The sequence below is a fragment of the Streptomyces armeniacus genome (genome assembly GCF_003355155.1).
Taxonomy (GTDB): Bacteria; Actinomycetota; Actinomycetes; order Streptomycetales; family Streptomycetaceae; genus Streptomyces; species Streptomyces armeniacus.
In genome coordinates this window covers 4,458,062-4,686,896 of the sequence record NZ_CP031320.1, presented here as the reverse complement: position 1 = coordinate 4,686,896, position 228,835 = coordinate 4,458,062, and the positions used below count along the sequence as shown (strand labels likewise).

Here is a 228,835-nt window from a genome sequence, read left to right as displayed (position 1 = left end):
CGCGCGTGGGAACCCCCTGAATGTGACTCTGAGTGACTATTGAAGGAGACGGCCGATGGCCGACGACAGCGCCGGGGGGACAGTCCTCGGCTTCCCCGGGCTGAGCATCCCGGGACCGGTGGGGGGCGGGTCCCCGCCGCCTCCCGAAGGCGCCGCCCCCGCCCTGGCGCCTCTGCCCGCCCTGGCGCCGCCGCCTTCGCTCCTGGCCGCGGACAATCCCCAGCTCGGCGCCGGGAACCTGACCCCCGTAGCCCCGACCCCTGGAATTCCGGACAGTCGGCAAAGGGCCAGTATTTCCCCCATGGCCACGGTCGTGATGGCCGGAATCACTGTGGCGGCCTTGCGCGGCTCCTGGAGTGCCGCCAAATATCTGAAATCCAAAGCGGCTGCGGGGGTGCAGTCCACCCACGGCGCGAGAACGGTTACCCGGAAAGGCCGCATACAGACCAGCCCGGAATTCGGGCGCAGTACCCGCACCGCAGGAAGTGGCGGAGGCAGGTCGAATTCCGGCAGCAAATCGACCCCGGCGACTTTCCGTTCCTCCGGTCGTTCCTCTGGTAGTTCGTCCGGCCGTTCACCCAGCGGCCCGAAGCCGCCCGGCGCGTCCGGGGCCAAAGCGTCCGGAAAGACGCCTGGCGCCGCCTCTCGCGGCCGTACGGGCACGTTGGGCACCAGCGGGCGCCACGGAGGCCCAGGCGGCCGCAGCGGCCCTCTGGGGTCTTCCGGGCGAGCGGGTGGTGGAAGGACCGGAACCAGGAGCGGCTCGTCGGGCGGCATTACGGCTGCGGCCCGGACCCGCAACGGACCCCAGGGCGGCGGCAAACGCGGTGTCGGCACTCTCGGCGCCTTCGGCAAGTCCGGTTCGGGCGGCCGCTCCACACCGTCCTCCAGCGCGAAATCGGGCCGCGGCGCCGGTAGGAAGACGGGCACGTCGGGAGCGGGTGTGGGCGGCAAGGGCCGGGGCACGCTGCCGGAAGCCGTGTCGAAGGCCTCGGCGCGGCGGCTGAAGAAGCGCCGCAAGCGGCTGGACCCGCCCGTCCTGGCCACAGCCCGCAAGGGCAAGACGGCCGGGCGGAAACCGGGCAGCGGCGGCCCCGGCCCGAAGGGCAAGGGCCGGGAAACACTGACGGCCGCCATCGCGACGGAATCGGCGCGGCGGCTGAAGAAGCGCCGCAAGCGGCTGGACCCGCCCGTGCTGACCACAGCACGCAAGGCCAAGAAGAGCAAGAAGCCCACCTCTGCCGGGACGACGCCGACGAAGGTCAACCTGACCAAGAAGCCCAAACCCACCGGAGCGGGCGGCACGGCGGCGACCCCGAAGGTCAACCTCACGAAGAAGCCCAAGCCCGCCACCCCCGGCGCCGGCAGCACGGCTCCGAAGGTGAACCTCCGCAAGAAGGTCAAGCTCACCAAGAAGCCGCGCAAGACCGACCCGGGCAAGTCCGCTGGTTCCGCCGGCGGCACAGGAACGGCTGGAGCGAAGTGGAAGGCCCGCAAACGCCGTTCCCGCCGCGGCTGGTGGGACCGGGCGAGTTCCCGGCGCTCAGGGCGCGCCGCCCACGGCCCGGCCGGATCCGCCGATCCCGGCACCGGACAGAACCCGCGGCCGGAAGGCGGGTTCGGCCCTCCCCCGGGCTGGGGCCACGCCGCCGGAACGACGATCACCGTCGAGCAGGTCGGCGGCGAGGGCTGGGCGGAGCGCCAGCGGGACTACCGCCGGCGTGCCGGCGTCGCCGCCGGGGCCATCTCCGCAGGACCTAGAACAGGAGGAACACCCGTGAGCGTGCCCGTCCCGAGCAGGCCACCGAACACCCAGTACGCCGACAGCGACTTGACGATCTACGACGTCATCGATGCCGACAGCGACATGGCGGAGGAGATCACCCGGGGCGTCGACGAGGCGAGGGCCGCTGCCGATGGCAGCGAGCAGATGATGACGCGGCTGGAAGCCCTTCACGCGAAGATCGTCGAACTCAAGGTGCCCGGAGTCCTGGAGGGCTGGTGCCTCCTCTTGGCGGAGAAGGCGCTCAGCGTCAAGGCGAAGGCCGAAGGGCTCGCGGAGACGCTGCCCGCCGCGGCCGAGGCCATCAGTACCGCCGGTGAGGAAGCCGAACGCCGGCACAAGCCGCTCGCTGACGCGACCCGCGACGCTGGGCACGCCGCCCCTGCCGAGCGCGACTACCACCTCGAATAGGAGACCCCGTGTCCGACATTGCTCCCCGTATCGGCGGCGCCCTCGAAACGACCGGCTCCGTGATCGTCGGCGCTGTCCGCTTCACCATCGTCGTCATGCAGCTGACCGCGGCCAGCGTCACCATGCGCGGCCTGTCCGAGCAGGTCCGCTCCACTTTCAACTACGTGGAGGACTGCGCTCAGTCGGTCGACAAGCTCGCCGACCAGGCCGCCGCTCTCAACGTCGACCAGTCCACCGTCAACGAGCACCGCGAGGCGGCCACGGTCATGCGCACCTGCCTCGAGGAAGCGGAGGGGATGGCGACCGAGTGCGAGGAGATGGCCACCCTCTTCCACGAGACCGCCGACGCCCACATCGCCGACTACGGCTCGGTCGCGGAGGCCGCGAACAACATGCCGGACGGCATCGACATGGCCGACCGGGAGTTCTACTCCAACCGCTGACCCCACGCCCACCGCACCACACGAAGGGCGGCGACCCCCGGCCGGGGGCCGCCGCCCTTCCTCATCCCCTCGAAGGAGAGCAGCACCGATGACTCGACTCGGTCCCCTGCGCGGCCCCATCGCTCTGGCCCGCAACGCGGTCGGCCGCGCCGCCACCGTTGCCGGCACCGGCGCGCTCGCCGCCGGTACCTTCGCCCCCGACGCCTACGCCACCTCGATAACCGGCACGATCGTGTGCGCCGGGTGGGCCACCCTGTGGTCGGCCACCCTGCCGCGCACCCCGGTCGGCAATACGGCGACGGCTCTCTACCTCGCCCCGTCGTGGTCGCTGGCCGGGCTGCTCACCGCACAGCACTTCGTCCCCGGCGTCGACTGGTGGTGGCAGCTGCTCGCCGACGCCGCGTGGACCGTCGGCGTCTGGAAGGCCCGCCCCGCCCGGAGCGCCCGGGTACTCGTCGGCCGTGAGAAGTCGCTGACCCCAACCGCGATCGAGGAGAGCAAGGAGATCCTCGCCCAGGACACAGTCCAGGGCGGACCACAGCACCCGATGGCGGCGTACTGGGCGCAGCGCGTCGCCATCGAGGACGGCGCCGCTCCGCACACCGTGCTGGAACAGATCGTCCGCACGGGCCCGGAGTCGATGACCGCCGTCATCCGCTCCACCCTCCCCGGCAAGCCGGTCCCGAAGATCGACCTGCTGGAGCTGTCCGCGGCCATCAACTGGCCCGAGGACGACATCGCCATCACGCCCGTACCGCGGCAGGGCGCCGGGGTACGCCGACTGGTCATCGGCCAGGCCCCCGAGCAGGCCATGGACCTGAACACCGCTTGGGAGAAGCACATCGCGCCCAAGGGCATGCCCGGCACCGTCATCACCCAGATCCGCACCGTCGACATCCCCGACCCCGAAGAGGAAGGGGCCAAGGAGCTTCGCGCATGAGCAAGATCTACGAGCTGACCGTGGAGGCAGCCGAGCCCGGCGACATCATCACCCACCACCCGATGCGGCTCGCCGCCGCGCTGCGCATCAAGGACGTCAACCGGCTCGCGATCGAGACGAACGTCATGGGAGACAAGGCGCTGGTCACCATCTACCCGCACGACCCCCTCGCCCGGGTCATCCTCTCCGACCCGCACATGCTGGTCATGGACGACCGCGGGCGGATCTGGATCGGCCGCCACCACAACGGCCGGCCCGCGCTGCTGCGTCTGTACGACCCGCAGACCGGCTCCGCACAGCGGCTGCTGCTGTTCGGTACCACCGGTGCCGGCAAATCAACCGCCGGGCAGAGCATCCTCGCGTCGATGAAGCGCTCCGGCATTGCCGTCCTGTACGCCGACCTCAAGGCCGGCCAGTCCGCTCCCGAGGCGTACGGGCAGACCGGGCACGGCTCCGACGGCAACGTCGCCTGGCGGGTCACCACGCAGGAAGGCACCATGGCGCAGCTGCGCACCACGTGGCTGACGATGATGGACCGCCAGGAGCGCTACTCCCGGATGGGACGCTCGAAGTTCCTCAAGGACCGGCCCGACCCGCTGATCTACCAGATCGTGGACGAGGCCAACCGCCTGCTGGAGAAGGGCGCCCCGTACCGGGCCGAAGCGACCTTCTACATCAAGGACATCGGCCGCACCGGCCGGTCCCTCGGCGTCGGCATCGGCCTGTTCGCGCAGGCCGGCCACCTGGAGGAGATGGGCGGCAGCGACACCCTGCGCGCGATGCTCAAGGAAGGCGAAGTCGTCCTGCTGCGCTGGACCAGCTCGATGATGAAGCAGCTGGTGACCGATGGTCTGCTGCCCGCCGGGATGGTCCTCGCCCCGATCCCGAAGTACGCAGGCGAAGTCGACCTCATCTCCCAGTTCGACGAGGCGTACGAGGACGACGACCTGCCCGGCACCCAAGGCACCGCCTACAACGTCAACGGCCGCTACCCCTCCAGCAAGATGCGGTTCTGGAACATCGGCTCGGAGATGCCCACCGACGGCCTCGATCCGATGATCCTGGACCTGTACGGGCCCGGCGCCCCGCCCGAGATCGAAGAGGCCGCCTGGGACCTCATCGGCGACGCCTACTGCCAGCGCCTGGACGGGCCCGAGGCGTACCGCGCGGTCTTCCCCGAAGAGGACGAGGAGGAAGAGGCAAGCGGCGGAGGCCGGAGCGGCGCTCGCTCCGGCGGAACGAAGCCCGCCTCCCCCGTCCCGGCGCAACCCCAGCCCCGCTCGCGCACGCTGCGCGACCGCGTCCAAGCCGTCCTCGACGCACACGACGACCCGCTCGACGCCCGCGAGGTTCTGGATCTCGTCAACGCCGACGGCGGCCGCGAAGTCAAGCTCGGCAGCGTCCGCAACACCCTGACCACGCTCAAGCAGTAACCCGACCCACTCCCCCGCCCCCGCCACGCCCTGCGGGGGTGGCGCCCTTCGCGACCGGAGAATCGCCATGGATCCCCAGCACACCCACCGCGGCATGCCCGAATCCGAGGCCGCCACCGAAGCCCGCCGCCTGATCGACGAATGGGCCAAGCAGCCCGTACGCCACCACCCCACCGCCATCCGCGACGACTCCCCACTGCCCGCGTACGGCACCGCACCGCCTGCGCCCCAGCCTGACCACCGGATCGTGCCCGCCTGGGCGGCCGGGATCGCGGTCGCCTCCATCGGAGTCGGCGCCGGAGTCACCGGCATCGGCTGCGGGGCCTGGCTCGTTCTTCAGGGCCTCGCCTCCGTCACGCTGACCGGCGTGCTGATGGTGACCCTGCCGTTCGCGGGCGTCGCCATGGCGGCCACCGCCATCGGCGGCGCGCTCAGCCGCGCCCGCTCCGCCGTCACGAAGAACGTGTACGAGGGATCCGTCGCTCACCACGTGGAGATCCACAACACCAGCACCACGCGGGGCATGCTCTTCGCCCGCACCCGCAACGACCTTCGCTGACACCGGACGCTCTGCGTCGTACTCGAACTCCGCCCATCTGCCCGGGAGTCGAGTACGGCGCAGGCCGCCCGCAGCAAACGCGTCAGTCGTCGTCCAGGTAGATCAGCAGGCGGCCGTCCCCGTCGACCCTCGCCTCATAGATCACCCCGTCGACGACCGCGTGGTCGACGACCACCTCGTAGTCGTCTTCGTCATCGATCCACAGCACGCCGTCGTCGTCCGTGAACGCCGGATAGACCACGCCGTCGGCGATCACCGAATCGAACTCGACTGCCATCACGCCCCCTGCCGCTTCCCGGCCCCGCCAACCAAGCGTGCCGCACCACTGCGCCCCGGCAACAGAGCCATTCCCATCCCGTACGCAGCATCACCACCCTTCTGAAGGGAAGCCGACCGTGTCAGAGCACACCGACCAGCCCCCGCACATCCCCTCCCAGCGACAGCAACCCCCGGCGGCCGACCACGACCAGGCCCTCAACGCCCTGCCGCCCCCGCCAGCCGAGCCGACCGACACCGAACAACCGCAGCTGACCCCGCGGGCGTGGTGGAACGAAGCCTGGAGCGACGGCGGCTACCTGTACGACCGCTGGGAAGACCTCCGCCAGGCCCCCGAACTCGGCTGGCACCACATGGCGCACTGGGTGAAGACGGTCCTTGCACTCTCCGGAGCCTCCGTCTTGATCCTTCTGCTGTACGGCGCGAGCGACGTCGCCGCCGAAGCCGGCCACCAGCTGATCACCGCCGCGCCGCACGTGCAGATCGGCACCGACACCTCCCTCAGGGTGTGGGCCGTGATCGACCAGCCGATCCGCTCGTACACCGCCCAGCACTCCGCCGACCTCGCCATCAGCGGCTCCACCGTCTACACCCTCTGGCAGATCACGGGCCTGCTCGGTCTGATCGGTGGCTTCGTCCGCAGCACCGCCGCCCGCCTCACCTGGACGTGCTGGGGAACCGGAAGCGTCGCCATGGTCTGGTCCGCTACGCCAGCCGACAGCCGAGCCATCGCCGCCGGGATCGCGGTCCTCGCCTGGACCCTCGCCTCCGCGGCCGCGCTGCGCGGCCTGAGCTTGCGCCCGGTCCTCTACATCCGGGTCCCGCGCACCGAGATCCACCAGGACATCCACCTCCCAGCCGTCTCCCCGGCTGTCGCCGACGACAACGCCCCCAAGGCCGAGGTCCGCAGCCAGTAACCCTGCCCGCCCCCGACGGGGAGGGCGCTGCCATCCCCCGGTGCCCGCGCACTGCACCGCCTCACTCACCGTCCACGAGGCACGACGCTTCGGCGCGCCGGACACCACGGCAACCCGCTGGCACTCGAAGACGCGCTCATCGGCGCCGCCCGCCCCCTCGGCGGGGAGGCCAGGGGGGCGGGCGGCGCCACCGCATCGCACGCACACCCACACCCACTGACTGAGACTCAGGAGGTCTCCAACATGACTACCGACCACACGCCTGCAGAGATCATCCGTTACACCGCCGATGTCGTCGCCCTCACGCCCGAGGGCAACGTGCTGCTGATCGAACGCGACTGGGACCCGTACGAGGGCCAGCACGCACTCCCCGGCGGGCACGTGGACCCCGGGGAGACCGGCCGCGCTGCTGCCGCCCGCGAACTGGCGGAAGAGACCGGCGTACACGTCGACCCCGCCCGCCTGATCGAGCTGGGCACGTTCGACCGGCCCGACCGTGACCCGCGCGGCCGGTACGTCAGCGTCGCCTGGCTGGCCCACCTCCCGGCGGGCACCACCGCCACGGCCGGGGATGACGCCCGGAGCGCCGGTTGGTGGCCGCTGTCCGACCCTCCGCCGCTGCTGGCGTTCGACCACAAGGACATCCTCGAAGCCGCCCGCGAGCGGCAGTACGAGACGGCCGGGTGGGCGGCGTACCTGCGTGAGCGCGTCGGCCGGTGCCCGGCCGCGCACCCCAGCGACCCCAGCGCCTGCCGGGGACCGGTGGCCGTGACCGTCATCGACGCCAACGGCACGGGCTGCGACGGCTGCGAGCACCACGCCGCCCGCATGCTCGCCTCCCTGCACGGCGCCCGCGTCGCCCCGCTCCCCGACGCCCCAGAAGGCGCCGCCATCCGCACCTTCCGCACCGCCGGGGAACTCCCGCCCTACGCCTGGCGACAGCCCCTCAACCGCTGACGGCCGCCTCGCCAGGCAGCCGTACCGCGTCCGGACTCCGTTCGGCACCCGCGTGCCGCGCGCCCGGACGAACAGCGCAACCCGACTCACCCAAAGGAGACACACCAGTGACCAGCCCGACCGAACAGACCTGTCAGACCGGCGTGTTGAGCGCGCTGCGTCCGCTCGCGGGCCAGCACCTGGCCCAGCTGGAAACCGAGCGGGAAGAGAGGCAGCGCGAAGCCGACCGGGCACAGCGTGAGCTGGACGCGACGCAGCGACTCGCGGCGGAGCGGAAGGCGGCCCAGTTCATCGCCTGGGCCTTCCCCAACACCCTCGCCCGCGCCCTGGACGCGCAGGCGTGGCAGGGATACCCGCCCAACTCCACCCGCCCTGGTCCCGCCCGCTGGGCGTGCGCGGTGGCGTACCTGGGCGAGGGACTGTTCCTGCACCACACCCAGCGGCAGCACGACAACGACAGCGAAGAGGACGTGCTGACGCTGATCGAGCCCTGCGCGGGCCCTGGCTGCGGTGCGTACGTGACCACCCGGATGTTCAGCGAAGAGGCCCTGTGCAACCGGCTGACCGAGAGCGCCGCGCGGCTGTGCCCCGCCTGCACCCCGTTCTGAACCGACGCGCCGCTTGGTCGGCCGACCCGGGTCGAGTACGGAGTCGGCGCCGGCGCGGGTGGACCGGTCGGGTGGGCCGTCGGGCCCGCAGCGCCCGCTGGTGGCCGCTCGGAGACCTCCCCCCGCCGTTCGACCACGCCGACATCGTGCAGCTGATCACGATCAACTAGCGACGGCCGGACCGGCCGTGACCGGCCGCCCCGCAACCCACCCCAGGTAGACGCGCCGAGCTGCGCCCCGCCGACGAACACCGGCGGGGCGCAGCGCTGTTCCGACACCACGGAGGACGCTCGTGTTCAAACTCCACCGCCGCCGAGCTGGCCGGCCCCGACCCCGCCCCGGCGCCCACCACCGGCAACTCCCCCGCCCGCACAACGTCTGGAGCAGCTGGCGGCCGCCGCTGGCCGCTCCACACCGCCGGGACCCCCGTACGGGAAGCAAGGAAGGCGCCCGGTGAACCACACGCCCCATGCGCGGCACCCCGGCTCCTGGAGCTGGTGATGCCCCGTCAGCCTCGCCGCAAGAGCCGCACAGAAACACGGATACCGCGCGAGGCCAGCGGGATCCCGGAGTACGACCGCGACTCCTGCCCGGCCCACCTTGTCACCCGTCGCCAGATGCGAGACCGGAACCTCAGCCCCGGCGGGCACGAACCCGTGGCGGTCCTCCGCTGCAAACACTGCAGCTACCGGCCCCAATGGTCCTGCAACCACCCCGTCCGCGCCTGGCTCTACGACCTCGCCCTCGCGCGCCCCAAGCGGGTCCCGACCCTCGCGCAGGAACGGGCGCTGGACCAGGCCATGGCAGCCCGCCAGACCTGCCCCAACTGCTCCCGGCGGTACGTGTTCTGCCTGCCCCTCAAGAGCCTCGGGAGCTGCCTGGAGTGCCACGACGGCACCCCCGCCGACCCGAGCACCTACACCACTCCCCCACCCACACACCGCCTGGCTGCCTGAACCAGGCCCAACCCGATTGAGAGCACACCCGATGAAACTCCCATGGATGAGCCGCGCCGACCGCAAGAGGTGGAGGGCCGCCCACACCCTGAGCGACCTCGGCGACCTGATGGCGCGGTGGCTGGAGCGCGACATCAAGTCCTGGCCCGGCTACCAGCCGGGCTACGGGCCGGAAGAAGAAACCAACCCTGCCATGATCCGCGTCCTCGCCCAGCTCAACCGGGCTGGCTACCTGACCGTCGACAGCCAGCCCGGTATCACCGAGCCCGACGACGGCGTCATGTGGTCGCAGCGTGCATCGGTGACTGGCTTCGTCGACGAGGACGAACTCGTCGCACGGCTCGAGGACATGGCCGCTGAGCACGACCTGAGGATCGTCCTGGGCGGTCGTGCGGCGGGACGCGTAGATGAGGACGTCGTCCTGACCACCCGGGACGGGCAGCCGCACTCCGTGTTTCCCGGATACCTCGGACACGGCGAACTGCGCTGCATGTGGCCCGGTGTCAGCTTCGATGCCTTCGGGGCGCTCATGTACGCGTGGCAGGTCACCATCTACGCCCCCGAATGGGGCGCCAGCGGGCAGCGCCTGTGGGACGCACTCGAAGGCGTAGTCGGCGCCGCGAACCCGCGCGTCGTGGAGACCGAGAAGAACGTGCCCCAGCTCCGCCGCTGACGGTTGCCCGATCCGCCGGTCTCGAACCGGCGGTGAGGGGAGACGGGACAGCGCCGGACCAGCCGAGCCGCCCCGCGACCCGATCGCCTCCACACCCAGCACCGACGAAGGAGAACACCGTGACCATCCTCGACCGCCTCGCCGAGATCGAAGCCCGAGTACGGGCGCTGCCCGAATGCGACTGGCGACAACGCGAAGATGACACCGGCGTCATCGAGGACACCGACGGCCAGCCGGTCCTGGTCCTGGGCACCAGCGGCGATACCCGCCTGCCCGCAGGGGAATTCCTCGCCCACGCCCCAGACGACGTGCGGTGGCTGATCCAGGAGCTCACACAAGCTCGCGCGCAGCTCGCCGAGCTGGACGCGACGCGGGACCGCATCAGGACCTGGATGGCCGCCCGTGACACCGAGGAAGCCGCCAGCGACACCGCCCACCGCCGCCCCTGATCCGGGCCCGCCGTGCCCGCCAGCCCTGCGTCGAGGCTGGCGGGCGCGGCGGGCCCGGATAGGCCGGTGCCCCGGTACACGAAGGAGAGTGACCCGTGTTCGGACGGCGGAAGCCCAGTGAGGGTGGCAGCAGCAACGAGATCACCAGGAGTGAGGCGAAGACCGTCGCGCAGGCCGGAACGGTCCGCGGTGACGTCCGCACCACACACATCGAAGGGGACGGCACGGTCATCGTCCAGGGCGACAACCACGGCGGGATCGGCAACCGCTTCAACAGCAACTGACCGACGTACGGCCGCCTGCCCTCACCCCGTCCCACACGGCTCCGGCTGAGGGCACGGGCCGCCGCGCACCACATCGGTGAAAGGCGAGTTGGCCAACACCCCTGCCCGTCCACGCCGCTCATCCCGGCCGGACGAACCTCCTTTGCACAACCCTGCCCCCAGCCGCACCCGGCCGGGGGCAGGGTCTCCGAGCGGCCGAGCACCAGCGAACGCCTCGCCGCTCCTCCCTCACCCCTTTCAAGATCAGGAGACACAGCAATGCACCGTCCTGCCGCCTTCGCGGCCCTGCTCGGACTGACCCGCGCTGCCAGCGCGATCGGCGACTTCTGGGTCCAAAACGACTTCTGCGCCCGCGTGAAGGGGGCCTCCGACGACGCCCCGGTCACATACGAGGACCCGCAGACCAAACAGAAGACCGCTCACGGCACCGCCGACGGCCGCAAGGCGTGCCTGCACCACTGCCTCACCTACACCGCCACGCAGGCGCTCGTCGTCGGCCTCGGAGCCCGCGCACTGGGCATCCGGGTTCACCCCGGCGCGGCCGCGGCGGCGCTCGCCCTATCACTCGGCACGCACTACATCGCGGACCGCAGGGTGCCGGGCCACGGCATCCTGGAGAAGCTCGCCGACAAGACCGGAAAGACCAACTTCTACAAGCTGGCCGACTTCGGCATGAACGGCGCCTTCCACCTCGACAGCGCGTGGCACCACGGCTGGGAGACCGCGGCCGCCCTCATCGCCACCACGAAGGCGACCAGCCGGTGACAGCCCGCTCCCGACCCCTGGAACGCGTCCGCGCCGCAGCCGCGATCGCCCGACTCGCCCTCCAGCAGATCGAGGACGAACTCGACGGTGAAACCGACGCTCACGTGCTCGCCCAGATCGTGCACGAACTCCACCACGAGGCGCACCCGCAGGACGGCGCCCTCGGCGCCCTGGCGCAACTGCTCACCAAGGCCGGCCAGGCCGCTGCGGTCAGCACAGTCGACCCCGACGATGCCGAGTCCGCCGCCTGCGCGATCGAAGAAGCCGCGGCCTTCGTCAGCGACTCCGCCGGCATGCGCCTCCACCTGGCCACGCGCACCCTCGACCCGCAAGGAGAACGCCCCGCTGGCGCCGGCTAGCCGTACGTCGGCCCGGCCGGGCCGCGAGCGTCCTCTCGACAGGCGCGGCGGAATCCGCGCACGGCGACGCCGTGTAGCGAACTCAACCGGCCAACAACGGTCGATGGAACCACTCATACAGCGAGGCTCCGCGCCAGGGCGCGGAGCCTCGAACTGCAATAACCCGGGACAGCCGCTCTTCTGCTTGCCGGCTTCGACGGCTGCTCCCGGGCCCACCCATCCCGTACGAGACGAGACGGAGAACCAGTATGGCCTCCAACTCCCGCGTTCAGGCCCGGATCGGGCAGCGCGCCCTCTTACTCACCACCGCCGTCCTGCCGTTGACCGGCTGGGCCGCACACGCCGCGGTGCTGCACCGGCGTCTGGCCGCCGCCAGGACGGACCCGCTCACCGGACTCCTGCGGCGCGACGCCTACACCGCCCGAGCCCGGCGCATCCTCGCCCGCCACGGCAACGACGCCCTCGTGGTCATGGTCGACCAAGACCACCTCAAGGAGATCAACGACCTGTACGGGCACGCCGCAGGCGACGCCGTACTGGCCGCGACCGCCTCCCGGCTCACCGCCTGGGCCGGTCCGCGAGCCGCCGTCGGCCGACTCGGCGGAGACGAGTTCGCCGCGGTGCTGACCCTGCCGTACGACGACCGCGAGCTCCATCTCGAGCAGCTGGTGCGGACGCTGCACACGCCGGTCCTCCTCGAGGACGACCAGGCCGTCGACGTCGCCGCCTCGATCGGCGCCGCCGCCCAGGACATCCTCGGCCTCCGCGACCTGTCCACGCTCCAGCGCGCCGCCGACGCCGCCCTCTACGACGGCAAGCACACCGGCCGCGCGGTCCTGGCAGCCAAGCCGCACACCACGGTGCCGTCCATCAACGGCCGCCGAGCCGGCCGACCCGGCACCAGCTCGTGGGGACGAGCGGCATAAGAGCAGACGCGGTCAACGGTAGCCCGCGGCTCGCCGACTGCCACCAGGGCGCGGAAAGCGCCGCCCGTACCTCTACCGGGCAGCGCCCGGCGCCCACCTCTCCCCAACGGGGCCGCCCCGGCCGGGAACAGCGGAGGGCCCGGACCGTGGCGGCCGCAGCCCCGCCTCGTGGACCAGGCCCTCCTCCAACTCCCCCACATTCACCAGAGGTCACCTCATGAACCACACCCGCACCACCCATCCGGCCATGGCTGAGGCCGACAACCGGATCCCCTTCCCCCGCACCGATGCGCCGACTCGCTGCCAGGACGACCCGGAGCTGTTCGCCATCGAGGACATCACAGGCCAGAGGGCGAAGGACAAGGCACTCGCCAGGGCGCGCCGGGCCTGCTCCGGCTGCCCGATCGTCAAGAACTGCCTCAAGTGGGCGCTGGCAAACCCCGACCGGACACCGACCGGCGTGTGGGCCGCGACCACCGCCCGCCAGCGCACCGGACTGCGCAAGCGCCTCGTCCAGCGTCTCGGCGCGGACTGGGTCGCCGTCGTCGCCGAACAGGACCGCCGCGAGCGCCGGTGGAAGCCCACCGGCCGCGAGCGGGCCCTCGACCCCCTCGAGATGGAACTCATCCCCCGCCGACCCGCCCCGTACGAGCCGTGGCGCGAGCCCCTCACCCCGGCCCGCCGAGCCCACAACCAGCGCCTGCTCCTGGCCGGCCTCAACACCGAGGCGGTGGCGTAGCCGATGTTCGCCGACTGGCAGCAGGCCCTCGAAGCCGAATCACTCCCCCTCGACCCCAGCCCGGACCAGCAACTCGCCGCCGCGGCCCGAGTCACAGCACGCCACGCCCACGGCAAAGCCGACCTCACGCTGCTCCTGGACAACCTCGGGCTGCCCACCGACGACGACACACTCACCACCTTGTTCCCCCTCCTCAACCAGACAGGAGAACCCCGCATGACCACCCCGAACGCGATCGAAGCGGTGGCGCTGTCCATGTACAACGACGACACCCCCGCAGCACAGATCACCGAGGCCACCGGCCTGACCGAGGACCAGATCACCGCACTGGCCGACGCCCAGGACCACCAGACCGCGGCCGACGCCGTGCCGGCGGCCTCCGACGTCGAGCAGCTGCTCGCCTGGGCCGAAGACCACACCACCGCCGTCATCCGCAACAAGGCCGCCCGGATCCGCAGGGAACTCGCCGGACTCGCCGAGCGCCGCGACACCGAGAACGCACAGCGCAAGGCCGAAGAACGCGTCGCCAAACTCCAAGCCGAACTGGAGAAGGCCCAGCAGAAATTGCGCGCCGTGAAGACCGGTGGCCGCCCGGCCACCACGGCCGCCGCCCCGGTGGCTGCCGCCAAGCGCAGCAAGGAGCAGCAGGACGAGATCCGCGCCTGGGGCCGCGCCAACGGATACCAGGTCGCCGCTCACGGGAAGATCCCGAAGAACGTCGTCGAAGCGTACGAGGCCGCCCAGCAGCCGCCGACCGCGGCGGCCAGCTGATGGACGCCATACCCCTCGCTCTCGACGGCTACCTCGACGCCATCCCCTCCCCCGGCGCCACCCACGGCACCGCCAGGTTCCGCCTGATCGCCTCGCCCACCGACGACGTCGCGGACGAGTCGATCTGGGTCTGCGCCACCCGGGACCCTCGCATCGCGCACGCACTGCTCACCGAAATCCATCCCGGCGACCTGCTGCGCGTCACCGGCTACCTCCTCCTGCCCGACGGCACAGCCAGCACCGCCCGGCTCTCCGTCGACACCCTGGAAGTGCTGGCCACCGCCCCGCTCCAGGAACTGCACGACATGGTCCTCGACCGGTACGGCCCGTACGCCGTCGTATACGACGCCGACCGCGACCACGTCCCGGTATTCACCACAGCCGGGACGTGGGTCGGCGAAGCCGCCAATCCCGACGCGATCGGCGACCTCATCGCCGCCTTCGAGAGCGACGGCCCGCCACCCAGCGCCCCCTGAGGACGGCATCCGCCCCGCGCCGAAGGACCCCTGCGGCCCCGAACCACCTACTACAGCGCGCTCCACCCGGAGCCGCGCCCGCACGAAGCGAGCCAGCACCACCCCCACCCAATCTCCAACTCGGAACAGGAGACCCCGCCCATGGCCCGTATCAGCATCGCGATCGAACCACTGCACTCCGACGGCACCGTGTGCGAACACCCGACCGACCCCTCCGGAAGGCCGCGCAACCCCCAGTCCAGCTGCACCGGCCACCGTTCGTACCGCGTCCAATGCAGCGCCTGCGGCCCGGTCGGCACCCCCCACGGACTGCGCACCCTGGCCCAGCCCGAGCAGACCCGGCACCGCGACAGCCACAAGACCGCGTCGACCGGCCGCCGACCGGCACCGTCCACACGCCCCGCTCGGCGCGAGCAACGCCGACGCACCGGGCTCGCACCCTCACCCGCTCCTGAGAGCTGAAGCAGGAACCCACAGTGCGTGCGCTCGCCGACCCGGCACGCTGGGTCGGCGAGCGCGCACCCTCCCACCGCGAACATCGCGCTCCCGAGCCCGTGCCGCGAAGCCGCCGCCGTACGGCCGACGAGACGGTCACCGCGATCGCTGTCGAGCTCGGCTTCTCCGACACCTACCTCTACCGGCTTCACGTCGTACCCGACGACCCGCCCCGGGACCCCACATGAGCCTCTCTACCGCCCTTGAGGCGATCGTCGCCGAAGCCCCCGGCGCCGACGGCCACCGACACATCATGCGGCTGGCCGTCAACGCGGCCGCCGCCGCCCGCAACTACCCGCAGCCCTGGCACGTAGAGCTACCCGTCGACACCGCGGAGCGCGTAACGAAGCTCCTCACCGACCTCGGAGACCTCGCCACCTGGGGCGCCCCGGAACTCGGCAGCCTCCACGAACAGCTCCTCGCCGCCGAGGACCGCAGCGCCTCCGGCAGCTGGTACACGCCTCCCGAGCTCGCGCAGCCGCTGACCCGTGCCGCACTGAGCGAGGTCACCGACCTGTACCTGGAGGACAACCCCGGCGACGTCCTGGCGGTGACGGTCCTCGACCCGGCCGTCGGCGGCGGGGTGTTCCTGGTGGCGGCCGCACGTCTGCTGGCCGCCGCGTACACCGCGCTGCTGTACGGCACAAACCGTCCGGCGCCGCTGACCGTCCAGGCCGTCATGCCGGACGTCCTGAAGTCCTGCGTGTACGGCATCGACACCGACCCCGTCGCTGTCGACCTCGCCAAGTCCGCCTGCTGGCTGGAGACCAGCGGCCTCACGCCGATCGGCTGGCTCGACGACAACATCATCGTTGGCAACGCGCTCGCCGGCGACCTGCCCCCCGCCCTGACCGCCCGGCTCAACTCCACCGGCCCGCTGGCGATCGTGGGCAACCCGCCCTACAAGGACAAGGCGAAAGGTGCCGCCCCCTGGATCGAAGCCCGCCGCCCGAAGCCGGGACACCGGCGCACCGCCGACGAGCTGCACCGGCCCAGCCTGGACGAGTTCCGCATCCCCGGCCACGGCCGCACCGACGGCCTCATGTCCAACCTGTACATCTACTTCTGGCGCTGGGCGCTGTGGCGGGCATTCGAGACCCGCCTGGCCACCGCGTCCGTCGCGTTCATCACCCCGAGCCCTTGGCTGACCAGCCCCACCTTCGACGGGATGCGCGCCTTCATACGCCAATCCGCCGACCGCGGGGCCATCATCAACCTGACGCCCGAGGGCAAAGCACCGCCCGGCCCCACCCGCCTCTTCCCCGGCGTCACGCTGCCCCTGTGCGCCGCGGTGTTCACCCGCTGCCGCGGGCCGCAGCGCCAGATCACCGCCGAGGTAAAGCATGCGACCGTCACCGGCACCCGCGACGAGAAATTCCGGCAGATCGAGCAACTCCTGAGCCCAGCCGGCCAGTGAGCATGCGGCGGGCCCACACCCAACCTCCATGAAGGGCACACCCGTGAACCAGCAACTCCTCGCCGCGCTCGGTCTGCCGGAACCCGGCCTCTACGTGCTGATCGGACCGGCCGGAAGCGGCAAGACCAACATCGCGGCCGCCTTCCCCCGCACCTGGCGCCTGTCCCTGGACGACTTCCGCGAGCAAGTAGCCGACGACGCCGGCGCCCAGGCCAGTACCCGCGACGCGGTCGCCGTCTTCGACGCGGCGCTCTCCGGCCGCTTGGCCCGCCGGCTGCCGACGCTGGTGGACAGCACGAACACCGAACTGGCCGTACGGGCCCGGCTGCTGGAGCGTGCCCACCGGCACGGCATGCTGGCTGTGGCGATCGCCGTGCGCACGCCGCTGGAGACGTGCCAGGAGCGGCAGAACGCGCGGCCCGCCAACCGGCAGGTACCGACGGAGACGATCGCCTGGCAGCGAGCCGGTGTCCCTTTCGCCGAGCAGCTGCTCAGCGAAGGCTTCGACGAGGTCCGCGACGCCGCCGACCTCGACCTACTCCACCTGCTGCTGGCCCGTTCCGTGGCCGCTGGCTTCGACCCGCTCGCAGAGGTCCGCGCCGCCTTCGGCCCAGACCTCGCCCGGGCCTTCGCCTTCGACTCCGACAGTTCGGGCTCCACCGGCGCGTTCACCGTCGCCGGACGGCAACTGGCCGTGCGCTGGTCAGAAGACGGAGACGTCTTCGACCACCACTGGCAGGCCCGCCTCGACAGCGAACCCTGCGAGGACTGCGGCAGTCCGGTGTGGGTGAAGGTCAACGGCGCCCGCGACCTGCTGGACGTCTACCGCGGACAGGCACCCGACGAGCCGTTTTGCCAAAGCTGCGACACCCCCGACTGGCAATCCGCCTGACTCCCTCGCCGAGCGCCAGCGGGCTACCCGGGCCCGGTAGGACCGATCCGAAACCAGACGCCGCGAGCGGCCCGCCACAAGGGCGGGCCGCTCCTCTCTCACTCCTGGAGGTTCTCGTGTACGACGTGTTCATCGACAGCTTCGGCGCCCGCTGGCAGGACCCGCCACAACCGCGCTACCGCGCCGCCGTCCTCGCCATCAACCTCACCAACCAGCTCCTCAACCCACCCGACGACCCTGCTATGGCCGACGTCGTCGCCCGCCAGACCGGGCAGGATGCAGGGGTACGCGATTACGTCCTGACGACGCCGGGCGCGGCCCGCATCGTCGACGACGCCGTCCACGCACTCACCGCCCTCCGCGCCGCCGCCAACCGCCGCCCGGTCCAGCTGCTGGTGAACTGCTGGTACGGCCGCCACCGGGCACCGGCCGTTGCCGACGCGATCGGGCGGCGCATGCAAGAGGCCGGCGCCACCGTCACGGTCACCCACCACCACATCAACCGGCCGCCGGTCCCCCGCAAACATCCCCGGCCCGACTGCCCGTTCTGCGCCATCGTCCACGACGGCGCCCCGGCGACCATCGTCCACGAGTGGGGCGACGCCCTCGCGATCGTTCCCCGCAGCGGCGGCTGCACCGATGGCCACCTCCTGGTCCTGCCCAAGGCCCACGTCACGGACTTCACCATCGACCCGGTCGTCTCGGCCACCGTGCAACTACGTGCCGCCGAACTCGCGCAGCAGCTGGGCGGTCAGTGGAACTACCTCACTTCCTGCGGTGAGGCAGCCACACAGACGGTGTGGCACCTCCACGGACATCTGGTCCCCCGCACCGCTGGCGATGGCCTCGCCCTCCCCTGGACCCACCCCGCCCGCGAAAAGAGGACCGTGACACCGTGCCGGTGTTCACCGTCTCCGGGCCGTGGGTCGGCGAGGCAACCCCGACGCGATCAGCGACTTGAGGGAGGTCTGGGAGAACGACGACCCGCGTGACGACCACCATGCCCTCGCAGCACTCCGCCCTGGGCCCCGCGAGTTGGGCGCCCTGCCCCGCATGCAAGCCGCCAGATGACGGTCGCCGAAGCGAAAGGCCCTGCCCCCCGGTCTCCACCGGGGGGCAGGGCCTTTTTGCGTTCTGACGGCATGGTGGAGGGGGTATTAACGGCGTTAACGCCCCCTCGCGCTCACAGCCACGACCGGAGCTGCTCCACCAGGCGCTCCAGCTTGTCTCGCTGGAGGTTCTGACCCAGTGCATCCGCGAGCACGTCGATGTCTCCGCGGCCAGCACGCACCAGCTGCTGCTGGACGTCGTCGGAAATGCCTTCCGCGCCGTCGCCAGGGTTCTGAGCAGGAACTTTGGGTACAGACTTGGCCGTGTCGTTGTCCGCGGACAACGCGGATGCCGGGTCCGAGGCTTCGGACGGCTTCGTGGCATTGCTCTGCTGCTGGCCAGCCGCGGCGGGTGCTGGAATCGGCCCGCTGTCCGCCGCGGCGGCCGGGTCGGTGTTGTCCACGGACAACACCGACCCGGCCACGTCTCCCCCACTCGCCTCCGTACTCGGGGCCATCGCTGGAGGCGCGCTCGTGTTGTCCGCGGACAACACCCCCTGCTGCTTCGCCGCCTGCAGCAGGGCGCGCTCACGGGCCTTCTCCTCGGCGCTCTGCGCCTTGACGGCCTCGTGATGGGCCAGCAGCGCGGCCGCGTCTAGATCCGGTTGGTCCTTCGCGTACCGGGCGAGTAGCCGCCCGTCCCGCTCGGGTAGCTCGCCTTTGCTGAGCATCACCTGGATCTCGAGTGGCAGACGGAGAAGCGCCAACTGGTTGGTGACCCAGGACCTGTCGCGCTGGAGCCGCCGGGCCGCGCGTGCCCGGGCCCCGGACGGATCGTCCTGCTCGCAGACCTCGACCATTTGCTGCACGCCGCGGGCCCGCTCGATCACATCGAAGTCCTCCCTCTCAAGGTTCTCCTTGAGCAGGTGGTCGATGAAATCCTCCCTCGTGGCCGCCAGATCATCCCGGACGACGAAGTCCAGCCCGTCCAGGCCGACGTGGAGGGCGCTGCGGAAGCGGCGCTCGCCGTTGACGAGTACGTGCGCGACGTCACCGATCTTCTCGCGGTGCTCTGGCCACAGGGTCAGGTACGCGTCGGCGGTGACCGCGACGCAAGCGGCGAGCTGCGCGTGGCGGAGCTCCTCCCCGAAGCGCGTCATGTCCTCGGCCGTGCCGAAGTTCCGGCGCGGGTTCAACGGGGTGGGGGATACCTCGTGCAGGGGGAGGCGAACCAGCTCGTAGGTGGGGATGTCGCCCTGTGCGACGGCTTTGGCGCGGCCGCGCGCGCTGCGCCCGTTGCGGGCCCGACCGAAGGACGCCCCCGTGCCCAGCTGATCGGCGACAGTCATGACACCACCTTCAACGCGATCTTCCTCATGGCATCAGCCTGCTCGCTGTCCGGAGCGTAGGAGAGAAGCGGCTGCTTCAGCCGTACGGCCTTGCGCTGCTCACTCTGGTCCGGGATGACGGCCACGACATCGCCGAGCTCCTTCCACCCGTCCAAGGAGGAAGTGGCGACCCAGCCACGCCGGCTGTCGTACATGTTGACCACGAACCCGAGCTCGCCGATCAGGACGTCCATGTCGTTGGACAGCTCCTGGATCTGCTCGTCCAGCATGTCGTAGGCGTCGGCGGAGGAGTCCTCGGCGAGGACCGGGATGAAGATGCCGGAGGTGCCTTCTTCTTCCTCGTCCCGTGTCCGGGCGTAGTAGAGGGCGGTGTCCATCGTGTAGCCGAGGCTGGGCGGGCAGTCCACGACGATGAAGTCGAACTGCTTCTCCAGCGGTTCCATGGCCTTCTCCAGCGCGGTCTCCTTGACCCGGACCTGGCGGGTGGTGGCCAGCTTGGCGTCCAGGAGGAAGGCGTCCTTGCACGCTGGCAGCAGGAACAGCCGTCCGGCGAAGGCTTTTTCCTCGATCGGGACCAGGAGGTCCCGCACCTCGCCCTTGGCCTCACCCAGCATGTGCTTGGCCAGGCTGGGGTCGTCGATACCGAGCATGTCGAACCCGAACTGTTTGGTCAGGTGCCCCTGCGGGTCGAAGTCGATTAGGCAAACCTTGTTGCCCATCTCCGCCAAGGCCTCGGCAACGCCGGCCGACGCGGAGGTCTTGCCCACGCCGCCCTTCTGGTTCCCGAAGATGATCCTGCGAGCCCCGGTGGGGCGCGGAGTCCGACGAGCCGTCGGGTGGCTGTCCAGCCACAGCCGTACGGCCTGAGCCAGCCCTTGGGCGAAGGACACCCCCTTGGCCTTGCAGTCCGCCTTGAACTCGCCGTACAGGCCTGCGGGCAGGTAGGTCGAGAATGGGCCGCCTCCCGAGGTGTCAACGGGAGGCAACGGGTCGCAGGAGCGCCAGGCCACTATGCCCTCGGTCACGGCGTCCTTGATGTCGATGCCCAACTGGGCTGCTCGTACCTTCAGTTCACGGCGCAGAGCAGAAGGTAGCTTCGACACTACCTTTTCCCGCTCCTCCGGATCATATGGCGCGGTCATGGCGGTACTTTACTAACCATCTCGCGTGGGGTGAACTCTTCGCCGTCTCCCCCACGCCGAAGGGGCGTTGTTCCGGCTGGCGACGTACGGGCGAGGCGACGTACGGGCAGACTGGTGGTAAGGACGCGATGAGGGAGGGCGCCGGCATGTGGGATCCCGGTAGGCGGCTGGAGGAGCACGCCGCCGTGTACGAGACCGCTCACGGGCGGCATCCGTACACGGACGCGTGGCCGTGGGCGGAGGCGATCGTCTCCTGGCGCGCTAGGCACGCCGGCCGGACGTGGCGGCCGGTACCGGAGGCGGGGGAGGGCGATCGCGAGCTGGTGGTCGCCGGCGTCGCGGAGTGCATCCGGCTGGAGATGGCGCCCGCGCACGCGATGGGCCGCCGTCTGGGAGACCTGGGGCTGGACCACCTGCAGCACAACGCCGTGCTCTGGGTGGCGGGCCTGCGCGGCCCCGCGGACCCGGAGTTCCCCGACCCGGAGCCCGGCGATCCGCAGTGGCCGGCGCCGACCGGCCCGTACGCACAGCAATGGCACGCGCTGATGGCCACCGTGCCCGGCTACACCCCGGTCGCGAAAAGCGTGATCGAGATCCTCGCGGCGTTGGCGCAGTACGGCTGCGAGCGGCCGCACGTGCCGGCCGGGGTGGGGGCGCGCCGGCTGCGCGAGCACGGGGTCGACAGCGTGTCCCTGGCGGAAGTGGCGCCGTCGTTGGGCATGTCGCCCGCACCGGTCGCGGTGGGGAGCTCGCGCTGGTACGAGGGCGTCACAGGGCTGCGGGTCCTCGAAACGGCCGTCTGAGACACGGCGTTGAGCTGCCGTACGAAGCACACGCGGGAGGGGAGCGGGACGATGACGGACACGGACGCCGTGGTGGGGGAGTACCTGTACCGGGAGGCGCCGCCGGAGTGGGAGGACGCGGTCCGGCACGCCGCCGCGCTGCTGTCCTCGCACTGGCCCAAGACCCCCTCGCGCGGGGTAGCGGACGCGGTGGGGACGGTCGCCCTGCTCCTCTACGTCCTGGCCCGCTCGGCGGGCACCACACCGGCCGAGGTGCCCGCCGAGCGCCTGGTGGATGAGCTCGATGGCCCGGCGGACATAGAAGGCGAGCCGTACGCGCTCCGGGAAGCCCTCCACCAGGGGCTGGTGGAGCAGGGGCACACCGAGCGCACGCACCCGCTGCGGCAGCTGCTCGCGCGGCTCTCGCAGCGGGAACCGCTGCCGCAGCCGGACATCCCGCTCGACCTGACCGGAGGGCTGACCCGCTGGCCCAGCACGCTGAGCGACACCGCCCGCTGGACGCACGCCGTACTCGACGGCGCCCGACAGCCCGGTACGGTCTGACGCCTGCCCACGCTGGCAGGGCGGATACGGTGCCGGGATGAGCGAATCCGCCGGCGAGCAGCCGCGTACGGTCTGGGAGCACTGCCTGGTATGGGCGTCGCTCCTCATCAGCGTCCGAGCCCGGCACGGCGGTACCGGGCGGTCCCTCAGCCCGGAGGAGCAGGCGACCTGGGAGGGCGAGGACCAGCCGCTGACGGCGGTGCTGCTGGCCGCCGCGCTGCACCACCAGGCCGCCGAGCAAGACCTGTTGGACGGCGCCCCTGAGGCGGCGGCCGCACTCTGGCTGCACACCCCCGGCCCGCCGCCCGCCGGGGTGGAGACCGTGCTGCGCTACCGCCCGTACGAGACACTGCTGGCCGCACCGGAAGTCCCCGGACGCGGCGACGGGGAGCGAGCGCGGCTGCTGGGAGCCGCGTACGATCCCGGCACCAGACGGGCACATCCCGACGGGCTGCTGCTGTGGCAGCGCATCCGGGCCGCAGCCCTGACCGTCGTGGAAGGCGTCGTCGGTGTAGGCCGGGGAAGCAGCATCACGCTCCACGACGTAGCCGCCGGCGAAGCAGACCGCGCCGCCCAAGGACGCCTCGCGGAGCTCTGGGGGCCGGAGGACTGACCCGGCGGTTCCGGGAGGCCGAACCCGTTCGTACGGTGGAGAGCATGGAAGCCGTACGGAACGCGCTCGAGGCTCGGCCATGGCGGCCGGAGGACGGCCCGGCCCCGCGGGTGTGGCTGTATCCGTACGGGCGTCGGCCCGCGCTGCGGATACGTGTGGCGGGGCGGTGGCGGCACTGCCTGGTGCACGCCCGCCAGGACTATCCGGACGGCCGTACCGCGTACCAGGTTGAGATCGCACTCTCCGCGTCATCCGACGGCATCGTCGGCACCTACATCCGCACCTACTGGTGGCCGGCCGCGATGCGGCCGACCGCAGACTCCCGGCCAGATACCGGACAGGCCGCTCGGGGACGCTAGACAGGCAGCCGGGCCACCGGCTGCCTGCGGATGGCGGTGTCGGTGTTGTAGAGGTCGATTTCGCCGGGGGTGAGGTGCATCTCGACGGGGATGCCGAGGCGGCCGGCGTTCTTGATGAGGTACTTGCCGCGGCCAGGGTGGGGCCGGTCGGTCTCCCAGGATTCCGGCGCGGACCAGGAGGCGACCATCTCCCGCTCTCGGGTGGTGAGGGAGCGGACCTGGTGGACCCGCCCGAGTTCCAGGTCCGGCAGGGCGCCCATCACGGTGATCGCGGACCGCTCGACCAGGCCCCGGGCCTTGGCCTGATCCTCCGCGGTCGGAAGTGCCTCCAGATCCGACAGCGAGTGCGTGGTGATGATGCTCCCGATCCCCTTCTGCCGGTTGAGACGGGTGAGCCGGTCGGTGCGTTCGACGAGGCCGGGCGCGGCCCGCAAGGACCGCCACATCTCGTCCTGGACGGTGAGGTAGTGACGGGTGTCGCCGACGGCTCGCGCTGCGTCGATCGCACCGAACCCGTACGCCCAGGTGCACAGCAAGGCGGCGGCGACGATGTCGTCGGCGGCGTTGTCCAGGGCGTGGATGTCGAGCGAGACGGCCGGCGCGCTGAGGTCGGCCGGGGTGGTCGTCGGGCCGTCGAACAGGCCCTGGAGCAGGCCCTGGCAGATCCGGGCGAGGGTGCGCAGGATGCCGTCGGTCAGCTCGCGGTACTCCTGCGGGCTTCGGGCCAGGACGGCGCGGCACATCTCGGGGTCGCCGGTCTCGATGACGTGCATGACCTGCGGAATGACCGGCTCTTGGGCCGCGTCCCGGGCCAGGAGGTCCAACGCGCCGCCGAGGGCGAGTTCTTCGGCGTCGGTGACGGCCGCGCCGCGGGAGCCGCGGGCGATGAGGCACAGCGCCAGCAGCAGGTCCAGGCGACGGGACCGGATCTCCGCGCGCAGCGCGCGTGCTCTTTCAGGGCTGGTGCCGTCCAGGGCGGTCACGGCCTGGCCCAGGGCGCCGGAGTCGAGGGGGTTGAGGCGGTCCAGACCCCAGCCGATCCGTACGACTTGGCCACCCAGCCGGGTGACGAGCCCGCCGTACTCGCCCTTGAGGTCGCCCAGGACGACCACGCCGGTGCCGAATGCGGCCAGCCCGACGGCCATGCGCTTGCTGAACGCGGACTTGCCGACGCCGGGCTCGCCGAGTACGAACACCCCGGGGTTGGTGGCCAGGTTCGCCCGGACCCAGTCCACCGGGTCAAGGGCGACGACCTCGCCCCAGATCATGTGCCGGCCGATGGGCACGCCGACAGCGGGGGCACCGGACCCGGCAGTGAACGGGTAGAGGCCGCAGCCCTGAACGGTCGTTGCCTGATAGAGCGGCGGGCAGGCCGCGTGCGCGGCCCGCCCGAGTCCCTGCCCGGGCCAGCCCCAGGACGGCGGGGTGGGCCCCAGACGCGGCATGGTCGGATCCGGCATGGTGCTCCTGGCGCGGAAGGAGGACGGGTCAGCGGGTGCGGCGCCGGACGGCGTCCGGCAGGTAGATGCCAAGCGGGAGCGTGGCAGCGAACGCGGCGGCCTGGGACCAGCGCGCCCGGCGGAGCTTGATCTTGGAGGTTCCGGCGCGCTGCTCGACGTCGGCCACGGCTCGGGGCAGCGCCTCCGGGTCGGTGACGGTCGTGGTGATCACCATCGAGTACAGGCCCAGCCCGGCACCCTGCGCCTCCTCCTGCGCGGCCTGCTCGGCGCGAGCGCGGTCGGCGAGGTCGGTGGCGGTCTCGGCGCGCTGCTGCCGCTGCCGCAGCGCGGCTCGGAAAGCAGCGGCGTTGACCTCCCCCTGCAAGTGGTCGGCGGCGGCTTCGGCGGCATGGGGTTCGTAGGCCAGGGTGACCCGCTTGGGATGCCGGGCGGGGGCGAGCAGCGGCACCAGGACCTCCGAAGTGACGTGCTGCCGGGGCGCGCTCGCCCAGACCCAGGACACCGATGTGCCGGAGTCGTGCTCGTAGTGGCTGCGGTGCTCGCGGGCAGCCACAGGGCCGGCGACGCCGTGGCCGAGCAGGGCGTCGGGGTCGGCCTCGGCACCGGTGCGAGGGTCGTGGGCCAGCGCGCGGGCCACCTCCGGCCGGGAGACGGGGTCGAACGCCGCCCGCGTGATCCCGGCCAGCCTCGCGGCGCTGGCGCGGCCCAGAACCGTTACACCGCACGCGCCCAGAGCATGCTGGAGACCAGCCAGGTTCCGGCCGGCCTCCGCGACGGCCTCCGCGAAGGTGGCACACGGCTCGGGACTGCGCGCCGGGTCGAAGGTGATGCTGACCCGGGTCTCGACCGCCGCGCTCGCGGCAGGGGAGAGCGCAACCAACTCGTGCATGAGTGCGGTGGCGTTCGCCGGCGCGGCCGGGTCGAGGCGGGCGGCCACGTAGTCCTCGAGGGAACTGCCGGGATCCGGCGCGGTGTCCACGGTGACGGCCACCCACCGCACCATGGGGGAGTGCCCTAGGCGCGCCAGCCAGGCACCCCACTGACTGACCCAGGTGTCCACGGAGTCCTGATCGGCCAGGGCGGTGGAGACCGCGGCGACCCGCAAGGTGGCGGTCAGGTGGCCGCTTCGGCGGTGCCAGGCCATGCCGTAGTGCCCGCCGTCGCCGTCCTCGCAGGAGAGGATCGCCACCGGAGCGAGCAGCCCGGGCAAGTCGAGGCCCCGCTTGTGCAGCGTCACCACGCCGGAGGTGAAGACGTCCTGCTCCGCACGTACGCCGTGACGCCAGCGGGCGATGGTCAGCAGCGTCTCCAGCAGCGGCTCTCCCCGCCACCGCAGCGCGGTCAGCGCCGCCGCCACCGCGGCTGCGGGGCCGACGTACAGCAGCAGCCGGATGTCCACCGCGGCGGTCAGCATCACGGTGATCAACAGGCCCAGCAGGATCAGGGACTGGCCCAGCGTCAGGTTGCCCAGCCCGATTCCCCGAGTGAGGCGCCAGCCTCCGTACAGACGCACTGAGGTCACTTGCTGCCTTCCTTTCCGGGCTCGCGGGGCGAGGCGGGCTGGGCGTCAGCGCCCTCGGTCATGGCACGCCCGACGGCCTTCGCGCCTGCGGCGCCCACGACGGCGGCAGCGGCGGCGGCGCCGATGGGGCCAGCGGCGGCTGTGGCCTTCGCGCCGACCGCTCCGGCGGCGCCTGCTGACGCCTCGCCCGCTGCGGGCGCAGCCGCTCCGGCCCCTGAGGCAGCCGCGCCGCCGGCACCCGTCGCCCCGCTGCCGCCGGCCGCACCACCACCGGATGTTCCGGGGGCGCCTGGAGTCCCGGAGATGGTGCCGGGCGTCCAGGCCGGACCGCCGGGGCCCGCGGGGTCCGCTGCGGGGGTACGGGACCCGGGCACGGCACCGGAAGCGACCGAGCCGGGCCCGGTCTGGCCGCCGCCCGGAGTGCCTTGATGGGGGAGGGCGGAGCCGATCAGCCGGGCGTGCTGATCAGGGCTCATCCGGCCGCTCCCGCGGACGGCGGCGGCGCCCCGGATCTGATAGGCCATCGCGACTCCTGCGGCCTTCGAGGACCCGCTGCCGCCCCCGCCACTGCTCGTGCTGACCACCCAGGAGAACAGCTTCATCAACGTCGGCAGGGCGAAGTTGGCGATGACGAGCATGGTGATGCCAACCAGCGTCTCCTGGCCGCCGCGTGCGTGCTCAAGCATGCTGAAGGCGGCGAAGTAGACGAGAGAGGCCGCCGGTTGCCAGAAGATCAGCGCCAGGCACCATCCCGTGATCTTGCTGAGCCAGGGGCGGCCCAGCCCCAGTGAGCCGGACGCCGCCAGCGGCAGGCACCCGGCGAGGATCACCACCGCGCCTTCCCGGAAGAGGGAGATCAGCCACTGCACCACGCCCGCCAGGAAGCCGATCAGGGACAGCAGCAGGATCACGCCGATGTTGTCCTCCACGGGGAGGTCGAACGCCTCGACGAGCTGCTCGCCGAGTTTGCGGGTTCTGGCGGAGTCCAGGACCCATCCGGAGAAGGCGGCCGCGGCTTTCATCGCCGAGTTGAGGACCAGGGTGCCCGCGACGGTCCAGAACGTCAGCTTGGCGACGCCTTCGCCCATGCTCAGCAGCGGGTCGGGCGAGCCGGAGAGCACCATCCGGATTCCGAAAACGATCATCCCGGCGGCGGCCACGCTCACTGTGAGCGGCATCGTGACCTCGCGGACGGCGTTCACAACGCCGGTGTTCAGCTGGTCGGCGCTGGTATCCACCCACCAGGTGAAGCTCTCGGTGATGATCCACGCGGCGGCGTCGGCGATCGCCTCAGCCATGGCCTCCAGGCCGGAGCGGGCCGCGTCCGCGACGCACCCGCCAGGGTCGGTGATGCCGCACATCAGTCCTCACCGGGGAAGAGGGTGTAGCCGGCGGTTCCCGTGACGGACTGCCCTGGCCACTTGCCGCCGGGAGGCGTGCGGAGCGCCCAGTCGCCGTCGGACCAGGTGAGCGTGACGGGGACGGACACCAGGACTTCACCGCCGTCCGGTCCGGCGCCGCGCGAGAGGAGATGCACGGTCACCTGTTCGGCGGAGGAAGCGGCAGCGGGGGCGGCGTAGCCGATGACCTGGGCGTGGATCCGCAGTGGCTCACCTTCGGGCAGGCCGGACGCGTCACGTGCCTTCGCGTAGTCGGCATCCACTTGTGCCAGGAAGGCGGTCCGGTCACCCTTCATGCGTTCGGCGTTCGGTACGTACACCTTCGGGCCCACCTGCGGTGAGACGCGGGTGGCGAGGTGTACGGCGGCCAGCGCCGCGCCGCCGATGTCGCGGGTGAACCCCGAAGCGGCCTGCTCTGTCGCGTTCTTGGGGCCGTGGACGGGGCTGACGGGCAGCTGCGCGCCGTGGACGTCCATGCGGGTCAGGCCGTTCCAGTCCGGTTCCCCCTGTTCCCGGGGCGCCGCCGGGGCTGGCTTGCCGTTGCCGGCACCGTCCGGCCCGTGCTCCGGCTCCGAGGAGGGTGCGGCGGCAGGCGGCGGCGCGGTGTCCTCGCCCCATCCCTGGCTGTGGCCGATCATCGCCGCACCCAGAGCGGCCAGCACCAGACCCCCGCCGACCATGATGGCCACAGGCCGCCGGCGCTTCCCCGGTTCGGGCGCGGCTGTCGGGCCCGGGGTCACAGGAACATCCCGAGGATCCCCGCTCCCACCCCGCCGATGAACAAGGTGCCCAAGACCTTCATCGGCAGTTCGGCGACCGCGTCCGCGGCCGTCGTGGCCCCGCGCCCGCCTTGCGAACCCAGCTGCATACGGATGCCGGTGTAGATGAAGGAGCCCGCGGCGATGGCGAATCCGCCCCACTTCAGGATGCCAAGGAGGGTGTCGCGCGGCCCGGTGAGCCCTTTCGGCGTCTTGGCGCCGGGGTTGGGAACACCATCCGCCAGAAGCGCCAGCACGTCCTGCATCACGCGGTCCTCACCGCCACGGCGGACCGCAGCGCGGCCAGGGCTTCGGTCAGCGGCCGGGTCGGCGGTACCGACAGCGGGTCGTCGGTGTCTCGCCAGGCCGGAACGTACGGGACGCGCACAACCGCCCGGACACGGTCCTGCACGAGCCGCAGCCTGGCCCGTACCGTCTGCGGCTCCCGCAACGTGCTGTCGGCTACCAGCACGAGCAGCGGCGGCGCGGCCAACCAGCCGCTCGCGATGTTCTGGTGGGCGCAGGCCACACCCCGCGTTGCCCAGTGCATGCCGTACGCAGTGCCCCGCGCGACCAGCAGCAGCGGATCGTCGCCGGTGTGCAGTTGATCGCGCTGGACCTCGCGCGCGGCCGGGGCCAGCAGCCGCGCGAGGGTGGTCGACCCGCATCCGCCGTGGCAGCCGACCACGGCGACCGGCGGCAGCACGTCGGCCGGCGGGCCACTTGCCGCACGCTGTGCACGGGTTACAGCCATCGCCTCTCCCTCCGTCCTGGGGCTCCGGCCTGGCTCAACGACCACCCTGCACGGTTAGTTATCGTCTGTATGCGAAACGTAGTTGGTGGGGGGTGGCCTGCGAGGGAGCGGTATGCGTTCGGGCACATCAGCGGCGTGGGCGGGTGGCAGTGGCGCGCTGGCTCTCGTCGCCCTCCCGCTGTTCCTTTTCGCAGGAATCGGGGGCGACGCGGCGACCGCAGGGGCGGGATGCGCGCCGGCCGCCGCGGCCGGGCCTGCCCAGCCTGCTGGACCGGACAGCGCCTCCTCCGGCCCGCACATCGACCTGCCCCTCGCGCAGGCCGACGCCCGGCCGCCCGTACCGCCCCAGACGCTCCACTCCGCGTCCTGGACGTACCCGGTTCCCGCACCGGCCACAGTCACCGCACGCTTCGGGCAGGACGGGCCGAACTGGTCGAAGCGGCACACCGGAACCGACTTCGCCCCGCCCGCGGGCACGCCAGTCTTCGCGGCCACCGACGGCGTCGTCCTGGCGGTCGTCCCGGAGAGCGCCGGCCACGCCTTCGGCAGGTACGTCACCGTGCTGCACGCCGACAACGTCGTGACCGTGTACGCGCACCTCTCGAAGGCCCTGCCCGCGCGTGGACAGCACCTGAATGCAGGCGACCGGATCGGCGCCGTCGGCGCCACCGGCAACACCACCGGCCCGCACCTTCACTTCGAAGTCCGGCCCCAGATCGGCGGCCGCCATCTCCCCGTCGACCCCGAGCCGTATCTCACCGCCGCCGCGCTCCCGGCCGCCGGGCCGGCCGTCGCCGCGGCATCGGCCGCCGACTGCCTCCCGCTCGCGGGGCGGGCCGGCACCTCCTCCTCCCTGCCCGACCTCGCGCGGAAGATGACCCCCACGATCCAGCGGCAACTCACCGGTTGTCCGGAACTGCCGCTGGAGTGGGTCTACGCCCAGGTGATGGCGGAGAGCCGGTGGAAACCCGGCGCCTGGTCGGCTGACAGCAACGGGGGAGCGGGCGGCCTCTACCAGCTCAGCCGCCCCGTGTGGAAAGCCGTCGAGGGAACGGCCGGGACCTGGAGCCAGGGCAGCAAACCCCCGAGCGGCCACGCGGTGTGGGAGCCCGCAGTCCACCTCCGGGTCGGCATCACCTACACCTGCGGCAACCTCCGGAAGATGACGGCCTATCTCACCCGGCACCCGGGCAAACGGATCAGCGCCCTCGACGCGATGGCCGTCTGCCACGTTGCCGGATGCGGACGCGTCACCTGGTCCGCGACCGGTATGCCAACCCCCGGCGAGGCCGGCTGCGGCCAGCAGTGCGTGACCACCATCCGCACCTACCTCACCAACATCCACCGCTACCTGCGCGCCTACACCGGCGTATCCGGCCAGAAGTCGTGAATGCTCCCTGCCGTACGGACGACCGCTGCCAACTGCTGGCGCTCGATCCTCGGCAACTCGATCAGTCAGGCATACAACCGGGAGCCCTAACGGTGCCTGGGCCGTCTGCCGCTGCCGTGCCAGACATCGAAACAGCGACGATGACCGCTATCGGCACGCAGCGCACCACCCTGCGCAGGTCCTTGGCGGCTTCGCGCCACCGGCCTCGGCGGACCGCACGCCTTCGGCCTTGGCAGGCCGCACGCCGGATGGGCAGGGCACGAATGAGGACGCGGAGAGCGTAGACGGTCTGCTGGCGCCCGGGCCCGTCGCTGAGCTCCCACAGATCTGCCTGCCACTCTTCCAGGTAGCGGGAGCGATCCGCCCGCGGGAGCAGGAGTGAGGCTGCTGTCGTCAGCCGATGAGCCAGCGGTCCGATCCGGTTGTGGTCACACCCCGGCGAATCGGGGAGTTCTCGGATCAGGGCAGTGTCTCCGTCTGGAACGTTTGCCCGATCACGGATGGCTCTGATCACGCGTGGGCCTCTCCGGGAAGATTCAGAGACATCCCTCGCAGCGCGTTTCGGCGAGCCTTAGCGCGGGCCAGCGCGACGGGGGCCTGTGAGCAGCCTTCCTGGCTGAGCTGGTAGTACCGTCTGCGCGGGCGGCCCTGCTGATGAGCTCGGTCTGAGTCCTCCCATCGGGAGGTCAACCAGCCCACTGCTTCCAGTCGAGCCAGGATCGGGTGGATCGTGCCACTGGCCAGCCCGGCCTGGGAGCCGATCTGAAGTCCGTAGAGCTCTTGGGACGGCTGCTCCAGCAGAACCTGCAGGACGAGTTGCGTGGGAAGCGTCATCCGCGGCTGCGGAGCGGCAGGTCTCTTCGGCATGTTTTATCTCTACCATGGGCTAGGTAGAGATAAACCAACAGGGAGTGTGGAAGGCTCCAAGTCCGCGTCCGTCCCGCCTACTTCGTGAACCGCAGGGCGATCAAGTTCGACAGAAGGGCACCCCCGGCAAAATCACAAGTGCACAACCTCGTAGGCTTCTTCCAAGCGCAAGGGAGCCCGTGTCCAGCCGTCCGGCATCCAACCTCGGGCTGACAAGGACTCCCTGCGCGGAACCACCACTGTCTTGAGCGTTGACGAGAGGGGCACCACATGCAGTCTACGGAGAGACGTCTGCCGAGGCCCGACCGCTTCAGGAAACGATGGCGGCGCTACGGCCGGCTCGTGGCGACGAACTTCCTGCGCGGCGCGGCGTACGCGTCCGGCACCGCGACCATCGGCCTCTTAGCGTGGTGGGTGCAGGCGCGCTAGACCGCAACGAGCACAGCCCAGGGGCCCCTTCGGAACCGGAACATCCGAAGGGGCCGCGTGCGTCGGGACGTTCGTTGTCGGCGGACCCATTCCGGCGCGCCGCCGTACGGCAGGCGGCCCCACACCGACACGCGATGCTGTAGCGTTTTTGGTGACGGCGAGAAGGGCCGGCGGGACACCACCCTCGGGTGGTGACGGCATCCGCCGGCCCCGAACCCCATCACACGCCAGACAGGCGTGACGATGCATCACCAGCATATCGGCCGGAGGCACCCACACGATGAACCCGAACTCCGGACAGGACGGTGAGCACGGCGAGGACGTGCTGCTGACTGCCGAGCAGGCCGCCGACATCCTCGGTATCGGCGCATCGACGCTCCGGGCGTACGCGGCCCGTGGCGAGGCGCCGTCTGGTCGGAAGATCGGCCGCAAGCGACGGTGGACGCTTCGGGAGATCGAGCACCACCGTGATCACCCGCCGAGCGCGAACCCCGCCCGCACCGGCCGCCCGCCCGGCGCCCGTGACACCCGCCGTCGGCGTCCGACGGCCCGCGGCTCACTCGCCGCCCGCCGGGCCGCAGAGCTCGCTGGCCGTCTCGCTGACGGTGACACGGTCACCACCGAGCAGATCATGAGCACGTACGGCGTCACCGAACGCACGGCGCAGCGCCTCCTGAAGCGCGCCCGCAGCAGCGGGTGAGTCAGCCCCGCGGGTGCAGCGGATACTCCAGGGCCGCTCCCAGGCCGGGGGTTCAGTCCTTCGCGTACGCTGCGGGCATGCCTCCTGCTGCCCGGTCGTCAGAGCCGGGGCTGCCACGGCCGGACGACGACGCAGGGTCGCAATCCTGCCGCCGCCGCGGTCCGGTTTGCTTCCTCCGCCACCGCGGCCAGAGGATCGGCCAGGCCGGGCCAGGCCCAGTACACGACACCGTGCACGTGCTCGGCGTACACGTACGACAGCATGATCGACAGCAGCCGTGCTCGACCCTTCCGGGCGCGCTCCAGCTCGTGCACCCACACCTGCTCGGCGCCGTCCTCACTCGTGACGACCGACGCCAGATCCGGAAAAGAGCGCCCGCCGGTCCCTCGCCCGGCACCGATCTCGATGTCGGACCGCAGCCGGGCACCAGGCCCGGAGGATGGATTCGGCTCGGATCGCCGGATCTCCTGCTCCGTGACGAGCTGGTGGTCCGGCTGGGTCACCGCCAGATGATGCGCGAGCTCGACCACCTCCAGGTCGTGCACGAGCTCGCCGACGCTCGGGGACCCCGGGGTGCCCTCGACGCCGGCGGCCGCCATCCCGGCCCGGGTCAGCCAGTGGATCCGAGGCTGGTCTCCCAGGGGCCGCGCTTGCTGGAGCAGCTCCAGCTGGTGCAGGGCGCGGAGCCTGCGCTCGTAGACTTCCCGCCGCCGCGTCCGCTCCGTTCGCCGGTCGAACTCCCTAGCCACCTGAGGGCAGGTGACGGCCCGCCAGCGCGCCGCCCACTGCAGGATCTCCAGGTCCCGGCTGGTCATCACATGATTCCGCCGGGCCGTGGTCGTCGGCATTCGTCCGCCTCTCTCCCGCCACCGGGTGTCGGCCGGATGTGCTCGGGGTGTGCTCTCGGGGGTGCGTGGGGTCTGCGCGCCGGAGGATAGCCGGACAGTTCGTGACCTGCAGAAACGCTTGCCCCAATCGTGTGACCTTTGCTGTTCTCGGCTTGGAGGCGTGACGGCCGCAAGGTCAGGGCGCGCGTCCTGCGGCGGTGTCCTGCCGGTCGCTGTGACGCTTCCCGTACGGGCCCGGGTCGTACGGGGAAGCGGAGTGGGAGAGGGGGCGCTCCGCGCCCCGTGCTCCGCAGCTCCGCTGCGGGCCCCAGCTCCGCAGGGGAGTTCGCCGCTTCGCGGCTCACGGCCGCGCTGCCGCTCCGCGGCATCCGCGCGCCCGGCGGGTGAAGCCGCTCCGCGGCTCACGAGAGGCGGGCGCTGCGCGCCCGTTGGGGGTCCGCGCCCTGGCGGTGGGAGGGGCGCGGTACGGTACGGAGTCGTGTTCTCTCCGTGCACGGGTGGGTGCAGTGAGTGATAGAGGGGTGGTTCGGCCGACTGCGCGTTGGGGTGGGCAGGAGCGGCGGACGGTCTCGGCGTGGGAATCGCTGGCTCGGATGCTCGCGGTCCCGGCAGTGGTCCTGGCGCCGATCTCCCTGGGGGTCGCGGTGCTCGTGGTCGCGGGCGGGCGCCGCCTGCGGCTGCGGGGCCGGTGGTGGATGGCCGGAGGCGGGGCGGTCGGCGCCGCTCTGGTGGCCGCGTGCGGTGGCTGGGGGGCGTACCTCGCCCCATACCGGGAGATCGCACGCAAGGTACCTGCGATGGACCGGGAGAGCTTGCTGAGAGAAGGGCCGGAGGGCCTGGCGCAGGATGCTGCCGGGCGGTGCCCGGACTGGCTGGCGAGCCAGGCTCCGCTCGCGGTCGCAACCGGTGTCCTGATCGGCGGGGCGTGGCTGATGTGGCGGTGGCGGCACCGTGCCCGGTGGCGGGAAGAGCCGGAGCAGCTACCCGAGGACCAGCTCGACGCCGCGGTCGCGGCCGTAGGGGAGCAGGACGACCGGGAGCCCGCACGCGGTCTGCCGGAGCTCCGAGTGCGGCTCGGCGTCGATACCGAAACCGGCGCCGTGTACGACATCCCCGGCTCGGCGCTGAGGCAGCACGTGTTCGTCGCGGGAGCTACCGGCTACGGCAAGAGCAGCACGATCGAGCGTCTGCTGCACCAGCTGGTCGCCACCCCGCACGCGAGGCCGCTCACCATCCCGATCGTGTTCATCGATATGAAGGCCGACCCGGACTTCGCCGCCGCGCTCGAGACGATGGCCCGTACGGCCGGGCGCCGGTTCCGGATGGTGACAGTCACCGGCCGCGGCTGCGCCTACAACCCGATCCGGTTTGGGACGGTCGAGCAGGTGTGTTCCCGGATCGTCGAAACCCTCGACCAGGTCGCCGGCGGAGGGTTCAGCGAACCCCATCACCGGGAAGCCGCCGAGGTCTTCCTCCGGCACGCCATGCGCGCCCTGGACGACCTGGTTGACCAGGGGGTGACCGAGTCCTTCCCGGACGGCACACGTTCCTGGCGGCGGGACCTGCCCGATCTGTCCCGGCTGATGAGTGTGAAGGCCCTCGCGGACCGTACCCGGATGCTGAAGAGCACGACCGGCCGGGTCGTGCACCAGTACCTGGACTATCTGCAGCGCGACGGGCGCGAACTCCAGCGCTCCGTGCCCGGCCTGGCCGCACGCATCGTCAACATGTCAGCGGGTGACGCCGGCCGCGTGCTCGCCGACCGGCCCGACGGCATCGCCCTGTACGAGTCCATCAAGTCCGGGGACATCGTACTGTTCAGCCTCTCCGCCGCCCGCGATGCGCGGGCCGCCCGCCAGATCGGCAGCCTGGCGCTGACGGACCTGGGCGCGGTCGGCGACCGCCTGCTGGAGGAAGGCTGGGGTGTCCACGGCTTCTTCTTCGCCGGGGTCGACGAATTCTCCGCACTCGGAGGGTCGACCATGACCAGCCTGTTCCTGCGCATCCGGGGAGCGGGAGGCGGACTCCTGCTGGCCACCCAGGACCTCGCGGACCTGGACGCCGTAAGCCGGGAGTTCGCGGCCGCGGTGATGACCAACAGCAACATCATGATCTTGCATCGGCAGCGGTCCGCAGCCGAGCCCATCGCGGCGCTGCTGGGCACCCGACCCGGATGGGAAGAGGTGCTGCAGGTCCAGGACGACGCCGGACCGCTCGGCACCACCACCGGTACCACCGGCTCGTCGTCGCTGCGGCCCGTACGCGAACGGATCGTGGAACCGGAGAAGCTGCGCAGACTCGCCCCCGGGCGCGCGGTGGTCGCCGTCGGGCATCCGCTGGACACCACACAGACAGTGCGCGTCGCCCTGGCACCCCGGCGGCACGCGCCGGGGTGCCCGCACACCACGACCGTGCCCGCCGCCGCGGCGGCACCGCCCCCGCCGCCGCCGCACACCATCCCTCCCCGGCCGCCCGCTCCACCCGCAGCGCCGGACCCCGCCGCACCGCCGGCCGTCGACGGCGCCGACATGTGGCACTGACGCCCGGAACAGCCCGCGGCGGCGCCTGCCCGATCCTCGAGATGCCTCCGGCGGCCCTCCGGGGGGCACGACGCGAGCCAGAGGGGGAGAGGGCGCCGCTGCGCGGTGCGGCCCGGCGGGTGGTTGCGGTGAAGGCGCCGGGGACGGGTGGTCCCTCCGCCCGGCCGACACTCCGCACCCTGCCACCCCCGGACGGAGGTGCCGGGCAGGCCGCTACGCGGTCGCCCTCCGGGCGAGCCCGGCACCCCCACCCGGGCGCGGCCCACCGTGAGCGCCGACCGACCGGAGGGACCACCCGTCCCCGGCGCCCCGGTGTGCCGAGGGCTCGGCACCGCGATAAGGCGCGCCCAACTGACCACAAACACGCTCTGACCTGCGTGTCTTACGCGTCGCACCACCATGATTGCTGTAGAGTTTTCTGTGTCGGGAAGGGAACGGCACCCGAACCGACGCCCCATCACCACACACCAGACAGGAGCACAGGACGTGACCGCACCAGCCCAGATCACACCCACCCAGGCGGAGCTGTTCGCCAGCCGCGCCACCACCGACACCACGGACGCGATGAGCGCCCGCAACGCGGAGCTCGGCGACCTCGCGCGGATCCTCCAGCGCCAGCACGATTCCAAGATCGACATGGTTGCCCCCGCCTCCGTGCTCAGCGCCCATGGCGGCACCCTCACTGTGCGGGGACTTCCGCCGGTCATCACCCCCAGCGGCGTGATGACGGCCGACGGCACCTATCGGCCTACCGCCGTCGCGGACGAGGGGATCGCCGCCAAGCTCGGCATCCCGCTGAACTACCTCCGCCGGATGCGCACCGAGCGACCCGACCTCTACGACACCAACATCAACGGGTGGCTTTCCAAGGACGACCGCAGGTTCCTGCTTCGCGGATTCAACGACGGCCGGGGCAATGAGGGCGTGCTCCGCGCGTTCCTCTCCGACAGCTACAAGGTGATCGACAACTTCGACGTACTCACGGCCGCGCTGGCCGGAGTGAAGGAATCCGGCCACGACGTGAAGATCACCGGATGTGACCTCACCGACCGCCGAATGATCGTCCGCGTGCAGTCAGAGCACGTCAAGGCACTCGCCCCCGCACTGCTGAAGAACTACCGCTCCCCATTCACCGGGGAGAGCGGCAGCGAGCTGCCGATCGTGTCCGCCGGGTTCGTGCTCGCCAACAGCGAAGTCGGCGCCGGGGCGTTCAGCATCGTCCCCCGCATCGTGGTCCAAGTCTGCGACAACGGGATGACCATCGGTAAGGACGCGCTCCGCGCCGTCCACCTCGGCGCGAAGCTGGACGCGGGGATCATCCGGTGGTCCGGTGACACCGAGACGAAGAACCTTCAACTCATCACCGCGCAGGCCCGCGACGCCGTCGCAACGTTCCTTGACCGGTCGTACGTCGAAACCAAGATCGCGGAGATTGAGCGGGAGGCGGCCCGCCCTGTCACCGACGCCGTGAAGACGGTCGAAGTCGTCTCCAAGAAGCTCCGCTTCTCCGAGGAACTGCGGGATTCGATCCTTCAGCAGTACATCCGAGGCGGCCAGACCACGGCTGGCGGCGTCATGCAGGCCATCACCGCCACCGCCCAGACCCTCACGGACGCGGACGCCGCGTACGACCTCGAGGCGCAGGCCCTTACCGCAATGAGCCTCGCGGCCGCATAGCCGCCGTACGGGCCGGGGGCACCCCGCCCCCGGCCCTCTGTCCGCCGGTCCGCGGGAACGGCACCCGAACCGGCGCCCCCCATCACCCACCCCACACCAGACAAGGAGCCGCCATGCCCAAAACCGCTCAACGGCGCCGCAACGGCCGCCGCTTCGTGAACGAACTCGCAGATGTAACCGTGCTCAGCCTCGACTACCCCGAGGTCTGGAAAGACGTCCTCTGGACCGCCGCCATGCACCCCGAGCGCGCCACCGTCACCAACATCGCACTGATCGCCGCGCAGGCACCACGCGAGATCGTTGACAGCGCACAGGGCTGGCAGTGCCGAGGCCGCCGGGTCCGTACCGACGAGACCGGCCACCGCATCTACACCGCCGTGCGCAGTCCACGCGGCCGGCGCCTGGACGCCGCCCACGGGATTGTACGGAGCTTCGCCACCGGCGAGGTATACGCGTACTCGCAAACCGAACCCAGCCCGCACCAGCAGACAGCCAAGCCCGGCGCGCCCCTGCCCCGCGACCCCGACGCAGCGGACGCCGCCGTCTGCAAGGCACTCGGAGCGCGGCGCCTCGCCTACCACCCGGACCAGGACCACAGCTCACACCTGCTGGCCCTGACCGCCTGCGACCACCCCAACTTCAGCCCGCCCGAGTTCACCTCAGCCGCCCACGTCATCTCCGCTGGCCGAGCCCTTGCGTTCGAACTGGCCGACTGACCACCGACTCAGCACAGCGGCGACCGACCCGCCGCCCTCACCCCGTCACCAACAGCCGGACCCGGGAACGGCACCCGGACCCGCCCACCACGAGAGGACACGATGACCCCCACCCCCCGTGTACGCGCGAGGCAAACCGTCGCGCACATCACCGACGACGCACTGGCCGACCTCCCGCCCGGCCTCGTCATCCGTACCTTCACCGGCCGTCACGGCGCTCCCGCAGCCGTGGTCCGCTGGGGACCCCGCGTCAGCACGCACCCCACAACCGAACTCAAGCCGAACGCCGAGGAGGCCAGCGCCGCCGACCTCAGCAACCGAGCCGCCGAACTCCTCACCCACCGCGCCCGAGCCAGGACAGAACTGGTCGCCGCACGCTACAGCGCGTCCAGCCCGGCAGCCATCGAGACGGCTTGCGAGGCCCTGACCCGCCAGGTATGGGACCTGATCAACCGCGTCGCCGCACCGGCCCTGGCCGACGACCCCGCCACCAGAAGCACATGGGCCACATACACCGCCGCCCGCGCAATGGCCGCGTACGGCCACCACGCCACCGCCGACGGCCGCGCCCCAAGCCTCGCCGAGCGCTTCACGTGCGGCAACGCCGCCACCAGCGCAGTCGCCCGCCTCCTCCGCATCCCCGGCGTGTGGCAGAGCAAGCCCGACCCCGAGCAAGTACAGGAAGCAGCACGCGAAGTCGTCCGGTGCCTCTGCCACCACTTCCACGGCACCGCAACCCCCGCTCAACTCGCCGACTCCGCCCACACCCTCAGCATGGGCGGCACCCTCAACGGCAGTCCGAGGTACGAGCGGGCCGCATGGACCCTCGCCGCCGTACTGGATCACGCCACCGTCAACGGGGCACGCCGCCACGAGATTCTCCGCAACGGCTGCACCTGGTTCCTCGACGACCTCAGCGAAACCGCGCCAGACCACGCGGAAGCACTCGCCGACGACATCGCGGTGTTCCTCAACCGCCCCTTCTGACCCGCTCGTTCACCGTTGCCCGGGGGCCCCGGAACAGCACCCGGGCCCCCGGCCCCCCACCGCCCGGCTGCCCGCCCCCCGCGCCGGCGCCGGGGGTCTGGCCGGTGGTCGCCAGCGGGTACCCGGCCGAGGGCGGCGTGCCGCCCCGCACCGACGGGCCGAAGGGGAGCTACGACATCGCGGCCCGGCTCCAGCAGGCCGGCAACGGCAGCATGGCGATCATGGCGGGCGTGCGCCGCGCCTGCGAGGTGTGGGACCGCATCGGGCGCGAGCGCATCGAGAAGCGCGTCGTCGGGCTGTCCGACCACCTGAAGGAGCTCGTCGCCACGGCGCACCGCGTCGGCGGACGGCGCCTCGGAGAGGCAGTAGACGGTGCCGGACTCCGGGTCGGCCCACGCCTTCTCGAAGTGCACGTTCTCGTCCTTCTCGATGGCCTGGTCGGCGGCGTGCGCCTCCCTGAGCTGATCTGCGGTGATGCCCTTCATGCCGTGGTGGACGTCCATGAATGTGGCCATTGCTCCCACACCTCCGGCGGCTGCGGTGATCGGAGGGCACGGCCGCCGCCCTGGCGAGGCCCCGCGGGTCCGTACGGGGGCTTGGTGCCGTGCGGTGTCCGCGTCCTCCCGCACTGTCTGTGCACTTCCATCGTGCGCTCGTCGTACGACGCCCGCCAATGCGGGTCGGCCACCGCCCGCGGCGAGCCCCGGCACCCAGCCAGGCACGACCACGCAACCGGCCACACAACGGTCGATGGACCGACAGCGATCCGGCACACCTCACGCACACCGTGGCCGAGGGCCGTCCTCAAACGCCGGACGGGCTGGAAGGTGGGACTGACCGCCATCGTCAAGCGGCGGGCCGCGGGGTGGGCCTGCAGTACACGGCCACCGCCCCGCTCTCGAACGACGTCGAGCTGATCAGCTCCATCCCCTGCTGCCCCTCCAGCCGGTCGAACCAGCTCGCCCCCGGCGAGTAGACCGGGAAGACGAAGAAGCGGAACTCGTCGACCAGGCCCAGCCGTACGAGGGTCTGGGCGAGCCGCGCGCCGCCGGACAGGTGGATGTCCCGGCCCGGCCGGGCCTTGAGGTCCTCGACGAAGGCCCGGATCTCGTCGTCGCCCGACACGGCCACCGGTTCGGCGTTGTGCCACTCCAGCGTCAGGTCCGGGTCGGTGGTGAACACGTACTTCTTGTACGAGTGCATCTTCTCGGCCATCGCCTTCTGCGGCTCACCGGCGCCCTCCTCGTCGCCGGCGGTGGGCCAGTACGCGTACATCTCCTCCGCGGTCACCCGGCCCACCAGGATGGTGTCGAACGTGGCGTAGCCGCGGTCGATCTCCTGGTAGTGGTCGTCGCTCACTCCGGTCACCCATGCGTCCGGGTCGTCGAGCCGCCCGTTGAGCGTGGTCATCATCGCCAGCACGACTCTGCGCACGTGTCCTCCTGTGTCCGATTTCGGTACGCCGACCCCGGCTCCGGTTCCGATTCGGCTCCGGCTCCGGCTCCGGTGCCGATTCCGTCAGCTGTCCCGACGCTAGACCGCGGAGCGAGGTCAGGTCTTGTACAGAAGGGACAGCTGGCCGGACTCCCCCGTCCGCAGGTCCGTCGCCGTATGCCCGAGGAAGCGGCCCAACGAGCGGGACAGGTGCGGCTGGTCGTAGTACCCGAGGTCGTGGGCGACGCCCGCGATCGGCGCACCCGTACGGATCAGCAGGGCGGCCTCCCGCGCCCGTTCGATCTGCCGCACGAGCCCGGGGGTGAGGCCGGTCGCGCTCAGGAAGTGCCGCCGGACCGTACGGGCGGTCGCGTCCGGGGAACCGCCGCGCAGCAGCTCGCCCACCATCGGATCGCGGACGATCACTCCGGCCCGCGCCAGGCGGCGTACGACGTCCTCCGCGCTGTCGTAGTCCGGCAGCGGCATCGTGTGGCCGAAGATCCGTACGGAGTGCCGCGACACGTCCGGGAACTCGATGTCGTGGTCCACGAGCCGGTCCGTCGGCAGCCGCTCCAGGGCCGTGCCCAGCGACAGCCGGATCCCCAGGAACTCCGTCTCGGGCGGCACCGGAGCGGTCGTGGCGGCGGTCTCCGGGCCCTGCGCGGCGATCCGCCAGCTCCGTCCGGCGCGCCAGGCGACCAGCGTCCAGTGCGCGGTGGCGATCGACGTCATCCGGCCGAGGGCGTCGCTGCGGCTGCGCCAGACGCGCTCGATGTGGGGTGACTCCGACGGCCGGTCGTCGAATGTGATCGCCACGCGCTCACCTCCCCGGACGCGTTTCCGGACGCGTTCCGGACGCGTTTCCGAGCCTAGAGGGTCACGAGGCGTGCGGTGGGCCGTCCAGAAGTGTCACCCCGTAGTGGGCCAGCATGTCCGCGTGATCCGTGTCATGGCGTGCGTCGGCGGGGCCGATCGACCGGAAGTAGCCTTCGATGGCCCCGTGGTTGTTGATGACCAGCACGTCCGCCGTGGTGGTGAGCGGCTGGAACGTATGGGGCACTAACCGGGGGCCGAAGACGTAGGCGCCCGGCTCGGCGTCATGGGTGTCGCACTCGTCGAGTGAGCCGATCCGACCCAGAACCGGACGGGGCCGGACAGGACCACCCAGCTCTCGTCCTCCCGGCTGTGAGTGTGCAGGGGCGGCGCGAGGCCGGCTACGGGGTGGTGTCGGGACGCGCCGTGTGGGCCGGGTGTCCATCAGTACGGCGGGCTTCCTTCATCTCCCCTTCGTACAGGTGATCCCGGCCTTCGGCCAACCCGTTCACTGCGGCACGTTCGAGGTCTTTGAACGGCTCGTAGTAGGTCTCGTTGTAAGCCTCGATGATTTGGAAGGTCCAATGGCCCGGAATGACGTTGCGGCCGACGATTTCTGTCTTCACTCTTTCGGCCCACTCCTGGTGGTCGGCCTCACGCAACAGCCGTACAGCGCGGTCCAATTCCAGGTCGGCCGCACCGGTGAGCTGATGGAAACCGTAGAGGTACCCTCGGGCGCGCTCCGTTGTCTCCAGTGCTTTCGACAGCGATCCCAGGGCCTGCACCATCGTGTCGCTCAACCCCTCGGGGCGCTGATGGGCGCGGTCTGGGCCATCGTTGTGAGCATTCATAGTCTTCCGTTTCTAGCTGACAGCAGAGGGCGGTGGCACCCGCCGAGGCGAGCGCCACCGCGAAGATTCGGCTGCTACGGCCTCTTTCAGCCGGCCTCCTGGCGCTGCTGAAATTCATGGACGCTGGCCGTGAAGGTGCCATCGTCCTGTTCGTAATGAGAGAGGGCGAGGCCGACACCGAAGAACGTGGGAGCCCATTCGCCCACGAAGAGCCCCCACCGGTCGGCGCGGGCCAGCCCCGTGCCGGATTCCGCTTTGAGGCTGGTCATCCAGGCGGCAACGGTGAGGCCGATGGATGCGAAAGCGGCCGTGTAAGCATGTTCGCTTCGAACGCCCATCTCGTGCATTTTCTTGACGATCACGGTGTCTCCTAGCTGTAGGCAGGTAGTGATGTGGTTCCTGAGACCTGCAGGTGGCGGGCCGTGCCGCCCGAGGTGAGCGCCACCCGGTCGACGATGCCGAGGGCTGGTTCGCCATCGGCGCCTCTCAGGGAGACCGTCACCGGGACTGCACACTGCCCCACTCCTGAGTGGTGGCCGGGCCCTCAGTACGCGCCGCCCTACGCTTCGGAGTTCCCCCCTCTTTCCGGATGACACGCTTTCTCAAGGACTCGCCGTGCATTTGCGCTTTCAATAAAAATGCCACTCCGTGCGGCCGGCGCTCGGGCTTTCCGCATCGGGACGGAGCGGCGTCGACCGTACTGTGAGACGTGCTGAGACTGTCGGGCTGCCGAGTGGTGTGTGCGGCACCAAGGGTGGTACTCGGCGTGGTGGTCGCCGGAGGGTGGTACTCGCGGGGGGCCGGTTGCCGGTACTGAACCTCCCGCATGACAAGTGAGGACCCACAATCATGACTGCACATACACGCCACCCCACCGTCCGCAACCCCGTCCAGCAAATCGCCATGCTGGTGGGATCCGTATTCCTCCTGGTGGGTATCCTGGGTTTCATTCCCGGCATCACCACGAGTTACAGCGCGATGGAATTCGCCTCGCACGACTCGGGCGCCAAACTGTTCGGGATCTTCCAGATCTCCATCCTGCACAACCTCGTGCACCTGGCCTTCGGCATCGCCGGACTGGCGCTCGCCCGCACCGCCTCCGCTGCATATGCGTACCTGCTGGGCGGAGGGGCCATCTACCTGGTGCTGTGGATCTACGGTCTGGCTGTCAGCCACGACAGTGAGGCCAACTTCGTGCCCCTCAACACTGCCGACGACTGGCTCCACTTCGTGCTGGGGATCGGCATGATCGGTCTCGCTCTCCTCCTCGGCCGACGCGCCTCCCGCGCCTCCCGCGCCTCCCGCGCCTCCCGCGCCTCCCGCGCCTCCCGCGCCTCCCGCGCCGACGACCGTTGAGAGGAAGCCGCACTGGATGCAAACGTTCCTGCCCTACCCCGACTTCCGAGCCACAGCCCTGGTCCTGGATCGTCGCCGGCTTGGCAAACAGCGGGTCGAAGGGTTGCAGGTGCTTCGCGGCCTCGTCGTGCCAGATTACGGATGGCGTCGCCATCCAGCAGTGCGGATGTGGGCTGGGTATGAGGAAGCGCTGGTCCGGTATGGCCTGGAAGTCTGCAGGGTCTGGCGCGCGCAAGGCCATCAAGACAGCTGTGCGGCCACACTCGTCGCTGATCTCCTCGCATTCCGCCCCGGTACGACAGTCCGTTCCCAGGCGGCTCTGGCGGCCGCCCGGGAACTGCCCCCCTGGCTCGGCGACGACGCCGTCCACCGCAGCCACCGGTCGGCGCTGGTGCGCAAGGACCCGGACGCCTACGCGTCACTCTTCCCCGATGCGCCGAACGATCTCCCGTACTTCTGGCCGACGTCGGACCGGTCAGGCGATTCAACCGAGGCGTGAAGACCGTCCACGCGACCTCTCGCCGCCACGGGCCCGTCGCCGGGCGCGCCGCCTCATGCGCAAGAGCAGCTGGCGGCGCCGTCATCCAGCGGCTGCGTGCCGTCCCTTGTCCCACGCACACCTGACATCCGGCTGAGGGTTCTGGTGATGGTCACGGGAATTCACCCGCACCCATTCGTCAGCCTTCTAGCCCGGCCCGCTGAGGCGCGTGGCACGGGACTGCAGGTAGCGCCGTTCCGGCAGGCTCGCGGCGCGGCGTGCCGCGTCGCGGTACGCCGTACGGGCCGCCTCCGGTTCGCCCGCCATCTCCAGCAGGTGCGCGCGCGTGGCCTCCAGCCGGTGCTGTCCGGACAGGTGCGGGTCGTCCGCGAGCCGGTCCAGCAGGGCCAGCCCGAAGCGCGGGCCGCGCACCATGGCCACCGCGACGGCGTGGTTGAGGCTGACGACCGGGCTGGGCCAGAAGCGGTCGAGGACGTCGTAGAGCGCGAGGATCTGCGGCCAGTCCGTCTGCTCGGCGCCGGGCGCCTCGTCGTGGACGGCGGCGATGGCGGCCTGCACCTGGTACGGGCCCAGGTCGGTGTGCTGCAGGGCGTGGCTGACCAGTGCGACGCCCTCCGCGATGGCCTCCGTGTCCCACAGCCGCCGGTCCTGCTCGGCGAGCGGGATCAGCTCACCGCCGGGCCCGGTGCGGGCGGCGCGGCGGGCGTCGGTGAGCAGCATCAGCGCGAGCAGGCCGGCGACCTCGCCGTCGTCCGGCAGCAGGTCCCGTACGGCGCGGGTGAGGCGGATCGCCTCACCCGAAAGCTCGGCACGGCGCAGGCGGTCGCCGGAGGACGCGGTGTGGCCCTCGTTGAATATGAGGTAGAGCACCTGGAGGACGGCGGCCAGCCGCTGCGGGCGCTCCTCGTCCGGCGGGGGGCCGAAGCGGGCGCCCGACTTCCTGATGCGCTGCTTGGCGCGGCTGATGCGCTGGGCGAGCGTGGCCTCCGGTACGAGGCAGGCGCGGGCGATCTCCGCCGTGGTGAGGCCGCCGACGGCGCGGAGGGTCAGGGCGATCTGGGACGGCGGGGACAGCTCCGGGTGGCAGCACAGGAACAGCAGCGTCAGCGTGTCGTCCTCGGACGGCGCCCGCGCCTCGCCGGGCGGCGGGGCGACGAAGTCGTCGCGCGCGGCCATGGCGGCGGCGGTCTCCTCGCGGCGGCGCCGGGCCTGCTCGCCGCGGATGTGGTCGGTGAGGCGGCGGGACGCGACCCGGATGAGCCAGCCGCGCGGGTTCCCGGGGACGCCGTCACGCGGCCACTGCACGGCGCCGGCGAGCAGCGCCTCCTGTACGGCGTCCTCGGCGGCGTCGAACCAGCCGTGGCCGTGGCGCCGTACGAGCGCGCCGAGGACCTGCGGCGCGTGGCGGCGCAGCAGGTCCTCGGGAGCGGGCGTGTCCGTCACGCGAAATCGGGCGTGCCGTCCTGGATCGGGCGCACGACGACCGGGTAGTCGGGCGCGCCCTCGGGCTGCGGACAGGTGGCGACGCGGGCGGCGATCTCGGTCGCGCGGTCGATGCTCGCGCAGTCGAGGACCCAGTACCCGGCGAGCACCTCCTTGGTCTCGCCGTAGGGGCCGTCGGAGATGACGGGCTGGCCGTCGCGCGTGGCGCTGACGAGGCGGGCCTCGGAGGGCGCCGTCAGACCCTGCGCGTCGACGAGCTCGCCGGACTCGGCGAGGTCGTTGTTGAGCGCGCCCATGAAGTCGAACATCGCCTTGAGGTCGGCCTCGGTCCACGCGGCGCCCTTCTCGGGGGTGCCGCCGCTCATCGCGTCGTAGTCCGCCTGCCGGCCGAGGACCATCAGCATGTACTTCATCACTGGACTCCTTGTGCCTGGGCTCCCCGGGGCGGGGTGCCTCTCACAGGAGACATCGGCGCCGGACCCGCTGTCTCGACATCCACGCCGGAAAAAATCCGCGAATCTCTCGCAACCGGGCCGCGCGCCGTGCCGTCTGTACGGAGGGAGCCGTTCCGCCGGCGGGGGGAACGGGACCCGGCCACGGCGGAACGGAACCCGGCGCGAAGGGGACGGGCCCCCGGCCCGTACGCGCTCCCGGAGGGTGGGTGGGCAGCAAGTCCGCCCATCGGGTGGAAACGGGCGATATGCCCCGACAGCACTGCCGGCCAATCCCCTCCCTTCAAGGGAAATCGTCAACGTATCCCCGCAATAGGGTGATTTGGTCGTTTTGCCGAACTCCCTGTGTCCGGAGTCACATCGGGGCCGAGCGCCCGTCGGCCGTTCTCCCGGGCACCTCGCCAAGTCGCGGAATTCCGGGGCCAATTCGAAACACCCTCCCATTCGCCCCTCTCACGCTCAGAAAATGATCCAATGCGCAGCGTGGACGAATTAACCGATGCGTGCACAGTGGGCCTCGGCATCCGAATCCGGCGGCTTGTCCCGCACAATCCGATGTGCTTGTGTGACCCTCGCTCCCGACCCCTATGACCGGCGGGAGTCCCGGACCGGGGCGCCGAATCCTGCCGCCCGGCGAGGGAAATAGCGCACCAGTCACTCGGCAGGAGCGGGGGAACCAGGTAAGTGCCGTGCCGCAGCTCAGCGGCCCGGCTAGGGGTGAAGCCATGCCTCCAACACCCTGCCCACACAAGGGTTTACGGGAGATATGGCCGGGCCACTCCAGCCCGAATCCGACAGCTCACCTCGCAGGCGCCAGGAGAGGACACCCCCATGTCTCGTGGCCGCCATCGTCGTCCGCGTATAACGCTCAATGCCCGCCGCATTTCCCGCCTTTCCATCGTGCTTGCCGCCGGTGGCGCGGGAATTGCCGCACCCGTTCTGACGGGTACCGCTCACGCGGCTCCCGCGCCCGCTTCCGCCAAGGCTCAGGCCCCGGCACAGGCACCGGCACACGCCGGCGCCGCCCAGTCCGAGACCGACCCGCAGTCGCAGGGGAAGAAGTCCGGCAAGTCGGACTCGTACACAGTCGCCAGCGGCGACACCCTGCACCGCATCGCCACCGACCACGGCGTCGAGGGCGGCTGGAACGCCGTCTACGAGGCCAACCGCGACACCATCGGCGGCAACCCGGACCTGATCGTGCCCGGCCAGCAGCTGACCCTCGACGCCTCCTCCGGCGGCGCCGAGAAGAGCGCCGCGCCCGGCAAGGCCCAGGGCGGCGCCAACGCCGACCAGGCCGCCGCGAAGAAGTCCGGCGGCGTGTACAAGACCCAGTCGACCAACCTGGACGGCTGGATCAACGAGGCGCTCGCCATCATGGAGAAGGAAGGCATCCCGGGCAGCTACGACGGGATCCACCGCAACATCATGCGGGAGTCCGGCGGCGACCCGAACGTCTCCAACAACTGGGACATCAACGCCCAGAACGGCACGCCGTCCATCGGTCTGCTGCAGGTCATCAAGCCGACGTTCGACGCGTTCCACGTCGAGGGCACGGCCAACGACCAGCGCGACCCGGTCGCGAACATCGTGGCCGCGTGCAACTACGCGGCGCAGACGTACGGTTCGATCGACAACGTCAACGGCCCGTACTGATCCCTTCCGGCTCCACTTCCGGCGGCGGCCGGAAGTACCGGGCCCCCGATCCGCCCCGCGGCACAGCGCCGCGGGGCGGATCGCGTTCCGCGGCCGGGTCCCGGTCGAGGACCCGTGTGCATCGTGCACACCCTGGTAGCCGTACGGACAACTCGCGGCTCTATGCTGTCCGCTCGACCGGGAGGGGACAGGACGACAATGGAGCTTCTCGGGCCATCAGGTCCGCAGCACACAGGGCCGTTCCGGACCGTCGCGGTCCTGGGCGAGGGCGGTATGGGCAGGGTGCTGCTCGGCGTCGCGCCCGACGGGCGGCTGGTCGCCGTCAAGCAGGTACACGCCGACCTGGCCGAGGACGAGGGCTTCCGGGCCCGGTTCCGGCGGGAGGTGGCCGCCTCCCGGAAGGTGTCCGGCGCCTACACGGCACCGGTCCTCGACGCCGACCCCGACGCGCCCACCCCCTGGCTCGCCTCGGCGTTCGTCCCGGGCCCCTCGCTGAGCCACGCCCTCGGCGCCGCAGGGGTGCTGCCCGTGGAGTCCGTACGGCAGTTGGCGGCGGGCCTCGCCCGGGCGCTGGCCGACGTACACCGGGCGGGCCTGATCCACCGTGACCTCAAGCCGTCCAACGTGCTGCTGGCCGAGGACGGCGTACGGGTCATCGACTTCGGGATCGCGCGGGCCGCCGAAGGGCAGACCAAGCTCACACACACCGGAGCCGTGTTGGGCTCGCCCCCGTTCATGTCGCCCGAGCAGGTGTACGGGCGGCCGCTGTCCGCCGCCAGCGACATGTTCTCCCTCGGCGCCACGCTGACCGTGGCCTGCACCGGCACCCCGCCATTCCACGGCGCCTCGGTGCCGGGCGTCCTCTACAAGGTCGCGCACGAGGAGCCGGACCTGAGCGCCGTGCCGCCGGAGCTGTACGAGCTCATCGCGCCGTGCCTCGCCAAGGACGAGGCGGACCGTCCCTCGCCGCAGGAGCTGCTGAGCCGTGTCGGCACCGTCACACCGACGGCACGGCCCTGGCCGGAGGCGGTGCACCGGCTCACCGCCGAGCAGCGGGCCGGGGTGGAACGGGCCGTCGGCTCAGCCGCCCCGCCCGCCGGAACCGTGCCCACTCCGGCCCCCGCCGCGTCTCCTCCACGGCCGGCCGTCCCGCCGGCCGCTGCCCCGCCTTCCGCACCGCCTGCCGCACCACCTGCAGTCCCAACGCCCGTCGTCCCGCCCGGCGCGAAGCCCGGGTCGCCGCGCCGCGGGCGGACCGCGTGGCTGGCCGCCGCCGCTGCTGTCGTGGCGGTCGTCGCGGTGACGGCGGCGCTCGTACTGCCGGACGACGGCGGCGGGAAGGAGCCAGCCGCGTCCGGTACGGAGCCACGGCCGGACAAGAGCACACCGACGCCGGGGACGACACCGCTGGCGAAGGTCCGCGACAAGTACACGCGGTCCCTGCCGGCCTGCGAACCGGCCCACACGTCCGACACCAGCGGCGCCCCCGACATCACGCACATGCCGCCGGAGTTCGGCGCCCCGGCCGGGGAAGGCGTCAGCGAGCAGGACGGCTTCACGGAGACGGGCGCGAAGGGGCCGAAGTACCTGGAGAGCTTCTGCGTGTGGAACTCCCGCTCGGGCGACCGGATCACCGTCACGTACGACCTCTACAGGACCCGGCCGGGCGGCGAGACCGGAGCGGAACAGGCCAAGTCCGCGTACGAGATGGGCAATCACCTCGACTACTACGAGCGCGGCGACATCGGAGCCGGGGACGAGGCGGTCTGGCGCACCGAGCCCAGGAGCGACGCGAGCTGCGTGCTGGTGGTCCGGGACGTCAACGTGCTCACGCTCGTGTCCGTACAGGGCAGCAGCCACCCCCGCGGCAAGTGCGAGGACCTGAGCACGTCCGTCGCGAAGGACGCCCTGCGGGCGGTGCCGGAATGAAGCCGCTGAGCGAATCCGAACCCACCGCGGCGGGACCGTACCGCCTGCACGCCGAGCTCGGCAGGGGCGGCATGGGCCGGGTGCTTCTCGGCAGCGCGCCGGACGGGCGGATCGTCGCGGTCAAGCAGGTGCACGCGCGGCTCGCCGCGGACGACGGGTTCCGTGCGCGGTTCCGGCGGGAAGTGGCCGCCTCCCGGAAGGTGTCCGGCGCCTACACGGCACCGGTCCTCGACGCCGACCCCGACGCGCCCACCCCCTGGCTCGCCTCGGCGTTCGTCTGCGGTCCCTCGCTGGGCGCCGCGGTGGAGACGGCCGGCGTGCTGCCCGAGGAGCCCGTACGCCACCTCGCCGCGGGTCTCGCCGCGGCGCTGGCCGAGATCCACCGGGCGGGCCTCATCCACCGGGACCTCAAGCCCGAGAACGTGCTGCTGGCCGAGGACGGCGTCCGCGTCATCGACTTCGGCATCGTCCGGGTCGCCGAAGGCGCGGGCGCGACCGCGCTGACGCAGCCGGACCGGGTGATCGGCTCACCCGCCTTCATGTCGCCGGAACAGGCCGAAGGCCGCGAACTCACCCCGGCCGGCGATGTGTTCTCCCTCGGCTCCGTGCTGGTGCTGGCCGTCACGGGCCGCAGCCCGTTCGCGGGCGCCTCGGCCGCGCAGGCGCTGTACAACGTCGTACACGCGGAGCCCGGCCTGGCGGCCGTGCCGCCGCCGCTGCGCCGGATCATCGAGCCCTGCCTGGCCAAGGACCCCGCGGCCCGCCCCACTCCGGCGCAACTGCTGGAACTCATCGGCGCACGCGGGCACGCCGGGCAGCCGTGGCCGTACGCCGTACACCGGATGATCGCCGCCCAGCGGGCGGACGTCGACCGGCTGCTCGGCGACCCGGACCGGACCCTGGTCACGGGCCCCTCCCGTACGGACGCCATGGCCGCCGCCCCCACACAGACCGCGGCCACGCCGCCACAGCCAGGGCCGGTGCCACCGCAGCCGGCACACCCGCCGCAGCGACAGCGGCAGCCCGAGCCGAAGCCCGAGTCGAAGCAAAAGCCGCCCAGGCCCGGCGGCAAGGCCGTCGCGGCACTCGTCCTGTCGGGCGTGCTCGCGGTGACCGGCATCGGCGCCTGGGCGTACACGCTGACCTCCGGTGACGGCAAGGCCGCCGCACAGCCGGACTTCTCGCCGTCACCGAGCACGACGGCGGACCCGTCCGGGGAACCGGATGAACCGGACAAGTACACGAAGATGCCGCTGTGTTCGGAGGCCGCCGGAAAGCTGCCGCTGCCGGAGGGCGAGGTGAAGGCGGGCAACGACATCGAGGCCTCGCACCAGGCGGTGACCAACTGCTCCTGGTCCAGGAGCGGCGCGCGGTCGCCGCACGCCTTCGTGCAGTGGGACGTGAAGCGCAGCACCGGCAGCGACCCCGGCTGGGGAACCGAGGCCCAGACCAAGTGGTTCGACGACGCCTACGCGGACGCGGGCACCGTGCGCGAATCCGAGCTCGGTTTCGGCGACGACGCGTACTGGCGCGACGAAGGGGGCGACGAGCACTGCGCGCTGCACGTCCGCGACGGGAACCTCGCGGTCCTGGTGCGGCTCGGCGGCCATCACACCCTCCCGGAGTGCAGGCCGGAGGCTCAGCAGATCGCCCGTGCCGCGCTGTCGGCCATGTCCGGCTGAGCGCGTCCGGTGACGGGCTCGTGGTGGATCGGCGTATGCGCGCCCGTGAGCCGTACGCCGGAGCCGCCCCGCCGGTCCGCGACGATCTCCGCCGCGATGGACAGCGCCGTCTCCTCGGGCGTACGGGCGCCCAGGTCCAGCCCGATCGGCGAACGCAGCCGGGCCAGTTCACGGTCGGTGAGCCCCGCCTCGCGGAGCCGCTCGAGGCGGTCCTCGTGCGTACGGCGTGACCCCATCGCGCCGACGTACGCGACCGGCAGCCGCAGCGCCCGTTCCAGCAGGGGCACGTCGAACTTGGCGTCGTGGGTGAGGACGCACACCGCCGTACGGGCGTCCACGGCGGTGGACTCGAGGTAGCGGTGCGGCCAGTCGACGACGACCTCGTGCGCGTCCGGGAAGCGTTCGGCGGTGGCGAAGACGGGCCGCGCGTCGCACACCGTCACGTGGTGGCCGAGGAAGCGGCCCGCGCGGACGAGCGCGGCGGCGAAGTCGATGGCGCCGAAGACGAGCATGCGGGGCGGCGGCACGTTCGACTCGACCAGCAGGGTGACCGGCTCCCCGCAGCGGCCGCCGTCCGCGCCGGTGCGCACCGTGCCCGTACGGCCCGCCGCCAGCAGCGCGCTCGCCTCGGCGGCGGCCGTACGGTCCAGCGCGGCGCTGCCGCCGAGGCCGCCCGCGTACGTGCCGTCCGGGCGTACGCACAGCGCGCGGCCCAGCAACTCGTACGGGCCGGACGTGACCCGGGCCAGCGCCACCGGCTCGCCGCCCGCCGCGGCGGACAGCGCGGCGGCGAGTGCCGTGTACCAGGGGGCGTCGGCGGTGACCGGCGTGACGAGGATGTCGATGACGCCGCCGCAGGTCAGGCCGGTGGCGAAGGCGTCGTCGTCGCTGTATCCGAAGCGTTCCCGTACGGGGCGGCCGTCCCGCAGCGCGTCCCGGCACAGCTCGTACACGGCGCCCTCCACACACCCGCCGGACACGCTGCCGACCGCCGTCCCCTCGGCGTCCACGGCGAGCGCGGCGCCGGGCAGGCGCGGCGCGCTGCCGCTGACGGCGACGACGGTGGCGACGGCGAAGTCCCGGCGCTGCCCGCACCACCGGTCGAGCTGTTCGGCGATGTCCAGCATCTGGTGCTCCTTTGCGGATGCGGATGTGTGGAGGGCCCGTTGTGCGGCGGGGGCGTGCCCCCGGCCCCTGCGGCTACTTCACGCCCAGCCAGCCCTCGATCGGGCCGAGCGAGAAGTAGACGAGGAAGACCAGGGCCAGCAGCCACATCAGCCAGCCCGGCTCGCGCCACCTGCCCTGCACCGCCTTGATCGCGACGTACGCGATGACGCCGGCCGCGATGCCCGCGGTGATCGAGTACGTGAACGGCATCAGCACCGTCGTCAGGAACACCGGGATCGAGGTGGCCGGGTCGTTCCAGTCGATGTGCTTGGCGTTGCTCATCATCATCGAGCCGATGACGACCAGCGCGGCGGCGGCGACCTGGGTGGGGATGACCTGCGCCAGCGGGGTGAAGAACAGGCACAGGGTGAAGCCCAGTCCGGTGACCACGCTGGCGAAGCCCGTACGGGCGCCGTCCCCGACACCCGCCGTCGACTCCACGAACACGGTCTGGCCCGAGGCGCCCGCGACCCCGCCGACCACGCCGCCCGCGCCGTCGATGGCGAGGGCCTTGCTCAGGCCGGGCATACGGCCGTCCTTCTCCACGAGGTCGGCCTGCTGGCCGATGCCGATGATGGTGCCCATCGCGTCGAAGAAGCCCGCCAGCACCAGCGTGAAGACGATGACGCCGACGGTGATCCCGCCGACGTCGGCCATGCCGTTGAACGACACGTCGCCGAACAGGCCGAAGTCCGGGGCGCTGACGACGGAGCCGGAGATCTCCGGCGCGTTCAGGCCACCCCAGTCCTTCTTCGACATGCCGGTGAGCTGGTGTACGGCGGCGGCCAGGACGGTACCGCCGACGATCCCGATGAGGATGGCGCCGGGCACCCTCCGCACCTGCAGCATGAAGATCAGCAGCACGGTGACGGAGAAGCACAGCACGGGCCAGCCGGTCAGCTGATCGTGTACGCCGAGCTGGACCGGCTTCTCGCCCGCGACGCCGCCGGGCCCGTCCATGCTCGTGACGAAGCCCGCCTGGACAAGCCCGATGAGGCACACGAACAGGCCGATGCCCATGGTGATGGCGTGCTTCATCGCGAGCGGTATGGAGCTCATGATCAGTTCCCGCAGGCCGGTGACGACCAGCAGGATGATGACCCCGCCGTAGATGACGCACATGGCCATCGCGTTCGCCCAGGTCATCTCGGGCGCGACCTGGAACGCGACGACCGCGGACACGCTCAGCCCGGCGGCGAGCGCGAGCGGCACGTTGCCGAGCACGCCCATGGCCAGGGTGGTGACGGCGGCCGCGAACGCGGTGGCGGTCGTCAGCTGACCCGCGTCGAGATGGGCCCCGGTGGCGTCGGGGACCGAGAGGATCACCGGGTTGAGCAGGATGATGTAGCACATCGCCATGAAGGTGGTGATGCCGCCGCGCACCTCACGCGCGACCGTCGATCCTCTGTCGGATATGTGGAAGTACCTGTCGAGCCAGGACCGTCCGGCGGGCGGCCGCGAGCCGGTGCCCGCGTCCTCCGCCGTCGTCCTCGGCCCCACTTGCGACTGGGTCATGGTGTGCCTCTCCCAAGGTTCACAGGGGCACCCGCGTGCACGAGGAGTGCGCGGGATTTGGGATTCGCACGACCCGGGGGACGGCCCGAGACGCGGTAACCGCTCCGCGGGGGAGCCGGTTCGGGATGCCACGCCGCCACGGGGGCGGCTCGCCCGGCCCGCACGGCACGCGGCCGCCCGACCCGGACGTCTGCCCGGCCCGGGGTGGGCCGGACCCGGACGCCGCGGAGACGGAGACCTCCGCGCGCCCGAAACTCTTCGGTTGTCCGGCCCGCCCAAGCGACCGGTCTTCCCCGGCGGCGGCCGGGGGTACGCCGCCGAGGCGGCGCTCCGGCACCTGCCGGTGCGCACCGACTCGGGCGACTGGGCGCGGTAGCGCCCACCTGCCCGGCCACGCGGCGCGAGCCGCGCTCGCCGCCCCACGCGAGCACCGCCCGCCGGGCGGCGTCGCGAGGCCGAACGCTCCCCGCACCTGCCGGAGCGGGGGGCCGGGCGCGGTGGCGCCCCGCCCATCCCACCGCGGCAGCGGTGCCAACCGCGCGCCCCGCCCGCCGGGCGGGCCGGGCGCGGAGCGCCCGGTCCGTTCCGGCATCGCGGCGGGCGCCGGTCGTCGTCGCGTACGGCTAGCCCGCCGGAGGCTCGACCGTCAGGTGTTCCGGCCGTACCGGCACCCGCCGCAGTGCCAGCCCCGTCGCGTCGCGGATCGCCGCCAGGACCGCCGGGGTGGAGGACAGCGTGGGGGCCTCGCCCGCGCCGCGCAGGCCGTACGGGGCGTGCTCGTCGGCCAGTTCGAGCACGTCGACGGGGATGGTCGGCGTGTCGAGGATGGTCGGGATCAGGTAGTCGGTGAAGGACGGGTTGCGTACCTTCGCCGACGGGTCCACGACGATCTCTTCCATGACGGCGAGGCCCAGCCCCTGCGTCGTACCGCCCTGGATCTGGCCGACGACGGACTGCGGGTTGAGTGCCTTGCCGACGTCCTGGGCGCAGGCCAGTTCGACGACCTTGACCAGCCCGAGGTCGGTGTCGACCTCGACGACCGCCCGGTGCGCGGCGAAGGAGTACTGCACGTGCCCCTGGCCCTGCCCCGTACGCAGGTCGAACGGCTCCGTCGGCCGGTGCCGCCACTCCAGGTCGGCCTCCAGCGTCTCGCCCTCGATGACGTCCGCCAGCGAGGCCAGCACCTCGCCGCCGTCGGTGACCACCTTGCCGCCCTCCAGGAGGAGTTCGGCGGTGGCCCAGGCCGGGTGGTACGTGCCGAAGCGGGCGCGGCCGAGTTCCAGGACCTGTTCACGCACCGCCTCGCAGGCGTTCTTGACGGCGCCGCCGGTGACGTACGTCTGCCGGGACGCGGAGGTGGAACCGGCCGAGCCGACCTGGGTGTCGGCGGGCAGGATGCTCACCTGGGTGACGCCCAGTTCCGTACGGGCGATCTGCGCGTGGACGGTGACGCCGCCCTGCCCGACCTCGGCCATCGCGGTGTGCACCTGGGCGACCGGCTCTCCGCCGATGACCTGGAGGCGTACGCGGGCGGTGGAGTAGTCGTCGAAGCCCTCGGAGAAGCCGACGTTCTTGATGCCGACGGCGTAGCCCACGCCCCGTACGACGCCTTCGCCGTGCGTGGTGTTGGAGAGGCCGCCGGGCAGCGCCCGTACGTCCGTGGTGCTGCCGTCCTCGCCGGCGGTCTCCCACTGCCGTTCGGGCGGCAGCGGCATCGCCTTGACCCGGCGGAGGATCTCGGCGACGGGCGCCGGGGAGTCGACCTCCTGCCCGGTGGGCAGGACGGCGCCCTGGGACATGGCGTTGCGCTGCCGGAACTCCACGGGGTCCAGGCCGAGTTCGGCCGCGAGCCGGTCCATCTGCGCCTCGTACGCGAAGCACGCCTGGACGGCGCCGAAGCCGCGCATGGCGCCGCAGGGCGGGTTGTTGGTGTAGAGGGCGAGCGCCTCGATCTCGACGTCGTCGACGACGTACGGGCCGGCCGAGAGCGACGAGGCGTTGCCGACGACGGCCGGTGAGGAGGAGGCGTAGGCGCCGCCGTCCAGCACGATGCGGCACTTCATGTGCGTGAGCTTGCCGTCGCGGGTGGCGCCGTGCTCGTACCGGATCCGGGCCGGGTGCCGGTGCACGTGGCCGAAGAACGACTCGAAGCGGTTGTAGACAATCTTGACGGGCTTGCCGGTACGGAGCGCCAGCAGGCACGCGTGGATCTGCATCGACAGGTCCTCGCGGCCGCCGAACGCGCCGCCCACGCCGGACAGCGTCATCCGCACCTTGTCCTCGGGCAGCCCCAGTACGGGGGCGATCTGCCGGAGGTCGGCGTGCAGCCACTGCGTGGCGATGTACAGGTCGACGCCGCCGTCCTCGGCGGGCACGGCGAGACCGGACTCGGGGCCGAGGAACGCCTGGTCCTGCATGCCGACCTCGTACTCGCCGCTCACCACCACGTCGGCGCGCGCCTTCGCGGCGTCCGCGTCGCCGCGGACGATGGGCTGGCGGTGCACGATGTTCGGGTGCGGGACGTGCTCGGCGTGGTGGTCGTCGCGGCCGGGGTGCAGCAGGGGCGCGCCGGGGGCGGTCGCGGACTCCTCGTCGTGGACGACGGGCAGTTCGGCGTACTCCACCCTGATCTTGGCGGCGGCCCTGCGTGCGGTCTCCGGGTGGTCGGCGGCGACGATGGCGACGGGCTCGCCGTGGTGCCGTACGCGGCCGTGCGCCAGTACGGGGGTGTCCTGGATCTCCAGGCCGTAGTGCTTCACCTCGGCGGGGAGGTCGTCGTAGGTCAGCACGGAATGGACACCGGCCTGCCGGAGCGCCTCGGACGTGTCGATCGAGACGATCTCGGCGTGCGCGTGCGGGCTGCGGAGGGTGAAGCCCCACAGCATGTCCTCGTGCCACATGTCCGACGAGTACGCGAACTCGCCGGTCACCTTGAGGGTGCCGTCCGGGCGCAGCGTCGACTCGCCGATGCCGCCGCGGGTCTGGCTGCCCTGGGAGAGGCTGGTGGGCGTACGGGTGACTCCGTTCACGGTGCTCACGCCCCCGTTCCTGTGGTCCCGGCGGGTTCGGCCACGCCGCCGCGTGCCGCGGCGAGGCGGACGGCGTCGAGGATCTTCTCGTAGCCGGTGCAGCGGCAGAGGTTGCCGGAGAGGGCCTCGCGGATGTCGGCGTCCGACGGCTGCGGGTTGCGTTCGATCAGCTCGTCGGCGGCGACCAGCAGGCCGGGGGTGCAGAAGCCGCACTGGACGGCGCCGGCGTCGATGAACGCCTGCTGCACCGGGGCCAGTTCGGCGTCGGGCGCGGTGGGCCGCGCCTCCCAGCGCTGGGCGGCGTCCACGGAGGTGCCGCCGGACGTGCCGCCGTTCCCGTCGGAGGTGCCGCCGGCCGGGGCCTCACCGCACGCGCCCGTGCCGCAGGCCTTCGCGTCGCGCTCGCGGGCGAAGTCGGCCAGGCCTTCCACGGTGACGATCTCGCGGCCCTCGGCCTGGCCCGCCGCGACGAGGCAGGCGCAGACGGGGTCGCCGTCGAGGCGGACCGTACATGAGCCGCACTCGCCCTGCTCGCAGGCGTTCTTGGAGCCGGGCAGGCCCATCCGCTCGCGCAGCACGTACAGCAGGGACTCGCCCTCCCACACGTCGTCGGCCTCGTACGGGCGTCCGTTGACGCGGAATGTCACGCGCACTGCGCACCTCCTTCTCCGGCGCCGCCGGCTGCTCCGGTGCCGCGGGCACCGCGGTAGCTCTCCCAGGTCCAGCCGAGGGTGCGGCGGGCCATCACGGACACCGCGTGGCGGCGGTACTTCGCGCTGCCGCGCACGTCGTCGATCGGGTTGCAGGCCCCCGCGGCGAGCTCGGCGAACTGCCGGGCCACGGAGGGGGTGAGGGTGCGGCCGCTGTCCCAGAAGCCGCCTTCCTCGAGCGCGGCGTTCAGGAAGTCCTCGGCCGCGCGGGCCCGTACGGGGGTGGGTGCGGCGGAGCCGATGCCCGTACGGACCGTGCGGCTGCGCGGGTGCAGGGCGATACCGAAGGCGCAGACGGCGATGACCATCGCGTTGCGCGTGCCGACCTTGGAGAACTGCTGCGGCCCGTCCGCCCTGGCGATGCGCACGGCGCGGATCAGCTCGTCCTCGGCGAGCGCGTGCCGCTTCACGCCGGTGAAGAACTCCTCCACCGGGATCAGCCGGGTGCCGCGTACGGATTCGGCCTCCACCTCGGCGCCGGCCGCGAGCAGTGCCGGGTGCGAGTCGCCGGCGGGCGACGCGGCGCCCAGGTTGCCGCCGACGCTGCCGCGGTTGCGGATCTGCGGCGAGCCGACGGTGTGGCCCGCGAGGGCCAGGCCGGGCAGCTCGGTGCGGAGGTTGTCGATGATCCTGGTGTAGGAGACGGAGGCGCCGAGCCGCACCTGCTCCTCGCCCACCTCCCAGTCGTACAGCTCGCCGATGCGGTTGAGGTCGAGCAGGTACTCGGGCCGGCGGTGGTCGAAGTTGAGCTCGACCATCACGTCGGTGCCGCCCGCGATGGGGACAGCCGAGGGGTGCTCGGCCTTGGCGGCGAGCGCTTCCTCCCAGCTGGCGGGACGCAGGAACTCCATGTGGTGTCTCTTCTCGGGTCGCTCTGAGGCCGTACGGCCGGGGGGCCGGGAGCCTGGCTCCGGGAGCGTGGGGGCACCGGAGCCGTTCATGTGCCGTTCACGGGTGTGGCCCAAGTAGACCGAGGTGCGCGCGGCGCGGTGCAGTCACCGAAAACATGAACCAATTGGCTGCCCGGGTGCCCGGTCTTGTAGATTCCAACGAAAGCCGCGACCCGGCACTCACGTACGAGCGCACTCAGCACACACGTCCCGGCACACGCCTCAGCACACACGGCCATCATGCAACGGAACGGCGGGCGACGACATGCGGCTCCGCGCACTCCTGGAGACCAGCTCACTCGGGCTGCGGCTGCTCGGCGGCGAGGCGGAGCTGGACCGTACGGTCCGCGGCGTGATGACCACTGACCTGCGCGACCCCAGCCGCTACCTCTCCGGCGGCGAACTGGTGCTCACGGGCCTGGCGTGGCGCCGTACGCCCGAGGACTCGGAGCCGTTCGTACGCATCCTGGCCGCGGCCGGGGTGGCGGGGCTGGCGGCGGGCGAGGCGGAGCTGGGGGCCGTACCGGAGGACATGGTCGTCGCGTGCAACCGGCACCGGCTGCCGCTGTTCGCGGTGGACGAGGACGTCGCGTTCGCGACGATCACCGAGCACGTGGTGCGGCAGGTGTCGACGGAGCGGGCGGGCGACCTCGCGGCGGTCGTGGACCGGCACCGCCGCCTGATGTCCTCCGGACCGGCGGGCGGCGGCGCGGACGTGGTGCTGGACCTGCTCGACTCGGACCTGGACCTGCGGGCGTGGGTGCTGTCCCCGACGGGGCGGCCGGTGGCGGGCGCGGGCACGGTTTCGGGCGCCGGTACGGGCGCGGGGTCCGCCGCGGGTACGGGCGCGGGGTCCGCCGCGGGTACGGGCGCGGGGTCCGCCGCGGGTGGGAGGTCCGCCGCGGCGGGTACGGGCGCGGCACGGGGCGACACCGTACGGGAGCTGCCCGCCACCGTACGGGCGCGCCTCGCGGGTGAGCACCTGGCGGCCGTACGCACCGGACGGCCCGGCCCGTACCGCGCCACCGTGGACGGCGTCGCGTACACCCTCTTCCCCGTCCGTACCGGCGAGGGAGACCTGCGTCAGACGGTGCTCTCCGACTGGCTGCTGGCCGTGGAGGCGGACGCGGGCGACTGGCCCGCCGAACGGCTCGACCTGCTGGACGGCGTGACCCAGCTGATCGCCGTCGAACGCGACCGGCGGGACGCCTCCCGTACGGTGCGCAGGCGGCTCGCCCAGGAGGTGCTGGAGCTGGTGCAGTCGGGCGCGCCGCCCGCGGAGACCGCCGCGCGGCTGCGGGTAGCGGCGCCCGTACTCCTGCCGGGGCTGGGCACGGCGCCGCACTGGCAGGTCGTGGTGGCGCGCGTGGAGTGGGGGCAGGAGGGCGAGAAGGGCGAGCCGATCGACGGCGGCCCGGTGGCCCAGGCGCTGCTGGAGGAGCTGCTGGTCGGGCCCGGTACGGCGGAGGCCGGCGGGGCCGCGGCAGCCGACCGGGTCGCGGTGGCCCACACGGGCGGCGAGGCCGTCGCGCTGGTGCCGCTGCCGGCCACGGCCACGGGCGCGGACACGGAGGCGGACGCAGACGCGGAGGCCGGGGGCGGCTCGGACACGGGTGCGGGCGGCGAGTCCGGCGGCGGCGGGATCTCGGCGGGCGCGCTGCTGGAGAGCGTGCGCGAGCCGATGGAACGCGGCCTCTCCGGCGACGGCAGGCTCACCCTCGGCGTGAGCGCGACGGTGCACTCGGCGGAGGGACTGCGCGGCGCCCTGGAGGAGGCGCGGCACGCGCGGCGCGTGGCGGCGGCGCGGCGCGGCACCGTGTGTGCGGCCGGGCACGAGGAGCTGGCGTCGCACGTGCTGCTGCTGCCGTTCGTACCGGACGACGTACGGCGTGCCTTCACCGCCCGGCTGCTGGACCCGCTGCGGGACTACGACCGGCGGCACCGCGCGGAGCTGATCCCGACGCTGGAGGCGTTCCTCGCCGCCGACGGCTCGTGGACGCGGTGCGCCGCACGGCTGCATCTGCACGTCAACACCCTGCGGTACCGCATGGGCCGGATCGAACAGCTGACGGGCCGTGACCTGTCCCGGCTCGAGGACAAGCTCGACTTCTTCCTGGCCCTGCGGATCAGCTGAACGGTTCCCTTCCTCGCGCCTCCCGGTGTCCCCCGCTGCCGCATGCGTGCGCGGGCACGCGCCCGCGCTCCCCTCACGCGCCCTCGCGCCGTCTGCGCGCTTCTGATAGAACAGCGGAATATGCTCAGCTTTGAGCAGGGTGAGTGCGCAGTTCTGCGCAGCACCGTCGGATTCCAGGGGCCGGGCGGCCCCGCGTCGTAGGAGAGGCCATGTCGCACACCGCGGACGAGATCGCATCCCAGCCCGCCTGCTGGCGGCAGGCGGTGGACCTGCTGCCGCGCCACGCGGCGGCGCTGCCGCAGCCCGGCGAGCGGGTGGCGGTGATCGGCTGCGGCACGTCCTGGTTCATGGCGCAGTCGTACGCGGCCCTGCGCGAGGCCGCGGGCCACGGCCGCACCGACGCGTTCGCCGCGTCCGAGGCGCCGCTGGACCGCGAGTACGACCGGGTGCTCGCGCTGACCCGTTCCGGCACGACCACCGAGGTGCTGCACGCCCTGGAGCGGGTGCGCGGCCGTATCCGCAGCACCGCCCTGACAGCGGTGCCGGACGGGCCTGCCGGAGCCCTGGCCGACGACAGCGTCGTACTGGACTTCGCCGACGAGCGGTCCGTCGTACAGACCCGCTTCCCCACCTCCCAGATGATCCTGCTCCGCGCCCACCTGGGCGAGGACCTGTCCGCGGCGCTGCGCGACGCGGACACGGCGGTGACCGAGGAGCTGGACGAACGGGTCCTCGCGGCGCCGCAGATCACCTTCCTCGGCGCGGGCTGGACGTACGGGCTGGCGCAGGAGGCCGCGCTGAAGGTGCGCGAGGCCGCCGCCTGGTGGACCGAGTCGTACCCGGCGATGGAGTACCGCCACGGCCCCATCGGCATCGCCGCCCCCGGCCGCGCCGTCTGGCCGCTGGGCGCGGCGGCGCTGCCGGCGGGGCTGGACGGGCAGATCGCGGCCACGGGTGCCCACCTCGTACGGCCCTCGGGGCTGGACCCGCTGGCCGAGCTGGTCAAGGCCCAGCGGGTGGCCGCGGAGCTGGCCGCCACGCTCGGGCGCGACGTGGACAGCCCGCCGCACCTGACCCGTTCCGTGGTGCTGGAGGACGCGTCGTGACGCTGCTCGGCACCGGAGACCTGGTACGGGCGGCGGGCGAACGCGGCCACGGCGTGGGCGCGTTCAACGCCGTCCTGCTGGAGCAGCTGGAGGCGGTGCTGGCCGGCGCGGAACAGGCCGATGCGGCGGTCGTGGTGCAGGTCAGCGAGAACGCCGTGGCGTACCGCGGTGCGCTGCGCCCCCTCGCCGCCGCCGCGACGGCGGCCGTCGCGGCCACCCGTACGCCCGCCTCGCTGCACCTGGACCACGCGACCCGTACGGAGCTCATCCACGAGGCGGTGAACTGCGGCTTCGCCTCGGTGATGTACGACGGCTCGCGGCTGCCGTGGGCCGAGAACGTCGGCCGGACGCGCGAGATCACCGCCTGGTGCCACGAGCGGGGCGTCTGGGTGGAGGCCGAACTCGGCGAGGTGGGCGGCAAGGACGGTGCGCACGCGCCCGGCGTACGCACCGACCCCGGCGAGGCCGCCCGCTTCGTCGAGGAGACGGGCGTGGACGCGCTGGCGGTGGCCGTCGGTTCGTCGCACGCGATGACCGAGCGCCGCGCGGAGCTGGACCTCGCGCTCGTCGCGCGGCTGCGGGAGGCGGTGCCGGTGCCGCTCGTCCTGCACGGCTCGTCCGGGGTGCCGGACGGCACGCTCGCGGCCGCCGTGACGGCCGGCATCCGCAAGGTGAACCTCTCCACGCACCTCAACGCGGTGTTCACCGGCGCCGTACGGGACGTCCTCGCGCAGCGGCCCGAACTGGTCGACCCGCGCCGCTACCTGGGGCCCGCGCGCGAGGCCATGGCGGACGAGGTGGCCCGGATCCTCGGCGTACTGGGCGCGACAGGGAGCGCGGCAGCGCTCTGAGCACAGCGCGGCAGCGCTCTGAACGCAGCGCGGCAACGCTCTGAGCACAGTGCGGTCGCGCCCTACCCGCGGCGGGTGGGGCGCGACCGTACGGGCGGGCGGCACCATACGGGCGTACGGTGCCGGAACGCGACCGTACGGTGGGCCGCGCGCGGCGCTCCGTACGGTGGCCGGGCGCCACCGTACGGTGCCCGATCAGGCCGTGAGCACCTGCACGCCCAGCGCGCGGATCGCCGCCGTCTCCGCCTCGTCCGCCGCGCCGTCGGTGACCACCGTGCTGATGTCGGTCAGCGGGCAGATCCGGGCGAAGGTGATCTTGCCGATCTTGGTGTGGTCGGCGACGACCACCGCACGCGTGCTGTTGCGCAGGAACGCGCGGTCCGTGTGCGCCTCCATCTCGTCGTGGGTGCTGCAGCCGCGCCGTACGGTCAGCCCGTCCACGCCGATGAAGCTGATGTCGATGTGGTACTCGTCCAGCACCCGTTCCGCGACCGGGCCGACCAGCTCGTAGCTCTGCGAGCGCGCGTTGCCGCCGATGACGACGAGCTGGATGTCGGGGCGTACGACCAGATCGGCGGCGATGTTCACGGCGTTCGTGACCACGGTGATGCCGCCGCGCCCGGCCAGCGCCCGCGCGACCTCGGTGACCGTCGTGCCGCCGGTCAGTCCCACCACGGCGCCCTCGGGCACGAGTTGAGCCGCGGCGGCGGCGATGCGCTGCTTCTCCGCCCGCTGCCGCCCCGCGCGGTGCCGCACGGGCTGCTCGAACGCGGCCGTGACCGCTCCGCCGTGGGTGCGCTGGAGCATGCCGCGCTCGTGCAGCTCCTGCAGGTCGCGGCGTACGGTCGCACCGGACACGCCCAGCAGGGTGACCAGCCCCTGGACGTCCACGCTGCCTTCGGCGGCGACGTGGTCGATGATCCGGTTCAAGCGATCACTCTTGAGCATGTCGGTGAGTGTATCCCTGATCAGCCGCGCACGATGCGGAAAAGCGCAGCTGACCTGCCCGGCTCCAGCACCGGATGAGCAGTTGACCCGAGGGCCGGGCACATGCCCCAGGCACGATCTTGCGCACTTTTGCGAACTTGCTCAAGTTCGAACTCTTGACGTGTGCGGTGCGACGCGCTTTGATCCTGCCAGTGCCCAGGGTGGTGTCCACCCGGCACCGTAGAGGTGCGCCCAGCCGGTAGCGGACGATGTCCGGAGCCCGGCCTGAGTCGCCAGGAGCGCGTGCAGTGCAGCGTCGTCCGAGGCGGGGTCGTACCCGCGATTGATGGAGCAGCACGCCATGCCTGCCACTCACGCCCTGCGCCGCCGGCGCCCCTGGGTCGCCGCCGCCCTGGCCGCCGCCGCACTCGTCGCCGCCGGAATCACCGGCAACACGCCGTCCCGCGCCAGCGCCGCCGAGCCGGAGCTGCCGCCGCCGGGAGCCGGCTTCGACTACCAGATCGGCGGCGCGTACGACCCGCCCGCCGGCACCGAGGTGGTCAGCCGGGACCGTACGGCGGAGCCGGCCGCCGGCCTCTACAACATCTGCTACGTCAACGCCTTCCAGGTCCAGCCCGGCGAGACCGGCGACTGGCCCGCCGACCTGCTGCTGCGGGACGAGAACGGCGACGTCGTCATCGACCCCGACTGGGACGAGGCGCTGCTCGACATCGGCACCGCCGCCAAGCGCGAACGCGTCGCCGAGCGGGTCAACAAGTGGACGGACGGCTGCGCCGACAAGGGCTTCGACGCCGTCGAGCCCGACAACTACGACAGCTACACCCGTTCCCAGGACCTGCTGACCGCCGCGGACGCCAAGGCGTTCGTCACCCTGCTGTCCGCGCACGCGCACTCCCGCGGCCTGGCCGCCGCCCAGAAGAACACGGTCGAACTCGCCGGCAGCCGCGCCGAGACGGGGCTGGACTTCGCCGTCGCGGAGGAGTGCGCTCCGTGGAACGAGTGCGACGAGTACGCCGCCGCGTTCGACAACCACGTCGTGGTGGTCGAGTACACCGACGAGGGCCTGCGGAAGGCGTGCGACGGCTGGGGCGGCGAGCTGAGCATCGTACGCCGCGACGTGGCCGTCTCCACGCCCGGCAGCGACGGCTACGTCCACCGCACCTGCTGACGCGGCGCGCGCCCCGCGCGGCCTCTCTCCCATCTCCGTACGGCGCACCACCGCACCACCCGCCGTACATCCACCCGTACGGCTCCCCGCTGCCCGTCATCCGTATCCGCGGGGAGCCCGTACGCCCGCCGCGTGTCCTTCCCGCGTAAGGAGACCGCCATGACCCGACCCCTCCCCCGGCGCCGGCTGCTGCGCGGCGCCGCCGCGCTCACGCCGGCCGCCGTGGGCGTACCGCTGGCCGCCGGGTGCTCGGCCGGTGCCTCCGACGGTGTCAGCGCCGACGGCACGGTCACCGTCGAGCTGTGGCACGGGCAGAGCGACACCGGCCGCAAGGCGATCGAGCAGCTGGTGACGGAGTTCAACCGCACGCACCCCCGTATCCGCGTGGACGCGGGCGGCGGCGGGGTGCTGGCGGACGCCATGCTGCAGAAGGTGACGGCGGCGCTGGCGTCCGGTTCGTTCCCGGACATCGCCTACGTCTTCGGCTCGGACCTCGCCAGCGTCGCCCGCAGCCCCAGCGTCGTGGACCTCACCGAGCCGCTGCGCGGCGGCGCCACCCGCTGGAACGGCTACTGGCCCGCCGCCCGCGAGGCCGTCACCCTCAACGGGCGGCTGCGCGCCGCGCCCGCCCTGCTCGACTCGCTGTCCGTCGTCTACAACAAGAAGCTGTTCCGCGCGGCCGGCGTGCCGTTCCCCGAACCGGGCTGGACCTGGGACGAGTTCGTCGCAACGGCCCGGCGGCTCACCGACGCGGGGCGCGGCGTCTTCGGCACCGGCTGGCCGGGCACCGGGGACGAGGACACCGTCTGGCGGCTCTGGCCGATGGTCTGGGACCTGGGCGGCGAGGTGGTCGCCGACGACGGGCGCGGCATCGGCTTCGAACGGCAGGGCGTACGCGCCCTGGAGACGCTGGCGCGGCTGGTCCGCGACAAGAGCGTGTACGTCGATCCGAAGCCCGGCGGCGAGCAGATGTACCAGGTGTTCATGGGCGGCCGGATGGCCATGGTGGCGACGGGCCCGTGGCAGCTCCCCGACATCCTCGACGCGAAGGTCGACTACGGCGTGGTGCCGCTGCCCGGCTACAACGGCCGCTCCGTCACCATCTCCGGCCCGGACACCTGGACCGTCTTCGACAACGGCGACGCGCGGTCCCGTGCCGCCGTCGAGTTCGTCACCTGGATGATCCAGCCCGAACAGGACGCCCGCTGGGGCATCGCCGCCGGCAGCCTCCCCCTCAGCACGGCCACCGAGCGGCGCCCGGAGTGGCGGCGGCACTCGGCGCGTACGGAAGGGCTGCCGGTGTTCACCAAGGCGCTGGAGACCGCGCGGGTACGGCCGGTGCACCCCGCGTACCCGCAGATCTCGCAGGCGCTGGGCGAGGCGATCGTCGCCGTGCTGCTCGGCAGGCGCAGCCCGGCGGAGGCGCTGCGCCAGTGCGCCGACAAGGCCAACGCAGCCCTGCTGATCCCCCGATGAGGAAGGCCGCCATGCGAGCAGAGCGAACCGCAGGACCAGAGCGCGCCGTACGGCGAGAGGGCTCCGTACGGGAGCGCGCCGTACGGATGCAGCGCACCGTACGGACACAGCGCGCCGTACGACCGGACGGAAGACCGTCATGGCGATAGTGCCGCGCCCCGTCACCCTCGAACCGCGTGCCGCCGAGCGGCGGCGTGCCCGCACCCGGCGCGCCCGCCGGGAGACGGCCACCGCGTGGACGTTCACCGCGCCCGCCACCGTGATCATCCTCGGGCTGGGCATCATCCCGGTGATCTGGTCGCTGCTGCTGTCGTTCCGCGCGGATGACCTGGTCACGCCGGGCCGCTGGGTCGGCCTGGACAACTACCGCGCGCTGGCGGAGGACCCGAACTTCCACACCGCCGTGAGCAACACCCTCGTATACGCAGGCCTGTACGTGCCCCTGAGCCTCGCCGGGGGCCTCGCGCTGGCCCTCGCCCTGAACCGCCGCATCCGGCTCATCGGCCTCTACCGCACGCTGGTCTTCATCCCGTTCGTCGTCTCGGCGACGGCGCAGGGTGTGCTGTTCTCGTTCATCCTCGACCCGCAGTTCGGCGCGGCCAACTCGCTGCTGCACAAGCTCGGCATCTCCCCGCAGGGCTTCCTCAGCGACCCGGATCAGGCGCTTTACCTGCTGGTGCTGATCTCCCTCTGGAGCGGCGTCGGCTTCTGCGTCGTCGTCTTCCTGGCCGCGCTCCAGGACGTGCCGCCGGAGCTGGTGGAGTCCGCGCGGCTGGACGGGGCGGGACGGTGGCGCGTGCTGCGGCACATCACGCTGCCGACGCTCACGCCGGTCGGGATCTTCCTGCTGCTGTGGCAGTTCATCCAGGCACTGCAGGTCTTCGACCTGGTGTACGTGACCACGAAGGGCGGGCCGCTGGGCTCGACCACGGTGATCGTGTACTTCGTGTGGGAGCAGGCGTTCCGCACGTTCACGGCCGGATACGGCGCGGCCGCCGCGTACGTGCTCGCCCTCGCCCTGTTCGTGGCGGGCGCGGCGCTCCGGCTCACCCGGCGGCGGCAGTCCGCCCGTACGGAGGCGGCGCCCGAGGCGGCTCCTGCCGTACTGAAGGAAGGAGCCGCGCGATGACGCACACCGCTCACACCGCGGAGACGGCACCGTCCGCACCCACCCCGGCGGGCGGTGCGGCGGCGTGGAAAACGACGCCCGTACGGCGCCCGCCGGGGCGGCGGCTGCCGTTCAGCGCGTGGCACCTGGTGCTGGCGCCGCTCGCGCTCGGCTTCGCCCTGCCGCTGCTGTGGCTGCTGCTGAGCTCCGTGATGACGGACGCCGAGATCAACCGCTTCCCGCCCGCGTTGTGGCCCGAGGGCATCGACCTGGGCGGCTACCGGTACGTGCTGGGGAACGCGATGTTCCCCCGCTGGTTCGCCAACTCGCTCGTCGTCTCCGGCGTCGCGGTGCTCTCGAACCTGCTGCTCGGCTCGCTCGGCGGGTACGCGTTCGCACGGATGCGCTTCGCCGGGTCGCGGCTGCTGCTCGGGCTGATGCTGGCGACTATGGTCATCCCGTTCCAGCTGACCATGATCCCGACGTTCCTGGTGATGAAGCGGCTCGGGCTGATCGACACCCTCGGCGCGCTCATCGTGCCCGCGCTGGTCACGCCGTTCGCCGTGTTCCTCTTCCGGCAGTTCTTCCTCGCGCTGCCGCGGGAGATGGAGGAGGCGGCGTGGATCGACGGCTGCTCGCGGCTGCGCGTGCTGTTCTCGATCGTGCTCCCGCTGGCGCGGCCCGCACTGGCGACGGTGGCCGTGCTGACGTTCCTGTCCACCTGGAACGACCTGACGTGGCCGCTCATCGCGATCAACCACGACACCCAGTACACCCTGCAGTTGGGACTCACCACCTTCCAGGGACAGCACCACACCCGGTGGTCGGCGGTGATGGCGGGCAACGTCATCACGGTGCTGCCGGTCCTGGTGGCCTTCCTGCTGGCCCAGAAGACGTTCATCCAGTCGCTCACGTCGAGCGGCCTGAAGGGCTGACGCGGCGCCGCCCGCCCTCCGTACGCACGACGTTCCGTGCGGGGCTCGATACGGCTCCGTACGGGGCCCGTTCGGGTTCCGTACGGAGCCCGGAAACCGGAAACAGGACCCAGGAACCACCATGTCCCCACCCTTTGACCTGCTCGTGATCGGCGACGCCAACCCGGACGTCGTCCTCGGCCCCGTGCCCGGCGCCCTCGCCTACGGCCAGCGCGAACAACTCGTCGCCCACGGCAGCCTCGTCCTCGGCGGCTCCGCCGCCATCGCGGCGTGCGGCGCCGCACGCCTCGGCCTGCGGGTGGCCTTCGCCGGCCGCGTCGGCGACGACCCCGCGGGCGCCTTCGTACGGCATGCGCTGGCCGAACGGGGCGTCGACACCGGCGCCCTCACCACCGACCCCGAGCTGCCGACGCCGCTCACCACCGTGCTCACGCGCGGCACCGATCGGGCCATCCTCACCGCGCCCGGCTGCCTGCCAGCGACCGGACCGCACGACGTGCCCGGCGCGCTGCTGGGCGGGACCCGGCACGTGCACGCGGCGTCGTTCTTCCTGCTGCCGGAGCTGGCACGGGCGCTGCCCGAGGTGTTCCGCGCCGCGCAGGCACACGGCGCCACCACCTCCCTGGACACCAACGACGATCCGGACCGGAGCTGGGACCCGGAGCTGCTCGCGCCGGTGCTGCGCCGTACGGACTTCCTGCTGCCGAACGCGGACGAGGCGCACGCCCTGGCCGCGTCCCTCGGGGCCGCCCCCGTGACGGGGGCCGACGCCCTTACGGCGGCCGCCGCCGAACTCGCCGGGTACGGCCCGCTGGTGGCCGTCAAGAACGGCGCCGACGGCGCCCTCGCGCACGACGGCATCCGTACGTGGCGTGCCGCGCCCGTTCCCGTCGACCCGCTCGACACGGTCGGCGCGGGCGACAGCTTCGACGCCGGGTTCCTCGCCGCCCTCCTGCGCGGCGAGGACACCGCCCGCGCGCTCCAGCTCGCCGCCGCCTGCGGCGCCCTGTCCACCCGTGCGCACGGCGGCACCGCGGCGCAGCCCGACTGGGACGAGGCCGTGGCCGCCGCGCACAGGCCCGCGCCCGCGTCCGTTCAGACGTCCGCGCCCGCGCCCGCGCCCGCGTCCCCGCCTCCGTCCGACGCAGACCACCCGGACCACTCGCACCACCCGAACCAGAGGACCCACCGATGACCGGCACCAAGATTGTTTTCGTAGGCGCGGGCAGCGTCGTGTTCACGCAGGGCCTGCTCGCCGACCTGTTCGCCTTCTCCGAGCTGCGCGACGCCCGTATCGCCCTGCACGACATCGACCCCGAACGGCTCGCCACCGCCGAGGGCGCCGCCCGCCACATCGCCGCCGAGCGCGGCGCCACCCCGGTCATCACCGCACACCCCGACCGCAGGGAGGCCCTGGAGGGCGCGGACTTCGTCATCAACATGATCCAGGTCGGCATGGCCGCTGCCACCCGTACGGACTTCGACGTGCCCGCCGGTTTCGGGCTGCGCCAGACCATCGGCGACACCCTCGGCATCGGCGGCATCTTCCGCGCGCTCCGTACGTTCCCGGTGCTCCGCGCGCTCGCCGCCGACATGCAGGCCGTCTGCCCGGACGCGCTCCTGCTCAACTACACCAACCCGATGGCGATGAACGTCATGTACCTGCGGGAGGTCGCCCCCCGGCTGCGCGTCGTCGGACTCTGCCACTCCGTGCACTGGACGATGCACGACCTGTCGAAGCTCGTCGGCGTCCCGTACGAGGACGTCTCGTACCTCGCCGCCGGTGTCAACCATCAGGCGTGGGTGCTGCGTTTCGAGCACCGGGAGGACGGGCGGAACCTGTACCCGCTGCTGGACGAGGCCATCGAACGCGACCCGCAGCTGCTGCGCCGGGTCCGCGTCGACATGTACCGGCGGCTCGGCCACTACCCGACGGAGACGAGCGAGCACTCCTCCGAGTACGTGCCGTGGTATCTGCACCACGACAGCGAAGTCAGCCGGCTGCGGCTGCCGGTGGGCGCGTACCTCGGCATCACGGAGGAGAACACCGCCAGCTACGAGAAGACCCGCGCGGCACTCGCCGCGGGCGAGCCGCTGCCCGTCGAGGGCACCATGGAGTACGCGCCACAGATCGTCCACAGCGTCGTCACCGGCACGCCCCGTACGGTCTACGGCAACGTGCTTAACCGCGGCCTGATCCCCGAACTCCCCGCGGGCGCCGTCGTCGAGGTGCCCTGCCTGGTCGACTCACAGGGAGTGCAGCCCACCCGTATCGACGCCCTGCCGCCGCAGTGCGCCGCGCTCAACCGCTCGTACGTGAACGTGAACGAGCTGACCGTACGGGCCGCGACGGACGGCGATCCGCGCCACATCCGGCACGCGGCGATGACGGACCCGGCCACCGCGGCGGCCCTCCCGGTGGACCGCATCTGGTCCCTGTGCGACACCCTGGTCGCCGCCCACGGCGACCTGCTCCAACCGAACCTGCGAACCCCGCTGGGCCCGTGACGGCTTCCGGCCACGACGGACAGAGTCCGGCGGAACGACCCAACAACCGCAAGCGGCCGAGGCGTTCGCCAATCCGCCGGACACTGCCCGTACCAATTGCGCCGCGCGGCGGCGGAAAGAAGCTGCGGCTCCACCGCAGACGGGCCCGCGCCCCGGGCACCGCTCCCCCCGCCACCGGGGGCCGGAGGGGGCGCGGGCAACCGCACCCCCTCCCGCCGCCGCGGCGCTCAGCCACCGACCAGAGAGCCCGGCGGCATGGTCGACAACCGCACGGCGCACGTACGAAGCGCCCGCCGCCAGGCCCAAGGCACTACGCCGGCATCAGGACGCGGTCGCGGTCCGGGCGGGCGCCGCCCGCGTCCTGGTGGACGCCGGACACCAGGCGGGCGGCCGTGAAGGCCGCGCCGTGGACGAAGCGCATCGCCGGACCGAAGGCCGGGGCGGCCAGGAGTCCGGCGAAGTACAGGCCCGGCCAGGACGACTGGAAGCGGCTGTCCAGTTCCGGCCCGCGGCTGCCCGCGACCGTACGGAGGCTGCCGCGCAGGGCGGGGTCGAGGAGCCGCAGCCGGTCCAGGCCGGGTGCGAAGCCGGTCGCGGCGATCACGTGCTCGGTCTCGAGGACCGACTCCGTGCCACCGTCGGTGGCCAGGTGCAGCCGCACGGCCCCGCCCGCTCCGCTCGCACCGCCACCGCCCACCCCACCCGTACGGCTCGCGCCCAGCAGCCGCCGCCCGAGCAGCGCCGGTACGGCGGACTCGAAGCGTTCGCGCAGCCACCACGCCCCGGCGGGGCCGAGCGCGCGCCCGGCGATACGGGTGCGCAGCGCGCCGGGCAGCCCGCGTACGGCCCAGGGCGCCTCGGACCAGACCCAGCTGGGCCAGCCGGTGCCGAGTCCGCAGTGGGGGTCGCGGAGCGCGCGGAGGAGGCCGCGTTCGAGGGGCTGCGGGGGCGAGTTCCAGTTGATGCGGGGTGCGCGGGCTACGAGCCGTGCGGTGGCGCCCTGTTCGGTGAGCAGGGTGGCGGTCTCCAGGGCGGCCTGGCCTGCGCCGATCACGGTGACGTCCTTGCCCGCGAACGCGGACAGGTCGCGGTGCCGGCTGCTGTGCGTGGCGAGTTCCGACGGCAGTCCCCGCAGCACCTCCGGGGTGTGCACGAAGGGCATCACTCCGACAGCGAGCGCCACCGCCCTGGCGCCGAACACCTCGCCGTCGGCGGTCTCGATCCGGAACCCGCGGCCGCGCGGGACCGGCCGTACGGCGGTCACGGTGCGGTCCTCGACGGCGGGCGCGGCCCGTTCGGCGAACCACATGCCGTAGTCGGTGAACGTGTCGAGGGGCAGCGGGCTGCCGTGCTCGGCCCGTACGCCGTAGGCGGCGCAGTAACCGGCGAGGGTGTGCGTACCCGCCGGGTCGGACAGACTCGACGACCAGGGTTCGGACTTGAGGAGCATCCCGCGCGGCATGTGGTCGCGCCAGGAGGCCATCGGCCTGCCGAGCACGCGTACGTTCAGTCCGGTGGCGGCGGCATGGGAGGCGATGGAGAGCCCGTACGGGCCGGCGCCCACGACTAGCAGGTCGAACATGTCTGGTTCCCGTCCTTTCGCGTTGAGTGGTCGCTGTGCTGTGGTGCGGCGTCGCTGCCCGGTGCCGTGGCACCGCGCGGCGCGGTGCCACGGCGTGGCGCGGCGTTACCGCCCCGTGCGGTGTCGCTTCTCGGCGCGGCATCGACGTCCGGTACGGCGGCGGATCCCACCGGGGGCCTGCTTTCCGGCGCGGCCCCGCGGCCCCGCCGCGCCCGCGCCAGGCGGTGCAGCCCCTTCCTGACGCCGTGTCCGCCCCAGGCGAGCGCCATGGCGGCGAACGGCGCCGGGTCGTCCCCGGCGAACCAGGCCGCCTCACGCTGCGTACGCTCGCCCGCCGGGCCGCGTGCGGCGCGTACGAGCCCCAGGGGCCCCGTCCGGCCGTCGCTCCGCCCGTCGCTCCGCCCGTCGCGCGCCGCCGGGCCGCGTGCCGCGGCGGCGAGCGACGCCAGGGAGGACAGCAGCGCGTAGTTCTCGGCCACGAAGACGCGCCCGGCGTCAGGTGCCCGCCCATGGCACCGGACGGCGCCGTCACTCCGCCGGGGAGCAGCCGCTACGACGGCCGCCGCGCGCCCGGTCAGATCCAGGTGCAGGGCGCGTACGACGTCCAGCCCGGCGCCGTCCGCGTCCGCGTCCGCGAAGATGCGGAACTGCGCGCCGGGCCGCGGGTTGAAGTCCAGCAGGTGGTACGTGCCGGAGACGGGGTCGAACCGGAAGTCGAGGTCGAGGATGCCCCGGTAGCCGAGGTGTGCGGCCAACCGGGCGGCGGTCGCCTCGACCACGGGGTTGGGCAGCCAGCTGCCGACGGCGGTCAGTCCGGCGCCCGCGGGCCAGGCGAGGTCCTTGCGTCCGGCGCCGCCGCCGAGGCAGCCCGCGGTGGCGGTGAAGCAGCCGTGGAAGAACCAGTCGGCGCCGCGTCCGCCGGGCAGCCGCGCCTGGAGCAGCAGGCGGCTGCCCGCCTCGCGGCTGCGGGCGTAGAGGCGCCGCGCCTCGTCGGGGCCGCGCAGCAGCGTGGTGCTGCGCAGCCCGGACGCCGCGCCCGGCAGCAGCCAGGGGCGGCTCCACTTCGCGACGACCGGCGGCCCCAGCTCCGTCGTGGCGGCGGCGGCTTCCGCCGCGTCGGCGGGGACCACGGTGCGCGGGTGCGGGATGTCGAGCCGCTGGCACAGCGCCGCCAGCAGCTCCTTGTCGGCCACCGACGCGGCCAGCCCCGCGGGCTGCGCGGGCAGCAGGTAGCGCCCGCCCAGCCGGGCCGTGACGGGCGGGGCGAGGACGGCGCTCAGGTCGTCCATCGGGACGAGCACGGCGGGCCGCCCGATCCGGTCCGCCGTACGGCGCAGCACGGCGGCCAGCCGCTCGGGCGTGACAGGTCCGCGGGGCATCCCGTACGCGCGGTGCAGGTAGCGGGAGTGTCCGGCGGGGTCGCGCGCCGACTCGACGAACGCGTGCACCTCGACGCCCGCACGGCCCAGTGACCGGATCGCGCCCAGGGTGCCGTGGTGGAACGGGTTGGGGTCGAGGCGGAGCAGGAGTGCGGGCACGCCGGTGTCGAACGCGGGCGGTACGGCGGGGTCTTCGGCCGCGGGCGGCGGTGCGGGCGCCGACGCGCGCGCTGCGGCCCGCGGCGAGGCCGGGGCCGGTGCCGGGGCGCCGGGGGCGCTGGGCCGTGCGGGCGACTGAATTCTCGTTCGGTCCATCAGAAAGCATCCCGGGAGTCCATGTGACGGCTCCTCTGTTTACTGTCGCGGAATAGACATGCCGATCGGATTACGCTCCGGAAGGAGTCACCATGTCGCACCGGCCACTGGCCGTGACGGGCGTCTGCATCGGAGCAGTCACCGCCGGCCTGCTTGCCACCACCGCCCTCACGGAGCCGGAGAATGGCGGGCGCGGCGATTCCGTTCCGAATTCCGGTAAGGCCCGCTCGGAATTGCGGGACCAGCGGCGGGACCAGGCGCAGCCGGGGCCCGCGGGCGGTCCGGCGGGCGAGGGCGCGCGCGAGATCCCGTTCGGCGCGTTCCTCGGTTCGGGCCCGGAGGGGGTGTGGCGCATGGCCGGTCTGAAGCGGTGGCTGGGCGGCCGGGAGCCGCGCGTGGGGCACACCTACCTGCCGGGCGACCTGTGGTCCAACATCGAGGGCAGGCCGGACTTCCTGTACCCGTGGGCGAAGTGGCGGGACGCCCGCAAGAACCGGCTGTTCGTGCTCAACGTGCCCATGCTGGAACGGAACGAGGCCGACGTGCCGGACGCCGAGGTGGACCGGCTGCTCACGGCCGGGGCCGACGGCCGGTTCGACGGGCACTTCCGCACGCTGGCCCGGCGGCTGGTCGGTCTGGGGCTCGAGGACGCCGTGCTGGTGCTGGGCTGGGAGATGAACGGCACCACGTACACGCACCGCTGCAAGCCGAACCCCGGCGCGTGGAAAGCCTATTGGCAGCGCATTGTCACCACGATGCGCGAAGTGCCGGGGCAGAGATTCCGATTCGATTTCGCTCCGGCGCGCGGAGAGGACGCGATCGGCTGGACGAAATGCTACCCGGGTGACCGTTACGTGGACATCGTCGGCATGGATTCCTACGACCAGCCGCCGGGTGAGGAATTCAAGGAACACGTCCGGCAGCCGTACGGACTTCAGCACCAGATCGATTTCGCGGCGCGGCACGGAAAGCCCGTGTCGTACCCGGAGTGGGGGCTGTTCCGGGGCGGCGACAATCCCGCGTACGTACGGGGGATGCTGAACTGGATCCGGCAGCACCGGCCCGTGTACCACACCATCACCGACTACTGCCCGCACGGCGTGTGGCGGTGCGGCAAAAACCCGGACTCGGCCCGGGTGTTCCGGCGCACCATGTCGGCGCCGCAGCCCGAGCCGACGCCCAGCCGGAAACCGGCGCAGAGTGCCACTCCGAGCACCACACCGAGCGTCACTCCCAGCGCTACGGGGAGCCGGAAGCCGTCGGCGAGCACCGAGCCCAGCACCCGCCCGAGCGCCAAGCCGAGCACCGTACCGAGCACACGGCCGAGCACCGACCCGAGCGCCAAGCCGAGTTGGCCGCCGTCCTGGAAGCCGGCGCCGTCCTCCGGCCGCGACTTCTGCCTGAACCTCGGTGACTGGCTCCAGAGGCTGCTGGGCGGCGGCCGGTTCTGCTTCCGCCACGGCCCGTACGTTCCGCAGCACGGCGGCACTTCCGCGTCGCGCTAGCGGCACGCGGCGGTCCGTGCCCGGCCTCACGTGTCCGCCCGCCCGCCGCGGAGCCGCGTGCGCAGTGCGCGCAGCGCCGGGCTGTGCTCGCATACGAGACGCCCGAGGCGCCTCCGTACGGTGTGCTGCCCGGCGTACAGCCGCAGCACCGGGCCGAGTCCGGAACGGGCCATCAGCAGCCGCTGGTTGGTGACTTCGACGGGCCGCCAGTGGCGTTTGTACGGCTCGGCGCCGCGCAGCATGCTCAGCACGCTGCGGCCGCTCTCCGACGCGTGCCGGGCGTCGTGGCGCAGCAGCATGGCGGTGATGTCCGCCTTGGCGCGCAGCGCGGGGTGTGCACCGTAGAGGTAGCCGCCGGACAGCTCCGGGGACATCAGCGTGATGTCGGCGGCCAGCACCTCGCCGTCCAGCCGGTACTCGGTGAGCAGCGCGTCACCCGTGCCGACCATACGGGCCGCCGCGCGCGCGAGGTGCGCGGCGAAGCGCGGCCTGCGGTGCTCGGGTGTCACGCCCCGGCCCTGCCACTGGAGACCGTGCAGCCGCAGCAGGGTGGACACGGCGGACGGCACCTCGGGCTGCGGCACGCTGCGCTGCTCGATGCCGAGTTCGTCGAGCCTGCGCAGCTTGCCGCGCGCCCTGCGGGCGCTCGCGCCGGGCATGCGCCGCAGGAGGTCCTCGATGGGGGCGCAGGGGAGTTCGAGGCAGACGGAGTCGGCCAGCCGCCGCCGCGGGCCCTGCCAGCGGTCGTAGAGCCGCTCGGCGGCGCCTCCCGGCCGTACCTCGCGCAGGTCGACGAGGGCGCCGCGCGCGGCGCGTCGCAGCCCGCGTTCCAGGGCGCGGGTCACGTGCGCGGCGCGGTCGCCGTCCACGAGGACGTCGCAGAAGTCGGAGATGCCGCCGCCGAGCGGCACCAGCACGGGGAACGGCCGGTGGACGAGCATCAGCGGCGCCACCCCCACGAGCCGCCCGCCGCTCCGTACGAGCAGCAGCCGCAGCCGTTCCCGCATCCCGTACGACAGCCACCAGGAGTGCAGCCAGGCATGCGTCTGGAACGGGGTGGCGGTCGGGCAGCGCGCGTACAGCGCGTCCCACTCCGGTGCCAGCGCGGCGAACCGTTCGGGGTCGCGGCACAGCGTCACGGTGGTCACGGTGGTCACGGGCGCGGTACTCACCGGTGGTCCGCCATCCCGTTGGCGTTCCCGCGCCCGCTCCCGGTCCGCTGCCGCCGCAGCTCCTTCAGCGGCACGCGCCGCCGCACCTGCCGCGCGAAGGCCGTACGGGTGCGCGCGGGGCCACCGTTGACGGAGGCACCGTTCGCGTGTGTGCCGTTCGCCGGGGCGCCGTTCGCGGGGGCGCCGTTTGCCGGGGTCTCGTACGGCTGAGCCCCGTGCGGCTGAGTACCGTACGGAGCGCTGCCGTTGGAGGGCCGTACGGGGCCCGGCGCGGTTACGGGGGCCGGTGCGGACGGTGGGCCCTCCGCACGCTGCCCGCCACCGCCGTCGCCTCCGCCACCGCCGTCACCTCCGCCAGCGTCTGCGTGCCCGGGCCGCGACGGCCGTACGAGCAGCAGCAGGCCGCCGCACAGGCCGCCCGTGCAGCCTCCGACGGCGATGGCCAGCGGCGTGGACGGCGAACTCGGCGCGCTGGGCGCGCGGGCGGCGGCGAAGACGGTCAGTTTCACCTCCGTACGCTTCGCGGTCTCGTTCGCGACCCGGGTGAGCGAGTCCGCGACCGCGTTGGCGAGCGAGGCCGCACGGCCCGGTCCCGCCGCCGTGCCGGTGACCTCGATCAGCGGCGCGTCCGGTGACGTGACGGCCTGTACGTCCGTCTCCAGCGCGCTCATCGGCGTGCCCGTCTCGGCCTGCGCGCCCGCGAGGACGGCGCCGCCGGTGGCGATCCGGCCGTACGCCTGGGCGAAGCCGAGTGCGGCTGTCGGGTCGGCGTCCTTGCCGGGCACCACGGCGACGTAGCTGGTGGCGGTGTAGCGCGGCGCCTTGAGCAGTCCGTACGCCGCTCCCCCGGCCACGCCCAACGCGACGCACAGGGCCAGCGGCCACCACCGCGGCAGCCGCGCGCGCGGTGCGCGCGGCACGCGCGTACGGAGGCGCCTCCGCGGCCGCGTACGGGGACGGCGCCGCGGCCGCAGGCGCGCGAGTGCGCGGAGCGGCGAACGGGGCGCGGACGGCCGGGGCTTGGCGGTGTCCGGCTCGTCCGTTTCCGGCGGGGCTGTGCCCACGGTGCTCACTGTGCTCACCTCTCGGCTGTGTCGGTCGTCCGCGCCACTCTGTCGGCACGTTCGGATTCGGGCGGGGGCTCGGACAGGCCGTCGCGTACGGCGCGCTCGCTCCGTACGGCGCGCACCGCACGTACGGCACGCACAGCCCGTACGGCGCGCCGCTGCGGGCGGGCCGCGGCGCGCTCGTAGACGGACATCAGGCCGTCCGCGCTGTGCGCGATGTCGTAGCGCTCCACCACACGCGGCACCGGCAACCTCCGGAGGCCCGCGGCGAGCTGGTCGAGGAGCGCGTCCGCGAGCTCGTCCGTGCCGGGCCCCACGCGCCGTGCGCCCGGTGCCTCCCCGGGCGGCACCTCCTCGACGGCGGGGCACGCCGCGTACAGCACGGGCAGTCCGGCCGCGAGCGCCTCCAGGACGGACAGCCCGAACGCCTCCTGGGCGGACGGGGACACGAACAGGTCCATGGCCGACAGCAGTTCGGGCAGCCGGAGCGGCCCCTGACCGTCCCCGGCCGGCGCGCCGTCCGCTCCCCCGCACTCACCCGGCAGCAGCAGCCGGTCGGTGAGGCCCAGGTGTGCGGCGAGGCGCTGCAGGGAGGCGCGTTCGGGGCCGTCGCCGACGAGGAGCAGCCGGACGTACGGGAGTTGCGGGCAGGCGCGGAGCAGCGTGCCGAACCGTTTGCCGGAGACCAGCCGCCCGACGCCGCCGATGACGACGGCGTCCGGCGGCACGCCGAGACGGGCGCGTACGGCGGCGCGCGCCACCGGGTCGAAGCGGAAGCGGCGCGCGTCGATGCCGTTGGGCACGAGGTGGATACGGTGGTCCGGTACGCCCCAGCCGCGCAGCCGTGCGGCCACGGTGGCGGACACGGCGACCGTCGCGCTGCCGAACCGCTCGGTGGCGAGATACAGCGCGCGGTTGCGCCGGCTGAGCGGCCGGCCCTCGATCTGCACGTCCCCGAGGGAGTGTTCGGTGGCGACCGCCCGTACGCCGGCGAGCCGGGCGGCAGTGCGGCCGTACACGCAGGCGCGGTAGAGGTGGGTGTGCACCAGGTCGTAGCCGCCCGTACGGATCAGGCCGGCGAGCCGGGGCAGCACCGTGAGGTCGCGGTTTCCGCGCATGCCGAGGTCGACGACGCGGGTGCCGTCCGCACGGATGCCGTCCGCGACCGGTCCGGGGTTGGTGAGCGTGACGACGTCGCAGTCCGCGGGGAGGTGCCGGAGCAGCAGCCGGAGCTGCTGTTCGGCGCCGCCGACGCCGAGCCCCGTGATGATCTGGAGCGCCCTCATCGGCCCGCCCCCATGGACTCGCGGGCGGTGAGCGCCCGGCGGCGCAACGGGTGCAGGTGCCGTTTGAGCAGCAGCCGCCAGCCGGTGTCCTGTTCGCCGATGTGCACGCGCGGCAGGGCGTACGTGCCGGTGAGCGGGCCGGGGTCGATGGCGCAGGCATAGCCGTAGCCCGCCTCCCGTACGGCGCGTGCCGCACGCGCGTCGACGGCTCCGTACGGATAGCAGAAACCCGCCACCGGGCCGCCCGTGACCGCCGTCAGCAGGGCGCGGCTGCGCGCGGTCTCCTCGCGGAGGGCGGCGTCGCCGGCGGTGATCAGGTCGCGGTGCAGCAGGCCGTGCGAGCCGATCTCCATTCCGGCGCCCGCCGCCGCCCGGATCGCGGGCTCGGAGAGCAGGGGGCGGCGCGGGCCGAGCGGGTCCCAGGCGTTGGTGCCGCCGAGCCGGCCGGGCAGCACGAACACGGTGGCGGTGCAGCCGTGTTCGAGGAGCAGCGGCACGGCCTCGTCCAGGAAGTCCTGGTAGCCGTCGTCGAAGGTCAGCCCGACGAGCCCGGCCCCGCGCCCGGCGGCGCGCGCCCGCAGCAGCTCGCCGACGCCGACTCCGCGCAGCCCGCGGGCGCGCAGCCAGCGCAGCTGGCGGCGCAGCCGGTGCGGGGAGACGGCGATGCGGTACGGGTCGTGGAGGCCGTCGGACACGGAGTGGTACATGAGCAGCCACGGCCGCGGCTGCCTGCGGGTGGCGCCCGGGTGGTGAACGGGCGCCGGGTGAACGGCCGCCGTATCGGCGGGCGTTCGGGCGGCCGTCGCGGGAGCGGCGGGAACGGCGGGAGCGCGGGCTGGGGTGGGCCGGTCGGGGACCGTCCGGTCAGCGGTCATGGCGGAACCTCCGGGTGACGGTGGACAGCAGCTGCGACACTTCCGGCACGCCCGCGGCGAACGCCGTGGCGCCGAAGACCGCCGGGACGATCAGCGCGCCGACGGCGGCCGACGGCAGCGCCGGGCCGCACAGCGGGGCGGCGGCCCAGCCCGCGACGGCGGCCACCGAGGCGGCCGCCAGCAGCCGGGCGAGGGTCAGTACGACACCGCGCAGCCCGACGGACACGGGAAGCGGGGGCCGCGTGTGCCGCCTGCGGCGCGCGCCGACGCCCGTACGGGACGCGTCCGCGGCGGCGTCCGTACGGAAACCGGCGTCCGTACGGGGCGCGCCCGTGCCCAGTGCGCGCAGCAGCAGGACGGCGGTGAGCGTGATCCCGGCGGCGTTCGCCGCGGCGATCCCGTACACGCCCCACCGCCCGGCCGCCGACGCCCCCGCGACGGTGGTGACGAGCAGGCCCACGGCCATCACGGCGGCCGGATACCAGGTCGGCTTCCCCGCGGAGAAGTACGGACGCACCAGCGCGCCGACGAGGCTGTGCCCGAGCAGGCCCAGCGCGTAGACGCGCATCACGGAGGCGGTGGCGTCGGTGTCCTCTGCGGTGAACGCGCCGCGCTGGAAGAGGAGTTCGATGATCTGCGGCGCGTACGCGAAGACGTAGGCCGCGCCCAGCAGCACGACGAGCGTGGCGAGCGTGAGGTCGCGTTCGACGCGGCGCCGCGCCCGCTCGTGCTCGCCGTCGGCCAGTGCGCGCGCGACCACCGGGAACGTGACGGTGCAGATCATCAGCGACAGCACCATCGGGATCTGCGCGACCTTCTGCGCGTAGTTCAGGTGGGAGATCGCTCCGGCGGGCAGCGAGGACGCGAGATATCGCTCCACGAGCACCTGCGCCTGCCGCCCGAGGGTGAACAGCGCGACGGGCGCGAGGACGGTGGCGGCGGACAGCACCGCCGTACGGGATGCGGGCGTGCCCGTACGGGTCGCGGGCCCGCCGGTACGGAGGGCGCCCGTACGGAGGGTGGCGTCTTTCGGCGCCTCCCTCCGCGCGGGCATCTCGCGGAGGAAGGCGGGGAGTTGGACCAGCACCATGAGCGTGCCGCCGAGAGCGACACCGGCCGCGGCCGCCCGTACGCCCCACGCGGCGTGCAGCGCGAGCACGGTGGCGATGATCCCGAGGTTGTACGCGGTGTAGATGGCGGCCGGCGGCACGAAGCGACGGTGCGCGCGGAGCGCCGCGCTGAAGTATCCGGCGGTGCCGAACGTGAGCACGGTGACGGCGGTGAGCCGCGTACAGTCCACCGCCGTACGGTGCTCGGGCAGCCCCGGCGCGAGCGCCTCCACCAGGAGGGGCGCGCCCAGAACGAGCAGCCCGGCGAGGCACGTCAGCGCGAGCAGCAGCCGGGGCAGCGTGGCGGCGAGCAGGGCGCGTACGGGGTCGGTGGCGAGCGGATCGCCGCCTGCGGCGGCACGCCGGGAGAGGGCGAGGCTGAACGCGGGGACGAGCACCAGCGCCATGGCGTCCTCGATGAGGAGTGTCGCGGCGATCTCCGGGACGGTCCACGACACGAGGAACGCGTCGGTGGCGGCGCCCGCGCCGAAGAGGTGCGCGATGGTCTGGTCGCGTACGAGCCCGGCCAGCGCGCCCGCCGCCGTGAGCGCGGCGGTGACGGCGGCCGCACGGGCGATGAACCGGCCCTGGTCGCGGGGCGGTTGCGGGGCCACCGGCGCGGGTGCGCCCGGCCCCTGCGGGGCTCCGGTCAGCTCGGTCATGGCGCGCCCGCCCGGTCCGCCGAGGCCGCCGCCGGTGCCGTCGCCGCCGGTGCGAACGCCCACCAGGCCGCCAGCCCGAGCAGCACGCCGGTCAGCACGGTGGAGGGCCCGCCGATGTCCGCGTACAGGAAGTCCACGCACTGCCAGACCAGCAGCCCCACGGCCGCCAGACCGCACCCGCGGCCGTGCGCCGTACGCCCGGCCGACACCGTACGCCCCGCGCGCGCCGTGCGCGCCGTGCGACCCGTACGCCCCGTGCGACCCGTGCGACCCGTGCGCGCCAACCGCCGTACCCCGCACGCCAGGAGCGCCGCCCAGCTGCCCGCCACGAGCGTGAGCCCGGCGAGACCCTGTTCGCTGAGCAGCAGCAGGTACATGTTGTGCGGCGACAGCAGCGGCTCCCGCCGGAAGTCCGCGCCCGCGCCCTCCGTGTCGCTGCCCGAGGACAGCCCCAGGGAGGCGTGTCCGTCCCGGTGCACGGGGAAGCCCTTGAGGCCCACACCCGTCGCCGGTGCGTCGCGCCACATGCTCGCCGCCGCGTCCCACATCGCATACCGGTCGGTCACCGAACGGTCCGGGGCGCCCGTCACCTGCGTGATGCTGCTGAGCCGGGCGCCGATCAGCTCGCTGCCCACCCCGGCGCCGCCCACCAGCACCACCGCCGTCGCGAGCAGCACGGCGAGCACGCGCAGCGCAAGACGCAGACCGGTCAGGAACAGCATCACGAGAGCGGCCAGCCCGGTGGCGATCCACGCTCCCCTGCTGAACGACACGGCCAGCGGCACCAGCAGCGCGCCTGCGCAGCACAGCGCGCCGCCCCGGAACCAGCGCGGCGCGCCCGCGGGCGGCGCGAGCGCGAAGGCGAGCGCCGTCACCAGCCCGTACGCGACGACCGTGGACATCCCCATCACGTCGAGCGCGCCGAACGTGCCCACCGCCCGCACCGTCCGGCCCATGTACGAGGCGCCGGTACCCGTCGCGTACTGGTGCACGCCGATCGCGCCCTGCACCAGTGCCAGCGCCAGCACCGCGTACGCCACCAGCCGGAAGTCGCGCCGGGAGCGGAGCAGCAGGACGAGCGAGACGGGCAGCAGGACGAAGACCTGCACGTAGCGGCAGAACCCGGGCAGGCTGCCGTACGGGTCGGCCGAGGTGACCGCCGCCAGCCCGAACGCGAGGGCGGGGGCGGCGAGTACGGCCGCCGCGGCCGGTGTGAGCGACCGCCGCCCGCTGCGCAGGACGGTCACGGCGCACCACAGGACGAGGACGGCGGAGGCAGCGTCGGCCGGAGTGATCCGCGCGGTGGCCCCGCCGTCCGGACCGGACCCTCCGGCGGGCACGCACAGCAGCAGTACGGTCGCCACGACGGGCAGCACAGGTGCGTAATCCGCCACCGTACGGTGCAGCCCGTCAGCGCTGTGTGCGGGCCGTACGGTGTGCACCGTACGGCCCGCACACAGCGCACGTGCCACCGGCCCCGCGGCCGGCCCGGACGTCAGCTCGGCGGCCACCGTCAGCCGCCCTCGGAGCGGAACAGCGTGCTCACCGTACGGAGCAGGATGCGGATGTCCTGCCAGAGCGACCAGGTCTCGATGTAGTGGTTGTCGAACCGCGCACGGTCCTCGATGGAGGTGTCGCCGCGCAGCCCGTTCACCTGGGCCAGCCCGGTGATGCCGGTCGGCACGCGGTGCCGGGCGGCGTATCCGGCGTGCGCCTGGCTGAACTTCTGGACGAAGAAGGGGCGTTCGGGGCGGGGCCCGACGAGGCTCATGTCGCCGCGCAGGACGTTCCACAGCTGCGGCAGCTCGTCCAGGGACGTACGCCGCAGGAACCTCCCTACGGCGCTCATCCGCCCGTCGCCCGCGACGTTCCACCGGGTGGACGATTCGTGCTCGTCGGACGGCAGCAGGGTGCGGAACTTCAGGAGGACGAACGCGCGTGCCCCGCCGCCCGTACGCTCCTGCCGGAAGATGACGCCCGGCCCGTCCGCGATCCGTACGGCCAGCGCGCACGCCAGCAGCAGCGGCGCCACCGCCACCAGGCCGAGCACGGCGGCAACGATGTCCAGCGCGCGCTTGGCCGCTCGGGCGGCCGGCCGCCGCGGGGCCGGGTCCAGACGGAGGCAGCCGAAGCCCCACAGGTGCCCGTACGGTGCTCCGTCCGGTGCGCGCCAGCCGGCGCCGCCGGAGGCGGAGTCGCCGTTCAGCAGCCATACGGTGCAGCCGAGTTCGGAGCACAGTTCGGCGAGGGCGGCGGTCTGCGGATCGCCCCAGTACGCACGGGTGAACACCGCGTCCCGCACGTCGTTCTGCACGACGGCGCGGGCGATGTCCTCCGGGGAGCGGAGGACGGGCAGCGGGAACGGCACGGCGGCGGGCTCGTGCTCGGGGCGGTCCCCGTCCTGGCCGTTCGCCCGCGCTTGTCCATGGCCCTGCGCGGGGGCGTGGCCCTGCGCTTGTCCGTGCCCCTGTACGGGTGTGTGCGCTGCGTCGATGAGCCCCACCGGGCGGAGGCCGTACTCGGGGTGCTCGTACAGCACGGACGTCACCCGCCGCCCTGCCTGCCCGGCGCCCACCACGAGGGCGGCGCGCGGCCTGCGGCGGCCCTTCCTGCGCTGCGTCAGGTGGACCGCGCCGCGGCCCGCGCAGGCCGCCGTCACCTGGAGCACCACCAGCATGAACAGGCCGGACCAGGCAACCGACGGGTCGGTGCGTACGGCCGCCACGACCGTCGTCGCCACGCTCCAGGTGAGGACGCCGCGGCCGAGCAGCCGGGGCAGTTCGTCCAGCGCGGAGGCGAGGAGCGCGGGGCGGTACAGGCCGCAGCGGGTGTGCAGGACGAGCATCGCGGGGAGCGCCGGGGCGAGTTCGAGGAGGGCGCGCTGCTGCACGCCGCAGGTCACCGTCACGGCGACGGCGGCGGCCGCGCAGTCCACGGCGACCAGCGCGGCGGTGCCGGCGCGCCGCCGGGGCGCCCGCGCGGAGCGCGCGGGGGCGGGGCGCGGGCCGGGGACGACGGGGGCGGGCGCGCTTCCGCTTCCGGGTCCGGTCGCGGGTCCGGCCGCGGGTCCGGGTCCGGTGGACGCGGGCCCCGGGGCCGGCCCCGCGTCGGGGGCGGGCCCGTGCCGTCCGGCGCCCACCGCGCCGGTGCTCTCCATCGTCATCGTCGGACCAGACCCTCGGGCGCGGCCGGCTCCGGCCCAGGCGCGGGCACCGCGGCCTCCGCCTCGCGCGCCACCGGATCCGCCTCGCGCGCCACCGGATCCGGCACGGGCTCCGCCACCGGATCCGGCACGGGCTCCGGCAGCCCCAGCACATCCCCGTACAGCGCCAGCACGGCGGCCGTGGCGCGCCCTACGTCGCCCGCCGCGCGTACGTGCTCGCGCGCCTGCCCGCCCAGCTCCTCCCGCAGGGGCGCGTCCGCCAGCAGCCGGGCCACGGACGCGGCCAGCGCCCGCGGATCGTCCGGCCGTACGAGGCAGGTCGCCGCCTGCCCCGGCGGCAGGCTCTCGCCCGCGCCGTCCACGTCGCTGAGCACGACCGGCCGCCCGCACGCCATGGCCTCCAGCGGGGCCAGCGCCATGCCCTCCCAGCGGGACGGCAGTACGACGAGGTCGGCCGCCGCGTACCAGAGCCCGGTGTCGTCGCTCTCCCCGGCGAACAGCGGCCGCCCGCCGGCGCTCCCGCCCGCAAGCCGCCCGCCCGCGGTCTGCTCCCCCGCGAGCCGCCCCGCGGCGGACTGCCCGCCCACGCGCGCCACTTCACCGCGCCCGTGTGCGGCGGCGGACTGCCCGTCCGCGAGCCGCCGCAGCGCGCCGCGCGCGGGCCCGTCGCCTACGAGTGCGAGCCGGGCGCCCGGTACCCGGGCGGCGACCGCCGGCCAGGCACGCAGCAGCACGTCCTGGCCCTTCTGGTGGCAGAGCCGTCCCACGCACACCGCCAGCGGGCCCCGTTCGGGCAGGCCGTACGCCGCGCGCAGACGCGCCCGCGCCCGGCGCCGTTCGGCGGGCGCGGCGGGGCGGAAGAGTTCGGTGTCCACGCCGTTGCGGATGAGCGCCCAGCGGGCCCGTACGCCGGACCGCCGCGCACGGCGCAGTTCGGCCTCGCTGACGCACAGGACGCGGTCCGCCCAGCGTGCGGCGTACCGTTCCCAGCCCAGCGCGAGCCCGCCCCGTACGCCGGCCGCCGCCTCGAACGACCAGGCGTGCGGCTGGAACACGGTGGGCGTACGGCCGCGCACGGCCAGCCGTACGGCCAGCCCCGCCTTCGCGCTGTGCGCGTGCACCAGATCGGGGCGGACATCCCGGACGGTGCGGGCGACCGCCGCCGCCTCGCGCACCAGCCCGGGGCCCGGTTCGCGGACCGCCGCCCAGGGAAGCACCTCCGCACCCGCCGCCGCGGCAGCGGCGCTCAGCGCACCACCGGACGGGCAGGCCACGAGGGCACGGACGCCGTCCCGGCACTGCGCGCGCGCCAGGTCGGCGACGACGCGTGCCACTCCGCCCGTGGTGGGCTGTGCGACGTGCAGAACGGTCAACCGGTGGCTGTGGCGAAGGAGTTGCTGCACGCGTACCTCTCCCCATGCGGAAGGGACGGAAGTTCAGGCGCCGGCCGGCCGGTCGGCCGGACCGCGCGCGCGAAGTCGCTGCGGCGGGGCGCGGCGCCGTACGGGAGGCCGTACGAGACGCCGCACCGCCGCTGCGTGGTGCCGCTGCGGAGTGCCGCGTCCGTCAGCGTCCGGACACGCGGGCCTGCAGGAACAGCGCCGCCAGCTCGTAGCCCTCGCCGCCGCCCGTACGGAAGCGGAAGTCGAGACCGGACTTGCCCGCGCCCTCCGTCAGGGCGGGCGTGAGGTCCATGACGTCGGAGTCGAGCCCGAGGGTGTTGCCGTGGCCGGGCTCGCGGCCCGCGGCGCCCGTACGCCCGTGGTCGGAGATCGTCGAGTTCATCACGTCCGTCGCCGGGTTGGCGGCGTCGTGCAGGCGGACGCCCGGTGCGCGGGTGGCGGCGCCGCGTACGGACACCGAGTCGGTGCCCGCGCCCCGGTCGCCGTTGTACGCCAGCAGCCCGACACTGCCGCGCGCGCCGCGCGGCACGCGGAAGCCGTCTACGCGCAGCGAGCGGGAGCCGTCGACGGTGGCCGACCGCGTACGGCCGTCCCACAGGGCGAGCCGCCGCAGCGGCTCACGCGCGTTCTCGTACGCGACGACGAGCGTCCAGCCGCCCCACGCGCCCGCGCGGGAGTGTCCCCTGGCGACGTTGATCTGGCCGACGGTGTACGCCCCCGAGCCGCTGCGCCGCACCAGCTTGGTGACGTCGGCCGAGGCGGAGTACGCGTCCGAGGCGCCGGTGGTGCGGTGCGCGACGGAGTCGGCCCGCACCTCCTTGTAGCGGCCGCCCTCCTCGGCCAGCAGCACGCGCCTGTTGTCCTTGGCGGGCTTCTGCTCGCCGACCCGCAGATTGCCGCCCCAGTAGAGGCGCGCGTAGCTGACCTCCGAGCCGGACGGCAGACTCAGCCGGGCGCGGCTGGAGTTGTACGTGTTGCGGTCGCGGTCGACGTCGACGTACGTCATGTCGTAGTCGCCGTTCCGCCCCTCGCCTCCGGCGCGCACCCCGGAGCAGCCGGGGGCGCTGCGGACGGCCGTCTTCACGCACGTGACGGCGGAGTTGGCCGCACGGGCGATGCCGCCGTGCTGCACCGCCTCGTAACGGCTCGTGAACGGCAGGCGGCGGGACTCCTCCCCGTCCCCGCCGCCGACGGGCGCGGCCACGGCGACCGTCGGCCCCGCGACCACCGCCAGCGAACACAGCACACTCCACGCACCCCGGCTGCTGAACGCCCGGGTTCTACCCATGACTCGACGCACGACGCCTCCGATATCTCGTACCAATCGGAGCAAACCGTGACAGAAGGAATGGTGAAAATCACGCAAGGCACGCAAGCTTTATGTAATGCCGCAAGTCTGGATGATTAGTGTCATTAACATTCCGCAGCCGCGCACCTGACCGCTCGCCACATCCGCCGCGCACACGGGGCGACAGCGGGGGCGGATCGCTCACCTGCCGTTCAAGGGCTCGCACTTGGCAGACAGGCGCCAAGAGTAAAACTTTGTGAATTGCTTCACACTTTCTCTTGGCTGGGCACCCTGCTTCGTGCTGAGATGCGTTCACATCCAGCTCGACGGCGCGCTTGGGGAGGGCACTGTGGCGGAGACCGCCATGTCACGTCCGGTTCTGCGGGAGGCCGAGGAGCAACCATCGGCCGCGTTCGGCGGGGACACACCGTCCGAACGCGCCGTATGGCGGCTGCGCTCCCGCGGCTGCTGGGACGACGCCGCCGCACTGCTCGAGCCGCGTGCCGCGGCCGAGTTCACGGCGGCGCAGCACAGGGCGGCGCTGCTCGTCGAGCGCTGTATGTACACCGCGGAGGGCTGGGCCGAGGCGGAGGACGCGCTCCGTACGGCGGAGGCCGTGGCCGGGGACGACGACCAGCGGGGCGCGGCGGCCTGCGAGCGCGGGCAGCTGGCGTACGCGTCGACCGTGCTGGGCGTACGCGACCGCGCCGACGAGGCCCGCGCGGCGCTCGGCCGGGCCGCCGCCCTCCTCACACCCACGGCGGAGGGGCGCGCGCTGCTCGACTTCCGGCGCGGCCTCATCGCGGAGAACCTCGGCGACAACCCGCAGGCGGCGAAGGCCGCTTACCGCCGCGCCCACGCCGGCGCCACCGCGCACGGCAACGCGCTCCTGTGCTCGTTCACGTGGCGGCACCTGGCCGGCCTCGCGCTGCGCGACGGCGAACTGGCCGAGGCGCGGCACGGGTTCACCGAGTCCCTCCAGCTGCGGGAGCGGCTCGGCTTCCTGGTCGGCATGGCACCGGCGCTGGTGGCCCTGTCGGACGCGCAGCCCGACGAGTCCGAGGAGGGCACGCGGCTGCGCGCGGAGGCGGGGCGGCTGTTCCGGCTGCTGGGCGGCGTCCCCGTCTGGCTGGCGCCCCAGCTGTCGGAGGGCTGAACGGGGGCGGCTGACCGGGGGCGACCAACCGGGGCGGCTGACGCGACGGGCTGACCGCGACCGCCGGGCACGACGGCATGGGGCGGGAACGGCCGGCGGAACGGCCGGCGGAACGGCCGGGCGGGGCGGGCGGAGACCCCGGGCCAGGACTCCGGTCCGCGCCCGCGCTGCTCCGTACGGGCGCCCCGCCACCCGTACGGACGGCGTCGCGCGACCGGCGCGCCAGTGGTGGCCCTTGCCGCGCCCGTGCGCGGCGGTTCCCGCGCCCCGGCGCGGAGCGGCCCGCGGCACCCGGACGGCCACGTGGCGCACGATCACGGAGGGATCTTTTCGGGTAAGGTAAGGCTTACCTGTAATCGATCGTCGAACCGGTGGCCGCCCCATGCCCGTCCCCGCGTCCGCACCCGCCGTCGTCCGCACCGACCACCCCGGCACCCCCGGTACGGGCGCGCCCGTGCCCTCGCCGGTGTCCGCGGCGTACGCGCGTCTGGCCGAGGTCTTCCCCAGCCTGCGGGTGGTCGAGAGCGAGGTGCCGCCGACCGGTGACGGCTGGGTGGCCGCCACCCGGCTCGCGACGGACGGCCCCACCCTGGACGCGTTTCTCGCCTGGGACGCGGCCCAGGTCGTACGGGACTACGGCCAGGAGGCCCGCCCCGACGTCGTGGCCAGCTTCGCGCTGCACCGCTACGCGTGGCCCGTGTGCCTGCTGGTGACGATCCCCTGGTTCCTGCACCGCCGCGTGCCGCGCATCCCCGTGGAGGCGGTCTCCTTCCACCGGACGCTGGGCCGGCTGTCCGTACGGGGCGGGGAGTTCGCGTGCCTCCCCGGCGACCCGGCCGCGGCCCTTCCCGGCGCCCGCGTGGTGCCGGACGAGGAGGCGCTGCGCGCGGAGGTGCGTACGGCCGTGGCGGAGCATCTCGCGCCCGTGCTGGAGGCGTTCAGGCCGCGCATGCGGCGCGGCACGCGCGCGCTGTGGGGCATGGCGACGGACGAGATCACCGAAGGGCTCTGGTATCTGGGGCACTTGCTCGGCGAGGAACGGCGCGCCATGGACGAGGCCGGGCTGCTGCTGCCGGGCGGCACCGCTCCGTACGCGCAGGGCGCGGGCTTCCGCGAACTGCGCGGCCCCGGCGGCGAGCCGCTGCCGACGCGGGACCGGGCCAGCTGCTGCTTCTTCTACACCCTGCGGCCGGAAGACACCTGTGTGACGTGTCCGCGCACCTGTGACGCCGAACGAATCGAGCGGCTGACCAGCGCACGCTAGCCAGTTCGACGCAGAACACCCCGTTCCGTACTGTCTGGCGCCCGTTGGCGGCCACTTGTGCCGAAAACCCCTGCGGCCAGTCGCGATTCGGCCAAGATGCTCCGCGACACCGACGCAAGGGCAAGGGACAACCCCGATGACACTGACGGACATACCCCTGAACTGGGTGCTGCCGAGCGCCGTACTGCTCGCGGGCGCCCTGGTAGCCGTCGTCGTGATGGCGCGCGGACGCGGCGGACGGAACGAGAACGGCGAGCGCGGCGGCGGACACGGTGAGCAGGGCGGGAGTACGGCGGCTCCGGCGGACTCCTGGGAACGGCTGGAGGAACGCCGCCGCCGCAAGGAGACGGTCTACGCGACGGCCTCCTACCTCCTCCTCTTCTGCTGCGCCGCGGTCGCCGCGGCACTCTCGTTCCACGGCCTGGTCGGGTTCGGGCGGCAGAACCTCAACCTGTCCGGCGGCTGGGAGTATCTGGTCCCCTTCGGGCTCGACGGCGCGGCGATGTTCTCCGCGGTGATCGCCGTACGGGAGGCCAGCCACGGCGACGCCTCGCTCGGCTCGCGGCTGCTCGTATGGGCGTTCGCGGCGGCCGCCGCCTGGTTCAACTGGGTGCACGCGCCGCGCGGCGAGGAACACGCGGGCGCGCCGCAGTTCTTCGCCGGGATGTCGCTGTCGGCGGCGATCCTGTTCGACCGCGCACTGAAGCAGACGCGCCGGGCCGCACTGCGTGAACAGGGCCTGGTGCCGCGCCCGTTGCCGCAGATCCGGGTCGTACGGTGGGTGCGCGCGCCGCGCGAGACGTACCGCGCCTGGTCGCTGATGCTGCTGGAGGGCGTACGGACGCTGGACGAGGCCGTCGACGAGGTACGCGAGGAGCGGCGCCGCCAGGAGCAGGACCGGCTGCGCAGGCGCGACCACGACAAGCTCGAACGGGCCCGGATCAAGGCACTGCACCGGCAGCACCGGCAGCTCCGGCTGTGGCATCGCGGGCGCGGCGCGCCGTCGGTGGCGGTGGAGCGGGAGCTGGCGGCGAGTGCGGCGGGCGCGGGCGCGGCTCAGCCGGCCGGGGCCGGGGCCGGCGCGGTCGGACTTCCGGCGGAACCGGGGCAGTTGCCGGTCGGTGAGGTCGTACCGCCCGGGGCGGCGGGTGCGGCGGGCAGCCGTCCGCGGCCTGCCCTGCAGGCCGTGGCGGACGAGGGCGGCGGCACGCGCGGCACAGAGCCTCTGGGCGGCAACTCCAACGCGCTGGGCCACGACGAGGACCTGGCGAACCGGGCGAGCCCGCGGCTCGACTCGCTGGAGGAGAAACTCGCCGAGATCGAGCGGCAGTTCGGGTGAGACGCCGGTCCCGCAGGTCCCGGCAGTCCCGGCGGCTGCGGCGGGCGCGGCGGCTGCGGCGGGCGCGGGCCGGGGTGGTGCCCTGAGGCCCGGCCGTACGGACGGCGCGGCCCCGCAGACCTACCGCACCCGTAGGCCGTACGGGTGCCGCGTGCGTACGGGGCGCGCCCCCGCGTCATCCCTCCCAGACCGCGGCCGCCGTACGGTCCTCCCCGTACTCGTCGTCCCCGGCGCGCTGCTGGACCTCGGCCAGGAACGCGGCCAGGTCGGGCGCGCCGGGCTGGTCCGCCCAGCGCGCGGCCAGCCGGTCGGCGAAGTGCGTGGAAGCGCGCAGCGGTTCGGCGAGACCGCTGCTGCACAGCAGCAGGGTGTCGCCGGGGTGTGCGACCGAGGCGCGGAACCGGAACGGTTCGGGATCGGCCGGGAGCGCGCGTGCCTCGGGGGTGGTGATGCCGAGGTTCATGGTGGGCCGCGGGTCCGGCAGGGGCAGCCCCGGCAGGTCGGGGGCGGGCGGCGGTTCGGCGCCGAAGCCGACGACGGGCCCGCCCACCGCCTGCGCTTCCGAGGCGCGCGGCTCGATGTCCTGCCAGACGCCGCCGCGCAGCCGGAAGAGGCCGCCGGTGCCGATGCCGAAGAACACGCGCGTACGGCAGTCGGGGTCGGCGGGGAGCAGCAGGCAGCGCAGGTCGGCGCTGTGCTCGCCGGGTTCGAGGCCGAGGGCGGCGGCCTGCGCGCGGAGTTTGCCGTGGCTGCGGTCGGTGAGCCGCTTCAGCCCGGACTTGAGCGCGGCCCGCTGCCCGGCCCTGATGTCCTCGGCGAGCCGTGCCTGGCTGCGGCCGATCGCCTCGCCGATCGACTGGCACGCCTCACGGGCGGCGCGGTGCGCACCGGGTGCGGGCCCGGCGCCGGTGGCGACGGCGACGAGCAGCAGCGCGTCGTCCCCCGTACCGAAGCGGGCGACCAGCAGCGCGTCCCGGCGCGGTTCGCCGCGTTCGCGGGCCGAGTCGCCGCGCAGCGACGCGGCGCGGAGGGTGAGCGGGCCGTGCCGGGCGCCGTCCAGCACGGTGTCGGAGACCAGGTCGGACAGGGCGGTGGGCTCGGCGGCCCACGGCTCACCGGGTTCGGCCCGGCGCCCCGGCGGCTCCGCGTGCACGGGCAGCGGGCCGACGGCGGGCGGGAGCATGTCCAACGGTTCGCCGGTGTCGGCGGGTCGGGCCGGTGCCGGTACGGAGTCGGCGGGCTGTACGGGCGCCGGTACGGACCCGGCCAGGGTGGGCGGCGGCGCGGGCGGTCCGTCGGGGGCGGCGGCGCCGGGGAGTTCACCGGATGCGGCCAGTCCCGCGCTCGCGGGGTCCACATCGAGGTCCGGATCCGGTTCCGGTTGCGGGTCCGGTTGCCAGTCCGGTTCCGGTTCCGGTTGCGGGTCCGGCGCTCTTTCCGGAACGGTGGCGGGTGCGGGGTCGGCGTCGACTGTGGCCTCCGGGTCGGTGTCAGGGCGGGCGCCGGGGCCGGTGTCGGTGCCGGTGTCGGCGGGCGGGCCGCCCGGGCCCGTACGGGCCTCCGAGCCCGCGCCCGACCAGTCCGGCGTCAACTCCGTGTTGCCGCCCATGGTCCCGCCGGGCTCCCAGGCGAACTGCCGGGGCGCGCCGCCTCCTTCGGAGGGCCGCCCTTCCGGGCCGGCGGCGGTGCCGGCGTCACGAACGGGCTCGGGCCCGGGGTCGGACTCGGTCTCAGGGGCGGGCTCAGGGGTGGCGGGAGGTTCGGGAACGTCGCGGGTCTGGTCCGCCGTCACCCAGCCGCTCGCCTGCGTGCCGCCGCCCTGCCACGCGAACCGGTCCTGTGCTCCGGGCGCGGCCGGCCGCTCCGGCACCGTACGGGGATCGACGCCGCCGTACGGCGGTGTCGGCCGGTCCGGTCGGGACGTCGCGGACGGAGGCGCCGCGGGAGGCGCGGTGGGCGCGGGAAGCGCGGTGGGCGCGGACGGCGCGGTGGGCGCGGGCGGCGCGGTGGGCGCCTCCGGCGGGTCGGGTTCGCACGGTACGGGAGCGTCCTCGTACCGACGGGCCGACGGGATACGGCCCGCGCCGGGGGCGGCGCCGTGGCCCCGTCGGCTGCGTCCCTGCCGGCTCCGTCCACGTCGCCGGCGGCCGCCGTCTCGCGCCCGGGTGCCTCCCCGGCGTCGGGCCCCTCCCGCGACAGCCGCTCGTCGAGCGACTCGCCCTCCCGCTGCTCGCTCCCCGTCGGGCCGTGGCTCTCCACGGCCAGCGGCTTCTCCGGCGGTGAATAGCCCTCGTCGAGAGCGCTGTCCAGGCCGCGGTCGACGAGAGTGTCCTCCGGTTCGAGCACGTTGGTGTCCTCCTGCACCCCCCACACACCACCCCCCACACTTGCGGGCCGCCCGCGTACGGCGGAGCGGCCCGGCGGCCGTGGTGTGTGCGCGGCGCCGTCCGGCGTCGCGCACCCCCGCAGCAGCGCCGCACCCGCACAGCGACGCCTCCGCCGGCGGTACGGTACGCGGCGCGAGTGGTGCGTGAGGTTCACGGGTAGAGGGCCCGTGACGGGGGCTCCGTAACCGCGCAAGGCGTGACGACGGGATGATCGGCCGTGGAAGAGACCCCGCGCGAGGTGGTGCCGCTGCACCGGCTCGAAGTCCCCACCCCGCACATACTCCCCTTCGCCATGGGGTCGTTCGACTCGATCGGGCCGCTGTCCCGCGCCGCGTACCCGCACCGGCACACGTTCCACGAGATCGTCTACGTCACCAGCGGCCGCGGCAGCCACGTCATCGACATGTGCCGCTGGCCCCTCGACCCCCCGCACCTGTGCTTCGTCACGCCCGGCCAGATCCACTACTGGCAGCGGGCCCGCGATCTGCACGGCTGGGTCATCCTGTTCGACGACGCGTTCCTGCTCGCCCACCCCGGCGACCGCGAGCTGCTGCGCGGCCTCGGCGAACGCCCGTGGCTGCGGCTGGACCCCGCTGCCGCCGCCGACATCGAGCCGGTGGTGACCGGGATGCGCCGTGAGTACCGGCAGCAGCGGCCGGGCATGGTGTCCGTCCTCCAGTCGTACCTGCACATCCTGCTCGTACGGGCCGGCCGGCTGCCGGGCGCGGGCGGTCAGCGGCCCGTACGGTACGCGGGGCAGCACCCCGGGGCGGCCACCGATCTGTCGCGGCGGTTCGCGCAGCTGCTCAACCGCTCAGCACCGGCCGTGGCCGGCACCTCCGTACGCGAGTGGGCGGCCGAACTGGGCGTCTCCGTCGGCTATTTGAACGAGGCAGTCAAGTCCGCCACGGGACGTACGCCGGGCCAGCTGATCCGGCAGTCCCAGGTGCTGGAGGCCAAACGGCTGCTGGCCAGCACGGAGTTGACGGTCGGCCGGGTCGCGCGCGAGGTGGGCTTCACCGACGCCGCGTACTTCTGCCGCTTCTTCCGCCGCGAAACCGGCATGTCCCCGGGGGAGTTCCGGCGCGACACCGGACGGAATCACCATGCTCACCGCACTCTGTCCATCGACCACATGGACGGCTCTCCGTAAGGTCTGGACCACGCCCGGCCGGCCGCGTCCGACACCCCCCGACGCGAAGGAGAGCACCGTGGAAGGCGAGACAGGCGACACCTCCCCGGACACACGCGCCGACGGAACCGGCACACCCGGCACCGCCGGCGGACCCGACGGCGTCAGCCGCAAGACCGTGCTGAAGGCCGCCATGGCCGTGGGCCCCGCGGCGGTGCTGCTGGGCAGCGCGCCCGCGCTGGCCCGGAACCGGACCGCCACCCCGGACAAGCCCCTCACCCCCACCCCGTACTGCGACGACGGCGACGACCCGACGCCGCCGCAGACCGAGGGGCCGTACTTCACGCCCGGCTCCCCGGAACGCGACTCGCTCGTCGAGCCCGGCTCCTCGGGCACCCTGCTGACGGTCTCCGGGTTCGTCTTCGGGCTCCAGTGCCAGCCTCTCGGCGACGTCCTGCTGGACTGGTGGCAGGCGGACTCCCGGGGCGCGTACGACAACGTGGGCTACCGCTACCGCGGCCACCAGTTCACCGACTCCACCGGCGCGTTCAAGCTGACCACCCACGTGCCCGGGCTGTACCCGGGGCGTACGCGGCATCTGCACGTCAAGCTGCAGGCCCCGAACCGGCCGGTCCTCACGACGCAGCTGTACTTCCCCGGCGAGCCGCGCAACAACACCGACCCGATCTTCAACCCCGCGCTGCTGATGGACATCCGCGACGGCGGAGGCGGCAAGGAAGGGTCGTTCGACTTCGTCCTGAACGTCCAGGGCAGCGGGCCGAGCGACCCGCCCGGCGGCACCTGGAAGGCGGCGACCGGCTACCGGCCGGGCGACCGGGTCACCTTCGGCGGCGCCACGTACGAGTGCCTGCAGGCCCACCAGGCCACCGCGGGCTGGGAGCCGCCCCACGTACCCGCGCTGTGGCGCCGCGTCTGACGGCCGCCACCGGCGTGTGCGAACCCGGACCCGGGTGGCGGTGACAGGGGCGCCGCCCGGGTCCGTGCCCACCAAGTGGCGGGTGTGGGCCGCCGCTTGGTGGGTCTTTCCCGCCGGGCGCGCGCTGCCGCGCCGAGTGCCCTCGGGCTACTTCGCCGGCTTCCGGCCGGTCACCCCGAGGTGCACCAGCAGCGCCAGGCTCGGCCTGAGTTCGCTCTGCTTCACACCCGAGCTCTGGAAACCTTTCTGCTGGGACGCCGCAGCCGCCAGCATGGCCACCAGCGAGCCCGCGACCGCGGGCGCGCTCACGTCCGGGTCCACGCCCCGGCCCTTGGCCTGGAGGTCCTTGACGCTGTCGGCCAGGGGGTTGGCGACGGAGTTGAGGATGCGCGTACGGATCTTGTGGAACCGCTTGTCGCCCTCGGCCGCGCCCAGGTCGACCACGCGCAGGATGGCGTCGTTTTTGCGCCAGAACGAGAGGAAGCCCTCGACCAGGTCCTCCGCCGCCTGCCGGCCCGACCTGCCCGCCCAGGAACGGCCCGCCACCAGCTCGCTCAGGCTCGCGCTGTCCCTGGCCATGGACTCGGCGAGCTCCAGCACGGCGCCCTCGACATCCGGAAAGTACTGGTAGAAGGTCGCGGGGGACGTGCCCGCCTTGCGCGCGACATCGATGACCCTGACATCGCGGTACGGCGAGGAGTTGAGCATCTCGCCGAGGCAGTCGAGCAGCTTCTGCCGGGTCGCCTGCCCGCGGCGCCCGGCCACTCGGCCGTCGACGGTTCGCACCTGTCCTGTCATGTCGTCAGCTTACCGACGGGTGATCGGCGCGCGATTCGACGACGGGCAAACGGGTGCGCCCGCCCCTGCGGTTGTCAGTGCGGCCGGTTAGCGTGCGGTTGTCTCCCCTGTTCCCATCGATCCTGTGCACACCGATCACATGGAGTCCCCCGCACGCGGAGCGCGGTCACGACAGCACAACAGGAGGTAGTCGACGATGGCTGGAAATCCCGAGGGGGCGCCCTGCTGGGTGGTCGCCATGCTGCCCGACCTCGCCGCGGGCAGGCGCTTCTACGGCGAGCTGCTCGGCTGGACGTTCAGCGACCCGGACCCGGACCGGCACGGGCACACGGTGGCCCTCGACGACGGGAGGTCCGTCGCCGGGCTGCTGGCGAAGCCCGACGGCCGGATGCCCACCGAGTGGATCATGCATCTGGCGGCCGGTGACGCGGCCGCCACCGCGGAGCGCGTCCGCTCCGCGGGCGGCCAGGTCATGATGGAGCCGTTCGCGCTCGGCTCGGCCGGGGTCACGGCGGTCGTGGCCGACCCGGGCGGCGCGGTGTTCCAGCTGTGGCAGCCGGGCACCCACCAGGGCTTCGAGGTGAAGGGGAAGCCGGGGGCGTACGCCTGGGCCGAGGTGTTCACGCGGGACGCGGCGGCGGTCGACGCGTTCTACTCCGAGGTCTTCGGCTTCGGCGGCAAGGATCTGACGGACGTCCTCGGCGAGGACTATCTGATGTGGACGCCCCGCGGCGAGCCCGTCGACGAGGAGCACGCCGTCGGCGGCCGCTGCCTGATCAACGAGCGGTATCCGGCGGAGATGCCCGCGCACTTCCTCACCTATTTCGGGGTACGGGACTGCGACGAGGCGGTCCGTACGGCGGAGCGGCTGGGCGGACGTACGCTGCTGGGGCCCGAGGACTCCCCGTACGGGCGTTACGCGGTGCTCGTCGACAACCAGGGCGCGAGCTTCGCCGTCCTCACCACGCAAGATTCTCCCTGACGACCCTAAGGGGACTACGCCTGCTTTCTCCCTGTTTATGGCACCGAGACATGCGAACACGACACGACCGGGCGGCCCCCGGGTTCGCAACCGTCGGCTTTGCCAGGAAGAATCGGCCTCGGGACCCTGGGTCCGGCATGGCAGTGAGAAGCTGCACGGGGCGGGTACGACGCGAACGCCCCTACGGGGAGGTGGCAGGCAAGTGGTGGAGCAGCTGACGCAGCACGATCCGCGCCGGATCGGGCCGTTCGAGGTGCTCGGCCGTCTCGGTGCCGGTGGCATGGGGCTGGTGTATCTCGCGCGCTCGGCGTCCGGCCGCCGAGTGGCGATCAAGACGGTCCGGACCGAGCTCGCCGAGGACCAGCTGTTCCGCGTGCGCTTCACCCGCGAGGTCGAGGCCGCCCGCGCGGTCAGCGGCTTCTACACCGCGGCCGTCGTCGACGCCGACCCGCGCGCCGCCGTGCCGTGGCTGGCGACCGCGTACGTGCCGGCGCCCTCCCTCGAGGAGATAGTCAATGAGTGCGGCCCGCTGCCCGTGCAGGCGGTGCGCTGGCTGGCGGCCGGAGTCGCCGAGGCGCTCCAGTCCATCCACGGCGCCGGGCTGGTGCACCGCGACCTGAAGCCGTCCAACGTGCTGGTCGTGGAGGACGGCCCGCGGGTCATCGACTTCGGCATCGCCTCCGGCGTCTCCAACACCCGGCTGACCATGACCAACGTCGCCGTCGGCACCCCCGCGTACATGTCGCCCGAGCAGGCACGGGACTCGCGCAGCGTCACCGGCGCCAGCGACATCTTCTCGCTCGCCTCCACCCTGGTCTTCGGCGCGACCGGGCACGCGCCCTTTCACGGCGCCAACCCCGTCGAGACCGTCTTCATGCTGCTCCGCGAAGGCCCCGACCTGGAGGGCATGCCGGAGGAACTGCGTCCGCTCATCGAGTCCTGTATGCGGATGGCGGCCGAGGAGCGGCCCAGCCCCGCGGACCTGCAGACCCAGCTCGCCCCGCACCTCTTCTCGTCCGGCGGCGACGACAGCGGCACCGCCTCGGCCTGGCTGCCGGGCGGCGCCGTCGCGCTGATCGAACGCAAGCGGGGCGCCCGTACGCCACGGGTGCGCCCCGCCGGCGAGTCCGGCGGCGGCAGCGGAGGCCACGGCTCCGGGCAAGCTTCCGGGCACGGCGGCCCGCGCCACGTCCCGGACGGTGCCGGTCCCGACCTGGCCGCGATGCCGCCGTCGCAGGCGGCATCCGTGCCCGCCGCCCCGTCACCGCCCGAGACCGGGCAGGGCCCGCCGGACAGCGCACCGTACGCGCCCGCGGCACACGGCGGCCCGCCCGACGGCACCGACTGGGACGCCGCGTGGCGCGGCGGCGCGCCCGGAGGCCAGGGCGGCCCCGGCGGCGCCCACGCGGGCCCCGGCGGCCAGGGCGGCGCCGGCATCCCCGCCGGCCCCGGCGGGCCCTCCGCCGTGGGCGCGGGCGGCGCGTACACGTCCGGCGCCGCGGCCGCCTCCGTGGCCTCGCCGCCCGTCGTACCGCCGAGCGTGCCCGGCCCCGACGGCGCCCCCGTACGGCTGCCCAACGCGCAGGTGCCCATCGGGCCCGGCCCGCGGCGCACCGACGAGGTGCGCGACTCGGAGGCCGGGCCGGGCACCGGCTGGGTACGCCCGCCCAACGGCGCCTCCGCGGCCCACGGGCCCGCCCCCTCGACCGCCGCCCACGCCGCTCCGGTGCAGCCCGTGCCGCAGACCTCCGTGGCGGACGGCGCCGCCCCGCCGCGCTGGCGGCCGTGGCGGTTCCGCATGTCGAACGACGTGTGGGGCACACCGGTGGTTGCCGACGAGCTCCTCTACGTCACGTCCTTCGAGGTACACGCGCTGGACGTCGCCACCGGGCGGCGTCAGTTCAAGACCCGCGAGGTGGCCTGGTCCATGGCCGTCTCCGGCGGCCGGGTGCACGCCTCCGACGGGCCCAGCCTGTACGCGCTGGACGCGACCGACGGCGCCGAACGCTGGCGCCTCGCCACCGACGGCTGGGTGTACTCGCTGAACGTCGACCGCGGCACCGTCGTTACCGGCACCCGCGGCGGCGGCGTCCAGGCCTGGGAGGCGGCCAGCGGCGAGAAGCTGTGGGAACTGACCGGGGCGCAGGCCGACTTCGAGACCCCCGAAGCCGGTCCCGTGGTCCAGGACGGCACGGTCTACGCCTGGGGCGACGGCCGCCTCTACGCCATGGAGGCCCGCACCGGCGCCGAGCGCTGGGCGTACCCCGTCGGCGACTCGGCCGCGACCGGCGGCGTCCCCGTACGGCTGACGGTCGCGCCCGACGGCGCCGTGTACGTCTGCGCCGGCTCCCGCGTCCTCGCCCTGGACGTGGCGAGCGGCGCGGAGCGCTGGCGCTTCGACGCGCCGGCCGCGTTCCTGTGCGCGCCGGCGTTCGTACCGGGGCCCGCGGTCGCGGGCGGCGGCATCTACCTCGCCGACTACCTCGGTACGGTCTACGCCCTCGACGCCACCAACGGGCACGACCGCTGGCGCATCGCGACGGAGTCGCGGCACTCGACGGAGCCCGTGGTCGTCGCCGACGGCCTCGTGCACCTCGGCAGCGGCGGCGCGCTGTACACGCTCGACGCGGTCAGCGGCACCCCGCGGTGGCGCTTCGCGGCGGGCGGCGACGTGATCGGCGCCCCGGTCGTGGCCACGGGCCGCGTCCACTTCGGCTCCGCGGACCACTGCCTGTACACGCTGGACGCGGTCGGCGGCCAGCTCCGCTGGAAGCTCGCCACGGGCGGGGAGATCACCGGCTCGCCGGTGGCGGTGGGCGGCGTCGTCTACGCGTGCAGCAAGGACCGCTGCGTGTACGCCCTGGACGCGGCGAAGGGCACGGGCCAGCCCCGCCAGCCCTGACCCCGGGCCCCGGGCGGGGGCCCAGGTGGGCCGCGCCGGTCCTTGTCCGGCGAGGCCGGGCACTTCCAGCCCGTCCGGCGTTTGAGGACGGCCGTGCACCCCCACGGCGCTGAGCCGTCGCCCCGGTGGGCCCCGCCCTCGCCGGGGCCGTCCCGCGGCACGGGCCGCGGACTCAGGCCGCGTCGCGGTGGTCGTGGTGGCCCAGGTGCATGCGGTGGAGCAGGCGGCGCGGCAGCGTCTCCTTCTTCTCACCGTCCGCGCCCTCGCCGCCCCCTTCGCCGCCCTCGGCCTCCTGGGCCTGCGCCTTCGCGTCGGCGTCGGCGCCCGCCCCCGTGTCGGCACGGCGTTCGCCGCCCGCACGCGGGCCGACCGGCACCTTGTCTCCGTGCGGGCCGGTGCTCGTGCTGGCCCGGCTCTCCGACTGCGGGACCGCGGCCGCCCGCGGCCTGGGCCTCGCCGGGCGGTCAGCAGCCGCGGGCTCCGACGGCGCGGCGCCCGCGTCCGTACGGGCATCCGCGCCCGTACCGGCATCCGCGCCCGCGCCCGTACCGGCATCCGCGCCCGTACGCGCATCCGCGCCCGTGCCCTTGTCGCGCCCCGCCGCGTACGCCGCCGTGCCCGCTCCGGCGCCCATGACGGTGCCCGCGCCCGCGCCCGCCGCAGGCGCGCGGGACGGTTCGGCGGGCTCGGCCGCCGGCGCCGCCTCGGGCTCGGCTGCGGGGCGCCCGGGTGCGGGGGCGGGGGCCGCAGGCCCGGGCGTTGCGGGCGCCGGCCGCTCCGCGCCCGCGCCCGAACCCGCGGCCGTACCGGCGGCACCGGCGCCACCCGCCGCGGCACCGGTCCCGGCCGCGCTCGCCGTACGCCCCTCGGCGTGCGCGTCGTCGTCCGCGACGCGGTGCCGGCCGCGGCGCCGGCGCCGTCCCTTGATGGCCATCGCGCCGGCCAGCAGCACCAGCCCGCCGCAGAGCGCCAGGGCGACGCCCTCGCCCAGGCTCGGTCCCTCGCCGACGGTGAGGCTGCCCGCGGCCTGGCCCTGGCGCACCATCCACAGGATGGTGAAGCCGAGCACGGCCAGTCCGGCCAGCCCGACCAGCAGGATGGACCGCAGCAGCACGCCCGCGAGTGCGACGAGAGCCGCGATGGCCATGGGCAGGAACAGTCCGCCGAAGAGTCCCGCGTCGGCGCCGGAGATGCCGTCGGGTGTGAAGAGTTCGCCCAGTCGGAAGTCCTGGCCCTCGCGGCCGCCGTACCAGTCACGGAAGGGGCTCCATACGGCCGCTGCCGCTCCGATGAGGGCGAGCAGGGAGCCGATCACGTTTCTCGTGGTGTTCATCGGCGTCGCCTCGCTTCCCGTACGGGTGCGCACTGTGCGTCGTCTGTCATCGACGCTACGCCCGCCGGTATCCGTGCGCCACCGCAGCAGTACGGGGTTCCCGCGCGTACGGATCGCAAACCCGCAGTTGCCCCGCCGCAAACCCGCCGTGGCCCCCGTCGCAGACCCGCCGCGGCCCTGCCGCAGACCGGCCGCAGGCACCGACAGGGCACCGCCGGTTGACCCTCTCACCGTGTGAGGCCCTCTACTGATGGAGTCATGTTCACCATCGGAGACTTCGCCAAGCACGGCCGCGTGTCGGTCCGGATGCTGCGGCACTACGACGCCATCGGACTGCTGCGGCCCGCTCACGTCGACGAGGCCACCCGCTACCGCCACTACGGCGCCGAGCAGCTCGCGCGTCTCAACCGCGTCATCGCGCTCAAGGACCTCGGCTTCAGCCTGCAGCAGGTCGCGGCGATCCTCGACGACCGCGTGAGCGCGGAGGAGCTGCGCGGCATGCTGCGGCTGCGGCGGGCGGAGCTGGAAACGGCCGCGGCCGACACGGCGGCCCGGCTGGCCCAGGTCGAGGCGCGGCTCCGGACGATCGAAAGCGAGGGGTCCATGCCGACCGACGACATCGTGCTCAAGCGCCTCCCGGCCGTACGGCTGGCGGAGCTGTCCGGCACCGCCGCGAGCTTCGTACCGCAGGACATCGGCCCGGCGATCGGCCCGCTCTTCGCGGAGCTGTGCCGCCGTATGGAAGCGGCGGGGGTGGTGCCGGACGGGCCGGGGCTCGCGCGGTACGAGGACGCTCCGCCGGAGGACGGCGGCGATTCCGGGGCGATCACGGTGCGCGCGGGGCTGCCGGTCGCCGCGTCCGACGTCCGGGCCCTCGAACGCTCCGAGGGCGCGGAAGCCGCGGAGAACCGCATCCGGATCGTCGAACTGCCCGCCGTAGAGCGCGCCGCCACGATCGTGCACCGCGGCTCGATGGACACGGTGCTGCCCACCGTTCAGGCCCTGGCCCACTGGATCGACGCCAACGGCTACCGCTCGACCGGCTACGCGCGCGAACTCACCCTCTCCGCCCCGGAGGACACCTCCCAGTGGGTCACGGAGCTCCAGGAGCCCCTCACCTCCTGAGCTCCACCGCGGCCTGGCCCGCGGCGCGGCGGCGAGCCCCGCCAGCGGCACCCGACGACCGTACCGGCCACGGCAGTTGGCTGAAAAGCACCGCCGCCGTCGTCACCCTCCGCACTCCCGGGCCCACCGCCGCCGTGCCCGTACGCGCCGCCGCGCGCGCGGCGGCGAGGCGAACGGCCCGTGGCGGAGTCGTGAGCGGGCTGTGGCAGGCCGGTGGGGAGCCCGCGGAGTGCGCCTCCCCGGGGGAGTCGCCTGGGCGGCGGCGGAGGGCTGTGGCGGGTGTCCGGGAGGCGTGCCGAGCGGCTCCGTACGGTGCGCGGTGCGGGCAGTGAAAACGGGGCCGAGCCGTTGGATCGGCTCGGCCCCGTGATCGCCGATGACGTCAGGCCCCGTGGTGGTCGCCCTCTTGGGGGATCGCTGCGCCGTGGTGATCCTGGACGACGACGGTCGTCTGCCGGTCGGATATGTGGGGGCCCTGCGGCTGGCTTGCCAGTGCGGGCCCGGAGGCGGCGGCGACGATGCCGGCCGCCACGGCGCTGAGGACGAAGATCTTCTTTAGGCGGGTCACAGTAACTCCTCGTGGGTGGGGCGGGGGGCACCCTCCGCAGTGAGAGTTCGGTCCGGCGGAGGGCGTCTATTACAGTCTGTGCCCGCCTGATACCCGATTAGTGATGGATTCCGGACAGTTTCGAACACAGTGAGGCCCGGCACCGGCGGCACCCCCTCTTCGCCACCGATGCCGGGCCGCCTGCCCCCGTAGGAGATGGTCTAGTTGGCCGGCTCGCTCGAACCGTGGTGGTCGCCCTGAACGCTGATGTTCGCGGGCTCGCTCGAACCGTGGTGGTCGCCCTGCGTGCTCACCTCGGCCGGCTCGCTCACGTTCTTGCGCTTCTTGTTGGTGGTCTGCTCGCCGTCCGCTGAAGTGTTCTTCTGAGTCGTCATGCTGACTGCTCCTCTGTTTCAAGTCGGTGGCAGGGCCCGTCCAGCGGCTCCCCCGTGGGCCGCCGGACGGGCGCTTCAGGGCCGCAGAACCCCAGCGGGACGGCGGCCTTTCCCCCATCGATCCGCCTGCCCCCCGACGCGACGGTTCGATGTGTAAGAGCATGGCGGAGGGTGATAAACGATCGATGAACGTATGGTTGGCGTTCCGTCCGGAGTCTGTCGCCGCAGTGTCCCGGCGCTGTCTCCGCCCTGCGACAGAGGCGCTGCGCTGCGGTAACGGCCGCCGCGACGCCGCCCGCAGGCCCCGTCGCACCGCGCTCGTACGCCAGTCGCTCGTACGCCCGTCGCCCGTCGCCCGTGCAACGCACCGGGCCCGGCGGGAGGTTCCCCTACGCCGCCACTGACGGCGTCAGCAACTCCCGTACCTCTTCGGCCTCCGCGGACCCGTGCTTGTCGAAGATGGACAGCGCCTCCCGCCAGCAGGCGCGCGCACGGTCGGACTGGCCGAGCGCGTCCAGCGCCTGACCGAGGACCATGAGAACGGTGCCGCGCCGCCACTCGCCGCCGATGCCCCGCAGGGCGAGCGCCTGTTCGGCGTGTGCGGCGGCCTGGGCGGGCCGCCGGTCCTGGAGGTGGGCCTGGGCGATGCGGAAGTGCGTGACGCCCTCCCAGAGGCCCTGGCGGCTCTCGTGGAAGATGCCCAGGGCGTCGTTGAGCTGACCGAGCCCCTCGGTGACCCGGCCGGCGCTGACGAGGGCGACGCCGAGCGTGTAACGCCCGTTGGCCAGCCGGAGGGTGAGCCCCATGTCGTCGTAGATCGCCACGCCCTGGCGGGCGAGTTCGATGGCGCTCGCGTTGCGGCCCAGCGCCATGTGGGCGCGGGAGAGGTTGCACAGGGCGCTGGCTTCCGAGGGACGGTTGCCGGTGTCCCGGAAGGTGACCAGGGCCTGGCTGACGTACTCCTCGGCGGCCGAGTGGCGCCCGAGGTAGTTCGCGGCGATGGCGCGGTCGTTGAGCGCGTACGAGTACGAGATCGGGTCGCCCGCCGCCTGGCCCAGCAGACCGGCCCTGCTGGCCTCCTCGTCCGCCTGCTCGAAGCTGCCGGTCGTGAGGTAGATCAGCGCGAGCACCGCACGGGCGCGTGCCTCGGCGTGTGCGTCGTCCGCCTCGTGCGCGGCCTTCTTCAGCGCGCTGGCGACGAGTTCGTACTGGCGGATGTTGATACCGGCCTCGGCCAGGTCGCTCGTGACGAGCAGCAGATCCACCGCGCGCCGCAGCGTCGGCCCCGACGCCAGCTGCAGGGCGCAGGACAGGAAGCAGCCGGACTCGGCGAAGAGCCAGCTGGTCGCCGCGCTCAGGTCGCGGAAGTGCAGGCCGCGTTGGGAGCCCGTGTCCTCGAGGTGGTCCACCATGCGTTCGCCGGGGCGGTCGAGCCTGTGCACCGCCGCCGCCGTCGCGAGGTAGAAGTCCAGCAGCCGCGCCAGCGCCGCCTCGCGTTCGGACGGCGGGTGCTCGTCGCGTTCCGCGCAGGTGCGGGCGTAGAGGCGTAGGAGGTCGTGGAACCGGTACCGGCCGGGGGCCGCGGACTCCAGCAGCGAGGTGTCGACGAGGGATTCGAGCAGGTCCTCGGTCTCCTCCGGGCCACGGTCCAGCATGGCGGCGGCCGCGTGCAGGGAGATGTCGGGGCCCTCGGCGAGGCCCAGCAGCCGGAAGGCGCGGGCCTGTTCCCTGTCGAGCTGGCTGTAGCCGAGTTCGAAGGTGGCCTTGACGGCCTGGTCGCCGGCCTGGAGTTCGTCGAGGCGGCGGCGTTCGTCGGCGAGCTTGCTGGCCAGGATGGAGACGGTCCAGGTGCGCCGGGCGGCCAGCCGGGCCGCGGCGATGCGGATGGCCAGGGGCAGGAAGCCGCAGGCGGCCACGACGTCCATCGCGGCCTGCCGTTCGGTGGTGGTCCGCTCGTCCCCGACGATGCGGGTGAAGAGGGTCATGGCCTCCTCGGGGCTCATCACGTCGAGGTCCACGAGGTGCGCGCCGGCCAGGTCGACCATGCGGGCGCGGCTGGTGACGAGGGCCGCGCAGCCCGCCGTGCCGGGCAGCAGCGGCCGCACCTGGGCGGCGTCGCGGGCGTTGTCGAGAAGGGCCAGGACGCGGCGTCCGGCGAGCAGCGAGCGGTACATGGCGGCGCGTTCCTGCACGCCGTCCGGGATGGACGTGTCCGGGGTGCCGAGGGAGCGCAGGAAGGCGCCGAGGACAGCTTCCGGTTCGGCGGCGGTGGGGCCGGCGCCCTGGAGGTCGACGTACAGCTGGCCGTCCGGGAAGTGCTCGCTGGCGGCGTGCGCGACGTGCACCGCGAGGGTCGTCTTGCCGACTCCGCCGATGCCCGCGACCGCGGACACGGCCATCACGGTGCCCTCGGCGGCCGCGAGCTGGTCGCCCAGCTCGGCGACGAAGCCGGCGCGACCGGTGAAGTCGGCGACGGTGGCGGGGAGCTGGGCCGGCCGGAGCGCGTCCGTGGTGCCGGCGCGGGCGGGTTCGTCCGCGGACAGGGACAGGTCGGAGTCGGCCTCGAGGATGCGCTGCTGGAGCTCGGACAGTTCGGAGCGGGGGTCGACGCCGAGCTCGTCGGCCAGCAGGCGCCGCGTGTCGGCGTACACGGCCAGCGCCTCGGCCTGCCGTCCGCTGCGGTAGAGCGCGAGCATCAGCAGTTCGCGCAGCCGCTCGCGCAGCGGGTGCGCGGCGGTCAGCGCGGTGAGTTCCGATACGGCCTCGGCGTGGCAGCCGACTTGCAGGTCCAGGTCGAGCCGGTGCTCCTGGAGGCCGAGCCGCCACTCCTCGAGCCGGGCGCGCTGCGCCTCCGCGTACGGCCCCGGCAGGTGCGCGAGGGGTTCGCCGTCCCACTGGGCCAGGGCCGCGTCGTACAGCTCGCGCGCCCGGCAGCGGTCGCCCGCCGCGGCGCACTTCTCCGCGTCGGTGGCGAGTGCGGTCGCGACGTCGACGTCGAGCACGGCGCCGGCCGCGTGGGTGCGTATCGCATAGCCGCCGGACTCGCTCACGAGCAGGTCCGAGTCGGGGGCCAGCGCCTTCCGGATGCGTGACGCGTACGTACGGAGCGCGGCCTTGGCCTGATCCGGCGGGTCCTCGCCCCACAGGGCGTCGATCAGCTCTTCCGCGGTCGCCGTGTGGCCGCCGCGCAGCAACAGGGCGGCGAGCAGGGCCCGTTGCTGCGGCGAACCCGTGCTGAGAGCGCTGTCACCGCGCCACGCCCTGACGGGCCCGAGCACCGTGAACCGCAACTGGTGTTCCCGCTGCCCGGTGTCGCGTCCCGTGTGGCCCTCGGCGCCCATGGTGCCCCCTGCCGTCGTGCGCTCCGCTTCCGCATCGGCCAGTGTGCCTTGTCGGCGCTCCTTACGTCAGCACGGTACCGGCCTCATCCGCCGGGTTGCGGCCTGGATGTGCCTATTCTGCGCTTTCCGTTGACCGAGATGTGACCCTTGTTTAGTTGATGGGCCATCAGGGATCCTGCCCAACGGCCGTCGGCACATGCCCGTTTCGGTATTCAGTTCGGCTCCGGGGGGCGGGGCGTGGGCGGCTTCGCGGGGCGGGTGCACGGCCTGTTCGCGGGCGGCTGCGCGTACGGCTCCGGGCGGGGCGGTCAGCCGGGGCCGCCCGGCGCGGCCGACAGCAGGACCGGCAGCGTGCTGTGGCCGTTCGCGACGAACGAGCCGACGTGCTCGATGTCCGCCGGTGCCACCGCGAGCCGCAGGTCCGGGAAGCGGTCGAAGAGCGCGGGCAGCGCCGTCAGCGCCTCCATGCGGGCGAGGGGCGCGCCCAGGCAGAAGTGGACGCCGTGGCCGAACGACAGGTGCTCGGGGCCGGGGCGCGCGGGGTCGAACCCCGCTGCGGCCGGGCCGTGTTGGAGCGGGTCGCGGCCGGCGGCGGCGAAGGCGGCGAGGATGGGGTCGCCCTTCCGGATGGTGACGCCGCCGCGGCCCTCCAGTTCGATGTCCTCGACCGCGTACCGCAGCGGCATGTACGCCACGCTCGGCGCCCACCGCAGCGTCTCCTCCACCACGTCGGCCCAGGTCACCTCGCCCGTACGGACCTTCCGGAGCTGTTCCGGGTGGGTCAGCAGGGCGTGTACCGCGTTGCCGATGAGGTTCACCGTGGTCTCGTGCCCGGCGCTGAGCAACAGCAGCAATGTGGCCAGCAGTTCCGGCTCGGTGAGCCGGTCGCCGTCCTCGTCCCGCGTCGACACCAGAGCGCTCGCCAGATCGTCGCCCGGCTCATTCCGCTTGCGTTCGATGAGGGCCGAGAACGTGCGCTCCACGTCCGCCATCGTGCGGGTGGCCTCCTCCGGTGTGGCCCCCGTGTTCATGATCCGCTCGACCAGGTCGGACAGCTCCGCACGCGACTCCTCCGGGACGCCGAAGAGTTCGCACACGACCCGCATCGGCAGCGGGAACGCGTACGCCGCGCGCAGGTCCACCGGTTCGCCCGGTGGCGTACGGGCGAGCGCGTCCAGCAGTTCGCCGGTGAGGTGCTCGACGCGCGGGCGCATGGCCTCCGTACGGCGCGCGGTGAACGCCGGTGACATCAGCTTGCGCAGCCGCCGGTGCTCGGGCCCGTAGGAGGTGAGCATGTTGACGGGGCCGACCCACGCCTCGATCCAGGTGCCGCGGTGTTCGCCGCGCTGCCAGGCGGGCCAGTGCTGCCGCGGGTCGCGCGACACCCGCGGGTCGGCGAGTAAGCGTTTGAGCACGCCGTGGTCGCTGACCGCCCAGGCCGTGATGCCGCCCGGCAGCTCTACGCGTGCGGCGGGCCCGCGCTCGCGGAGGCGTCCGGCCTCACCGGGGACGTCCCGTCCGGCCGGGTCGATGACGATGGGCTGCTGCCCCATGGCGTGGCTCCTGCCTGGTCGGGTGTGATCGGCGTGAAGCGTGCGGGGAGTTCGACGAGCGCGCGGTGGAACGGACCGTGCCGCCACACCAGTTCGTCGTGCGGGACGGTCAGCTCGATGTCGGAGAGCCACGCGGTGAGGCGTTCGATGGCGGTGGTCGCGATGAGCCGCGCCGGGTTCTGCACCGGGCAGGAATGCGGCCCGGCGGCCCACGCGAGGTGCGCGCCCCCGCCGGAGCCGCCCGCGCCCGCGGACTCGCCCGGACGGGTGCGGCCGTGCTGGGTGTTGGCGGCGGCGTACGACACGAGGACGAGCTGGCCCGCCCGTACCCACGTGCCGTGGAAGAAGACGTCGCGCCGCGGGAAGTGCGGGGACAGGTTGGACATGGGCGGGTCGTTGTGCAGGACGTCGTGCAGCGCGTCGCGCGGGGTGAGGCCGCCGCTGGACAGGGTGCTGTAGTAGCGGTCGTCGGAGAGCATGCGGGCCAGGGCGTTGCCGATCAGGTTGGTGGTCGGGTTGTGGCCCGCCGCCATCGTCAGCACGATCTGGTCCTGCAGCTCCTCCTGGCTCAGCTGCGCGGGGTGGTCCATGAACCAGGACGTCAGGTCCGGCCCCCGGCGCTCGCTCTTCTCGGCGATCAGCTCGCCGATGTACGAGGAGAACGCCGTGTTCGCCGTCGTGGCCTCCTCGGGCGTGCTGGCGTCGAGCATCCCGCAGAGGGCGGCCACCAGCTGGTCGCTGTGCGCGTCGGGCATGCCGAAGAGGCGGTTGAAGACCAGGACGGGCAGCTTGCTCGCGTACTCCGCGATGAGGTCGGCGCGCCCCTTCCCGGCGAACCGCGCGATCAGCGCCTCCGACGTCTGCCGCGTGTGCTCGCGCAGCTCGTGCGGCGGGATGAGGGCGAAGCTGTCGGTGACGACCTGGCGGTAACGGCGGTGCGCGGCACCGTCGTTGACGAGCGCGTTGGGGCGCCAGCCCAGTATGGGGAGGACCGGCGAGTCGGGCGGTACGGTCTCCTGCCACCGCCGCGAGTCCTTCGACCACGTGTCCGTGTCGTGCAGCAGCTCCAGCGCCGCGCGGTGGTCGGTGACCAGCATGGCGCCGATGCCGGGCGCGATCTCGACGGGGGCGAGCGGGCCGTACGCGCGCAGCCGGTCGTACACGCGGTACGGGTCGGCGGCGAACTCCGGGCCGTACAGCGCGGCGACCTCGTGCCCGGAGCCGGGCCCGGGCCCGGGGGTGTCGGTGGTGCCGGTGCCGGTGCCGGGCGTGCTGGGGGAGGTCACGCGGACTCCTGGGGCGTATGGGCGAGTACGTGTCCGACGAGGGCGATCAGCGCGTCCGCGGCCTGGTCGCGGTCGCGCGCGTCGCAGTACACCAGCGGTGTGTCCGGGTGCAGGTCGAGGTGGTCGCGCAGCGTGTCGGGGGAGTGCGCGGGGGAGTCGGGGAAGGTGTTGACGGCGACCGCGTACCGCAGCCCGGCCTCCTCGACCAGGTCCATCACCTCGAACGAGTCCTCCAGCCGCCGCGTGTCCGCCAGCACCAGCGCGCCCAGCGCGCCGCGCGCGATGTCCTGCCACAGCGGCCGGAACCGCCGCTGCCCGGGCGTGCCGAACAGGTACAGCACCAGGTCGCCGGGGAGCGTACGGCGGCCGAAGTCGATCGCGACCGTGGTGGTGGACTTCTCGCGCACCCCCGCCAGATCGTCGACCAGCGCGCCGCTGCGCGTCATGATCTCCTCGGTGTGCAGCGGCGCGGTCTCCGACAGCGAGCGGATGAAGGTGGTCTTGCCGACTCCGAACGGGCCCGCCACGAGCAGCTTCACCAGCGTCTGGTGCATGCCGGCCAGATAGCCGCCGACGGGGGCGGCCGGGGCGGGACCGTTGCCGCCGGGGCCTCCTGCGCCTCCCGTGCCGCCGGGGCCGCTAGGAGGACTTGAGAGTGCGGAGTCCATCGAGAACCTTCTCCAGTATCTCGCGTTCGGGCAGTCGGTGTTCGGGCGCGGGCGGCCGCGCCTGCAGGTGTCCCGTGTCGACCAGATCGGCCACCAGGACCTTCACCACGCTGACGGGCAGCCGCAGATGGGCCGATGCCTCGGCGAGCGACAGCGCGCCGGGCCGCAGCAGGTCCAGCAGCCGCCGCTCCTCCGGGCGCAGCCCGCTCAGCGCGTCCGGGCCGCCGCCGGTGCCGCCGGCCGGGCCGGGGCCTCCGGCGCGGCCGGGGGCGTCGGGTACGTGCAGGACCGACAGCCGGTCCAGCGTGTTGCGGCTCGGATTCGCGCGCCCGTACGTGGCCAGGTAGGCCGGCACCAGGCGCCGGCTGCCACGGGGTCGCCCGCTCATGCCGGCACGTCGTCACGTGGTGGACTGCCCATGGCCTTGGCCCCCAGCGTGGCGACCTGCACCTGCATCTGGTGCGTGACCACACGCATGTTGACGTCCGGGGCGGCGTAGACGGTGAGGCACGTGTTCTCGCCCGCCGGGATGGCGAAGACCCAGCCGAGGTCGGACTCGATGACGGTCTGCCGCAGCTGCACCTCGTCCTTGCCGGCGAACGCCAGCGAGGTCGTACGGGCGGCGCCCTGGAGCGCGGACATCATCGCGGCCACGCCCTCGGCCGCCTCCTGCTCCAGACCGGGCGAACGGCCCTGTATGAAGCCGTCACCGGAGATCACGGCCGCGTGCACCACGTGCGGGAGTTCGAGGAGCGGTCCGAGCACCCAGGACATGTCCTCGGGCACGGGTCGCCGGGTGGGATGGGGGGTCATTCGGAGTGGTTCCCTTCGGAATCGGTGGCGGGGCCGGTGTCGCTGCCGGTGCCCGTGCCGGTGCCGATGTCTGTGCCGGTGGCGGGGTGGTCAGGAGCGGGGCCGTCCGGGGCGGGGCCGTCCGGAACAGGGCCGGGGGCCGCGCTGCCGGCGGCCGTCGTGCCGCCGTCCGCCGCGCCGACTTGGGGCGGGAGCGGGTGGCTGCCCGTGTCGCCGGTCGCGGCCGCGCGGCCGGACTCGGTGCCGCGCTGGAAGTCGCCCCAGCGCTCCGCGCTGCGTTCGGCTTCCGCCTCGGCCTCTGCCCCCGGCAGCGGCAGGGGCCGCGCCTGCCGCCCGGTGGCCTCGGCGATGTCCGCGGCGCGGAGCGTCACCGTCTCGTCGCCCGCCGCCAGCGGCCTGCGGCGCCGCCGCCGCGGGAGTTCGCCGCCCTCCGGTGCGGCGGCGGGCGCGTCCGTACGGACGTCAGCGGAGTCCCGTACGTCAGCGGGCTCCCGTACGTCAGCGGGCTCCCGTACGCCTGCGGGCTCCCGTACGTCCGCCTGCCGCTGCGCCGTGGCCGACGTCGCACCAGGCGCTGCACCAGGCGCCGCACCGGGCGCCGGGCCCGACGCCGGCAGCGGAGCCATCGGGGAGCGCGGGCACTCGTCCTCGTCGAGCAGCGTGAGCAGCGGCTCGCCCGGGATGTACAGCACGGCCCGTACGCCACCGTACGGTGACGCCTCCACGTGCACGCTGAAGCCGTACTGCCGCACCAGCTGCCCGATCGCCGCGAAGCCCGACCGCACCGGATCGCCCAACTCCGTGATCAGCACGGGGTCCTTGCCGGACATCAGCCGCTGCGCGCGGAGTATCTCGTCCTCGTGCATGCCCACGCCCGCGTCGTCGATGATCACCGACGCGCCGCGGTTGCCCTGCTGGACGGTGACGGTGACGGGCAGTTCGGGGTGGGAGTAGTGCAGGGCGTTGGCCATCAGCTCGGTGAGGGCCACCGCGACCGGTTCGACGGCGCGGGCCACCACGCCGGTCGGGTCGCGCAGCTGGTTGGTGACCTGGATGCGTTCGTAGCCCTGGAGGCGGGACGTCGCGCCGACCACGACGTCCGTGAGATGCGAGTCCTGACGGGTCAGCCCCGGCCACGCGCCGCACAGCACGGCGGTGGTCTGGATGCGGCGCAGCGCCTGCTCGTTGAGGAAGTCGGCGGCCAGCAGGTCCTGCGCGAAGGCGGGGTCGTCGTGACGTTCCTGCATCTCCTGCAGCAGCGTCTGCAGTTGGTAGAGGAGCGCCTGGATCGTCGTCGAGGTGCCGCGCAGGGCGCTCTGCGCGGCGGCGTCGACCCGCAGCTGCTCCTTGCCGACGGCCTCGCTGACCCGGTCCAGCACCGAGGTCAGCGACTGGTCCAGCTCCGTACCGGCGACACGCGGGTCCGCAGGCCCCCGTACGGGCATGTGCGGATGCGAAAACGAGGTGGCCAGGTCCGGCAGCCGCGCGCCGGCGAGGTGACGAATCTCGGCCTCGGCCGTACGCAGCCGGGAGGCGATGTCGTCGCGGTGGTGAGTGACGTTCCCGAGGTCGGTCTCGGCCGTCACGGCGCGCTGTCTCAGCCCGCGCAGCTGCCCCCGGGTACGCGCCAGGACGGGTGCCATTCCTACGGCGGCGACCGTTCCCACGGACGTGAGCACGGTCAGAGCCACCGGTATGTCGGTCATCGGAATCCTCGGTCAACTGGATTTTGGGCACGGCGAATACTCGCCACTCAACACTCGCCACGCGGGCTCCCCCTGCCTCCCCGGGCGCGGCACATCACACATGTTGCCGTAGTAACCGGCGCATCACACCCTGCGGGAGCACACTTGTGTGTCGTGTCGGCGGCGGGGACCGAAAGCGGAGCCGTACGGGGGCGCTTGAGTGCGTGCCGCACGGGTGCCGTATGCGTGCCGTATGCGTGCCGTACGGGTACCGCGGGGGCGCTCCCGTACGGAGCGCGCCGCCGCCCGCGTCCGCGCCCCGAGGGTGGGCAGAATGAGCGCATGACTGTCACTGGCACCGACATCCCGGGACCCGCCGGACTCCCCGTCGTGGGCTCGATGTTCGAGCTCCAGCGGGACTCGCTGGGCGCGTTCCTGCGCGCCCAGCGCGAGCACGGCGACGTCGTACGCGTCTCGGCCGGGCCGCCCGGCCTCCGTACGGTCGTGTACGGGGTCTTCTCCGCGCCCGGCGCGCAGCAGGTGCTGGCCACCGAGGCGGCCAACTTCCGCAAGGACAACCCCTTCTACGGCGAGATCCGCGAGTCGTTCGGCAACGGCCTCCTCACCGCACAGGACGCCGACTACCGGCGGCAACGCCGCCTCGTACAGCCCCTGTTCACCCGCCGCCGCGTCGACGGCTACGCCGACACGATCACCACCGAGGCGGAGTTGGCCGTACGGCGCTGGCGCGACGCGGTGGACGGCGGCACCACCGACCTCGTACTCGACATGAACCGGCTGGCGCTGCGCACCGTCACCCGCATCCTGTTCGGCATGGACGTCGAGGAGGCCGTCGACGTCACCCACCGCTGCTTCCCCGTCATCAACGACTACGTGCTGCACCGCGCGTACTCGCCGCTCAGCCCGCCGCGCGGCTGGCCGACCCCGGCGAACCGGCGCGCGGAGGCGGCGACCCGTGAGGTGTACGCGGTGTGCGACCGCATCATCGCGGAACGGCAGGCGGCAGACGCGTCCCGTACGGCGGACGCGTCCCGTACGGCGGACGGTGCGGGTGCGTACGGTGCGGGTGCGGACGGCGCGCTGCCGGACGGTCCGGGCACGGTCACCTCGGGCACGGGGGCCGACGACCTGCTCGACCTCCTCGCCCGCGCCCGCAGCGACGAGGACCGCCCCCTCGACGCCGACGAACTCCGCGACCAGGTCCTCATCTTCCTCCTGGCCGGACACGAAACCACCGCCACCTCCCTCGCGTTCACCCTCCACCTGCTGGCCCGGCACCCGGAGCAGCAGCGCGCCGCACAGGACGAGATCGCCCGCGTCCTCGGCGAACGCGCGCCCACCGCCGCCGACATGGAGAAGCTGCCGCACCTGACCCGGTGCCTGAAGGAGGCCATGCGGCTGTACCCTGCCGCGCCCGTCATCGGCCGCCGCGCCGTCGACGCCTGCGAGATCGACGGCCACGCGATCCCCGCCGGAGCCAACGTGGTCGTCTCCCCCTGGGTCACCCACCGGCACCCCGGCCTGTGGGAGGACCCGGACCGCTACGACCCCGAGCGCTTCACCCCGGAACGGGAGGCGGAGCGCCACCGGTACGCCTGGTTCCCGTTCGGCGGCGGCCCGCGCGCCTGCATCGGGCAGCACTTCTCGATGCTGGAGTCGGTCCTCGCCCTGGCGGTGCTGCTCCGCGCGTACGAGGTGCAGCCCGCGGACGACAACGACGTACCGGTCTCGGCGGGCATCACGCTCCAGCCCACAGGCCCGGCCCGCGCCCGCCTGCGGTCCCGCGCGTAGCGCGCGGCCGCGGGACGGCGTCCGCCGTGGCGCACGTACGGGTACGTACCCGTACCCTGTCCGTGTGCTGGGAAGGAGCCGCTCTCATGTCCGACGCCAACATCCGCATCCCCTCCGAGGCGCGCGACCGGCTCGCCGAGATAGCGGCCGCCGAGGGCCTCTCCCTGCGCGCCTACCTCGCCCGCCTCGCCGACCATCTGCTTACGCCTGCCGAGCGTGCGGAACAGGCTGAGCGCGCCCGCGCCGCACTACGGGAGTGGAACGGCTACGACCCCAGCGAGGCCGAAGCGGCCGATCTCGACGCCGAGTTGGACCGGCGGCTGGCCGAAGCGGGCAGTCCGTGACCGACGCCCGCCACGTCGTTCTGGACGACACCGCCATGGTCGCGGCGGGCCGCGGGAACGTCCTTGCCTCCCGGCTGATCCACCGTGCGCACGCCGAGGCCGGCTGGTTCCTGTACGCACCGGCGTGCGCCCTGGTCGAGGCCGACCGCATCCGCCCCGGCACGGCCGAGCACATCGCCGCGCTGCCCCGTATCACCGTCCTTGAGCTGGACCTGCCCGCGGCCCTCGCCGTCGCCCGCGAGCCCGCCTGGGCAGCGCCGCACACTCGCCACGCGGCGCAGCCCACCCCGGACCGCCCCGCCGGCGCGGTCATCGCCACCACGACGCCGGGGGACTGGAAGGGCCAGGGTGTACGTGTCCTCGACCTGAGCGCGTGACGGCAACGACTTCCGGCCTGCCCGGCGCCCGGCCGCCGTCACCCGGTGAGCGTGACGGGGAGGCGCGAGTCGACGCCCCGGCCGAAGTCCGGGTCGCCGCCGCGGATCAGGAGTGACTGGTCCGTGGCGGACGCGCGGTACAGACGGAGGTCCGCGGGCGCCCGCAGTTCGTCCGGGGCGATGCGGCGGGCCTCCGGAAGGCGCACGCCGTACACCTCCGCGCAGCGCTCCAGCTCCCGTACGGGCACCTCCTCGGCCAGCGCCGTCACGTACACCGCCTCGGCGGAGCCGATCGGCACGGACGAGTCGAAGATGACGATGCTGACCTCCGGCCGGCCGGCGATGTTCAGCGAGTGCCGGGCCTCGGGGGAGGACACCCAGTAGAAGTCGGAGTAGCTGTCCGGAGTGAAGTACACCGGCGACACCCACGGGCTGCCGGTCTCGTCGGCGGTGCCGAGCGCCATGTACTTGTTGGCGTCGACGACGCCGCGTGCGCGGTTCCGCAGGATCTCCTCGCGGGACATGCCGTCACCCCTCCCCGCCGGCGGCACGGGCCGCCGTCTGGTCGCGCTCGGTGCCGTACCCCAGGTCGCCCTGCCAGCCCTCCGGGCCGTCCACGACGTCGAAGGTGTGCCGCCCCCTCAGCACCGCGTCCGTCGCCTTGGTGGTCGTGTCGAGCAGTGTCAGATCGGTCTCCGTACGGGCGCTGAAAACCCAGTCGTGCAGGCGTTCCCCTCCGTCGCCCAGTCCGTTGTGGACACCGGGGTTCGGCCCGGTGACGTACCCGTCCAGGGACATCGAGATGTCCACGGTGAAGATCCCCATGACGTGCTCCTCCGTCTGCTGGGTCTGCTGCGTCTGCGCGCTGCCGGGGCTACGCGGTTACGCGGTCACGCGGTCACGCGGTCACGCGGTCACCGGGACAGACCGCCGCCGGGGTGAAAACTCATCGACCCGCCGGTGTGATCGTCACCCAATCCTTGAGGGTGTGCGAGTCCGGTGAGACCGTGGGCCGTCAGTCGTCCGCGAGGTGAACTCATGGTGACAACGAAACGGGCAATTGCCCGCGCAGTGTACGGATCGCGCTTCGACCACGTGCCCTGGGGACAGCGCGTCTACCTCAGGCCCGGCGAGAAGGCCGCCAGAGAACTGCAGTGGCAGATGCGGCTCCGCAGAGCCCGTACGGTCTCCCTCGACGAGTACCGCGCGCAGCACACGGCCGGGCCCATCGAGGAGTTCATCACCTGCCACCTGTGCGGAGAGACACGGCAGCAGCCGCTCTTCCGGCCGGCGGGCGAGAACTGGGCGTACCACGTGGTGCGCTGCCCCTCCTGCGGCTTCCTCTACCGCAACCCGAACATCCTGCCGGAACGCCTCGGCGACCTCTACGCCGACAACTACAGCACCTTCCTGACCGGCTCCTACGCCGAGAACCGGCAGCGCCGCTACCGGCTGACCATGGACGCCTTCGCCCCCGTACTCGACGACGGCGACGGCCGCCGCCTGCTCGACTTCGGCTGCGGGTCCGGGCTGTTCCTGGAGGTCGCCGAGCAGGCGGGCTTCGAGGCGTACGGCGTGGACCTCTCGCCCGACTCCGTCGAGCAGGCCAACAAGCGGCTCTCCACCGCCACCGCGCACTTCGGCGCCCCCGACGACGTACCGGAGATCGCCGCGGGCGGCTTCGACGTCATCACGCTGTGGTCCGTACTGGCCCATCTGCCGCGCCCGCTCGACGACTTCAGCCGCTTCCGCGAACTGCTCGCCCCCGGCGGCGTCCTGCTCGTCTTCACGGTCAACGCCAGGTCGCTACTGCTCAAGGCGCACGGCAACGGGTGGAGCGGCTTCACCCGGAACCACCTGATGTTCTACTCCTCGGAGACCCTGCCCGCGCTGCTGCGCCGTACGGGTTTCGCGGGGGTGACCTTCGCGCCGTTCTACGGCGACACGGTGGAGGCGGGCACGGCGCCGTTGCCCCCGTCGACGGACCGCCGCCTGCGGCGGGCGGTCGCGTCGAGCGACGGCGGCAACATGCTGCGGGCACTGGCCTTCGCGGACGACAAGGCGATCACGCGCTGGGGCCAGAACCACCGAGTCCGCCGCCTGGCGTAGTAGCCCTTTCTTCCCGCCGCCGCGGCAGACGGCCCCCTCCGGCTGGGTCCGGCGGCATGGGCGACGGCCGGGTGCGTACGGCTCCGGGCGGGGCCCGGTGGTCACCGCCGGGCCCCGTCCGGCGGCGAGGCGCTCCCCGCCGCGGCGGGGAAGAACGGCGCTACGCGCCGCGCGGGGTGAGCCAGAGCGGGTTGGTCAGGGCCGACATCGCCCCCGGCAGGCCCGCCGGGGCGCCCTCCGCGACCGGGTGGCGGACTTCCGCCCGTACGTACGTCGCCAGCGACGCCCTCGTACGCCACGTGACCGTACCCGCGCCCGACGGCAGCGGCTCCGCGTGCAGTTCGCCCTGGTCCGTGAGCAGCCGCGCCGTCGCGCGGGCAGGGCCGCCGGTGACGTCCAGGCGTACGGTCACCTCCGCGTCGGGCGACGCGACGCGCAGCCGTTCGCCGATGTCCGCGTGTTCGCCGTGCGGGCCGGTGGCGGTGAGCCGGAGGGTGACGCGGGAGGACTCGGCGAGGTAGCTGTGCCCCTGCCGTACGCCGTCGAGGAGGGCGCGGCGGGACAGTTCCGCCGCGTGTACGACGGTGTGCGGGAGGCCGACGTCCTGGCCCTCGCGGTGCGCGTCGCTGTTGCCCATGGCGGGCAGCCAGTCGTCGTCGGCCACGAGGGTGTTGTCCCAGGCGGCGACGGCGAGTTCGTCGTCCGGTGTCCAGGGGCCGTTCCAGACCTCGACGGCGTCGGCGTACTCGTAGCCGAACTTCCACTGGCAGCCGACGAACGGGCAGTTCGGGTGCGCGGGCACCACCAGCCCGTCCGCGCGGTGGACACGGCGGGCGAAACGGGCGTACGCGTCGTCGCGCGCGCGGTAGCGCCAGTCGACGAACGTGCCCGGGTCCGTGCCCAGCGCGAGGTAGTGGCCGTTGCGGGTGGTGATCTCCTCGCCGCAGAGGACGAGCAGTTCGCGTTCGCTGCCGTCGCCGCGGCCCCACAGGCCTTCCCACGCGCCGTGCCCGGACGTGGTGTTGTGCTCCGTGCTGACGATGAAGTCCAGACCGGCCGCACGTGCGGCGGCGGCGACCTCCGTAGGGGTGCGTTTTCCGTCGGAGTGCACGGTGTGCAGATGGCAGTCGCCGCGGTACCAGTCGCGGCCCCGGCCCCGGGCCCGTTCCGGCGGGTACGCGGGCTCGGGCGTCTCATCCGCGGGGCCGAACCGGAGCGTGACGGTCACCTCGTAGTCCATGCCCTGCGGGGCGACGGTGTACGGGCCGAGGACGACGTGCCACGTGCCGTGCCGTACCGGCCCCGCCAGATAGCCCGGAGTGGCCTCGGCCGCGCTGATCGCGAACTCCGTACGGAAGCCGCCGGACCAGCCGCGGAAACCGGGGCCGCCGAGGCGGGTGCCGCGCTCGTCGAAGATGCCGATGTCCAGGGCGTTGCCGGGGGTGCCGGCGGGGACCTCCGGCTTGTCGTAGGTGTACGAGACGGCGATCTCGCGTACACCGTCGGGTACGTCGACCGGGAGGTAGACGTAGTCGGGCGCGCCCGTCGGCAGGTGGCCGCGGACGGTCTTCGTCTGGTCGGCGGTGGCGGCGGAGCGGTCGTCGCCCTCCGCCGGGCTTGCGAACGCCACGGTGTCGAGCGTAAGCACGCCCGCGGCTCCCGTGGCGGCGGACAGCTTCAGTACGGTGCGCCGGTCCATGCCGTCGGCCCCCCTCGTGTCGGATGTGCGGCCACGGCGGTGGCCGATGGTGCGCGCGGTACGTGTGCGGCACGTGCGTAACGTCCGGTACGACGCGCGTTGATGGTTGTACGCGTGAGTGGCGCGGAGGGGAATGGCGCGGGACGCACGCGTTGCGGAACGGGCGCGTTGCGGGATGTACGCGTTGCTGTCGCGCAACGTTGTGTGGCAGGGGTGTTGCGCGACGCACCCGTTGCCGGGCGGGCGCGTTGCGCGGCGTACGTTGCGCGGCGTACGCGTTGCGGCGGCGTCCGGGACGAGCCGCTGCCGCCGTTCAGCGGCGGCGGCGCGCGTTCGCGGCGAGCGCGTAGACGAACAGGCCGCCGACGAACACGAGGATCAGCACGATGGCCACAGTCGCACCGGAACCGCCGCCGCTGGAGGCGGGCTCCTCCGTCGGCTCGTCGTCGTACGCGTCGCCGGTCCCGTACTCGTCGTCGAGGCCGTCCGCGTCGTCGTAGTCGTCCTCGAAGTCGTCGTCCTCGTCGTCGTCGACACCGCCGACGCTGACGCCCCCGCTGCTGACGCTGCTCACGCCGCCGCTCCGGCTGCCCCCGATGGTGGTGCCGCCGCTCCGGCCGCCGCTCGAACTGCCGGCGCCGCTGCTGCTCACCCCGCCACGGCCACCGCCTCCGGTGGTGCCGGACGCCCGCTCCGGTGCCGTGTCCGGCGCGGTGCCCGGCACCGTGCCCGGTGCGGCGTCCGGCACCGTCCCCGGCGCCGCCCCCTTCGCCGCGGCGTGCGCCACGGACGGCGACGCCCCGCCGATCAGGGCCCCGAGCAGGACCGCGGGCAGAATCAGGACACTCGTGATGCGCATGGTGTACTCCCCCGATTGGTCAGTGCATGGTGGTGCGCACATTCACGGGTTCAGACGACGAAAAGGGTGTCTCCGGATGCGGATTGCGACGACCGCCGTACTCACCGACGAGACGATCAGCCCCGCCCGGCTCGCCCGCGAGCTCGAGGAGCGCGGTTTCGACGGCCTGTACCTCCCCGAGCACACCCACATCCCGATCAGCCGCGAGTCGCCGTCCCCGATGGGCGGCGAACTGCCGCGCGACTACGGGCGCACTCTCGACCCGCTGGTCGCGCTCGCCACCGCCGCCTCCGTCACCACCCGGCTGCACCTGGGCACGAGCATCCTGCTCGCGGCGCAGCACGACCCGATCGTGCTCGCCAAGCAGATCGCGACGCTCGACCTGCTCGCGCAGGGCCGCTTCACCCTCGGCGTCGGCTTCGGCTGGAACGCGGAGGAGGCCGCCGACCACGGCGTGGAGTGGCGTACGCGGCGCGCCCTCGTACGCGACCGGATCGCGCTGATGCGCGCCCTGTGGGCGCCTGAACCGACACCGTACGAGGGCGAATTCGGGTCCGTGCCGGCGAGCCACGCGCATCCGAAACCGTCCCGTACGGGCGGCCCCCGGCTGCTGCTGGGCGGCGCGCCGGGCCCGACGCTGTTCGCGCACATCGCGGAGTACGCCGACGGCTGGATGCCCAACAGCGGGCGCGGGCTGGGCGACAGCCTCGCCCGGCTCCGTACGGCCTGGCAGGAGGCGGGACGCGCACCCGGGCAGCCTCCCGAGGTGGTGCTCAGCTACGTGCTGCCCTCGCCGGGGAAGCTCGCGCACTTCCGCGAACAGGGCGTCGAGGAGTTCGTCCTGCTGCTCCCTTCCGGTGACGAACGCGACGTGCTCCGCACCCTGGACGACTACGCGCAGTACCTCTGACGGAGGCAGCGGCACCACGGCAGCGCGCCGTACGGGCGGCGCACGCGGGACGCGGGACCCGGACCCGGGACCCGGGACGAGGGACGCGGGAAGATCACGTCCGCCTGCCGCGTTGCACGTGCCGAGGACTCTTCCGACAGCTTCCGACAGCTTCGACCCACAGCATGGAGACGCGCGATATGCCACTCAAGGGCGAGTACGAGCCGAGCACGACGCAGTTGGTACGGGACCAGGTGGAGCTGTACGAGAGCTCCGGCGGCACGCGGGGCACGACCCTGGAGAGCCTGGTCGGCCCCGGCGACGAACGGCGGCGGGACCTCCCCGTCATCATCCTGACCACCGTGGGCGTCAAGAGCGGCAGGCTCCGCAAGACCCCGCTGATGCGCGTGGAGCACGACGGCGCCTACGCCGCGGTCGCCTCCCTGGGCGGAGCCCCGAAGCACCCCGTCTGGTACCACAACGTGGTCGCCGATCCCCGTGTGGAGCTTCAGGACGGCCCGGTGCGCCAGGACATGGTCGCCCGCGAGGTGACCGGCGACGAGAAGGCCGAGTGGTGGGTGCGCGCGGTCGAGGCGTACCCGGACTACGCCGACTACCAGAAGAAGACGGACCGCGAGATCCCGGTCTTCGTCCTCGAACCGGCCCCCGAGCCGCACTGACACGGCACACCCCGCATGTCACCTCCCCGCCGTGAAGTGCGGGGAGTTCACGCCAGAGCCGTTCAACGCGCGTACGACAGCGGCCTCCGCCGGGCCTTGACGGGGGCCGCTGACGTGCCCGGCGCACGGAGAGCGCGCCACCGGCCGCTGTGACGAACACCCGCCACGTGCGGGCAGGTCAGACGGTGCCCCCGGGGCTACGCTCGATGGATGACCACCGACGCGCAGACAGGGCAGACAGGGCAGCCAGCCGGGGCGGCGCCCCCACCCACCGCCAACGCCATGCGCCGCGCGCTCAAGCGCGCGCGGGACGGTGTCGCGCTCGACGTCGGCGAGGCCGCCGTGCTGCTGCAGGCGCGCGGCGGGGATCTGGCGGAGCTGACGGCGGCGGCACGGCGTGTGCGGGATGCCGGGCTGGAGGCGGCCGGGCGGCCGGGGGTCGTCACGTACTCGAAGGGTGTGTTCGTGCCGCTCACCCGGCTGTGCCGGGACAAGTGCCACTACTGCACGTTCGTCACGGTCCCCGGCAGGCTGCGCCGTGACGGGCACGGGATGTTCATGTCCCCGGACGAGGTGCTGGACGTCGCCCGCCGCGGCGCCGCGCTCGGCTGCAAGGAGGCGCTGTTCACGCTCGGCGACAAGCCGGAGGACCGGTGGCCGGAGGCGCGGGAGTGGCTGGAGGCGGAGGGGTACGACGACACGATCGCGTACGTACGCGCCATGGCGATCCGGGTGCTGGAGGAGACGGGGCTGCTGCCCCACCTCAACCCCGGCGTGCTGAGCTGGACGGACCTGCAGCGGCTCAAGCCCGTCGCGCCGTCCATGGGCATGATGCTGGAGACGACGTCCGAGCGGCTGTGGAGTGAGCCGGGCGGCCCGCACCACGGTTCGCCGGACAAGGAGCCGGCCGTACGGCTGCGGGTGCTGGAGGACGCGGGCCGCTCCAACGTGCCGTTCACCAGCGGGCTGCTGATCGGGATCGGCGAGACGTACGAGGAGCGCGCGGACTCGCTGTTCGCGCTGCGCCGCGTGCAGCGCGCGTACCACGGCATCCAGGAAGTCATCATGCAGAACTTCCGCGCCAAGCCGGACACGGCGATGCGCGGCATGCCGGACGCCGAACTGACGGAGCTGGTCGCGGCGATCGCCGTCGCCCGGCTGATCCTCGGCCCGTCGGCGCGCATCCAGGCGCCGCCGAACCTCGTGGACGGCGAGTTCGCGATGATCCTCGACGCGGGCATCGACGACTGGGGCGGCGTCTCCCCGCTGACCATCGACCACGTCAACCCGGAGCGGCCCTGGCCGCAGCTGGAGCGGCTCACCGAGCGGACCCGCGAGTCGGGCTTCGCGCTGCGCGAACGGCTCAGCGTGTACCCGGAGTTCGTGCAGCGCGGCGAGCCCTGGCTCGACCCGAGGCTGCTCCCGCACGTCACCGCGCTCGCCGAACCGGAGACGGGGCTGGCGCGCGAGGACGCCCCCGTGGAGGGGCGGCCGTGGCAGGAGCCCGACGAGGGGTTCACCGCGGGGGGCGGCGGCAGCGGCCGTACGGATCTGCACCGCACCATCGACACCGAGGGCCGCACCGCCGACCGCCGCGACGACTTCGACGAGGTGTACGGCGACTGGGCCGACCTGCGCGAGCGCGCCGCGCCCGGCATGGCCCCGGAACGGATCGACACCGACGTACGCGGCGCCCTCGCCACCGCCGCCGACGACCCGACGCGGCTCACCGACGCGGAGGCGCTCGCGCTGCTGCACGCCGACGGGCCCGCCCTGGACGCCCTGTGCCGCACCGCCGACGCGGTGCGCCGCGACACCGTCGGGGACGAGGTGACGTACATCGTCACGCGCAACATCAACTTCACCAACGTCTGCTACACAGGGTGCCGTTTCTGCGCCTTCGCGCAGCGCCGTACGGATGCCGACGCGTACACCCTCTCCATCGACCAGGTCGCCGACCGCGCACAGCAGGCGTGGGACGTGGGCGCCGTGGAGGTGTGCATGCAGGGAGGCATCCACCCGGACCTGCCGGGGACGGCGTACTTCGACATCGCGCGCGCCGTACGGAGCCGCGTCCCCGGCATGCACGTGCACGCGTTCTCCCCGATGGAGGTCGTGAACGGCGCGTCCCGTACGGGCATGTCCGTACGGGAGTGGCTGAGCGCCGCGCGGGAGGCCGGGCTGGGCTCGATCCCCGGTACGGCGGCGGAGATCCTGGACGACGAGGTGCGGTGGATCCTCACCAAGGGCAAGCTGCCCGCGTCCACCTGGGTCGAGGTCGTGAAGACGGCGCACGAACTGGGACTGCCGTCGTCGTCCACGATGATGTACGGGCATGTGGACCAGCCCCGGCACTGGCTGGCGCACCTGCGGCTGCTGGCGCGCATCCAGCAGGAGACGGGCGGCTTCACGGAGTTCGTGACGCTGCCGTTCATCCACACCAACGCGCCGGTGTACCTGGCCGGGATCGCCCGCCCCGGACCGACCTCCCGGGACAACCGCGCCGTCACCGCGATGGCCCGGCTGCTGCTGCACCCGCACATCACCAACATCCAGACCAGCTGGGTCAAGCTGGGAGCGGACGGCGCCGCCGAGATGCTCCGCTCCGGCGCGAACGACCTCGGCGGCACGCTGATGGAGGAGACCATCTCGCGGATGGCGGGCTCGTCGTACGGCTCGTACCGCTCGGTGCGCGACCTCGTCGCCATCGCGGATGCGGCGGGCCGCCCGTCCCGGCCGCGTACGACCACGTACGGGGCGGTGCCGGAGGAGCGGCAGCGGGCGGCGCTGTCCTCGGACGGGCATCTGCCGGAGCTGCTGCCGGTGTTGGACGACTGACGGCCGGGCGGCCGGGCGGCCGTCATCGTGGCGCCGGGTGCGGGTCCTCCCCCTGAGAGGACCCGCTGCGGCCGCCCGCCGCCGTCAGCAGGGAGAGCGCGGCGGCCAGGGCGGGCCGCGGCCCGGCTCGTCCACGTCGCATGGACGCGGACTGGGCGGGACTGCTAGGCGGGCAGCACGTCCATCCAGCCGTCACCGTCGGTGCGGGTCCCGGCCGCGTAGTCGTCCGCGGAGCCGTCGCCGTCGAATGCGGGGGCGATGCCCCAGTCGTGCTCGGGCGGGGCGACACCTGCACCACCCGGCGAGCCGCTGCCGTCGCCCATCGGTGCGGCGTATCCAGCGCCGTAGTCGTCGCCCATCGGCGCGAGGCCGCTGGTGGGCGCGCCACCGTTGTCACCCGCTGCCGCCCCGCTCGTGCCTGCCACGAGGCCGCCCGCCGCGATGACCGCCACGGCCGCGGCCCGTGCCACCGTCTTCTTGATCGCCATCGTTTCCCCCATCCCGTCACGGACTGATCTGTGCAGGCTGCCCACCGGACGGTGCGGCCGCAACGACTTTCGGTTCTCGCCGAAAGGGCCGCCTAGTGGTGCGCGTTGGGGTCGAAGCCCTCCGGCGCCTGGTCCAGGAAAGTGGTGACCGTGCTGATACGGCCGTCCCCGTCGAAGACCAGCACGTCGGTGCCGGTGGCGAACGGCTCCTTCCCGGCCGCGTCGAGCGCCCACAGCAGCCGGGCGCGCCCGTGGTGGATCTCTGGCTCCCGCCGGGCCCGGAACACGACGGTGCCCATGTGCTCCGTGAACTCGTCGTGGAAGCCGATCAGGGCTGGTGCGCCGGAGAGGACGCCGACCGGCGCGTAGTACCCGACGTCGTCGGCGAACGTCGCGGTGGCGAGGCCGCGCTGCTCGGCGGGGGTTCCGGCGTTCCAGAACCGTACGTAGTGGTCGACGGTCGCTCCGTACGCCGTCTCGTCGGCCGTCTCCTCGGCCGTCCCGGAGGTGCTCCCGGTGGCGGGGCCGGTGGTGCTCCCGGTGGTCGTCTCGGTCATCGTCCTGACTCCGTTCCGTCGTGGCCCGTACGGGGCCCGTCGCCCCGCGGGGCGGACCGCGGGGTCCGCTGCCGCAACAGTGCGGACCGCACCCGCCGGGTGTCGATAACCTCCGAGGTCATTGCCGCAGCGCGGCGCATCGGCCAGCCTCGGGGCATGGCAACCACGGAACCGGTCGGACTCCTCGTACGGCGCTGGCGTGAACGCCGCGGCCGTTCGCAGCTCGACGTGGCATCGGCGGCCCGGCTCTCCACGCGGCACCTGAGCTACATCGAGACCGGCCGCGCCACCCCGAGCCGGAACATGATCGAGCGTCTCTGCGACGAACTCGACGTGCCGCTGCGCGAACGCAACACCGTCTATCTGGCCGCCGGTTTCGCCCCCGTGTACCCGGAACGCGCGCTCGCCGACCTCGGTGCCGCCCGCGTCGCCGTGGACGCCGTGCTCACCGGCCACGAGCCCAGCCCGGCGCTCGCCGTGAACGTGCGGTGGGAGCTGCTCGCCGCCAACCGGGCCGCCCGCGCGTTCCTCGCGGACCTCCCGCCCCATCTGCGTACGCCGCCGGTCAACGTGCTGCGCTCCACCCTCCACCCGGACGGCCTCTCCGGGCGCATCCGCAACCTCGCCCAGTGGCGCGCGCACGTCGTCCGCCGTATCCGCCGGCAGCTCGCCCGTACGGCGGCGGAGGGCCTGCCGGAGCTGCTGGCCGAAGTGGAGTCGTACCCGCTGCCGGTGGACCACAGCGACGAGGAACCGGTCAACGACCTGGCCGTGCCGATGCTCCTGTCCTCGGACCACGGCGATCTGAGTCTGCTCTACACGACGACTGTCTTCGGCTCACCCCGTGACGTGACGCTGGACGAGATCGCCGTGGAGACGTTCTTCCCCGCCGACACGGCGACGGCGGACCTGCTCGCGGCCATGTTCCGTACGGAGACGCGCGATACGGCACCGGCGTGACCGTACGGAGGCGGGTGACGCGCTGACCGCGACCTGAGGGCCGGGCGTCTGCCCGAACCGGCGTCCGTACTGGAAGACTGATCCCCGCACCCACACGGCAGTCGGGGAGGTGGCGGGATGGCCGGACCAGCACGGACGCCGAGGCCGTCGCGGACGGCGCGGCCGTCCCGGGGGGACCAGCCGTCGATGCAGGAGCTGATCCGCCTCCGCAGGGGTGACGGTTTCATCGGGCGGCGGGCGGAACGTACGGCGTTCCGCGACAACTTCGCCACCGACCCCGGCGACCCCGAGCACCGCTTCCTCTTCCACGTGCACGGCGCGGCGGGCATCGGAAAGACGTCGCTGGTGCGGCAGTTCGAGGCGACGGCACGTGAGGAGGGCGCGGTCACGGCGTACGTCGACGACACCGTGCACAGTGTGCTCGACGCGATGGAGGCGGTGAGCGGCCAGTTCGCGCGCCAGGGCCGCCCGTTGAAGGACTTCGACAAGCTGCTGTCGCGCTACCGGCAGCGCCGCCACGAGGCTGACTCGGCCACCGCCGCCCGCGCGGAAGCCGAAGCCGAAGCGGAAGCCGGCGCCCAGGACGGCGGCCCGGCGCACGCGCCGCCGCCCCCGCCCCCGGCGGCGGCCAGCCGCGCCGTCGCGCAGGCGGGGCTGGCGGGACTCGAACTGCTCCCCGGCATCGGCACGTTGGCCGCCCGTGCCGCCGACCCGGAACAGCTCGCGCACGGCATGGACCGGTGGCGCGCCGCGCTCAGCGCGCGGCTGCGCAGCCAGGAGGACGTGCAGCTGGTGCTCTCGCCGCTGCCCGCCCTCACCCCCGTGTTCCTGGCCGGGCTCCGCGACGTGGCGGCGCGGGTGCCGTGGCTGGCGCTGTTCTTCGACACGTACGAGCGGACCGGGCCGCTGCTCGACACGTGGCTGCGGGACGTGATGGTCAGCGACCGGTACGGCGCGATGCCCGCGAACCTCGTCGTCACCCTGTCCGGGCAGCCGCCCCCGGACCCGGCCTGCTGGGGCAACGACGCCGACTTCGTCACCGAACTGCCCCTGGAACTCTTCACGGAGGACGAGGCACGGCAGCTGCTGGCGGCCAAGGGCGTCACGGACGAGCGCGTCATCGACGTCGTCCTCCAGCTCTCCGGACGGCTCCCGGTCCTCACGTCCATGCTGGCCGGCACCCGCCCCGACCGGCCGGAGGACATCGGCGACCCCAGCGGCACCGCCGTCGAACGCTTCCTGAAGTGGGTCACCGACCCGGTGCGGCGCGGGGCCGCGCTGGCCGGGGCGCTGCCGCCGGAGCTGGACGAGGATGTTTTCCGTACGGTGGCCGACGCGGAGGCCGCCGACCTGTACGGCTGGCTGCGCCGGCTGCCGTTCGTACGGGACAGGTCGGGCCGCTGCCAGTACCACGACGTCGTACGCGCCACCATGCTGCGCGTCCAGCGCAACCAGTCGCCGCGGCGCTGGCGCGAACTGCACGCGCGGCTGGCGGAGTTCTGGGCGGAGCGCCGTACGGAGACGGAGCGCACGCGCGGCACGGGCAGCTCCCTGTGGAGCCCCTGGGCGGACGAGCGCTGGCGCGCGTACCGCCGCGACGAGACGTACCACCTGCTGTGCGCCGACCCCGCCGGCGCGCTCCCGCAGGCCCTGCGGGACGCGGTGGACGCCCTGGACGAGAGCGTCACCGTGGCCCGCGGCTGGGCGGAGACGCTCGTACGGGCGGGCCGTGACGCCGACAGCGAGCAGGTACGCGACTGGGGCGTACGCCTCCGGGAGCCGCTGCTGGACGCGGACGCGCACACCGGGACCGGCACCGGGAGCGCGACGGCACGGCTGCGGGCGTGCGGGCTGCTGCTCGGCGGGCGGGCACCGCTCGACGCGTACGGGCAGACGCTCGCGCTGACCGTCTGCGGCAGCGCACGTGTCGAGGCCGGCGACCACGAGGGCGGCCTCGCCGAACTGGACCGCGCCGTCGCCCTCGCAGGCTCCGTCGGCGGCTCCGCAGACAGCTCCGCGCTGGTGCGCGCGCACCGGGCGCGGGGAGACGCGCACCGCGGGCTGGACCGGTTCGAGGACGCGACAGCGGACTTCAACGCGGCGCTCGCGCTGCTCGACGAGTCCGCCGAGCCGGTGCGCGTCGCGGGCACGCTGGAGGACCGCGCACTGGCGTACGGCTCCGTCAACCGCTTCGAGGACGCCCTCGCGGACCTCACCCGCTCCCTCGAACTCGTACCGGACGACAGCTGGACGCTGGGCCAGCGCGGCCTGTGCCTGGAGCGCCTGGACCGGCTGGACGAGGCCCTGGCCGACCTCAACCGGGCACTGGACCTGAGCCCGGACCTCACGTGGGCGCTCGTCGTACGCGCCGACGTGTACCGGCAGCAGCACCGTATGGAGGAGGCGCTGGCCGACTTCGACCGCGCCTGCGGAGAGGGGCAGGCGGCGTGGGCGCTGGCCTGCCGCGGCGACACGTACGTCGCGCTCGGCCGGGACGAGGAGGCGCTGCGGGACTTCGACCACGCGCTGCGCCTCGACCCCGCCGACTTCACCGCCCTCGTCTGGCGCGCCCGGCTCCACCTCAGGGCGGGCCGCACCGAACCTGCCCTGTGCGACTTCGACCGGGCGCTGGAACTGGCGCCGCGCAACGCCTGGGTGCGCTCCGCGCGCGGCGAGGCGTACCGGCTGCTGCGCCGTTACGACGACGCCCTCCGCGACTTCGACGCCTCCCTCGGGCTCAGCCCGCACAGCGCGTACGTGCTCGGGAGCCGCGGCCAGGCGTACCGCGCGCTCGAACGGTACGAGGACGCGCTGGCCGACTTCGACGCGGCACTCGCGCTCGAACCCGGCACGGAATGGGTGCTGGAGGAACGGGCCGAGGCACACCGTATGACCGATCGCTTCGCCGCCGCGCTGGCCGACTGCGACGCGGCGCTGGCGCTCGACCCGGAGAACCCGCGCGCGTGGCGCGTCCGCGCCCGGGTGCTCCGGGAGACCGGCCGCCTGCGGGAGTCGCTCGACTGCTGGGACCGCGTCGTCGCGTCGCAACCGGAGGACGGCACGGCGTGGGCGGGCCGCGCGGACACCCTGCTGCTGGCCGGTGAACCGGACCGGGCCACCGCCGACTTCGACCGCGCCATCGCCCTGGACGGCGCCGACACGGACGACCTCGTCGGCCGGGCCCGCTGCCACCGCGCCGCGGGACGGCGCGAGGCGGCGCGCGCCGACCTGGAACGGGCACGGGCGCTCGCGGGCACGGGCAGGGACGGGCGGGCCGCCGTCGTCGAGCTGGAGGCGGGGCTGCTGGAGGCTGCACTGCCGGAGCCGGAGCCGGAGCCGGAGCCGGAGCCCGAGCCCGAGCCGGAGCGCGCGGAGGACCGTACGGCGGGACAGGCGGCACGCGAACGCTGGGAGCGGCTCGCGGACCTGCCCGACCCCGCCGGCCCGGACGAACGCCTCACGCCGCTCGAGACGCACGCGATCCGCCTGCTCGCCCGCGCCGCCCTCGCCGACTGGACCACCGCGGACGCGCTCCTCACCGAACTACTCGCGCGCGACCCGTACTGGGAGCTGCTCACCGAGTGCGTACACAGCCTGCGGGTGCTCGCCCGCGCGCCCGGCGGCGCCCGTGACCGCTGCGACGCGCTCGCGGACCGCGCCGCCGCACGGCTGGCGGCGGGCTGGCCGGATGCCGACCGCGCGTACCTCGGGGCCGGTGGCCACCGGACGCGCGTCGATTAGAGTGCCCGTCGGCGGTCGTATGTACCGCTCGCGGACTGCGACACAGGCGAGCAGGGGAGGAGCGCAGTGGCCGCTTCGGACGGTGACGCGATCTGGGGCCGCGCGGAGCAGCAGGACTTCCGCAGCAGGGTGCGGGGCTGCCTGCTGGGCGGCGCCATCGGGGACGCGCTGGGGGCGGGCATCGAGTTCGACTCGCTGCAGACCATCCGGGAGCAGTACGGCGCGGTCGGCGTCACCGACTACGTGTCCGCGTACGGCCGCAGGGGCGCCATCACCGACGACACCCAGATGACCCTCTTCACCGTGGACGGGCTCATACGCGCCCACGTACGGCGTGACACGGGCGCCTGGCACCCTCCGACGGACGTGCACGCCGCGTACCGGCGCTGGGCCGCCACCCAGCGGGACTGGGGGCCCGACGAGCGGAAGAAGGAGGACGGCTGGCTCGCGCGCGAGGAGTGGCTGTACGCCCGGCGCGCACCCGGCAACGCCTGTCTGACGGGCCTCGCCGACGACCGTATGGGCACCGTCGACAGACCGAAGAACCCCGACTCCAAGGGCTGCGGCACCGTGATGCGCTCCGCGCCGTTCGGGCTGCTGGTCGGCTGGGAGCCGAAGCTGGTGTTCCAGCTGGCGGTGGAGTGCGCGGCGCAGACGCACGGGCACCCGACGGGCTACCTCGCGGCCGGGGCGTGCGCCGCCATCGTGCACGCGCTGGCACGCGGCGACTCGCTGGACAACGCCGTACAGCGCGCCCTCGCGCAGCTCGCCGCACGGCCGGGGCACGAGGAGACGACGGACGCGCTGAAGCGCGCGCTGGGGTCCGTACGGCAGGGCATGCCGACGGCGGAACGCGTGCAGTCGCTGGGCGAGGGCTGGACGGCGGAGGAGGCCCTGTCGATCGCCGTCTACTGCGCGCTGGTGGCCGAGGACGTGCAGCACGGGCTGCTGCTCGCGGTCAACCACGGCGGGGACAGCGACTCCACCGGCTCGATCTGCGGCAACCTGCTCGGCACCATCCACGGCGAGACGGCGCTGCCGCCGGGCTGGGTCGCGGAGCTGGAGGGGCGCGCGACGATCCTGGAGCTGGCGGACGACTTCGCGATGGAGATGACGCAGGGGCCGGCGCTGCACTCGCCCGCCTCGTCCTCACCGGCGTGGCTGGCGCGTTACCCGCGGGCGTAGGGGGAGCTACGGGCGCGGGCTTACGGCGGTGCGGGCTTACGGCGGTGCGGGCTTACGGCGTTACGGGCTTACGGCGTTACGGGTGTACGGGGGCTGGCACGCGCTGGTGCGCGCGCGCCGGGCAGAGGCCGAGCCCCCTCGGCCGAGACGGCGGATCAGTCGAGAGGGCTCTTCCACGACGCGTGCCGCGCCCCGCGGGACTCCCCGCGCCCGTACGGCTCACGTACGGCGCACGCACAGCTCACGTACGGCTGCGGCGCGGAACGGCTCAACACGCGCACCGGGGAGGGGCGGTGACGCTAACAGGCGCCTCCGTCCCCGCCGACCGACTCCACGAAGCCGCCCCACGCCTCCGGCGAGAAGCTGAGCGCCGGCCGGTCGGGGTCCTTCGAGTCGCGTACCGCGACGGCCTCCGCCGTGGGCGACTTGACCTCGACACAGGCGCCGTTGCCGCCCGAGTAGCTCGACTTGGTCCAGGTGCTCGTCGTGCCTTGCTGAATTGCCATGTCTGCTCCGGTTCCTCGAGACGTCTGCTCGACTGCTCGACGGTACGCGCCAGATCCGGGCATGTAAGGGGCAGTTCACCCGACCGAGTGGCATATTCCACGCAAGTCTTCCCAGGGCATGTGACGGGATGTAACCTCCCCGTTTCAGCCCGGAGTTCAGGCCCGCGTGTACTCCTTGGCGACGTTCTCGACGAACTCCCGCGTCTGGTCCGCGTTCAGCGCCTGCGCGCGCAGGTGCTCGTACATCACGCTGTAGCTCTGCACGTCGTTGGACTTCTCGAGATACAGGTCGCTGGTGACGCCCTCGAGGTAGATCACGGTCGAGTCGGAGGCGTCCGGGAACTCGAGGATCGCGTACTGCCCGTTCACCCCCGGGTGCGCGCCCATCGCGAACGGCATGACCTGGATCGTCACATGCGGCTGCCGCGACATCTCCAGCAGGTGCTCCAGCTGCTCCACCATCGTCTGCGCCCCGCCGACCGCGCGGCGCAGCGCCGACTCGTCCAGCACGGCCCAGAGCCGCAGCGGATGCCGCGAGTCCGTGATCCGGTCCTGGCGCCGCATGCGCACCTGCACGCGCTTCTCCACGTCGGCCGCGGACGCCTCCGGGAGCGCGCCGGCGATGACCGCCTCCGCGTACGCCGGCGTCTGCAGCAGCCCCGGCACCACCTGCGGCTCGTACACGCGCAGCGACGCGGCGTCCGTCTCCAGGCCGATGTACACGCTGTACGGGATGTCGCCGAACGCGTGCCACCAGCCCTGCTGGCGCGACTCCTTGGCCATCTGCATGAGCGAGTCGACTATGCGGTGGTCCTCCACCTCGTAGACCCCGCACAGATCGCGTACGTCGCGCTGGCTGATGCTGCGGCGGCCGTTCTCCAGGCGGCTGATCTTCGACTGCGAGACCAGCAGGCGGTCCGCGACTTCCTCCGCCGTCATGTTCCTGAGTTCGCGAAGCCTGCGCAGCTCTTGGCCCAGCCGACGCCGACGCACGGTGGGGTTGACGTTGGACGCCACAGAACAGCACCTCCGCGTAAAGTACGACTACTTGTAAGCAGGGTGCCACCACAATGCGTGGCTGCGCTGGGAAATGGCAACAGAGGGTGCCGGAGCGAGCACGCGCAGGGTGCATATCCGGCCGTCCTACGGCGGTCGGAAACGCCACCCCGCGCGTGCGCGGCTTCCGTCACGGGTACGGACCGGCCCGTGCCCGCGTGCGGGCTCTCCCCGGCTTCAGCGGACTCCCGGGCTCAGCGGGCTCCGGCACGGGCCATGTGGCCCACCGGCGCCGGGCGCCGCGGCTGGTCGGGAACCTGGTGCGGCTGTGGGCGCTGCGCCGGTGCGGCCGCCGGCGCCGGTGACGCCGTCGCCCGTGCCGCGGTCGTAGCCCCGCGGCCACCACCGGAACCGCCACCGCCGCCCGGTGCGCGCCGCGGCTGCGCCGCCACACCGTTCTGCACGTCCATCACGGCGTGCGCGACGAGGCCGCCCATCGGGTCGTGCCTGATCAGATCCCGTAGGCGCGAGCGGCACGAACGCCCCTCGTTGCCGGGATAGAGGTGCTTGCCGAGACCGACCGCGTGGGCCAGTGCGGCGAGCGCCGCGGTCCGCGGGTCCGGCGGTACGCCGGTGCGGATCGCGCTGTCCAGCCGGGTCCTGATCTCCCGGCTCACCGCCGACTCCGACGCCTGGTAGCGGGTCGTCGGCAACACCCCGCACATCTGGCCCGACACGGCATGCACCATGCCGCAGCGCTCCAGATGCGAAAGGTACGTCTGGCGCAACCCCAGCCGGGGTCCGCCTATCCAGTGGACCGCCCGCACCGGGCTGCCGCGCCTGCGCAGCAACTCGAGCGCCGAGTCCAGAGTCGGATCTCCTGTCGGCCGTGGCATCACCACGGCGATACGATCCCCGTCTGGGGCTATCCGTCCTGCCAGAGCCAGCTCGACTAGCTGTGCCCCGGCCAGGCCGAGGTCGAGCGACTGCGGCTGCGCAGTGGTACCCGTGGCCGGGTCCAGTGCGAGCAGCAGAAGCTCCTCCGGGATTGTTCTGCGGCTCCTGCCCATCCATGCCTCCCCGCGTGGATGAATGACAGGGTGACCCCTCTCACAATGGTCTGTCGAGAGTGCCTGGTCGGAATGTACGGGAACCAGTAGGTATGTCGTTCTCGTCTGCCGGATGGGACGGCTCCGCGTGAGAGGGATCGCGGTGGAACGGCCCCGTGCGCAGGACACTGTTAACTGGTACGGCGAGCGGCGAACATCTGGAGGCATTGGTGGCGGGCGAGTCCCCCGACAGGTCGAAACGGGAGAGGTCGTCGGGGGAGACGACGGAGGACACTCCATCGGTTCCCTCGACCCGGCGCGCGAAGCCGCGCCCCGGGACTCCCGGCACGGTCCCGGCCCCCGGCCCGGCCCCGGACGCGGAGCCCGGCACGGACGCCGCTTCGGACGCCGATACGGATGCCGCTTCGGATGCGACGGAGCCGCGCACGGACGCGACGACGGTGCTCGGCGTGCGCGAGGTGCGCGCCGGCCTGGAGGGCGCTGCCGGTGACGAGGAGCCGCCGGAGGAGCCGCCGCGCACGGACGCGACGACCGTACTGAGCGTCCGCGAGCTGCGGGACGGCAAGGGCCGGGACGGCGCGGACGAGGCGTCGGAGCCGGAGCCGCGGTCGGACGCGACGACGGTGCTCGGCGTCCGCGAGGTGCGCGCCGACCTGGAGGGCGCTGCCGACGGCGGGAGCGATGAAGGCGGCGAGTCCGGCAAACCCGGCGAATCCGGCGGCGAGTCCGGTGAATCCGGTGACGGCGACGCGCGGTTGCGCGCCGCGGTGGCGGCCTGGGTGTCCGGTGACGAGCCCGGAACGGAGCCCGGGGAACCGGCGGCCGGGGAGCCCGGCGAGGCCGAGCCCGAGGGGGACGCGAAGGCCGCCGGGTCCGACGACGAAGAGCTGCCCGTACGACGGCCCGCCGGGCGGTCCGCCGAGACCGTGGACAACCCCACGGCCATGTTCGGGGTGCTGCGCCCCGAGGAGGTGGCCCGCAAGGACGACGTGAAGGCCGCACAGGAGCGCGCCGAGCGGATGACCGCGGCCTTCTTCGGTACGACCCGCAGCGAGGACGAGGAGCCCGCTCAGAAGGACGGGAAGCCGGTCCAGGACGCGGCGGCGGACACGGACACGGACGACGGTGAGCCCGCCGACGCGATCCCCGAGCCGCAGCCGGCGGACGCGGAACCGCGTACGGAGGACGCCCGTACCGGCGTGAAGTCCGACACCCCGCCGGAGACGGCCGCCGCCGACGACGGCGGGGACGGCGCCGCCGACGAGCCCGAGGACGAAACCCCCGGCGAGCCCGCGGGCCAGGCGGCGGACCAGGCGGCGGAGAAGCCCGCGCCGCAGCCGCCGCGCCAGGTCGACCACCCGACGACGGCGATCCGGGTGCCCAAGGACGGCGCGTCCGGGAAGAGGCCCGCGAAGCCCACGGCGGCGGAGTCCGAGGCCGAGCGGACGAGCCAGTTCGTACCGCTCAAGCCCGACCTGCCCGAGCGCCCCTCCGGGCCGCCGCGCGCCGACGCGCCGCCGAAGCCGCCCGGAGCGCCCCGCACCGGCGCGGGCGCCCTGCCCCCGGAGGCGCCGCCGGCCGCGTCGCGGCCGCCCGCGGGCGCACCCGCGGATGCGTCCGCAAACGCCCCCTCAGCCGCAAACAGGTCCGCGTCAGCAGGCGCAAAGGCAGACGCGGGCTCCGGTGCCCGGACTCCGGCGCCGCCCGCCCGCGACCCCGACCCGTCCCACACCCGCCAGCAGCCGCTGCCGGAACCGCCGCCGCTCGACCTGCTGGCGCAGCTCACCAACAAGCCGCCGCCACCCGAGACGCCGATACGGACCGCCGTACGGCGGGTCAAGATCTGGACGCCGTTCGCCGTGCTGCTCGCGATCGTGTTCGTGGTCGTGCAGTCCGTACGGCCGTTGCCGGACGTGTCGCTGTCGATGACGGCGCCCGCCTCGTACGCGTTCGAGGGTGCGAAGCCGTCCCTGCCGTGGCCCGACGAGGGCCAGGCGTACGTGGAGGTCTCCGGCCTCGGCGTGCTGGGCTCCAAGGGCGGCCGTGAGTCGGTGTCGATCGGCAGTGTGGCCAAGACGATGACGGCGTACGTGATCCTCAGGAAGCACCCGCTGAAGAAGGACGCGCCGGGCCCGGCGATCCCCATCGACAAGAAGGCCGAGGAGGACGGCAAGCTCGGCGAGGGCAACGGCGGCGAGTCCGTCCTGGACACGGTCAAGGAGGGCCAGGAGATCAGCGAACGGGACGCGCTGTCCGCGCTGATGATCCCGTCCGCGAACAACATCGCCCGGCTGCTCGCCCGTTGGCACAGCAACGGTTCCGAGGCGGCGTTCGTCAAGGAGATGAACGAGGCGGCCAAGGAGCTGGGGATGAAGGACACCACGTACACCGACCCCAGCGGACTCAAGGAGTCCACCAAGAGCACCGCCCAGGACCAGGTCAAGCTGGCGAAGAAGGTGATGGAGATCCCCGCACTGGTGGAGATCACCAAGTTGCCTTCCTGGACGGACCCGTCGGGCAAGAAGTGGCGGAACTACAACACGCTCGTGCCGTTCGACGGCGCCATCGGCATCAAGACCGGCAGCACCACCGCGGCCGGCGGCAACCTGCTCTTCGCCGGCCACAAGCGGATCGGCGACACCACGCAGCTGATCGTCGGCGCGGTGCTCGGGCAGCACAAACCGCCGATAATCGACACCGCCAACGCCGTCAGCAAGGAGCTGCTGATCGCCGCCGGCGATGCGCTGGCCGCCCGTACGGTGGTCAAGAAGGGCGACGTCGTCGGGCACGTGGACGACCAACTCGGCGGCAAGACCCCGGTCGTGGCCACCGAGGACGTCACCGCGGTCGGCTGGCCCGGCCTGAAAGTGAAGCTCGCGCTGGAGGAGTCCGCGGAGGGTGCTCCCCACACGGCGAAGTCAGGTGAGAAGGTGGGCATCCTGACGGCAGGCGACGGACCCGGGCAGGTCAAGGTGCCCGTCGCGGTCCAGGAAGATCTTGTGGAACCCGGCTTCGGGGACAAACTCACCCGAATCCTGTGAGCTTGTGATCCGGTGTCGGGCAGGGCTGGGTAGCCTTGCCCGACACCGGTGCCTCGGGGGGAGAAGAGGGCGCAGTGACGACCATGAGGCCGCCGCGGACGCGTGCGGCGGACGACGAGGGTGACGACGGCATACGCACATCACGCGCGCCGGGGGGCGCACGCGCGCCGCGCTCGTTCAGACGCACGGTCCTCGGCAGCCGCTGGTACCCGGTCTGGGCCGCCATGCTGCTCGCCTCGGTCCTGCACATCCTGTGGCTCTGGCTGATCGCCAGCGGCGGCGGTGACCTGGCGGCACAGGACGCCTGGGCCGAGTTCGTCGGGCGGCACCCGGACTCGGCGTACAACCTCGCCTGGTACGGCGGCATGCACCCCGTCTCGTACAGCGTGATCTCGCCGTATCTGATGGCCGTGTTCGGCGTACGCCCGATGCTGATCCTGTCCGGCGTGCTCTCCGCGGGCGTGCTCGCGCTGATACTCGTACGGTCGCGCGCCGTGGCCCGGCCGATGGCTCCCGCGCTGTGCGGCGCCGTCGCCTTCGCGTGCAACGCGGCGTCCGGACGGGTCACGTTCGCGATGGGCACCCTCTTCGCGCTGGCCGCCGTCGCCGTCGTATGGGCCTGCCCGCACCGCTGGCGGCACTACCGGAAGACGCGCGGAGCGCTGGCCGTACTGATGTCGGTGCTGGCCACGGCCGGCAGCCCGGTCTCCGGCCTGTTCCTCATGGTGGTCGGGGCGGCGCTCGTCCTGAGCCGCCGTCGGGCCGCGGCCGCCGCGATCGGGCTGCCGCCCCCGATGGTCGTCGGCGCGAGCGCACTCCTCTTCCCGTTCACCGGGGAGATGCCGATGCCGTGGTGGTCGGCGGTCTTCCCCCTGGTGTCGTCGGTGTCCGTGCGGCTGCTCGCGCCGCCCGGCTGGCGGGTGGTCCGCAGGGGCGCCGAGGTGTACACCCTGGGCATCCTCGCGACCTGGGTCGTGCCCTCCCAGGTCGGTGCGAACGTCGAACGCCTGGGCCTGATGTTCGGCGTCGTCGCGCTGGTCGCCCTGCTGCCGCAGATCACGCGCCGCTCGCGGCGCTGGGTGGCGCTGGTGACCGCGCTCGTCGTGGTCGGGGGCTGGCAGGTCATCAAGCCCACGTACGACGTCGTGCACACCACCCCGGCGGCGTCCTGGGCGCACGACCTCGCGCCGCTCGTCCACCAGTTGGACGAGGTCGACGCGGACCGCGGCCGAGTCGAGGTCGTGCCCGTGTCGAGCCACCGGGAGGCGTCGGCCTTCGCGCCGTACGTCAACCTCGCCCGCGGCTGGAACCGGCAGGCGGACACCGAGCGGAACCCCCTCTTCTACGAGGGCGGCGAGCTCAACGACGAGACCTACCACCAGTGGCTGCGGCGCTGGGCCGTCCGCTACGTCGTGCTGTCCTCGGACGAACCGGACATCGCGGCGAAGGACGAGGCCCGGCTCGTCCGCTCCAAGCCGCACTACCTCCGCAAGATCTGGTCCGACGAGAACTGGGAGCTGTACCGCGTCGCCGACCCGGTCCCGCTCGCCGCCCCGCCCGCCCACGACTCCCGCGCGGAAGCGGGCGGCGTGACGGTGGAGGTACGGGCCCCGGGCGAGGTCCTCGTACGCGTCCCGTGGTCGCCCTGGCTCGGCCTCGTCAACAAGGACGGCGAACGCATCAAGCCGCCCGGACGCCCCTCGTCGAACCGCAACGGCTGCCTGCGCCCGGCGGAACCCATGTCGAGCGAACCGTCGTCCGAGACGCCCGAACCGGCCAAGGGGGAGGGCGACGAGGAGGACGACGAGCCGCCGAAGGACGAGTGGACGGTGCTCGACGCGCCCCGCGCGGGCACGTACCGGCTGGCGGCCCCGTACCGGCTGCCCCGCGGCACGCCGTGCCCGGACAGCGCGTCCGACTGAACCTCAGGCTTCGCGCCCTGAACCCGCCGGACGGTGGTCATGCGGCCCACCCAGCCCGTCCGGCGGGATTCCTTCCCGCCGCAACGGCGCCCGAAGGACGGTGGTCATGCGGCCCACCCAGCCCGTCCGGCGTTTGAGGACGGCCCTCGGCCCCCGCCGAGCGGTACCCGGCGGACGGGGCGCGGGCACGCGTACGGGCGGCGCACGCCGTCGCGGCGGGAAGCAGGTGGACGGGCTTGAGCGGGCGGGTCACTCGTCGGGCGGCAGCCCGGCGACGACAGACGCGACCGTGTCGGCGTCGTCCGCCGACTTGTCCGACCGATACCGCACGACCCGCGCGAACCGCAGCGTGACCCCCGCCGGATACCGTGTGGAGCGCTGCACCCCGTCGAAGGCCACCTCGACGACCAGTTCCGGCCGTACGACCACGCCCCACGGCTCCTCACGCGTGGCGAGCTCCCGCAGCCGTTCCGTCTGCCAGTTCAGCAGCTCGTCGGTGAGCCCCTTGAAGGTCTTGCCCAGCATGGCGAACGAGCCGTCCGGGCGGCGCGCGCCCAGGTGGAGGTTGGAGAGTCTGCCGGTGCGTCTGCCGTGCCCCCACTCGGCGGCCAGGACGACGAGGTCGAGCGTGTGCACCGGTTTGACCTTCAGCCAGGACGCGCCCCGTCTGCCGGCGCTGTACGGCGCGTCCAGTGCCTTGAGCACGACGCCCTCCTGGCCGCGCGCGACCGCCTCCTCGGCGAACGTACGGGCGGCGCTCCGTACGTCCTCGTGTGCCGGATCGGCCGCCTGCATGCGCCGTACGCGCAGCGACTCGGGGGCGATACGGGCGAGTTCGGCGTGCCGTTCGGCGGCGGGCAGGTCGAGGAGGTCGCGGCCGTCGACGGAGAGCAGGTCGAAGAAGGCGGGGGAGAGCGGCAGAGTGGCCCGCGCGCCCGCCACGTCCAGCCGGGAGCCGACACGGGACGAGGTCTCCTGGAACGGGCGGGGCCGCCCGTCCGGCCCGAGGGCGATGACCTCGCCGTCGAGAACGGCGCCGGCGGCGGTCAGCTCCCGGGCGGCGGCGGTGACTTCGGGCAGCCGGTCGGTGATGTCGTCCAGGGTGCGCGTGTAGATCCGTACGCCCTGCTCGTCCAGGTGCACCTGGACGCGGATGCCGTCCAGCTTCTCGTCCACGGCGACCGGCCCGGGGCCGAGCCGGTCGAGGGCCTCGTCGACGTCCTTCGCTGTCTGGGCGAGCATCGGCAGCACCGGGCGGCCGACCTCCAGCCGGAAGGCGTCGAGGGCGCCGGGGCCGTGCGCGAGCAGCGCCTGCGCCACGGCCCCGAGCGAGCCGCCGAGCATGACGGCGCGCCGTACGGCGTCGGGGTCGGCGCCGGAGGCGGCGGCGAGGCCCTGGACGGCGAAGGCGTCGAGCGCGCCCTGGCGGAGTTCGCCGCCGATCAGCCGGGTGAGGAAGTCCTGTTCCCGCTCGGTGGCGTCGGCGAGCAGGGCGTGCAGCCGGCGCTTGCGTTCGTTCTGCGCGCCCTTGCCGGACACCGCCGCGATGGCGCTCAGCGCCTCGTGCACCTCGCGGAGGGTGAGCCGCGCGGTGGGCGCGGGCGCCGGGCGGTCGAGCAGGCTCCGCCAGCCGACGCCGATACGCCGCTGGGGCAGCCGCCCGGCGAGCCAGGTGATCGCGATCGGCGCCTCGGCGGGCTCCGTTTCGCGGAACAGCCGGGCGAGGAGTGCGACCTTCTCCGTACCCGCGGACGTGGCCGTCACCTCGAGGGAGGTCCGCGCGATGTCTGCCAGCAGCATGCGGCCCATGGTCGCGCAACGGACTCGCGTACGCGGTGAGCGGCGCGCAGCGGCACACGAGGGCGCGCGGTGGTGCGGTGCGCCGTACGGGGGTGCGTGACCGCGTGCGGTGGCACGCGGCGGGACACGGCAGCGTACGACGGCGCGACGGGCAGACCGTACGACGGCGCGGCCGGCGCGACCGTACGCCCCGGGTGCCGGACCCGCGGTCGCGGCGCGGCGCTTTACGGGGGCGCGCGCGGCGCAATGCGCGCGTGTGATCGGGTACTTGACGTGGCGTCAAAGCGGGCGCCCGTGGGAAGATTCCTCGCGACGGCGTAGCCATGCGGACGCGTGGCGGAAAGTCGAGGTCAGTATGCGTGACGACGGGACGATGGAGCCCGAGGTCGACGTGACCGTCCCCAGCGTGGCCCGGATGTACGACTTCTATCTCGGCGGCAAGGACAACTACGCGGTGGACCGCGCCGCCGTCGCCGAGCTGGACAAGGTGGTGCCCAGCACGAAGCCGCTCGCCATCAACAACCGGCGCTTCCTGCAGCGCGTGGTGCGACGGCTGGCGGAGGACCACGGCGTGCGGCAGTTCCTGGACCACGGCTCAGGCCTGCCGACGCAGGACAACGTGCACCAGGTCGCCCAGCGCATCGATCCGGAGTCCCGCGTCGTCTACGTGGACAACGACCCGATCGTGCTGGCCCACGGCAGGGCGCTGCTGCAGGAGGACTCCCGTACGGCCGTGCTGCAGGCGGACATGCGGGACACCGACCTCATATTCGAGCACCCCGAGGTGGAGCGGCTGATCGACTTCGGGGAGCCGGTCGCGGCGCTGTTCGTCTCCGTCATGCACTGCATCCCGGACCCGGATCCGCAGGCGCTGGTCGAGCGCGTCAGGGAGCGGCTGCCGAAGGGCAGTTACCTGGTGATAAACCAGCTGGTCAGCGAGGACAAGAAGACGCGTGACTTCGTCACGGACTTCATGGCGGAGAGCACCAAGGGGAACTGGGGCCGGGTGCGCGAGGCGCACGAGGTCGAGCGGTACTTCGAGGGGCTGGAGCTGCTCGAGCCGGGCCTCGGGTGGATCAACGCCTGGCGGCCGGACTCCGACCTGGCGCTGCGTGAGCAGACGGACGAGTGGTACGAGTTCGGCGGCGTGGCGCGCGTGCCGTAGGGCCTCGCGTGCCCCGGCCGTCGCGTGCCGCCCCGGCCGGAGGGCCGGGGTGCGGCGTCGGCAGGCCCGTCAGAACTTGGTGAGCAGGCCCTCGAGGAACGCCACCGTCTTGGCGGGCGCGTCGGCCGTGGCGCACAGCCGGTCCATCACCACCATGTAGTTCTCCACCTCTTCCTGCTTGTCGAGGTAGAGGGCCGAGGTGAGCTGCTCGAGGTAGACGATGTCCGGCAGGTCGGGCTCCAGAAAGCGGAGTATGGTGACCGGCCCGCCTGCCGCGGCGAGTCCGCCGATGCGGAACGGCGCGATCTGAAGGGTGATGTTGGGCTGCCGGCTGGCCCACAGCAGCCGTTCGAGCTGCTCGCGCATCACCTTGTCGCTGCCCAGCGGGCGTTGCAGCGCCGCCTCGTCGAGCACCGCCCACAGCTTGGGTCCGTACGAGCGCTCGAGCACCTGCTGCCGCTCCATGCGCAGGCGGATGCGCTTCTCGACCTCGCGTTCCGAGGCCCGCGGATGGCCGAGCTGAATGCAGGCGCGTGCGTACTCCACGGTCTGCAACAGGCCGGGCACGAACTGCACTTCGTAGGTGCGGATGACGGACGCGGCCTCCTCCAGGCCGAGCAGCTGCTCGAACCAGGGCGGCAGCACGTCGCTGTACTTGTTCCACCAGCCGGGGACGCTGGCCTGCCGGGCCAGCGCGAGGAAGTCCTCGCGCTCGTGCGGGTCGTGGACGCCGTACAGCGTGAGCAGGTCGTAGACGTCCCGCTCCTTGTAGCCGGTGCGGCCCAGCTCGAGGCGGCTGATCTTCGCGTGGGAGCCGCGGATGGCGTCGCCGGCGGCCTCGCGGGAGATGCCGCTCGCCTCGCGCAGCCGCCTCAGCTGCGTGCCGAGCACGATGCGCAGGATGGTCGGGCCGCCGCGCGGGTGGTCGAGGATGCGACTGACCGACGAGCGGCTCTCAGGCTCCGGCCTTGCTGCCATCACGACTGCCCTGCTCCCCTGGGGTAGTTGTCCGTATGCCCAGTGTCCCACTCGCCCGATCGGGCGTACAGCGGAGCGTGCGACCAGCGCGCGCCCCCGCGCCAACTGACCGGTACGAGCGCGGGCTTGAACCGGTGGCACGGGGGCGCACGGTCGGTGCCGTGAGGTGATGGCGGGTCAGCTTGCCTTGTGTGCGGTGGTCCTGACCGCACAGTGTGGGGTGGTCGGGGGTCGCCGTTCAGTCTCCTGGGCCGAGGAAGTCGTCGAAGTCGCCGTCCTTCGCTCCCTGGATGAATGCCGTGATCTCGGCCGGCGTGTAGATGAGAGCCGGGCCCGAGGGGTGCCGTGAGTTGCGTACCGCTACTCCGCCGCCGGCCAGTTGGGCCAGTTCGACGCAGTTTCCACTGGGGTTGCTCCGCCGGCTCTTGCGCCAGACGACGTCCTGAAGCCGCGGGTCCTGCATGCCGTGATCAATGTGCATGCCTAGAACCTTCCCACAGCAGCGTGTGCTTGCACCTGTTCTTACAGATGTGCTTGCAGACGTAAGAACGTGAGAGGATGATGGCGTCCGGATCTGTCCCGCTCGTCGAGCGCAACGCCCCTTATCTGTTGCGGAGTTCGTGATGGCCACACACTCGCCCCTCAGTACGGACGAGGACGCCCAGCCCTGTGACTGGGAAGACCCGCTGATGCGGCTCATGCTGCTCTTGGAGATAGCGAGCGAGCCGGCTTGGTTGCGTGATCTGGCCGAGCAGTCGGCCGGCACGGCGCGCGCCGCCGGTGCCACCGGTCCGGCCGGTGCCACCGCGGGCGGTGCCGAGGAGTAGCCGGAGGCTGCCGCACCGGGACAGGCGCGCCGCCCCCGCACGCGAGGCACGGGTGAGGGGCAGGGGGAGCGCTTTGCAGGGGTAGGGGGCGCATGGAGGTACGGGAACTCCGCGAAAACTTTGTGCACTGCGCCCCAACGCTGCAAAGCTGGAGTCATCCAGCCGCGCTGCGGCGTGTGCCGACTCGTCGGAGATTGCCTTGGGCAACGTTTCCCGGTTCAGACTCGGCGGTGTGCTGTCCTGGCTGCCCTTCGCCGCGATGGCGATCGTCGCCGTGGTCGACATCGTCGCGGGCGCCGGCGTCGGATTCCTGCCCCTGATCTCGCTCGGGCCCGCCTTCGCCGGACTCACCGGCGGCCTGCGGCGCACCGCGGGAATCGGCGTGCTGGCGCTCGTGCTCTGCCTCCTCCTCAGCCTCTTCAACGGGCAGTTCGCCGACCGGCGCGGTAACACCGCCATGATCGGCGTCGTCGGCGTGTCCGCCGCCGGCCTGGTGGCCACGGCCCGGCGGCAGCGCCGCGAGGCGGAGCTGGCCAGCGTCCGCGACATCGCGGAGGTCGCGCAGCGCGTGCTGCTGCGCCCCGTGCCGCTCACCGCGGGCCCGCTGCGGGTCGCCGTCTCGTACACCTCGGCGGTCGCGGAAGCGCGCATCGGCGGCGACCTGTACGAGGTGGTGATCTCGCCCGGTGGCGTGCGGGTGATCGTCGGGGACGTGCAGGGCAAGGGCCTGGACGCGGTGGAGACCGCCGCCGTCGTGCTCGGCGCGTTCCGCGAGGCCGCGTACGACGAGTCCGAGCTGGTGGCCGTGGGTGAACGGCTGGAGCGGGCGCTCGGGCGGCACCTGTCGGACGAGAAGTTCGTGACGGCCGTACTGGCGGAGTTCCGGCCGGACGGCACGGTCACGCTGCTCGACTTCGGTCACCCGCCGCCGCTGCTCGTACGGGGCGACGGCACGGTCGGGTTCGTGGAGCCGCCGGAGGCGGCGCCGCCGCTGGGGCTGAGCGCGCTGGGCGCGTTCGACGGGCTGGGGCAGATCGAGCCGGTGCCGTACGGGTTCGCCTTCGCCCCGGGGGACCAGCTGCTGTTCTACACGGACGGTGTCACCGAGGCGCGCGACCCGGAGAACCGCTTCTATCCGCTGGCCGAGCGTGCCGCGATGCTCAAGGACCCCGACCCGCAGCACGCGCTGGACGCCATGCGCCGCGACCTCGTCGCGCACGTGGAGCGCCCGCTGCGCGACGACGCGGCGATGCTGCTGCTCCGTTACCGCGAGGTGTGAGCTGGGTGCACACGCGGTGTGAGCAGGGCGCGCGCCGGCGCGAACTCCTCAACCGGGCGCGGTAGTTGTGTGGAATGCGCGGGGAATACGTGTTCGCCCCGAGGTGACGATACAGAAGCGATACGTGCGGTCACCTAGACGTCACCGTGCGCGGAACGGCAGACTCCAGGCCCCCACGGTCATAACGGCGCAAGGTTCGGTCACGGAGCAAGAGGCAGGTACGGCAGTGCAGCGACGGTATGCGGGCGTGGTCGCGGCGGGACTGGTGGCCAGCCTGCTGGCGACCCTCACGGCCTGTGGGAGCGACGACGCACAGGGTGACAAGACGGAGCTGCACCTGGTCGCCGTCGAGCACGGGGACCGGTCGGGAAACAGCTCGAAGCGGTACTGGGACAAGCTGATCGGCGAGTTCCAGTTCAAGTCCCCCGGGATCGACGTGAAGGTCGAGGTCTTCGACCGGGACCGCATAGACGAGGAGATCGCCGGCCTGGTCGAGGCGGGCAAGGCGCCCGACCTGGCCCAGACCGGCGGCTCGTTCGCCGGGTACGCCGAGAAGGACAAGCTGTACAGCGCGGACGAGATCCTCTCCACCGCCACCCAGGGTGACTTCGTGCCCTCGCTGGCGGAGGCGGGCACCGTACGGCGGCAGCAGTACGGCCTGCCCTTCGTCGCCAGCACCCGCGCGCTCTTCTACAACAAGGACCTCTTCGCCGACGCCGGCATCAAGCGCCCGCCCGGCACCTGGGAGCAGCTGCGCAAGGACGCGGTCGCGCTGCGCTCGGCGGGCGTGAAGACGCCGTACGGGCTGCCGCTGGGCCCGGAGGACGCGGAGGCCGAGACGCTGAACTGGCTGCTCGGCGGTGGCGGCGGGTACTCCGACGACGGCGGCGCGTACGACATCGACTCGCCGCAGAACGTCCAGTCCTTCGAGTGGCTGCGGGACAAGCTCGTCAAGCCGGGGCTGACCCAGCCCGACCCCGCCACGACCAGCCGCGACGATGCCTACGCCGACTTCATGAACGGCAAGGTCGCCATGCTCAACGGGCATCCCACGCTGATGCAGCGCGCGCTCGAGAGCGGCGTCGACTACGGCATCGCCCCGCTGCCCGGCCGCAACGGCCCGACCAAGACCACCACGGGCGTCGCCGACTGGATGATGGCCTTCAAGCAGGGCGGCCACCAGGACGAGATCCGTACCTTCCTGGACTTCGTATACCAGGAGAAGAACGTCGTCGAGTACGCCGACAAGTACGACCTGCTGCCGGTGACCGCGCCCGCGTCCCAGGCGATGCGCGACGACACCGCGCACAAGCCGCTGTGGGAGTTCCTCGACTGGCTGCCGACGGCCACGTTCTATCCCGTCGGGAAGACGTCGTGGACACCGACGGTCCGCGCGCTGCGGAAGTCCATCGGGACGGCGGTGACGGACAAGGGCAGTCCGGCGGCCGTGCTGGGGCAGGTGCAGCGCAGCGCGACGGCCACGGAGGTCGCGGACGGGTCCTGAGCGGTCGACCCCGGTGTCGCGCCGGTCTCAGCGACCGGCGTTGCCGCTGCCCAGCACCTCGGCCCGCGCGCGGTTCGCGGTCGCGTCGTTCAGGCAGCCGCGCAGCCGCATCAGGTCGTGCCCGGTGAGCGCGGGCCGGACCGTTCCCGCCCACACGTCGCCGTCCAGGCGGGCGAGCGCGGCGTGCTCGTTGTGTACGGACGTCGAGCGGCGGCACCTCTCCCACAGCTCTCGCGCCGCCAGCTCGCGCGGCACGTACGGACGCGGGGTGGCGGCCCGTACCGCGACCCGGAACACCACCGTCGTCGCCGCCGCGTCCGGCCGCGCCTCCGGACGGGTCTGGGTGGCGTCCGCCAGTCCGCCGACGAGCAGCCCCAGCAGGAGTACGCCCGCCGCTGCCGCCACGCCGCCCGTCGCCGTCCGTACGGGGCGCGGCGGCACGGGTTCGCGTTCCTCCAGTGCCGCCCCGCCGCGTATCCCGCCCGCCGGCGCGGTGAGCCGCGTGAGCCGGCGGGCGAGGCGGCGCTCCGCGCCGGTCGAAATCGTCGGCGGGATCGTCCGGGTGCTGTCACCCAGTGTGCACTGTCGAGCACGAGGTCGGGAGAGGGCGGGTACGGGCACGGATCCGTACACGCTGCCGCCGGAGCGGCTCGCCGAGCTGGTGCGGCGGCCGGGTGCGGCGTGGGACGTGCGGTGAACGCCTGTGGCCGCAGGGGGCGAAGGTGAACGAGGGTGAAACTCCGGTCACAGAATGGGAGTTGGGTCTCACCCTGAGGTGATGGCGTGTGATGCTACGCGCCAGTAGCCTCGATTGAAGGGAACCCCAACGCGTTCTCCGCCGTCACTCCCTTCAGGAGCGTGACATGCGAACGAACAACACCGTCCGTACGGAGGTGACCCGGTGACCTGCTGCCGATGCGGCCGAGCCGCCGAAGTCCCCGTGCTCGTACGGATCATCGAAACGATCTCCGGCCCGATGCGGGGGAACTACGCCTGCCTGCCCTGCGGTCAGTGGTTCGGCTCGCGGGCCGACGCGCCGGACTGGCTGAAGCGGGATCTGCTCGCGCGGGAGTCCGCGCAGTAGCCGCAGCAGCCGCAGTCAGCGCAATGGCCGTGGCCCGCGGGGCGGTTGTGCCCCGGGCAGCCGTGCGCCCCGCGTACGCCGGGCGGTTCCCCGTCGGCGGGAGACTCCGCCGGGGCGGACGGCTCAGGCGCTCTCGCGCTGTGCCGCCGCCATCCATGCCCGCCTGAGCCGGGCCAGCTCCTCGAGGTCCGCGGGGGTCCACACCTTGCGGTCGGCGACGAACGCACGTATCGCCGCGTTGGCTTCCTCGAGGATTAACCGCGACTGCGCCGGGGCGGGTGAAGGAGTAGGGGACATGTGGTCAAGGTTAGGGGAGAGAACCGGCAATCTCACCCACCGCGTTCAGGACAAGACGCCCCGGATACGGCCGCGAGCGGTTTCCGGCCGCTTACGCAGCGTCATTCATGTGACCTCGCCAACACCCCTCCGGTGCCTGTCCGTTCGGCCGCGCGCGGGGTCCTCATGCCCGTGCGAGCTGGGATCACCTTCGGTACGGCGCTCTCGTGCGGTGTCAATGCAACGGGCGTGCGCGGGGCGTGCGTTGCGCCCTGGCGCGCCCCGTGGCGACGGGTCGGACCGTGTGGAACGTCACGAAAAAGGCACCCGTGACGGGGGTTTGTGACGGCCGGGAGTGACCCTGGACTGTGCCACACGGCACACTCGGAGGGCCGTGCGCCCCCTTGCGCTCCCCTCTGCCGGGCCCGCCGGTGGCCGAAGCGGGCCACCGGCGGGCCCGGCAGAGGGGAGCGCAAGGGCGCCCGCCCGATGCGGATGCCGTTGCCGAGCAGGGGAGTTCGAGTCCGTGATGCACGCACGCGTACGAGCGTCCGCCGCCGCGCTCACGACCGCCGCGCTCACCGCCGTCGCGGCGCTGGCGCTGACCGGCTGCGGTGGCGGAGGCGAGGAGGACGGCGGCGGGCCCGGGCTCGCCGACGTCAAGGGGAACTGGGTCGCGACGGAGAGCGGCGGCACCAAGTCGCTGGCCATCGGGAACGGCAAGGTGATGGTCGCCGAGCAGTACCAGTTCTGTACGGGCGACATCAGCGAGGACGACGGGCTGAAGCTGATCGTGGACGACTGCCGGGGCGGCAAGCCGCCCACACGTACGTCCGGTACGGTCGTGGACGGCAGCGGCAGGAAGTCCCTCACGATCGAGTGGGCGGACGGCGCCAAGGAGACCTTCGAACCGGCCAAGGACCAGATCGAGCGGGCGGGCTGACGTGAGCCTGAGGCTGTTTCCGTGTGATGCCGGGCGGGTTTCCGTTTGCTGCCCGGGCGGCCGGGCGGCGGTGCGGATCGCCCGGGGCAGCGGCGCGGATCGCCCGGGGTGGCGGGGAACGTACGGGTCGGTGCCGCGCGTGAACTGCCTGCATATGCGCACCTCGCGGCCGCGCGGCCGGGCGCGGACAGTAGTCGTGGTGTCCAAAGTGCTGACGGCACATACCACCTGTGGTTAACATCACGTCACCCCGGCAATGTTGCCGAAGCGTTATGGAGGTGCGGTGCGGTGATGGTTACCCGTGACGGGCGACGCCGGACCGCGCGCGTCGCGGGCATCCGTACGAAGTGGCACACCGTCGACAGCGGCGAGTTCTTCTGCCCCGGCTGCGGCGGGGACCGCGCGTACCGGCGCCGCACCGGACGCCGCAGATTCGTCCTCCTCGGCCTGCCGCTGCTGCCGCGCGGCGCGGCGGCGCCCGTCGTCGAATGCGCCGCGTGCCGCGGGCACTTCGGCACCGAGACCCTGGAGGGGCCCACCACCACCCGGCTCGCCGGGATGCTGCGCGACGCGGTCCACTCCGTCGCCCTGTCCGTGCTCGCGGTGGGCGGCACCGAGTCCCGTACGGCACGTGAGGCCGCCGTCGAGATGATCCGCGGCTCCGGGTTCCCGGACTGCTCGGAGGAGCAGTTGCTCGCCCTCGTTGCCGCGCTCCGTGCCGACCCGCGCGGCGGCGGTTCGCTCGGCGGTTCGCCGGGCGACGGGGCGGACTCGGACGGCGTGCCCGGCGCGGCCGGTCTCGGCCTGGTGGAGCTCGAACTGCGCGAGGTACTGCGGCCGTTGGCTCCGCACCTGGCCCCCGTAGGCCGCGAAACCCTGCTGCTGCAGGGCGCGACGATCGCACTCGCCGACGGCCCGTACCAGCCCGCCGAGCGCGGCGTCCTGGAGGCGGTCGGCGAAGCGCTGACCTTCGCCCCGGACGAGGTCGCCCGCCTCCTGGCGGCGGCCCGCACCCCCTCGTAGTCCTCGCGGCCCTCGGACCGGGGCGGGCCGAGCCGGGCCCGGCCCGGTGCTCGGAGCGGCCTGCCGGAGGGCGGCACAATCCCGTTGCCGGGCGCGGGCGCTGCTGACAGGGTCGTGCCATGCCGACCTTCTCCGCGTACGACGGGCCCCAGCTCGCCTACCGCGTGACCGGCGCCGGACCACCCCTGGTCTGCGTCCCCGGCGGGCCGATGCAGGACTCCGCGTACCTCGGGGACCTCGGCGGCCTGTCCGCACACCGGCAGTTGATCATCACGGACCTGCGGGGCACCGGCCGGTCCGCGACGCCGCAGGATGTCGCCTCCTGCCGCTGCGACCGGCTCACCGACGACGTGGAGGCCCTGCGCGAGCACCTCGGCCTCGACCGGCTGGACCTCCTCGCGCACTCCGCCGGGACGAACGTGGTTGCGCGGTACGCGGAACTCCGGCCCGCGCGCGTCGGCAGCCTCGCGCTGATCACGCCGAGCCTCGCGGCCGTCGGCATCACGGTCACCGGAGACGTACGACTGGAGACGGCGCGCCTGCACGCGGCCGAGCCGTGGTTCCCGGAGGCGTACGAGGCCCTGGAGGCAGTCGTCGCGGGCCGGGCGACGGATGCGTCGTGGCAGGCCATCGAGCCGTTCGCGTACGGCCGTTGGGACGCGGCGGCGCAGGCGCACCAGGCCGCGCGGGGCGGGCAGCGGAACGACGACGCGGCGGCCGCGTTCGGCGCCGAAGGCGCCTTCGACCCGGCCGCGACCCGGGCGGCGCTCGCACGGTGCGAGTCGCCGGCGCTGCTGCTCGCCGGGGAGGCCGACGTGAACTCGCCGCCGCCCGCGGTGGCCGAGTACGCGGCGCTGCTCCCGAACGGGCGGTTCGCCGTCCAGCCCGGGGCGGGGCACTTTCCGTGGCTCCACGATGCGGAGTGGTTTGTGGCGGCGACGGAGGCGTTCCTTGGTGGTGGGCAGGCGCCGCCACCCAGCCCGTCCGTCGCTTGAGCACGGCCGGAAGCGGCCACTCACCCAAGCTGTCCGGCGTTTGAGGACGGCCCTCGGCCATCGCGAAGGGTGCGCTGTGCCACAGGCTTTCGGGCCACTGCCGGACAGTGGCCGCTCCGGTCCGTCCTCAAGCGCCGGACGGGCTGGAGTGGGTGGTTGCTCTCCGCCACGGGAAGGTGGCCGGTCGTGGCCGCTCCGGTCCGTCCTCAAGCGCCGGACGGGCTTGATGTGGCACAGGTACGCCGCACAGTGCAGGCACGTTCTGGCCGGGGGCCGTCCTCAAACGCCGGACGGGCTGGAGTGGGTGGCCGCTCCGGTCCGTACCCGGGCGCGCCGGACGGGCTGGCGTGGGTGGGGACTCCCGTCGTGGTACTCCGCGGGGAGTAAAACACCCCCCATGCAGCCCCGCGCAGTACCCCCCGGCTCGGTCCGGCGAGCGACGAAATCCCGGGCCGTGGGCGGAAGTCTGGTCACCGACAGACGACGTCACATCCGGTGACCGAGGAGGGGGCGCACATGGGGCCCGTAACGGAAGTACGGCGTGCGGCGGGGCGAGGGGGCCCGGAGGGGCCGGAGCAGGACGGCCCGTCGCCGCCCGGCAACAAGAACGTGCGGCGCGCCGTCCCCTGGGCGGTCATCGCGCTCTGGGTGCTGGTGCTGGTGATCGCCCTGCCCTTCGCCGGGAAGCTCGGCGGCGTGACCCGCGACGAGGCGGTGGACTACCTGCCCGGCAGCGCGGACTCCACCCGCGTACAGGAGCTGGTGGAGAAGCTGCCCGGCGGCGACACCGTCGACGCGATCCTCGTACACCACCGCGACAGTGGCCTCACCGCCGCCGACCGCGCCGCGGCCCGCGAGCAAGTGGCGGAGATCGCCGGGAAGTACGACCTCACCGGGGGCGACGCGGTCCCGCGTACGGTGCCGTCCGAGGACCGTACGACCCTGATGACGCCGTTCTCCATCGCCGGACTGCCCGACGAGAAGGCCCAGATCGAGGCCGTCACCGACATCCGGGAGCAGTTGGGTGAGGCGCCGGAAGGGCTGAGCATCGAGGTCGGTGGCTCGGGGGCGCTGCAGGCGGACGCGGACGAGGTCTTCGAGTCCATCGACGGCACGCTGATGATGGGCACCGCCGCCGTCGTCGCCGTCCTGCTGATCCTCACCTACCGCAGCCCGGTGCTGTGGCTGGTGCCGCTGGTGGTCGTGGGGGTGGCGGCGGTCAGTTCGATGGCCGTGATCTACGGGCTGGTGCAGGGCTTCGATCTGACGGTCACGTCGATGAGTTCGTCCGTGATGACCGTACTGATCTTCGGCGCCGGCACGGACTACGCCCTGCTGCTTGTCGCGAGATACCGCGAGGAACTCCGCCGCCACGAGCGCCCGTACGACGCCATGAGTGCCGCCCTGCGCGGCTGCGGGCCCGCGATCCTCGCGTCCTCCGGGACGGTCGCGCTGGGGCTGCTGTGCCTGCTGGCGGCCGACCTGAACAGCAGCAGCGGGCTCGGGCCGGTCGGCGCCGTGGGCGTGGTGTGCGCGCTGGCCGCGATGATGACGCTGCTGCCCGCGATACTGGTGCTGCTGGGCCGCCGCGTGTTCTGGCCGCTGGTGCCGGTCCACGGCGCCGAACAGCAGCAGCGCCGCTCGCTGTTCGCCATGATGGGCACCTCCGCCAGCCGCCGCCCGGCGACCGTGCTGGTCACCGGGACGCTGCTGCTGGGTGCGCTGGCGCTGGGCATGTTCAGCCTGCCCGGCCCGGTCAAGCAGGAGGACACGTTCACCAACAAGCCCGAGTCCGTCTCCGCGCTGGAGACCCTCGGAGCCGCCTATCCCGGTGCCAGCAGCCAGCCGATCACCGTGCTCGCGCAGACGCCGCAGGCGGACGAGGTGGCGCGGCGGGCGCGTACGACGGAGGGCGTCGCGAACGTGGAGAAGGGCCGCAGCGGGGGCGGCTGGACCGAGTTCAGCGTGTTCGCGGAGGACGCGCAGGAGTCGGAGGGGGAGAAGGACGCCATCCGCGCGCTGCGGAGCGGACTGCACGAGGTGCCGGGGGCGGACGCCCTCGTGGGCGGCCCCAGCGCCCAGCAGCTCGACCTGGAGCAGACCAACAGCGACGACCGCAAGATCGTCATCCCGCTGGTGCTGCTCGCCGTGCTGCTCATCCTGATCGCGCTCCTGCGCAGCCTTACGGCGCCGCTCGTGCTGGTCGCCGCCGTGATCGCCTCGTGGGGTGCCGCGATGGGGCTGGGCGGGCTGGTCTTCGAGCCGCTGTTCGGCTTCAGCGGGCTCGATCCGGGGCTGCCGCTGCTCACGTTCGTCTTCCTGGTGGCGCTCGGCGTCGACTACGGCATCTTCCTGATGCACCGCATGCGGGAGGAGTCCCTGAAGGGCGCCGACGTCCCGGAGGCGGCCGTCACCGCGCTGCGCACGACGGGCGGGGTGATCGCCTCGGCGGGCATCGTGCTGGCCGCGACGTTCTGCGTACTGGCGACGATGCCGATGGTGATGATGGTCGAGATGGGCTTCGTCATCGCGGTCGGGGTGCTGCTGGACACGTTCCTCGTCCGCACGTATCTGGTGACCTCGGTCAGCCTGCTGCTGCGGCGGTGGGTGTGGTGGCCCGGCAAGCTGTTCCGCAGGGACAGCGCGCGGGTCCCGGCCTCGGGGGACGGCTGAGAGAGCCCGGCCGGGCGGGGGCCGTACGTGTCCCCGCCCGGCCGGAGCCCCGGGCCGCCCGTACGGCAGCGCGTACCGGAGCCCGTACTGAGACGCGTACCGAACAGATCTCCGTCCCCTGCAGCAGGATGGTCCCGTGACTTCACCACCCCGGAATCCGGCCGCCGCGATACTCGCGCGTGCGCTCCTGCCGCGGCGTACCACCGTGCGCGGGGTGCCGGTGGCGGACCTCGGGCTGGTGGCGGCGCTGCTGCTCGTGCAGACAGGGCTCGCGCTCTCGCTCTCGCCCCAGGACGGCCGTACGCCCGGCCTGTTCGGCTGGCTGCTGCTGCTGGGGATGGCGTTCGTGCTGCTGTTCCGGCGGGCGCACCCGTGGCTGACGGCCATCGCGGTGATCGGGATGGCCGGGCCCTACCACGGGCTCGACTACGTGCACACCGCCGCCGTCCCGGCCGGTCTGGTGGCGCTGTTCTCGCTCGCCGTGGCCGGGCCGCCGATACGGACGTTCGGCACGCTCGGCGTCGTCCTCGGGATCATGAGCAGCGTCATGCTCGGGGCCGGTTCGGCGCACGATCTGGCCGAAATGCTGCGCGGCTCCGGCTGGTTGGTGGCCGTCGTCCTGGTGGGGGAGGCCGTCCGCATCCACCGCAACTACGTGGCGGCCATCGTCGAACGCGCCGAACGGGCCGAACGCACCCGCGAGCAGGAGGCGGCCCGGCGCGTCGCCGAGGAACGCCTGCGCATCGCCCGCGACCTGCACGACCTGCTGGCGCACAGCATCACGCTGATCGGCGTGCAGACGTCCGTCGCGGCGCACATCCTCGTCGCGGACCCGGAACGGCTGGACCGCGACGCGGTCGCCAAGTCCCTCGACGGCATCGCCGACACGTGCCGCGACGCGCGCGCGGAGCTGCGTACGACCCTGGAGGTGCTGCGCGCGAGCGACCGGGGCGGCGAGCACGTGAACGGCAGCGGGCCGCTGCCCGGCCTGTCCGGCATCCCCGACCTGGTACGCGCGGCTCGCGGCGCGGGTGCTCGGGTGGAGCTGGCCGTACGGCTGGGGACGGACGCGGACGGCGAGCGAGCGCCAGGCGGCCCGGACGGCGCGGACGCCCGGCCCGCCCAGCCGGTCGCGGAGCCGCCCCCGGCGGTCGGCGCGGCGATCTACCGCATCGTGCAGGAGGCGCTGACCAACGCCGTACGGCACGCGGGCCCGACGGTGGGCGTGCGGGTCACCGTCTGCCGTACGCGGCAGGCGTTCCCGGACGGTGAAGGGTCCGGCGACGGGTCCGATGACGGCTCCGGCGACGGCTCCGGTGCCCCGGCAGGCGACGCCGACGGCCACTGCGACGCCGTACGCCTCACCGTGCTCGACGACGGCGCACCGTCCCCGCCGCCGTCCCTCCCTGTTGCCGGTGCCGCCGACCCGGCACCGGAGCACGACCACCCACCGGGCTTCGGCATCGTCGGCATGCGCGAACGCGCCCGCAGCGTCGGCGGCACCCTGGACGCCGCCCCGCGCACGGACGGGCCCGGCTTCGCGGTCACGGCCGTCCTGCCGCTGTCCGCCACGCACCCCGACGCCGGGGTGCCCGCGACGACGAAGGGTTCCCCATGACAGCCGACACGACGGCCGACGCGAGAGCCGACACGGCGGCCCGTACGGCGGTTGGCCGCCTCAGAAACAGGGAGGTACGCGCATGAGCGCGCGCCCCGGCCGCCCGGACGTGATCCGGGTGGTGCTGGCCGACGACCAGACGCTCGTACGGTCCGCGTTCGCCATGCTCGTCGAGTCCGCCCCGGACATGGAGGTCGTCGGGCAGGCGGGCACCGGCCGGGAGGCCGTGGAGCTGGTCCGCGGCGCGGTGGCCGACCTGGTGCTGATGGACGTGCGGATGCCCGACCTCGACGGCATCGAGGCCACCCGGCTGATCGCCGCCGACGAGGATCTGGCAGGCGTGAAGGTGCTGGTGCTGACGACGTACGACACGGACGAGTACGTCGTCGACGCCCTCCGCGCCGGAGCCTCCGGCTTCCTCGTCAAGGACACCAAGCCGGCCGAACTCCTCGACGCCATCCGTACGGTGGCCGCCGGCGAGTCCCTCCTGTCGCCCGGCCCGACCGCCCGGCTCATCGCGCGCGTGCTGCGCGGCCCCGTCGCGCCGGGCACCGGCGGCCCGGCCCCGGACGCGCTGGCCGCGCTCTCCGACCGCGAGCGGCAGGTGCTCGAACTGGTGGCGCGCGGCCTCAACAACACGGAGATCGCAGGCACCCTCGGTCTCAGCCCGCTCACCGCCAAGACCCATGTGAGCCGGATCATGGGCAAGCTGTGCGTACGGGACCGGGCGCAACTGGTGATCGCCGCCTACGAATCGGGCCTGGTGACCCCGGGAACCGCCGCCGGGTGAGGCCCTGCGCACCCGCCGCCGGGTGAGGGAGAATGCACCCATGCAGCAGCCTCACGGGGACCGGCCGCTCCCGGTCTCCCCGCACCCGTACCCGACGCCGTACCCGGGCCGCCGCCCATGAGCCTGTACCGCGACGACGGCATCGTGCTGCGCACCCAGAAGCTGGGCGAGGCGGACCGGATCATCACGCTGCTCACCCGCGGGCACGGCCGGGTGCGCGCGGTGGCGCGCGGCGTGCGCCGTACGAAGTCGAAGTTCGGCGCGCGCCTGGAGCCGTTCTCGCACGTGGACGTGCAGTTCTTCGCGCGCGGCAGCGACCTGATCGGGCGCGGGCTGCCGCTGTGCACGCAGACGGAGACCATCGCCCCGTACGGCAGCGGCATCGTCTGCGACTACGACCGCTACACCGCGGGCACGGCCATGCTGGAGACGGCGGAGCGCTTCACCGACCAGGAGGGCGAACCGGCCGTGCAGCAGTATCTGCTGCTCGTCGGCGGACTCCGTACGCTCGCCCAGGCCGCGCACGCCCCCGGCCTGGTGCTGGACGCGTTCCTGCTCCGCTCGCTGGCCGTCAACGGCTACGCGCCCAGCTTCGGCGACTGCGCCAAGTGCGGCCTGCCGGGCCCGAACCGGCACTTCTCCGTCGCCGCGGGCGGCACCGTGTGCGGCGACTGCCGTGTCCCGGGCAGCGTCGTGCCGTCGCCCGAGGCGCTGTCGCTCCTCGGGGCGCTGCTGACGGGCGACTGGGCCACGGCCGACGCGGCCGAGGCCCGGCACGTACGGGAGGGCAGCGGGCTGGTCTCGGCGTACCTGCACTGGCACCTGGAACGCGGCCTGCGCTCGCTGCGCTACGTGCGGTAGCGCCCGCCGCCCGAATCCAGCCCGTCCGGCGATTGAGGACGGCCCTCGGCCACGACAACGCCGCACCGGGCCGAAGACCGTCGGCCCACTGACCCTGCGTCGCCACCCCGCTTCGTCCTCAAACGCCGGACGGGCTTGAGCGCGTGCCCGGGCCCAAGCGAGCCCAGTGACCACCCCAGCCCGGTGAGTGAGCCGCAGCGACATTATGCGGCTCCGCCGAGTGAGCGCGCCGGTGTCGAAAGCGATGAGACCAAGTGAGCGAGGAACGAGTGAGTGCAGTGTCGAAGAGCGTCGACATCGGGTACGAGCGCCCGGCGGTGAACGAACACTATGAACCAGCGTAGGCTCAGGCGGAAGCCCCCGTACGACCCGATGGAGCTGAGTCACCCATGGCCCGTCGCGGAATGCTGTCCAGGCAGCGTCGCGTGTCCGCCGACTACGCAACCCCCGAGCCGCACCCCTCCGGTGCCCGGCCGCCCAAGATCCCGGCCGAGCTCGTGCCGAACCACGTCGCGGTGGTGATGGACGGCAACGGCCGCTGGGCCAAGGAGCGCGGGCTGCCCCGTACGGAGGGGCACCGGGTCGGTGAGGGCGTCGTCATGGACGTGCTCAAGGGCTGTCTGGAAATGGGCGTACGGAATCTCTCCCTCTACGCCTTCTCCACCGAGAACTGGAAGCGCTCGCCCGAAGAGGTGCGCTTCCTCATGAACTTCAACCGCGACGTGATCCGCCGCCGCCGCGACGAGATGGACGAGCTGGGCATCCGCATCCGCTGGGTGGGCCGGATGCCGAAGCTGTGGAAGTCCGTCGTGCAGGAGCTCCAGGTCGCCGAGGAGCAGACCACCGGCAACGACGCCATGACCCTCTACTTCTGCGTCAACTACGGCGGACGCGCGGAGATCTCGGACGCGGCGAAGGCGCTCGCGGAGGACGTACGGGCGGGCCGGCTGGACCCGTCGAAGGTCAATGAGAAGACCCTGACGAAGTACATGTACTTCCCGGACATGCCCGACGTGGACCTCTTCCTGCGCCCGTCGGGCGAGCAGCGCACGTCCAACTACCTGATCTGGCAGAGCGCGTACGCCGAGATGGTCTTCCAGGACGTGCTGTGGCCGGACTTCGACCGGCGCAACCTGTGGGACGCGTGCCTCGAGTACGCCCACCGCGACCGCCGGTTCGGCGGCGCCAAGCCGAACGAGGCGTCCGCGCAACCGGCGGAGTCCGCGGAGAGCTAGCGGCCGGGAGCGGTCACGGCACCGCGGCGGCCGCGCGCGTCACTTCGCGCAGTCGCCGCAGGTGCCGAAGATCTCGACGGTGTGCCCCACGTCCACGAAGCCGTGCTCGGCCGCGATGGACGCCGCCCACTTCTCCACCGCCGGGCCCTCCACCTCGACGGCCTTCCCGCAGTGCCGGCACACCAGGTGATGGTGGTGGTCGTCGCTGTGGCAGCGGCGGTAGACCGCCTCGCCCTCGTCCGTACGCAGCACGTCGACCTCGCCCGCGTCGGCGAGGGACTGCAGGGTGCGGTAGACCGTGGTCAGACCGACGGAGTCGCCGCGGTGCTTGAGCATGTCGTGCAGCTCCTGCGCACTGCGGAACTCCTCGACCTCCGCCAGCGCCGCCGCCACGGCAGTACGCTGCCGGGTTGACCGTCCGCGTACGGGGGGACCTGCGGTGGCCACCGTTGCCTCCTCGACTGTCGTTCTGCTCGCTCCCGGCGCCCGTTCCCGTTCCCGGGCCGTCCGGCCGGCTGGCGGCCATTGTGCCAGTAGTGCCGGATGCGCCTGACGCGTCAGGCGCCGACGGAAGCGTGTTCCTGTTCCAGGGTGCCTTCCCCGGTGCCCTCCGCGGCACGCTTGGCGCGACTTCGCGCCAGCGGCATGGCCAGGACCGTCACCAGTACGAACAGACCGATGGCGAGCAGCACGATGCTGGCGCCGGGCGGCACGTCCGCCTCGTACGAGAGGGTGGTGCCGGACAGCGTGACCAGCACCCCGAAGAACACCGACAGGCCGAGCGTCGCGGCGAAGCCGCGGGTGGTCTGCTGGGCGGCGGCCACCGGGATCACCATCAGCGCGCTGACCAGCAGCAGCCCCACGACCCGCATGGACACGGTGACGGTCACGGCCGCGGTGACGGCCAGCAGCAGGTTCAGGGCCCGCACGGGCAGGCCCGTGACGCGCGCGAACTCCTCGTCCTGGCACACCGCGAACAGCTGGCGGCGCAGTCCGACGGAGACGGCCAGCACGAACGCGGACAGGCACACGATGGTGGTGACGTCGCTCTCCGAGACCGTCGTGATCGAGCCGAAGAGGTACGTGACGAGGTTCGCGTTGGAGCCGTTCGGCGCCAGGTTGATGAGCATGACGCCGCCCGCCATGCCGCCGTAGAAGAGAAGGGCGAGCGCGAGATCGCCGCGGGTCTTGCCGTACCAGCGGATCAGCTCCATGCCGACCGCGCCGACGGACGCGACGAGCACCGCCATCCACACCGGGTTGGTGCTGGTGAGGAAGCCGAGCGCGACGCCGGTCAGCGCGATGTGGCCGATGCCGTCGCCCATGATCGCCTGCCGCCGCTGGACGAGGTAGATGCCGACGGCGGGGGCGGCGATGCCGACCATGAGGGCGGCGATCAGCGCCCGCTGCATGAAGTCGTACTGGAGCATCTCGGTCATGACAGCAGCCCGGTCTCGATCTTCGAGGCGGTCTCGGCCTCGTCGGTGTCGTGCGGATGGTGGCAGCTCGGGTCGTGCAGCCGCTCCGGCTGGTCGACGCGCTCCACGCGGCCGTCGCGCAGCACCACGGCACGGTCGATGAGGGGGGCCAGCGGGCCCAGCTCGTGCAGGACGAGCAGTACGGAGGTGCCGTTCCCGGTCTGCTCGCGCAGCGCGTCGGCGAGGACCTGCTGGCTGGCGAGGTCGACGCCGGTGAGCGGCTCGTCCATGATCAGCAGGTCGGGTTCGCCGGCGAGCGCGCGGGCGATCAGCACGCGCTGGTGCTGGCCGCCGGAGAGGGCGTTCACGGAGTCCGCGGCGCGGTCGGCCATGCCGACGACCTCCAGCGCGCGGTGGACGGCCGCCTTGTCCGCGCGGCCCAGCGGGCGCAGCCGCGTACGGGCGAGGCGGCCCGACGAGACCACCTCGCGCACGGTGGCCGGGACGCCGCTGGCGGCGGTGGAGCGCTGCGGTACGTACCCGACGCGGCGCCACTCGCGGAAGCGCGCCAGCGGGGTGCCGAACAGCGTCAACTCGCCGCCGGTGACCGGGACCTGCCCGACGGCGGCGCGTACGGCCGTGGACTTGCCCGAGCCGTTCGCGCCCAGCAGCGCGACCACCTCGCCGGGGCCGACGGCCAGGTCGATGCCGCGCAGCACCGTACGGGCGCCCAGCGACGCGGTGACTCCGTGCAGGGATATGACGGGTTCCGACGTCGTCTTCACGGCGCGGTCTCCTTCCGCGGACTTCCCGGCCGGCGGGATCACCGGTTTGCTCACTTGGCGCCGAGCGCGGTGCGCAGCGCCTGCAGGTTCTGCTTCATGACCGAGAAGTAGTCGTCCTTCGCGGGGTCCTTCACGGACTCCAGCGGGCTGAGTACCCCGGTCTTCAGCTTCAGATCGCGGGCGAGGGTCTGGGCGGTCTTGTCGCTCGCGTTGCTCTCGAAGAAGACGGTGCTGACATCGTCCTCCTCCGCGATCTTGTGCAGCTCCTTCATGTGCGCGCCGCTGACCGAACCGGACTCGGGGTCGACGCCGGAGATGCCCTCCTCGTGCAGGCCGTACCGGTCGGCGAGGTAGCCGAAGGCGGAGTGCGTGGTGATGAAGGTGTCGGACGTACGGCTCCGCAGGCCGTCCTTGAACTCGGTGTCCAGCGCGGTGAGGCGCTTCACGAGGGCCGCGGTGTTCTTCTCGTACGCCGCCTTGTGGTCCGGGTCGGCCTTCGCGAGCTGCTTGCCGACGCCCTCGGCGACCTTCGCGTAACGGCTCGGGTCGAGCCAGATGTGCGGGTCCTCGCCGCCCTCGGTGCTGTGGTCGTGCCCCTCGTGGCCGCCCGCTTCTTCTTCCTTGTGGCCCTCCTCCTCGTGGCCGCCGTGGCCCTCTCCCTCGTGGCCTTCCTCTCCGTGGCCTTCCTCTCCGTGGCCCTCCTCTTCGTGACCGCCGTGGCCCTCTTCCTTGTGGCCCTCCTCGCCGTGCTCCGAGGTGCCGTGCTTCTCCAGCGACGTGTACGAGGTGGCCTCCGCGACGTGCTTCACGTCCGACTGCTCAACGGCCTTGTCGACGGCGGGCTGCAGCCCCTTGAGGTAGACGACCAGCTCGGCCTCGCCCAGCTGTCCGACCTGCTTCGGGGACAGCTCGAGGTCGTGCGGCTCGACGCCCGGCTCGGTCAGCTCCGTGACGGAGACGTGCTTGCCGCCGATCTCCTTGAGGAGGAACTCCATGGGATAGAACGACGCGACGGCGTTCACCTTCCCGTCCGCGGCCGCGGAGCCGTCGTCGCCGCACGCGGACAGGGACAGGGCGGCCAGCGCGAGCACACCGGTGCCGGCGACCAGGCGTATGCGGCGGGCCCGTAGCGGCCGGCTGAGGGAGGATCGTCGAGCGTTCATGACAGTCATTTTCACGTTGAATGGAAACGATTGTCAACTTTCCCGTTTGTCGTACGCCCCGTACGCACGCGCTTCCGCTCCGTCCGGCAACCGATTTGATCCCGCCCCCTTCCTCGCCGGTAATCTGAGGTATTCCGTCGTCGTTGATGAAGAGAGCACCGTGGCCGCCGACAAGATCGACACCATCGTCAGCCTGAGCAAGCGCCGTGGCTTTGTGTACCCGTGCAGTGAGATCTACGGTGGCCAGCGCGCCGCCTGGGACTACGGGCCGCTCGGCGTGGAGCTCAAGGAGAACATCAAGCGCCAGTGGTGGCGCTCCATGGTCACCTCGCGCGACGACGTGGTCGGGATCGACTCGTCGGTGATCCTGGCACCCGAGGTCTGGCAGGCCTCGGGGCACGTCGCCACGTTCACCGACCCCCTCACCGAATGCACCTCCTGTCACAAGCGGTTCCGCGCGGACCACCTCGAGGAGGCGTACGAGGCCAAGCACGGCCGCCTGCCCGCCGCGGGCCTGGCCGACATCAACTGCCCGCACTGCGGGAACAAGGGCTCGTTCACCGAGCCCAAGCAGTTCTCCGGGCTGCTCTCCACCCACCTGGGCCCGACCCAGGACTCCGGCTCGGTCGCGTACCTGCGGCCCGAGACCGCACAGGGCATCTTCACCAACTTCGCCGCCGTGCAGCAGACTTCGCGCAAGAAGCCGCCGTTCGGCATCGCGCAGACGGGCAAGTCCTTCCGGAACGAGATCACTCCGGGCAACTTCATCTTCCGGACCCGCGAGTTCGAGCAGATGGAGATGGAGTTCTTCGTCAAGCCGGGCGAGGACGAGGAGTGGCACGAGTACTGGATGGAGCAGCGCTGGAACTGGTACCGCGGTCTCGGCCTCCAGGAGGCCAACCTCCGCTGGTACGAGCACCCGGCGGAGAAGCTCTCGCACTACTCGAAGCGGACCGCGGACATCGAGTACCGCTTCAACTTCGGCGGCAGCGAGTTCTCCGAACTCGAGGGCGTGGCGAACCGTACGGACTTCGACCTGACCGCGCACTCCAAAGCGTCCGGCCAGGACCTGTCGTACTTCGACCAGGAGGCGGGCGAGCGCTGGACGCCGTACGTCATCGAGCCGGCGGCCGGCGTCAACCGCGCCATGCTCGCGTTCATGCTGGACGCCTACGTGGAGGACGAGGCGCCCAACGCCAAGGGCAAGATGGAGAAGCGCATCGTGATGCGCCTCGACCCGCGGCTCGCGCCGGTCAAGGTGGCCGTCCTGCCGCTGTCCCGCAACGAGCGCCTGTCGCCGAAGGCGCGGGGGCTGGCGGAGACGCTGCGCCAGCACTGGAACATCGAGTTCGACGACGCGGGCGCGATCGGGCGGCGCTACCGGCGCCAGGACGAGATCGGCACGCCGTTCTGCGTGACGGTCGACTTCGACACGCTGGACGACAACGCGGTGACGGTGCGTGAGCGGGACACGATGAAGCAGGACCGGGTGTCGCTCGACCAGATCGAGGGCTACCTGGCGAGCCGCCTGCTGGGCTGCTGACGCCGTTGTGCGCGCTCCCGTCCCCTGGCGACGGGGCGCGCCGAATCAAGCCCGTCCGGCGATTGAGGACGGCCCCCGGCCACGGTGGCGGTGCGCTGGGCCATGTGCAGTCGGCCCACTGGCGCGCCGGTGGCCGACCCGTGCCGTCCTCGAACGCCGGACGGGCTGGTTTGTGGGCGCTTCGGCCCGTGGCCAAGGCGCGGACTGGCTGATTTGTGCGGACGGGCTGATTCGTGGCCCCTTCGGGCAGAGAAATACGTGGCGCGTTTGTCGCGCCCGTATCGCGGAACATCGGCCACTCCCGAAGCGTTTTCCCCCACAACAGCATCACAGGGAGGTGTCATGACCGGACTGCGGCCCGCTTCCTTCGGAGCCGAGCCCACCGGTGAGCGGCTCGAACGGATTCTGCGCTCTCCCCACTACGACCCCGCCGCCGGCGTCTTCCGGAATCCGGTGGAGGCCCGTACGGAGCCGCAGCCGCAGGGTTCGCGCATGGCGATGATCCGTGCGCTGCTCAGCCGCAAGGACCGCAGGCCGGCCGGGCGCATCCCGGTGCGGCGCCCCGACCTGTCCGAGCCGCCCGCCTCCGGGCTGCGGCTGACATGGCTCGGGCACTCGACCGTGCTCGCGGAGATCGACGGGCGGCGGGTGCTGTTCGATCCGGTCTGGGGCGAGCGATGCTCGCCCTTCGCGTTCGTCGGGCCGAGACGCTTCCATCCGCCGCCGCTGCCCCTGGACGGGGCCGGGCGGCTGGACGCGGTGGTGATCTCGCACGACCACTACGACCACCTCGACATGGGCACCGTCCGCGGCCTGGCCGGTCAGGGCGTGCACGTCGCCGCCCCGCTCGGGGTCGGGGCCCATCTGGAGCGCTGGGGCGTGCCGCCCTCCGGGTTCACCGAGCTGGACTGGCACGAATCCGTCGAGATCGCCGGGCTGACCCTGACCGCCACCCCCGCGCGGCACTTCTGCGGGCGCGGCCTGCGCAACCCGCAGCGCACCCTGTGGGCTTCCTGGGTGGTGTCCGGGCCCGATCACCGGATCTTCCACAGCGGCGACACCGGGTATTTCCCGGGGTTCGCCGAGATCGGCGCCGACCACGGACCGTTCGACGCGACGATGATCCAGGTCGGTGCCTACAGCGACTTCTGGCCCGACATCCACATGACCCCGGAGGAGGGCGTCCGTACCCACCTCGATCTGTCGTCCGGGCGTACCGGGGCGGCGGGCGGCGCGCTGCTGCCCATTCACTGGGGGACCTTCAATCTGGCGCCGCACCCGTGGCAGGAGCCGGCCGAGCGGATGCTGCCGGCCGCGGCCGAGGCGGACGTACGGGTGGCGATACCGGCGCCGGGCCAGTCGTTCGAGCCCTCGGGCGAGCTGCCCGCGGCGCCGTGGTGGCAGGCGCTGAGCGGGGCCTCGGCCGCGCGGGGCGGGCGGCCCGCGGTCGCCCAGGTGCCGCCGGGGACGCCGGACACATCGGACGCACCGGCACCCGCTCCGGGCGGCGGACCGCGCCCTGCGGCCTCGCCGCAGGGCGGGCCGGACGCGACGGCCCCGGCGACCGGCGGCTGACGGGCGACGACGGACTTCGGCGGCTGACGGGCGACCGGGCGGCGGCGGGCGGCAGGGTAGGCGGAGGGGAGCGGACCGGGCTCAGGGGGAGCCCGGGACGAAGTGGTCCAGGGCCGTCGTCAGCACCGTGCGCCGCGTCCCGGGCTCGTCGTCGGGCGCGCAGGACAGCAGCGCGTAGCGCTCGCCGTCGATCGCCGTGAAGACGCGTTCGACGCACTCGCGGCGCCCGCCGGCGTCCGCGCTGTCGTACGCGTAGTGCAGCTCGGCGGCGTCACCGTCCGGGTTCTCGGGGCCGCCGGTCACCGGGCCGACGCTCAACTCGCGGTAGCCGTCGGCCTGTCCGGACAGGTTGTCGGACGCCTCGCGGGCGGCCTCCAGCGGCGTCATGCCCGCCTCGGTGATGCGGAAGATCTGCAGCAGGCTGCGCTCGTCCGGCGCGGTGTAGAAGACGCCGTTCGGGCCGGAGGTCCGCTCCCACCCCTCCGGTACGGCCACGGTGAAGCCCTCGTCGTCCTTGATGCGCCGGAAGTCCGGCGGCAGCTCCGCTGCCGTCGTCGTGTCCGCCGTCTCGCCGTCCGCCCCGTCCGCGCCCTCCGCGGACGGGCCGTCCTGCGGCGTTCCGTCCGGGCCGGCGGAGGGCGGGGCCGTCGCGCCCGGACCGTCCGCCCGCGGCGGCCCGTCCTCGTCGCCGTCCACGCTGAGCCACGCGGCCGTGCCGACCGCGCCCAGCGCCGCGGCCACGGTGAGCCCGACGACGACCGGGCGCCCCGGCCACGGCCTGCCCGCCGCACCGCCCGCACCGCCGCCGCCCGGCCCGGTGCCGCCGCCCGCCCGCGGCCCCGGCACCGCAACGTGCCCGCCGTACGCGCCGTACGTCCCCGGCTGCGCCTCGTACGGCATCCGCCGCGGGCGCGGCGGGGGCGGCGGCACGTACGCCACCGGAGCCCGGCCCGGATCCCAGCGCTGCGCCGCCTCGTTCCAGCGCGGCCGCTCGCCCGCCTGGCCCGCCGTGCCCGCCCCGCGCACGTCAGCCCCTCAGCAGCGCGGCCACCGACTCGCCGACGGCGGCGCCCGAGCCGAGCGCCGTCACGGCGGTGCCGGCGGCGGCCAGCGCGTCGCGCAGCCGTTCCAGGCGGGTACGGGACGCCGCGCCGGAGGTGCCGATCTCCTCCTCGGCGGCGACGAGTTCGGCGTCGAGCACCCGCGTGTCCTCGGTGGCGACGAACCGCTCCAGGTCCTGCCGCAGCGCGTGCACCGCCTCCAGCAGCTCGTGCTGCGCGGCGTCCTGGGGCGCGGCGTCCGTCACGTTCGTGGTGTTCGCGGTGCCGTGTGCGCCGAAGTTGAACGCGCTGTTGTTCGCGGTCCCGATCCGCACCTCGGGCGGCGGCTGCGCCTCGCCGCCGGAGCCGCCGCCCGTGCCCGCGCCCGAGCCGCCACCCGTACCGCCGTCAGCTGCTGCCATGGTTCGCTCCCGTACTGCCGCTGGTGCCGCGTGTGTTGTGTGTGGTGACCGTGCTGTGCGCGCCGAAGGCGAACGCGCTGTTGTTCGCCGAGTCGACGTAGACGCCGCCGCGTACGTTGACGACCTTCTGCTCGAACTCGGCCGTCTGCCAGCCCGCTTCGTAGAGCGACACCTTCACGCCGTCCGCCACTCGGTCCTGGATGCTGCGGAGGTACCGCATGACGTCCATCTCCTGGAAGAGGGAGACGTCCGGATCGGAGCCCCGTTCGCGTACGGAGACCGCGGGCCCGTCCGGCAGCGCGCGGCGGTGGCCGGAGGCGGACAGCTCCTTGACGCTCTTGAGGTGCCGCCCGAGGGTGACCACGCACTGGCCGGCGGTCCACGGGGTGTGCACGAGGGCCCAGAAGATCTTGCCGAACGCGTTGGCGTGCGCGTACTCGTACGCCAGCCGGTCGGCCTCGCGGAATCTGCGGTCCACGGGCAGCAGCACGTGCGGCGCGATCTCCAGCATCAGCATGCCGCCCTGGGTGTGCACCCGTACGAACACGGTGGTGACCAGCTCCTCCTCCCAGCCGCCCACCCGGATCCGCAGGAAGTGCCGCCTGGTCTCCCCGCCCTCCTCCACGGCCGCCACGCGGTGCCCCTCGAACTCGGCGGGGTCGTACGGCGCGCCGTAGCGGGCCGGGATGCCGTCCGCGGGCAGGAACACGCACTCGTCGATGTGCAGTTCGCGCAGCCGGTCCCGTACGCCGGTGGCGTCGTCCGGGGCGGCGTACTTCGCCGAGGGGATCTGGAGGTCGCCGACGAGGCGGTGGATGGTGTCCAGGATGGTGCCGTTGTCGACTGGTTCCGGGGTGCGGTCCTTCCGGGGGCGGAGCTCCACGGCGAGCGTCCAGGGCTCGATGGCGCCGCCGGCGCCCCGGAACGGGTTCTCGGTGTGATACATGATCAACGGTGCGTGCTGCTCCCGGCGGATCACGTGCTTGGAACGTTCGGCCCGGTTGCCCAGCGTCAACTCCGCCGGGTCCGCGGCCACGTTGGGGAACCGCTCCGCGGACAGCGGGCCCCGCATCAGCCGGGCGAACTGGCCGCGCCGCAGCCCGACGGCGAGGGGGAGCGGCAGCAGGAACAGGCCCAGCGACAGCCACGCGTGGCGCTGGAGCGTGTCGCTGACCTCCACGCCCGACCCGTACACGTCCGTGTCGGACTCGGTCAGTGAGTGCAGGGCCTCCACGCCCGGCAGCCAGGTCAGCGCCCCGCTTATGGCGCCGTCGGCGCTGCCGGTGGCCAGCTCGGCGAGCACGACGAGGACGATGGCGAGCATGATCCGGCCGTACCAGCGCACCGCCGTGCCCAGCGACGCGCGCGCCGCGGACGCCTGCGGGGTCTCGCCGGCGCGGCGGCGCAGCGCGGGCGCGGCGGTCAGCAGCAGGCAGGGCAGGGCCAGCAGCAGGAACAGCCCTTCGGTGAGGAGGGACGACACGATCCAGAACAGCAGGACGCCCAGCCCCCAGGCGAGTTCGAGGCGGCGGGCGTGCAGCGCGTGGGCGAGGACGCGGGCCGCGTCGATGCCGAACGAGGGGGCGGTGAACCGCTCCTCGTGCACGTACAGCTCGTCGAAGACCGCGGCGCGGTAGTTGCTGTCGAGGTGGACGCCGGCGCAGAGGAAGCGGCAGGCCTCGCTGGTGGCCGGCTCCACCGGGGGCCTGCGCCAGGCGGCCGCGTCCGCGCGGGTACCGCCGTACTGTCCTGGTGCCGGGACACGGGCCACTGTCACTCCGTTCGGGGTCGGGCAGGCCGGTGGCGCTCCACCACGCGCGGAAGAACGCCGGCGGGGGAGCGGCGGGCTCGACAGCGTATGGGGACGAAGGGCCTCCGGAGGCGTACCGAAAGGGGTAACAGCGGGCGCATACAGGGGCGTTCGGGTGTACGCCGGGGGCTTAGGGGGCTCGCCAGGCCGTTTCCCGTTGGTTTGTGTGCGTTTTGCTTGACCCCCTATGTGGTTCCTTCTACGTTTCCGTTGCATTGCGTAATCGGTTCCATGGCTGTCCGGTTGTCGGTCCCGGTCCCCCGGGTCCCCGGTCCTCCGGTTCCACGGTCCGCTGTCCCCTCTGTGCCCGACCTGCTGGAGGTCATGTGCTTCCGTCCGACCGCCCTAGACGCAGCCGCAGCCGCGACCGTCTGCGCCGCCGTACCGCTGCCGTACGCCGGGCCCGCCCCCGTACCCTCGTGGCCGCGCTCGCCGCCGGCCTCGTCGTGACGCTGCTGCCCGCCGCCTCCGGCGCGCAGGCCCAGCCCGGCGGCGGGGAGAGACCGGGCGACGGGGGGCTCGCCCTCACGCCGCTGTCGACCCGCGCGGACTTCGTGACCGGCGGGGACGTCCTCGTACGGGTGGACATACCCGACGGCGCCGACCCCGGCGAGGTGGCCGTACGCCGCAACGGCACCGACGTCACCGGCGCGTTCACGCCCGACCCCGGCGGACAGCGGCTGACCGGCCTGGTGGCCGGGCTGAAGGACGGCGCCAACAGCCTCGTCGCCACCGCACCGGACGGCGACGGGGGCGGCGACCGGGCCGAGCTGCGCGTACGGAACCACCCCACGGCCGGGCCCGTCATCAGCGGCCCGCACGAGGACCCGTACGTGTGCACCACCGAGTATTTCGCGCTCGTGGACGGTACGACGCTCGGGCCCCCGCTGGACGAGGACTGCTCCGTCGGCACGCGCGTGGACTACGCGTACCGCTCCACCGACGGGAAGACCAAGCCGCTGCCTGACCCGGACGAGCGCCCGGCCGACCTCGCGGAGACCACCACGACGGACGGGAAGACCGTCCCGTTCCTCATCCGGATCGAGACCGGCACCGTCAACCGCGCCGTCTACCAGATCTCCATGCTGCACGACCCCGCCGACCCCGAGCCCGGCACCACCGCCCGCAGCGCCGGCTGGAACGGCCGCCTCGTCTACACCTTCGGCGGCGGCTGCCGCGCCGGCTGGTACACGCAGGGTGTCTCCACCGGCGGTGTCCTCGATCCCGAGATGCTCGGACGCGGGTACGCCGTGGCCTCGTCTTCCCTCAACGTCTTCGGGAACAACTGCAACGACCTGCTGGCCGCCGAGACCACCATGATGGTCAAGGAGCAGTTCACCGAGGCCTACGGCACGCCCCGCTTCACCATCGGCTGGGGCTGCTCGGGCGGCTCGTACCAGGGCCACCAGATCGCCGACAACTACCCCGGCCTGCTCGACGGCATCGTCGTCGGATGCAGCTTCCCCGACGTCACCTCCGCCACCAACCTGACGCTGCTCGACTCCCGGGTCCTGCACGGCTGGTTCGAGGGCGCGGGGAAGGGCGAGTTCAGCGCGGAGCAGCAGCGCGCGGTCTCCGGGTTCCGGCTGCGCGAGAGCATCCCGAACCTCAGCGACGGCGCCAAGCGCCTCGACCCGGACGAGGAGTTCCCCCTGGGCTTCCCGGACTCGCAGCGCTACGACGCCGAGACCAACCCGGACGGCGTCCGCGGCACCGTCTACGACCACACCGTCAACGTCTACGGCACCGACCCCGCCACCGGCGCGGCCCTGCGCCCGCTGGACAACACCGGCGTGCAGTACGGGCTCGGCGCGCTGAACGACGGCACCATCGACAAGCGGCAGTTCCTCGACCTCAACTCCGGTGTCGGCGGCATCGACCGGGACGCGCGCCCCACCAAGTCCCGTACGGCGGCGGACCCTTCGGCGACCCGGGCGGCGTACGGCACGGGCCGCATCCTGGACGGCGGCGCCGGCCTCTCCCGTACACCGGTCATCGACTACCGCGCGTACACGGACGACACCCCCGGCGGTGACATCCACATGGCGGTGCACGGCTTCTCCACCCGCGCCCGGCTGCTGGAACGGAACGGGCACGCCGACAACCACGTGATGCTGGAGGAGGACGTACGGCACGGCGGCTTCAGCCTGGAGAGCCCCGTACTGCGGTACGCGCTGAGCGCGATGGACGAGTGGCTGACGTCGCTCACGGCGGACGGCGCGCCCCTCCCGGGCGGTGCGGGCCCCGCGGCTGAACGGCCGTCCGGCGCGGACGTCGTGGCGCACAAGCCCGCCGGCCTCACGGACGCGTGCTGGACGCCGGACGAGCAGCCGCGCAAGATCACGCAGCGGCTCACGTACGACAACCGGGGCGAGTGCGGGAAGCTCTACCCCGCCTTCCCCACGCCGCGGCTGGTCGCCGGTGCCCCGGTCGCGGACGACGTGGTCGCCTGCCGGCGCAAGCCCGTCGAACCGGCGGACTACGCGGTCGAGTTCACGCCCGCGGAGCTGGCGGAGCTGCGGGAGACGTTCCCGGGCGGCGTGTGCGACTGGGCCCGCGAGGGCCGCTGGCAGCGCCCGCTGGACGGGACGTGGCAGGCGCTGCCGTCGGGGCCGGGGGCGGCGGGCGACTGACGTACGGAGGGGTGGCGGTCGCGGTCCGTACGGGCGTGGTCCGTGCGGGCGTGGTCCGTGCGGGCGTGGTCCGTGCGGGCGTGGTCCGTGCGGGCGCGGCTGGTCCGTACGGGCGTGGTCCGTGCGGGCGCGGCTGGTCCGTGCGGGCGCGGTCCGTACGGCAGCCGTGCCGTGGCTAGTCCGCGCGTCCCGTGACCGCCACCGTCGTACCGAGCCCGATCATGGCGAGTCCGCCCGTCCCGCCGACCACGGCCATCCGGCGGGGCGAGCGGCCGAACCAGCCGCGCGCGGCGGAGGCCGCCAGCCCCCAGGTGCCGTCGGACACCAGCGCCAGCAGCGCGCCCGCCAGCCCCAGAAGCAGCATCTGCACGACGGCGTGCCCGGCGTCCCGGTCCACGAACTGCGGCAGCACCGCCGTGAGGAAGACGATGCTCTTCGGATTGGTCACGCCCACGACGAACCCCTGCCGCAGCGCGCGCCCGGCCGTCACCGGCTCCCGTACGGCGCCCGCGACCGGCCCAGCCGACCGGCGGCCCGCCCAACTCGCCCGCAGGGCACGGACACCGAGGAGCACGAGGTAGGCCGCACCGGCCAGCTTGATCACCTGGAAGAGGAGCACGGACCGTTCCACTACCGTGCCGACGCCGAGCGCGACCGCGATGACGAGGACGTAGCCGCCGAGGGTGTTGCCCAGCACGGACGCCAGCGCCGCCCGCCGCCCGCGCGCCAGCGCCTGCCCGACGACGAACAGCACGCTGGGCCCTGGCACGGCGGAGAGCAGCAGGGACATCGCGCAGAACGCGGCCAGCTGATGCGGATCGACCATGACGAGGAGCATCGCGCGTACGGGCCCGCGAAGGCGAGACCGGCCTTCGCCCTAGGCCCCCGGCCCCGGCCCCGGCCAAGCCCTGACCTGTCGGCCCGCGGTCGTCCCGACGCGGGGCGCGACCCGCCCCGCCCCGCTCACCCCGTGCCCCGCGGGAGCCGCAGGCTCAGGAATGTGATCAGTGCGACCAGGGTCAGTTGGGCCGTCAGGGCCAGGGCCAGGGCGTCGCGCATGCCCGATTCCGGGACGGCCGTCAGGAACAGCGCGCCGATCAGCGCCATGCCCAGGGCCACGGCGGACTGCTGCACCGTGGCCATCACGCCGCCGCCCACGCCCGCCTGCTCCGCGGGGACGTCCGCCAGCACGATCCGTATCGCCACCGGCATGATCAGGCCCTGCCCGAAGCCCGCCACGGCCAGCCCGGGTGCGAGGTCCCGGAAGCCCAGGTGCGGCCAGGCGTCGAGCACGGTCAGGATGAGCAGCACCAGGCCCGCGATCTGGACGACGCCGCCCGCGGTGACGACGCGGTCGCCGAAGCGGCCGGTCAGGCGCGGTCCGGCGAGGGAGGCGAGGAAGAACGCGACCGCGTACGGCACCAGGGCCGTGCCCGCCCGTACGGGGCCGTAGTCCAGGCCCTGCTGGAAGGCGATGGCCAGCACGAACATGAAGCCGCCGAAGCCCCCCACCGTGAGCGCCACCAGCGGCAGCCCCCGCCGCATGCCCGGCAGCCGCAGCATGCCCGGCGGCACCAGCGGGACACGTCCCGCCCGGTCCGCCCGGCGTTCCACGGCCGCGAACGCGGCGGCCAGGAACGGGAACGCGGCCAGCGCCAGCCACGACCACAGCGGCCAGCCCGCGGCCCGGCCCTCCGTCAGCGGCAGCATCAGCGCGACCAGCGCGGCGCCGAGCAGCACCGTGCCCGGTACGTCGACGGGCGCGGGCCGGTCGGAACGGGTCTCCGGGACCGTACGCCACACCAGTACGAGGAGGAGCAGCACGGCGGGCACGTTCACCAGGAACACCGCGCGCCAGCCCGTACCGGCGAGGTCCGCCGCGAGCAGGACGCCGCCGAGGATCTGCCCGGCGACCATGGCCAGCCCGGCGGTCGCGCCGTACAGGCCGATCGCGCGGGCCCGGCGCCGGCCCGCGGTCGTGGCCTGGATGGTGGCGAGCGCCTGCGGCAGCATCGCCGCGGACGCGGCGCCCTGCGCGGCGCGCGCGGCGATCAGGCTCCAGGCGTCCGGCGCGAGCCCGCACAGCAGGGAGGTCACGGCGAACGCGACCAGCCCGGCGAGGAACAGCGTGCGGCGCCCGAACATGTCCCCGAGGCGGCCGCCGAGCACGAGCAGCACGGCGTACGCGACGCCGTATCCGGCGACGACCAGCTCCAGCAGGGCGGGGTCCGCGTGCAGATCGCGGCCGATGGCGGACAGCGCGACGTTGACGATGAAGAAGTCGAGCAGCGGGAGCGCGGCCCCCGCGAGCACGGTGAACAGGCCGAGCGGTCCGAGCCGTTGGGCCCCGGCGGGAGAATCGGCGGGCGCCGGTGCGGGAGCCGGTGCGTCGGCCTGCGAGACGCCCGCCGCGCCGATACGGCGTACGCGGGGCCGGATCTCGGCCCGCGAAGGCGGCGAGGGGCGCGGGACACGCGGTGCGGGTGGTGTCTGTTCCGGTATCTGTGACGTACGTGACGGGTGGTCTGTCGTGGATTCGCTCACGGAACCGACCCTGCGGGAGGCCGTAAAGGGGTACCAGAGTGTCTTTATCCTGGTACAAGAACTACCTGGAAACGCCCTGCGCCTCCCCGCATGCTGGTACGCATGAGCATGGCCGTGGACGAGACGCCCACCCCCGCCCCGTACACCCCCGTGGACGGCGGCGGCCTGCGCCGCCGCGAGCTGGCCGCGTTCCTGCGCAGCCGCCGCGAGCGCATCGCCCCCGAACAGGTCGGGCTGCCCCGCGGGCGCCGCAGGCGTACGCCCGGACTGCGCCGCGAGGAGGTCGCGCACCTCTCGGCCGTCGGCGTCACCTGGTACACGTGGCTGGAGCAGGCCCGCCCCATCCAGGTGTCCCCGCAGGTGCTGGACGCGCTCGCGCAGGCGCTGCTGTTCGACCCCAGCGAACGCGCCCACCTGTTCGCGCTCGCCGGAGTCACCGACCGTACGCCCGGGACGGAATGCAGCGGCGTCGTCACCGACTCGCTGCGGCGGACCCTGGAGCAGCTCGAGCCGTACCCGGCCTGCGTCCAGAACGCCCGCTACGACCTGCTCGCCTACAACCGCACGTACGGCCGGCTGTTCTGCGACCTCGACGCCCTCCCGTACGAGGACCGGAACTGCCTGTGGCTCCTCTTCACCCACCCCGAGTGGCAGGCCACACTCGTCGACCGCGAGGAGGCGCAGCGCCTCATGACCGCGAACCTGCGCGCCGCCATGGCCGACCACATAGCGGAGCCCGCGTGGAAGGCGCTCGTGCACAGGCTGCAGCGGGCGTCGCCGGAGTTCCGCGAGATCTGGGACCGGCACGAGGTCGTCCAGGCCGCCACCAAGGTCAAGCGCTTCCGGCACCCCCAGGTCGGGCTGCTGCACTTCATGCCGACGAAGCTGTGGCTCGGCCCGAACCACGGACCGCGGCTCAGCGTGTACGTGCCCGACGACGCGGAGACGCGGGAACGGATCGAGCGGCTGCACGCGCTGGTCACCGCGGACGGCGGGTGAGCGGCGGTCCCGCGGTCCCCGGGTGCCGCGGATGCGCGACAATGGATGGCTGCCGGTGGCTCCCCGCCCCGCTTCCGCAAGACTCTCCCTGTGCCCGCCCCGCCTCCGTAAGACTCCGCCGTATGACAGCGAGGACACCCGCTCCATGACCCAGCCGCCGCTCCGTATCGGACCGCACGCCGTCCAGCCGCCCGTGGTGCTGGCGCCGATGGCCGGGATCACGAACGCGCCGTTCCGGACGCTGTGCCGGGAGTTCTCGGGCGGACAGGGGCTGTTCGTCAGCGAGATGATCACGAGCCGGGCGCTGGTCGAACGCAACGAGAAGACCATGCGCCTCGTCCACTTCGACGCGGGCGAGGTGCCGCGCTCCATCCAGCTGTACGGGGTGGACCCGGCGACCGTCGGCAAGGCCGTCCGCATGATCGTGGACGAGGACCTGGCCGACCACGTCGACCTCAATTTCGGCTGCCCCGTCCCCAAGGTCACCCGCAAGGGCGGCGGCTCCGCGCTCCCGTACAAGCGGCCGCTGCTGCGCGCCATCCTGCGCGAGGCCGTCGCGGGCGCCGACGGGATGCCGGTGACCGTGAAGATGCGCAAGGGCATCGACGACGAGCACCTCACGTACCTCGACGCCGGGCGGATCGCCGCCGAGGAGGGCGTCACCGCTGTCGCGCTGCACGGCCGTACCGCCGCCCAGCACTACGGCGGCACCGCCGACTGGGACGCCATCGCCCGCCTCAGGGACGCCATGCCGCCCGAGGTGCCGGTGCTCGGCAACGGCGACATCTGGTCCGCGGACGACGCCGTACGGATGGTGCGCGAGACCGGCTGCGACGGTGTGGTCGTCGGGCGCGGGTGCCTGGGGCGGCCGTGGCTGTTCGGGGACCTGGTGAAGGCGTTCGGCGCTGCTTCCGGGGATGTGTACGAGGGCTCGTACGCGCGGCCGCGGCTGCGGGAGGTCGCCGACACGATGCTGCGGCACGCACGGCTGCTGGGGGAGTGGCTCGAGGACGAGGCACACGGCGTCATCGACTTCCGCAAGCACGTCGCCTGGTACACGAAGGGCTTCTCGGTCGGCTCGGACCTGCGCCGGAAGCTGGCGGTCGCCTCGTCCCTCGACGAACTGGCCGCGCTCCTCGGCGAGCTGGACCTCGACCAGCCCTGGCCCGCGGAGGGCGCCGACGGGCCGCGCGGCCGTACGTCCGGGCGCAACCGCGTCGTACTGCCCGACGGGTGGCTCGCGGACCCGTATGACTGCGCGGCGGGTGTCGGGGCGGAGGCCGAGCTCGACACGTCGGGGGGCTGACGGCCCCTGTTATTCAGCTTGCGCCGGGGTCCTCTTTCAGCTTGCGCCGGGGTCCTCCAGGCGGAAGCCGACCTTGAGACCCACCTGGTAGTGCTCGATCTGCCCGTCCTCGATCTGCCCGCGCACCTCGGTGACCTCGAACCAGTCCAGGTTGCGCACGGTGTCCGAGGCCCGGCTGATGGCGTTCCGGATGGCGGCGTCCACGCCTTCGTGGGAGGTGCCGACGATCTCGGTCACGCGGTAGGTGTGCTGCGTCATGGCGAGCTCCGCTGGTGTCGTACGTACGGGATGTGCGTGTGCGTGTCTGCGTGTCCACGGTGCCCCTGGGGGCCGGACTTATGCGACCGGAACGCACCCGTATGCGCACCGCGCCATCCAGCCCGTCCTGGCGCACCCCCAGGCCCGGCCTGGCGTACCCCCCAAGCCCGTCCGGCGTTTGAGGACGAAGCGGGGCGGCCACGCACCTTCGGTGGGCCTACGGTCTTTGCCCCGGTGCGGCGTCGTCGTGGCCGGGGGCCGTCCTCAATCGCCGGGCGGGCTGGATTCCAGGGCTGTGCGCAGTGCGAGCGGTGTCGCCGCTGCCCATGCCTGCGGCGAGCAGGCGTGCGGGTACGGGACCGGCCGCCCGCCGGCGGTGTCGCGGCCGTACCCGGCCAGCACCTCCGGCAGCCGGTACTCGTGCCGCGCGGCGGCCGCGAGCAGGCCGCGCGCGAGCGCGCGGGCCTCCTCGTGCAGGCCGTAGCGGGCCAGGCCGAGCGCCGCGACGGCGTTGTCGTGGGGCCAGATGCTGCCGCGGTGGTACGACAGCGGGTGGTACGCGGGCTGGCCCGCGGCCAGGGTGCGGATGCCCCAGCCGGAGAAGAAGTCCGGTTCCAGCAGCCGCCGTCCGACCCGTACGCCGTCCTCCCGGCCGAGGATGCCGGACCACAGCAGGTGCCCGGCGTCCGAGGCGAGGGCGTCGGCCTGGCGCCCGTCGCCGTCCAGGGCGAGCGCCGGGAACCCGTGCCGCGGCATCCAGAAGTCGCGGCGGAAGCGGTCCCGCAGCGCGTCCGCCGCGTGTTCCAGCCGGTCGGCGAAGTCCGGGTCGGCCCACGCGGTGCGTGCCATACGGGCGCCGCGGCGCAGCGCGTCGTACGCGTACCCCTGCGCCTCGGCGACCGCGATGGCGCCCTCCGCCTGGGTGCCGTCGGTGGTGCAGACGGCGCCGGGGGAGTCCTTCCAGTTCTGGTTGGCGAGGCCGCCTTCGTCGGCGTGGTAGACGAGGTAGCCGCGGTCGTCGAGGCCGCCGTGCCGGAACAGCCAGTCGAGGGCGCGCCGCGCGTGGCCCTCCAGGCGGCGGGCGAGCGTGTCGTCCCCGGTGCGTTCGGTGCGGGCGCCGAGCAGCACCAGGAACAGGGGGGTGCTGTCGACGGAGCCGTAGTAACTCCCGTACGGCACCTGCCCGAAGTGCGCCAGTTCGCCGTGCCGGATCTCGTGCACGATCTTGCCGGGCTGTGCGACGCGCTCCGGGTCGGTGCGGTCGGCCTGGGTGGCGGCGAGCGCGAGGAGGGTCGCGTCGGCCAGCGCGGGCTCGTACGGGAGCGTGAACAGCGACGTGAGCAGCGCGTCCCGGCCGAACAGGGTGAGGAACCAGGGGATTCCGGCCGCCGGCGGCCGTACGGGCTCGCCGTCGGGCCCGGTCGCCGGGATGCGCAGCGCGGCCAGGTCGGCGAGGCCCTGCGCACAGGCGCGGGCGAGGTCGCCGTCCGGTTCGCCGTCCGGTTCGGCGGGCGGGGAGGCGACCGGAGCGGAGCCCGCCTCCACCGCCTCCACCGCCTCCACCGCGGGCGGCGCGCCGAACGGGTGCGTGTCCGCCCGCAGTTCGAGCGCCACCGCCCCGTGCGGCGGCACGGTGAGCGTCCAGTGCAGCAGCCGCGCGCCGTCCGCCGCCTCCGTGGCGCGGTCGGGCGCGGGCCGGGCGGTGACGGCCGTACGGGAGTGCCACTCGCCGCGCCGGTAGTGGAACTCCACACCGTCCGCGTGCGGTTCGCACGTGCGCTCCGCGCCCGGCTTGGCGTACTCGCGGTTGCCGCGCAGCTCGAACTGGTCGGCGAAGTCCGCGTCCACCGCGACGGTGACGGTCACGGTGACGGCCGCGGCGCTGTTCCCGACGAGCCGTACGCGTTCGCGCAACGCGCCGCCCTTCACCTCCTGTTCGCGGAAGACGGTGTACGCGGGCGGCTGGTCGCGTACGCCCGGCGGCGTGAGGACGGCCGTGCCGTGGGCGCCGTCGGGGCCGGGCACCAGCAGGGTGGGCTCCGTACCGCCGACGGTCAGCAGCCAGCGGCTGAGGTGCCGGGCGTCGCGCCGGAACAGCCCGTACGGTCCGCCGCTCACGCCCGGCGCACCCGCGGAATCCGCCTCCGTACGGATGTCGCCGCGCCCGTCCAGCACGGCGAACGTCCCGTCCCGTACGAGCACCCGCTGCCCGGTCCCGCCGTTCATACGGGGTCACCGCCCGTGTACGGCCCTGCCAGCAGGTCCAGCGCCAACGCCGCCGTCCAGCTGAAGTCGCGGGTGCCGCGCGCCTGTCCGGTGTACGGGTCGACGTACTCCGAGAACCCCGAGGCGTACGCCGTCGCCAGCCCCGCCGCCCGCAGCGCGTCCGCGCGCTCCGGTGCGCCGTGCTGCCGGAGGCCGCGTTCCAGCAGCCAGTTGACGTTGAACCAGGCGGGTCCGCGCCAGTAGCGGGACGGGTCGAACGCGGCGCCGCGCAGGTCGTAGCTCGGCACGAGGCGTACGGCGCCGCCCAGCCCGAAGTGCTCGCCCGCCGCCGTACGCAGCAGCGCGTCCGCCACGTCCGCGGGCAGCCCGGGGACGATCAGCGGGATGAGGCCGGCGACGCTCCGCTCCCGTACGGGCGCGCCCGCGCGTACGTCCCGGCACAGGAACAGGCCCGCGTCCGCGTCCCACAGCCGGGACACGAGCGCGCCGGTGAGCCGTTCGGCGCGGGCGAGGTGGGGGGACGGGTCGGCGCCGAGGGCGCCGGCGATGGCGGCGAGGGCGTGTTCGGAGGCGATCAGCAGGGCGTTGACGCTCGGGTCCTCGACGGCGAAGGCGTGCGGTGTGTCGGCGTCGCGGTAACCGTGGTCGCGGTAGTCGGCGGCGAGCCGCACGTACCGGCCGTAGTCGAGATCCGTCGGGCGGTCGGCCGCGGCGCCGTGATCCAGGTCGGCGCGCCGGAACGAGCCGGGCTCGGCCGGTTCGACGCGCGACAGCGGCCCGTCCCAGCACGGGCTGTTGTCCATGCCGGGCTCCCACGGGTGCACCATCGACACCAGGCCGTGGCCGCCGAGGTCGCGGTGGCCGGCGAGGTAGCCGTGCCAGGCCGCGAGCCGCGGGTACAGCCGGGTCAGAAAGCCCCGCCGCGCCGACTCCGCCGGGTCGGCCTCGTGCACGAGCCAGGCGGCGAGGGCGTGGACCGGCGGCTGCACGATGCCGGACGTCTCGACGTCCGCGGGCGCGCCCGCGGCGGCGCCCGCCGTGGAGGAGCGCCAGAAGTCGGGGCTGGGGAAGTACGCGCCGAGCGGCACCGTCCGGTTGAACACGATGTGCGGCACGCGCCCGTCGCCCCACTGCGCGGCGAGCAGCGTCTCCAGCTCGCGCTGCGCCCGTACGACGGACAGGTGGCGCAGCCCGATGGCGATGAACGCCGAGTCCCAGCTCCACTGGTGCGGGTACAGGCCGTGCGACGGCACGGTGGACGCCCCGGTCCAGTTGCGGAGCAGCACGCGGCGGGCGGCGCGGCGCAGCGCGGCGGGGTCGGGCATACGGCCGTCCGCGTCGCGCGGGGCGGTGGCGAGCAGGGGGGCGGCGGTCATACGGCGGCCCGGCCCGCGCCGTCAGACCCCGCGCCGTCGGACCCCGCGCCGTCGGACCCCGCGCCGTCGGACCCGCCTGTCACGTGCGCCCCGCCCGCGCGGCGCAGGAACGGCGGGATGGACCGTACGGCCTCCTCCGGGTCGCCGCCGAGGCGGCACTCGACGGCCAGCGGGCCCACGTACCCGGCGGCGTCCAGCGCGCCCAGCCACGCGGGCCAGTCGAGGTGGCCGGCGCCGGGCTGGAGCCGGTTGGAGTCGCTGACCTGCGCGTGCCCGAGGTACGGGGCGGCGCCGAGGATCGCGGCGGGCGGGTCGGCCTCCTCGATGTTCATGTGGTAGCTGTCGATGCCGATGCGCACCGAGTCCAGGCCGACCGTACGGATCAGCTCGGCGGCCTGGTCGAGCCGGTTGACCATGTGGTCCTCGTAGCGGTTGAGGGGCTCGAGGAAGAGGGTCACGCCCTCGCGCCGCGCGTGCTCGCCGAGTTCGGTGAGCCCGGCGAGCAGCACCTCGCGGTCCTCGTCCTCAGTGCGCGGCGGCGTGAACGGGGGCAGCCGCCGCGAGAACATCCCGTACGACGCGGGGGTCTGCGCGCCGCGCCCGCCCAGCTCGGCGATGACGGACAGCTGGGACTTCAGCTGGGCCACGGCGTCGCGCCGCGGCTCCTCGTCGAACGCGCCGAAGAAGTGCAGCATGTCCACGCAGACGGTCGGCATCACCACACCGTCCGCGGCCGCCTGCCGCAGCTCCGGCAGCCGGCCGCGGAAGTGGAAGTCGCCCTTGGCGCGCAGCTCGATCGCGTCGTAGCCGGCGGCCACCGCGAACTCCCACTTGTGCTGCAGGGTGTCGCCGGGGAGCAACTGCTCCTGGCAGGCGATCTGGAACATCCTTCGGCCTCTCAGACTCACAACTCGGTGCTCAGAACTGGGTGTTCGCGGGCGGGACGGCGGGCGGCGGGGACGGGGACGGGACGGGACGGGACGGCCGGGCGCGGGCTCAGAACGAGAGCACCATCTGCAGCGCGTCCTGCGGCCGTTCGTCCAGCAGGGCGTACGCGTCGGCCGCCTCCGCGACCGGCACGACATGGCTGACCAGGGACTCCACATCCACCCGGCCCTCCGCGACGAGCCGCAGGAACGTCCGCTGCAGCCGTTCGACGCTCCACCGTCCCTGCAACTGCGGCGGCACGCCGCCGATCTGCGAGCAGACCAGCTGGACGCGGTTGTGGTGGAACTCGTCGCCGAGCCGCAGCCCGGTGGCGTCGCCCTGGTAGAAGCCGGAGGCGACGACGCGGCCGTCCGCCGTGACCGAGCGCAGCGCCTCGTGCAGGGCGGCGTGCACCCCGCTGATCTCGATGGCGGCGTCCGCGCCCCGGCCGCCGGTGGCCTCCCGTACGCGTTCGGCCACGGCGTCCGTACGGGCGTTCAGCGTGCGCTCCGCGCCGTACTTCCGCGCCGTGTCCAGCCGGCCGTCGAGCGCGTCGACGGCGGTCACGCGGGCGCCGCTGAGCTGGGCGAGCCGGGTGGTGAGCAGGCCGATGACGCCCTGCCCGAAGACGGCGACGTCCTCGCCGAGGTGGAGGCCGGCGGCGAGCACCGCGTTGTACGCGATGGCGCCGACCCGGGCGAACGCGCCGGAGAGCGGGTCGAGCCCGGCCGGCAGCCGGTGGCCGACGAGCCGTTCGGCGGGCACGACGCCCTCGCTGCGGTGGCCCCAGATGCCCCAGACGAGATCGCCGACGGCGGGCAGCTCCGGGTCGCCGGCCAACTCGGCGGGCAGATCGGGGGAGACCTCGGTGACCTCGCCGACCTCCGAGTACCCCCAGCCCGCGACCGGGTACTCGATGCCGGCGGCGCCGTCCCGGAAGAGCCGCGCGCCGGCGTCCCAGGTGCGGGTGAGATACGGGTTGGTGCCGCGGTACGCGGTGAGCTCGGTGCCGGCGGAGATGCCGGAGAACCGCGTACGGACGCGGATGTGGCCCGGTGGCAGCGGCTCCCTCTCGTGCTCGGCGACCTCGACCCGGTGCGGGCCGGTGAACTGGACGACGCGTTCCACGAAGACTCCGATGGGTTGGGCTGCCACGGTTATGTCGAAGATACCTTAAGGATACGTCTTGTCATTAGGCAAAAGTGGTGCTGTGATGCCTGACGAACAAGCGGAAGTGACAGACGGAAGCGGCACAGCGGCGTAAGGACGAGGCATGCGCAAGTGGACGCGGCGGTCGAGGGCGACCGCGGCCGCTCTTGCCCTGGTGCTGGGCAGTGGCCTGCTGGCCGGCTGCGCGGACAGCCAGGCAGGCAAACCAGGCAAGCCGGACAACAAGATCACGGTCTGGTCCCTGGAGAACCTCCCGGACCGGATGGAGGCGAGCAAGAAGGTCGTCCACCGGTTCGAGCAGCGGTCGGGCATCGACGTCGAGCTGGTCGGCGTCGCCGAGAACCAGCTGCCGCAGCTGATCATGTCGGCCGCCGCCGCGGGCAACCTGCCCGACGTCATCGGGGCCATCCCGATGGGCCAGGTCTGGCAGATGCACGGCAACGGACTGCTCAACACGGAGGTCACCACCGACCTCGTACGGAAGCTCGGCAAGGGCACCTTCGACGAGAACGCGCTCCGCCTCACCGCCGACGGCGGCGCCCAGCTCGCCGTACCCTCCGACGCCTGGCTGCAGATCCTCGTCTACCGCAAGGACCTGCTGAAGAAGGCGGGCCTGCCGGTCCCCGACACCTACGACAAGATGCTGCGCGCCGCCGAGAAACTCGACACGCGCGGGCAGAACGGCGCCGCCGTCGCCACCGACCCCGGGGACGTCTTCACACAGCAGAGCTTCGAGAGCGTCGCCCTCGCCAACGACTGTCAACTCGTCGACGGGCAGGGCGAGATCCGGCTGTCCTCCCCGGCCTGCCGCACGGCGTTCGACGCGTACAACGCGCTCGGCGGAGAGCACGGCGCCGCCGGCACCCAGACCGTCGACTCGACCCGCGCCACGTACTTCTCCGGCAAGGCGCCGATGCTGCTGTGGTCCTCGTTCGTCCTCGACGAGCTGGCGGGCCTGCGCAAGGACGCGCTGCCGAGCTGCCCGCAGTGCACGAAGGAGGGCGGCCGCTACCTCTCGGACCGCAGCGGCATCGTCACCTCGCTGCGCGGCCCGGACGCAGAGGAGCCCGCCCAGTTCGGCGAGATCACGTCCTGGGCGGTGACGCGGAGCGCGGAGACGGGCGCGTCGCGGAAGTTCATCGAGTACATGATGAACACCGGCTACGCGGACTGGTTCGGGATGTCGCCCGAGGGCAAGATCCCGGTCCGCGGCGGCACCGCCGACGACCCCCGGAAGTTCGAACGGGCCTGGCGGGACAGCAGCGTCGGCGTCGACAAGAAGAAGCCCATGAACGAGGTGTTCCGGCCGGAGCTGCTGGACCAGCTCACCGAGGCCGTCGGCCGCATGAAGCGCTGGGGCATCGAGCAGGGCGAGGGCGTGCTCGTCGGCGCCACCAACGGCGAACTGCCCGTACCCAAGACCATCGGCGCCATGACCAGCGGCCAGACGGAACCCGGCGAGGCCGCGCGCGAAGCCGCCGACGAAGTGTCCGCGCTGCAGAAGTCCCTCCAGTGAACCGGCCCGCCCGCAGAAGCCCACGAGGTACGCGACCCATGACGACGAGAGCTCACCTGTCCCGCCGCGCCCGCGGCCTGCCCCCGGGCGGGCGGCGCCCCCTCACCGCGAGCGGCCGCGAGAACCGGGCCGGGCTGGCCTTCGTCACGCCCACCTTCGTGGTGGTCCTGGTGGTGGTCGTGCTGCCCATCCTGTGGACGGTGCTGCTGGCGTTCCAGGACGCGAAGCTGGTCGACATCCAGGGGATGGGGCTGTTCGGGAACTGGTCCCTGGACAACTTCGACAGCGTCTTCGCGTCACCCGGCTTCTGGTCCAGCCTCGTCACCACGCTCGTCTACACCGTCGGCGCCACCGTGGGCTCCGTACTGCTCGGGCTGACGGCGGCGCTCGCGCTGCGCCGCCCGTTCCGCGGCCGGGGCATCCTGCGCGGCGCGATGCTGCTGCCGTACGTGGCGCCGGTGGTGGCCGTGGCGTTCGTCTGGGAGATCGCGCTCAGCCCGCAGTTCGGCATCGTGAACGAGTGGGGGCGCAGCCTCTTCGGCTGGGACGACCCGATCGCGTTCCTCTCCACCCGCGAGTACGAAGTCGGCCTGCTGGGGCTGCACTTCGACGTGCCGCTGGCGCTGCTCACGGTGATCGCGTTCGAGACGTGGCGGTACTTCCCGTTCGCCTTCCTCTTCCTGCTGGCCCGGCTGCAGGCCGTGCCGGACGGGCTGGAGGAGGCGGCCACGGTGGACGGCGCGACGCTCACCCAGCGCTTCCGGTACGTCCTGTTGCCGCAGCTGATGCCGGTCATCGCGCTGCTGTGCGTGCTGCGCTTCATCATGACGTTCAACAAGTTCGACGACGTCTACCTGCTGACCGGCGGCGGCGCTGGCACCGACGTGATCGCGGTACGGGTCTACGACTTCCTCACCGCGCGCTACGACGTGGGCGCCGCCGCGGCCCAGGCACTCGTGCTCGCCGGGATCCTGATGGTCCTGCTGGGCATCTACTTCAAGTTCTTCGCCAAGAAGGTCCAGGAGGAGTCGTGACGAGCCGCGCACAGTTCGAGGAGCGGTTCTTCGGAGCGTTCCGCTGGGTGGTCATCGCCTTCCTCGGGCTGATCACCCTGGTGCCCTTCTACTACATGGTGCTGCTGTCCCTGAAGCCGATCGACGCGCTGCTGCTCGACCCGGGGCGGCTGTGGGTGTCCACGAAGGAGCTCACCACCACGACGTACGAGGAGGTGCTGCGGCCCACTTCGGAGGGCGGCCAGGGCTTCCTGACCATGTTGACGAACTCCGCGCTCGTCTCGCTCGCCACGGTCGCGCTGACGCTGGCGGCGGCGGTGCCGGGGGCGTACGCGATCAGCCGGCTGCGGTTCTTCGGCGGACGGCACGTCAGCACACTCTTCCTCGCCGTGTATCTGTTTCCGGCCACGCTGCTGGCCGTGCCGCTCTTCGTGATGTTCGCGAAGATGGGGCTCCAGGGGAGCCTGGTGGGGCTCGCGATCGTCTACATCGCCCAGACCGTGCCGGTGTCGATCTACATGATGAAGAACTACTTCGTCACCATCCCGTACAGCATCGAGGAGGCCGCCGCGATCGACGGCTGCTCGCGGCTGCAGACCGTACGGAAGGTGGTGCTGCCGCTCGCGATGCCGTCGATCATGGCCACGGGGCTGTACATCTTCATGATCGCCTGGAACGAGTTCCTCTTCGCGCTCCTCTTCCTGGCGGCGGAACCCGGCAAGTGGACGGTGTCGCTCGGGCTCCAGCAGCTCGCGGGCGGCATCGAGGTCTCCAAGACCGTGCTGATGGCCGGGTCCGTGGTGCTCACCCTGCCCGTGGTACTCCTGTTCTTCCTGGCCGAACGCCTGCTGACCGAGGGTCTCACCAGCGGCGCGGACAAGGGCTGAGCGGTACGGGAAGGCGACGGACGGTACGGGAGGCGACGGACGGTATGACCCGATGACCGGGAACCAGGCGAGCGCGGGCCACCTGCTGCGGCTGATCCGCACCGGGGCCGCGACCACGCGCGGTGAGCTCCAGCGCGCCACCGGGCTGTCCCGCTCCACCGTGGGGCACCGGCTGGACCAGCTGTTCGGCGCGGGCTGGCTGCGCGCGGGCGCCGCGGGCGCCACCGGCGCCGCCGGGGCGTCCGGCGGACGGCCGTCGGCGCGGCTGGAGTTCGACGCGTCGCACGCCGTGGTGCTCGCCGCCGACCTGGAGACCCGGCACGCGCGCGCCGCCGTGCTCGACCTCGCCGGCACGGTCCTCGCCGAGCACGCCGGGCCGCTGCTCATCGACGACGGCCCGGACGCGGTGCTCGACCGGCTCGGCGAGTGGTTCGCGCGGCTGCTGACGGAGTCCGGTACGGCGCCTGCGAAGGTCTGCGGCATCGGGCTGTCCGTGCCGGGCCCGGTGGACTGGGAGTCGGGCCAGGTCGTACAGCCGCCGATCATGCCCGGCTGGGACCGCTATCCGGTCGCCGAACGGATGCGCCGCTCCTTCGCCGAACACACCGGCGGGGCGGCCCTCGCCGATGCGGATGTCCCCGCGGAGGCGGACGCCCTCGCCGATGCGGATGTCCCCGCGGAGGCGGACGTCCCCGTACTGGTGGACAACGACGCCAACCTCATGGCGTACGCCGAACAGCGCGTCGGCCACCCCGACTGCGCCGCCTTCCTCCTCGTCAAGGTCTCCACCGGAATCGGCGCCGGTGTCGTCGTGGACGGCGGCCTGTACCGGGGCATCGACGGCGGCGCAGGCGACATCGGCCACATCCGGCTGCACGACTGCCAGGACGCGCTGTGCATGTGCGGCTCGTACGGCTGCCTCGCCGCCGTCGCCAGCGGCCGCGCCCTCGCCGGGCAGCTGGCCGCGGCCGGGGTGCCCACCGCCTCCGGCTCGGACGTACGCGACCAGCTCGCCGCCGGTCAGCCGGACGCCGTACGCCTCGCCCGCGACGCGGGGCGCCGGGTGGGGGAGGTGCTGGTCACCGTCGTCACCGTGCTCAACCCGGGCGTACTGATGATCGCGGGCGAGCTCGCCGGCACCCCGTTCCTGACCGGCGTACGCGAGCTGCTGTACCAGCGGGCGATGCCGCGTACGACCGCCCATCTCCAGGTCGTCACCTCGGAGTTGGGCGACCGGGCGGGGCTGGCCGGGGCGGGCGCGCTGGTCGTGGAGCACCTGTACGCACCGGACCGCGCGGACGCGCGGCTCGCGGCGATGGGGCTGTGAGCCGCATGAGCCCGTCTCCTCCTGCCGGAGCCCCCGTACGGGCCGGAGCCCCCGTACGCGCCGCCGCCCCCGTACGCGTCGGACTCGTCGGCGCCGGGCCCTGGGCCCGCGCCACCCACGCCCGCATCCTGGCCGCCGGCCCGGAGACGGAGCTGGTCGCCGTGTGGGCACGGCGTACGGAGGCCGCCCGCGAGGTGGCCGAGCCGTACGGCGCGCGGGCCGCCGCCTCGTACGACGAACTCCTCGACACCTGCGAGGCCGTGGCCTTCGCCGTACCGCCCGCCGTACAGGCCGGACTCGCCGTACGGGCCGCCCTCGCGGGCCGCGCGCTGCTGCTGGAGAAGCCGCTCGGGCCCGACGTGCCCGCCGCGCGCGCCGTCGCGGACGCGGTCGCCGAGGCGGGCGTCGTCTCCCAACTGGTCCTGACCAAGCGCTACCACCCCGCGACCCGCGACTTCCTGCGCGCCGCCGCCGAGCTGAAGATCACCGGCGCCCGCTCCTGCTACCTCCACGGCGCCTTCCTGGGCGGCGACTTCGCCACGGCCTGGCGCCTGGAACACGGCGCGCTCCTCGACCTCGGCCCGCACCTCCTCGACCTGCTGGACGAGGCGGTCGCGCCGATCACCTCCGTACGCGGCACGGGCGACGCCCGCCGCTGGATCGAGCTCACGTGTGAACACGAGAACGGCGCGGTCAGCCAGGCGTCGCTGTCGGGCGCGGTGAACCTGCCGAAGGCGCGGACGCGGCTGGAACTGTTCGGCCCGGAGGCGGAGTTGGTGTATGACACCGCACCGCTGGACCACGAGGAGTGCTGGCCGGTGCTGCGCAGCGAATTCGCCACCGCGGTCCGCACCGGCCGTCCCCCCACCCTGGACGCGTCCCGCGGCCTGCGCCTCCAGCAGCTCCTGGCCCAGGCCCTGCCGCGGTGAGCCGGTCCCTGCCCGGCGGGTCTTTGGGCATCAGCCGGACAAGGGCCCAGGGTCCGGAGCGCCTGGGCTTCTCCGGAGCGCCTAGGCTCCGGACCCATGACGCCGGACACGCCTGGCCCAGACGCACCTCCCCGCCCCGCGCCGTACGACATCGTCGTGGGAGACGAGACGGATCTCCCCGGAATCGTCGACATCCTCAACTACACGGCGGCGCACTCCGACGCCAACTTCGCCGTCCGTCCGACGAGCGTGGCCGACCGGCGCGACTGGTTCTCCCGCTTCGGCCCGTCCGGCCCGTACCGGCTCCTCGTGGCGCGCCGCGGCGGACGGGTGGCGGGCTTCGCCTGCAGCCAGCGGTACCGGGACCACGAGGCGTTCTCGGAGACCGTAGAGGTGAGCATCTCGCTCGACGCCGACAGCCGGGGCCGGGGCGTGGGCAGCATGCTGTACGGAGCGCTGTTCGACCACCTGGCCGACGAGGCCGTGCACGTCGCGCTGGCGGGCATCGCCGTCCCGAACGAGGCATCCGTGGCGCTGCACCGCAAGTTCGGCTTCACCGAGGTCGGCGTCTTCCGCGAGTACGCCGTCAAGAACGACCGGTACCTCAGCTCGCTGTGGATGCAGCGCCTCCTGCGCCGACCACCCGCCTGAGCCCTTCCGCCTCAGCGGGCGCCTGTACGGACTCTCAACGAGGCCCTTGCCGAAGATCCGCAGCCTCGTGGAGTGCGTCCAGCAGCCGTTCCCAGCCGAACCCCGCGTCGTCGCCCTGCTTCGGCGGATGGGGCTCACCCGGGAGAAACTCCACTCGGACGCCCTGTTCCCGCAGGACCTCCACCGCGTGGTTCACGGCGGGCTGCGCGCCCAGCGCCGTCGACCAGAACGGTGCCGCCAGCACCGGCACGCCCAAGTGCACGGCTTCGGCGGGGAGTCCGAGCGCGACGGTGTCCGTGATCCCGGCCGCCCACTTGCAGGCGCTCGTCGTCGTCAGCGGTGCGACGACCATGGCGTCCGCCTTCGGCAGCGCGTCCGCCTCGTGCGGCAGCTTGTACCGGGAGCGCACCGTACGGCCGGTCAACTCCTCCAGCTCCGGCAAGCGTACGTCCCACCAGCGCGCGGCAGACGGCGTCAGGACGGCACACACGTCCCAGCCGCGCTCCTGCGCACGGCGTACGCCCAGGTCAACGTAGCGGGCCGGACCGGCAGCGCAGGCGATCAAGTACAGAACGGGCTTGGTCATGCCCGGAGTCCACAGCGCTCCGCGAGCGCGCGCAACTCCCCGCCGGGGGCGGGTGTCACGCCGACCACGTCCCGTACGAGGTCCACGCTGGACGGTCGCTCCCTCACCTCCTGCGGCGCCATCCGCTCGGCCTCCAGAAGCGCGTGCGCGGCATCGTCCTTCCGGCGGGTCAGGAGCGCGGCACGTGCCAGCGCGATGAGATGTTGCGCGCGGCGCTCGCGGGTGAGCGCATGGAGCGAGGGCGCAGCCAGCCCGTCGGCGGCCTCGATCGCCGACCAGCCGTCCTCGAACCGTACGAGGACATCGACCCGGTGCAGCCCGACGTTCGTCGGGCCGAACGCGGTCCAGTCCTCGTTGCGGTCACCGCCCTGCTCGGCGGCAGCGTCGTCCGCCTCGTCGACAAGGGCGGTCGCGGTGGCCACGGCCTGCGCCGTGCGCTCGCCGGCGGACGCGGCCACGGCAGCGTTGAGGTAGAGCATGCCCAGCGTGGACAGCCCACGTGCCCCGGCTCCGGTGAGATCGTCGCGGAGCCGGGCGGCGGCGTCGGTGGCGAAGGCGACGGCGGCCTCCGGACGGCGTTGGTACATCAGGCTCTTGGCGACCCGGCGGGAGGCGGCCCCGATGGCGACGGGGTCCGCGGACCGTTCGGCGGCGGTCAGGGCCCGGTCCGCGGCAATGGCTGCGGGAGCCGTGGCGGCGGCACCGTACTTGTGGAGGAAGGACGCGGTGAGCTGGTAGACGCGGGAGAGCAGACAGTACGCCTCGCACACCGCGTCGGCCCGTGCGGCGGCCGCGGTGCGGTGCGCGTCGATCAGTAGCTTCGGGAGCTGCCGCCCGATGGCGGTGTAGTGGCACGCCTGGAACGCCTCGCAGCAGTAGCCGAGGGAGCCGCGTATGGCCGACAGCTCGGGTGGATCATGGGCGGGCGTGAAAGCGCCGGTCATGACGTCGTGCCGGTCCAGGGCGTCGACGACGGCGCGGACGTCCTCCGGAGGCGGGTCCGTCCCGGCAGGAGCGGCGGGGGCGTCGGTCCACAACTCCTCCAGGGAGATGCGCAGGATCTCCGCTGCGCGCTCCAGCACGGACAGCCGCGGGTCGGCCTGCCGCTGTCCGCCTTCGAGGTCCTGCACCCACCTGCGGGACTTGCCCATAAGACGGCCGAAGTCGCCCTGTGTGAAGCCGCGCCGCTCGCGCCAGTAGGCGATCCGGCGTCCGACGCGTCCGGTTTCCATGGCGAACTCCCCGCACAAGGCACGCACTTTGCGTGCTCGTCAGTCTTGTACCCGGTCCTACCTTGCGCTCATGCAACGCACAGTAGCGAAGGGGTAACTGTGGACTCCACTGGGGTGACAACGGAGGCGGTCGACGTCCGTGCGATCCGCGCCACGGTCGACCGCGCGCTGCGGCCGCTGGCGCGGCCAGCGCGTCCGGACATGGTCGAGCTGGAGCAGCAACTGCGGGAGCACGTCGAGCTGTTGCTGCCCGCCGCCGAGGCCGCCGCCGAAGAGCTGTGGCACGGCTCGGTGCAGTGGTACGAGTGCCGCGCCCAGCTCGACCGTATCCGCCTCGACGTCGCCCGCGACCTCGGCGACAGCCCGCTCTCCGCCCACGTGCAGGTGCGGCACCTCGCCCGCGACTGCGCCGCCCTGCTGACGTACGCGGAGGGTGAGCGGTGACCGCCGCGTCCGAGTTGCTGTTGGCGGGCGGGGAGTGCGCAGACTGCCGTGAGCACGCCGGTGAGCGGGTCATCATCGCCATGCCGCAGGGCGGTTCCGGGCCCGGCGGTCCGTCCCGGAAGGCGTGCCTGCCGTGCGCCCGCGTACGGGCGCGGTCGGTGTTCGCTCCGGACTGGCTGCGCGAGGACCTGGCCGTCATCGACGCGGAGCGTGCGACGTGAGGCGGGGCGCTGCCCACCGCAGGGGTACGTGCGCGCCCGTCAGTCCGCCCGTACCTGCTGCAGCAGGCCCAACCGGTCGACGACCGCGTGGCGTTCGCTGATCCGGTCGCCGGTGAAGCGGAACAGCGCGAACGCCTCCGTGCTCACCTGCCTGCCCGTGGCCGGCACGCCCATCAGTTCGCCGGTGTGCGTGGCCCGCATGCGCCAGCGCACCATGACCTCGTCGCCCTCGCCCACCATGTCGAGGATTTCGAAGCGCGGGTCGGTGTAGGCGGAGTGCACGCCGCGGATGGCGTCCTTGAAGCCCTGCGGGCCGGTGACGTTCTGGTGCAGGCCCTCGCTGGTGACGAAGTCCGCCGTGAACAGCTCGTCGGCCAGATCGACGTCGCCGCCCTCAAGTCCCTTGTAGAGGCGCCGGATGGCGTCCTTGTGCGCTTCTGTACGTGCTTCTGTACGTGCTTCCGTGCTCATGAGCGTCCCTCCCCGAACCACGATTACTGAGTCATTCATCAGTAAGTTAACTTCTTCCTGAGTGATAACTCAAGAAGTGTCCGGGAAGCCGGTACGGAGCGAAGGGAGTCACGCGTGGCGAGTGCGCGGCGTGGGCGGCCGTCGACGGGGGTGCGGGAAGCCGTGCTCAAGGCCACTCAGGAGGTGCTGGGCGACACGGGGCTGGCGCTGTCCACCAAGGAGATCGCGCGCAGGGCCGGCGTCGCGGAATCCAGCATCTTCTACCACTTCGGCGACCGGCTCGGGCTCCTCCAGGCCGTCGTCGGGCAGTACCTGCCCGTCTTCTCCGATGTCGCCGAGGTGCTGGGCCCTCGCCCGGCGGGTGACGAAGGCGACGGCGACGGCGCGGAGGCCCGTACCGACCCGCGGGCCGCGCTGCTCGCGGACCTCACCGAGGTGGTGTCCGGGCTGGAGCAGTTCTACGTGCGCATCATGCCGATCCTCGGGGCCCTCCAGTCCGACAGCCAGCTGCGCGAACTGCTCGTGGCACGCCAGGCCGCGGTCGGCCCGCATCAGGCGCTGCGGCCCGTCGCCGCGCTGCTGCGCGCGCGGCGCGCGGCCGGGCGGGTGCGGGGCACGCTCGATCCGGACGCCGGCGCCCTGCTGCTGATCGGGGCCGCCCATCAACGGGCCCTGCACCGGCACCTGCTCGGCCCCGACGCCGAGCGCTTCCTGCCCCCGGCCGGGGCGGTGGCCGAGACGCTGCTGCCCGCCTTCGAGTAGCCGCTGCTGCGACGGCCTCGGGGAGTGGCACCGGGTGCCAGGTGTGTCCACATCGTGGGATACGAAGGCCTCAGAAGCGCGTGATTCTGGCCACTCTGATCAGGGGTGCGCTCAAATGAGCGCTCAAATGGGAGCTCCAGATCTCCAAGGAGCGGGGTGAGGGTTTACCGTCCCTTGGTTAGCGAACTGAAGAGGAATCTCGCGTTCCGTGCGTTCCGGGGCCGCGCCGACTACCCTCCGCAATCCTGCCTTCGGCACATCAACAGACGCCGCCCGCGCCCGTACGCCACGATCACTTTTGATCTCTCGGCGGACGGGTGGTTACACCCGCATGGCATGCCGATGGACGTACTCCCACGCCTTCGATCTGGGTACGCTCCCCGCCGTCAGGGCAGCCCGTCCACGAGGAGTCGAGTCGTCGTGCCGGATAACGCAGATAACGCAGCGAATGCAGCGAACGCAGCGGACACACAACGCCAGAAGTTCGTCTACGACTTCACAGAGGGCAACAAGGATCTCAAGGACCTTCTGGGCGGCAAAGGCGCCAACCTCGCCGAGATGACGAATCTCGGTCTCCCGGTGCCGCCCGGGTTCACCATCACCACCGAAGCCTGCAAGGTCTACCTGGAGTCCGGTACCGAGCCCGCCGCGCTGCGCGACGAGGTCAGCACCCATCTCGACGCCCTCGAACGGAAGATGGCCAAAAAGCTCGGCCAGGCCGACGACCCGCTCCTCGTCTCCGTACGCTCCGGCGCCAAGTTCTCCATGCCCGGCATGATGGACACCGTCCTGAACATCGGCCTCTCCGACGAGTCCGTACGCGGGCTCGCGGCGCAGTCCGGCGACGAGCGCTTCGCGTGGGACTCGTACCGGCGGCTCATCCAGATGTTCGGCAAGACCGTCCTCGCCGTGGACGGCGACCTCTTCGAGGAGGCGCTGGAGGAGGTCAAACAGGTCACGGGCGCCACCACCGACGTCGACCTCGGAGCGCCCGAACTGGAGCAGCTCGTCGAGCGGTTCAAGGGCATCGTGGTCAAGGAGACCGGCCGCGACTTCCCGCAGGACCCGCGCGAGCAGATGGACCTCGCCGTACGCGCGGTCTTCGACTCGTGGAACGGCGACCGCGCCCGCCTCTACCGCCGCCAGGAGCGCATCCCGCACGACCTCGGCACCGCCGTCAACATCTGCTCGATGGTCTTCGGCAACCTCGGCCCGGACTCCGGCACCGGCGTCGCCTTCACCCGCGACCCCGCCTCCGGCCACCAGGGCGTGTACGGCGACTACCTGCAGAACGCGCAGGGCGAGGACGTCGTCGCCGGCATCCGCAACACCGTGCCGCTCGCGGACCTCGAGCAGCTGGACAAGGCGTCGTACGACTCCCTGATGCAGATCATGGAAACCCTCGAGACGCACTACAAGGACCTGTGCGACATCGAGTTCACCGTCGAGCGCGGCAAGCTGTGGATGCTCCAGACCCGGGTGGGGAAGCGGACCGCCGCCGCGGCCTTCCGTATCGCCACGCAGCTGGTGGACCAGGGCCTCATCGACGAGGCCGAGGCGCTCCAGCGCGTGAACGGGGCGCAGCTCGCGCAGCTGATGTTCCCGCGGTTCGCCGCGGACGCCGCCATAGAGCGGATCGGCTCCGGCATCGCCGCGTCGCCGGGCGCGGCGGTCGGCAAGGCGGTGTTCGACTCGTACACGGCGATCAAGTGGTCCCGTTCCGGCGAGCAGGTCATCCTCATCCGCCGCGAGACCAACCCCGACGACCTCGACGGCATGCTTGCCGCCGAGGGCATCCTCACCAGCCGCGGCGGCAAGACGTCGCACGCCGCCGTCGTCGCCCGCGGCATGGGCAAGACCTGCGTGTGCGGCGCCGAGGAGCTCGAAGTGGACACCAAGCGGCGGCGGATGACCGCGCCGGGCGGCACTGTCGTCGAGGAGGGCGACACCGTGTCCATCGACGGCTCCTCCGGAAAGGTCTACCTCGGCGAGGTGCCCGTCGTGCCGTCCCCCGTCGTCGAGTACTTCGAGGGCCGCATGCACGCGGGCGCGGACGACGCCGACGAGTTGGTGAAGGCCGTACACCGGGTCATGGCGTACGCCGACCGCGTACGGCGCCTGCGCGTGCGCGCCAACGCCGACAACGCCGAAGACGCGTCCCGCGCCCGGCGCTTCGGCGCGCAGGGCATCGGGCTGTGCCGCACCGAGCACATGTTCCTCGGCGAGCGGCGCGAGATGGTCGAACGGCTCATCCTCGCCGACACCGACAGCGAACGGGACTCCGCCCTCGCCGGTCTCCTACCGCAGCAGAAGCGGGACTTCGTCGAGCTGTTCGAGGCGATGGACGGACTGCCGGTGACCGTACGGCTGCTGGACCCGCCGCTGCACGAGTTCCTGCCGGACATCACCGAACTGTCCGTACGGGTCGCCCTCGCCGAGTCCCGCAAGGACGCCAACGAGAACGACCTGCGCCTCCTCCAGGCCGTACACCGGCTGCACGAGCAGAACCCGATGCTGGGCCTGCGCGGCGTACGGCTCGGACTGGTCATCCCCGGCCTGTTCACCATGCAGGTACGGGCCATCGCGGAGGCCGCCGCCGAACGGAAGGCCGCCAAGGGCGACCCGCGCGCGGAGATCATGATTCCGCTGGTGGGCACCGTGCAGGAGCTGGAGATCGTACGGGAGGACGCCGAGAAGGTCATCGCGGAGATCGAGGAGACGTACGGCGTCGACCTGAAGCTCTCCCTCGGCACGATGATCGAACTGCCGCGCGCGGCGCTGACCGCCGGGCAGATCGCCGAGTCGGCGGACTTCTTCTCGTTCGGCACCAACGACCTCACGCAGACCGTCTGGGGCTTCTCGCGCGACGACGTCGAGGCCAGCTTCTTCACCGCGTACCTGGAGAAGGGCATCTTCGGGGTGTCGCCCTTCGAGACCATCGACAAGGACGGCGTCGGCGCGCTCGTACGCGACGCCGTGGAGGCCGGCCGCGCCACGCGGCCCGACCTCAAGCTGGGCGTGTGCGGGGAGCACGGCGGCGACCCGGAGTCGGTGCACTTCTTCCACGAGGTGGGGCTGGACTACGTGTCGTGCTCGCCGTTCCGCGTGCCCGTCGCCCGGCTGGAGGCGGGGCGCGCGGCGGCGGGGGCGTGAGCGTGCGCTTTCGGCTTCGGCGCGTGCACCTGGGGCGCGTGCCGCGCGTCTGATGCTTCCGGGGCCGGCCGCCGTGCCTCGACCCTCACCGGGCGGGCGGCCCCGGATCCCGGGAAGGGGGCGGACCTTGTGCGGAGGCTCCGCCCCCTTCCATTTCCCCGCTACGCGCCCTCGTCCCGGGCGTCCTCACGCCCATCGCGGGCCGCCTCCGCGGCCCACCGCGCCGCCAACTCCCGTACGCCGGGCCCGTCCTCGTCCAGCCGCGGCGGCGCGCTGCGGTACGCGGGCGGGGTCGCGCTGAGCCGTACGGGGTTCGCGACCTGCCGCACCGGCGCGTCCCGGCGCGGATCCGCCACGCTGACCTCGGCGTTCAGCCCGAGCCGCGCGGCCAGGCCGAAGGCGTCCGCGAGGTCGTTGACCGGGCCGCAGGGCACGCCGGCGGCGGTGAGTTCGGCGAACCAGCGGTCGGCGTCGTGCCGTACGAGCGCGGCGCTCAGCTCCCGTACGAGCTCCTCCCGGTGCGCGACCCGCCCCTCGTTCGCGGCGTACCGGCTGTCCGCCGCGAGCTCGGGCCGACCGACGGCGGCGCAGAGCGCGCCGAACTGCCGGTCGTTGCCCGCCGCGATGACCAGCGGCCGGTCGGCCGTGTCGAACAGCTCGTACGGGGCGATGCTCGGGTGCCGGTTGCCCATCGCCGCCGGTACGACATCGGCCGCGACGTACGCCGAGGAGTGGTTGACCAGCCCGGACAGCAGCGACGTCAGCAGCGAGACCTCCACGCGCTGGCCCTCACCGGTGGCGTCGCGATGCCGCAGCGCGGCGAGCACGCCGAACGCGGCGTGCAGCCCGGTCAGCACGTCCACGAGCGCGACCCCGGCCTTCGTACCGCCCTCCCCGGCCGGCCCGGTCACGCTCATCAGCCCGCCGACGGCCTGCACGATCAGGTCGTAGCCGGGCAGACCGGCGCCGCCGTCCGCACCGAAACCGGTGATCGAGCAGTGGACGAGCCGGGGGTTTACGGCGCGCAGCGCGTCGTAGCCGAGTCCGAGCCGCTCCATGGTGCCGGTGCGGAAGTTCTCCACGACCACATCGGCACGGGCGGCGAGGGTCCGGGCCACCTCGGCGTCGGCGGGGTCGGCCAGATCGAGCGCGACGGAGCGCTTGTTGCGGTTGAGCCCGAGGAAGTACGTGCTCTCACCCCCGGCGAACGGCGGCCCCCAGGCCCGCGTGTCGTCCCCGCCCCCGGGCCGCTCCACCTTGATCACCTCGGCGCCGAGGTCGGCCAGCAACATGGTGGCGTACGGCCCGGCCAGCACCCGGCTGAAGTCGACGACGAGCAGCCCGCCCAATGCCTCGGCCATGGCCGGAATCTAGCGGAGGGGGACTGGACAATCAATCCTGGATCCAAAATCCGGTTGATGGCGCACCGTCAGCTGTCTTGCCCCGCGGGCTCTCGGTAGCAGGGAGACACGACCGTTACGGCGATGAGTGACGTATGCGGCGACTGCTTGTCCTCCAGCATCAGCTTGATGTTGACGGAGAACCCGGTCTTGCCGTGCTTGGCGACGATCTCCGGAGTCTTGGCGGGGGACTTGTCCGGGCCGTCCTTGCCGATCTCCCAGCCCTGTGCCGGGAGTCCCTCGCGAAGGCGTTGCATACCCGCGCTCAACTCGGTGTTCGGGGCTTCGTAGACGCTCCACGCGTGGCGCATCCGGTAACTTTCATCCCCGCCGGGGCAATCTGCCCAGCCGTCGACCAGCGCGCCGGACTCCGTGGTCTTTCCCTTGACGTTGATGATGTCCCTGATCTGACTCGACATGCTTTCGGTCTTGTCTTCTGCGCTAGTCTTCGATCGTTCTTCGAGAGATTCGGAATCCATGCTCTTCGAACACCCCATCAAGATGACGATTGTAAGGGACAGTGTGAGTGCGAATGGGATCTTACTGAAGCTCTGCACGCTCGTATCTCCCGGCGATAATAGCAGCTTGACTCGATAGGATTCGCGACTCCGGATCCCAGTATCCACCGTGACCCGCAGCGTCGGAGTCCAGTTGATTTGCCCCGAATGTTGAATCGGAAGGAACGAGGGGCGGGACACCGCCGCCGTGAACGAATCGGCCGAAGTGGCGAGTTGCCCAATCGGCTGGCCCGTCAGCCTCGGCGGCCCACATGTGGTCCCGGTCAACGCCAAGCCCCTCGGGGTTCTTGACCCTCATCCCGGGGCTGCCCGCCGCGATGATGTCGTCCGCCAAGGGATCGCCGCCCAGCTTTCCGATGGCGGCATCCGCCACCACCACACTGCCGTAGCTGTGTCCGATGACCGTGGTGTGGGAGGGGTGGCCGGTTGCTCCGTGGTGGGCTACTTCGTTGCCGTCAAGGAACTGCCTCAAGACGGGGCCGCCTTCATCGGCGTACTTACGTGAGGGTGATTCCGTGACAGGGTTGTCCGGAGCATCGTAATCGAACCACATGATGGTAGACGTGGATTGGTTGGGGGCATGCTGAGTGCTTTCCTGCCACAGGTTGTCCGTGCGTTCGATGTCCTTACCTATGGTTTTGATGTCCGTGTAGGTGCCTGGGACGTAGGTAGCCGTATGGTCAGCGGTGTCCGGGTTACCGCTGGCGAGAATGATTCTCCCGTTCGCTGCGCCTTTGGGGTCGAAGCCAAGAAGGTATGCCTCTGGGAGACCCTTCCTCCCGGTACGGTCAAACCGTTTCTGAATCGCGTCCATACCCTTCAGGGCCTCCTCCAGTTCGCCTCGTCTTTCACGAAATGGATCCCTCGTCAGGTATCGCCATGGCCCTTTGGGTGCCGACGGCAGTGCATTCAGCTCTGTCTGGTATGCGGCTCGCTTTTCGGCAAGCACCGTACGATTCGCTTCGTCCCGGACCTCCGCCGGGACGCCGTCCATGGCGCCGACGCTCGCGGGGTGCATGGAGATGTAGGCGTCCTGGTCCTCCGCTGACAGTCCCTGCCACCAGTCTGCGTTCTCCTTCGGGGTGCCACCCTTCGGGGGGGCCTCGATCTTGTCGAGGTAGGCTTCCGCGCCTTTGCGGACGCCTTGCATGTCCTTGTTGGCATCGACCCAGTCCCCGTGCGAGACGTCGAGGTCGTCGTCAGCCTTGAGCCGTCGCAGCTTCGGGGCCCACTTCTCGTCGGCGTCGGTGGCTTCCTTGACGGCCTGGGCGATGCGGTTGGCGTAGCCCTGGGCCCTTCCGCGGTTGGGGTTGGGGTCGAAGCGGGCCGCTTGGTCCTCGATGGCGCTGGCCGCATCGTCGGCGTCACCGCCCGGATCGATCGGGTTCCCTGTATGGCCGTTCGCCGCCCGGCCGGTTACCGTGCCGCCTTCCGGTGTTCTGCCGTCGACCTTCTCGCCGGCGGCGGGGTAAGTGACGGAGCCATCGGGGTTCGTTGTGAACTTCTCCGCGCTCACGTCCGCCAGGGCGGCGTCAAGCTTCTTCTTCGCTGCTCGGAAGTCGAACGCGAGCCCGTTGAGCGCCGTACTCGCCAGACCGCATTCGACCTGTACGTAGTGGAAGTTCTTGCCTAACTTGCGGAGCTGTTCGGCTGCTGCCTCGACGGCTTCACCCTCCAGGGCAGCCTGCATCTTGGCGGCGTACTCCTGCTCGACGCGGTCCTTGGCAGAGCTGGCCATGTCACTGGCCTTCTTGTAGCCGTCGGCCGCGCTCTCGAATTCATCGGGCTTCAGGCTCTTGAGCGTCGCGAAGTTCACGGCCACCGGCTCCCGTCTTGGCCGCCGATGGCCGGGGTGTCCTCGTACCGATCGTTCAGGCCGTCGAACGCTCGCTTGGTCGCCTGGTCGTTCTTGTAGTGATCATTCCCGGCCTTCTCGAGCCGGTCCTGGAGCACGGCGCACCGTCCGCTCACCTTGCCGAGGTACTGCTTCCAGGACGTGTACAACTCCCTCTGCGCGGCACCGCTCTGGGTCTGACCACCAGTGACGCTCCCCTCACCGAGCCCTGCCTGGCCCTCCGCGAGATCGCCCAGGCCTTTGTCGATGCCCTTCTTGAGAGAGCCCACATTTGTCGCCGCCGTGCTCCATGCCTTCTTGTCAGACCGCATGCCGCCCGGAGCCGATGCCCAACCCGGCTCGTCGCCGGCGCTGGCCAGCTTCAAGCCGGAGTCGCGCGAGGCGTCTTCCACCAGCTGCGCCCACTGCTGCTCCCAGGCCACGAAGCCCCCCCTCGTTACGTAGTGTGAGCGTTCACGTACGGGCATCGACGGTAGCGGAGACTGTCAGCGGCGGCATGAGTGCCCGTACTCAGGGCGGGCGTACGGGAGTTGGGTGCCGGTGTCGTACGGGGTGGGCGTGGGGGCGGGGTGTCGTCGTGGGTGGGTACGCTGGGCCGTCGTGCGCGCGGTGCGAGGCAGTGCGCCGCGCGGGGGCAACAGGGGGAGGCTGTACGTGTCGTCGTCGGGAAGACTGCTGGCTGTCAGCGATCTGCACGTGGCGTACAAGGAGAACCGCGCCGTCGCGGAGGGCCTGCGGCCCGGTTCGGACCAGGACTGGCTGCTGCTGCCGGGCGATGTCGCGGAGAAGTTCGAGGACATCGAGTGGGCGCTGGGGCTGCTGAGTTCCCGCTTCGCGAAGGTGATCTGGACGCCGGGCAACCACGAGTTGTGGACCCATCCCCAGGACACGGTGGAGCTGCGCGGTGAGAAGCGGTATCTGCGGCTGGTGGAGCTCTGCCGCGAGCTGGGGGTCGTGACGCCCGAGGACCCGTACCCGGTGTGGGAGGGCGGGGACGAGCCCGTCACGGTGGTTCCGCTGTTCGTCGGGTACGACTACTCGTTCCGCGCCCCCGGCACCTTCACCAAGGAGGAGTCGCTGCGCGTCGCGCACGACGCGGGGGTCGTGTGCACGGACGAGTATCTGCTGCACCCAGACCCGTACCCGAGCCGGGACGCCTGGTGCCGCGCGCGGGTCGCCGCGACCACGGAGCGGCTGGAGGGGATCGACCCCGCGCACCGCACGGTGCTGCTCAACCACTATCCGCTGGTGCGCGAGCCCACGCGGGTGCTGCGGTATCCGGAGTTCGCGCAGTGGTGCGGCACCGAGCTGACGGCCGACTGGCACACGCGCTTCCGTGCCGCCGCCGTCGTCTACGGGCACCTGCACATCCCGCGCGTCACCTGGCACGACGGGGTGCGGTTCGAGGAGGTGTCCGTCGGCTACCCGCGCGAGTGGCGGCCGCGGCCGCCCCGTACGCCGCTCCGGCAGATCCTGCCGGAGCCGTCCGCGGGCGGGTCTTCCGCGGGCGGGTCTTCCGCTGCGGGAGCGTCCGCCGGGTCGGCTGGTGCCGCGGGGCAGGGCCGCTGATGATCGAGGAGATACTGCCCTCCATCGTCCTCGCCGAAGAGGCGTACGACGACACGTCGCGCGGCGGCCCCGGTGCCGCCCTGTACCCGGAGGAAGCCGAGGTCATCGCGAAGGCGGTGGCGCAGCGGCGGCGGGAGTTCACGACCGTACGGGCGTGCGCGCGCGCCGCGTTGGGGCGGCTCGGGCTGCCGCCCGCGCCGCTGCTGCCCGGCAAGCGCGGGGCGCCGCAGTGGCCCGACGGCATCGTCGGCAGCATGACCCACTGCGAGGGCTACCGCGCGGCGGTCGTGTCCCGCGCGTCCCGATCCCTGGCGATCGGCATCGACGCCGAACCGAACGGGCCCGTGCCGGACGGCGTCCTGGAAGCGATCTCGCTTCCGTCCGAACAGAAATGGGTGAGCGCGCTTTCCGCACGCCGGCCCGAAGTGCACTGGGACCGGCTGCTGTTCAGTGCGAAGGAGAGCGTTTTCAAAACGTGGTATCCGCAGACGGGAATCGAACTCGACTTCGTGGAAGCGGAAATCGAGGTCGACGAATCCGAACGGACCTTTGAGGCGCGCTTCCTGGTGCCCGCGCCGTTGATCGGCGGCACGCACATGCGCGGCTTCTCGGGCCGCTGGCTCGTACGGGACGGGCTGATCGTGACGGGTATCCATCTGCCGCGGTAGGTCTTCGCCGCACGTGCCGCTTCCGGCCGGTCGCGTATTCCGCCGGACCCTCGCTGTGCGGGTCGCGCGCCGTGGCGGCGGGATGGGGTGGGCGCTGGTATGCGCAGAGGGCGCCGTCCCCATTCGGGGGCGGCGCCCTCTTGGGCTTGCCGGGTGGGGCCTTCGGTCAGACCGAGACGCCGTTGGCGCGGAGGTAGGCCAGCGGGTCGATGTCCGAGCCGTAGTCCGGACCCGTACGGATCTCGAAGTGCAGGTGCGGGCCGGTGCTGTTGCCGGTCGAGCCGGAGAGGCCGAGCTGGTCGCCCGCGCCGACGGTCTGGCCGGCGGAGACGGACAGCGAGGAGAGGTGGCCGTACTGGCTGTACCGGCCGTCGGAGTGCTTGACGACGACCTCGTTGCCGTACGCGCCGCCCCAGCCGGCGGAGACCACGGTGCCGCTGGTGACGGCCTTCACCGGGGTGCCGCTGGAGGCGGAGAAGTCGACGCCGGTGTGGCTGCCGCTGGACCAGCTGCCGCCGGAGGCGCCGTACGGGGTGCTGGCGGGCGCGTCGACCGGCTTCTGGAAGCCGCCCTTGTTGCTGTCGGCGGAGTCGGCGGCCTTCTCGCCACCGTTCGACTCCGGCTTGGGCGCCGGCTTCGACTCCTGCTTGGGCTGCGGCGCCGGGGCCTCGGGGCGGGCCTCGGAGCGGGAGGCGTGGGACTTGGTCGCGCCCGAACCGTCCAGGGAGAGCCGCTGGTCGGGGTAGATCAGGTCGGGGTCGTCGCCGATGACCTCGCGGTTGCCCTCGTAGACGCGCTCCCAGCCGCCCGCGACGCCCTGCGACTTGGCGATCTTGAAGAGGGTGTCGCCGGACTTCACCGTGTAGTCGGTGGGCTTGGCGTCGCGCTTGCTCCGGTCGGCGGCGGGCGCGTCGTCGCGCTTGTCCGCGCCGGCGGCCGGGGCCTCGGCCTTGGGCTGGCTCTTCGGCTCGGCCTTGGGCTCGGCCTTGGCCTCGGGCTTCGCCTGCGCCTGGCCGCCCTGGCCCGACGGGTCGATGTCGGGGTCGCCGCTGTTCTGCGAGAGACCGGCCTTCGGGCCGCAGTTCGGCCAGGCGCCCGGGCCCTGCTCGGCCAGCACCTTCTCGGCGATGGCTATCTGCTGCTCCTTGGTGGCCTGGTCGGCGGTCGCCGCGTACTCGGTGCCGCCGAAGGACTCCCACGTGCTCTGGCTGAACTGCAGGCCGCCGTAGTACCCGTTGCCGGTGTTGATGCTCCAGTCCCCGGTGGACTCGCACTGGGCGACCTTCTCCCAGGTGTCCACCGAGGCGGCGTTCGCGTTGCCCGCGCCCATGAGGGGCAGGGCGATGCCCGCGCCGCCCGCCGTGAGGGCGAGGGTGGCGCGCGCGATGCGCTGGGTGCGGGGGCGGCGGTGACGTCCGCGTGCAGACATAGTGGTGCTTCCTCTCCTACGCCTGCGAGGTGAGCTGTCGGGTTCGGGCTGGAGTTGCCCGGTCACGCACGAGTGTGTTGTGGCCACACTGTCCGCGTGACTTCACCCCAAGCCGTCCGGTGCTGTGGCGCACGGCCGGCACTTACCTGGGTCCCCCGCTCCTGCCGTTCGGTGACGTTGGCTCCTCCACCGGGCGGCAGGACTAGGCGTCCCGGCGAGGCCCGCCGCGTAAGTTGCGGCGGGATTCGAAACGAAAACACAACCAATTCGTCCCGGCAAGGAGCGTTCGTTTACCCATGCCCGGCTCCGGGAATTCGAGGGGCCCCGTATACACGGTGTGCTGCGGGCCGTTACCTCTCCGTTAGCTTCGATCTTTGCTGTGGCAACGCCAAAAGGGCCGCATGCCAGGAGAGTTGACCGGACGTAAGGCATTGCCGTGCGGTGAGTGACGTATTGCCGGGGGCGGTTCTGTTAGTCACGTCACGCCGCATCGCAGACGGTCTCATTCACGCCGAAACGACTGAAACGGACTTATTGCTCTTAGGGGATATGCGGCTCAAGTTGCTCGCCAAGTCTCGGTGAATGTCGGGAGTTAGCCGCTTCCGTACGTCACTGTCTGCCTTGGTCCGGGTCGGCCGCCCCCGCAACGCCCCCCGCGTGCCCCGGCGGTGGGGTGGCGTGATAACGGCGCTCGGGGCGCCCCGTCGTGCCGTAGCGGAGTGTCACCTCGGCGCGTCCGGTAGCGACGAAGTGCTCGAGGTAGCGGCGGGCGCTGACCCGGGAGAGGCCGCTGCGTTCGGCGCACTCGGAGGCCGAGAGTCCTTCCGGGCAGCCGTCCAGGGTGCGCCGTACGAGCGCCGCCGTCTGCGCGGTGAGCCCCTTGGGCAGGCTGGGTGCCGCCGTCGCGGCGCGCTGTCCGCCGCCGCGCGGCCCACCGCCGTACGCCCCGCCGTACGTGCCGCCCCCGCCCGGTGCGCCCTCCGTGCGGTCGCCCGCGGAGGCCGCGCGGCCCGCGCCCGTACGGACACCCCTTCCGTTGCCACCGCCACCGCCACCGCCACCGCCACCGCCACCGCCACCGCCACCGCCACGGCCACCGCCGCCGAAGACCCGGTCCAGGTCCGCCTGGTTCGCCGCGCCCAGGTCCGCCAGCTCCTGCCGCCTGTGCGCGTACTGCAGCAGCCGTTCCCGCAGGGTGCCGCCCTCGAAGGGCTTGACGATGTAGTGCACGGCGCCGCCGCGCAGTGCGCCCCGTACGGTCTCCACGTCCCGTGCGGCCGTCACCACCAGGACGTCGACCCCGTGTGTGCCGGGCTCCTCGGCGGCGCGCAGCTCACGCAGCACATCCAGGCCCGAAATGTCCGGAAGGTACATGTCCAGCAGTACCAGCTCCGGACGGAGTTCCCGCACGGACGCCAGCGCCTCGGCGCCGCTGCGTGCCTCCCCGACGACCGTGAAGCCCGGGGTCCGCTCGACCAGCGTGCGATGCAGCCGGGCCACCATGAAGTCGTCGTCCACGACGAGCACGCGGACGGGCGGTCCGGCGACACCGGCACCGTGGCGGCGTCCGCCCGCGGTGCCGGTGCCGGTGCCGGTGCCGGTCCCGCCGCTGGTGCCGCCGTTCATCCCAGCGCCCCGTACCGCACGCCGGTGAGCCGCTCCGACGCCGTCCACAGCAGCTCCGCCGCCACGTCGTTCCGCGTCCACGGGGCGCGCCAGGACGGGCCGGGGGCACCGCGTACGAGCAGCACGCGCGGGCCGGTGAACGAGTCCGGTACGACACCGGGCGCGGTCGCCGCGTACAGGCTGGGCGCCGCGCCCAGGTCCGGCGGCGAGGCGACAACGGTGTTCGCGAGCCGCATGGCGCGTTCGCCGGCCCGCCGGCCGGCCAGGCGCGGGCCCTTGGTCTGGAGTTCCGTCGCGGAGTAGCCGGGGTGCGCGGCGGCGGCGGTGAGCGCGTGTCCGTCGGCGCGCCGGGCCAGTTCGCGGGTGAAGAGGAGGTTCGCCGTCTTGGAGCGGCAGTACGCCTCCCAGCGGCGGTAGCGGTGCTCGCTGTTGAGGTCGCGGATGTCGATGTTGGCCAGCGCGTGCATCATGCTCGACACGGTCACCACCCGCGCCGACTCCGACGCCAGCAGCCGGTCCAGCAGCAGGCCGGTGAGCGCGAAGTGCCCGAGGTGGTTCACGCCGAACTGCGTCTCGAAGCCGTCGGCGGTCCGCGCGTACGGCACGGCCATCAGCCCGGCGTTGTTGACGAGCACGTCGAGCCGGTCGTACGGCAGCCCCGCCGCGAAGGCCCGTACGCTCCCCAGATCCGCCAGGTCCAGCGGACGGAACTCCGCCCGCGCCTCCGGCACCTCGGCCAGCAGTCGTTCGACGGCCGCCTTGCCGCGTCGCTCGCTGCGGCACGCGAGGACGACCCGGGCGCCGCGCCGGGCCAGCTCCCGCGCGGTCACCTCGCCGAGCCCGCTGTTGGCACCCGTGACGACCGCAGTGCGGCCGCTCTGGTCGGGGATGTCCCGTGCTGTCCAGCCCATCGCCCGTCGTACTCCTCGCCTCGCCGCCGGCCGCCTGACCCGTGAGTGGCGTCTCCTCGGAGGCCACAGCGTTGCGCCTGCCCCTTATACACGTCTGCAGCTGCCGACGAAGCCTTTAGCGAAGGACTCGGGGCACGTCGGAGGATGATCTCTATGTCCACCCCTAAGCCTTCGTCGGCCGCGTCAGATGGGTCTAGGGGACACCTCATCCCTCCACCCCCCTCACCTCACGGGTCACGGGTTCTCGCGGCGTGCCTTCTGTGCCGCCCGCGCGAGCGCCCACGGATCCGCCACCACCGGGCCCACGTGCGCGAGCTTGTCGGGGTTGATCACCGAACGGATCGCCTGGATCTGGCCGTCCAGCACGTCGAGCACGAGGGCGTTGAAGACCTTCCCGGCCGCGTCGCGGAAGATCGCGCCCGGCTGGCCGTTCACCTCGTGCGGCTCCACCACCACGCCGATCCGGTGCAGCGGGTGGACGAACGAGGCGAGCACCCGCGCCACCTTGTCGGCGCCGTTGATGGGGTTGGCCCACTGCGGTGCCTTGCCGCCGCCGTCGCCGACCATCTGGACGTCGGCGGCGAGGAGTTCGCGCAGCCCGTCGACGTCGCCGTCCCTGAACGCGTCGAAGAACCGCTCGGCGAGCTTCTCGCGCTCCTGCCGGTCGGCCTCGAACCGGGGCCTGCCCTCGTCCATGTGGCGCCGCGCCCGTACTGCGAGCTGCCGGCACGCCGCGTCCGAACGCCCCACGGCCGACGCGATGTCCGGGAAGCCGAACCCGAACACCTCCCGCAGCACGAACACGGCGCGTTCGAGCGGCGTCAGCCGCTCCAGCAGGAGCAGCGCGCTCATCGACAGCGAGTCGGCCAGCTCCGCCGAGCGCTCCGGGTCCTGGTACGGGTCGGTGTCGGTGAGCAGCGGCTCCGGGAACCACGGCCCCACGTACTCCTCCCGACGGACGCGCGCCGACCGCAGTACGTCGATCGAGACGCGGGTGACCACCGCCGAGAGGAACGCCTTGGTGGACGCCGGCTGGGTCGGCGAGGCCGCCCAGCGCAGCCAGCTCTCCTGGACGGCGTCCTCGGCCTCGCTCACGCTCCCGAGGATGCGGTACGCGATCGCGAACAGCAGCGGCCGCAGCTCCTCGAACTCCTCGGTCCGGTTCATCCCAGCGCCTCCCGGAAGCCCTGCCGCCACGACGGATAGTGCGGTTCCCAGCCGAGCTCGCGCTTGGCCTTGGCGTTGGAGAAGCCGCGCCCCTCGGTCATCATTGTCACCGCCACCTCCCCGGCCAGCAGCCGGGCCAGCCACTTGGGCACCCGCACCGGCGGCTTCGCGCCCGCACAGGCCGCCAGATGCGGCAGCCACTCGCCGGCGGGGGCCGGCTCGTCGTCCACGATGTTGAACACGCCCCTGGCCCGCTGCTCCACGGCCAGTACGGTAGCGCTCGCCGCGTCGTCCAGGTGCACCCACGAGGCGTGCCCGGTGCCGCGCCCCACCAGCGGGAACTGCCGCTTCCGTACGAGCTTCACCTGGTCGTCGGTGGCGCCCGGTCCGTACAGCCCGCCGTAGCGCAGGACCGCGCCGCCGGCGCCGACGACCACCTCCTCGAGGTGGCGGATCGCCTCGGCCCCCTTGTGTGCGACCGTTCCCTTCTCCGGATCCAGCGGGTCCTCCTCGGTCTTGATCCAGCCGTCTCTGCGGATGCCGTTCCAGTTGGCGTAGCTCTGCGCGACGACATGGCTGACGCCGGTCGCCTGGGCGGCGGCCAGCAGATGATCCGTACCCTCCGTACGCAGCCGGATGGTGCGGGCGAACCAGCGGTCGAAGTGCTTCAGATCGGGCTTGCCTGCGTGCGCCGCGGAGATCGCGGTCATCTGGTGCACGAGCGTGTCCGGCCGCGCCCAGGCCACCGCCTCGCCGACCGACGCCGGGTCGAGCCCGTCCATCACGACGGCCTCCGCGCCCAGCCGCTCCAGGGAGGCCAGCTTGGCGGCGCTCGTCGTCGTGGCCGTCACGTGGTGCCCCCTGCTGACGAGCCGCGGCACCAGCCGCCGCCCCACGACCCCGGTCCCGCCTGCCACGAACACCCGCACAGCCATCACCTTCCCGACACCCGACTCGTCCCTCGCCCACGGGACGAGACAGGCTCCGTGATCTGTGACATCGGGCGCGTACGGCGGCCGCGTACGGGCCGATGGCCCTCTGGTCACGGAGGGATACGGCACCTGCCTCGGCCAGGACACCAACCCGGCGGGCGCCCGCGACTGAGCCCCGCCCCTCACGCGCCGTGCCGGGGCCCGTGCCGGGGCTTGGGGCGCGTCCAGAGCGTGAGGTCGCTGCTGGTCGCGACCGCCAGGGTGCGGCCGGAGGGGGAGAAGCCCGCTGCGCGGAGCTCGGAGTAATCGGCGTGGAAGACGTGCCACCACTTCTCTCCCGGCGGCCCTTTGTGCAGCCCTCCGTCCGTGGACAGGAAGACGCGGTGGTGCGGCCAGTCGGGGCTGACGACGTCGAGGCCCCAGCCGTCCGGCGTGGTGCTGTGCAGACCGCCGCCGAACAGGCCCGCGATGCGCACCCGGGTGCCCTGGACCGGCCCGAGCCCGGGGCAGGTGAGGTCGGGGTGCGCGTCGGGCGTACTGGTCGCCGGGTCGGGGTCCCGGTCGCGGGCGATCTTCTCGCCGGTGACCGCGTCGAACAGCCCGTGACCGTCGTGGGAGACGACCATGACGAGGTCGTGTCCGCTCTCGGCGTGGACGGCGAAGCCGATGCCGAGCAGCCCGCCGACGGGGGTTCCGTACTCCACGACCGGCTGCCACGGTTCCGGTGCGGGCATGACGGGAGCGGCGAGGTAGTGCTTCCGCAACCGCCGCTGATACGTGGTGAGCAAAACGTCTCCTCGGTCCGGTGCGCACCGAGGATCTCTCGCCGCGCCGGCCCCGGTCGACCCGGATGCACGGCGGCTGACCGGCTGGCTGCCCGAGGGCTGCCCGACGGCCGCGGCTCGGGAGCCCGGGACCCGTCCCGAGGGGGCGGGGCTAGGGTGCGTGGCCCGTACGAGGGGCCCGTACGAAGGGCCCGTACGAGGGGCCCGTACGAGGGTCGGTGCGTGGAGGGGTGATGAGGGGTGCGGCACGATGTCGAGGCGTTCCACTTTCCCGCGCGGCACGACCCGCTGCCCGAGCCCGAGCTGACCGACGAGGTCGACCGGCTGTGGCACGAGCGCCGCTACAGGTCCGCGCTCGACGTGATCCTGCGGTTCCTGCGTACGGAGGGCAGGGACGCGGAGGCGTACCGCTGGGCGCTGATGCTCCTGCACGCCGGGCAGCGCGGTACGCCCGACCCGGACGTCGTCGAGCCGGTGACCCCGGAGCAGCACGGGAGCCCGTACTTCGCGCCCGTGGCGACGGAGTGCGCCGGCTGCGCGCGGTTCTGGTACTCGGGCCATGTCCCCGTCGAGCCCGAGAACTTCGTGGTGTCCAACCCCGTCGGCCTGCAGTGCCAGGCCTGCCGCTACTCCCTGTGCCGCGACTGCCTCGACCCGCGGGACCGCAGCTGCCCGTACGAGAGCTGCGGCGGCGAGCTGGGCGTGCCGGTGCTGCCGACAGGGCGCCCGCGCGGGATGCCCGCCAACCCGTTCACCGAGAAGCTGGAGCACGTCCTGATCCTCTGGCGGGAAACGCCGACCAGCCAGGAGGAGGCCGACCAGCTGGTCGATCTGGCCTGCGCCTGGCAGGACCGTGCGGGGCTCACCGTACGGTCGCAGGTGAACCAGGCGGACGAGCGGGACGGCGAGGAACTGGAGCGCCGGATGGGCCTCGTACTGGTCGGCCTCTACGAGCGGCACGGGATGATCAGCGAGGGCGGACTGCTGCACCGCACCCGCGTGGTGCCGATCGAGTCGCCCAGCCGGGGGCGGCGGCTGGTGTTCGTCACCGCGGCCCCGGAGACGGGCCCCGCGTCCCGGCTCTCCGGGCCGGTCACGTACTTCCTGTTTGATGACGAGGAGGGCGAGGGCGAGGACGCCGCGGACGGTTACGGTGCCGGGGACGGGCCCGGTGCGCGCCCGCGCAAGCGCCGCTGGTTCCGCCGCCACGGGTGAGCCGCGGGATACGTTGGCGCGCCGGGCCGCGTGCACATCGAACTGCCCGAGCCGTAACGGCCCTGCGCGCGCACGGCGTACGCCCTCCGGCGCGGCTAGCCTGAGGCGTATGGGCGAGCTGGATGAGCTGGACGGGGTCGAGGTCATCGCCTTCCCGGACGCCGCGGCGTTCGAGAGCTGGCTGGCCGAGCACCACACGCGCCACGAGGGCGTGTGGATCAGGATGGCCAAGAAGAAGTCCGGCATCCCATCGGTCACCGAGGACGAGCTCGTCGACACCGGCCTGTGCTACGGCTGGATCTCCGGCCAGCGGCGCGCCTTCGACGAGCGGTACTACCTCCAGAAGTACGTCCCCCGCCGCCCCGGCAGCCTGTGGTCCCAGGTGAACGTCGACAAGGTCGCCGAGCTCACCGCCGCCGGGCGCATGCGCGAGCCGGGGCTGGCCGAGGTGCGCAAGGCGCAGGAGGACGGGCGCTGGGAGCGGGCGTACGCGTCGCAGAAGACGGCGGTGACGCCACCCGACCTCGCCGCGGCGCTCGAGGCGGACCCCGCGGCCAGGGAGGCGTACGAGGCGCTGGACAAGACCGGCCGGTACCAGTTGATCCTGCCGCTGCTCCAGGCCCGTACGCCGGAGGGCAGGCAGGCCCGTCTTGAACGGGCCCTGCGCGCGCTGGCGGAGCGCGGGTGACAGAGGGGTTGCCGGACGGGGGGTGACCGACGGCGCGTGCCACACTGCGGCATGACGGACACCGGGAACGGGCGGCGGACGCGGGAGAGTTACGACGCGGTCGCCGAGGAGTACGCGGCACGCCTGGGCGACGAGCTCGCCGCGAAACCGCTGGACCGCGCGCTGCTCGCGGCGCTGCTCGAGCAGAGCGTGCAGGGCGTGCAGGGCGTGCAGGGCGTGCAGGGCGCGCAGGAAGGGGCGGGCGACGCGGCCGTGCGGCTCGTCGCCGACCTCGGGTGCGGACCCGGACATGTCGCGGACTGGCTCGCCGGCCACGGCGGTGTGCGGGCGGTCGGGATCGACCTCTCGCCGGAGATGGTTGAGGTCGGCCGCCGCAGCTACCCGCGCGTCGAGTTCCGCGTCGGCGACCTGCGGGAACTCCCGGCGGCGGACGGCGAGTTCGCCGCGGCCGTCGCGTTCTACTCCGTCATCCACCTCGAAGCGGACGGGCTGCGCCCGGCGTTCGACGAGATGCGCAGGGTGCTGCGGCCCGGCGGACTGCTGCTGCTGGCGTTCCACGCCGGGACCGAGGTGCGGCACCTCGACGAGTGGTGGGGGCACGGTGTGGACGTCGACTTCCGGTTCCTCGAACCGGAGCGTGTCGCCGAGACGCTGACGACCGCGGGCTTCGCCGTCGAGGCGCAGCTGGAACGCGCGAGCTACCCGGCGGAGGCCGAGACCCGCAGGGCGTACGTACTGGCGCGGCGCCCGGAGTAGCCGCGCCGCCCGCAGCCGGGAGCGGGCCTTGTCCCGTCAAGCCCGTCCGGCGTTTGAGGACGGTCCGGGGCGGCCACGCGGCGGCACAGGGTCCGATGCCTGGACCGTAGTCGGCCGGGTTCGGGCCCGTTGTGGCTGAGGGCCGTCCTCAATCGCCGGACGGGCTGGGAGTGGTGGCTTGGGCCGTCGAGAGGGCGTGCCGACGGGCTGGGATTGGTGGCGGGCGCCGTCGAGAGGGCGTGCGGACGGAGGCGTGGTGCGGCCGTGCCACCCTGGCCCGTAGGCGCCGCGCGCACCGGCCGGGTGGGCAGGGTGGCGGCGCGGTGAACGGGAGGAGGTCCGGGTGCCGAGGTCCGTACCTGGGGAGAACACCGCCGCAGCGGACGCGGGCGAGAGCGCCGACGCCGTACGCGACGGGGACGCCGTACGCGACGAAGGCGCCGTACACCCCCACCGCACCGCACGCACCGCACGCGACGAGCGCGCCGCACGCGACGAGCGCGCCGCACGCGACGAGCGCGCCGACGTCGCCGCCTTCCGCCGTTCCCTCGGGCTGTCCCGACTCGTCGACGTCCACACCCACTTCATGCCGCAGCGCCTGCTCGCCAAGGTGTGGGCGTACTTCGACGCCGCCGGGCCGCTCGTCGGCCGTCACTGGCCGATCACGTACCGGCACGAGGAGCGGCAGCGGCTGGAGACGCTGCGCGGCTTCGGCGTACGGGCGTTCACGTCCATGCTCTATCCGCACAAGCCCGGCATGGCGCGTTCGCTGAACGACTGGGCCGCCGAGTTCGCCGCCCGCACCCCCGACTGCCTGCACACGGCGACGTTCTACGCGGAGCCGAGCGCGCTCGACGACGTACGGCGCGCGCTGGAGCAGGGCGCGCGGGTGTTCAAGTGCCACCTCCAGGTCGGCGCGTACGACCCCAACGACCCGCTGCTGGACGGCGTGTGGGCGCTGCTGACCGAGGCGGGCGTGCCCGTCGTGACGCACTGCGGGTCGGGGCCGGTGCCCGGGCCGTTCACGGGGCCCGGCCCGGTGGCGGCGCTGCTGGCGCGGTATCCGCGGCTGCCGCTGACGGTCGCGCACCTGGGGATGCCGGAGTACGAGGAGTTCCTGGCGCTGGCCGAACGGTACGAGCGGGTCACCCTGGACACCACCATGGCCTTCACGGCGTTCGTGGAGGAGGCCGCGCCGTTCCCGCGCCGTGCGCTGCCGCGGCTGGCGGACCTCGGGGACCGCGTGCTGCTGGGCACGGACTTCCCCAACATCCCGTACTCGTACGCCGACGCGCTCCACGCGCTGGAACGCACGGACCTGGGTACGGCGTGGCTGCGGGCCGTCTGCCACGACAACGCGGCGCGGCTGTTCGGCCTGTAGCACGCACCTTGCGGTGCGGAAAAGCGTGGAGGCGGCGCGGTCCCCGGCCCTAGTCTGGCCGTATGCCGCACGCGAAGACCTCGTTCGTCTGCCTGCCCTGCCGGGCCTCGTACAAGCAGCCGCACCCGCGGATCGGTGTGCCGCGCGCGGGCGAGTCCGCGGAGCGGCGGTGTCCGCGGTGTGCGCGTGCGATGGTCCATGTCGGTTCCGCTTTCGCGCCGCCGAAGCGCCGGGACACGGAGGCGTGGCGGGTGCTGTCGGTGCTGCTGCACGCGGGCGTCCGGTTCCACAAGAGCTGCTGCGACGGCCCGGGTTACCGCCCGCGCACCCTGGGCGAGGTGCGCGAACGGATGGCGTACGCCCGGGTCACCGGCGAGCCGTTCGCCACGGCACTCGTACGGCCGGAGTTGCCGGAGCGGTCCTGAGCCTGCCGGAGCGGTCCTGAGCCTGCCGGAGCGGTCCTGAGCCTGCCGGACCTGCCAAGGACCTGCCGGACCTGCCGGACCTGCCGGAGCCGTCCTGAGCAGCCCCGCCCGGCGGCCCCGGCTTACCAGTCGGCCGCCCCCGCGGGCTGCCGAGTGGTCACGTTGAACCGGTTGAAGAGGTTCGTCACGCCGATCATCAGCGTCAGCGCCGCCAGCCCCCGCTCGTCGTAGTGCCGCGCGGCCTCGTCCCAGACCTCGTCCGGCACCGGGTCCGCGCGGTCGCTGAGCCGGGTCGCGGCCTCGGTGAGCGCCAGCGCGGCGCGTTCGGCGTCGGTGAAGTACGGCGCCTCGCGCCAGGCCGCCACCGCGAACAGCCGCTCCTCGCTCTCGCCCGCCTTCCTGGCGCTGCGCGCTCCCGCGTCCACGCAGTACCCGCAGCCGTTGATCTGGCTGGCGCGCAGGTGGACGAGCTCCAGCGTGTGCCCGGGTACGCCGCCGTCCCGCGCGACCTTGAGCAGGTCGAGTACGGGCTGTGTGATGCCGGGGAGGACCACCGCGGGGTTTCGTGTACGTGCCTGCATGACGTTCTCCTGTTGCCTGGGCCGTCGAACGGCCTGCCTGGGTGCCGCGCTCCTGCGCCGGCATTCCACTGACGTACGGCGGCGGGCGAGTGTGACGGCGGGCGTTGACCTTGTCCCTGGGGGAGGCCGCAGCATCGGCCGTGCCGGGCCGACCGCCCGGCCGGGGAACGGGGAACGGGGAATCCGGAGCGGGGAAGAGGGAGCGGGGAGGGAGCGGGCATGGCGAGTACGGCGCTGCTGACGATCGGGGCCTTCGCGCGGGCGTCCCGCCTGTCGCCGAAGGCCCTGCGGCTGTACGACGAGCTCGGCCTGCTGCCGCCCGCCCGCGTCGACCCCGCGACCGGCTACCGGCTCTACGCGCCCGCGCAGCTGGAGCGGGCCCGCCTGGTGGCGTGGCTGCGCAGGATCGGCATGCCGCTGGCGGAGATCCGGCACGTGTGCGGGCTGCCGGGGCCGGACGCGGCGCGCGAGGTGCGCGCGTTCTGGTCGCGGGTCGAGGCCGACACCGCCGCCCGGCGGGACCTCGCCGCGTTCCTCGTCGACCAGCTGTCCGGGAAGGAACCCGAGATGTCCGAGACTCGTACGCCGCCGCCGGAGATCCGCTACGCCGCACTGTCCGACGCCGGGCTGGTCCGCGACGGCAACCAGGACGCGGCGTACGCCGGTTCGCGGCTGTTCGCCGTGGCCGACGGCTACGGCGGCGCGGGCGCACCGGCCAGCGCGGCCGCCATCGAGGTGCTGAAACGGGAGCTGGAGACGGCCGGACCGGGTTCCGGTTCGAGCTCCGGACCCGGTCCCGGTTCCCATTCCGGTCCCGATTCCGGTTCCGGTTCCGGCCTCGGGAGCGTCCCGGCCGGCGACCTCCTCAACGTGCTGGAGGACGCCGTCGCCCGCGCCAACGCGGCGGTCCACAACGCGGCCCGGGACGCGCTGCCCGCCGAGTCCGGTACGACCCTGACCGCCATGCTGTGGACCGGCTCGCAGCTGGCACTCGTCCACATCGGGGACTCGCGCGCGTACGTCCTGCGTGACGGCGGGCTCCGGCAGATCACGCACGACCACACGGTGGTGCAGGCGCGCGTCGACGAGGGCCGGCTGAGCCCCGAGGAGGCGGCCTCGCACCCGCAGCGGTCGCTGCTGGCGCGGTCGTTGGCGGGCGGCCCGGAGGTGGACGCGGACGTGCGGCTGCACGACGTACGGCCCGGTGACCGCTACCTGCTCTGCTCCGACGGCCTGTCCGCCGTCGTACCGGGCGGTGACCTGCGCGACGTGCTCGCCGCGGCCGGCGAGCCCGACCGGGCCGTACGCGAACTGGTCGCCGCCGCGCACCGCTTCGGCGGTCCGGATAACGTCAGCTGTGTGGTGGCCGACGTGCTGCCGCGTACGGCGTAGGCGGCGCCCGCGGTGAGCGGGCGCGCGCATGGACCGGACGAACGGACGGCCGGACGACGGACCGACCGGCGGCCGGACGACGGACCGACCGGCGGCCGGACGACCGACGGCGAAGGAGCGTGCACGTGCCCGCTGATCAGTACCCCGACGGCCCCGCGGGCCGTACGGACCACCGGGCGGCCCCCCGGCTCACCCACGGCATGGCCGACATCGAGCCCGGCGTGTACGACCCCTCCGCCGTCACCGACGCGACCTCGACGTGTACGTCTCGGCGTACTCCGCGCCGGGCGCGATGCGCGCCGGGTTCGAGGTGTACCGCACGTTCGACCAGGACGCGGAGGACAACCGCGCGGCACTGCGGCGCAACGGCAGGCTGACCGTGCCCGTGCTGGCCGTCGGCGGCGCGATCAGCACGACCGGGCCGCTCATCGAGGAGATGATGCGGGAGGTCGCGGAGGACGTCACCGGCCTGGTCGTGCCGGGCACGGGGCACTGGATCCCGGAGGAGGACCCGGAGGCGGTCGTGGCGGCCGTACGGGACTTCGCGGGGCCGCCGTAACGTCGTCCCGCCCCCCTTCTCCTTCCGGAAAGCACTCCGGACGACTCTCCGGAAAACCTTCCGGAAAATCCGCCGGCGGTGTCGATGCGGCCGTTTCCCGTTCGTGGACGAGGGCACCCCCGAGCCGGAGGCCCTGGACCGGGTGATGGCGGAGGGCGGGCCCGGCAAGGCGGGCGAAGGGCCCTGAGCCGCGCTGAACGGCGCCGGGCCGCCCTGAGCCGCCCTGAGCTGCGCGGCGGTTTGCGGGCCACGCCCGAACTCAGCCGGTCACGGGGCCGCTCCCGTCTGTGCCGCGCGGGCCGTGGCGAGCTGCTCGGCCTTCTCCTGTGCGTGCTTCTTCAGCCCCTTGAACTTCACGCTCTGGGCGAGGCCGCGCAGTGTGCTCAGCGCCGACTCGCTTCCGATCAGGACGAGTACGTCGAGTCCGCGCACCGCGTGGTGGTGGCCGTCCTCCGCCGGCCAGGCACGGATCAGTGGGACGAGGCGGCGTACGGTCCGGTCGTCACCGAGGCGGCCCAGGGCGGTGAACTGCCAGGCGTGCATGGGCTTCGCGCCGTGCTCCTGCCAGTGCCGGAACAGCGCCCAGCCGAACTCGGCGAGCGACTGCCCGTCGCACGCGTCCAGCACAGAGGCGAGGTCCGGATCCGGGTCCGGTATCCGGCCCTGGCCCGCGTCCAGGTCCGCGGGCGCGGTGATCGCCAGCAGGGTGAGCAGGTGGCGCACGGCGGGCACGGGCAGCGCGCGCTCGCGGCCCCGCAGCAGCACCTGCGGCAGCACCTCGGCGTCCACGCCGAGATCCGTGGGGATCTTCCTGGGCGGCCGCAGCTCCTCCGGATCGCCGGCCAGCAGCGCCTCCACCAGCTCGGCCGGCCGCTCACCGTGCTCCCGCGCCGCGTCGAGCACCGCGTCCCTGCCCTCCTGGCCGGCGAGGAAGTGCAGCGCGTACTCGGCGGCGGTACGGGCACGGCCCGCCTTGCCCAGTGCGACCGGTACGAGATGGGGCAGCGCGGCCCGCCCGTGCCGGGCGAACCAGGCGACCGCCGCCTCCCGCGCCGCCTCCGTGTTCAGCAGCCAGTGGGCCATCGCCTGCGCGACCTCGCCGGAGCGGAACGGCAGCAGCAGCTCCGGGCCGTACGCCGGGCGGGACCGGGCGTAGTCCAACGTGACCGGCAGCGCGTCCAGTTCGAAGCGGGCTATGAGGGTGCGCAGCCAGCCGTCCGGGCTCCACGGCCCGCGGTTCCCGAAGCCCCGCTGCTTGCGCCAGTCCGGCGCCCACTCGCGCAGCACGGGCCGTACGAGCTCCTCGGGCCCCTTCGCGAACATCCCGGCCTGCCAGTACAGCTCCGCCTGGACGGGCTCGACCGCCACCCCGTCCCGGATGTTCGCCATCCGCTTCTCCCAGACCTCGTCCGGCCTGCCCGGCGGCGGGGCGGGCTCCAGCGTCACGCTGTTCCGGCCGGGGTTCGCAAGCTCCGTACGCCGCCAGGTCTCGCGCTCGCCGGGTGCCCACGCCATGGTCCGCTCCTCGGGGGCGTACAGGCCCTTGAGCACGACGGGCCTGGCCTTCGGCGCCGTACGGGCCCAGGGTGGGTCCACGAGGAGCCGCGGCAGCGCGTCCGCGGAGGATTCCGGGAGCCGGCCGTCCGCCGCGGACAGCTTCTCGACGGTCGCGCGGGTGTCGTCGGGCAGCTCGGGCAGCATGCGCGGCAGCAGTTCGGCGTGGGCACGCAGGTGGTCCGTCAGCAGCTCCTGCGCGGTGGCGTCCCCGCCGGCCGTGGCGGGGGCGAGGAGACGTACCGCGCGCACCGGGAAGCGCCGCATGGTCTCGCGCAGCGCGGTCCGCATGTGCGCGTTCCCGGCGCGGTCCAGCATCAGCCGGAACGCCTCGTCGCCTGGCAGTCTGCCCAGCACCTCCAGCAGCGCCTTGCGCCGTCGGGGCTCGTCGTGGTGCTCGCCGAACGCCTCCGCCAGATACGGGGCGATCGCGGGCCCCACGCCGTCGGCGAGGGTGACGAGGTTCCCGATGTCGTAGCAGTCGGAGACCGATATGTGTGCCGCGGAGCCCAGCATGTCCAGGTGCGCGGGTAAGCCAAGAGCGCGCAGGAGCAGCTCCCTTGGCATGGAGTGCTCCGGCGCGGCGCAGCACTCGTCCACCCAGGCGTGCTCCGTCGGCACGAGGTAGGCGCTGAGCGCCTGCCGCACCGGTGTCGTGCGCAGCCCGGCCAGGAGATCGACGACGTCCCCGTACTCGGTGTCGGCCGCCGCCGCGAGCAGCAGCCGCAGCCTCTTGGCGGCGTCCGGAGACCGGGAGTCGAGACCGGCGCCGTCGCGCAGGACCAGGCCGCTCTTGGCGGCGCCGTAACCGCCGACCTCGATGTCGCAGCGCTCCAGGAAGGCGTGGACGGCGAACCGCAGACCGTGCGTCGTGACCCAGGCGTCGACGAACCGCGCGGTCATCTCACCGCTGTGGAACTCCGACTCGGGGACGGCCGCGACCGCCGCCGCGCCCAGCGGGCTCACCGTCCCGGCCAGATGCTCCCGCGCCGCCGCGGCCAGCGCCGGGTCGGTGCGGCGGTGCGCGAGCACCTTCTCGATCACGTCGGCGTACGGGGCACGCAGCTCCTCCTCGCCCACCGTGGCCCGTTTGATCTTCGGTCCGGGCGCGCCGCCGCGTCTGGGGTGCAGATGCCGCTGCCAGGATTTCGGCATGTCGAGGACGTTCTCGCGCGGAAGGGCGGGGTCGTGATCGGTCATGGTCAGGACCGTAACGGAGGGGTCTGACAACGCGGGGGCGGCCGTGGGACGGCAAGGGGGAGCAAGGCGGGGGAGCAAGACCCGCCCCGCGCCCGGCCGTTGGCCCGCCCCGCCTCAGACCCCGGCGGGTGCCGGTGCCGCCGGGACCGGTGTTGCGGGCGGGCCCGGCTGCCGCCGCGTGGAGCGGAAGGCGCGCCGGTACGCGTACGGGCTCGTGCCCACGTGCCGGCGGAAGCGGTCGCGGAACGCGGTCGGCGAACCGAACCCCGTCTGCGCGGCGATCCGTTCGACGGAGTGCGCGGTCGTCTCCAGCAGGTGCTGCGCGTGCCGTATCCGCGTGTGCTGGAGCCACTGCAGCGGCGTGGTGCCGGTCTGCTCGCGGAAGCGCCGGTTCAGCGTGCGGGTGCTCATACCGGCGCGGGCGGCGATGTCGGCGAGGGTCAGCTCCTGCCGGGAGTTCTCCGTCATCCAGCGCAGCAGCGGCTCCAGCGTGGCGCCGTCCGGCGCGGGCGGCTCGTGCACGATGAACTGCGCCTGCCCGCCGTCCCGTTCCAGCGGCATCACGCAGATGCGGGCGGTGTCGGCGGCGACCGCCGTACCGAGATCGCAGCGGATCATGTGCAGGCACAGGTCGAGCCCGGCGGCGGCGCCGGCGGAGGTCAGGATCCGGCCGTTGTCGACGTAGAGGACGTCGGGATCGACCTTGATCTCCGGGTACCGGTGGGCGAGTTCACCGGTGGCCGCCCAGTGCGTCGTCGCGCGCAGCCCGTCCAGCAGCCCGGTCTGCGCGAGGACGAACGCGCCCACGCAGATCGACGCGATACGCGTGCCCGCCCGCGCCGCGGCCCGGAGCGCGTCCGCCACCTCGGGCGGCACGCCCGCGGACACGTCGGGCGTGCCCGGCACGACGACGGTGTCCGCCTCCGCCAGCGCCTCCAGCCCCCAGTGCGCGCGCAGCGTGAACACGCCGCCGTCGGCCTCGACCTCCTCGGTGGCCGCGCACACGCGGACGCGGTACGCGTCGCGGCCGTCGGGGAGCCGGGCGCGGCCGAAGGTGTCGATGGGCGTCGACATGTCGAACGGTACGACCCCGTCCAGGGCGAGTACGGCCACGGTGTGCATGGCCGCACCGTAGGCGGTCGACGGATTCCTGCCAAGCCGGTACGGCGGGGCCGAGGACCCGTATGGGCTGGCCACGCGGGCGAACGGGCTGATGGCGAGAATCAGTTGATGTATGGCATCAGCGCCACTCCCCGTCCCGGCGGCCGTTCCCTAGCGTGAGGGGCCGACGCGCCCGCCGGCCCTGCCGGGCCCAGCACCGTAGGGAAGCCCGTTCCGTGACCAAGTTCCTCCTCGCCGTCCATGTACTGGCGGCCATCCTCGCGATCGGGCCGGTGGCCGTCGCGGCCAGCATGTTCCCCGCCGCGCTCCGCCGGGCGGCGCCCGAGGCCGGGCCCGCCGCGGCGGCCGACCCGCAGGGCGTGGCGGTGGTCCGTACGCTGCACCGCATCTGCCGGGTCTACGTCGTCATCGGGATCGTGGTCCCCGTCTTCGGGTTCGCGACGGCCAGCAGCCTCGGCGTGCTCGGCGACGCGTGGCTGATCACGTCGATCGTGCTGACGGCGGTCGCGGCCGCCGTGCTGGTGCTGTGCGTGCTGCCGGGGCAGGAGGCGGCCCTCGCGCGGCTGACCGGCACGGACGCGGACGCCGGTGCGGACTCGGACCCGGACGGGGACCCGGGCGGCGCGGACGCCGATACGGCCGCCCCGCCCCCTACGCCCACCGCGATCCGTACGCCCACCGTGTCCGTGTCCCGTACGGCCGCCCGGCTCGGCATGTACACCGGCGTGTTCAACCTGCTCTGGGCGATCGTCACCGTGCTGATGATCGTCCGCCCCGGCTCCACGACGGGAGCGTGACCGTGTCCCGTCGCCCGGACGCGCTGCTCGTCGCCGCGCACGTCGAAATCGTCTCGCTGATCGTCCTGTTGACCAACCTCGCCACCGCGCACACGCCCGCCGTGTCCTCGCTCGCCGGCCCCACGCACGGCTGCGCCTACCTCTTCGTGGTCGTGGCGGCCGTACGAGCCGCGGGCGGCGTACGTACGCGGGCCGCGGCCCTCGCCGTCGTCCCCGGGATCGGCGGGCTGCTCAGCCGCCGCCACCTCGGCCTCGTGTCCTCGGCGCCCGCGGCCGACCGCACCACGGGCTGACCGGCCCGCCTGACCGCTCCGCCTGACCGCCCCGCCTGACCGCCCCGCCTGGCGGCCGTACGGCGGTGACCTGCGGTGACCGTTCGCCGTACCGCGAACACAAGGGGTTCTTGCTCAGGACCCGAGACGGACGCCCTATCGTGGTTACATGTCCACCCCTGAGCTGATCCGTATCGTGTCCCGGGCTTCGCCGATGGCCCTGGCCCAGGTCGAGCGGGTACGCGCCGAGCTGGCGCGGCTGCACCCCGGCATCCGTACCGAAGTGGTGCCCGTGACCACCTCCGGCGACCGGTGGATGGGGTCGCTGTCCGCACTCGGCGGGAAGGGCGCGTTCACCAAGGAGGTGGACGCCGCGCTGCTCGCGGGCGAGGCGGACCTGGCGGTGCACTGCATGAAGGACGTGCCGGCCGACCGGCCGCTGCCCGCAGGCACCATGTTCGCCGCGTACCTCAAGCGCGACGACATCCGCGACGCGGTCATCCACCCCGGCGGGCTGACGCTGGACGAGCTGCCCGCGGGCAGCCGTATCGGCACCTCGTCGGTACGGCGGATCGCTCAGCTCGCCATGTCCCACCCGGAGTTGGAGTGCGTGCCGATGCGCGGCAACGCCAACCGGCGGATGGAGAAGATGGAGGCCGGCGAGGCCGACGCCCTGCTCCTCGCGGTGTCCGGGCTGGAGCGCATCGGCCGGGAGGACCGGATCACCGAGATCCTGCCCGTCGAGACGATGTGCCCGCCGATCGGCGCCGGAGTGCTCGGGCTCCAGTGCCGCGAGGACGACGAGGACACCATCGGCACCGTCTCCGCGCTCGGCGACCCGGCGGCCTGGCGCGAGACCTCCGCGGAACGGATGTTCCTCCACGTCATGCAGGGCCACTGCAACTCGCCCATCGCCGGCTACGCCAAGGCCGAACGCGACGGCCGGCTCTCACTGCGCGCCCGCGTCTTCAGCCCGGAGGGCAAGGTCGTCCTGGACGCGCACGAGTGGGCGGGGCCGCTGGACCCCCCGACGCTCGGCACGTCGGTGGCCGTCGCCCTGCTGCGCCAGGGCGCGCGCGAACTGATCGACTCGATCCCGCACTGAGCTGCTCGTCCTTCAAGGCCGACTGCTTCAAGGCGGCCACCGCGCACGGACTCCTTCAAGGCCGACGGTGACGGCTGAACCAGTCGCGGGAAGACCTGGGCGCCGCCAGCAGCAGAACGATGGTGAGCCCGTACACGATCCGGGCCGGGCCGTTCACGCCGGAGGCGCCGCCGGCGGGCATGATCGCGACGGCCGCTCCGATCATGATCACCACGACGCGGGCGCCGCGGTTGCCCTGCCACAGCCCGAGGGCTGCCGCGCTCGGAAGGAGCGCGAGCAGAAGGAACAGGGCGCCGGCGGGGCCGCCCTCGGCAAAGGCCATGATCGCGATCACGATCAAGGCGAGGGCAGGCAGCGCGATGAGCGCGGTCACCGCCGTGACGGGCACCGGCGGTCTACGTGTCTTGTTCGCAGTCATCGCCCGGAAGGTATCGACGCTGCCCCGGGACGGGTCCCGGGCTCCGCCGCGGCCCGTCCCCTTCCCGGCCTCAGGGGCCGGGGACGCCGAGCCGGCACCGTACCCAGGCGCTCCCCGCCCCGGCCAACTGCGCGCGGTACGGCGCCGGGTCGGCCCGGCTCCGGGCCTGCCACAGCCCGAGCACCGTGACGGCCACGGCACTGACCGCCTCCTCCGCCGCGCTCCACCACGCCGGGACGTGGTCCGCCCACCTCTCGGCCTCCACCACGGTGTGGCCGGCGGCAATCATGCGGTGCACCAGCAGCGCGGTGTCCACCCAGGGCGCCGCGAGGGCCGGCCACGACCAGCCCGTGAGCCGTACGCCGCCGTCCGCGACGAGGAAGTTGTGCGGCGTCATGTCCGTGTGCTGTACCGCCTCGCCGGCGACCAGGCCCGGCGTACGGGCCTCCAACTCGGCCAGCCTCCCGGCGTACGCCGCCTGCCAGCCGGACAGGAGCGCACCCGAACGGGCCGCGTCGCGCCACGTGGTCATCGACCAGCGCTGCCCGAGCCGCTGTATCGGGACCGAGCCCGCGGTGAGGCGCCCGACCGTGGTGAGCAGGGCCGCCAGCCGCGGCAGGTCGGCGGAGCCCGGGGAGAGGTCGGCGGACCGCCCCGGCACGTGCTCGAACCCGAGCCGTGAGCATGAGCCAGGGCGGGTGACGCGGAGACGGGTCGCGGATCACGGCGCGTGGCCGGGCGCAGTCAGCGTTCGAAGCGTTCCACCAGTTCCGTCTTGCCGAACATCTGCGCCGTCTCGATCGCCGACGGCTGGCCCGCCCGTGGGTCCGCGCCGCCGTCGAGCAGGGCTTCGATCACCGCGTCCTCGCCCTTGAAGACGGCGCCCGCCAGCGGCGTCTGCCCCTTGTCGTTCGGGCGGTTGGGGTCGGCGCCGCGGGTCAGGAGGGAGCGGACTGCGGCGGCGTGGCCGTGGTAGGAGGCGAGCATGATGAGGGAGTCGCCCTTGTCGTTGGTGAGGTTGGCCGGGACGCCCGCGTCGACGTAGGCGGCGATGGTGTCCGTGCCCCCATGCCGGGCGAGATCGAAGATCTTGGCGGCCAGCTGCAGCACCTCGGGGTCGTGCGCGGGCTCGTTGCTCTCGGGCAGCGGTGCGTCGGTCATCGCGGTCCGTCCTCTCGTCGTCGTGCCTGCGGCGGGTGCCGTGGCCGGTCGTGCCGGTCCGCCGTGCCGGGCCGGCCGCCGGTACGGGCGGGTGGTCCGCCGGTACGGGCGGGTGCCCGCGCCGAGGTGCCGGTACGGGCGGGTGCCCGCGCCGAGGTGCCGGTACGCGCCGTCCCGGTGCCGGTGGCGCCCACCTTACGTACGCTTCCCCGCATGCCCGTGACTGCGAAGCGCATCCTTCCCGGCGTGGCCGTGCCGCTGCTCGCGGCCGTGGTCGTGTGGGACGTCGCGACCCGTCCGGGCGGGTCCGTGCTGCGTACGCTGCTGGCCTGGGCGCTGACCGTGGTGGGCTGCGGCGCGCTGTGGTGGCTGCGCAGGTACCCGGTGCCGGTCGCGCTGACCGCGCTCGTCTGCAACGCCCTGTACTTCCCCGTCGCCTACCGCGACGTGCCGCTGCTGCTGATCGCCTTCGTCGTCTCGCTGTTCACGGTCGTGGCGGCGGGCCATCTCGTCGCCGCCGTCACGCTGGCGCTGGTCACGACGCTGGGCATCACGCTGGTCGAGCTGGTGTCGGGCCCGGACGAGAGGCACGTCGACGACACGTCGATCTTCCTGCTGGCCGGGTGGTTCGTGGGCGTGATCGCGGTGGGGCACGCGCACCGTACGCGGCAGGCGTACCTCCGCGAGGTGGAGCAGCGCGCGCTGGCCGCCGAGCGCGAGAAGGACGTACGGGCGCGGCAGTCCGCGACGGAGGAGCGCCTGCGCATCGCCCGGGAACTGCACGATGTCCTGGGGCACAACATCTCCCTGATCAACGTGCAGTCCGCCGCCGCCCTGCATCGCTACGCGAAGGGCACGGCCACCGACATGGCGCCCGCGATGGAGGCGATCCGGGACAGCAGCCGCGAGGCGCTGCGCGAGCTGCGCGCCACCCTCGGCGTACTGCGGCAGGTGGACGAGGCGGCGCCGACGGCGCCGGCGGACGTGGGGCTGGGGCAGCTGGGGGAGTTGGCGGACCGCGCGTGCGCGGCGGGGCTGGAGGTGCGTACGGTCGTGGACGTACCGGAGGACGCGCCGCCGCTGCCGCCCCAGGTGGGCCTGGCGGCGTACCGGATCGTGCAGGAGTCGCTGACGAACATCGTGCGGCACGCGGAGGCGTCGGCCGCGGTGGTGACGGTGCGCTACGAGCGCGAGGTGGGAGTACGGGTGCGGGTCGAGGACGACGGCAAGGGGCTGCCCCCGGGCGAACGGCCCGGCGGCAGCGGCCTGAGCGGCATGGCCGAACGGGCACGGGCACTGGGCGGCGAGCTCACCGCGGAGAACGTGCCGGGGACGGACGGGGCCGCGGACGATCCGGGCACGGACGATCCGGGTACGGGTGGCGCGGACGCGGGCGATCCGGGTACGCGCGGGGCGGTGCGCGGCTTCCGCGTGGAGGCCCGCCTTCCGGTGCACCCGCCCACCGAGGACACCGAGGGCACCGGGGAAACCGGGGAAACCGGGGAAACCGGGGAAACCGGGGAAACCGACGGCGACCGCGGCGGCGAGGCCCGGTGATCAGGGTCGTACTGGCCGACGACCAGACCCTCGTACGTGCGGGCTTCCGTTCCATCCTCGCCGACGAGGACGACATCGACGTCGTCGGCGAGGCGGCCGACGGCGTACAGGCCGTGCGGCTCGCGCGGGAACTGCGCCCCGACGTCGTCCTGATGGACATCCGCATGCCCGAGCGGGACGGCCTGGAGGCAACCCGCGAGATCGTCTCCGACGCGAAGCTGGAGGGCGTCCGCGTGGTCATCCTGACCACCTTCGACGTCGACGACTACGTGTACGGCGCGCTGCGCGCCGGCGCGTCCGGGTTCCTGGTGAAGGACACCGAGCCGATGGAGCTGCTGCACGGTGTACGGGTCGCGGCGCGCGGCGACGCGCTCATCGCGCCGGCGGTGACGCGGCGGCTCATCGCGGAGTTCGCGGGCCGCGTGAAGCGCCCGGAGCCGGGCCCCCGGCTGAACGCGCTGACCGACCGCGAGCGCGAGGTGATGGGCCTGGTCGGCGCGGGCCTCTCGAACGACGAGATCGCGCAGCGGCTGGTACTCAGCCCGGCGACGGCGAAGACGCACGTGAGCCGCGTGATGACGAAGCTCGACGTACGGGACCGGGCCCAACTGGTCATCCTCGCCTACGAGTCGGGCATGATCACGCCGGGCTGGCTCGGCTAGGTGTGTTGTTCGGACAGGTTGGTGATGCGGCTGCGCCGGGGCGGATGGCGGACGGACCGGGCCGTCGTACGGCCGATGCGCCCGCCCGTCAGCGGAACAGCGCGTCGTGCGCGCGCGGCGCCATGAACATTTCCTTGCGGTAGCCCGTAGCCCGTAGCCCGTAGCCCGTAGCCCGGTGCGGCCGTCCCCGGCGGCCCCCCGGACGGCTCGATCCTCGCCCCCCGCCCGGCGCCGCGCGTCAGGGTCCGTCTCGGGGTCCGCCTCGGGGTGCGTCTCGGGGTCGCCGCAACCCGGGCGGTACGCCCGCGGGGCGCGCCGCAACCCCGGTCGTACGGCAGCTCGTAACCCACGGCCGACGCGCCGCGGCCGGCCGGCCCCGCACGCTGAGTACGCGATCGGCCCTCGCCGGTCCGGCCGCCGGGGGACACGGCCTCCGCAGGGAAGCCTCCGCACGGAAGGAGCACGCGGTGCAGACACTCGCCGTCGTACTGCTCGCCGTCTTCACAGTCGGCTGGTTCGTGCTGTCCGGTGCCGGGGTCGGAGTCGGCATGGTGCTGCCGTGGCTGGCACGCGGACCGTACGAACGGGGCCTGGTACGCCGCGCCCTCACGCCGTCCCTGCGCGCCGACGAGGCGCTGCTGGTCCTCGCGGCCGGCGCGCTCGTCGGCTGCTTCCCGGAGTCGGCGGTACGGCTGTGGGACGACCACCTGCCCGCCCTCGCCGCGCTGCTGCTCGGCCTGGCGGCGCGGGACGCGGGCCTGTGGGGGCAGCACGGGGCCCGTACGGGGCGGGGCTCGCGTACGCGTCCGGGCGCCCGTACGCGCCCAGGCCCTCGTACCCGTCCGGGCGCCCGTACGCGCTGGGGCCTCGACGCGCTGGTCGTGTACGGCAGTTGGGCGGCGGCCCTGTCCTGCGGCTGGCTGCTGGCCGGGCTGGTCAGCGGCCGTACGGCGGGCTCGGTGAGCGGGGTGCTCGGGGTGAGCACCGCGCTGGCCGTGGGCGCGCTGTTCGCCGCGCACGGGCTGGCGTTCGGGGCGCTGCGGCTGGCGGGCCGGCCGTTCGAGCGGGCGCGGCTGCTCGCGGGCCGTACGGGCGGACGGCAGACATACGGGCTGACCGCGGCCGTACTGGCCGCGCTGCCGCTCGTCGGCGGCGCCCGGCTGCCGCTGCGCGGCGCCGCGGCAGCCGGGCTTGTGCCGGGACTGCTCGTACCGGCCGCGCTGGCAGTGGCCGCGGTGCCGCTGGCGGCAGCGCAGCTACGGGTGTGGCGCACGTTCCGGGACGGGCTGGGCGGCGGCCTGCCGTAGGGGCGGGGCCCGCGGGGCCGATCCGGACACGGCAGTTCGTACGGACACAGCAACTCGCACAGACACTCGCCGACTCCCGGGCGGACCGGGGGCACAGGAGAAGAGGACCACCATGAGAAACGCACGGACACCGGCCCCACCGAGCGGCGACGACCCTGGCGGCGCCCCCGCCCGCAACGGCAACGACGACGGCAAGGGCAACGACGACGGCAACGGCAACGACGACGGCAAGGGCAACGGCTCCGGCACCGGCGTCTTCGAGCGCATCGCCACCTTCGCCTACCGCCACAAGTGGCGCGCACTGGCTCTCTGGACCGCCGTGCTCATCGGCGTGCTGGCCCTCGCCGGAGTGGCGGGCAACGAGTACCGCAACGACTTCTCCCTCCCCGGCACCGACTCGCACAAGGCGCTGGAGACGATGGAGCGGCACGGCTCCGCCCAGGCGGGCGACAGCGTGGAGATCGTGCTGCACGACCCGGACGGCATCCGTACGGCACGCGTACAGGAGCGCGTCGAGCCCATGCTCGACAAGGTCGAGGCGCTGCCCGGCGTGGCGCAGGTGCGCAGCCCGTACGAGGACCGCGCCGCCGTCGCCGGTGACGGCGAGACCGGTTACGCGACCGTCACCCTCGACGGCACCGCGGGCGTCGACGTGTCCACCGAGGAGACCCGGCGGATCATCGACACCGCGCAGGACAGCGCGGGCGACGGCCTCCAGGTCGAACTGGGCGGCGACGCCGTACGGAACGCCTCGGAGGAGGGCGGCGGCGGTGCCGAAGGCGCGGGGATCATGGGCGCGCTGGTGATCCTCGTCTTCCTCTTCGGCTCGCTGGTCGCCGCGAGCCTGCCGGTGATCACGGCGCTGTTCGCGGTCGGCAGCACCATGGGGCTGATCATCCTGGCCTCGCATTTCGCGACCCTCGCCGACTTCACGCCGCCGCTGATGATGCTCGTCGGCCTGGGCGTCGGCATCGACTACGCGCTGCTGATCTTCTCCCGCTACCGCAGCGAACTCCTCTCCCGCCCCGACGGCGACACCGACCCCCGTACGGGCGCGGCGCGCCCCGCCGGCGAACGCGCGGCCGGCATCGCGCTGGACGCGGCGGGCCGTACGGTCTTCTTCGCCGGCTGCACCGTGATCATCGCGCTGCTGGGGCTGGTCGCACTCGGCCTCGGCTCGCTGCAGGGCGTCGCGCTGGCCATGGCGCTGACCGTACTGCTCACCATGGTCGCGTCGCTGACGCTGCTGCCCGCGCTGCTCAGCGTCTTCGGCGGCCGCATCCAGCGCAACGTCGCCAAGCGCGCCGCCCGCCGCGCCGCGCGCGGCGGGCGCGAGGAGGGCGCCGGCTGGCGCCGCTGGGGCAGCGGCGTACAGCGGCACCCGTGGGCGGCGCTGGTGCTCGCGGTCGCCGCGCTGGGCGCGCTCGCCGCGCCCGCGCTCGACATGCGGCTCGGCTTCGCGGACGCGGGCAACGACGCGGCGGACAGCACCAGCCGCAAGGCGTACGACCTGCTGGCGGACGGCTTCGGGCCCGGCTTCAACGGGCCGCTGATCGTGGTCGCCGACGGCGGCGGTTCCGGCAGCGGCTCCGGGAGCGACGGGGACGGCAAGCCGGTGGCGTCCGCGGCGGCCGAACTCCGTACGGCCCTCCTCGACACCCCCGGCATCGCGGCGGCCTCGCCGCCCATCCCGACGAAGGACCCGTCCGCGGCCACCGTCATCGCCTACCCGGAGTCCTCGCCCCAGGACGAGGCCACCTCCGACCTGGTCGCCTCCCTCCGCGACGACGTACTCCCGCCGCTGGAACGGGACACGGACACCGAGTTCCTCGTCGGCGGCGCGACCGCGGCGGCCCAGGACTTCTCCTCCACGGTCTCCGAACGCATGCCGCTCTTCGTGGCCATCGTGGTCGGGCTGTCGGCACTGCTGCTGATGGCGGTGTTCCGCTCGGTCCTCATCCCGCTGAAGGCGGCCGTACTCAACCTGCTCAGCATCGGCGCCTCCCTCGGCGTCATCACCCTGGTCTTCCAGGAGGGCTGGTTCGGCGCGCAGCCGGGGCCGATCGAGTCGTTCATCCCCGTGATGATCTTCGCGATCGTCTTCGGACTGTCCATGGACTACGAGGTGTTCCTGCTGTCCCGCATCCACGAGGAGTGGGAGCGTACGAAGGACCCGGCACTCGCCGTACGCGAGGGCCTGGCGCACACGGGCCGGGTGATCACGGCCGCGGCGGCCATCATGATCGTCGTCTTCGCGGCCTTCATCCTGAGCCCGGACCGTATGCTCCAGCAGTTCGGCCTCGGCCTCGCGGTGGCCATCCTGCTCGACGCGGTCCTGATCCGCTGCCTGATCGTGCCCGCGGTGATGCAACTCCTCGGCCGCAGCGCCTGGTGGCTCCCGAAGCCCCTGGCCCGGCTGCTGCCGAAGGTGGAGCTGGAGCACCACTGAACCGGGCATGTGCCCGTACGGTGACCGGCCACCGTACGGGCGCGCCGCCTTACGTGATGGCCGCGCCGCACGACCCTGTACTGCGGTCAGGGCCGGTGCGGTCAGGGCCGGGGGCCGGCCGGGGGCAGCGCGGCGTAGATCTCCTCGACGGTCCCGGGGCTGGGCACCTCCGGGAGCCCGAGTGCCTCCGCGGCCCGCAGGAGGATCCGGTGTACCGACGTGGCGGTGGCGCCGAGCTGCTCCGCCCGCCGCGCGGGGCGTGCGTCCCGTACGGCGGCGGCGTGGCGCACCACGTCCGTGCAGACGGACTGGACGCGCT

The 228,835-nt window shown here is 73.0% G+C and carries 205 protein-coding genes, 2 pseudogenes and 2 riboswitches (1 of these 209 only partly in view); of the genes and pseudogenes, 112 read left to right on the top strand and 95 right to left on the bottom strand.

Going from position 1 to position 228,835, the window contains the following annotated elements:
• The first annotated feature begins 943 nt into the window (after nt 1-943).
• The 5 genes from DVA86_RS20385 (at nt 944) to DVA86_RS20365 (ending at nt 5,569) form a co-directional block, all read left to right on the top strand.
• Nucleotides 944-2,194: a hypothetical protein gene (locus tag DVA86_RS20385; RefSeq protein WP_208880285.1), complete on the top strand. Its 1,251-nt coding sequence runs from the start codon at nt 944-946 to the stop codon at nt 2,192-2,194.
• 8 nt (nt 2,195-2,202) lie between these two features.
• Nucleotides 2,203-2,637, top strand: coding sequence for a hypothetical protein (locus DVA86_RS20380; RefSeq protein ID WP_208880283.1), 435 nt, complete (start codon nt 2,203-2,205; stop codon nt 2,635-2,637).
• 88 nt (nt 2,638-2,725) lie between these two features.
• Entirely contained in the window at nt 2,726-3,577 is an 852-nt protein-coding gene (locus tag DVA86_RS20375) for a hypothetical protein (protein ID WP_208880281.1), read from the top strand.
• The gene (locus DVA86_RS20370; RefSeq protein ID WP_208880279.1) at nt 3,574-5,010 is read left to right on the top strand and encodes an ATP-binding protein; all 1,437 of its coding nucleotides are present in this window, start codon (nt 3,574-3,576) and stop codon (nt 5,008-5,010) included. Before DVA86_RS20375 ends, DVA86_RS20370 begins: the two co-directional genes overlap by 4 nt.
• Before the next feature lie 67 nt (nt 5,011-5,077).
• The gene (locus DVA86_RS20365; RefSeq protein WP_208880277.1) at nt 5,078-5,569 is read left to right on the top strand and encodes a hypothetical protein; all 492 of its coding nucleotides are present in this window, start codon (nt 5,078-5,080) and stop codon (nt 5,567-5,569) included.
• Nucleotides 5,570-5,651: 82 nt separating this feature from the next.
• On the opposite strand, the gene DVA86_RS20360 is transcribed toward DVA86_RS20365, so the two are convergent.
• The gene (locus tag DVA86_RS20360; protein ID WP_208880275.1) at nt 5,652-5,846 is read right to left on the bottom strand and encodes a hypothetical protein; all 195 of its coding nucleotides are present in this window, start codon (nt 5,844-5,846) and stop codon (nt 5,652-5,654) included.
• Between the two features lie 118 nt (nt 5,847-5,964).
• On the opposite strand from DVA86_RS20360, the gene DVA86_RS20355 reads away from it, so the two are divergent.
• The 17 genes from DVA86_RS20355 (at nt 5,965) to DVA86_RS20275 (ending at nt 18,521) form a co-directional block, all read left to right on the top strand.
• On the top strand, nt 5,965-6,762 hold the full coding sequence (locus tag DVA86_RS20355; protein ID WP_208880273.1) for a hypothetical protein: 798 nt from the start codon (nt 5,965-5,967) through the stop codon (nt 6,760-6,762).
• Nucleotides 6,763-7,005: 243 nt separating this feature from the next.
• Nucleotides 7,006-7,719, top strand: coding sequence for an NUDIX domain-containing protein (locus DVA86_RS36115; protein ID WP_208880272.1), 714 nt, complete (start codon nt 7,006-7,008; stop codon nt 7,717-7,719).
• A 107-nt stretch (nt 7,720-7,826) separates the two neighbouring features.
• Nucleotides 7,827-8,327 carry a hypothetical protein gene (locus DVA86_RS20345; protein WP_208880270.1) on the top strand — a complete coding sequence of 167 codons (501 nt, stop codon included), beginning with the start codon at nt 7,827-7,829 and terminating at the stop codon, nt 8,325-8,327.
• A gap of 500 nt (nt 8,328-8,827) precedes the next feature.
• Nucleotides 8,828-9,283 carry an RRQRL motif-containing zinc-binding protein gene (locus tag DVA86_RS20340; RefSeq protein WP_208880268.1) on the top strand — a complete coding sequence of 152 codons (456 nt, stop codon included), beginning with the start codon at nt 8,828-8,830 and terminating at the stop codon, nt 9,281-9,283.
• Between the two features lie 46 nt (nt 9,284-9,329).
• The gene (locus DVA86_RS20335; RefSeq protein ID WP_208880266.1) at nt 9,330-9,956 is read left to right on the top strand and encodes a DUF6919 domain-containing protein; all 627 of its coding nucleotides are present in this window, start codon (nt 9,330-9,332) and stop codon (nt 9,954-9,956) included.
• A 119-nt stretch (nt 9,957-10,075) separates the two neighbouring features.
• Nucleotides 10,076-10,405, top strand: a complete 330-nt coding sequence (locus DVA86_RS20330; RefSeq protein ID WP_208880264.1) for a hypothetical protein — start codon at nt 10,076-10,078, stop codon at nt 10,403-10,405.
• 95 nt (nt 10,406-10,500) lie between these two features.
• Entirely contained in the window at nt 10,501-10,689 is a 189-nt protein-coding gene (locus DVA86_RS20325; protein ID WP_208880262.1) for a hypothetical protein, read from the top strand.
• Between the two features lie 258 nt (nt 10,690-10,947).
• Nucleotides 10,948-11,454, top strand: coding sequence for a hypothetical protein (locus DVA86_RS20320; RefSeq protein ID WP_208880260.1), 507 nt, complete (start codon nt 10,948-10,950; stop codon nt 11,452-11,454).
• Complete coding sequence (locus tag DVA86_RS20315; protein WP_222623339.1) at nt 11,451-11,813, top strand: hypothetical protein; 363 nt, start codon at nt 11,451-11,453, stop codon at nt 11,811-11,813. Before DVA86_RS20320 ends, DVA86_RS20315 begins: the two co-directional genes overlap by 4 nt.
• Nucleotides 11,814-12,061: 248 nt before the next feature.
• Nucleotides 12,062-12,739, top strand: coding sequence for a GGDEF domain-containing protein (locus DVA86_RS20310; protein WP_208880258.1), 678 nt, complete (start codon nt 12,062-12,064; stop codon nt 12,737-12,739).
• A 217-nt stretch (nt 12,740-12,956) separates the two neighbouring features.
• Complete coding sequence (locus tag DVA86_RS20305; RefSeq protein WP_208880256.1) at nt 12,957-13,478, top strand: WhiB family transcriptional regulator; 522 nt, start codon at nt 12,957-12,959, stop codon at nt 13,476-13,478.
• A 3-nt stretch (nt 13,479-13,481) separates the two neighbouring features.
• Nucleotides 13,482-14,249: an Lsr2 family DNA-binding protein gene (locus DVA86_RS20300; protein WP_208880254.1), complete on the top strand. Its 768-nt coding sequence runs from the start codon at nt 13,482-13,484 to the stop codon at nt 14,247-14,249.
• Nucleotides 14,249-14,725 (top strand): hypothetical protein, encoded by a 477-nt coding sequence (locus tag DVA86_RS20295; RefSeq protein WP_208880252.1) that lies wholly within the window; start codon nt 14,249-14,251, stop codon nt 14,723-14,725. Before DVA86_RS20300 ends, DVA86_RS20295 begins: the two co-directional genes overlap by 1 nt.
• Before the next feature lie 476 nt (nt 14,726-15,201).
• A complete protein-coding gene (locus tag DVA86_RS20290; RefSeq protein WP_208880250.1) occupies nt 15,202-15,408 on the top strand; it encodes a hypothetical protein in 207 nt (68 codons plus the stop codon).
• Nucleotides 15,405-16,637 carry an Eco57I restriction-modification methylase domain-containing protein gene (locus tag DVA86_RS20285; RefSeq protein ID WP_208880248.1) on the top strand — a complete coding sequence of 411 codons (1,233 nt, stop codon included), beginning with the start codon at nt 15,405-15,407 and terminating at the stop codon, nt 16,635-16,637. The genes DVA86_RS20290 and DVA86_RS20285 overlap by 4 nt, the downstream gene beginning before the upstream one ends.
• A 28-nt stretch (nt 16,638-16,665) precedes the next feature.
• Complete coding sequence (locus DVA86_RS20280; RefSeq protein WP_208880246.1) at nt 16,666-17,529, top strand: ATP-binding protein; 864 nt, start codon at nt 16,666-16,668, stop codon at nt 17,527-17,529.
• A 116-nt stretch (nt 17,530-17,645) separates the two neighbouring features.
• Complete coding sequence (locus tag DVA86_RS20275; protein WP_245996819.1) at nt 17,646-18,521, top strand: HIT family protein; 876 nt, start codon at nt 17,646-17,648, stop codon at nt 18,519-18,521.
• A gap of 191 nt (nt 18,522-18,712) precedes the next feature.
• On the opposite strand, the gene DVA86_RS20270 is transcribed toward DVA86_RS20275, so the two are convergent.
• Together DVA86_RS20270 and DVA86_RS20265 are read right to left on the bottom strand one after the other, a co-directional pair.
• Nucleotides 18,713-19,927, bottom strand: coding sequence for a ParB/RepB/Spo0J family partition protein (locus DVA86_RS20270; protein WP_208880245.1), 1,215 nt, complete (start codon nt 19,925-19,927; stop codon nt 18,713-18,715).
• Nucleotides 19,924-21,069, bottom strand: coding sequence for a ParA family protein (locus tag DVA86_RS20265; RefSeq protein ID WP_208880243.1), 1,146 nt, complete (start codon nt 21,067-21,069; stop codon nt 19,924-19,926). Before DVA86_RS20265 ends, DVA86_RS20270 begins: the two co-directional genes overlap by 4 nt.
• Nucleotides 21,070-21,215: 146 nt before the next feature.
• On the opposite strand from DVA86_RS20265, the gene DVA86_RS20260 reads away from it, so the two are divergent.
• Genes DVA86_RS20260 through DVA86_RS20245 form a run of 4 tightly spaced genes read left to right on the top strand, consistent with a single transcriptional unit; the run spans nt 21,216 to nt 23,387 of the window.
• Nucleotides 21,216-21,872, top strand: coding sequence for a hypothetical protein (locus tag DVA86_RS20260; protein ID WP_208880241.1), 657 nt, complete (start codon nt 21,216-21,218; stop codon nt 21,870-21,872).
• A gap of 51 nt (nt 21,873-21,923) precedes the next feature.
• The gene (locus tag DVA86_RS20255; RefSeq protein ID WP_208880239.1) at nt 21,924-22,415 is read left to right on the top strand and encodes a hypothetical protein; all 492 of its coding nucleotides are present in this window, start codon (nt 21,924-21,926) and stop codon (nt 22,413-22,415) included.
• A 37-nt stretch (nt 22,416-22,452) separates the two neighbouring features.
• Nucleotides 22,453-23,028 carry a hypothetical protein gene (locus DVA86_RS20250; protein ID WP_208880237.1) on the top strand — a complete coding sequence of 192 codons (576 nt, stop codon included), beginning with the start codon at nt 22,453-22,455 and terminating at the stop codon, nt 23,026-23,028.
• 44 nt (nt 23,029-23,072) lie between these two features.
• Nucleotides 23,073-23,387 carry a hypothetical protein gene (locus DVA86_RS20245; protein WP_208880236.1) on the top strand — a complete coding sequence of 105 codons (315 nt, stop codon included), beginning with the start codon at nt 23,073-23,075 and terminating at the stop codon, nt 23,385-23,387.
• Here the strand turns inward: DVA86_RS20245 and DVA86_RS20240 are convergent.
• The 6 genes from DVA86_RS20240 to DVA86_RS20215 are packed head-to-tail and all read right to left on the bottom strand — an operon-like array spanning nt 23,384 to nt 29,281.
• Nucleotides 23,384-24,847, bottom strand: coding sequence for a P-loop NTPase family protein (locus DVA86_RS20240; protein ID WP_208880234.1), 1,464 nt, complete (start codon nt 24,845-24,847; stop codon nt 23,384-23,386). The two genes, DVA86_RS20245 and DVA86_RS20240, sit on opposite strands and share 4 nt — an antisense overlap.
• A gap of 28 nt (nt 24,848-24,875) precedes the next feature.
• On the bottom strand, nt 24,876-26,369 hold the full coding sequence (locus DVA86_RS20235; RefSeq protein ID WP_208880232.1) for an SCO6880 family protein: 1,494 nt from the start codon (nt 26,367-26,369) through the stop codon (nt 24,876-24,878).
• Complete coding sequence (locus DVA86_RS20230; protein WP_208880231.1) at nt 26,366-27,730, bottom strand: hypothetical protein; 1,365 nt, start codon at nt 27,728-27,730, stop codon at nt 26,366-26,368. Before DVA86_RS20230 ends, DVA86_RS20235 begins: the two co-directional genes overlap by 4 nt.
• Nucleotides 27,730-28,449, bottom strand: coding sequence for a DUF8175 domain-containg protein (locus DVA86_RS20225; RefSeq protein WP_484421925.1), 720 nt, complete (start codon nt 28,447-28,449; stop codon nt 27,730-27,732). Before DVA86_RS20225 ends, DVA86_RS20230 begins: the two co-directional genes overlap by 1 nt.
• Before the next feature lie 56 nt (nt 28,450-28,505).
• On the bottom strand, nt 28,506-28,793 hold the full coding sequence (locus DVA86_RS20220) for a hypothetical protein (RefSeq protein WP_208880228.1): 288 nt from the start codon (nt 28,791-28,793) through the stop codon (nt 28,506-28,508).
• Entirely contained in the window at nt 28,793-29,281 is a 489-nt protein-coding gene (locus DVA86_RS20215) for a hypothetical protein (protein ID WP_208880226.1), read from the bottom strand. The genes DVA86_RS20220 and DVA86_RS20215 overlap by 1 nt, the downstream gene beginning before the upstream one ends.
• Nucleotides 29,282-29,393: 112 nt before the next feature.
• Here DVA86_RS20215 and DVA86_RS20210 point away from each other — a divergent pair, with 112 nt between their 5' ends.
• On the top strand, nt 29,394-30,671 hold the full coding sequence (locus DVA86_RS20210) for a M23 family metallopeptidase (RefSeq protein WP_208880224.1): 1,278 nt from the start codon (nt 29,394-29,396) through the stop codon (nt 30,669-30,671).
• Between the two features lie 510 nt (nt 30,672-31,181).
• Here DVA86_RS20210 and DVA86_RS20205 read toward each other — a convergent pair.
• Nucleotides 31,182-31,505, bottom strand: a complete 324-nt coding sequence (locus tag DVA86_RS20205; RefSeq protein ID WP_208884925.1) for a PadR family transcriptional regulator — start codon at nt 31,503-31,505, stop codon at nt 31,182-31,184.
• Nucleotides 31,506-31,808: 303 nt separating this feature from the next.
• On the opposite strand from DVA86_RS20205, the gene DVA86_RS20200 reads away from it, so the two are divergent.
• Both DVA86_RS20200 and DVA86_RS20195 read left to right on the top strand, forming a co-directional pair.
• Nucleotides 31,809-31,967: a hypothetical protein gene (locus DVA86_RS20200; protein WP_208880222.1), complete on the top strand. Its 159-nt coding sequence runs from the start codon at nt 31,809-31,811 to the stop codon at nt 31,965-31,967.
• 280 nt (nt 31,968-32,247) lie between these two features.
• On the top strand, nt 32,248-32,667 hold the full coding sequence (locus DVA86_RS20195; protein WP_208880220.1) for a helix-turn-helix transcriptional regulator: 420 nt from the start codon (nt 32,248-32,250) through the stop codon (nt 32,665-32,667).
• A 98-nt stretch (nt 32,668-32,765) separates the two neighbouring features.
• On the opposite strand, the gene DVA86_RS20190 is transcribed toward DVA86_RS20195, so the two are convergent.
• A complete protein-coding gene (locus DVA86_RS20190) occupies nt 32,766-33,482 on the bottom strand; it encodes a hypothetical protein (RefSeq protein ID WP_208880218.1) in 717 nt (238 codons plus the stop codon).
• 626 nt (nt 33,483-34,108) lie between these two features.
• Between DVA86_RS20190 and DVA86_RS20185 the strand changes: the two genes are divergently transcribed.
• From DVA86_RS20185 to DVA86_RS20170, 4 genes are all read left to right on the top strand, one after another.
• The gene (locus tag DVA86_RS20185) at nt 34,109-36,055 is read left to right on the top strand and encodes a type IV secretory system conjugative DNA transfer family protein (RefSeq protein ID WP_208880216.1); all 1,947 of its coding nucleotides are present in this window, start codon (nt 34,109-34,111) and stop codon (nt 36,053-36,055) included.
• 486 nt (nt 36,056-36,541) lie between these two features.
• A complete protein-coding gene (locus DVA86_RS35370) occupies nt 36,542-37,732 on the top strand; it encodes a DUF932 domain-containing protein (RefSeq protein WP_245996810.1) in 1,191 nt (396 codons plus the stop codon).
• Nucleotides 37,733-37,845: 113 nt separating this feature from the next.
• Entirely contained in the window at nt 37,846-38,448 is a 603-nt protein-coding gene (locus tag DVA86_RS20175) for a hypothetical protein (protein WP_208880214.1), read from the top strand.
• Nucleotides 38,449-38,550: 102 nt separating this feature from the next.
• Nucleotides 38,551-39,435, top strand: coding sequence for a hypothetical protein (locus DVA86_RS20170; RefSeq protein WP_208880212.1), 885 nt, complete (start codon nt 38,551-38,553; stop codon nt 39,433-39,435).
• 326 nt (nt 39,436-39,761) lie between these two features.
• Here DVA86_RS20170 and DVA86_RS20165 read toward each other — a convergent pair.
• The 6 genes and pseudogenes from DVA86_RS20165 to DVA86_RS20140 all read right to left on the bottom strand — a co-directional run.
• A pseudogene (locus tag DVA86_RS20165) lies at nt 39,762-39,950 on the bottom strand (SCO4226 family nickel-binding protein); the annotation flags it as partial.
• Between the two features lie 331 nt (nt 39,951-40,281).
• Nucleotides 40,282-40,869, bottom strand: a complete 588-nt coding sequence (locus DVA86_RS20160) for a dihydrofolate reductase family protein (RefSeq protein WP_208880210.1) — start codon at nt 40,867-40,869, stop codon at nt 40,282-40,284.
• Between the two features lie 117 nt (nt 40,870-40,986).
• Complete coding sequence (locus tag DVA86_RS20155; RefSeq protein WP_222623338.1) at nt 40,987-41,685, bottom strand: helix-turn-helix domain-containing protein; 699 nt, start codon at nt 41,683-41,685, stop codon at nt 40,987-40,989.
• Nucleotides 41,686-41,746: 61 nt separating this feature from the next.
• Nucleotides 41,747-42,081, bottom strand: a pseudogene (locus DVA86_RS20150) (cupin domain-containing protein); the annotation flags it as partial.
• A 2-nt stretch (nt 42,082-42,083) separates the two neighbouring features.
• A complete protein-coding gene (locus tag DVA86_RS20145; RefSeq protein WP_208880208.1) occupies nt 42,084-42,533 on the bottom strand; it encodes a hypothetical protein in 450 nt (149 codons plus the stop codon).
• Nucleotides 42,534-42,619: 86 nt separating this feature from the next.
• A complete protein-coding gene (locus DVA86_RS20140) occupies nt 42,620-42,895 on the bottom strand; it encodes a hypothetical protein (protein ID WP_208880206.1) in 276 nt (91 codons plus the stop codon).
• A gap of 487 nt (nt 42,896-43,382) precedes the next feature.
• Here DVA86_RS20140 and DVA86_RS20135 point away from each other — a divergent pair, with 487 nt between their 5' ends.
• Nucleotides 43,383-43,889, top strand: a complete 507-nt coding sequence (locus DVA86_RS20135; RefSeq protein WP_208880204.1) for a DUF4383 domain-containing protein — start codon at nt 43,383-43,385, stop codon at nt 43,887-43,889.
• A gap of 16 nt (nt 43,890-43,905) precedes the next feature.
• The gene (locus tag DVA86_RS20130) at nt 43,906-44,388 is read left to right on the top strand and encodes an MSMEG_6728 family protein (RefSeq protein ID WP_208880202.1); all 483 of its coding nucleotides are present in this window, start codon (nt 43,906-43,908) and stop codon (nt 44,386-44,388) included.
• A gap of 186 nt (nt 44,389-44,574) precedes the next feature.
• On the opposite strand, the gene DVA86_RS20125 is transcribed toward DVA86_RS20130, so the two are convergent.
• On the bottom strand, nt 44,575-45,831 hold the full coding sequence (locus DVA86_RS20125; protein WP_208880200.1) for an RNA polymerase sigma factor: 1,257 nt from the start codon (nt 45,829-45,831) through the stop codon (nt 44,575-44,577).
• The gene (locus DVA86_RS20120) at nt 45,828-46,244 is read right to left on the bottom strand and encodes a YciI family protein (protein WP_208880198.1); all 417 of its coding nucleotides are present in this window, start codon (nt 46,242-46,244) and stop codon (nt 45,828-45,830) included. Before DVA86_RS20120 ends, DVA86_RS20125 begins: the two co-directional genes overlap by 4 nt.
• Before the next feature lie 675 nt (nt 46,245-46,919).
• Nucleotides 46,920-47,110, top strand: a riboswitch (cyclic di-AMP (ydaO/yuaA leader).
• A 4-nt stretch (nt 47,111-47,114) separates the two neighbouring features.
• Here DVA86_RS20120 and DVA86_RS20115 point away from each other — a divergent pair.
• The 3 genes from DVA86_RS20115 to DVA86_RS20105 all read left to right on the top strand — a co-directional run bounded on the left by DVA86_RS20115 (nt 47,115) and on the right by DVA86_RS20105 (nt 51,550).
• Nucleotides 47,115-47,939 (top strand): LysM peptidoglycan-binding domain-containing protein, encoded by an 825-nt coding sequence (locus DVA86_RS20115; RefSeq protein WP_208880196.1) that lies wholly within the window; start codon nt 47,115-47,117, stop codon nt 47,937-47,939.
• 198 nt (nt 47,940-48,137) lie between these two features.
• Nucleotides 48,138-49,868, top strand: a complete 1,731-nt coding sequence (locus DVA86_RS20110; protein ID WP_208880194.1) for a serine/threonine-protein kinase — start codon at nt 48,138-48,140, stop codon at nt 49,866-49,868.
• Entirely contained in the window at nt 49,865-51,550 is a 1,686-nt protein-coding gene (locus DVA86_RS20105) for a serine/threonine-protein kinase (RefSeq protein ID WP_208880192.1), read from the top strand. Before DVA86_RS20110 ends, DVA86_RS20105 begins: the two co-directional genes overlap by 4 nt.
• Here DVA86_RS20105 and DVA86_RS20100 read toward each other — a convergent pair.
• The 5 genes from DVA86_RS20100 to DVA86_RS20080 all read right to left on the bottom strand — a co-directional run bounded on the left by DVA86_RS20100 (nt 51,508) and on the right by DVA86_RS20080 (nt 58,822).
• Nucleotides 51,508-52,677, bottom strand: a complete 1,170-nt coding sequence (locus DVA86_RS20100; RefSeq protein ID WP_208880190.1) for an XdhC family protein — start codon at nt 52,675-52,677, stop codon at nt 51,508-51,510. The two genes, DVA86_RS20105 and DVA86_RS20100, sit on opposite strands and share 43 nt — an antisense overlap.
• Before the next feature lie 73 nt (nt 52,678-52,750).
• The gene (locus DVA86_RS20095) at nt 52,751-54,232 is read right to left on the bottom strand and encodes an NCS2 family permease (RefSeq protein WP_208880188.1); all 1,482 of its coding nucleotides are present in this window, start codon (nt 54,230-54,232) and stop codon (nt 52,751-52,753) included.
• A gap of 623 nt (nt 54,233-54,855) precedes the next feature.
• Nucleotides 54,856-57,261 (bottom strand): xanthine dehydrogenase subunit D, encoded by a 2,406-nt coding sequence (gene pucD / locus DVA86_RS20090; RefSeq protein ID WP_208884922.1) that lies wholly within the window; start codon nt 57,259-57,261, stop codon nt 54,856-54,858.
• A gap of 5 nt (nt 57,262-57,266) precedes the next feature.
• Nucleotides 57,267-57,914 carry a (2Fe-2S)-binding protein gene (locus tag DVA86_RS20085; RefSeq protein WP_208880186.1) on the bottom strand — a complete coding sequence of 216 codons (648 nt, stop codon included), beginning with the start codon at nt 57,912-57,914 and terminating at the stop codon, nt 57,267-57,269.
• A complete protein-coding gene (locus tag DVA86_RS20080) occupies nt 57,905-58,822 on the bottom strand; it encodes an FAD binding domain-containing protein (RefSeq protein ID WP_208880184.1) in 918 nt (305 codons plus the stop codon). Before DVA86_RS20080 ends, DVA86_RS20085 begins: the two co-directional genes overlap by 10 nt.
• Before the next feature lie 304 nt (nt 58,823-59,126).
• Here DVA86_RS20080 and DVA86_RS20075 point away from each other — a divergent pair, with 304 nt between their 5' ends.
• The 3 genes from DVA86_RS20075 to DVA86_RS20065 all read left to right on the top strand — a co-directional run bounded on the left by DVA86_RS20075 (nt 59,127) and on the right by DVA86_RS20065 (nt 62,952).
• Nucleotides 59,127-60,995, top strand: coding sequence for a PucR family transcriptional regulator ligand-binding domain-containing protein (locus DVA86_RS20075; RefSeq protein WP_208880182.1), 1,869 nt, complete (start codon nt 59,127-59,129; stop codon nt 60,993-60,995).
• Nucleotides 60,996-61,204: 209 nt separating this feature from the next.
• A complete protein-coding gene (locus DVA86_RS20070; RefSeq protein WP_208880180.1) occupies nt 61,205-62,101 on the top strand; it encodes an SIS domain-containing protein in 897 nt (298 codons plus the stop codon).
• The gene (locus tag DVA86_RS20065) at nt 62,098-62,952 is read left to right on the top strand and encodes a class II fructose-bisphosphate aldolase (RefSeq protein ID WP_208880178.1); all 855 of its coding nucleotides are present in this window, start codon (nt 62,098-62,100) and stop codon (nt 62,950-62,952) included. The genes DVA86_RS20070 and DVA86_RS20065 overlap by 4 nt, the downstream gene beginning before the upstream one ends.
• A gap of 195 nt (nt 62,953-63,147) precedes the next feature.
• Here the strand turns inward: DVA86_RS20065 and DVA86_RS20060 are convergent, their stop codons facing one another.
• Nucleotides 63,148-63,900: a DeoR/GlpR family DNA-binding transcription regulator gene (locus DVA86_RS20060; protein WP_208880176.1), complete on the bottom strand. Its 753-nt coding sequence runs from the start codon at nt 63,898-63,900 to the stop codon at nt 63,148-63,150.
• A 340-nt stretch (nt 63,901-64,240) separates the two neighbouring features.
• Between DVA86_RS20060 and DVA86_RS20055 the strand changes: the two genes are divergently transcribed.
• The 6 genes from DVA86_RS20055 (at nt 64,241) to melA (ending at nt 71,095) form a co-directional block, all read left to right on the top strand.
• Nucleotides 64,241-65,068 carry an endo alpha-1,4 polygalactosaminidase gene (locus DVA86_RS20055; protein WP_208880175.1) on the top strand — a complete coding sequence of 276 codons (828 nt, stop codon included), beginning with the start codon at nt 64,241-64,243 and terminating at the stop codon, nt 65,066-65,068.
• A 159-nt stretch (nt 65,069-65,227) separates the two neighbouring features.
• Nucleotides 65,228-66,544: an ABC transporter substrate-binding protein gene (locus DVA86_RS20050; protein WP_208880173.1), complete on the top strand. Its 1,317-nt coding sequence runs from the start codon at nt 65,228-65,230 to the stop codon at nt 66,542-66,544.
• Between the two features lie 139 nt (nt 66,545-66,683).
• A complete protein-coding gene (locus DVA86_RS20045) occupies nt 66,684-67,673 on the top strand; it encodes a carbohydrate ABC transporter permease (protein ID WP_208880171.1) in 990 nt (329 codons plus the stop codon).
• A complete protein-coding gene (locus DVA86_RS20040) occupies nt 67,670-68,587 on the top strand; it encodes a carbohydrate ABC transporter permease (protein ID WP_208880169.1) in 918 nt (305 codons plus the stop codon). The genes DVA86_RS20045 and DVA86_RS20040 overlap by 4 nt, the downstream gene beginning before the upstream one ends.
• A gap of 121 nt (nt 68,588-68,708) precedes the next feature.
• A complete protein-coding gene (locus DVA86_RS20035; RefSeq protein ID WP_208880167.1) occupies nt 68,709-69,782 on the top strand; it encodes a carbohydrate kinase family protein in 1,074 nt (357 codons plus the stop codon).
• Nucleotides 69,779-71,095: an alpha-glucosidase/alpha-galactosidase gene (gene melA, locus DVA86_RS20030; RefSeq protein ID WP_208880165.1), complete on the top strand. Its 1,317-nt coding sequence runs from the start codon at nt 69,779-69,781 to the stop codon at nt 71,093-71,095. The genes DVA86_RS20035 and melA overlap by 4 nt, the downstream gene beginning before the upstream one ends.
• A 310-nt stretch (nt 71,096-71,405) precedes the next feature.
• Here the strand turns inward: melA and DVA86_RS20025 are convergent, their stop codons facing one another.
• Nucleotides 71,406-72,677 (bottom strand): NAD(P)-binding domain-containing protein, encoded by a 1,272-nt coding sequence (locus DVA86_RS20025; RefSeq protein ID WP_208880163.1) that lies wholly within the window; start codon nt 72,675-72,677, stop codon nt 71,406-71,408.
• Nucleotides 72,662-74,371: a carboxylate--amine ligase gene (locus tag DVA86_RS20020; RefSeq protein WP_208880162.1), complete on the bottom strand. Its 1,710-nt coding sequence runs from the start codon at nt 74,369-74,371 to the stop codon at nt 72,662-72,664. The genes DVA86_RS20025 and DVA86_RS20020 overlap by 16 nt, the downstream gene beginning before the upstream one ends.
• 92 nt (nt 74,372-74,463) lie before the next feature.
• On the opposite strand from DVA86_RS20020, the gene DVA86_RS20015 reads away from it, so the two are divergent.
• Nucleotides 74,464-75,876 (top strand): glycoside hydrolase family 26 protein, encoded by a 1,413-nt coding sequence (locus tag DVA86_RS20015; protein WP_208880160.1) that lies wholly within the window; start codon nt 74,464-74,466, stop codon nt 75,874-75,876.
• Between the two features lie 26 nt (nt 75,877-75,902).
• Here the strand turns inward: DVA86_RS20015 and DVA86_RS20010 are convergent, their stop codons facing one another.
• From DVA86_RS20010 to DVA86_RS19970, 9 genes are all read right to left on the bottom strand, one after another.
• A complete protein-coding gene (locus DVA86_RS20010) occupies nt 75,903-77,033 on the bottom strand; it encodes a GNAT family N-acetyltransferase (RefSeq protein WP_208880159.1) in 1,131 nt (376 codons plus the stop codon).
• Between the two features lie 11 nt (nt 77,034-77,044).
• Entirely contained in the window at nt 77,045-78,112 is a 1,068-nt protein-coding gene (locus DVA86_RS20005; RefSeq protein WP_208880157.1) for a YveK family protein, read from the bottom strand.
• 14 nt (nt 78,113-78,126) lie between these two features.
• Complete coding sequence (locus tag DVA86_RS20000; RefSeq protein WP_208880156.1) at nt 78,127-79,401, bottom strand: glycosyltransferase; 1,275 nt, start codon at nt 79,399-79,401, stop codon at nt 78,127-78,129.
• Nucleotides 79,398-80,108: a polysaccharide deacetylase family protein gene (locus DVA86_RS19995; protein ID WP_342776414.1), complete on the bottom strand. Its 711-nt coding sequence runs from the start codon at nt 80,106-80,108 to the stop codon at nt 79,398-79,400. Before DVA86_RS19995 ends, DVA86_RS20000 begins: the two co-directional genes overlap by 4 nt.
• Nucleotides 80,109-80,265: 157 nt before the next feature.
• Nucleotides 80,266-82,110, bottom strand: a complete 1,845-nt coding sequence (locus DVA86_RS19990; RefSeq protein WP_245996809.1) for a lipid II flippase MurJ — start codon at nt 82,108-82,110, stop codon at nt 80,266-80,268.
• A complete protein-coding gene (locus DVA86_RS19985; protein WP_245997679.1) occupies nt 82,044-83,441 on the bottom strand; it encodes an O-antigen ligase family protein in 1,398 nt (465 codons plus the stop codon). Before DVA86_RS19985 ends, DVA86_RS19990 begins: the two co-directional genes overlap by 67 nt.
• A gap of 119 nt (nt 83,442-83,560) precedes the next feature.
• Nucleotides 83,561-85,210, bottom strand: coding sequence for an exopolysaccharide biosynthesis polyprenyl glycosylphosphotransferase (locus tag DVA86_RS19980; RefSeq protein ID WP_208880151.1), 1,650 nt, complete (start codon nt 85,208-85,210; stop codon nt 83,561-83,563).
• Nucleotides 85,207-86,613, bottom strand: coding sequence for a glycosyltransferase family 4 protein (locus DVA86_RS19975; RefSeq protein WP_208880150.1), 1,407 nt, complete (start codon nt 86,611-86,613; stop codon nt 85,207-85,209). The genes DVA86_RS19980 and DVA86_RS19975 overlap by 4 nt, the downstream gene beginning before the upstream one ends.
• A 163-nt stretch (nt 86,614-86,776) precedes the next feature.
• On the bottom strand, nt 86,777-87,901 hold the full coding sequence (locus DVA86_RS19970; RefSeq protein WP_208880148.1) for a DUF3344 domain-containing protein: 1,125 nt from the start codon (nt 87,899-87,901) through the stop codon (nt 86,777-86,779).
• Between the two features lie 364 nt (nt 87,902-88,265).
• On the opposite strand from DVA86_RS19970, the gene DVA86_RS19965 reads away from it, so the two are divergent.
• The 3 genes from DVA86_RS19965 (at nt 88,266) to DVA86_RS19955 (ending at nt 91,660) form a co-directional block, all read left to right on the top strand.
• A complete protein-coding gene (locus DVA86_RS19965) occupies nt 88,266-89,057 on the top strand; it encodes a hypothetical protein (RefSeq protein ID WP_208880146.1) in 792 nt (263 codons plus the stop codon).
• A 382-nt stretch (nt 89,058-89,439) separates the two neighbouring features.
• Complete coding sequence (locus tag DVA86_RS19960; protein WP_208880144.1) at nt 89,440-90,321, top strand: (2Fe-2S)-binding protein; 882 nt, start codon at nt 89,440-89,442, stop codon at nt 90,319-90,321.
• A gap of 136 nt (nt 90,322-90,457) precedes the next feature.
• The gene (locus DVA86_RS19955) at nt 90,458-91,660 is read left to right on the top strand and encodes a DUF2637 domain-containing protein (RefSeq protein ID WP_208880142.1); all 1,203 of its coding nucleotides are present in this window, start codon (nt 90,458-90,460) and stop codon (nt 91,658-91,660) included.
• A 175-nt stretch (nt 91,661-91,835) separates the two neighbouring features.
• Here the strand turns inward: DVA86_RS19955 and DVA86_RS19950 are convergent, their stop codons facing one another.
• Nucleotides 91,836-93,530 carry a protein phosphatase 2C domain-containing protein gene (locus DVA86_RS19950; RefSeq protein ID WP_245996806.1) on the bottom strand — a complete coding sequence of 565 codons (1,695 nt, stop codon included), beginning with the start codon at nt 93,528-93,530 and terminating at the stop codon, nt 91,836-91,838.
• A gap of 734 nt (nt 93,531-94,264) precedes the next feature.
• Between DVA86_RS19950 and DVA86_RS19945 the strand changes: the two genes are divergently transcribed.
• Together DVA86_RS19945 and DVA86_RS19940 are read left to right on the top strand one after the other, a co-directional pair.
• Complete coding sequence (locus DVA86_RS19945) at nt 94,265-95,200, top strand: helix-turn-helix transcriptional regulator (protein WP_342776366.1); 936 nt, start codon at nt 94,265-94,267, stop codon at nt 95,198-95,200.
• 58 nt (nt 95,201-95,258) lie between these two features.
• Nucleotides 95,259-96,116, top strand: a complete 858-nt coding sequence (locus tag DVA86_RS19940) for a dioxygenase family protein (RefSeq protein WP_425470881.1) — start codon at nt 95,259-95,261, stop codon at nt 96,114-96,116.
• A 147-nt stretch (nt 96,117-96,263) separates the two neighbouring features.
• Here DVA86_RS19940 and DVA86_RS19935 read toward each other — a convergent pair whose 3' ends face one another.
• A complete protein-coding gene (locus tag DVA86_RS19935) occupies nt 96,264-96,914 on the bottom strand; it encodes a TetR family transcriptional regulator (RefSeq protein WP_208880139.1) in 651 nt (216 codons plus the stop codon).
• Nucleotides 96,915-97,110: 196 nt separating this feature from the next.
• Here DVA86_RS19935 and kbpA point away from each other — a divergent pair, with 196 nt between their 5' ends.
• Nucleotides 97,111-97,896 carry an AfsK-binding protein KbpA gene (gene kbpA / locus DVA86_RS19930; protein ID WP_208880137.1) on the top strand — a complete coding sequence of 262 codons (786 nt, stop codon included), beginning with the start codon at nt 97,111-97,113 and terminating at the stop codon, nt 97,894-97,896.
• Nucleotides 97,897-98,098: 202 nt separating this feature from the next.
• Entirely contained in the window at nt 98,099-100,798 is a 2,700-nt protein-coding gene (afsK, locus tag DVA86_RS19925) for a protein serine/threonine kinase AfsK (protein WP_208880136.1), read from the top strand.
• 172 nt (nt 100,799-100,970) lie between these two features.
• Here the strand turns inward: afsK and DVA86_RS19920 are convergent, their stop codons facing one another.
• Complete coding sequence (locus DVA86_RS19920) at nt 100,971-102,131, bottom strand: hypothetical protein (protein ID WP_208880134.1); 1,161 nt, start codon at nt 102,129-102,131, stop codon at nt 100,971-100,973.
• 258 nt (nt 102,132-102,389) lie between these two features.
• Here DVA86_RS19920 and DVA86_RS19915 point away from each other — a divergent pair, with 258 nt between their 5' ends.
• Nucleotides 102,390-103,256 (top strand): MerR family transcriptional regulator, encoded by an 867-nt coding sequence (locus DVA86_RS19915; protein ID WP_208880132.1) that lies wholly within the window; start codon nt 102,390-102,392, stop codon nt 103,254-103,256.
• Between the two features lie 382 nt (nt 103,257-103,638).
• Here the strand turns inward: DVA86_RS19915 and DVA86_RS19910 are convergent, their stop codons facing one another.
• The 9 genes from DVA86_RS19910 to DVA86_RS19870 all read right to left on the bottom strand — a co-directional run bounded on the left by DVA86_RS19910 (nt 103,639) and on the right by DVA86_RS19870 (nt 113,565).
• On the bottom strand, nt 103,639-103,824 hold the full coding sequence (locus DVA86_RS19910) for a hypothetical protein (protein ID WP_208880131.1): 186 nt from the start codon (nt 103,822-103,824) through the stop codon (nt 103,639-103,641).
• Between the two features lie 200 nt (nt 103,825-104,024).
• Entirely contained in the window at nt 104,025-104,198 is a 174-nt protein-coding gene (locus tag DVA86_RS19905) for a hypothetical protein (RefSeq protein ID WP_208880129.1), read from the bottom strand.
• A gap of 389 nt (nt 104,199-104,587) precedes the next feature.
• Nucleotides 104,588-107,539 carry an SARP-family global regulator AfsR gene (gene afsR / locus DVA86_RS19900; RefSeq protein WP_208880128.1) on the bottom strand — a complete coding sequence of 984 codons (2,952 nt, stop codon included), beginning with the start codon at nt 107,537-107,539 and terminating at the stop codon, nt 104,588-104,590.
• A 308-nt stretch (nt 107,540-107,847) separates the two neighbouring features.
• The gene (locus DVA86_RS19895; RefSeq protein ID WP_208880126.1) at nt 107,848-109,092 is read right to left on the bottom strand and encodes a cytochrome P450 family protein; all 1,245 of its coding nucleotides are present in this window, start codon (nt 109,090-109,092) and stop codon (nt 107,848-107,850) included.
• Entirely contained in the window at nt 108,999-110,378 is a 1,380-nt protein-coding gene (locus DVA86_RS19890) for a cytochrome P450 family protein (RefSeq protein ID WP_208880124.1), read from the bottom strand. The genes DVA86_RS19895 and DVA86_RS19890 overlap by 94 nt, the downstream gene beginning before the upstream one ends.
• Entirely contained in the window at nt 110,375-110,932 is a 558-nt protein-coding gene (locus DVA86_RS19885) for a GTP-binding protein (RefSeq protein WP_208880123.1), read from the bottom strand. Before DVA86_RS19885 ends, DVA86_RS19890 begins: the two co-directional genes overlap by 4 nt.
• A gap of 85 nt (nt 110,933-111,017) precedes the next feature.
• On the bottom strand, nt 111,018-111,434 hold the full coding sequence (locus DVA86_RS19880) for a DUF742 domain-containing protein (protein ID WP_208880122.1): 417 nt from the start codon (nt 111,432-111,434) through the stop codon (nt 111,018-111,020).
• Nucleotides 111,431-111,859, bottom strand: a complete 429-nt coding sequence (locus DVA86_RS19875) for a roadblock/LC7 domain-containing protein (RefSeq protein ID WP_208880120.1) — start codon at nt 111,857-111,859, stop codon at nt 111,431-111,433. The genes DVA86_RS19880 and DVA86_RS19875 overlap by 4 nt, the downstream gene beginning before the upstream one ends.
• Complete coding sequence (locus DVA86_RS19870) at nt 111,856-113,565, bottom strand: ATP-binding protein (RefSeq protein WP_208880118.1); 1,710 nt, start codon at nt 113,563-113,565, stop codon at nt 111,856-111,858. Before DVA86_RS19870 ends, DVA86_RS19875 begins: the two co-directional genes overlap by 4 nt.
• A 321-nt stretch (nt 113,566-113,886) precedes the next feature.
• On the opposite strand from DVA86_RS19870, the gene DVA86_RS19865 reads away from it, so the two are divergent.
• The 3 genes from DVA86_RS19865 (at nt 113,887) to DVA86_RS19855 (ending at nt 116,077) form a co-directional block, all read left to right on the top strand.
• Nucleotides 113,887-115,356, top strand: a complete 1,470-nt coding sequence (locus tag DVA86_RS19865; protein ID WP_208880117.1) for a cytochrome P450 — start codon at nt 113,887-113,889, stop codon at nt 115,354-115,356.
• A gap of 86 nt (nt 115,357-115,442) precedes the next feature.
• Entirely contained in the window at nt 115,443-115,700 is a 258-nt protein-coding gene (locus DVA86_RS19860) for a hypothetical protein (RefSeq protein WP_208880115.1), read from the top strand.
• On the top strand, nt 115,697-116,077 hold the full coding sequence (locus DVA86_RS19855; RefSeq protein ID WP_208880114.1) for a PIN domain-containing protein: 381 nt from the start codon (nt 115,697-115,699) through the stop codon (nt 116,075-116,077). Before DVA86_RS19860 ends, DVA86_RS19855 begins: the two co-directional genes overlap by 4 nt.
• 38 nt (nt 116,078-116,115) lie before the next feature.
• Here DVA86_RS19855 and DVA86_RS19850 read toward each other — a convergent pair whose 3' ends face one another.
• The gene (locus DVA86_RS19850) at nt 116,116-116,601 is read right to left on the bottom strand and encodes a pyridoxamine 5'-phosphate oxidase family protein (protein ID WP_208880112.1); all 486 of its coding nucleotides are present in this window, start codon (nt 116,599-116,601) and stop codon (nt 116,116-116,118) included.
• Nucleotides 116,602-116,605: 4 nt separating this feature from the next.
• Nucleotides 116,606-116,902, bottom strand: coding sequence for a hypothetical protein (locus tag DVA86_RS19845; RefSeq protein ID WP_208880110.1), 297 nt, complete (start codon nt 116,900-116,902; stop codon nt 116,606-116,608).
• 213 nt (nt 116,903-117,115) lie between these two features.
• Between DVA86_RS19845 and DVA86_RS19840 the strand changes: the two genes are divergently transcribed.
• Entirely contained in the window at nt 117,116-118,186 is a 1,071-nt protein-coding gene (locus DVA86_RS19840; protein ID WP_208880109.1) for a class I SAM-dependent methyltransferase, read from the top strand.
• A gap of 160 nt (nt 118,187-118,346) precedes the next feature.
• Here the strand turns inward: DVA86_RS19840 and DVA86_RS19835 are convergent, their stop codons facing one another.
• On the bottom strand, nt 118,347-119,885 hold the full coding sequence (locus DVA86_RS19835; protein ID WP_208880108.1) for a CehA/McbA family metallohydrolase: 1,539 nt from the start codon (nt 119,883-119,885) through the stop codon (nt 118,347-118,349).
• Between the two features lie 313 nt (nt 119,886-120,198).
• Nucleotides 120,199-120,744 (bottom strand): hypothetical protein, encoded by a 546-nt coding sequence (locus DVA86_RS19830; protein ID WP_208880107.1) that lies wholly within the window; start codon nt 120,742-120,744, stop codon nt 120,199-120,201.
• 76 nt (nt 120,745-120,820) lie between these two features.
• Here DVA86_RS19830 and DVA86_RS19825 point away from each other — a divergent pair, with 76 nt between their 5' ends.
• The 3 genes from DVA86_RS19825 (at nt 120,821) to DVA86_RS19815 (ending at nt 125,151) form a co-directional block, all read left to right on the top strand.
• Nucleotides 120,821-121,654, top strand: a complete 834-nt coding sequence (locus DVA86_RS19825; RefSeq protein ID WP_208880105.1) for an LLM class F420-dependent oxidoreductase — start codon at nt 120,821-120,823, stop codon at nt 121,652-121,654.
• Nucleotides 121,655-121,833: 179 nt separating this feature from the next.
• On the top strand, nt 121,834-122,313 hold the full coding sequence (locus DVA86_RS19820; RefSeq protein ID WP_208880103.1) for a nitroreductase family deazaflavin-dependent oxidoreductase: 480 nt from the start codon (nt 121,834-121,836) through the stop codon (nt 122,311-122,313).
• Nucleotides 122,314-122,523: 210 nt separating this feature from the next.
• The gene (locus tag DVA86_RS19815; RefSeq protein WP_208880102.1) at nt 122,524-125,151 is read left to right on the top strand and encodes a bifunctional FO biosynthesis protein CofGH; all 2,628 of its coding nucleotides are present in this window, start codon (nt 122,524-122,526) and stop codon (nt 125,149-125,151) included.
• 164 nt (nt 125,152-125,315) lie between these two features.
• On the opposite strand, the gene DVA86_RS19810 is transcribed toward DVA86_RS19815, so the two are convergent.
• Both DVA86_RS19810 and DVA86_RS19805 read right to left on the bottom strand, forming a co-directional pair.
• Nucleotides 125,316-125,639, bottom strand: a complete 324-nt coding sequence (locus tag DVA86_RS19810; protein ID WP_208880101.1) for a hypothetical protein — start codon at nt 125,637-125,639, stop codon at nt 125,316-125,318.
• A gap of 92 nt (nt 125,640-125,731) precedes the next feature.
• Nucleotides 125,732-126,196: an isomerase gene (locus tag DVA86_RS19805; protein WP_208880099.1), complete on the bottom strand. Its 465-nt coding sequence runs from the start codon at nt 126,194-126,196 to the stop codon at nt 125,732-125,734.
• A gap of 156 nt (nt 126,197-126,352) precedes the next feature.
• Between DVA86_RS19805 and DVA86_RS19800 the strand changes: the two genes are divergently transcribed.
• The 3 genes from DVA86_RS19800 to DVA86_RS19790 all read left to right on the top strand — a co-directional run bounded on the left by DVA86_RS19800 (nt 126,353) and on the right by DVA86_RS19790 (nt 132,082).
• Nucleotides 126,353-127,156, top strand: coding sequence for a helix-turn-helix transcriptional regulator (locus DVA86_RS19800; RefSeq protein ID WP_208880098.1), 804 nt, complete (start codon nt 126,353-126,355; stop codon nt 127,154-127,156).
• Nucleotides 127,157-127,342: 186 nt separating this feature from the next.
• Nucleotides 127,343-130,897: a tetratricopeptide repeat protein gene (locus DVA86_RS19795; protein WP_245996805.1), complete on the top strand. Its 3,555-nt coding sequence runs from the start codon at nt 127,343-127,345 to the stop codon at nt 130,895-130,897.
• A 66-nt stretch (nt 130,898-130,963) separates the two neighbouring features.
• Nucleotides 130,964-132,082, top strand: coding sequence for an ADP-ribosylglycohydrolase family protein (locus DVA86_RS19790; protein ID WP_208880095.1), 1,119 nt, complete (start codon nt 130,964-130,966; stop codon nt 132,080-132,082).
• A gap of 299 nt (nt 132,083-132,381) precedes the next feature.
• On the opposite strand, the gene DVA86_RS19785 is transcribed toward DVA86_RS19790, so the two are convergent.
• The 3 genes from DVA86_RS19785 to DVA86_RS19775 form a co-directional block, all read right to left on the bottom strand.
• The gene (locus DVA86_RS19785; protein WP_208880094.1) at nt 132,382-132,588 is read right to left on the bottom strand and encodes a DUF397 domain-containing protein; all 207 of its coding nucleotides are present in this window, start codon (nt 132,586-132,588) and stop codon (nt 132,382-132,384) included.
• Between the two features lie 156 nt (nt 132,589-132,744).
• A complete protein-coding gene (locus DVA86_RS19780; RefSeq protein WP_208880093.1) occupies nt 132,745-133,605 on the bottom strand; it encodes a helix-turn-helix domain-containing protein in 861 nt (286 codons plus the stop codon).
• Between the two features lie 233 nt (nt 133,606-133,838).
• Nucleotides 133,839-134,654, bottom strand: a complete 816-nt coding sequence (locus DVA86_RS19775; protein ID WP_208880092.1) for a GOLPH3/VPS74 family protein — start codon at nt 134,652-134,654, stop codon at nt 133,839-133,841.
• Nucleotides 134,655-135,103: 449 nt separating this feature from the next.
• On the opposite strand from DVA86_RS19775, the gene DVA86_RS19770 reads away from it, so the two are divergent.
• Both DVA86_RS19770 and DVA86_RS19765 read left to right on the top strand, forming a co-directional pair.
• Nucleotides 135,104-137,695: a D-alanyl-D-alanine carboxypeptidase gene (locus DVA86_RS19770; protein ID WP_245996802.1), complete on the top strand. Its 2,592-nt coding sequence runs from the start codon at nt 135,104-135,106 to the stop codon at nt 137,693-137,695.
• A gap of 83 nt (nt 137,696-137,778) precedes the next feature.
• Nucleotides 137,779-139,617 carry an MFS transporter gene (locus DVA86_RS19765; protein WP_245997674.1) on the top strand — a complete coding sequence of 613 codons (1,839 nt, stop codon included), beginning with the start codon at nt 137,779-137,781 and terminating at the stop codon, nt 139,615-139,617.
• 249 nt (nt 139,618-139,866) lie between these two features.
• Here the strand turns inward: DVA86_RS19765 and DVA86_RS19760 are convergent, their stop codons facing one another.
• Entirely contained in the window at nt 139,867-141,417 is a 1,551-nt protein-coding gene (locus DVA86_RS19760) for an ATP-dependent DNA ligase (protein WP_208880087.1), read from the bottom strand.
• Nucleotides 141,418-141,772: 355 nt separating this feature from the next.
• Between DVA86_RS19760 and DVA86_RS19755 the strand changes: the two genes are divergently transcribed.
• Nucleotides 141,773-142,582: an SAM-dependent methyltransferase gene (locus tag DVA86_RS19755; protein WP_208880085.1), complete on the top strand. Its 810-nt coding sequence runs from the start codon at nt 141,773-141,775 to the stop codon at nt 142,580-142,582.
• Between the two features lie 69 nt (nt 142,583-142,651).
• Here DVA86_RS19755 and DVA86_RS19750 read toward each other — a convergent pair whose 3' ends face one another.
• Both DVA86_RS19750 and DVA86_RS19745 read right to left on the bottom strand, forming a co-directional pair.
• Nucleotides 142,652-143,560, bottom strand: coding sequence for a helix-turn-helix domain-containing protein (locus tag DVA86_RS19750; RefSeq protein ID WP_208880083.1), 909 nt, complete (start codon nt 143,558-143,560; stop codon nt 142,652-142,654).
• 238 nt (nt 143,561-143,798) lie between these two features.
• Nucleotides 143,799-144,041: a DUF397 domain-containing protein gene (locus DVA86_RS19745; RefSeq protein ID WP_208880082.1), complete on the bottom strand. Its 243-nt coding sequence runs from the start codon at nt 144,039-144,041 to the stop codon at nt 143,799-143,801.
• Nucleotides 144,042-144,183: 142 nt separating this feature from the next.
• Between DVA86_RS19745 and DVA86_RS19740 the strand changes: the two genes are divergently transcribed.
• The 3 genes from DVA86_RS19740 (at nt 144,184) to DVA86_RS19730 (ending at nt 147,170) form a co-directional block, all read left to right on the top strand.
• Nucleotides 144,184-144,387 (top strand): hypothetical protein, encoded by a 204-nt coding sequence (locus tag DVA86_RS19740; protein ID WP_208880080.1) that lies wholly within the window; start codon nt 144,184-144,186, stop codon nt 144,385-144,387.
• A gap of 259 nt (nt 144,388-144,646) precedes the next feature.
• Complete coding sequence (locus tag DVA86_RS19735) at nt 144,647-145,666, top strand: PP2C family protein-serine/threonine phosphatase (protein WP_208884917.1); 1,020 nt, start codon at nt 144,647-144,649, stop codon at nt 145,664-145,666.
• 226 nt (nt 145,667-145,892) lie between these two features.
• Complete coding sequence (locus tag DVA86_RS19730) at nt 145,893-147,170, top strand: extracellular solute-binding protein (protein WP_208880079.1); 1,278 nt, start codon at nt 145,893-145,895, stop codon at nt 147,168-147,170.
• A 27-nt stretch (nt 147,171-147,197) separates the two neighbouring features.
• On the opposite strand, the gene DVA86_RS19725 is transcribed toward DVA86_RS19730, so the two are convergent.
• A complete protein-coding gene (locus DVA86_RS19725; RefSeq protein WP_208880078.1) occupies nt 147,198-147,611 on the bottom strand; it encodes a hypothetical protein in 414 nt (137 codons plus the stop codon).
• A 460-nt stretch (nt 147,612-148,071) separates the two neighbouring features.
• On the opposite strand from DVA86_RS19725, the gene DVA86_RS19720 reads away from it, so the two are divergent.
• From DVA86_RS19720 to DVA86_RS19680, 9 genes are all read left to right on the top strand, one after another.
• On the top strand, nt 148,072-148,254 hold the full coding sequence (locus tag DVA86_RS19720; protein ID WP_208880077.1) for a hypothetical protein: 183 nt from the start codon (nt 148,072-148,074) through the stop codon (nt 148,252-148,254).
• A gap of 802 nt (nt 148,255-149,056) precedes the next feature.
• Complete coding sequence (locus tag DVA86_RS19715; protein WP_208880076.1) at nt 149,057-149,473, top strand: hypothetical protein; 417 nt, start codon at nt 149,057-149,059, stop codon at nt 149,471-149,473.
• 291 nt (nt 149,474-149,764) lie between these two features.
• Nucleotides 149,765-150,496, top strand: coding sequence for a TerB family tellurite resistance protein (locus DVA86_RS19710; protein WP_208880075.1), 732 nt, complete (start codon nt 149,765-149,767; stop codon nt 150,494-150,496).
• A gap of 119 nt (nt 150,497-150,615) precedes the next feature.
• Entirely contained in the window at nt 150,616-151,491 is an 876-nt protein-coding gene (locus tag DVA86_RS19705) for an alpha/beta fold hydrolase (RefSeq protein ID WP_208880074.1), read from the top strand.
• 516 nt (nt 151,492-152,007) lie between these two features.
• On the top strand, nt 152,008-154,164 hold the full coding sequence (locus DVA86_RS19700; protein ID WP_208880073.1) for an MMPL family transporter: 2,157 nt from the start codon (nt 152,008-152,010) through the stop codon (nt 154,162-154,164).
• 136 nt (nt 154,165-154,300) lie between these two features.
• A complete protein-coding gene (locus DVA86_RS19695) occupies nt 154,301-155,782 on the top strand; it encodes a sensor histidine kinase (RefSeq protein WP_425470877.1) in 1,482 nt (493 codons plus the stop codon).
• An 82-nt stretch (nt 155,783-155,864) separates the two neighbouring features.
• The gene (locus tag DVA86_RS19690; RefSeq protein WP_208880071.1) at nt 155,865-156,572 is read left to right on the top strand and encodes a response regulator; all 708 of its coding nucleotides are present in this window, start codon (nt 155,865-155,867) and stop codon (nt 156,570-156,572) included.
• Between the two features lie 117 nt (nt 156,573-156,689).
• A complete protein-coding gene (gene recO, locus DVA86_RS19685) occupies nt 156,690-157,433 on the top strand; it encodes a DNA repair protein RecO (protein ID WP_208880069.1) in 744 nt (247 codons plus the stop codon).
• Nucleotides 157,434-157,822: 389 nt separating this feature from the next.
• Nucleotides 157,823-158,668, top strand: coding sequence for an isoprenyl transferase (locus DVA86_RS19680; RefSeq protein WP_208880067.1), 846 nt, complete (start codon nt 157,823-157,825; stop codon nt 158,666-158,668).
• A gap of 39 nt (nt 158,669-158,707) precedes the next feature.
• Here DVA86_RS19680 and DVA86_RS19675 read toward each other — a convergent pair whose 3' ends face one another.
• The 4 genes from DVA86_RS19675 to DVA86_RS19660 form a co-directional block, all read right to left on the bottom strand.
• Nucleotides 158,708-159,115: a Fur family transcriptional regulator gene (locus DVA86_RS19675; protein WP_208880066.1), complete on the bottom strand. Its 408-nt coding sequence runs from the start codon at nt 159,113-159,115 to the stop codon at nt 158,708-158,710.
• Nucleotides 159,116-159,225: 110 nt separating this feature from the next.
• Entirely contained in the window at nt 159,226-160,107 is an 882-nt protein-coding gene (locus tag DVA86_RS19670; RefSeq protein ID WP_208880064.1) for a metal ABC transporter permease, read from the bottom strand.
• Nucleotides 160,104-160,871 carry a metal ABC transporter ATP-binding protein gene (locus DVA86_RS19665; RefSeq protein ID WP_245996800.1) on the bottom strand — a complete coding sequence of 256 codons (768 nt, stop codon included), beginning with the start codon at nt 160,869-160,871 and terminating at the stop codon, nt 160,104-160,106. The genes DVA86_RS19670 and DVA86_RS19665 overlap by 4 nt, the downstream gene beginning before the upstream one ends.
• Before the next feature lie 50 nt (nt 160,872-160,921).
• Entirely contained in the window at nt 160,922-162,043 is a 1,122-nt protein-coding gene (locus DVA86_RS19660) for a metal ABC transporter substrate-binding protein (RefSeq protein WP_425470875.1), read from the bottom strand.
• A gap of 151 nt (nt 162,044-162,194) precedes the next feature.
• On the opposite strand from DVA86_RS19660, the gene DVA86_RS19655 reads away from it, so the two are divergent.
• The gene (locus DVA86_RS19655) at nt 162,195-163,577 is read left to right on the top strand and encodes a glycine--tRNA ligase (protein WP_208880062.1); all 1,383 of its coding nucleotides are present in this window, start codon (nt 162,195-162,197) and stop codon (nt 163,575-163,577) included.
• 342 nt (nt 163,578-163,919) lie between these two features.
• Entirely contained in the window at nt 163,920-165,152 is a 1,233-nt protein-coding gene (locus DVA86_RS19650; protein WP_208880061.1) for an MBL fold metallo-hydrolase, read from the top strand.
• An 81-nt stretch (nt 165,153-165,233) separates the two neighbouring features.
• Here DVA86_RS19650 and DVA86_RS19645 read toward each other — a convergent pair whose 3' ends face one another.
• Genes DVA86_RS19645 through DVA86_RS19635 form a run of 3 tightly spaced genes read right to left on the bottom strand, consistent with a single transcriptional unit; the run spans nt 165,234 to nt 168,385 of the window.
• Entirely contained in the window at nt 165,234-166,178 is a 945-nt protein-coding gene (locus DVA86_RS19645) for a serine/arginine repetitive matrix protein 2 (protein WP_208880060.1), read from the bottom strand.
• A gap of 1 nt (nt 166,179) precedes the next feature.
• Nucleotides 166,180-166,614 carry a hypothetical protein gene (locus DVA86_RS19640; RefSeq protein ID WP_208880059.1) on the bottom strand — a complete coding sequence of 145 codons (435 nt, stop codon included), beginning with the start codon at nt 166,612-166,614 and terminating at the stop codon, nt 166,180-166,182.
• Nucleotides 166,601-168,385: a hypothetical protein gene (locus tag DVA86_RS19635; protein WP_245996797.1), complete on the bottom strand. Its 1,785-nt coding sequence runs from the start codon at nt 168,383-168,385 to the stop codon at nt 166,601-166,603. Before DVA86_RS19635 ends, DVA86_RS19640 begins: the two co-directional genes overlap by 14 nt.
• Before the next feature lie 458 nt (nt 168,386-168,843).
• Here DVA86_RS19635 and DVA86_RS19630 point away from each other — a divergent pair, with 458 nt between their 5' ends.
• Entirely contained in the window at nt 168,844-171,057 is a 2,214-nt protein-coding gene (locus DVA86_RS19630; RefSeq protein WP_245996795.1) for a DUF6351 family protein, read from the top strand.
• A gap of 175 nt (nt 171,058-171,232) precedes the next feature.
• On the opposite strand, the gene DVA86_RS19625 is transcribed toward DVA86_RS19630, so the two are convergent.
• Both DVA86_RS19625 and DVA86_RS19620 read right to left on the bottom strand, forming a co-directional pair.
• The gene (locus DVA86_RS19625) at nt 171,233-171,883 is read right to left on the bottom strand and encodes a LysE family translocator (RefSeq protein WP_208880058.1); all 651 of its coding nucleotides are present in this window, start codon (nt 171,881-171,883) and stop codon (nt 171,233-171,235) included.
• A 137-nt stretch (nt 171,884-172,020) separates the two neighbouring features.
• Nucleotides 172,021-173,601, bottom strand: coding sequence for an MFS transporter (locus DVA86_RS19620; RefSeq protein WP_425470874.1), 1,581 nt, complete (start codon nt 173,599-173,601; stop codon nt 172,021-172,023).
• A gap of 108 nt (nt 173,602-173,709) precedes the next feature.
• Here DVA86_RS19620 and DVA86_RS19615 point away from each other — a divergent pair, with 108 nt between their 5' ends.
• Nucleotides 173,710-174,600: a helix-turn-helix transcriptional regulator gene (locus DVA86_RS19615; RefSeq protein WP_208884908.1), complete on the top strand. Its 891-nt coding sequence runs from the start codon at nt 173,710-173,712 to the stop codon at nt 174,598-174,600.
• Nucleotides 174,601-174,745: 145 nt separating this feature from the next.
• Nucleotides 174,746-175,906 carry a tRNA dihydrouridine synthase DusB gene (gene dusB / locus DVA86_RS19610; protein ID WP_208880057.1) on the top strand — a complete coding sequence of 387 codons (1,161 nt, stop codon included), beginning with the start codon at nt 174,746-174,748 and terminating at the stop codon, nt 175,904-175,906.
• 36 nt (nt 175,907-175,942) lie between these two features.
• Here dusB and DVA86_RS19605 read toward each other — a convergent pair whose 3' ends face one another.
• The 5 genes from DVA86_RS19605 to DVA86_RS19585 form a co-directional block, all read right to left on the bottom strand.
• Nucleotides 175,943-176,164, bottom strand: a complete 222-nt coding sequence (locus tag DVA86_RS19605; protein WP_208880056.1) for a dodecin — start codon at nt 176,162-176,164, stop codon at nt 175,943-175,945.
• A 264-nt stretch (nt 176,165-176,428) separates the two neighbouring features.
• Complete coding sequence (locus tag DVA86_RS19600; RefSeq protein ID WP_208880055.1) at nt 176,429-178,390, bottom strand: amylo-alpha-1,6-glucosidase; 1,962 nt, start codon at nt 178,388-178,390, stop codon at nt 176,429-176,431.
• Complete coding sequence (locus DVA86_RS19595) at nt 178,387-179,715, bottom strand: MGH1-like glycoside hydrolase domain-containing protein (RefSeq protein ID WP_208884906.1); 1,329 nt, start codon at nt 179,713-179,715, stop codon at nt 178,387-178,389. Before DVA86_RS19595 ends, DVA86_RS19600 begins: the two co-directional genes overlap by 4 nt.
• A 47-nt stretch (nt 179,716-179,762) precedes the next feature.
• The gene (locus DVA86_RS19590; protein WP_208880054.1) at nt 179,763-180,653 is read right to left on the bottom strand and encodes a sugar phosphate isomerase/epimerase family protein; all 891 of its coding nucleotides are present in this window, start codon (nt 180,651-180,653) and stop codon (nt 179,763-179,765) included.
• Nucleotides 180,654-180,762: 109 nt separating this feature from the next.
• Nucleotides 180,763-181,821, bottom strand: coding sequence for a zinc-dependent alcohol dehydrogenase (locus DVA86_RS19585; RefSeq protein ID WP_208884904.1), 1,059 nt, complete (start codon nt 181,819-181,821; stop codon nt 180,763-180,765).
• 145 nt (nt 181,822-181,966) lie between these two features.
• Here DVA86_RS19585 and DVA86_RS19580 point away from each other — a divergent pair, with 145 nt between their 5' ends.
• The 6 genes from DVA86_RS19580 to DVA86_RS19555 all read left to right on the top strand — a co-directional run bounded on the left by DVA86_RS19580 (nt 181,967) and on the right by DVA86_RS19555 (nt 188,186).
• Nucleotides 181,967-183,379, top strand: coding sequence for an ABC transporter substrate-binding protein (locus DVA86_RS19580; RefSeq protein ID WP_208880053.1), 1,413 nt, complete (start codon nt 181,967-181,969; stop codon nt 183,377-183,379).
• Nucleotides 183,380-183,417: 38 nt separating this feature from the next.
• Nucleotides 183,418-184,413 (top strand): carbohydrate ABC transporter permease, encoded by a 996-nt coding sequence (locus DVA86_RS19575; protein WP_208880052.1) that lies wholly within the window; start codon nt 183,418-183,420, stop codon nt 184,411-184,413.
• Complete coding sequence (locus tag DVA86_RS19570) at nt 184,410-185,279, top strand: carbohydrate ABC transporter permease (RefSeq protein ID WP_208880051.1); 870 nt, start codon at nt 184,410-184,412, stop codon at nt 185,277-185,279. The genes DVA86_RS19575 and DVA86_RS19570 overlap by 4 nt, the downstream gene beginning before the upstream one ends.
• A gap of 52 nt (nt 185,280-185,331) precedes the next feature.
• On the top strand, nt 185,332-186,606 hold the full coding sequence (locus DVA86_RS19565) for an ROK family transcriptional regulator (protein WP_208880049.1): 1,275 nt from the start codon (nt 185,332-185,334) through the stop codon (nt 186,604-186,606).
• Between the two features lie 5 nt (nt 186,607-186,611).
• Nucleotides 186,612-187,535 carry a Gfo/Idh/MocA family protein gene (locus tag DVA86_RS19560; RefSeq protein WP_208880048.1) on the top strand — a complete coding sequence of 308 codons (924 nt, stop codon included), beginning with the start codon at nt 186,612-186,614 and terminating at the stop codon, nt 187,533-187,535.
• Between the two features lie 156 nt (nt 187,536-187,691).
• Entirely contained in the window at nt 187,692-188,186 is a 495-nt protein-coding gene (locus DVA86_RS19555; RefSeq protein WP_222623337.1) for a GNAT family N-acetyltransferase, read from the top strand.
• A gap of 34 nt (nt 188,187-188,220) precedes the next feature.
• Here DVA86_RS19555 and DVA86_RS19550 read toward each other — a convergent pair whose 3' ends face one another.
• Nucleotides 188,221-188,772 carry a flavoprotein gene (locus tag DVA86_RS19550; protein ID WP_208880044.1) on the bottom strand — a complete coding sequence of 184 codons (552 nt, stop codon included), beginning with the start codon at nt 188,770-188,772 and terminating at the stop codon, nt 188,221-188,223.
• Entirely contained in the window at nt 188,769-190,004 is a 1,236-nt protein-coding gene (locus tag DVA86_RS19545; RefSeq protein ID WP_208880043.1) for a helix-turn-helix domain-containing protein, read from the bottom strand. The genes DVA86_RS19550 and DVA86_RS19545 overlap by 4 nt, the downstream gene beginning before the upstream one ends.
• Nucleotides 190,005-190,103: 99 nt before the next feature.
• Between DVA86_RS19545 and DVA86_RS19540 the strand changes: the two genes are divergently transcribed.
• Both DVA86_RS19540 and DVA86_RS19535 read left to right on the top strand, forming a co-directional pair.
• Nucleotides 190,104-190,448, top strand: a complete 345-nt coding sequence (locus tag DVA86_RS19540; protein WP_208880042.1) for a DUF6415 family natural product biosynthesis protein — start codon at nt 190,104-190,106, stop codon at nt 190,446-190,448.
• The gene (locus DVA86_RS19535; RefSeq protein WP_245996794.1) at nt 190,445-190,669 is read left to right on the top strand and encodes a hypothetical protein; all 225 of its coding nucleotides are present in this window, start codon (nt 190,445-190,447) and stop codon (nt 190,667-190,669) included. The genes DVA86_RS19540 and DVA86_RS19535 overlap by 4 nt, the downstream gene beginning before the upstream one ends.
• A 39-nt stretch (nt 190,670-190,708) precedes the next feature.
• Here DVA86_RS19535 and DVA86_RS19530 read toward each other — a convergent pair whose 3' ends face one another.
• The gene (locus tag DVA86_RS19530; protein ID WP_208880040.1) at nt 190,709-191,140 is read right to left on the bottom strand and encodes an ester cyclase; all 432 of its coding nucleotides are present in this window, start codon (nt 191,138-191,140) and stop codon (nt 190,709-190,711) included.
• A 162-nt stretch (nt 191,141-191,302) separates the two neighbouring features.
• On the opposite strand from DVA86_RS19530, the gene DVA86_RS19525 reads away from it, so the two are divergent.
• Nucleotides 191,303-191,902, top strand: coding sequence for a TetR/AcrR family transcriptional regulator (locus tag DVA86_RS19525; RefSeq protein WP_222623336.1), 600 nt, complete (start codon nt 191,303-191,305; stop codon nt 191,900-191,902).
• 420 nt (nt 191,903-192,322) lie between these two features.
• Nucleotides 192,323-195,055: a pyruvate, phosphate dikinase gene (gene ppdK / locus DVA86_RS19520; RefSeq protein ID WP_208880038.1), complete on the top strand. Its 2,733-nt coding sequence runs from the start codon at nt 192,323-192,325 to the stop codon at nt 195,053-195,055.
• A 161-nt stretch (nt 195,056-195,216) separates the two neighbouring features.
• On the opposite strand, the gene DVA86_RS19515 is transcribed toward ppdK, so the two are convergent.
• The 4 genes from DVA86_RS19515 to DVA86_RS19500 all read right to left on the bottom strand — a co-directional run bounded on the left by DVA86_RS19515 (nt 195,217) and on the right by DVA86_RS19500 (nt 199,250).
• A complete protein-coding gene (locus tag DVA86_RS19515) occupies nt 195,217-196,416 on the bottom strand; it encodes a CaiB/BaiF CoA transferase family protein (protein WP_208880036.1) in 1,200 nt (399 codons plus the stop codon).
• A 68-nt stretch (nt 196,417-196,484) separates the two neighbouring features.
• A complete protein-coding gene (locus DVA86_RS19510) occupies nt 196,485-196,874 on the bottom strand; it encodes a hypothetical protein (protein ID WP_222623335.1) in 390 nt (129 codons plus the stop codon).
• A 121-nt stretch (nt 196,875-196,995) separates the two neighbouring features.
• Entirely contained in the window at nt 196,996-198,789 is a 1,794-nt protein-coding gene (locus tag DVA86_RS19505; RefSeq protein WP_245996792.1) for an alpha/beta hydrolase, read from the bottom strand.
• On the bottom strand, nt 198,786-199,250 hold the full coding sequence (locus tag DVA86_RS19500; protein ID WP_245996790.1) for a hypothetical protein: 465 nt from the start codon (nt 199,248-199,250) through the stop codon (nt 198,786-198,788). Before DVA86_RS19500 ends, DVA86_RS19505 begins: the two co-directional genes overlap by 4 nt.
• Before the next feature lie 232 nt (nt 199,251-199,482).
• Between DVA86_RS19500 and DVA86_RS19495 the strand changes: the two genes are divergently transcribed.
• Together DVA86_RS19495 and DVA86_RS19490 are read left to right on the top strand one after the other, a co-directional pair.
• Complete coding sequence (locus tag DVA86_RS19495) at nt 199,483-200,397, top strand: metallophosphoesterase family protein (RefSeq protein ID WP_208880031.1); 915 nt, start codon at nt 199,483-199,485, stop codon at nt 200,395-200,397.
• Complete coding sequence (locus DVA86_RS19490; RefSeq protein ID WP_208880029.1) at nt 200,397-201,065, top strand: 4'-phosphopantetheinyl transferase family protein; 669 nt, start codon at nt 200,397-200,399, stop codon at nt 201,063-201,065. The genes DVA86_RS19495 and DVA86_RS19490 overlap by 1 nt, the downstream gene beginning before the upstream one ends.
• 166 nt (nt 201,066-201,231) lie before the next feature.
• Here DVA86_RS19490 and DVA86_RS19485 read toward each other — a convergent pair whose 3' ends face one another.
• The 6 genes from DVA86_RS19485 to DVA86_RS19460 form a co-directional block, all read right to left on the bottom strand.
• Nucleotides 201,232-202,494 carry a transglycosylase family protein gene (locus DVA86_RS19485; protein WP_208880028.1) on the bottom strand — a complete coding sequence of 421 codons (1,263 nt, stop codon included), beginning with the start codon at nt 202,492-202,494 and terminating at the stop codon, nt 201,232-201,234.
• 4 nt (nt 202,495-202,498) lie between these two features.
• Nucleotides 202,499-202,678, bottom strand: a riboswitch (cyclic di-AMP (ydaO/yuaA leader).
• Nucleotides 202,679-203,103: 425 nt separating this feature from the next.
• The gene (locus DVA86_RS19480; RefSeq protein WP_208880027.1) at nt 203,104-204,120 is read right to left on the bottom strand and encodes a response regulator; all 1,017 of its coding nucleotides are present in this window, start codon (nt 204,118-204,120) and stop codon (nt 203,104-203,106) included.
• Entirely contained in the window at nt 204,117-205,031 is a 915-nt protein-coding gene (locus DVA86_RS19475) for an oxidoreductase (protein ID WP_208880025.1), read from the bottom strand. Before DVA86_RS19475 ends, DVA86_RS19480 begins: the two co-directional genes overlap by 4 nt.
• Before the next feature lie 234 nt (nt 205,032-205,265).
• Nucleotides 205,266-206,198, bottom strand: coding sequence for an RNA polymerase sigma-70 factor (locus DVA86_RS19470; RefSeq protein WP_208880023.1), 933 nt, complete (start codon nt 206,196-206,198; stop codon nt 205,266-205,268).
• On the bottom strand, nt 206,195-207,133 hold the full coding sequence (locus DVA86_RS19465; protein WP_208880021.1) for an NAD-dependent epimerase/dehydratase family protein: 939 nt from the start codon (nt 207,131-207,133) through the stop codon (nt 206,195-206,197). Before DVA86_RS19465 ends, DVA86_RS19470 begins: the two co-directional genes overlap by 4 nt.
• Before the next feature lie 179 nt (nt 207,134-207,312).
• Nucleotides 207,313-207,918: a hypothetical protein gene (locus DVA86_RS19460; protein WP_208880020.1), complete on the bottom strand. Its 606-nt coding sequence runs from the start codon at nt 207,916-207,918 to the stop codon at nt 207,313-207,315.
• Nucleotides 207,919-208,155: 237 nt separating this feature from the next.
• On the opposite strand from DVA86_RS19460, the gene DVA86_RS19455 reads away from it, so the two are divergent.
• The 5 genes from DVA86_RS19455 (at nt 208,156) to DVA86_RS19435 (ending at nt 212,380) form a co-directional block, all read left to right on the top strand.
• Nucleotides 208,156-209,130, top strand: coding sequence for a hypothetical protein (locus tag DVA86_RS19455; RefSeq protein WP_245996788.1), 975 nt, complete (start codon nt 208,156-208,158; stop codon nt 209,128-209,130).
• Between the two features lie 109 nt (nt 209,131-209,239).
• Nucleotides 209,240-209,818 (top strand): YdeI/OmpD-associated family protein, encoded by a 579-nt coding sequence (locus DVA86_RS19450; protein WP_208880018.1) that lies wholly within the window; start codon nt 209,240-209,242, stop codon nt 209,816-209,818.
• A 51-nt stretch (nt 209,819-209,869) separates the two neighbouring features.
• Nucleotides 209,870-210,574, top strand: a complete 705-nt coding sequence (locus tag DVA86_RS19445) for a class I SAM-dependent methyltransferase (protein ID WP_208880016.1) — start codon at nt 209,870-209,872, stop codon at nt 210,572-210,574.
• Nucleotides 210,575-211,127: 553 nt separating this feature from the next.
• Nucleotides 211,128-211,955, top strand: coding sequence for an amidohydrolase family protein (locus DVA86_RS19440; protein WP_245997669.1), 828 nt, complete (start codon nt 211,128-211,130; stop codon nt 211,953-211,955).
• A gap of 62 nt (nt 211,956-212,017) precedes the next feature.
• Nucleotides 212,018-212,380 carry a deoxyxylulose-5-phosphate synthase gene (locus DVA86_RS19435; protein ID WP_208880012.1) on the top strand — a complete coding sequence of 121 codons (363 nt, stop codon included), beginning with the start codon at nt 212,018-212,020 and terminating at the stop codon, nt 212,378-212,380.
• A gap of 122 nt (nt 212,381-212,502) precedes the next feature.
• Here the strand turns inward: DVA86_RS19435 and DVA86_RS19430 are convergent, their stop codons facing one another.
• Nucleotides 212,503-212,961, bottom strand: coding sequence for a carboxymuconolactone decarboxylase family protein (locus DVA86_RS19430; RefSeq protein ID WP_208880010.1), 459 nt, complete (start codon nt 212,959-212,961; stop codon nt 212,503-212,505).
• A gap of 219 nt (nt 212,962-213,180) precedes the next feature.
• Here DVA86_RS19430 and DVA86_RS19425 point away from each other — a divergent pair, with 219 nt between their 5' ends.
• Nucleotides 213,181-214,353, top strand: a complete 1,173-nt coding sequence (locus DVA86_RS19425) for a MerR family transcriptional regulator (protein ID WP_208880008.1) — start codon at nt 213,181-213,183, stop codon at nt 214,351-214,353.
• 259 nt (nt 214,354-214,612) lie between these two features.
• A complete protein-coding gene (locus tag DVA86_RS19420) occupies nt 214,613-214,912 on the top strand; it encodes an alpha/beta fold hydrolase (RefSeq protein ID WP_208880006.1) in 300 nt (99 codons plus the stop codon).
• A 267-nt stretch (nt 214,913-215,179) separates the two neighbouring features.
• Here the strand turns inward: DVA86_RS19420 and DVA86_RS19415 are convergent, their stop codons facing one another.
• Both DVA86_RS19415 and DVA86_RS19410 read right to left on the bottom strand, forming a co-directional pair.
• Nucleotides 215,180-217,666: a hypothetical protein gene (locus DVA86_RS19415; protein WP_208880004.1), complete on the bottom strand. Its 2,487-nt coding sequence runs from the start codon at nt 217,664-217,666 to the stop codon at nt 215,180-215,182.
• Between the two features lie 114 nt (nt 217,667-217,780).
• Nucleotides 217,781-218,788, bottom strand: a complete 1,008-nt coding sequence (locus DVA86_RS19410; protein ID WP_208880002.1) for a GlxA family transcriptional regulator — start codon at nt 218,786-218,788, stop codon at nt 217,781-217,783.
• A 215-nt stretch (nt 218,789-219,003) separates the two neighbouring features.
• Here DVA86_RS19410 and DVA86_RS19405 point away from each other — a divergent pair, with 215 nt between their 5' ends.
• The 3 genes from DVA86_RS19405 (at nt 219,004) to hemC (ending at nt 220,962) form a co-directional block, all read left to right on the top strand.
• Nucleotides 219,004-219,585 carry a DUF2269 family protein gene (locus DVA86_RS19405; protein WP_208880000.1) on the top strand — a complete coding sequence of 194 codons (582 nt, stop codon included), beginning with the start codon at nt 219,004-219,006 and terminating at the stop codon, nt 219,583-219,585.
• Nucleotides 219,582-219,878, top strand: coding sequence for a DUF3817 domain-containing protein (locus DVA86_RS19400; RefSeq protein ID WP_208879998.1), 297 nt, complete (start codon nt 219,582-219,584; stop codon nt 219,876-219,878). The genes DVA86_RS19405 and DVA86_RS19400 overlap by 4 nt, the downstream gene beginning before the upstream one ends.
• 148 nt (nt 219,879-220,026) lie before the next feature.
• Entirely contained in the window at nt 220,027-220,962 is a 936-nt protein-coding gene (gene hemC, locus DVA86_RS19395) for a hydroxymethylbilane synthase (RefSeq protein WP_208879996.1), read from the top strand.
• A gap of 55 nt (nt 220,963-221,017) precedes the next feature.
• Here the strand turns inward: hemC and DVA86_RS19390 are convergent, their stop codons facing one another.
• The 3 genes from DVA86_RS19390 to DVA86_RS19380 form a co-directional block, all read right to left on the bottom strand.
• Nucleotides 221,018-221,380 carry a hypothetical protein gene (locus tag DVA86_RS19390; RefSeq protein WP_208879994.1) on the bottom strand — a complete coding sequence of 121 codons (363 nt, stop codon included), beginning with the start codon at nt 221,378-221,380 and terminating at the stop codon, nt 221,018-221,020.
• Nucleotides 221,381-221,450: 70 nt separating this feature from the next.
• On the bottom strand, nt 221,451-222,041 hold the full coding sequence (locus tag DVA86_RS19385) for a hypothetical protein (RefSeq protein ID WP_208879993.1): 591 nt from the start codon (nt 222,039-222,041) through the stop codon (nt 221,451-221,453).
• Between the two features lie 83 nt (nt 222,042-222,124).
• Nucleotides 222,125-222,541, bottom strand: a complete 417-nt coding sequence (locus tag DVA86_RS19380) for an ankyrin repeat domain-containing protein (RefSeq protein ID WP_208879991.1) — start codon at nt 222,539-222,541, stop codon at nt 222,125-222,127.
• Between the two features lie 213 nt (nt 222,542-222,754).
• On the opposite strand from DVA86_RS19380, the gene DVA86_RS19375 reads away from it, so the two are divergent.
• The 4 genes from DVA86_RS19375 to DVA86_RS19360 all read left to right on the top strand — a co-directional run bounded on the left by DVA86_RS19375 (nt 222,755) and on the right by DVA86_RS19360 (nt 228,516).
• Nucleotides 222,755-224,098 (top strand): histidine kinase, encoded by a 1,344-nt coding sequence (locus DVA86_RS19375; RefSeq protein WP_208879989.1) that lies wholly within the window; start codon nt 222,755-222,757, stop codon nt 224,096-224,098.
• Nucleotides 224,095-224,760 (top strand): response regulator, encoded by a 666-nt coding sequence (locus DVA86_RS19370; RefSeq protein ID WP_208879987.1) that lies wholly within the window; start codon nt 224,095-224,097, stop codon nt 224,758-224,760. The genes DVA86_RS19375 and DVA86_RS19370 overlap by 4 nt, the downstream gene beginning before the upstream one ends.
• A gap of 467 nt (nt 224,761-225,227) precedes the next feature.
• Entirely contained in the window at nt 225,228-226,067 is an 840-nt protein-coding gene (locus DVA86_RS19365) for a cytochrome d ubiquinol oxidase subunit II (RefSeq protein WP_208879986.1), read from the top strand.
• A 112-nt stretch (nt 226,068-226,179) separates the two neighbouring features.
• Nucleotides 226,180-228,516 carry an MMPL family transporter gene (locus DVA86_RS19360; protein WP_208879984.1) on the top strand — a complete coding sequence of 779 codons (2,337 nt, stop codon included), beginning with the start codon at nt 226,180-226,182 and terminating at the stop codon, nt 228,514-228,516.
• A gap of 101 nt (nt 228,517-228,617) precedes the next feature.
• Here the strand turns inward: DVA86_RS19360 and DVA86_RS19355 are convergent, their stop codons facing one another.
• Nucleotides 228,618-228,835, bottom strand: partial view of an aminoglycoside phosphotransferase family protein gene (locus DVA86_RS19355; protein WP_208879982.1) — the 3' portion only. It continues 871 nt past the right edge of the window; 218 of the gene's 1,089 nt are visible here — the last part of the coding sequence; its start codon lies off the right edge, out of view; its stop codon occupies nt 228,618-228,620.

Bases quoted from the DNA above. Each gene is read 5' to 3' on its own strand.
- DVA86_RS20375 (WP_208880281.1), top strand. From the start codon at position 2,726: ATGACTCGACTCGGTCCCCTGCGCGGCCCCATCGCTCTGGCCCGCAAC.
- DVA86_RS20370 (WP_208880279.1), top strand. From the start codon at position 3,574: ATGAGCAAGATCTACGAGCTGACCGTGGAGGCAGCCGAGCCCGGCGAC.
- DVA86_RS20365 (WP_208880277.1), top strand. From the start codon at position 5,078: ATGGATCCCCAGCACACCCACCGCGGCATGCCCGAATCCGAGGCCGCC.
- DVA86_RS20360 (WP_208880275.1), bottom strand. From the start codon at position 5,846: ATGGCAGTCGAGTTCGATTCGGTGATCGCCGACGGCGTGGTCTATCCG.
- DVA86_RS36115 (WP_208880272.1), top strand. From the start codon at position 7,006: ATGACTACCGACCACACGCCTGCAGAGATCATCCGTTACACCGCCGAT.
- DVA86_RS20340 (WP_208880268.1), top strand. From the start codon at position 8,828: ATGCCCCGTCAGCCTCGCCGCAAGAGCCGCACAGAAACACGGATACCG.
- DVA86_RS20335 (WP_208880266.1), top strand. From the start codon at position 9,330: ATGAGCCGCGCCGACCGCAAGAGGTGGAGGGCCGCCCACACCCTGAGC.
- DVA86_RS20320 (WP_208880260.1), top strand. From the start codon at position 10,948: ATGCACCGTCCTGCCGCCTTCGCGGCCCTGCTCGGACTGACCCGCGCT.
- DVA86_RS20310 (WP_208880258.1), top strand. From the start codon at position 12,062: ATGGCCTCCAACTCCCGCGTTCAGGCCCGGATCGGGCAGCGCGCCCTC.
- DVA86_RS20305 (WP_208880256.1), top strand. From the start codon at position 12,957: ATGAACCACACCCGCACCACCCATCCGGCCATGGCTGAGGCCGACAAC.
- DVA86_RS20300 (WP_208880254.1), top strand. From the start codon at position 13,482: ATGTTCGCCGACTGGCAGCAGGCCCTCGAAGCCGAATCACTCCCCCTC.
- DVA86_RS20295 (WP_208880252.1), top strand. From the start codon at position 14,249: ATGGACGCCATACCCCTCGCTCTCGACGGCTACCTCGACGCCATCCCC.
- DVA86_RS20285 (WP_208880248.1), top strand. From the start codon at position 15,405: ATGAGCCTCTCTACCGCCCTTGAGGCGATCGTCGCCGAAGCCCCCGGC.
- DVA86_RS20280 (WP_208880246.1), top strand. From the start codon at position 16,666: ATGAAGGGCACACCCGTGAACCAGCAACTCCTCGCCGCGCTCGGTCTG.
- DVA86_RS20270 (WP_208880245.1), bottom strand. From the start codon at position 19,927: ATGACTGTCGCCGATCAGCTGGGCACGGGGGCGTCCTTCGGTCGGGCC.
- DVA86_RS20265 (WP_208880243.1), bottom strand. From the start codon at position 21,069: ATGACCGCGCCATATGATCCGGAGGAGCGGGAAAAGGTAGTGTCGAAG.
- DVA86_RS20260 (WP_208880241.1), top strand. From the start codon at position 21,216: ATGTGGGATCCCGGTAGGCGGCTGGAGGAGCACGCCGCCGTGTACGAG.
- DVA86_RS20255 (WP_208880239.1), top strand. From the start codon at position 21,924: ATGACGGACACGGACGCCGTGGTGGGGGAGTACCTGTACCGGGAGGCG.
- DVA86_RS20250 (WP_208880237.1), top strand. From the start codon at position 22,453: ATGAGCGAATCCGCCGGCGAGCAGCCGCGTACGGTCTGGGAGCACTGC.
- DVA86_RS20245 (WP_208880236.1), top strand. From the start codon at position 23,073: ATGGAAGCCGTACGGAACGCGCTCGAGGCTCGGCCATGGCGGCCGGAG.
- DVA86_RS20240 (WP_208880234.1), bottom strand. From the start codon at position 24,847: ATGCCGGATCCGACCATGCCGCGTCTGGGGCCCACCCCGCCGTCCTGG.
- DVA86_RS20230 (WP_208880231.1), bottom strand. From the start codon at position 27,730: ATGTGCGGCATCACCGACCCTGGCGGGTGCGTCGCGGACGCGGCCCGC.
- DVA86_RS20225 (WP_484421925.1), bottom strand. From the start codon at position 28,449: ATGGTCGGCGGGGGTCTGGTGCTGGCCGCTCTGGGTGCGGCGATGATC.
- DVA86_RS20220 (WP_208880228.1), bottom strand. From the start codon at position 28,793: ATGCAGGACGTGCTGGCGCTTCTGGCGGATGGTGTTCCCAACCCCGGC.
- DVA86_RS20215 (WP_208880226.1), bottom strand. From the start codon at position 29,281: ATGGCTGTAACCCGTGCACAGCGTGCGGCAAGTGGCCCGCCGGCCGAC.
- DVA86_RS20210 (WP_208880224.1), top strand. From the start codon at position 29,394: ATGCGTTCGGGCACATCAGCGGCGTGGGCGGGTGGCAGTGGCGCGCTG.
- DVA86_RS20205 (WP_208884925.1), bottom strand. From the start codon at position 31,505: ATGACGCTTCCCACGCAACTCGTCCTGCAGGTTCTGCTGGAGCAGCCG.
- DVA86_RS20200 (WP_208880222.1), top strand. From the start codon at position 31,809: ATGCAGTCTACGGAGAGACGTCTGCCGAGGCCCGACCGCTTCAGGAAA.
- DVA86_RS20195 (WP_208880220.1), top strand. From the start codon at position 32,248: ATGAACCCGAACTCCGGACAGGACGGTGAGCACGGCGAGGACGTGCTG.
- DVA86_RS20190 (WP_208880218.1), bottom strand. From the start codon at position 33,482: ATGACCAGCCGGGACCTGGAGATCCTGCAGTGGGCGGCGCGCTGGCGG.
- DVA86_RS20185 (WP_208880216.1), top strand. From the start codon at position 34,109: ATGCTCGCGGTCCCGGCAGTGGTCCTGGCGCCGATCTCCCTGGGGGTC.
- DVA86_RS20175 (WP_208880214.1), top strand. From the start codon at position 37,846: ATGCCCAAAACCGCTCAACGGCGCCGCAACGGCCGCCGCTTCGTGAAC.
- DVA86_RS20170 (WP_208880212.1), top strand. From the start codon at position 38,551: ATGACCCCCACCCCCCGTGTACGCGCGAGGCAAACCGTCGCGCACATC.
- DVA86_RS20145 (WP_208880208.1), bottom strand. From the start codon at position 42,533: ATGAATGCTCACAACGATGGCCCAGACCGCGCCCATCAGCGCCCCGAG.
- DVA86_RS20135 (WP_208880204.1), top strand. From the start codon at position 43,383: ATGACTGCACATACACGCCACCCCACCGTCCGCAACCCCGTCCAGCAA.
- DVA86_RS20130 (WP_208880202.1), top strand. From the start codon at position 43,906: ATGCAAACGTTCCTGCCCTACCCCGACTTCCGAGCCACAGCCCTGGTC.
- DVA86_RS20120 (WP_208880198.1), bottom strand. From the start codon at position 46,244: ATGAAGTACATGCTGATGGTCCTCGGCCGGCAGGCGGACTACGACGCG.
- DVA86_RS20115 (WP_208880196.1), top strand. From the start codon at position 47,115: ATGTCTCGTGGCCGCCATCGTCGTCCGCGTATAACGCTCAATGCCCGC.
- DVA86_RS20110 (WP_208880194.1), top strand. From the start codon at position 48,138: ATGGAGCTTCTCGGGCCATCAGGTCCGCAGCACACAGGGCCGTTCCGG.
- DVA86_RS20105 (WP_208880192.1), top strand. From the start codon at position 49,865: ATGAAGCCGCTGAGCGAATCCGAACCCACCGCGGCGGGACCGTACCGC.
- DVA86_RS20100 (WP_208880190.1), bottom strand. From the start codon at position 52,677: ATGCTGGACATCGCCGAACAGCTCGACCGGTGGTGCGGGCAGCGCCGG.
- DVA86_RS20095 (WP_208880188.1), bottom strand. From the start codon at position 54,232: ATGACCCAGTCGCAAGTGGGGCCGAGGACGACGGCGGAGGACGCGGGC.
- DVA86_RS20080 (WP_208880184.1), bottom strand. From the start codon at position 58,822: ATGGAGTTCCTGCGTCCCGCCAGCTGGGAGGAAGCGCTCGCCGCCAAG.
- DVA86_RS20075 (WP_208880182.1), top strand. From the start codon at position 59,127: ATGCGGCTCCGCGCACTCCTGGAGACCAGCTCACTCGGGCTGCGGCTG.
- DVA86_RS20070 (WP_208880180.1), top strand. From the start codon at position 61,205: ATGTCGCACACCGCGGACGAGATCGCATCCCAGCCCGCCTGCTGGCGG.
- DVA86_RS20060 (WP_208880176.1), bottom strand. From the start codon at position 63,900: ATGCTCAAGAGTGATCGCTTGAACCGGATCATCGACCACGTCGCCGCC.
- DVA86_RS20055 (WP_208880175.1), top strand. From the start codon at position 64,241: ATGCCTGCCACTCACGCCCTGCGCCGCCGGCGCCCCTGGGTCGCCGCC.
- DVA86_RS20050 (WP_208880173.1), top strand. From the start codon at position 65,228: ATGACCCGACCCCTCCCCCGGCGCCGGCTGCTGCGCGGCGCCGCCGCG.
- DVA86_RS20045 (WP_208880171.1), top strand. From the start codon at position 66,684: ATGGCGATAGTGCCGCGCCCCGTCACCCTCGAACCGCGTGCCGCCGAG.
- DVA86_RS20040 (WP_208880169.1), top strand. From the start codon at position 67,670: ATGACGCACACCGCTCACACCGCGGAGACGGCACCGTCCGCACCCACC.
- DVA86_RS20035 (WP_208880167.1), top strand. From the start codon at position 68,709: ATGTCCCCACCCTTTGACCTGCTCGTGATCGGCGACGCCAACCCGGAC.
- melA (WP_208880165.1), top strand. From the start codon at position 69,779: ATGACCGGCACCAAGATTGTTTTCGTAGGCGCGGGCAGCGTCGTGTTC.
- DVA86_RS20025 (WP_208880163.1), bottom strand. From the start codon at position 72,677: ATGTTCGACCTGCTAGTCGTGGGCGCCGGCCCGTACGGGCTCTCCATC.
- DVA86_RS20020 (WP_208880162.1), bottom strand. From the start codon at position 74,371: ATGGACCGAACGAGAATTCAGTCGCCCGCACGGCCCAGCGCCCCCGGC.
- DVA86_RS20015 (WP_208880160.1), top strand. From the start codon at position 74,464: ATGTCGCACCGGCCACTGGCCGTGACGGGCGTCTGCATCGGAGCAGTC.
- DVA86_RS20000 (WP_208880156.1), bottom strand. From the start codon at position 79,401: ATGAGGGCGCTCCAGATCATCACGGGGCTCGGCGTCGGCGGCGCCGAA.
- DVA86_RS19995 (WP_342776414.1), bottom strand. From the start codon at position 80,108: ATGTACCACTCCGTGTCCGACGGCCTCCACGACCCGTACCGCATCGCC.
- DVA86_RS19980 (WP_208880151.1), bottom strand. From the start codon at position 85,210: ATGACGATGGAGAGCACCGGCGCGGTGGGCGCCGGACGGCACGGGCCC.
- DVA86_RS19970 (WP_208880148.1), bottom strand. From the start codon at position 87,901: ATGGGTAGAACCCGGGCGTTCAGCAGCCGGGGTGCGTGGAGTGTGCTG.
- DVA86_RS19965 (WP_208880146.1), top strand. From the start codon at position 88,266: ATGTCACGTCCGGTTCTGCGGGAGGCCGAGGAGCAACCATCGGCCGCG.
- DVA86_RS19960 (WP_208880144.1), top strand. From the start codon at position 89,440: ATGCCCGTCCCCGCGTCCGCACCCGCCGTCGTCCGCACCGACCACCCC.
- DVA86_RS19955 (WP_208880142.1), top strand. From the start codon at position 90,458: ATGACACTGACGGACATACCCCTGAACTGGGTGCTGCCGAGCGCCGTA.
- DVA86_RS19935 (WP_208880139.1), bottom strand. From the start codon at position 96,914: ATGACAGGACAGGTGCGAACCGTCGACGGCCGAGTGGCCGGGCGCCGC.
- kbpA (WP_208880137.1), top strand. From the start codon at position 97,111: ATGGCTGGAAATCCCGAGGGGGCGCCCTGCTGGGTGGTCGCCATGCTG.
- DVA86_RS19920 (WP_208880134.1), bottom strand. From the start codon at position 102,131: ATGAACACCACGAGAAACGTGATCGGCTCCCTGCTCGCCCTCATCGGA.
- DVA86_RS19915 (WP_208880132.1), top strand. From the start codon at position 102,390: ATGTTCACCATCGGAGACTTCGCCAAGCACGGCCGCGTGTCGGTCCGG.
- DVA86_RS19905 (WP_208880129.1), bottom strand. From the start codon at position 104,198: ATGACGACTCAGAAGAACACTTCAGCGGACGGCGAGCAGACCACCAAC.
- afsR (WP_208880128.1), bottom strand. From the start codon at position 107,539: ATGGGCGCCGAGGGCCACACGGGACGCGACACCGGGCAGCGGGAACAC.
- DVA86_RS19895 (WP_208880126.1), bottom strand. From the start codon at position 109,092: ATGGGGCAGCAGCCCATCGTCATCGACCCGGCCGGACGGGACGTCCCC.
- DVA86_RS19885 (WP_208880123.1), bottom strand. From the start codon at position 110,932: ATGCACCAGACGCTGGTGAAGCTGCTCGTGGCGGGCCCGTTCGGAGTC.
- DVA86_RS19880 (WP_208880122.1), bottom strand. From the start codon at position 111,434: ATGAGCGGGCGACCCCGTGGCAGCCGGCGCCTGGTGCCGGCCTACCTG.
- DVA86_RS19875 (WP_208880120.1), bottom strand. From the start codon at position 111,859: ATGACCCCCCATCCCACCCGGCGACCCGTGCCCGAGGACATGTCCTGG.
- DVA86_RS19870 (WP_208880118.1), bottom strand. From the start codon at position 113,565: ATGACCGACATACCGGTGGCTCTGACCGTGCTCACGTCCGTGGGAACG.
- DVA86_RS19865 (WP_208880117.1), top strand. From the start codon at position 113,887: ATGACTGTCACTGGCACCGACATCCCGGGACCCGCCGGACTCCCCGTC.
- DVA86_RS19860 (WP_208880115.1), top strand. From the start codon at position 115,443: ATGTCCGACGCCAACATCCGCATCCCCTCCGAGGCGCGCGACCGGCTC.
- DVA86_RS19850 (WP_208880112.1), bottom strand. From the start codon at position 116,601: ATGTCCCGCGAGGAGATCCTGCGGAACCGCGCACGCGGCGTCGTCGAC.
- DVA86_RS19845 (WP_208880110.1), bottom strand. From the start codon at position 116,902: ATGGGGATCTTCACCGTGGACATCTCGATGTCCCTGGACGGGTACGTC.
- DVA86_RS19840 (WP_208880109.1), top strand. From the start codon at position 117,116: ATGGTGACAACGAAACGGGCAATTGCCCGCGCAGTGTACGGATCGCGC.
- DVA86_RS19835 (WP_208880108.1), bottom strand. From the start codon at position 119,885: ATGGACCGGCGCACCGTACTGAAGCTGTCCGCCGCCACGGGAGCCGCG.
- DVA86_RS19830 (WP_208880107.1), bottom strand. From the start codon at position 120,744: ATGCGCATCACGAGTGTCCTGATTCTGCCCGCGGTCCTGCTCGGGGCC.
- DVA86_RS19825 (WP_208880105.1), top strand. From the start codon at position 120,821: ATGCGGATTGCGACGACCGCCGTACTCACCGACGAGACGATCAGCCCC.
- DVA86_RS19820 (WP_208880103.1), top strand. From the start codon at position 121,834: ATGCCACTCAAGGGCGAGTACGAGCCGAGCACGACGCAGTTGGTACGG.
- DVA86_RS19815 (WP_208880102.1), top strand. From the start codon at position 122,524: ATGACCACCGACGCGCAGACAGGGCAGACAGGGCAGCCAGCCGGGGCG.
- DVA86_RS19810 (WP_208880101.1), bottom strand. From the start codon at position 125,639: ATGGCGATCAAGAAGACGGTGGCACGGGCCGCGGCCGTGGCGGTCATC.
- DVA86_RS19805 (WP_208880099.1), bottom strand. From the start codon at position 126,196: ATGACCGAGACGACCACCGGGAGCACCACCGGCCCCGCCACCGGGAGC.
- DVA86_RS19800 (WP_208880098.1), top strand. From the start codon at position 126,353: ATGGCAACCACGGAACCGGTCGGACTCCTCGTACGGCGCTGGCGTGAA.
- DVA86_RS19795 (WP_245996805.1), top strand. From the start codon at position 127,343: ATGCAGGAGCTGATCCGCCTCCGCAGGGGTGACGGTTTCATCGGGCGG.
- DVA86_RS19785 (WP_208880094.1), bottom strand. From the start codon at position 132,588: ATGGCAATTCAGCAAGGCACGACGAGCACCTGGACCAAGTCGAGCTAC.
- DVA86_RS19775 (WP_208880092.1), bottom strand. From the start codon at position 134,654: ATGGGCAGGAGCCGCAGAACAATCCCGGAGGAGCTTCTGCTGCTCGCA.
- DVA86_RS19765 (WP_245997674.1), top strand. From the start codon at position 137,779: ATGAGGCCGCCGCGGACGCGTGCGGCGGACGACGAGGGTGACGACGGC.
- DVA86_RS19760 (WP_208880087.1), bottom strand. From the start codon at position 141,417: ATGCTGCTGGCAGACATCGCGCGGACCTCCCTCGAGGTGACGGCCACG.
- DVA86_RS19755 (WP_208880085.1), top strand. From the start codon at position 141,773: ATGCGTGACGACGGGACGATGGAGCCCGAGGTCGACGTGACCGTCCCC.
- DVA86_RS19750 (WP_208880083.1), bottom strand. From the start codon at position 143,560: ATGGCAGCAAGGCCGGAGCCTGAGAGCCGCTCGTCGGTCAGTCGCATC.
- DVA86_RS19745 (WP_208880082.1), bottom strand. From the start codon at position 144,041: ATGCACATTGATCACGGCATGCAGGACCCGCGGCTTCAGGACGTCGTC.
- DVA86_RS19740 (WP_208880080.1), top strand. From the start codon at position 144,184: ATGGCCACACACTCGCCCCTCAGTACGGACGAGGACGCCCAGCCCTGT.
- DVA86_RS19735 (WP_208884917.1), top strand. From the start codon at position 144,647: ATGGCGATCGTCGCCGTGGTCGACATCGTCGCGGGCGCCGGCGTCGGA.
- DVA86_RS19710 (WP_208880075.1), top strand. From the start codon at position 149,765: ATGGTTACCCGTGACGGGCGACGCCGGACCGCGCGCGTCGCGGGCATC.
- DVA86_RS19705 (WP_208880074.1), top strand. From the start codon at position 150,616: ATGCCGACCTTCTCCGCGTACGACGGGCCCCAGCTCGCCTACCGCGTG.
- DVA86_RS19700 (WP_208880073.1), top strand. From the start codon at position 152,008: ATGGGGCCCGTAACGGAAGTACGGCGTGCGGCGGGGCGAGGGGGCCCG.
- DVA86_RS19690 (WP_208880071.1), top strand. From the start codon at position 155,865: ATGAGCGCGCGCCCCGGCCGCCCGGACGTGATCCGGGTGGTGCTGGCC.
- recO (WP_208880069.1), top strand. From the start codon at position 156,690: ATGAGCCTGTACCGCGACGACGGCATCGTGCTGCGCACCCAGAAGCTG.
- DVA86_RS19680 (WP_208880067.1), top strand. From the start codon at position 157,823: ATGGCCCGTCGCGGAATGCTGTCCAGGCAGCGTCGCGTGTCCGCCGAC.
- DVA86_RS19670 (WP_208880064.1), bottom strand. From the start codon at position 160,107: ATGACCGAGATGCTCCAGTACGACTTCATGCAGCGGGCGCTGATCGCC.
- DVA86_RS19660 (WP_425470875.1), bottom strand. From the start codon at position 162,043: ATGACTGTCATGAACGCTCGACGATCCTCCCTCAGCCGGCCGCTACGG.
- DVA86_RS19650 (WP_208880061.1), top strand. From the start codon at position 163,920: ATGACCGGACTGCGGCCCGCTTCCTTCGGAGCCGAGCCCACCGGTGAG.
- DVA86_RS19640 (WP_208880059.1), bottom strand. From the start codon at position 166,614: ATGGCAGCAGCTGACGGCGGTACGGGTGGCGGCTCGGGCGCGGGCACG.
- DVA86_RS19625 (WP_208880058.1), bottom strand. From the start codon at position 171,883: ATGGTCGATCCGCATCAGCTGGCCGCGTTCTGCGCGATGTCCCTGCTG.
- DVA86_RS19615 (WP_208884908.1), top strand. From the start codon at position 173,710: ATGGCCGTGGACGAGACGCCCACCCCCGCCCCGTACACCCCCGTGGAC.
- dusB (WP_208880057.1), top strand. From the start codon at position 174,746: ATGACCCAGCCGCCGCTCCGTATCGGACCGCACGCCGTCCAGCCGCCC.
- DVA86_RS19605 (WP_208880056.1), bottom strand. From the start codon at position 176,164: ATGACGCAGCACACCTACCGCGTGACCGAGATCGTCGGCACCTCCCAC.
- DVA86_RS19600 (WP_208880055.1), bottom strand. From the start codon at position 178,390: ATGAACGGCGGGACCGGGCAGCGGGTGCTCGTACGGGACGGGACGTTC.
- DVA86_RS19595 (WP_208884906.1), bottom strand. From the start codon at position 179,715: ATGCCCGACCCCGCCGCGCTGCGCCGCGCCGCCCGCCGCGTGCTGCTC.
- DVA86_RS19590 (WP_208880054.1), bottom strand. From the start codon at position 180,653: ATGTTCCAGATCGCCTGCCAGGAGCAGTTGCTCCCCGGCGACACCCTG.
- DVA86_RS19580 (WP_208880053.1), top strand. From the start codon at position 181,967: ATGCGCAAGTGGACGCGGCGGTCGAGGGCGACCGCGGCCGCTCTTGCC.
- DVA86_RS19575 (WP_208880052.1), top strand. From the start codon at position 183,418: ATGACGACGAGAGCTCACCTGTCCCGCCGCGCCCGCGGCCTGCCCCCG.
- DVA86_RS19565 (WP_208880049.1), top strand. From the start codon at position 185,332: ATGACCGGGAACCAGGCGAGCGCGGGCCACCTGCTGCGGCTGATCCGC.
- DVA86_RS19560 (WP_208880048.1), top strand. From the start codon at position 186,612: ATGAGCCCGTCTCCTCCTGCCGGAGCCCCCGTACGGGCCGGAGCCCCC.
- DVA86_RS19550 (WP_208880044.1), bottom strand. From the start codon at position 188,772: ATGACCAAGCCCGTTCTGTACTTGATCGCCTGCGCTGCCGGTCCGGCC.
- DVA86_RS19545 (WP_208880043.1), bottom strand. From the start codon at position 190,004: ATGGAAACCGGACGCGTCGGACGCCGGATCGCCTACTGGCGCGAGCGG.
- DVA86_RS19530 (WP_208880040.1), bottom strand. From the start codon at position 191,140: ATGAGCACGGAAGCACGTACAGAAGCACGTACAGAAGCGCACAAGGAC.
- DVA86_RS19515 (WP_208880036.1), bottom strand. From the start codon at position 196,416: ATGGCCGAGGCATTGGGCGGGCTGCTCGTCGTCGACTTCAGCCGGGTG.
- DVA86_RS19510 (WP_222623335.1), bottom strand. From the start codon at position 196,874: ATGTCGAGTCAGATCAGGGACATCATCAACGTCAAGGGAAAGACCACG.
- DVA86_RS19490 (WP_208880029.1), top strand. From the start codon at position 200,397: ATGATCGAGGAGATACTGCCCTCCATCGTCCTCGCCGAAGAGGCGTAC.
- DVA86_RS19485 (WP_208880028.1), bottom strand. From the start codon at position 202,494: ATGTCTGCACGCGGACGTCACCGCCGCCCCCGCACCCAGCGCATCGCG.
- DVA86_RS19480 (WP_208880027.1), bottom strand. From the start codon at position 204,120: ATGAACGGCGGCACCAGCGGCGGGACCGGCACCGGCACCGGCACCGGC.
- DVA86_RS19475 (WP_208880025.1), bottom strand. From the start codon at position 205,031: ATGGGCTGGACAGCACGGGACATCCCCGACCAGAGCGGCCGCACTGCG.
- DVA86_RS19470 (WP_208880023.1), bottom strand. From the start codon at position 206,198: ATGAACCGGACCGAGGAGTTCGAGGAGCTGCGGCCGCTGCTGTTCGCG.
- DVA86_RS19465 (WP_208880021.1), bottom strand. From the start codon at position 207,133: ATGGCTGTGCGGGTGTTCGTGGCAGGCGGGACCGGGGTCGTGGGGCGG.
- DVA86_RS19450 (WP_208880018.1), top strand. From the start codon at position 209,240: ATGGGCGAGCTGGATGAGCTGGACGGGGTCGAGGTCATCGCCTTCCCG.
- DVA86_RS19445 (WP_208880016.1), top strand. From the start codon at position 209,870: ATGACGGACACCGGGAACGGGCGGCGGACGCGGGAGAGTTACGACGCG.
- DVA86_RS19435 (WP_208880012.1), top strand. From the start codon at position 212,018: ATGCCGCACGCGAAGACCTCGTTCGTCTGCCTGCCCTGCCGGGCCTCG.
- DVA86_RS19430 (WP_208880010.1), bottom strand. From the start codon at position 212,961: ATGCAGGCACGTACACGAAACCCCGCGGTGGTCCTCCCCGGCATCACA.
- DVA86_RS19425 (WP_208880008.1), top strand. From the start codon at position 213,181: ATGGCGAGTACGGCGCTGCTGACGATCGGGGCCTTCGCGCGGGCGTCC.
- DVA86_RS19415 (WP_208880004.1), bottom strand. From the start codon at position 217,666: ATGACCGATCACGACCCCGCCCTTCCGCGCGAGAACGTCCTCGACATG.
- DVA86_RS19410 (WP_208880002.1), bottom strand. From the start codon at position 218,788: ATGCACACCGTGGCCGTACTCGCCCTGGACGGGGTCGTACCGTTCGAC.
- hemC (WP_208879996.1), top strand. From the start codon at position 220,027: ATGTCCACCCCTGAGCTGATCCGTATCGTGTCCCGGGCTTCGCCGATG.
- DVA86_RS19390 (WP_208879994.1), bottom strand. From the start codon at position 221,380: ATGACTGCGAACAAGACACGTAGACCGCCGGTGCCCGTCACGGCGGTG.
- DVA86_RS19380 (WP_208879991.1), bottom strand. From the start codon at position 222,541: ATGACCGACGCACCGCTGCCCGAGAGCAACGAGCCCGCGCACGACCCC.
- DVA86_RS19375 (WP_208879989.1), top strand. From the start codon at position 222,755: ATGCCCGTGACTGCGAAGCGCATCCTTCCCGGCGTGGCCGTGCCGCTG.
- DVA86_RS19360 (WP_208879984.1), top strand. From the start codon at position 226,180: ATGAGAAACGCACGGACACCGGCCCCACCGAGCGGCGACGACCCTGGC.